Here is a 226,253-nt window from a genome sequence, read left to right as displayed (position 1 = left end):
CTCGACGCAGATCGAGATCCAGGAAGGCCCGGCCCGCTTCCTGGTTGACATCGCGACGGGCCAGAAGACCGGATGGTTCTGCGACCAGAGGGAGAACCGGCTGGCCATCGGCCCATTTGCGCGCGGCGCACGGGTCCTCGACGCGTTCTGTTACACAGGCGCGTTCGGGATCCACTCCGCCCTGGGAGGCGCCGCTTCCGTACTCGGTCTGGATGCCAGCCCCGAGGCCGTCGCCGCGGCCCGTGCCCACGCCGAGATGAACGGTGTGGGAGAACGCTGCCTCTATCAGGAGGGCGATGCCTTCGATGCGATGCGGGACCTGGCGCAGTCAGGAGAGCGATACGACCTGATCATCTTGGATCCCCCGGCGTTCGCCCGCAGCAGGCACGCCGTGCCGAAGGCGCTGGCCGGGTACAAGGAGATCAACCTCAGCGGTCTCCGGCTGCTTCGACCCGAGGGGTTTCTGGTGAGCTGCTCGTGCTCTTGGCACGTGGACGAGCAGACGATGTGGTTGACGCTACTGGAGGCCGCACGGGACGCGGGGAGGGAGATGCGCCTGGTGGAGTTCAGGTCCCAGGCACGGGATCATCCCATGCTGGCCACGATGCCCGAGACCCGTTACCTCAAGTGCTTCCTGCTGCAGGCGTTCTAGGGCGCCGCTACCGGCGCCGGCCCGAACGAAAGGAACAGCTTCTCCAGCGCAAGCCGCGCGTTCACGTTCCGCCGCAGCGACTCCTTCGCCGCCTCGACCGCCTCGATGCGCGCGCTCAGCATCGCCTCACCGTACTCCCCGGCCAATCTCGCGATCTGGGACTGCCGGTCGCGGTTGACCAGCAGCGCGGGCTCCTGAAGCTGCTTCCATACCAGCAGGTCCCGGTACCACAGCACGGCCAGGTCCAGCAGCTCCAGCAGCAGGTCGCCTTCCTTGCCCTGCGTCTCCTTCGCCAGCGCCTGCGTCTCCTTCACCAGCGCATCCGCAGCGTCGAGCCGGACGAGCAGGTCGCCCTCCTCCAGCGCGGGCAGCAGATCCAGCAGCCGGTCCCTCGCTGCCAGCCGTTCCTCAGATTTCTCCCATTCCAGCGCGCGGCCCAGCCGGCCGTCGGCCAGCGCGGAGAGCACACCGGCCCGTCCCTCGTCAACATGCCACCGCTCGACCAGCGCCCGCTCGATCTGGTCGGCCCTCAGGTAGGTGCACCGCACGAGTTGGCAGCGCGACACGATCGTAGGCAGCAGCGCCACGGCGGACTCGGCGATCAGGATGAAGGTGATCCGCGCCGGCGGCTCCTCCAGGATCTTGAGCAGGCTGTTGGACGAGTTGGGGTTCATCTTCTCGGCGTCGGCGATGATGTAGACCTTGCGGCGGCCCTGGTAGGGCGGGTACGCGGCATCCTGCCGCAGGGCGCGGATCTGGTCGATCGGGATGTCCTTGCCCTTGTAGTCCTTCTCGGGTGCTTCGAAGAACCTGTCATTCGCAACGTCGAGAATGCGCACGTCGGGGTGGTTGCCCGAGACGATCCGCCGGCACGGGTCACACTCGCCGCACGCGTCGCCGTCCGGCCGATCGCAGTTGAGGAACTGCGCGAACGCCAGCGCCAGCGTCCGCCGCCCCACGCCTTTGGGCCCTACCAGAAGGTAGGCATGCCCAACCTTCCCGGCGCGGACCGCCGACCGGAACAGGAGGATGGCGTGATCCTGGTTGACAACGTCGCGAAATGCCACGCAGCCCTCCGGTCCTAGACGCGCTCCATGCGCTCAACGTTCAGCACGAAGGTGATCGCGCCTCCGACTTCCACCTTCACCGGATACGTAACGTAGGAGTCCACCGGTTCCACGACCGGTGGAATGGGCGTCATCAACTGCTCGCGCCGTTGACAGACGCGCCGGACTACCTCCAGCACGGCCTCAACTTGGCCGTCGTCCACGCCGGTGAGGATCGTGGCGTTCCCCGCGCGGAGGAACCCCCCAGTGCTGGCCAGCATCGTTGCCTGCACGTCAACCTCGGTGAGCGCATCAATGAGCCGACCGGCGTCCTGCTCCTGGGCGATCACGAGCACCAGCTTCATGTACACCACCCCCGGCGGTCCAGCAACTGCCGGACCGCGTCCACCAACGCGGCGTGAACCTCTTCAGCGGGCAGGGTACCGTCCACGACCACGAATCGCGATGGCTCTTCGCGCGCCAGTTGGAGGAATCCTGCGCGTACCCGCCGGTGGAACTCCAGCGTTTCCTGCTCCAGGCGGTCGCCGCGACCGCGGGGGCCTTCCTTGCCATCGGCGCCCCGGGCGCGGGGCAGGCCGACAGATGGGTCCAAATCCAGAAGCAGGGTGAGATCGGGAACCAGGCCGCGCGTGGCGACCTCGTTCACCCGGCGCACGACCTCGACCGGAAGGCCCCTGCCGTATGCCTGGTACGCGACGGACGCATCCACAAACCGTTCGGAAAGGACGCAGGTGCCCGCCTCCAACGCCGGCAGCACCACCTCACCGACGTGCTGCGCCCGGCTCGCGGCGAACAGCAGCATCTCGGTCTCGGCGGACATCTCGCGGTGGCGCTCGTCGAGGAGCACCGCGCGGATGGCCTCGCCGATCGCGGTCCCACCGGGCTCCCGTGCCAGCACTAGGGGGATGACCCCTCGAAACCGTTCGTGCAGCCGGTGGGCATGGGTGCTCTTGCCCGCGCCCTCCGGGCCCTCGATCGTGATGAAAAGGCCGCGTCTGCGAATGGGGTTCGGGGGATTCGTCACGGCGGCTCCGCCTACTTAGGATATATGACCACGCGCCGGTGCGGCTCTTCGCCCTGGCTCTCCGAAGGAAGGCCGTAGCGCTGGACGAGCTGGTGCTGCAGCCGCCGGATGTACGAATTCTGCGGAGACAGCTCTACGGAGCCCGCGGACTCGAACACCCGTGCTATTGCCTCCTCAACCTCGGTCAGCGCCGCTTCGTGATCGGCCGGCTCCTCCGGCACACCGAAGACCTCTCGGAGGAACTGCTGGACCTGCGTTACTGTATTGCTGCGCAGGATGTGCACCGGCATCCCCCGCATCGCCGCGTCCCTCAGCCGTTTGGGCTGCCGCTTCTCCTGTGACTTCAGCGTCAGCACCATGTCCGCCTCCCCAAGCGACCCTACGATGTACGCCGGGACGCGGAGTTCGCGGATCGCCCGCTCCAGCCGGTTCTGGCTGACCGCGTACGGGAAGATGCGCACGATCTGGCGTCCGGACCGCGCCGCGAACGGGCCCTCGGGTGTCCAGGACTGGGCGGGTGCCGGAGTGGGTGGTGATATCTTCACGTCGCCGCCGGCAGTCCGCGCGCGCAGCTCCGGATGTGGCACAACACCCCGCAGGTACCTGTCCACCACGGTGGCGACGTCACGGTGCACGGCCAGGCGGTCCTTATCCTGGATCTCGATCAGCACGTCGAAGGTCGGTGGGGCCTTGCGCTCGAGCACCGTCTTCTGGGTACCGCGCCGGCGGGCTTCCTCGTCCGAAAGGGTCACCGCCTGGATGCCGCCCACCAGGTCGCAGAGGGTTGGGTTCTGCAGCAGGTTGTCCAACGTGTTGCCGTGCGCGGTGGCGATCAACTGAACGCCCCGCTCTGCAATCGTCCGGGCCGCCAGCGCCTCGGCCTCGGTACCGATCTCGTCAATGACCACCACCTCGGGCATATGGTTCTCGACCGCCTCTATCATCACGGCGTGCTGCAGCGCCGGTACCGGCACCTGCATCCGGCGGGCGGCGCCGATGCCCGGATGAGGGATGTCCCCGTCGCCGGCGATCTCATTGGAGGTGTCCACGACCACGACGCGCTTGTGCAGTTCGTCCGCCAGCACCCGGGCGGCTTCGCGCAGCAGGGTGGTCTTGCCCACGCCCGGCCGGCCCAGCAGCAGGATCGAGTGCCCGGACTCGATCACGTCGCGCACGATGTCCACCGTGCCGATCACCGCCCGGCCCACCCTGCAGGTCAGGCCGATGATCTCGCCCTGGCGGTTGCGGATTGCGCTGATCCGGTGCAGGGTGCGCTCGATGCCGGCGCGGTTGTCCTTACCGAAGGACCCGACCCGCTCGGTGACGTATCGCAGCGTCTCGCGCTCGACGAAGGCCTCGTCCAGGGCCAGGACCTCGTTGGGAAAGCGGGCCTCGGGCCGCCGTCCCAGGTCGAGCACCACCTCCAGGAGCTGGTCGAGGCCAGGATGCTGCTCCAGTGCGGCCCGCAACTGGACCGTCAGGACTTGTAGGAGCAAGTCGAGGTTGTCGGTGATGCGGGTCTGGCGGCCGGTCACGGGGGCTCCATCATTGGTCGGTTCTCATTATATGAGCGCAAGGCATCCTAGAACAAGGTCGTCTGCGATGGCGGTTCGATTACCTCCCGGACCTCTTCGCCGTCATCGAAGATGCTTATCTCACCGAAAACGCCGTCGTAGCCCGGAGCGATACGCACCCGGCCCTCACGCACCCGCCGGAGGCCCTCGGCGACGCGCAGCGTGGTGTGCCTGCGCACCTCCTCGACCGGCGCGTCCAGCAGGACGTTGAACTCGCTCCCGAAGGCGCTGCAGAGCTTGTAGTACTCTTCCCGCACCCCGACGGTCCCAGGCCTGGCGCCGACGGCCTCAGCGATGATCTCCTCCAACGGAACCAGGTTGCGGTACGGCACCGCGCCCTCGGGCACGAAGCCCTCCTCGCGATCGGCCAAACGCTCCACGCGGTGCAGCACCCCGACGGTCGGCGGCTTCCCGCACACCGGACACTTGCCGCCGGCGGCGATGGTCTCCTTGGGCGTCATGCGGCGGTTGCAGAGCCGGTGGCCATCGTAGTGGTACTTGCCCTCTTCCGGGAAGAACTCAATGGTGTACAGCAGGCGCGAGAGGTCCTTCTCGCGGAGGGCACGCATGATCTCGATGTAGTCGGGATCGCAGGCGAAGACGTTGGCCTCGCGCCCCAGCTTGGCCGGCGAGTGCGCGTCGGAGTTGCTGAGAAGAACAACGCGGTCCAGCTCGGACAGGCGCCAGTTCATCGCCGGGTCACTGGACAGTCCGGTCTCCACGGCCGCGACGTGCTTGAGCTGGTCGCCGAAGCACTCGACCATCGAGTCGAACCCGGACATGCTGCCGTACAGCGAGAACCACGGCGTCCACGCATGGGCGGGGGAGACCATGCAGTCGGGTGAGATTTCCATCAGGTACTCCACCAGGCGGTCGGACGGCAGCGTGAGCGTCGGCCGCCCGTCGGCCAATAGGTTACCGAAACGCCCCAGCACCGCGTTGATCCGCTCCACCACCTCGAAGGAGGGCGCGAAGAGGATGTTGTGGATCTTGCGCAGCCGGCCCCCGGCCGAGTAGATGCTCGATACCTCCGCGGTGAGCATGAAGTGCACGCCGTCGTGAACGTACAGCCCGCGATCGTTGGGCTCGAGCTTGTCGCGCAGCTCGCGCAGCCAGACGGGATGCGTGAAGTCACCGGTACCCAGCACCGTGATGCCCTTGAGCTTGGCCCAGCGCGACATGTTCTCCACGTCCATGTCACGGCTGGTGGCCCGGCTGTAGCGGGAGTGCAGGTGAAGGTCGGCAATCAGGCGCATCGGAGGCTAGGAAGCGCTCCAGGTCCGGGCGGGCGACGGCGCGCCGCCGTCGGACCACACCGAAAGCATCGCCGCGCCCAGCGCGGCCAGCACCGTGGGCGCCAGGCGCAGGTCGCGCAGACCCGCGCGGACCGCCGAGACGAGCACGGGCCGCAGCAGGCGCGACTGGTACTGCGTGTCGCCGTGCTCCTCTACCGCGCGGCGCAACCCGCTGTCCCCGGCGAGCTCGCGGATGATCGTGCTGATGTGCCGGTCGGAAAGGCGGTTGAGCGCCCCCCGGGCGATGGTTGTGAACAGAATCTCGCGGCCGAACGCGGCGCGCCACTCGCGCTCGTATCCCGCCAGCGCCCCCCGGGCGCCCCTGTCGGACGCCTCGCCCGCGTCGGACGCCGCGCCCCTGTCGGACGCCGCACCCGTACCGGATGCCGCGCCCGCGCCGAGGTAGCGGGCCGCGGCCCGGCCGGCGATCTCACCGGCCTGCATCGCGAAGTAGATTCCCCCGCCGCTGGTGGCCTTTACCTGACCTGCGGCATCGCCGATTACGAGCATCCCGTCGGCGTAGGTTGGGCGGCGCCGGCCCAGGATGGGGATCCGGCCGGCAAGCCTGCGCACGATCTTGGCGTGCCGCAGACGCGGTGAGGCGGTAGGATGCACCGTCCTCAACCCCTCAAGGTAGTGAATCGGGGCCCGGGTGGCCCACCGTGGATCCACCGCCACACCGAGGCGGCCCCTGCCGCCGCCGGTGGGCATAAACCAGCCAAAGAAACCCGGGGCGACGTTCCAGCCGAAGTACAGATCGGGCGCGTCCTCCTGCTCGATCGCGGCGCCCTCCAGGTCGTACTGGAGGCCGTGGACGAGAGCCCTCCGGGGCGCGAGGCCCAGCTGTGGAGGCAGGACCGGGGTGGCACCCTCGGCGTCAATGACCAGAGGAGTTGTTATGACGAGCCGCGTGCGGCCCCGCTCCACCTCGACCCGCAGGCCACCGTTGCGTACCACGGTGCGGGCACGCGCCCCCACGATCACCTCCGCCCCTGACAGCGACGCCTGCTCCGCCAGGTGCCGGTCGAGCGCGGCTCGGTCCACCAGGTAGGAGTCCACCGAAACACGGCGCACCCTGGCCACGGAGCCGTCAGGAGCATGGAGCGCTGCGCCCCGCAGCTCGTTCTGCGCCAGCGATGAGAGCAGGCCGAACCGTTTGAACGCGTGCGCCGACAGCTTGCCGGTGCAGTGAACCGGATCCCCGACCTCCGGGTGCTCTTCCAGCAGCACCGTGCGCAGGCCGAGCGCGGCGCAGGTCCGTGCCGCGGTAGAACCCGCGGGCCCGGCCCCGACAACCAGAACATCACAGATCATGCTGCCGGGTTCGTGCCGCCGTTTGGGCTCTCCTGCCGGCAGGCCTACGCCGCTGCGCGCCGAACCTGCATCATTGCGGAGGTTCACCACGCGATGAAACGCATCCTATGGCTGTTGGTCCTCATCGTTGCCGCCGGCGCTCTACCGTCATCCGGAGGCAGCGCGCCGGCCACGCCGGCGCCTCCAGGCGCGGTCCCAGGTGACGGCCTAGGCACGCTCCGCATCTACCAGGACGGCCTCCGGGCAACGCTGCAGGTGGAGATTGTCGCCTCCGTTGAGACGCGGTCCAAGGGCCTGATGTTTCGGAAGTCGCTGCCCAAGGACGCCGGCATGCTGTTCGTGTTCGAGGTGGACGGGCGGTGGGGATTCTGGATGAAGAACACGCTCATCCCGCTTTCGATCGGGTTCATTGACAGCCGGTGGCGCCTGCTGGAGATCTTGGATATGCAGGTCGCGCCCGACCCTGCCAATGGGCCCTTCACGATCTACGAGCCGAGCGCGCCCTACCGCTACGCGCTGGAGGTAGACCAGGGCTACTTCAAGCGCAAGGGCATCACGCCGGGAGCGCGTCTGGAGCTAGTCCCTAAGTAGTACGGTCCCTTGCGCCTCCAACTCCCTTAGCCGTCGCCAGACGCGCTCTGGGCTCAGCGGCAGATCGTACATCTCCACGCCCAAGTCAGCCAGCGCGGTTACGATAGCACCCACTACACCGGCCAGCGCGCCCTCGCCCACGCCCTTGGCGCCGTAGGGCCCGGGGCCGTCGGCGTTCTCCACGATGATGGACCGGTACTCATCGGGCATGTCGGCCGTGGTGGGCACCCGATACTCCAGCAGTGATCCGTTGACCAACACCCCGTCCTCGAACAGCATCTCCTCGAACAGCGCGTTGCCCACGCCCTGAAGGCAGGCGCCCTCGTCCTGCGCCTCAACCAACTGTGGGTTGATGGCCTTGCCCACGTCGGCCACGCTGGCCAGCCGCCGGAGGTGAATCCGTCCGGTTTCGGGGTCGAGTGCCACCTCGGCCCCGCCCACGCACACCTCCCAGAAGACCGGCCCCTCGGCGTAGGATCCGGTCCCGCGCTCGGGCCGCACCTCGCCCCGACCGATCATCTCGCCGCCGGGCATCCCGAAGTGCCGTGCGATGAGGGTGGGGAAGGACAGCGACTCGGTCTCGTGCCAGACCGCGCCGTCGCGGATCGCGAGCGCGCTTCGCGGCAGCCCCCAGACCCCTGCGGCGATGTCCAGCAGTTGCCCCCGGACGTCTGCCGCCGCCCGCAGCACGGCCTTACCCGCAAGAGTGGTGGAACGGCTGGCCCCGGTGGATCGATCGTAGGGCGTGAACTGCGTATCCGCGCCCATCACCCGGATCCGTTCGGGCCGCAGGGCGAGCTCCTCGGCGGCGATCTGGGTGAATACCGTGCGGGCTCCTTGGCCCATCTCGGTGGTGCTCACCAGCAGGACCGCGGTGCCGTCGGCCTGCAACCGGATGGCCGCGGTGGACACGGGGTTCGCGCCGGCGGCCAGCAGGCCCACGCTCACGCCTCGGCCCACCAGCGGCGGCTTCGGCTTGCCCCAGCCGACCGCAGCCGCGACCTTGGTGACATCGCCCACCAGGTCCGCGTCCAGCGGCTTACCGCCGGGCCGCACCTCTTCGCCCGGCCGCAGGAGGTTGCGGTGGCGGAACTCCACCGGGTCGAGACCCGCCCGGCGGGCCAGGGCGTCAATCTGCGCCTCGCCGATCCAGATCAGGTGCGTGGCGCCGAACGCCCGGTAGGACCCCGCAGGCGGTGTGTTGGTGTAGACCGCCCACGCGTCCACCTCTGCTGCCTGCCAGCGGTAGGGCCCGGGCGCTGCATCCCCGGCGGTGGCGGCCACGCGCGGACCGTTGTCGGCGTAGGCGCCGGTGTCGAGCCAGATCTTGCACTGGCGCGCCACCACCGCACCGTCGCTCGTCGCGGCGGTGCGCATCCAGCAGCGCATATTGTGCCGCCGCGTGGTCACCATGGCCTCGTCCACCCGATTGGCGATGCGTACCGGGCGTCCGGCCTTCCGCGACAGCGCGGCGGTCAGGGGCTCCATCTTCGTGTACGACTTGCTACCGAAACCGCCGCCCAGGTACGGCACGATGACGCGCACCGACACCTGTGGCAGCCCGAACAGTTCCGCCAGCTCGGCGCGCACCAGGTAGGGGTGCTGGCAGCTGGCCCAGACAGTGAGACCGTCGACACCCCACGCCGCGATGACGGTGTGCGGTTCCATTGCGTACTGGTAGACAGCCGGGAAAGTGTACTCGCCCTCGACGACCAGGTCGGCACCAGCGATGGCGCGCTCGACCTCGCCCCGCGAGGAGCGGTAATGATAGCAGATGTTGCCTTCCTCGCGCCGCAGCTCGCCCAGGCCGTGGAAGAGGCCAGGCCGCAGCGGCCCCTCATGGAGCCGCACCGCGCCGTCGGCCAGCGCCGTCTCCAGTGTGGGCACCGCGGGCAGCTCCTCATAATCTACCGTGATGGCCCACACCGCCTCTGCTGCCGCCGCCTCGTCGGTGGCAGCGACGGCGGCCACCGGTTCGCCCGCGAAACGCACACGGTCCAGCGCCACGATGGGCCGGTCCTTGATGGCGTGTCCGTAGAAGGGATCGGTCCCCTCCAGGTCGCGCCCGACCAGCACCGCCACAACCCCGGGCATTCGCTCGGCCGCGGTCACATCAATCCGCGCGATGCGGGCGTGGGGAACGGGACTGCGCAGCACCCGGCCGTATAGCATCTCCGGAACCACCAAGTCGCCCACGAACCGCGCCGCACCGGTCACCTTCTCCACGCCGTCCACGCGCCGGATCGAGGTGCCCACCACGTGGGTCTCGGCGCTCATGAGGAGGCTCCTTCGGCTGCCAGACGCCGCCCCGCGTCCACCACCGCATCGATGATCCGCCGGTATCCGGTGCAACGGCACAGGTTGCCCTTCAGATGGGATCGGACCTGCTCGGGGACGGGCGCCGGCACCTCGCGCAGCAGCTCCAGGGAGGTCAGGATCATCCCAGACGTGCAGAACCCGCACTGCACCGCCGCATGCTCGATGAACGCCTCCTGCAAAACGTGCAACCGGCCGGCGTCGGCCAGGCCCTCGATGGTAAGCACCTGGCGGTCGCGTGCCTCGTACGCCAGGGTGCAGCAGGCGCTGACCGGCTCGCCGTCCAGCAGCACGGTACACGACCCGCACACCTGCACGTCGCAGGATCGCTTTGCACCCATCAGGCCGAGGCGGTGGCGCAGAAAGTCCAGCAGCAGCTCGCGCGGCTCGATCTCCGCCTCCACTGGATTGCCGTTGACCACCAGCGCGATGCGGCGCCGTGCGGGCGCCTCACTACGTTCGTCCATCAGGTCGCCTCCACGTGGCCGCGCGCCGCGGCCTCTTTGAGGGCGCGGCGCGCCATCACCGCCACGATGTGCCTCTTGTAATCAACCGACCCATAGAGGTCCTCGAGGACATCGGCATGCCGCCCGGCGGCCTCTGCGGCCGCGCTCAACACCGAGCCTGCCGGGGCCTGCCCGATCAGCCCCGCCTCGGCCTCGGCGATTCGCGCCGGAATCGGCCCCACGCTGCCCACCACCAAACATGCCCTGGTGATGATCCCCTCGTGAACCGCCAGGACCGCGGCGACCCCGGCGATGGGCCGCTCGTGGAGGGCGAATCGGTGGTAGGCCGCGCCGACCCCTGGACCCGGGTCCGGGACCTCCACGCCGGTCAGGATCTCGTCGGGCAGTCGCACTGTCTGGAGGATCCCGGTGAAGAACGCCTCCGCGGACACCCGCCGCTCCTCGGCGTCACGAGCCAGCACCAGGGTCGCCCCGCTGGCCACCAGCACCGCTGCCGGGTCGCTGTGGGGCTCGGCGAAGCATAGGTTGCCACCCAGCGTGCCGGCAATCCGGACCCTCAGGTTCGCAACCCCACACGCCACCTGGCCCAGTAGCGGCAACCGTTCCCGGACCACCGGCGATCGTTCGATCTGCCGGTGCGTGGCCAGCGCGCCGATACGCAGGATCCCCTGGTGGAAGGCGATGCTCTCGAGCCCGGCAATCGTCTTGATGTTCACCAGGTGCGGGTAGTGGGCCAGCCCCTCCTTCATAACCGGCAGCAGCTCGGTCCCGCCGGCGTACACGGCGGCCTCGTCACCGTAGTAGGCCAGCAGCCGGCTGGCCGCCGTCACGGTTGCGGGCTCGTGGATCTCGAACGGCCGCAGCATGCTCAGGCCCTCCGCAGGCCCTGGCGATTCCGCGGGGCCGGCATCCCCATCGCCAGGCCCGTCCGGCGCAGCCGTCGCAGCCAGTAGGCCCAGTACTCATCTATGAACTCGTCCCTGTACTTGGAGGCGTGCAGTGCAGCAACCTCCGACTCGGGAATGGGCCGGGTCGGGCCCAGGATGCGGGCGATGGCCTGCAGGCGGATGGCCCGCTCTAGGGTCACGGCCGCCATCACCGCCCACCGGACATCGCTGCCGACCACCAGCACACCGTGGTTGCGCAGGATCAGGGCGCGGCAGCTGCCAAGGGCCGTGGCCACCGCGCGGCCAAGCTCCGCGGAGGTGACCAGGTCGGAGGTCTCCTCGAAGACGGCCACACCATCGGGGAACAGCAGCGCGTCGTGGGAAAGGAAGAGCAGGCGCCCCTCCACGGCCCCGAAGGCCGTTGCGTAGGGCGGGTGGGTGTGGACCACCGCGCCCACATCAGGCCGGTGCCTGTACACCTCGGTGTGCAGCGCCGCCTCCAGGTGGACCTCACCCTGACCCTCGACTTTCCGCCCGTCGAGATCAATGACCACGACGTCGTCGGGGGTTACCTCGTCCAGACTCAGCCCCTTGCGCTTGATGTACACGCCCGCGCCGTCGGCGGTCCAGGCGCTGACGTGACCCAGGGTCAGGTCCCCATGCCCCTCCATGGCCAGGATCCGGCAGGCCCACGCCACGTCAGCGCGGATGCTGTTCCTTGAGCGATCGCCCTTGCGCTCGCGACCCGATACCCTACGGATCCTCATACGCATCCCTCAGGCCTACGACGAGAGCGCCTTGCGCGACGCCAACAGTAGCCGCATCCGGCGCTGCATGATCTGCGGAATCTGCTCGGGAGTGTACTCGAACAGGCCGCGTCCCGTCTTGATGCCCAACTCGCCGCGCTCCACCTTCTCCTTGATGAAGGGACTGACGTCGCTGCGGCTGCTCAGGTCACGGTTGAGGTAGCTGGCCACGGCATGGTAGATGTCCAGCCCCGCCACGTCGAGCAGTTCCAGCGGCCCGATCACCGCCAGCTTGTAGCCGATCCCCCACTTGGTGATGGTGTCGATGTCCTGCGCGCTGGCGATCCCTTCCTCCAGCAGGTGGAGCGCTTCGCGCATGATGGCGTAGAGAATCCGGTTCTCCACGAACCCTGGCACGTCGCGCCGCACGAGCACCGGAATCATCTCCAGCCGCTCCACCACACGGAACACGGCGTCCACGACCTCCTGGCTGGTCTCGGCGCCTTGGATTACCTCGATGACCGGGATCAGATGCGGCGGGTTGGACCAGTGCATGCCCACCACCCGGCCGGGGAACCGGCAGGCCTTCCCCAACTCCGTGATCGGGATCCCGGACGTGTTGGACGCCAGAATGGCGTCCTCGGGGACCTGCGATTCCAACTCGCGGAGCATCTGATGCTTCAGCTCGAGACGCTCGGGGATCGACTCGATAATGAAGTCGGCACCCCGGACCGCCGCGCCTGTGTCCTGGGTGAAGCTCAGCCGCCCGCGGCCCGCCTCCGCGTCCGCCTCGGTCATGAACCCCCCGCCCATGAGCACCTTGTAGACGGTTTCCACGGTTCCTTTGGCCCGTTCCAGCACCTCAGGCTTGATGTCGGTCAGCCGTGTCTCGTAACCGTGGCTGGCAAAGACCGCAGCCATGCCTGGCCCCATGGTCCCCGCGCCCACCACCGCTACGGTGCGGACATCCTCCGCTTTCATGGTAGTACCTCCTCTCACATGTCTCTCGTGCGTCTCTACCCTTCGTAGTACTCCGGGGCCTTGAGATACGTGCTGTATTCCACGGCATCGTGTGGGTAGTAGACCTTGCCGCCCAGCCGGTCGGCGACGTTCTGGATCTTCATCATGGAGTGCTGGAGCTGCCGTGGCTCCACGTGGAGACTCATAAGTTGCCGGTGCTCCAGGTTCTCCCGGGTCCAGGCCACGTCACCGACGAAGACCATGGCCGGCCGGCTGCCTAGTCGCACCACCGCCGACAGGTGGCCGTAGGAGTGGCCCGGCGTATCGAAAAGGGTCACGCCGGGAACCAACTCGTAGTCGTAGCCGTTGAGCTCCAGCAACTGCATCTTGGCGCCAGGCATATCAATCAGGTCGCGGTCGTAGCCGAGTCGTTCGAAGGTCTCGGGCACGAAGGCGTGGCGCAGCTCTTCCTTGGTCATGACGAAGGTGGCGTTGGGAAACAGCCTGTTCCCCGAGCAGTGGTCGAAGTGCAGGTGTGAGTTCACCACGATGTCAATGTCGTCGGGTTTGACTCCGATCAGTCCCAGCTGCGCCGGCAGGGTCTGCGACGGCTCCTGCTGGGGCTTCTCGAATGGCAGCACCCGATCCACCCACGCCTTGTCGAACCCTGTGTCCAACAGAATCCGGGCCTGGGGATGCTCGATGTAGACGGCGTAAACGGGGAACCGGTACTCTTTCCCGTGCCCGTGGTTCCAGGTCACGAAGGACATGTCCATGGCGAGCGTACCGTTGTCCAGCAGATAAACGCGCGTGGGCATGCTCATCCCTCCTATTGGCAGTGCTGCGGCGCCACCGGCGCCGCGCGTGGAAGTGCGGACGCCTCGGGGGTCTGACCTCCCTCCCGCAGGGTCAGTGCATGCTGATTCCCCCGCCAATGTTGATGGCAGACCCATTGATGAAGTCCGCCTCGTCGGAGCAAAGGAAGACGATCAGCCCGCTCACGTCGTCGGGCGTCTCGAGTCGCCCGATGGGCGTGTGGTTGAGCACGTAGTCGAAGTGGGCCTGGAGGAACGCCTGCCGCGTGCCAGGGGTGTCCAGCAGCGTTGGTGTCACGTAGACCGTCTTAATCCCCAGCGGGCCCAGTTCAGAGGCCAGCGCGCGGGTCAATGCCAGCAGCCCGCCCTTGCTGGCCACGTAGTGGGCGAGGCCCGGTGTGCCCATCCACACGGTATCCGAGCCGATGTTTATGATGCGGCCCCGGCGCTGCTCGCGCATGGCCGGCAGGACCGCCTGGGTGCACAGGAATGCGCCGTCCAGGTTGACCCGCAGCCGTGCCCGCCAGTCCGCCAGGCTGATCTCGGCGAAGGGCTTGGGGGTTACGATCCCCGCGTTGTTCACCAGAACATCGATGCGGCCGTATGCCGCGGCCGTCTCCTCGGCCAGGCGCCGGGTATCGGCCTCCTCGCCCACGTCGGCGCGGACATAGCGGGCCTCGCCATACTGGCGCAGGTCGGCGACTAGAGCCGATCCATCGCGGACGTCGGCGATGACGACGCGGGCGCCCTCGCGCACCAACCGCCGGGCCATGGCCGAGCCCAACTCGCCTGCACCGCCGGTAATGATCACCACCTTGTCCCGCACGCTGATCGGCATGGGATCCCTCGTTCCTACCGCTCGAGCCAGGCGTTCCACCAAGTGTGGGTTGGGTTCTCCACAAACCCCTTGAGCTCGCGGCGGTGCAGGTGCATCTCGAAGTAGTCGCCGAACTTGATGGACCCGGCATCCTGGTACCAAGTGCGCTGGAGGCGGCGCCAGATGTCCAGCCGCGTCTGCGGGTTGGTGTGTCGCCTGAGCAGTTCCATCATGGCCATGCCGTCACGGTTGCTCCACCAACCCGGCCAGGTGTGTTGCAGGGGCACCACAAATACCGGGTCGGGGAAAAAGGCTATCTGGGTGCTGAAGATGTCCCACAGCTCCGGCCGTCCGCGCCGGCCCGCCAGCGTCGCCCAGTCCATGACCTGGAGGTCCACCACAAATCCTGCGCGCTCCAGCATGGGCTTCACCACCTGCGCCGTGATGGCATGGTGGGGGAACTCGGTAGTTGTCATCCACCGAATGGGCTCGCCCCGGTAGCCGGCCTCGGCCAGCAGCGCGCGGGCCCGCGCTGGGTTCTTCTGGTTGAAGAACTCCTTCCCGGCATCGGTGTACATGGGGTGTTCCTTGGGCATGATGGCTGCATCGAGCCGCCAGAACTGCTTGGGGCCGAAGGCTGCGCGCATGACCGGCTCGTTGTCGATGGCGGCCTGGAAGGCCTGGCGGATCTTGGTGTTTGCCATGGAGCCCTGCCGGTTGTTGAAGATGGCCGCGTTCCAGAAGGGCAGCGTGGCGATGTAGGAGGTCAGGCTGGCGTCACCGCGCAGCATGTCGTACTGGTCGCTGGGAATCTGCTCGGCGAACTGGAACTCCCCACGGCGCACCCCAGCGATGCGGACGGCCACATCGGGGACCGGGATGAAGTAGATGGTGTCCAAGTAGGCGTGTTTCCGGCCCGTGTTGCCGTCTGGCTCGTCGGTGCGGCTGGCGTAGCCGTCGAAGCGGTCGAGGCGGATGTGCCGGTCGGGGATCCGCTCGGCCAGCCGGTACGGACCGGTGCCGATGAACTGGCGCAGCGGGCCGGTGCCGGCATCCTCCACGCTCTCCTTGGGGTAGATGACCGCCGGTGACTGGAACGAACCCAGGTCCTGCAACAGCAGCGCGTAGGGCTGCTTGAGCTTCATCACCACGGTATGCCCGTCGGGGCTGGTCAGGCTGTGGAGGTTGGCAAAGACGATCCGGCCGCGGAAGTTCACCCGGCCCCAGCGCTCCAGCGAAGCCCGCACATCGTCGCTGGTCATCTCCTTGTTGTTGTGGAACCGCACGCCGCGCCGCAAGACAAAGGTGTAGGTCAGGCGATCGACGCTCAACTCCACCTTCTCGGCCAGCATGGGCTTGGTCTGGAACTTGCTATCCATCGCCACAAGCCCCTCGTAGAGGTTGTTGAGGATGTGGCTGACGATAGCGCCGCTGGACCAGTGCCAGTCAAGCGTGAACGGCTCCCCGATGTGCGCGATACGCAGGATGCCTCCACGGCGTGGCTGCTGGGCCGCGGTAGGGCTAAGCATGGCGGCCAGCAAGACCACAACACCAACGGCAATCACTGCAACACGAACTACCGACCTTCTACTCATGGGCTGCCTCCTGTTCGGCATGGGGCGTTTTGCGGTTCCAACCATGTCATCCCTGCCTGCTCACGATCGTCACGACCAGTCGGCCAGCACGGCCATCGCCGCTCCGACGCCGGCGCCAAGCCGGACCGGCACACCCAGGTCCGCCAGCGTGCGCTCCAGCAGCGCCAGCAGGGCTGCCAGACGCGCCGGGTGCGCCGAGGGTCCCATGTGGCCCAGGTGGATGACCCTGTCGGCCATCTCCCTGTACCCACCCGCGATCTTGACGCCGTAGCGCTCGCGCAAGTGCGCGACGACGGCGCTGCCCGGCACCCCCTCCGGGCTGTGGACCGCGGTTACCGCGTTGGTCGCGATGGCCTCGCGGACCGGCCACAGTTCCAGTCCCAGAGCCTGGATCCCGGCCCGGCACGCGCGCCCGATGATCGCGTGCCGTCCGACATACCGGTCCAGGCCGACCTCCAGTACCTGCGTTAATACCGACTCCAGCGCGTAGACCAGGCTCACGGACGGCGTGTAGGGAAACCGACGGTGGGCGATCCAGCTCTCCCGCCAGTCCAGCAGCGAGAGGTAGCTCTCCCGTAGCGGCGGGGTGCGTCGCTCCAGCGCCTCCCACGCGCGTGGGCTGACCGCCAGCAGGGCCAGCCCCGGCACGCCGCCCAGGCACTTCTGCGGACCCGCAACGGCCACGTCTATCCCCCAGGTATCGGGAAAGAGCGCCTCGCCGGCGAGGCTGAGCGAGGCGTCCACGACCGTAAGGACTCCGAACTCCGCGGCGATCTTGCAGATCTCGGCGACCGGGTTGATCGTCCCCGACGGTGTCTCGCAGTGGATCACCGAGAGGACCTTGATTCCCCGGTGCTGCCTCAGCGCCCGTCGGACGTCCTCGGGTTGGATGGCCTCATTGTCAGGGACCGCCACCTCGATGGTCTCGGCCCCGGACTGCGCGAAGAGCTGCCGGAACCACCGGCCGAACAGCCCGGAGGACAGTGCCAGCACGCGGTCGCCCGGCGAGACAAGGCTCGCTGCCACGGCCTCCATCCCCAGCACCGTCTCGCCCTGCATGATGACCACGTCGTTTCGCGTCCGGTAGACCTGCTGGAGCAGGACGGTGGTCCGCTCGAACAGCTCCATGAACGCAGGGTCGGTGTAGTGAACCATCGGCCGGATGTGGTCGCGCAACGTCTGCACGGTCACGTCGCCCGGCCCGGTGGCCATGGACATGTACGGCCAGGAGGTCATACCGGCGCCTCCGACCGCCGCTGCGTGGGCGGGTACTCCGGGTGCGGGAACCCGAAGACCATCACAAGGTCCTCGTCCCCGGTGTTGGCCACGGCATGCCAGACCCGGGGTGGGATGAAGAGCGCGTCGCCCGGTCCGAAGGCTACGACACCGTCCTCCAGCCGCAGTTCACCACGACCGGCTACGACGAACGCCACTTCCTCGACCTCGTGGGACACCATAGTCAGCACGGTTCCCGGCGTGAACACCGAGTATCCCAGCGACGCCTGGTTATCGCCCACGGTGCCACGGGTGACCAGCATGCGACTCCAGCTCTGGCGGGGCAGCAGAATCGGCTCCACCTGCTGTAGAGGCACCACGCGCACCGCGGGGCTCACAACGCCCACGCCCCGTCCTTGAGGATGTACTGCCCCGTATCCACGATTTCCAGCGTGGCGTTGCGGACGACCCCGTCCAGGTGCAGCGTGCTCACGTTCTTGCCGCCCGGATATGCGTTGTGGTTGTCACCCAGCGCGAAGTGCACCGTTCCCAGGCGTCCTTTCTCCGAAGGCGAGCCGAACGGCGACTTCGTGCTGGCGCCGAACGCGAACTCGCCCACGACGTCGGCCCCCTCGACACCCTGGAGCACCTCTCGAAGCCTCCGGGCCTCTGCGCCGCCCTCGATTGTCACGGCGCGGCCGCCCTGGAGGGTCCAGACAATGGGCTCCTTCACCTGTCCGGGCACGCCGATCCCCAGCATCACCCCGTCCACCACCACGCGGCCCTCGGTCTGATCTTCCACGGCCGCGAACGCCACCTCGGCCCACAGCGGCACCGGCCCCATCATCTGGCCCTTCTGCTTGACGGGCGTGACCTCCAACGCGGGCCGCCCCTCGATGCTCACCGTAACGTCGGTGCCGTTGGCGGCCGTAACGCGGCAGCGCTTCACGCCGGCCAGCGCCCGGATGGCATCGCGAGCCCGCTGCGTGGCCTCGCGGATGTCGCTCTCGGTGAGACCCCAGGCGCCCATACCCTCCTCCACCGAGGCGATGCGCGCCATGTTGGCGCACGACTCGCGCACCGCCGAGACATGAGCGAACCGGTTGGCCCACTCCAGGTTCGTGATGATGATGATGGCGTCCGAGGCCACCATGGCCTGGTGGAGGTTGCGCGGCGGCGCCATGGGGAACCGGGTATCCGCGAGGCCCCGACACACCTGGGCCTCGTTGTTCATCACCACCGGAAACCCGGCTCGGTCCACCACAACACCGGCCAGCGCGTCCGCCTCCCGCAGGTGTAAGTCGTCGGTAATAATGGTGACCACGTCGCCCTGGGTCACGGACATGCACGTGTCCACGACGAGCTCCGCATCCCGTCGCAGTCTTGCCCTCGCCATCAGCGATCCCTCCTTGGGTGCGCACCCTTCAGCGGCCCGGGGCGCCCCGTCACCGCAGGCGCCGGCTGCACGAACCTGGGAAGCACATCCTGGGCAAACCGTGCCACCTGGCCGAACTGGTCCAGCGCCCCGAACCGGCAGATGAAGTAGGTGACGCCTGCCTCCGCGAACCGGGCGATCCAGTCCGCAATGTGGTCCGGCGTGCCCACCGGCCCCCACTCGCCCAGGTCCACAGCCTTGCTCAGCTCGGGGTAGTACTGGGTGATGTACTCGCCAATGCTGCGCTCCGCTTCAGCTTCCGAATCGGCGATGTTCATCGTGACCTGATAGGCCACCTCGAGCGACGACGGGTCCTTGCCCGCCTCTCGGGCGGCATCGCGGATCCGTGCCAGCTGCTCAACGAGCTCCTCTGGGTGCCGCGCGCGACAGCACGTCATCCAGCCGTCGCCGTAGCGCACGATGCGGGCGGCGGCGCGGTCGATGACGCGGCCCACCACGTCCTCCTGTACGCCGCGGATCAGGCGGGGGTTACTCACGATCCATGTGGGCGGCGGCTGTTGCACCGGAATCAGCGGTCCCATCTCCACGCCCGAGGAGAAGCTGATGTCGTCATACTGGAAGAACTGGCCGTGGAAGGACACGCGCCCGTCGGTCCACAGCGCTCGCAGCACGTGAAGGCCTTCCTCGAAGATCGCCGCCCGCTTCCCAAAGTCCAGCCCCAGCGCCTTGTACTCGCGGCGCACGCCTTCCTCGGGGTTCCCCATGCAGGCGCCCAGGATGGTGCGGCCGCGCGAGATGACGTCCAGGGTCGCCCACTCCAGCGCCAAGTAGAGGGGGTTGCGGGTGGCCGTCACCAGGCACGCGGTGCCCAGTCGCACCCGGCTGGTGCGCTGCGAGATGGCCGCCAGCAGCGCCAGCGGCTCGTAGCGTGGCTTGGAGAAGAGGCTGTCGCCGACCCAGACCGAGTCAAACCCCGCCTCCTCCACGGCCACCGAAAGGTCCAGCAACGCCGGTATGTCGTACTGCGGCGCCAGTAGTGGCTCGCGGTTGTTCAGGTTGACTCCGAACTTCAGGGATCCTGGTACCATGCGCCGTGCTCCTCTCCGCTCGGAACGCGTTGCGTCGACGGGCTACGACCGCCGCCGCGGCTCCCTACCCGCAGCGACCTGCACGAGCTCGTCTTCAGGCACTGACCGCAGTATCCGCTGCGGGACCTGGATGTGCTCGCTGAGCAGGCGCATGGCCTCCTCGGCGTCGCGGCTCTCGACCGCCTCGAGGATCGCCGCGTGTTCGGCAATCGACCGGTCCAGCCCGCCGCGGAGGTAGAGCGACCGCATGCGGTATCGGCGCATCTTGTTGATCAGTTGCCGGTACAGCCGCTGGAGCAGATCGTTGCCCGACCGCTCGGCAAACAGGCTGTGAAATGCGTTGTTGCTCCGGAAGAAGCGGTCCGCGTCGTGCTTCTCGGTGTAGGTGGCCATCTGGGCGTGCAGGTCCCTCAGCGTCTTGAGGTCCTCGTCGGTCATCCGCGGCACCGCCAGGCGGATCGCCAGCATCTCGAGCGCCTCGCGTACCTGGTAGGCGGCCAGAAACTCCGAGGGCGAGAGCGCCTTGACCACGGCGCCGCGCCGGGGCTCAATCGCCACCAGATCCTCGACCGCCAGCAGGCGCAGCGCCTCGCGCACCGGCGCACGACTGATCCCATGCGCGCCGGCAATCTCTTTCTCCTGGAGGCGCGTCCCCGGCGGAAGTCGGTTGGCGAGGATATCCTCCCGCAGGTGGTCACGGACCCGATGGCTGAGGGTCGCGTTGTCGATGGGCCGCATAGGCCAGCCTCCGGTCGCGGGTGGGGTAGAGTGTATACTGTCGACACAGTACACCGCGCGCCCCGCGAATTCCTTCTTCGGCTACAGGGGATTTCTGGGGAGGGTTCTGGGCCTAACGAGGCCTAGTTCATCACCGGCACGACCGTCCGTTGGATCAGGTGTGCGCGACCTCGCGCGCGACCTCGCGCCCGACCAGCGCCGCCGCCCCCAGCAGCGCCAGCGCCACCAGCACGATCGCCCCGCCCGCTGCCACGTCCAGATAGAACGCCGCCACCAGCCCCAGCACCACCGCGGCAACCGCGAAGGTGATCGCCGCCGTCAGCGTCCCCCGAAACGACGACGCCACCTGCATCGCAGCGAGAGTCGGCAGCACCAGCAGCGCGCCCACCAGCAGTATGCCCACGATCCGCATCGCCAGTACGACCACCAGCGCGGTGAGCACCGTGAACAGGAGGTTCAGCGCCCGGACCGGCAGCCCGCTCGTGCGCGCCGCCTCCTCGTCGAAGGTGATGGCAAACAGCTCTTTGTAGAATCCCAGCACGGTTGCGGCGGTCAGCCCGCCGAGCGCGGCTATCACCCACACGTCCAGCGGCGTCACCGTGGTGATGCTGCCGAAGAGATACCCAAACAGGTCCACCGTGAAACCGCGTGCCAGCCCGATCAGCACTATCGCCACCGCGAGCCCGCCCGAGAGGAACACCGAGAGCGCCGCCTCGCCGAACATCCGGCCGCGCGCGCGCAGGGCCTCAACCCCCACGCCGCCCGCGATGGCGACCACGAGCGCCGACAGGATCGGAGGCACCCCGGCGAACAACCCGATCGCGATGCCGGCCAGCGCCACGTGCGAGAGCGTATCGGCAATCAGCGATAGGCGGCGCAGCACAAGGAAGACGCCTATCAGGGGACAGACCACGGCCACGATCACCCCTGCGAGCAGTGCGCGCTGCATGAACGAGTGCTGCAGGATCTCCGGCATCAGTGCACGTGCGAGACGACGCGCACGCCGGTGTGGTAGACCGCGCTCAGCACGTCGCTCTCCAGGAACGCGCTCGGCTCGCCGTGGTAGACGAGCGTGCGGTTCATGCATGCCAGCGTGGTGACCTCCGAGGCGATCACGCCTACGTCGTGGGAGATCATCACCAGCGTCACGTTGAGGTCGCGGTGCAGGTGGCGGAGCAGGTCGTAGAACCGTTCCTGCGCCCCGGCGTCCACGCCGACGAGCGGCTCGTCGAGCACCAGCAGCTCGGGTTCGCTGACCAGCGCTCGCGCGATGAAGGCACGCTGCTGCTGGCCGCTGGAGAGGTGGCCTATCATCCGCCCGCTCAACTCCGCGACGCCGACCACCTCCAGCGCGCGCTCGACCGCGCGCCGATCCTCCTTGCCCGGGGCCCGCAGCAATCCGGTCCGCCCGGCGCGGCCGCTGGCCACGACTTCCCTTACCGTGGCCGGAAAACGAGGATCGAAGGCGGTAACGCGCTGGGGCACGTAGCCGATGCGCCGCCACTCGGTGAACCGCGTCAGCTCGGTGCCAAACAGGAGCACCTCGCCGCACGAGGGACGCAGCAGCCCGACAAGGATCTTCAACAGCGTGGTCTTCCCAGAACCGTTGGGTCCGATTATACCGAGGAAGTCCCCTGCGTGAATGGTCAGCGAGATGTCCTCGATCACGCGCTCGTGAGCGTAGGCGTAGCAGACGCCGCGCACCTCGACGACCGGGGTGCGCGCACCGGGATCCATCAGGGGCGCCTCATCGCGGGCCCCACGGTCCGTCGCCGGCGCCTCATCCCGTGTCCCATCGGCGGCCCTCATCAACGACACCCGAGCCCCTCGCGCAGGACGCGCAGGTTCTCGTCCATGATCGTGACGTAGTTGGCGCCGGCGGCGATCTCCTCGGGCGTCAGCCCCTCGACCGGGTGCAGCATCATGGTGCGCGCCCCGATCTCGCGCGCCAGGGTCTCTGCGGCCCGCGGCGACGCCAGCCGTTCGACAAACACCACGCGCACCCCTCTCGCCCGCAGCGTTCTTGCCAGACGGGCGAGCGCGGCGGGCGTCGGCTCTGCCTCGGGCGCCAGCCCGGCCAGCCCGATCTGCTCGAGGCCGTAGCGCCGCGCCAGGTATGCAAACGCGGTGTGCGTGCTCACCACCAGCCGCTGCTCGCACCGTGCCAGACCCTGGATGAAGCGGGCGTGCAGTCCGGCGAGCTCCCCGCGGGCAACGGTGGCGGCCTGCTGGTACGCCTCCGCGCCCGCCGGGTCGGTGGCCACAAATGCGATCAGAATTACCTCCAGCATCTGCGCCGCCAGCAGGGGATCCAGCCATGCGTGGGGGTCGGGCAACCCGACCGCTGTGGGGTGGCCGTGTGTACGGTGGCCGTGGGCGTCCGCCTCGCCCGACGCCTTGATCAGGGGCAGGCCGGCGGTGGCCCGGACGACGCCGACCGTGGGCGGGAGCATCGGGAGCAGCCGCTCGACCCACGGATCGAACCCTGCGCCGTTGTAGATGAACAACCGCGCCCGGCCGATCGCGGCCACATCCTGTGGTCCGGGCTCGAAGTCGTGGGCCTCGGTGCCCGCGGGCACCAGCGTCCGTACCTCGACGCGGTCGCCGCCGATCCTCTGGGCCAACTCCGCCAGGGGGTAGATCGTGGCCACGACCACCGGACGCGCCGTGGGCACGCGGGCGCTGCGGGACCGTGCGACCACGAGGATCAGCAGCGGGATCGCGACGACTAGGAGCACGATGGCGATGCGCCGGTTCATCGTAAGCGCCTCACCGGCACTCCACGCAGTAACCGAAGAACTCCAGCCGGTGCCCGGTTACCCTAAATCCAGGCGCAGCACCCCTCGGGGCGCGCGGGGCAGGGCAACGCCCCAGCGGCTGCCACTTCCCGCACTCCAGACAAACCAGGTGGTCGTGGTGCTCGACCGCCAGGCCGTAGCGGATCGCTCTGCCGCCCAGGGATACCGACTCCACGATGCCCGCGCGCGCGAACGCTTCAAGCGCTCGATAGACCGTGGCGAGCCCGATCGCGCGTCCACCTCGCCCCACGCTGCGGTGGATCTCTCCTGCGGTCAGGTGGCATCCTGCGGCCTGGATCGCACGCAGGATGCGCTGGCGCTGCTGGGAATTGCGCGTCCGCTTCGGGTCCGCCACCATTCACCGCCGGGGCAGTAAGTGAGAATCTTTCTCACTCCGCGCAACGATTGTACGGCCTTGGGGCCGGGCCGTCAACGGAAGTGGACGGGCCGTCGGGGGGCATCGGGCAGGCCGGCCGGAGGGTTGTCCTGCTGTCAGATCTATCAGATCTCGTGAAGCAGACGCTCGAAGTCCTCGGGCGAAAGGTCGACCTCGCGGAGGATCTCTCGGATGAGGGGGCGAGCCAGATCACGACCGGGGTGGTGCGGAATGGTCGTCGTGCGACCGTTTGGATGCCGGTAGAAGACGTGACCCCCCTTCTGCCGCACCGCATCGAAACCCAGCCGAAGTAGAACCCGCTCCATCTTCCGTGCATTGACGATTGGCAATCTGGTCACACGCTCACCGCGATCTGCTGAATCCCAACGAAGTGCTCGATGTCGAGAGGTTCCCCTTTCGCCTTCCTCTCCTCGATGATGAGTTCAAGAACCTCGCGAAGGTTGTGCTGCAGCTCGTCCAGTGTTGCCGCCTGAGTATGTGCGCCCGGCAGCCCCGGAATTGATCCGACGTACATTAGCGTATCGGGGTCAAACTCCACATACGCCGTGAAGATCTGTGTCATTGAGACCTCCCCCCGTCCTCATTTGCGGCCTCCGATGGCAACACATGGCCCGGCCCGGACCCGTGGTCACTCATAGAATACCTGATCATCAGTAGCTTCGGGAGGGTGCACCGGCCCCGGTTTCCTGGACAAGCTCTTGGCCCGACGCCCCCCTGCCCTTCCGGCGGGCAACGAAGAACATCGCCGCCCGTGCTACTCAACTTGTCCATACGGGGATCGAATGGCGACGGCCGGGATGGGGAGAGCCGTGGGGAAACGACGTTGCGCCGTATGGCGCCTTGTGGCGCCGGATCGCCGTGCCGGATTCGGCGACCGGCGTGCTCCCCCCGGTATCCCGGCCGCGCCACGGTGAGGTCTGGATGGATGCGGCGGCGCGCCGTCCGATGGGCAATCCCGGAAAAAGAAAACGCGAGCGCGAATGGAAGCACTCGCCTCGCCGGTGCTTCCTCTTCGGCAACCCAGCCGGCCACTGCCGTGGCCCTGCGGCTTTGCGTCCCCGGATTGCTCCGGGTTTGCCCGTTCGGAGGTGTGATCCGTATTCAGTTGATTCGAGGATACTGCGTGCGTCCTCCGTTGGCAAGCCCCGGAATCCGGAAGGAGGTTGGCGCATCCGCTGCGAAACGGCCTAACCATGAGACACGTTGCCCTGCTCGTGGTACTGGTTGTCGTGATCGCCGCCACCGCTTCATGTCGGGCGCCCGGCCGCCGGGGGGGCAGCATCGAGCCCCTCATCCCGAAGCCCAGCCCGCGGCCGGCGATGCCGGTGGTTGTCGAGGTCTTCGGCACCGCAGGGCTGAAGTTCGAGGGTTCCTACGGAGAACTCGGCGAATCGAAGCGCGCTGGCGGCGCCGTACCGACCCGCATTGCGTTCCAGACGGTGTCAGGGTTCTCGGTCACGCTGCAGAAGACCACGGACAAAGGCGAGCTCGGTATCCAGGTAACGGTCGCCGGCAAGCCCGTGCACCGGTCCTCCACCACGCGCGAGTTCGGCCTGGTCACCTACACCCACCGCGTGCCCTCACAGTAGATGCCGCAGAGATCCCCACAAGAGGTATCAGAGCGCCTGATCGCCTGGCTGCGCGAACGGGCGGGCGAAGCCGGAACGCTGGGAGCGGTGGTGGGCATCTCAGGAGGGGTGGATTCCGCGGCCGTCGCAGCGCTCTGCCTGCGCGCGTTTCCCGAATCGACGCTGGGTGTCATCATCCCCTGTCACAGCGACCCGCGTGACATAGAGGATGCCGAAGCGTTCTGCGCGGCGTTGGGCCTGCCCTACACGACGGTCGTACTCGATGCGACCTTCGATGCGCTGACAGCGGCGCTGCGGGATGGCGGGCAGCCCGCGGACCACCGCATGGCGCTGGCCAACCTGCGCCCTCGGCTGCGGATGACAACGCTCTACTACTTCGCCAACCGGCTCAACCGGTTGGTGGTCGGCACCGGCAACCGCAGCGAGGCCTACGTCGGCTACTTCACCAAGCACGGTGACGGCGGCGTGGACTTGCAGCCCATCGGCGGGCTCGTGAAGTCCGAGGTGCGCGAGCTGGCAGCCCACCTGGGGGTGCCGCAGGCGATCGTGGACCGCACCCCGAGCGCCGGCCTATGGCCCGGCCAGACCGACGAGGGTGAAATGGGGTTGACCTACGCCGTCCTCGACGCGTACCTCCTCAGCGGGGCGGCGCCGGCGGAGATACGGACGCGCATCGAGCGCATGCACGCCGCGACCGAGCACAAGCGGCGCCCGCCGCCGATCCCCTGACGGCGTCATGGCGGCCTACCTGTTTTGTAGCCGCGCGCCCAACTAGGTAGTCCCATCTCAGATTCGGTAGAATGGTGTTGTGAGACAGCCTGAACGTTCTCAGGAGCGCTGAGATGAACCGGTCTAGTCGAACGCGCCGAAGTGGAGTCGTCACTCTGCCAGGATCGACGGCTCAGTACGTCCGCATCCTGCGGCGGCACCTACCGATGTTGAGACATCTCTACAGGGTGAGATCCTTGGGGGTGTTCGGTTCCTACGTCCGCGGCGAACAGAGGCGGGGCAGCGATCTGGACGTGCTCGTGGACTTCAACCGTCCACTTGGTCTCTTCAAGTTCATCGAACTCGAACACGAGATCAGCCGCCTGCTCGGCGTGAAGGTAGACCTGGTAATGAAGGACGCCCTGAAACCAACCGTCGGCAAGAGAATTCTTGACGAGGTCGTCCAGGTTTGACTAGAAAGCGCGCCATTGCTGACTACCTGCGCGACATCCTGGACGCCGCCGAAAAGGCCGATCGATTCACCGAAGGCATGAACCTCGCCTCCTTCTCGGCAGACGAGAAGACGGTCTATGCCGTAATCCGGGCGCTTGAACTGGTGGGCGAAGCCGCCAAGAAGGTTCCCGCCTCCGTCCGGAAACGGCACCCCGATGTGCCGTGGCAGGCGGCTGCCGGACTGCGCGACAAGCTGATCCACGACTATTTCGGAGTGAACCTCGAAGTTGTGTGGCAGACGATCCGTGAGGATCTCCCGGGATTCAAGGCAGCGATCGTGAACGTCCTGGCAGAGGTCAGCAACAAGAAGGCCGATGGCTGAGACGGGCGTGTGGTATCGTGATGTGGGCGGCCGATTCTTATGACTCCCGATCTCCGCGAGAAACTGGAACAATACTTCCGCCATCGGGCCCCTGATGGCGTCCTTGCAGCGTACCTGTTTGGCAGCCGCGCACTGGAAAGAGATGTGCCTGAGAGCGACGTGGACGTGGGGGTGGTGCTTGATCCGGCCGCCCACCTCGCCGCCGCGGCCCGCTTCGAGATCCGCCTGCGGCTCATCGGCGACCTCATTCACGCCCTCGGGGAGAACGACGTGGACGTCGTCATCCTCAACGAGATCCCGGCGCCGTTTGCCGCGAAGATCCTTCGCGAAGGGGTCCGCGTGCACGTCACCGACCCGGAGCGGGCGCGCGAGTTCGAGCGCGATACCTTACTGCGCGCCGCGGACCTCATTCCATTCCTCCGGCGGGCGCGGCAGGCGCAGCTCGAGCGGCTGAGCCGATGACGTTCCTTACCGAGAGGCTGAGCGAGATCCAGCGGTACCTCGATCACCTTGAGGCCCGCAGGGACGAGGTTGTGACCCCGCAGGATCTCGAAAGCAACCTCTCGCTCCGAAACGACGTGCTGTTCTCGCTGTTGATGATCGCGCAGATGGCTTCCCCTCTGAGGTCGTCGAGGTCCTGGTGCGACTCCCTGGCTTTCGGAACGTCGTAGTCCATGAATATGTAGGATTGGATTACCGCCTGGTGCTTGCCGCGATGCATCAGCTCGCCCCGATCCGGGAGTTCGTCCGGCTGGTGGCCCAACTCGACTCAAACATTTGACCGCCCCCCGCACAAGGTGGTAGAGTCCTGCGCAAACCCGCAGCCGAACTCCGTGTGAGCGTTGGAGGGTGAAGGCAATGCGCGTCAGGGTGACCGTGCCGGCAACCAGCGCCAACCTGGGATCGGGCTTTGACGTCCTGGGATTAGCCCTGGAACTCTACAACGAGATCGAGACCGTGGTCATCCCCGAAGGCCTGGTGGTTACGGTAGAGGGTGAAGGCGCGGATACGCTACCCCGTGATGGCTCCAACCTGGTGGTCCAGGCCATGAACATGGTCTTCGACCGCGCCGGATCGAGTCCACCCGGACTGCGGGTGCATTGCCTCAACCGCATCCCCCTCGGCCGGGGGTTGGGGTCCAGCGCCGCCGCCATCGTCGGTGGGCTGCTGGCAGCCAACCATCTCATCGGTGGGCCGTACGATCGCGAGCAACTGATGGTGATGGCCGTGGAGCGCGAGGGCCACCCGGACAACGTGGTCCCTGCCTTCCTGGGCGGGTTGGTGGTTTCTGTCCCCCACGCGGGGCGTGTGGAGCATGTCCGCATCAACCCGTCGTTTGGCCTGAACATCCTCGTCGTGGTACCGGACTTCCAGGTTCCCACGGCCTTTGCCCGCCAGGTCCTACCTTCGGTGGTGCCCCTTGACGACGCGGTCTTCAACATAGGCCGGGTGGCGTTGTTCATGGCCGGGATCTCCAGCGGCGAGCACGCTCACCTGGCAATTGCAATGGACGACCGGCTGCACCAGAACTACCGGGCAGAGCTCATCCCGGGTATGGCTGAAGCCATTGCCGCGGCCCATGCAGCCGGCGCGGCAGGAGTGGCCCTAAGCGGCTCCGGACCCTCCCTGCTGGCCTTCGTCCCCGAGCGCGTGGAAGCGGAAGTGGCCGATGCCATGCAGGCCGCCTTCTCCCGCGCCGGCGTCAAGACGGACACACAGGTGGTAATGGCCGATCTGTTCGGCGCCGAGGTCTCCACGACCGACCGCCCTGTGCGCTCCCTGGTTGTCCAGAAGTACGGGGGCACCTCGGTGGCCGATGCAGATCGCATCAGGAAGGTGGCCGACCGTGTAGCACAGGCCCGCAGGGCCGGTGACGATGTCGTGGTGGTAGTGTCGGCCATGGGAGGTGCCACCGACGAGTTGATCGCCCTGGCCAATTCCATCAACCCTGAGCCGCCGCCTCGGGAGATGGACATGCTCCTCTCCACCGGCGAGCAGGTTTCCATCGCCCTTCTGTCCATGGCGCTCAGCCGTCAGGGGGTGGAAGCCGTCTCCCTGACCGGGTCCCAGGTTGGGATCATCACCGATCGCGCACACCGTCGGGCCCGCATCCGCCGGATCGACCGGGAGAAGATCATGAACCACCTCAGGACCGGCAGGGTCGTGGTGGTGGCCGGCTTCCAGGGCCGGGAGGCCGGCGGTGATGTAACCACGCTGGGTCGGGGTGGGTCGGACACCACCGCCGTCGCCGTGGCCGCAGCCCTTCGGGCGGACCGATGCGAGATCCATACCGATGTCGATGGGGTCTACACGGCCGATCCGCGGGTGATCCCCCAGGCCAGGCTCATTCGTCGGATCTCCTACGACGAGATGCTGGAGATGGCCGACCTGGGAACCCGAGTCATTCAGCCGCGCGCAGTGGAAGTCGCCAAGCGGTTCGGAGTAGAGCTGGTGGTTCGGTCCAGCTTCAGCGACGATCCGGGCACGCAGGTGGGAGGAGGAAACGAGATGGAGGAAGTCATCATTAGAGCGGTCACCCACAGCTGCGACGAGATCAAGCTGGTGTTGGAGGCCGTGCCCGACGTGCCGGGTATGGCGGCCCGGGTGTTCCGGGCCCTGGCAAACGCCGGGGTGAAGGTGGACATGATCCTGCAGGGCATGCATCGGGAAGGACGGAACGACATCGCCTTCACCGTGGTCAGGGAACACCTGGATGACGCCCGCCGCGTATGCCGTGATCTGGCGGCTGAGTTGGGCGCCCGCCGTGTTGCTGAGGATGCGGGGATCGCCAAGGTGTCCGTGGTGGGAGCCGGCATCTCGCAGGATGCGGGGGTCGCCGCTTCCATGTTCGAGGCCCTGGCAGATGAAGGAATCAACATTGACATGATCAGCACTTCCCCGCTGCGCATCTCCTGCGTCATCTCCAGGGACAGGGCGGAGGATGCGGTCGGGGCGCTCCACCGCCGCTTCAACCTGGCCTGAGACCATCCCTGACCGAGTGACCAGGATGAGCCGCGCCCTGGGTGTCTCCCCCACCGGCTACTGCGCATGGCGCGCGTGCCGGGGTGCGCTGCGGGCTGCAGGATCTAGCGGTTGATAGCCCGCATCCCATCCGCCGGATAGCGGGCGCCGGCTGCGACACCGATCGGCGCGATTTCGTCCAGCGCGGCCAGATCGTCCTTCGTCAGCGTGACACTCAGGGCGCCCAGGTTTTCCTCCAGGTGCGCGCGGCGCCGGGCACCGGGGATGGGCACGATATCGTCGCCCTGCGCCAGCACCCAAGCGATCACCAGTTGGGGCAGCGAACAGCCCTTCGCCTCCGCCATGGCGCGCAGGCGGTCGACCAGCCGGAGATTGCTGCTGAAGTTCTCTGGATGGAAACGTGGATGAATGCGCCGCCGGTCGTCTGCCGCCAGGTCGTCGGGCGACTGCACCGTACCGGTGAGGAAGCCCCGGCCGAGCGGGCTGTAGGGCACGAAGCCAATCCCCAACTCGCGGCAGGTCTTCAAGACCTCGCGTTCGGGATCTCGAGTCCATAGCGAGTATTCCGACTGAACCGCGGTGATGGGATGAATGGCGTGCCCGCGCCGGATGGTGGCAGCCGACGCCTCCGAGAGGCCCAGGTATTTCACCTTGCCGGCTTCGACCAGCCCGACCATCGCACCCACCGTATCCTCGATGGGCGTATCGGGATCGACGCGATGCTGGTAGTAGAGGTCGATGACATCGACCCCCAGTCGCTGCAGGCTCTCCGCGCACGCTTCCCTCACGTAATCGGGCTTGCCACTTATGCCCGCGGGCCGGCCTTCTCTGGCGGGCACGTGGCCGAACTTGGTGGCGATAACGATCTCACGCCGGAACGGACGGACGGCCTGCCCCAGCAACGTCTCGTTGTGCCCGTTACCGTAGGCGTCCGCCGTGTCGAAGAACGCAACCCCAAGCTCGTAGGCCCGGTGAATCGTGGCGATCGACTCGGCCTCGTCACCCACGCCGTACCCGTAACTTCCCGACATGCTCATGCAGCCGAGCCCGAACGCCGAGACCTCAAACCCGCCCCGGCCAAGTTGCCGCCGAATCACGCGCGCCACACCTCCCGAAAGACCCGCATTGAGTTTCCACCGATGATCGTCTTCGTGTCATCGGGCGTGTGTCCTCTAGCTGATTCACCACCGCCTCTGGTTTCGGTACAATAGAGGTTACGGTTTCTCAATATGACCCTGCTCCTGCAGGGTCTCCTGGAGCTTCTCCGGGAGGCGCCTGCCTACAAAGAGATCCGCCGGGCCCTGATCGAGGGTGATGTGCCGCCGTCCGCCCTCGGGCCGGGCGGCAGCGCGGCGGCGTGCCTGCTGGCCGCGGTCATCACCGATCCCGAGATCGCCGGCACGGTCCCTGACGGGACGGGCGCCCGGCCGCCCACCCTGGCGATTGCCCCGAACCGCGAGGCCGCCGAGCGCCTGACAGACGACCTGCGTGCGGCGCTCTCCGGCGCGGAGATCCAGGTAATTCTCTTCCCGGACGACCCGGCCGCGGTCCGCGAGCGCCTGGGGGTCCTAGACGCCCTCGCCACCGCCGGAAGACAGGTGGTCGTGGTGGCGTCCGCGGCCGCGTGCGCCGAGCCGCTCCCTTCCCCCGAAGCCCTGTCCGCCGCGACGCTCCGCCTGCGCCCTGAACAGACGCTGCCGCGCGATCGCCTGGTGGCCGACCTGGAGTCCGGCGGCTACCAGCGCGTCGGGCTGGTGGCCAATCCGGGCGAGTTCGCGGTACGCGGCGGCGTCGTGGACCTGTTTCCTCCGGACGCGGACGCGCCGGTCCGCCTCGATCTGTGGGGAGATGAGGTGGACTCGCTGCGCGCGTTCGATCCGCTCTCGCAGCGCGGCCTGGAAGCGCTGCCCGAGGTCACGGTGCGGCCGGCGTGGCTGCGCGCGGAGAGCGACGCCGCCACATCGCTTGCGGAGCATCTCCCCTCCGGCGGGCTGCTGGTCCTGGTGGAACCGGCCGAGGCCGAGGGCGCGGTCCGCCTGCTCGGCGAGCGCGCCGATCCCAAACCCCTGCCCTGGTCGCGGATTGCCGGCCCGGCCCCCGGACGCCGGCGCATGGCGATCGCGGCCGCGCGACCGCCCGAGGGACGCTGGCACGAGATCCGCCTGGAAGCAGGAGGCCTAGAAGCCCACGGCGGCCAGACGCACCTGTTCGCCAAGATGCTCGCAGGCCTGGCAGATGAGGGCCTGAGCGTCGTGGTCGCCTCTGCCCAGGCCGGTCGCCTTGCGCACATCCTGGCAGACTCCGGCATCGAGGTGGCGCTGGCCGAGCGCCTCGACGCGATGCCCCTCCGCGGCCGCATCGTGGCCGTCCCCGTTCCCCTTGCGCGGGGATTCCGCCTCGACTCGGCAGGCCTGGCGGTGGCGACCGACGCCGAGATCGTCGGGTGGAGGCGGCGCCGGCCCCGGATGCGGTTCCTGCGCGAGGGCGAGCGCCTTGCGTCGTGGGTTGACCTGTCCCCTGACGATCTGGTCGTGCACCTGCACCACGGCATCGGCCGCTACAAGGGCCTGGTCCGGTTGCAGCAGGGCGGCGCGGAACGAGAGTACCTGATGCTCCAGTACGCGGCGGAAGATCGCCTCTACGTTCCCACCGACCAGATCGGACTGGTCCAGCGCTACATCGGCGAGGGCGCGCAGGTCAGGATCCACCGGCTGGGCGGCGCCGAGTGGGAGCGTGAGAAGCGCCAGGTAAAGGAAGCCACGCGCGAGATGGCGGCCTCGCTGCTGACGCTCTACGCGGCGAGGGCCACGGCAGCGGGCCACGCCTTCGGCCCGGACACGCCCTGGCAGGCCGAGATGGAGGCCGCGTTTCCCCACGAGGAAACCCCGCACCAGCGCATGGCCATCGAGGCGGTCAAGCGCGACATGGAGGCGCCGCGGCCCATGGACCGGCTGGTGGCAGGCGACGTCGGCTACGGAAAGACCGAGGTGGCGCTGCGCGCGGCGTTCAAGGCGGTGATGGACGGCAGGCAGGTGGCCGTGGTGGTCCCGACCACGGTGCTGGCGCAGCAGCACTTCAGCGTCTTCAGCGAACGGTTCGCACCCTACCCTGTAACGGTGGAGTTGCTCAGCCGCTTCCGCTCGCCCGCTGAACAGAAGGCGGTGTTGGCGGGCCTGGCGGCCGGCACCGTGGACGTGGTGATCGGCACCCACCGGCTGCTGGGCAAAGATGTGCGGTTTCCCAACCTGGGGCTGGTGGTCGTGGACGAGGAGCAGCGCTTCGGCGTAGGGCACAAGGAACACCTCAAGGCGCTACGGCGGAGCGTGGACGTGCTCACCCTCACCGCCACGCCCATCCCGCGCACGCTGCACATGTCGCTGGCCGGCCTGCGCGACCTCACGGTGATGGAGACGCCGCCGGAGGCCCGTCTGCCCATCCACACCGAGATCCGGCCCCAGGACGACGACCTGGTGCGCGACGCGATCCGGCACGAGCTGGCGCGCGGCGGGCAGGTGTACGTGGTGCACAACCGGGTCGAAACGATCGGGCGCGCTGCTCGACGCATCCGCCACCTGGTGCCCGAAGCGCGCGTCGGGATCGGGCACGGACAGATAAGCGAGGAGCGGCTGGAAACCGTGATGCTCGACTTCCTCGGCGGACGTCTCGACGTGCTCGTCTGCACCACCATCGTCGAGATTGGCCTGGACATCCCGCAGGTCAACACGATCCTGATCGAGGACGCGCACTTGATGGGCCTGGCGCAGCTCTACCAGTTGCGCGGCCGCGTGGGCCGCGCCGACCGGCAGGCGTATTGCTACCTGCTCTACCCGCCCAGGACACCGCTGACGGGCGAAGCCGAGCAGCGGCTGCGGGCGATGGCCGAGTTCGTCGAGTTGGGCTCCGGGATGGGCCTGGCGATGCGGGACCTCGAGATCAGGGGGGCCGGCAACATCCTGGGCCCTGAACAGCACGGCCACGTGGCGGCGGTGGGTTTCGACCTGTACTGCCGGCTGCTCGACGAGGCGATCCGCGAGGCGCGCGGTGAGATCATCGAGGATGCGCGGGACCCGGCGCTCGAGCTCGGCGTGGACGCGCACCTGCCCGTGGCGTATCTGCCCGACGAGAACGAGCGCATGGCCAGCTACCGGCGCCTGGGGGCGGCGCGTACCGCCGAGGAGGCAGAGACCGTCGCCGCCGAAATGGAGGAACGCTACGGCCCACCTCCGCCTCCTGCACGCGCGCTGCTCGACGCGGTGCGCCTGCGGGTCGCGGCACGCGGCGTCGGCGCCACCTCGATCACGCGGAAGGATGGACGATTCGTTGTGCGCCTGAACGAGGGTAGTCACCTCGACGCGACCGCCCAGGATCGGCTCCGCCTGGCGCTGGGCAGCCGGGCCCAGGTCACGGCGGCCGGTCTCACGGTGCGCGCCGTGGGCCGGACCTTCGCCGAGCAGGCCGGACCGTTGATAGAGACGCTGGAGCTGGTTGGAAGGCTGGCGGCACGCGACGCGCTGCGGTATGCTGATTCCGTTCGCACAGAGGAGGGAGTTCCCAGATGAAGCTACGCAATGTCATTATCGCCGTCGCCGTGGTGGCCGTCGTGGCAGCCGCGGGCGTCGGAGCATGGTTCCTAACGAAGGGCGCCCGGAAGGGATCGGCCGTGGCCGCCCGTGTAAACGGCGACGCGATCTACTGGTCGCAGGTGGACGCTGAGGTAACCAGGGCCGCCGCCCAGTTTGGCCTGGATCCGACCGGCGCAGAGTTCGCAAAGCAGCAGGGCGAGATCGCCAAGGCAGTGATAGATCAGATCGTCGCGCAGCGCCTGGTGGTTCAGGAGGGGCGGAAGCGCAACATCGCGGCCGGCGACAAGGAAATCGAGGAGCAGATTGCCGCCATCAAGCAGCGGTTCCCCGGCGAAGCCGAGTTCACAGCCGCCTTAGCCCGGAACGGCCTGACGCTCGCCGGCCTGCGCGAGATGATCAGCATCAGCATCACCCAGCGGAAAGTGGCGGAGGTCGTGGCGGTGGCAAGCGTGTCGGACGACGAGGTGCGCAAGCAGTACAACACCAACCCGGCGCTCTACGACAAGCCTGCCCAGATCAAGGTCAGCCACATCCTGCTGCGCATAGGCGAGAAGGGCACCGAGCCGGTGGCGGCGGCCAAGGTCAAGATAATCCAAGCCAAGCTGGCCGACGGCGCGAAGTTCGAGGACCTGGCCAAACAGTACTCCGAGGACCCGGGCAGCGCTGAGCGCGGCGGCGACCTGGGGTTCGTCACCAAGGGCACGCTCGTGAAGGAGTTCGAGACGGTCGCGTGGGCGCTCAAGCCCGGACAGACCAGCGGCCCGGTGCGGACGCAGTACGGCCTGCACATCATCCGGGTCCACGAAACGAAGATCGCCGAGAAGGGCTCGCTCGAGAAGGTCAAGGAAGAGATCCGCGCGCAACTGCTCGGATCCAGGCGCGAGAAGGCGTTTGATGCCTGGCTGACGGAGCAGCGGAAGGTGGCCAAGGTCGAGCGGTTCGAGCGGAAGTAGCGCGCCGGCAGGCTTGAACCAGGGGCGGCACGATGAAGAACGGAACGCTCGATAGGCTTGTCCTGGAGGCCGAGACAGACTCCGCGGTGCTGGCCGTTGTGCTTTTTGGAAGCGCGGCGCGCGGTCAGGCGGGAGCGGGGTCGGATCTCGACGTGTGCCTGGTCCTTTCCCCCACCGGCGGCGCCGATGCCTTGGAGCGCCGCCTGCATTATCTGAGCCGGCACGATGTGGACCTCCAGGTGTTCCAGTCCCTGCCGTTGGCGATGCGCTCGCGAATCCTCAAGGAGGGCAGGGTGCTGTTCGTGCGGGACGAGGACGCGCTCTACACGCTCGCCCGGCGCACTATCGCGGCCTTCGAGGACTTCCGGCACATCCACAAGATGTACCTCGACGCGGTGCTCCATGCTGGACCGTGAGCGCATCCTCGGGCGCCTGGATGACCTGGAGCAGTACCTGCGCGAGTTGCGGCAGGTCGCGCCCGCGACCGTCGAGGATTACCGGCATGTGGCGACGCGCCGGGCCTGTGAGCGCCTCCTTCAGATCGCCGTCGAAGCAGTCGTGGATGTTTGCGCCATGCTGGTGGCCGGCCTCCGGCTTGGCCTGCCGGGCGAGGAGGACGACCTCTTCGAGAAGCTCCACGCGGCCGGGGTGCTTCCGGCAGAACTGAAGGAGCGGCTGCGCGGCATGAAAGCCTTCCGCAACATCCTCGTCCACGAGTACGCGCGCGTGGACGACCGCAGGGTGTTCGAGATCTTGCAGACAGGGCTGGGGGACTTCGAGGAGTTCAGGCAGGAGGCCCTGCGCGTGCTCAGGCAGAACGCGGCGGGCAGCTAACCAACGGCCTCGACCACGCGCATGCGGCACACCTTCGAGGATCTCGTCGCGGTGATGGCCCGCCTGCGCGGGCCTGACGGCTGCCCGTGGGATCGCGAGCAGACGCACGCCTCGCTGGCGCCCTACCTGCTGGAAGAGACCCACGAAACCCTGGAGGCGATCTCGCGCGGTGATTCCGCCGCGCTGCGCGACGAGCTGGGCGACCTGCTGCTTCAAGTTGTCTTCCACGGCCAAATGGCGAAAGAAACCGGCGCCTTCGATGCGGGCGACGTCGTGGACGGCTTGGTGCGCAAGCTGATCTCCCGCCACCCGCACGTCTTCGGGGGGACGGCTCTTGGAACTCCGGGCGAGGTCCTGACCCAATGGCACGAGATCAAACGGCGCGAGGCCCCACAGCGGGGGGTCTTCGACGGAATCCCGGCGTCGCTACCGGCGCTGGCCCGCGCGCAGAAGATTGTCGAGCGGGCTGCGCGGCAGGAAGAGGAGAAGACCGAGCCGGACTTCAGGCTGGCGCTGGAGGGAATCCGGCAGGCCCTCGATGCGGCGTCGGCCGATGCGGCGTCGGCCGAGCAGGTGCCGAGCGAGCTGGTCGAGGAACTGCTCCTCTCGGTCGTTGCCTTGGCCCAGGCCGCCGGGGTAGACGCCGAAACGACCCTGCGCGCGGCGTGCGATCGCTTCTTGGAGAAGAACGCGCTCCGAGGAGAGCAGCCCTAGCAGCAGGGACCGGACGCGCATGGGCGCGGACCGATCGCCGTCACGCACCTCCTCGGACGCCGTCGCCTACCCACCTGACCTGAGGGAAGCCGGCGCTGATGCTCTCATAGAAGGCCCTATCCGCCGTGACGAGATCAGCGCCAGCCTGAAGGCTCAACGCAAGAAACAGGGCGTCGTAGATGCTCTGCCTGTGCTCAAGGGCCAGGCGATAGGCCGGTAGGAGCACGAGGGGGCTGGGCACGACCTCCAGCGGGAGATCGAGGAAGGCCGCGATCACCGCCTCCCCATCCTCAGGCCTCACGTGGGCCGCGGAGACCCGCTTCCATACCGCGTTCGCGAACTCGGCGTAGATCAGGTCCGGGGCCAGGGGCCTGAGCCGACCCTGCTCGAACGCCTCGAGCAGGTGCAGGGCCTCGCGAGAGTACGGCTCGTCGAAGAACCACTTAACCGCGACGCTTGTGTCCACTACCACCGCGGGGACAGCGGTCACCGCCGGCGATCCTCTCGGATGAGCTCGGCGCTGTCGGGAAACGCTCCGTACCTGGCCTGAACAGCCTCCCGCACTCGGCGGGCATGCCGCCAGAACTCCTGAGGGTCCTGGGCCCTCGCCACGGCTTCCTCGATGATGACCGCAGCTTCCTGCGTGATGGACCGGCGGTGGCGCCGGGCCTGCTCTTTCAGACGCTGGTAGGTTTGTGGGTCGATGTTACGAATCGTCAAGCCGGACCGGGTGGACGGGTGCGGCAGAAGGCGCTCAGGGACGGTCGTGGAGTGATCGGTGGCGCGCTGCGGATGTTCTGTACATGCTCCTGCGTGAGGAGGCACGCGAAGCGGACACCGAGGAGATCCGGGAGGGGGTGACCGCAGCGTTCGACCAGCATGGACGCCTCATCTCGCTCGAGTACATTGGCGCTGCAGCAGACGGCTTGGTCGTGGACGATACCGTCAGGGTATCCGTGTTGACATCCTCCCCCACCTGAAGCCGGGGGATTCCTACCGCGCGAATCGGTCATACTGAACGAGAGCCCGCCTCCACTGGCGGCGAGGGTCGCGGGCCGTCAGGAGAGGAAATGGAGAGTGTACGGGGGGAGGCCTGCGGGGTGGCGCGCCGCATGCTGGCCGAGGACATCGGCGAGGAGTTGAAAGCGGTCGCCCGGGAGCGTGCGGGGTACGATCAGGACCCCCGGATGAGGGCGCCCGTCGGCGAAGAAGCGCAGCGTGAGCGCGATGAAGTCATCCCGGTTACGTGTGACGAGGCAGCGCCCTTCGCGGGCCGCCCGGTCGAGCTGCTCCAGATCCGAGAGGCCTTGCGCGCCGACTTCGTGTGCGCTCACGGCATCGACGCCTCGCGCGCGCAAGAGCTCGGCGACCGTGGGGCTCAGGTCTTCGTCCAGGTAGTACTTCAGGAGCCGCGCACCGCCAAGGAGGGATAGCGCTGCGCGAGCCGCTCCTGTGTCCAGGCTTCGTTCCGTCGGATCTGGGCTTCGATCTCTTCCGGATAGGCGACGTAGTAACCAAGCGCAGCCCGCAGTTGTATCTCCGAGAGCCAGTGGTAGGCGTGGCGGAGACGCTCGGGATCGTTCTTGAGGCTCTTGTACGTGGCGATGGCCTCCCAGACGTCGAGGCCTGTGCCAGCGATACGGGCCCTTCGGCCGGTAGGACCGTCCGCAAAGAGGATCCCCGGGCAGCGGCGCATCTTGATCACTTCGGCGAGGAGTTCGTTCGCGACCGCCGAGAAGTCTCGTCCGGTGGACTGCGCCGACTCCTCAATAGCCTTGGCGATGTCCTCGGGAATCCGTAGGCTCTTTTGGACCGTGGCCATTATTCCACCCCTCCCGCCTGGCTGCGCATGGCCGGTTCGGATCCGGTCGTACGACATATACTACATTGGGTTACGCGGAGCGTCAATCCGTGATCGCTGTCGGGGACGGCAAAGAACAGGCAGGACGGATGCGTTGCATGAACCTCAGGCGCAGTATATACTGCATATACAGCAACTACTGCTTTCGGTACTTATGCAGAGAACCACCGGGCAGGGGGGCGGTACCAATGCCACGCGGGAAGATAGTTTATGTCTCCGAGGGGGCGCACAAGCGGCTCAGGCTGCTGGCAGCCCAGCACAACCGGCCTATGGGAAAGGTCGTCGAGGATCTCGTGGCCGACGAGTTCGCCGAGATGGCGAACCCGTGGACCGGCCCCGAAGGTCTATGGCTCCAGCAGCAGGCGCTGGCTGAGGCGTGGGACGATCCCGCGCTGGATGTCTACGGCGAGGCTTGAGAGGTGATGGAGATCGCCAGAGGCGACGTCGTCCTGCTCGCGTTCCCGTTCCTGACTGAGGGGAAGGTGCAACGCAAGCTGCGGCCGGCGGTGGTGGTGCAGGCCGACCGGTACAACCAGCGGCGCGCCGCCGTCATCATCGCCGCGATCACGAGCACGCGCTCACACACCGGGCTGCCATGTAAGGTGGTCGTGGAGAAGGACAGCCCGGCCGGGCAGCAGGCCGGCCTCAGGCTCGACAGCGTCGTGGATTGCCAGACCGTGGCCACGGTGCCGCGCACAGAGATCGTCCGCCGCCTGGGGAGGTTCCCACCGGCGGTGATGCGCCGGATTGACCGGGCTCTGGAGGACTCCCTCGGGCTCGCCGGCGATCTCGCGCAAACGGATTAGCTTGCGAGCGGCACTGCTCATCCATTCGATGAGGGCGGGCCTGTCAATAGTGGTTTTCCCCTAAGCCATCAGCAGGAGATGCGATCCGTTCGACGAATCCCGTTGCTGCCGTCTCATGCCTTCTCATGTGAGGTCTGGATTGGAAATCAGCAACCGACAGACCGAGGCACATCCGAACTCGTCTCAGCCGGCGGTCTCCTCAGTCCTGATGCTGGAGGCAGCAGGCGCATTCAGAATCCCGATCGTAACGTACCTGCGCGATGCTCCTGACCTGGAGGTCGCGGGCGCAATAGCGGTCGGCCCCGAGGCCCTGGCCTTCGTCCGCCGGACCGCGCCCGACATTGCGGTGCTGGATGCCGACAGGTTGGACGGCCCGCTACTGGATCACATCCACCAGTTGCGGGAAGCTTCGCCGCACACCCGGCTGTTGGTCCTGGCCGAGGATTGCGCCGGTGAGGAACTGGGCCCGGCCCTCAACAGCGGCCTTTGGGGCTACCTGCATCGGGACGCACCCCAGGACGTTCTCGTCTGGGCTCTGAGGGCGGTGGCAGGGGGTCGGATCGTGCTGTACTGCTCCCTCTCACCGGAACAGCTCGGCCTTCGGGAGGAATTCAACCATGGCCTGGCCGGCACACTGAATGCGCTAAGCCGGCGGGAGTCAGAAATCTTCGCCGCCATCGCCGATGGGGAGACCGACGCCCAGATCGCGCGCCGCCTCGAAGTGTCTGTGCCCACCGTCAAGACCCACGTGCGCTCCATACTGCGCAAGACCGGGGCGCGCAACCGCGCCGGCGCCATCGCCATGGGGTTCCGCAATGGGGCTCTCTAGACCGGCGTCGGGTCTCGCCGTGGATCTTTCCACGCAGGCCCCGGCCTGGTATGTGGCGCACATCAAACCCCGGCATGAGTCGCGCGTGCTGGCCCAGTTGCGGCTCAGGTCTGGGGAAGTCGAGCCCTACTCGCCGCGGCTGGAGGTGATTCGGCGGCGCTGGGGTCGCCGGGCCACGGTGTTGGAGCCGCTGTTCCCGAACTACCTGTTCTTGAGGATGAGCCTCTCTCCGTCGGTGTGGGATGCGGTGCGCTGGACACCGGGCGTCCGCCGGCTGCTGGGAGACGGCGAGCGGCCGCTTCCGGTTCACGAGGATGTGATCGAGGCAATCCGAGAGCGGTCCGGGGAGTCGGGCTTCGTGCGCGTGGGCTCGGGCCTGCGGGCTGGCCAGCACGTGCGCGTGCTGGACGGCCCGCTGGCCGGTCTGGAGGGGATCTTCGAGCGGCACACTTCCCGGGCCGGCCGGGTGCGGGTGCTGATGGAGGTCCTCGGCCACAGCACGCCCGTGGAAGTGGAAGAAATCAACCTGGAGGTTGCCTAAGTACGGCGGTAAGGAAGGCTACGAATAGTTGTCTGGAGCGCGTCGGAAATCCACCTCCTCCTCCGGCGGTGGCGCGCGAAAAGGCGCACCGTATTGGGCGGAGCTTTACCCACCGAAATCCAACCCCTGGTGAGACTATGACCCTACGCTTCGCAGCGGGCGCCCTGCTGATCCTGATTGGCGCCACGCTACTCCCGGTTCCTGTCAGGGCCCAGCAACCCTACATCCTGGGGCCGGAGGACGTCGTCGAGGTCTCAGTCTACGGCAACGACGACCTATCGCGCGTCGTCACCGTGCGGCCGGACGGGATGATCTCACTGCCGCTGGTAGGTGAGATCAGGGCCGCGGGGCTGACGCCCGAGCAGTTGCGCGAGCGGCTGGTCCCCTTCTACGCCCGCTTCATTAGAAACCCCCAGGTTGCGGTCATCGTGCGCGAGTTCCGCCGCGTCAGGGTGACGGTGCTGGGCCAGGTGATGAGGCCCGGGGTCCACGAGCTGCGCCTGGGGTCGTCGGTGCTCGACGCCCTGGCCTCGGCCGGCGGGCTGACCGAGGCCGCGGGCCTGGGCGAGATCAGGCTCAGCCGCGGGCAGGCGCCGCCCGTGGTGATAGATCTGGAGCGGCTGCTGCTGCGCGGCGAGGTGGCCCTCAACCAGCGTCTCGAGACCGGAGACACGCTGGTGGTGCCTGAGGACCTGACCGCGCGGGTCTATGTGCTGGGTGAGGTGGCGCGGCCTGGGATGATACCCCTGCGGGGGCCGATGACGGTGGTGCAGGCCCTGGGATTGGTCGGGGGGCCCACGCGGCGCGCGATGCTGAGCCGAGCCCACGTGATCCGGCGCGGAGCCGAGGCCGCGGCCGAGCCCCTACCGCTCGCCACGGTGACCGTAGCGCGCCAGGCAGGCCCGCCACTCAGGCTGATCCCGGTGGATCTGTACAAGATACTGCGTGCGGGTGACGTGGCCCGCGACTTGCTCCTGCAGCGGGGCGACGTGTTGTACGTGCCCGACAATCCCCTGGCCCTGGAGAATATCGTCCTCATCCTTACGGGCATCGCCGATCTGCGCTCGCTGCTGCGGTGAGAGCGATGTCCGCGGGCGCCCGGCGCCGCCTGCTCGCGGTGTGCCTGACCGCGGCGCTGGCGGGCTGGCTTATGCCGGTGACGCCGGCCGGCGCCTTCCCGCTCGAGGTGGTTCCGGCGGACCACTGGGCATACAAGACGCTCTACCGGCTGGCGGCCTGGGGGCTGGCGCCGCTGTGGGCGGCCTCGGCCCGGCCGCTGACCCGCATGGAGCTGGCGGAGATGGTGGCCTGGGGGCTGGAACGGCTGGCGGCCGAGCGGACCTCGGGCGCCGGCCCAAGCCGGCCCGCGCCCCGATCATCCCTGGAGGACCTGGAATCGCTGGTGCTGGCCTTTTCCGACGAGCTTGCCCTGCTGGGATACCGGGTCATCAACCCACCCATGGGGCCCGCGGCCAGCACGGTGACCGGCTGGGGACTGAAGTTCGAGCGGGCGGTGGTGGCGCGGGTGGAAGCAGGCACGCCCCGCTGGACCGACCGCTGGCCCGAGCGCTCCGAGGGAAGCTTCCTCCAGTTGGAGGCGCGCGCGGTGCTGGGCCTGGGGCCTGCGCTGGCCGCGGGCACTGAGATCAGGCGCGGCCTCCTCTGGGGCGCGGACCGCCTCGGAGGCGTGCCGCGGGCATACGTGAGCGGTGAGACGATGGGCGTCCGCGCGCAGGCCGGGCGCGACTCCCTGTGGTGGGGGCCGGGCTCGCGGGGGGCGTTCCTGCTGTCGGACAACGCGGGACCGCTGGAGGCGGTGCGGCTGACGGCCAACTGGGGCACGCTCCGGCTGACCAGGATTGTGGCGCCCGTTGATTACCAGGTGGGCCGGGTCCTCTACGGGATGCGGTACGACTGGCTGCCCCGCGACAACCTTCGGCTGGGCTTCGGAGAAACGGTTGTGGGCACGGGCGGCCTGTACGCGCCGTACATCTTCAACCCTATCCCGGGCCTGAACTACGCGCTCTCCCTGTGGAACCGCTATCGCGGCCAAGGTCTCGACGACAACTACAGCTTCACCCTGGACTTCGACTGGCGGGTCCGCCCGGGCGTCCTGGCCTACGGCGAGGTCCTCTTCGACGACATCGTCTTCGGCGCGCTGGGAATCGGAAAGCCCAATCCCTATCCCCACCGCATCGGCGGCCTGTTGGGCGCCCAACTCAGCAATCCGTTCGGCCTGACGCGCTCCGATCTGCGCTTCGAGCACAGCAGGGTGAGCAACTGGACCTACACGACCTCCCGCAACCTCAACGACTACGTTCGGGACGGCAGATCGCTGGGCCACTGGTGCGCGCCCGACTGCGAGCTGTGGACGGTTGAACTGACGCGGCGCCTGGCCGCGGAGGCCTCAGCCAGCGTAGCATACGATCTGGTCCGCAAAGGCGAAGGGCGCCTGGGACAGTTCTGGTCGGATCCTGACGACGCGCGGGACAGGCACTACATGTGGGGCGTGATCGAAACCACGCACGCGCTCAGACTCGGGTATTCATGGATGCAGCGGGGCGGCCTGTCACAGGCCGTGAGTCTCACCTGGTCGGCAATATCCAATGCAGGGCACGTGAGCGGACAGAACCGGCACGACTGGTACTTCTGGTGGGAGGCGCGTCATGAGTTCTGAAGGGCGCTCGCCTGAGAGCGAGCCGGGGCTGAGTGATTACCTGAATGTGTTGCTCAGGAGGTGGTGGCTGATCGCCGCGGCCGTGGGCTTGGCTGTTGCCGCTGCCGTAGCCGGCACCCTGATTACCCCGCCGGTCTACAGGGCCACCGCGACGATAGTCGTGGACCGCGGAGGCTCGGCCCTGGGCCTCATCCCCGACTTCACCGGCATGAGTCAGCAGGCCTACGTGGACACGCTCGCCGAGATCATGAAGAGCCGGTCCGTGGGCGAGCGGGCGCTCGCGCGGTTGGGCACATCCAAGGACAACCTCGAGAAGGAACTCAAGAAGCTTCAAGACGGGCTCAAGGTGCAGCGGGTCAGGGGAGCCGACCTGATCCGCGTCCAGGCCGAGGCGCCCACGGCGCAGGATGCGGCGGCGGCCACCAACGCGGTGGCCGAGTCGTTCCTGGCGTGGCACGTCGAGTCGCGCCGCACCCAGGCCTCGGCCGGAAGGAAGTTCATCGAGGGCCAGCTCGTCGGGCTCACGAAGGAGCTCAGCGCGGCCGAGAACGCGCTCGCGGTCTACAAGACCGAAGCTGGCCAGGTCGCGCTCTCCGAGCAGACCAGGATCGCCGTGAACAAGCTCGCCGAGTTCGAGGCGCAGCGCCGCGTGGCAGGGGCCGAGCGTCAGGCGGCCGAGGCCGGCCTGCGCCAGGCGCGCGCATCGCTTGGGAAGCTGGAAGCCACCATTCCCTCGGCGTTCGTGACAGCCGAGGATCCGGTCTCGGCCGGGCTGAGGAGCGAGCTGGTCAAGCTCGAAACGGAACTGGCCGGGCTGCGCGAACAGTTCACCGACCGGCACCCGCGTGTGGCGGCCACCAATGCACGCATCGAGGAGGTCAAGGCACTGCTGCGCCAGCAGGTTGCGCGGACCTTGTCGACCGAGACCGCAGCCCTCAACCCGCTGCACCGGGAGATCGCCGGCCAGGTCATCAAGCTTGAAGTTGAGCGGCAGTCCCTGCAGGCCCGCGAGGCAGCACTGGCTGTCGCCGCGGGCCGATACGCCAGGGAGGTGCAGGCGCTCCCTCCCAGGGAGGTGGCCCTGGCGCGCCTGACGCGCGACCTCAGGATCGCAGAGGAGACATACCTGCTGCTCTCGCAGAAGCTCCAGGAGGCCAGAATCGCGGAGGCCTCCATCGTGGGCGACCTGCGCGTGGTGGATCCAGCAGTCCCGCCGCAGGCCCCGGTCCGGCCGCGGCCTGCCCTCAATATGCTGCTCGCCCTGATGCTCGGACTGATGCTCGGGGTCGGTGGGGCGTTCGTCCTCGAGTCACTGGACGTGACCTTCAAGACACCGGACGAGGCAGGCCAGTCCCTTGGCCTTCCCGTGCTCGCCACCATCCCGTGGGTGAACCATCGCCGCCGTAACCCGGGCGGGACGGAATTCCCCATGATTGAACAAGAGCACCGGAACTCGCCCTTCACCGAAGCTTTCAGGCACCTGCGCACCAGCCTGCTCTACCTGAGCCCCGACCGGCCTCTGAGGACCGTGCTGGTCACCAGCCCGGGGCCGGACGAGGCCAAGAGCACGGTGGCCGCCAACCTGGCCGTGGTGTTCACCCAGATGGGCCACCGGGTGTGGCTGGTCGAGTGCGACCTGCGCCGGCCCGGCCTGAGCTGGGCCTTCCAGCCCGAGGGCACCGGCGGGCTCACCGAGCTGCTGGTGGACGGCCTGCCCGCGGACCGGGCCCTCCATCCAACAAAGGTGGAGAACCTCTGGTTCGTGCCCGGCGGCACCGTACCTCCCAACCCGGCAGAGCTGCTGGGCAGTCGGAAGATGCGGGCGTTCCTCGAGCACGGACGCACCGCGGTGGACGCCATAATACTGGACGCCCCACCGGTGCTACCGGTCACCGACGCCTCGGTGCTTGCCCCGGCCGCCGACGGCGTGCTGCTGCTCGTCCGCCTCGAGAAGACCCCTCGCGAGGCCGCCCGCCGGGCCCGCCAGCAGTTGGAGGCCGTGGGCGCGCGGGTGCTGGGGTTGGTGGTGACAGGCGCCCCTGGTAGACGAGGGAAGGGGTACTACGGGTACTACAGCTACTATCAGGCGGGCGGGGAAGATGCAGGGAAGGGAAAGGCCGCGGTAGGCGGGCGATGAAGCGGGCGCTGCAGTCACATTGTGCAAACGCGCGACAGCACAAGTCTGGGCGGGCCAAGTGATACGCACGTGAAGGGGCTTGTATTGGCAGGGGGAAGAGGAACACGTCTTCGCCCCCTGACTTTCACGATGGCCAAGCAGCTGATCCCCGTCGCGAACCGGCCAATTCTATTCTACGTGTTGGAGCACATCCGCGAGGCGGGAATCCGAGACGTCGGAATCGTGATCTCTCCAGAGACCGGTGCGCAGGTAAGAAAAGCAGTCACTGCTGCGGGGCTGGATCTCGCCCTCACGTTCATCGAGCAATCTTCTCCCCTGGGCTTGGCCCACGCCGTGAAGGTGGCCCGGGACTTCCTCCAGGACGATCCGTTCGTTATGTACCTGGGCGACAACCTAATTGGTCAGGGTATTCGATCCTACGTTGAGGAGTTCCGGTCGAGGGATGCGGACGCTCTGGTTCTACTGAAGGAGGTCTCAGACCCCCGCATGTTCGGTGTCGGGGTGTTAGACGGCCACGGTCGGGTCAAGAGGCTGATGGAGAAACCTCAAGTGCCGCCCAGTAATCTTGCCCTCGTCGGCGTGTACATCTTCGCCGCCCGCATCCATGAGGCGATCGATGAAATCGAACCGTCCTGGAGGGGAGAACTGGAGATCACCGATGCCATCCAGCGCCTGGTGGACCGGGGTCGACATGTGTGCAGCGCTACCCTTGATGGCTGGTGGCTGGACACCGGGAAGAAGGACGATCTGTTGGAAGCTAACCGCGTCGTGCTGGACGACTTCGTCCAGCGAGATATCCGAGGCACGGTCGATGGTGAGAGCAATATCGTCGGCCGCGTCCTGCTTGAACCTGGCTGCGCGGTTCACCGGAGCACTATCCGGGGGCCCGCGGTCGTGGGTTCAGACGCGCTCATCGAGGACGCCTACGTGGGGCCCTTCACAAGCGTAGGCCGCGGCTGTCAAATTCGCCGCTCCTCGGTCGAGCACTGTGTGCTCCTCGACAAGGTCTGCCTGGAAGGCGTGCAGCGGTTGGAGGACAGCATCCTCGGCCGGGGGGCCTCGGTGCGGAGGCCGGGCGGCAACAACCAGGCGCTGCGCATCATGGTCGGCGATGACGCGGAGGTGTTGCTCTAGATGCCGTTCGAATTCGAGCCTCAGGCCATTCCCGAAGTCATACTGGTGCGAGCTCGGGCCTTCCCCGACCCGCGCGGGTACTTCATGGAGTCCTACCGGATGTCTCAGTTCGCCGCCAGTGGAATCCCCCAGGGGTTCTTGCAGGACAATTTCTCCCGCTCGACCCGCAGCGTGCTGCGGGGTCTCCACTACCAGAAGACCCCGTATGCCCAGGGTAAACTTGTCATGGTGCTCCGTGGCGAGATCTTCGACGTGGCTGTCGACATCCGTCGTGGCTCGCCCACTTTCGGCCGGTGGGTTGGCGTGATTCTATCGGACGAGAACCACACTATGCTGTACGTGCCAGAAGGCTTCGCTCACGGTTTCTGCGCACTCACCGATGAAGCCGATGTGTTGTACAAGGTAACAGCCGAATACGCTCCTGAGTACGACCGGGGAATCCGCTGGGACGACCCGGACTTGGCAATCTCATGGCCGGTGGCGGCTCCAGTGCTGTCCGAGAAGGACGCCCGCATGCCCGCGCTGCGGGACGCCGACATCGACTTCGTCCACGGGGGAGACACATGACGACGGTACTCGTCACAGGCGCTGGCGGTTACATCGGATCCGTTCTTGCCCGGATGCTGCTTGAGGAGGGTCGGACCGTGATCGCGGTCGACCGGTTCCTCTTCGGCCCCACGTTGCCGATGCATGAACGGCTACGCATAGTGACCGAGGATGTCCGCCACCTGGAGATCGGCCACCTGGAGGGCGTCGACGCGGTGGTCGACCTGGCCGCGCTCTCCAACGACCCGGCAGGCGAACTGGACCCCGAGCTCACCTGGCAGGTCAACCACCGAGCCCGGGTTCGCGTCGCCCGCTTGGCTCGGGCCGCGGGAGTCCGACGCTATGTGTTCCCATCGTCATGCAGCATCTACGGCTTTCAGGACGGCCTTCTCGACGAGACGTCGCCGCCCAACCCCTTGACGACTTACGCAAAAGCCAACCTCCAGGCGGAGAGCGACATCCTCTCCTTCACCGGCGACCGGCTCTGCGTCACGGTACTGCGCCAGGCGACTGTCTACGGGCTGTCCGCCCGTATGCGCTTCGATCTGGCCATCAACGGGATGGTGCGCGGACTCTATCTCACCGGTACGATTCCAGTCCTCCAGGACGGCACCCAGTGGCGGCCCTTCGTCCACGTGCGCGATACATGCCGCGCGATGCTGCTAGCGCTGGAGGCCCCAGCCGAGCACATCGACGGCCAGATCTTTAATGTGGGCGCAGACGAGCAGAACTGCCAAATCCTGCCCCTGGCCCGCGGCGTCGCCGAGGCCCTCGGCCTGCCGTTCCAGTTTGAATGGTACGGTCTCCCCGACCACCGCTCGTACCGCGTCAGCTTCAGGAAGATTCACGAGGTTCTAGGGTATCAGCCCACGCACTCCCCGGCCGATGGTGCTACGGAGGTACACGAGGCCCTGCGGTCTAAGCAGGTCGATCCCCACGACCCTCGCACGATCACCGTGGGATGGTACAGGCACCTCGCTGAAAGAGGCGCCTTCCTCAAGCGTTTGGAGGGGAAGGAGCAGGCATGAGGATCGCCATCATAGGCGCGGCCGGCCAGCTCGGTACCGCCCTCATGCGGACCTTCGGTAGCGCCCCCGGGTGCGAGGTGGCAGGACTCACCCATTCCGAGATGGAGGTCGCAGACGCCGGTGTCGTCGCCAGGGCTCTGGCTCCGCTGCGCCCCGATGTCGTGATCAACTGCGCGGCCTTCCACCGGGTGGACGACTGCGAGGACCGACCGGAGGAGGCCTTCCGGGTCAACACTCTGGGCGCCCTCCATGTAGCCCGCGCCTGCGCGAACCTGGGTGCCAGCGCCGTCTACATCAGCACCGACTATGTCTTTGACGGCGCCAAGGGCGGGGCGTACACCGAAGAGGATCCCCCGACCCCCCCCAACATCTACGGCGCCTCCAAACTGGCTGGCGAGGTGCTCACCCGCCAGGCCTGCCAACGGTGGCTGGTCGTCCGGGTTGCCAGCCTCTTCGGGCCGGGTGGGGCCAGCAGCAAGGGTGGCAGCTTCCTCGACCGAATCGTCGCCAGGGCCCGGGCCGGCGAGCCGCTGAGGGTGGTCGCGGACATGGTAATGTCGCCGACATACACCCCGGATGCGGCGGCGGCAATCGAGCGGCTGGTGGCGGAGGGCTGTACCGGGGTCTTCCACGCGACCAATGCCGGGTGCTGCTCGTGGTACGAGTTCGCCCAGGAGGCACTGGCGCACCTCAAGATCAGTACGTCGGTCATCCCGGTTCCGTCCAGCGAGTTCCCTACACGAGCGCGCCGCCCCAGGAACTCCTCGCTGAAGGGGAGGGCAATCCCAGGATTCGCCATGCGTCCTTGGCAGGAAGCTCTTCAAGACTACCTTCGCGAACATGGATGCATGGAAGACGAAAGGTGACGCGTCTCAAGATCACCAGCAACCTGCTTGCTCGCAACACACTGCTGAATCTCGGTGGGAATGTCGCGGCATTGCTGGTCGGTGTCGTAACCATTCCTGCAGTTGTCCGGGGGTTGGGCACCGAGAGGTTTGGCCTGCTGGCGCTGGCGTGGGCGGTCCTCGGATACACCACCATCTTCGATCTCGGCCTTGGACGAGCGACGGCGAGGTTCGGGGCTGAGGCTCTGGGGCAGGGTAGAAGGGAGACAGCATCGGCGATAGTCTGGACTGTGGTGCCGCTGCAGTTGGCCTTGCAAGCCTCACTCCGGCTCTCGTTGGTACCCTGAAGATTCCATTGGAACTCGCAGTAGAAGCTCGGGCCATGTTCTACTGGCTTGCTACGGCCGTCCCACTTCTCTTCCTCTCACACTCCTTCTCGGGGGCACTAGAAGCCGCGCAACGGTTTGATCTGCTCAACGCAGTCAAGGTACCCCTTCGAGTGCTGAGCTTCCTGATTCCACTACTGGGATTGACTATGGGCTGTCAACTGCCAGGGATCATCGGCCTCATGGTGCTCACTACGTGTGTGGCGCTTGCTGTCTTGGTGTTGATGAGTATCAGGGCGATTCCTGAGTTGCGACGGCCGGCCTTTCGTAGTGATCTCATGCCACGACTCTTCGCATTCGGGGGCTGGATCACGATTTCGGGCATCGTCAACCCCCTTCTGACGTACTTGGACCGCTTCCTCGTAGCCTCCCTCCTCGGCGTTGCAGCCATGGCATACTACACTGCGCCCCACGAAGCTGCCACACGCATCCTGTTTATTCCCGGGGGGCTGGCAACCGCGCTAACCCCAGCATTCAGCACCCTGCTGGGCTCCGGGGACCATCAAGTAGGAGAAGAGGTCTTTGCGCGATCCGTGAAGTACATCCTTCTCGCGGTCGGTCCCATCGCGCTTACTCTAGGGCTGTTCGCTGACGATATCCTACGCTTGTGGCTGGGTGCCGAGTTCGCTTCGAGAGGCGCTGTTGTGCTTATGATCGTGTCGATCGGAGTCTTCATGAACTCTGTCGCCCATGTCCCACATGCGCTCCTCCTAGGAAGAGGGCGACCGGATATCCCTGCCAAGTTCCACGTCCTTGAGCTACCCGTGCATGTCCTGGCAGCCTGGGCTCTGATACACCGCTGGGGAGTTACGGGGGCTGCCGCAGCGTGGACATTCCGCGTCACCCTTGATGCGAGCCTGCTCTTCCTGGCCGCAGGTAGAATCTTCGGTCTCAAGCGAGGTCTCACCCTTGCCCGCAAGGTAGCATTTCCCGGCATAGCCCTCCTCCTTCTAGCGGGAGGAGCCTACGTAACAACCAGCCTGACGGGCGCATACTCGCTGGTAGTGCAATCGGTAGCTTTCGGTACGCTCCTTGTCGCGTTTGCCTGGTTCGCCTGGAACGCCATCCTCGACACACGGGATCGAACAGCGGTCGCCACAGCGTTTGGGCAACTGCGCGCGTCCCGACGGAAGATGTGATGCTCAACGGGCGTAAGGGACCGAAGGCTAGGATCTCACGCTGCGATGCATCGGCGCCACTTGCTCCGCGAGACCGGATCTCTTAGCTGATGGCGGGGTTCTTGGGGTTTGCCTACCGCCGAAGTAGTGCAGGCTGTGTACACCGAGGATGATTCCCTGACGTACCCTCAGCTTCTCGTTGTCATTCTCAACTACAACACCACGTCATCGACCCTCGCTACGGTCGAGTCGGTTCTCCGACAGGATTACCGGCCTCTTCAGATCGTCGTCGTGGACAATGGGTCGAGTTCCGATCAGTACGAGGCATTGTGCAGGAACGGAGGAAGCTTCCACATTGTCAGGTCCGAGGAGAACCTCGGCTACTCCGGGGGCAACAATCTGGGTGCTAAGTTAAGTATCCTGCCACGGCCAGAGTATGTCCTAGTGCTGAACAGTGATGTCATTCTTCCGCAGCCATCCACTTTCAGGGCCTTGGTCGACGCTCTTGAAGAGGATTCGGCCCGGGTAGCCTGTTCACCCCTAGTCAACACTCTGCCTTCGAACACACCTGTTGAAAGACAGATCCAAGTCCGGCGAATTCCCGGGTTTAGTACTCTCCTCGTAGCCCATAGCTGGTGGCTTCGGCGGCTCCCGTTCCTTCGGAGACTTGCTGATAGAAGTGTATACGCTGATCTGGCGCCTCTTGAAGCTTCACGGGTCCTTGTATGCGAGACTATAAACGGCTGTTGCTTCCTAATAAGGCGGGACTTCTTAGAGGGGATCGGGTTCTTCGACTCTGGCACGTTCTTGTATTCCGAAGAATTGATTCTGGGCATGCAGATCGCCCAGCGTGGTAAGGCTACCTGCTTAGTCACCTCGGCAGTTGTAGACCACCTTCAGGGGACATCGACTGGCCATAATCAGCGAAGGTTTAGATTGCGGATGGGATTAGAACAGGTGCGAAGCGAGGTCTACTTCTGCCGCAAGTACCTACTGGTTTCGGACGTCCACCTTGTGTTGCTCCTCGCGGTCCGCACGTTAGATCTTGGAACGAAGGCGGTCTACCAACTCCTCTTACGGCTTCGACGGGACTCAGTTTGACAGCAGACCAGTGGTCGATCAACTTGGTTGGCTTCCTGGTTGCAGCGGCCCTTCTGTTTCTTGTCACGAGACTTGGGCGGGGCTGGGTTCCGCACGCCTACCTCTTCTCAATTCTATGGGCCCTCAACCTGTCGGTTGCTCAGGCCGCACTATCCGGAAAGCTCAGGCCGGATCCTGAGACTCTTCTAGTTCTCTTTGCGGCCTGGTGGTTGTACTTGTTAGGGACGCTGGGCGTTCTCACTGGCGGCCGCCGTCAGGCTGGAAATTTCGGCCGTATTCCCGAGATCCGCCCGCTCCCTGCGGTGTCATTGGTCCTCGCGCTGGTTGCTCTACAATGGCTGTCGATCGGGTATGAAGTGTCGCGCCGTCAACTGCAGTCGTTCTTCTACGGACTTCTCCTCCCCACCCTTGAGCTCCGCCTTATGGGGGTCTTGCGGGAGGAGGATCTTCCGTGGTTCTTGGAGGCCTGGCGTTGGAGCTATGTATGGTACATCCCACTCGGCCTAGTGCTCTGGCGAAAGGGCCTTGTCTCGAAACCGTTCATTGCACTGGTGTTTGCCTCGGCCCTGCTCTCGTCACTTACCAAACTAACACGAACCCCCCTTCTCCACGTCTCGACGACGGCATTGGTCTCATGGCTCCTACTCTGGCGACCACAACCTGCACGAGTCCTCCTTGCGTGTTTCAGCTTGGCGCTGGCAATGTGGTTGTTCTTGGTCCTCAGTCAGACTGCTCTTACCCTCTCTGATCCCCTCGCCAGAGTCACGCCAGCAGAATCCCTGCTCTCCTACATCGGGGCCTCTGTCAAGGCATACGAAGAGCTTATTCGGGGAGCACTCCCAAGGGAGCCGGGGTTCTATTCACTTGATGCACTGAACTTCGTTCTTCACAAACTATCAATCATACCCTCTTACCCGGACATAGTTCGGCCCGCCATTCTCGCGCCGATACCTATGAACACCTATACCTTTCTGGACGTATACACGCTCGATTTCGGGATAGCTGGTGCACTCGTCGGTTCGTTCTTCACCGGCGCGCTTGCATCCTGGCTGCACCAACGCGTTCGAAAGGAAGCGACGTTACATAATCTCGTCGCATACTCGTATGCTGCTTACGCTGCAATAATGGCGCCGATGAACAACGAATTCATTAGGTTCTCTTTCATATTCTCTATCGGAATTGGGTGGACATGCCATAACCTCATCGTGCTTCGCGGTCGGTCACCCTTTGCACGCACCAAGACTAGATCGTGCGTGTTGACGTCCTCCCCAGAAGGTGGTCCAGGGCAAAGGTGAAAATTCACCTCAAGGAGGTGGCGCTGTACGGGTAAGGCCTGGACCAAACTTGGGGAGCACCTCAACCACCTTCTCGGGGGGACGTCAGTCTGGCTGAACCAGGAGGGGCACCTTGCGCACCTGGACGGGGTGGGACACGGGTGTTCGTCGGTAGTCAGCTTCCTCGGCGAAGGCTGGCCGGAAGGACATTCCGTCCGCTTGGGGGGGAAGATCCAATGAACGACGGGCGTCCACTGTCAAGGGTCACCCAAAACTCCTCACCCGCGGTCATGGAAAACTCCCCACCCCCTGGTTCTTACGCCAGGGTCTCGGTCGGCTTAACCAGACCGGCCTTCAGCTTCTCCTTGAGACGGTAGGAGTTGCCTCGGATGTTCACGGTGATCGCATGGTGTAGCAGGCGATCCAGGATCGCCGCTGCGATCACCCGGTCGCCGAAGACCTCCCCCCAACTCCCGAAGCTCTGATTGCTGGTGAGGATCATCGGGCCGCGCTCGTAGCGACGACTGATCAGCTGGAAGAAGAGATTAGCACCGGCCCGCTCGATGGGCAGATAGCCGATTTCGTCGATGATCAGCAGGCGCGGCACAGTGTAGACCTTGAGCTTGTCCTCGACCCGGCCTTCGGCCAGGGCCCGGGTAAGGGTCGCGATCATCGCCGCCGCTGTGGTGAACAGCACACGGTAGCCGCGCTCGATGGCCCGCAGCCCCAGGCCCACAGCCAGGTGCGTCTTGCCTACTCCCGGTGGCCCGAGCAGGATGACGTTCTCGCCGTGCTCGATGAAGTGGCAGGTGCTCAGGGTCTGGATCTGCTTGCGATCCAAGGATGGCTGATACGAGAAATCGAAGCTGTCCAGGCTCTTGACGAATGGGAATCGGGCGAGGCTGGTGCGCATCGTCACATTCTTGGTGGTCTTCGCCGTGACCTCTTCGGTGAGCACCTGGTCGAGAAAGTCCGCATAGGAGAGTTCTTTGGTGGTGGCGTCCTGCAGCAACGCCTCCAGCCGCTCCCGGCTCTTGAACAGGCGCAGTCGCTGCAAGTACTCCTGCAGGCGCTCGAGCTGGACCGCCGTCATGCCTCACCTCCCATCTGGCACACTGCCTCGTAGCAGGCGAGATCGCGGTGAGCGACTTCGGGGGTAGCCTGCAGTGGCCGCCGGTGATCCGGCAGTGTAGACCGCCGCTGCCTTGCGGTCCGGGCGAGGGCCCCGGGACCGTGTTCAGGGAGGATGGCAAGCTGATGCTGGCCACCGAGCATGTGATGTCGAGCCACCAGGTCGCCGCGATGGAGGATCTCCAGGGCGTCCCCCTGCCGACGCACCTCGACGGCCTGGCCGATCAGCCTGAATGGCACCGAGTAGCGGTTCGTCTCGAAGCTGACCAGGTAGTCGCCGGCGGCGATCCGTGGCTGCGTCGCCTCGAGCTGAAAGCCCCGGTGCCCAGGTGCGGCGATAAGCGCACTCCGCTCGCGGCTGAAGCGATCGATCGGCCGCTCGTGCGTCGTGCCATGCTCTCGGACATCGGCCACCGTGGCGATCCACTCCCCAAGCTGCTCGCTCAGGTCCACGTCGTCCCGGAACATCCGGCCGGGAAGGAAGTTGCGCCGGAAGTACTTGATGCCCGACTCGACCTTGCCCTTCGTTTGAGCGCGATACGGCCGGCAGAGCCGCGGCTCGAAGCCCCAGAAGTCGGCAAACGCCCGGAACGTCGTGTTCCAGATCACGCCACCGTCCGTGGGCCGGCAGACCGTGCGCGGACGGTCGTACAGATGCTCGCGCGTGTGGCCGCCGAAGTGCTCGAAGGCCCGTTCGTGCGCGTCCAGGAGCTCGCTGAGCGTCTCGCCCAGGCATGGGAGGTAGAAGCTCCGCCGCGAGAAGCCCAGGGTGAGGACGAAGAGGTGTCGCACCACCGGCCGGTGCCCGAAGACCACGCGCGCCTGGCCCCAGTCAATCTGGCTCTGCACGCCAGGCGGCGTCTCGAACCGCGTCCACGTCAGCGAGGCCCGTAGACCCTCCTCGCGCAGCGGCCGGACGAAGCGCTTCACCGTCTCGTAGCTGCCGACATATCCATGGTACTGTCGCAGCTCCTGCCACAGGATCCGCGCCGAGTAGCCGACCGCGGCCGCGCGCTCCTGCAGGAAGTTCACGTGCGGCGTCAGCAGCGTCTCTGTCGACGCCGATCGCCGATACGGCTGCCACGCCTCCTGGCGCAAACAGCGCGCAACGGTTTTGCGATCGACGTCCAGGCGTCGGGCAATCTCCGATACGGTCACGTGCCCGGCCGCAAGCCGGTGAATCTCCTCCCATCGGTCACGACTAATCATCTCAGCCTCCCGGAGCGAGTTCTGCTCAGGGATTCTTTCGTCCACTGCCGTCATCGTCACCCTCCTCTCCTGGGTTGGAGGGTGGGGAGTTTTCGATGACCCGACCTGAGGATTATTGCATGACCGCTGACAGTCCACTGCTTAGCATCGGCATGCCTGTCCGCAATTGCGAAACTGCCGTCACCGCTTGGGAAACTAACTCCATCGTCATCTTGGGAGCCATGGCTGCCGGGGTCCCTTGGGTATCGTTCGATGTTGGGTCTGTGCGAGGACATGTCGGCGGTTTCGTTGCAGGAGACCTTGCTGAGATGTGCAATCAGGTCAAACTTCTTGTCGAAAACCCGCAGTTGCGCCGCGAGATCGGGGCGCGAGGTAGAGCGCGGCTCCAAGAGAGGCACCTCTGGAGCAAGATTGCGCCTCAATACGAAGCTTTGCATAGGCGCCTAGTCTCCGGACATCTCGTGTGAGGGTCTTGTGTGTCTTTGGCCAGCACAACTACGGAGACAGAGCCCGTGGCGAGGGATACGAATATGCAAACTTCATTCCAGCGCTACGGCGCCTGGGCCATGAAGTAATCTTCCTGGACTCATGGAATCGAAACCACTATCGCACCTTTGCCGAGTTGAATCGCGCCCTGCTGTGTGCTGTCGACAAGTATCGCCCAGAAGTGGTCTTCTCCGTCCTCACGCACTATGAGATCTGGCTAGAAACGTGGGAGATCCTGCGTGGCTCTGGTATTGCGGCTACCGTCAACTGGGCTACGGATGATTCCTGGAAGTATTCCCAGTTCTCACGACTTGTGGCGCCAGCCTTTCACGCCTTCACGACCACTTGCCCGGACGCCTATTCGAGCTACCAGCGTGATGGTATCTCGCACGTCCTCTTGACCCAATGGGCGGCCAACGCTGCGGGCCTGCGACCACCACTGTCGGCCGGGGAGTGCCACTTCTCTGTCTCTTTCGTGGGGACTGCCTATGGTAAGCGCCGGACCTGGGTTGACGCTCTCCGCCGGCGAGGAATCGACGTAGCCTGCTTCGGACATGGTTGGCCACACGGACCGGTGGCCGCTGAGGACATCCCGCGGATCATCCATAGTTCTGTCATCAGCCTGAACTTCGCCAACAGCGGTCGGCCATGGCAAGGAATTCTGTCCCCCCTGGCTAGCCAAATCAAGGCACGCATGTTTGAGGTTCCCGGTGCTGGCGGATTCCTTCTGACAGAATGGGCAAACGGCATGGAGCAGTACTACGAAGGCGAACGAGAGGTTGCGGTCTTCCGCGATTTGGAGGAGATGGAGAACAAGATCCGGCACTATCTGGCGCACCCGGCTCAGCGGGATGCCATTGCGTGGGCCGGCTACGAGCGAACACGCGCTGTCCATACGTATGATCAACGACTGGTTCAGGTATTAGGGTTCGCGCTGAACCAACATCAGAAGTACCTTGCAGGCCAAGGTGCGCCCACGTTCCAGATAGACTGGGATAGATTTGAAGAAGCCTCTCATCGCCACCGAGTGAACCGCAGACTCATGCTCGTGCGGCGTGCGTTGATCGCAGCATGCTCGGCAGCGTGGGGTTCGGCGATCGGGCCACGTGCAGCGCGGCGTTTGGTGTTTGAGTTGAGTTGGCGCTTGACCGGCGCCCGTACCTACTCGTCTGAGGGCTGGCCTGGGCGAATGTTCTATGATCTTCGTTGACGCTGCATTGGACAAACGCTCCCCCCGAGTAAGCATCGGCATGCCCGTTCGGAATTGTCAGGACACGCTACAGCCGGCCCTACAGTCGCTGCTTGCCCAAACATACACTTCTTGGGAGCTTCTGTTGATAGATGACGGCTCTCAGGATGAGACAGTGCAGATCGCCCGGCAATTCGCTGATCCGCGCATCAAGATATCCTCGGACGGCCAGTGGCTTGGGATTTCCGCCCGGCTTAACCAGGCTATAGCAGCGGCTCGGGGAGAGTATTTTGCCCGTATGGACGGTGACGACGTAGCATACCCGGATAGGTTTGAATTGCAGGTAGCATATATGGATACGCACGAGGATGTGGACCTGGTCGGCTCGGCCGCAATGGTGTTCGATAGCAATGGCAAGCCGTTGGGGAGAAGGGGCTGCCCCGAGAGACACGAGGAAATCTGTCGTCGACCGATCGCTGGGTTTCGAATGATACACCCGACCTTCCTGGGACGGCTAGATTGGTTCAAGGCGCACTATTACGACCACCGTGCGCATAGTGCCGAGGACCAGGAGCTGCTCCTAAGGGCGCACAAGAGAAGTCGATTTGCGAACTTCAGCGACATCCTCCTAGGCTATCGAGAACCCTCCCTCGCTCTCCGCAGAAACCTAGGCAGGAGATGGAGCTTCGCGGTGTCGGCGTTGAGGTACGTCCAAAGCGAGGGTGACTCATACCTTTCCCTTTCGCCGATGCTCCTCAAACAGCTTGTGTCGTCGGCGTTGGACATCGTTGCCATCGGTACTGGTTTGAACTATCGTCTCCTCCACCATCGTGCTGGACCTGCGTCGGCGGAAGAAATCCTAGCATGGCGCCGGGTCTGGAACTCCGTGCAGGCACAAACCTCTCCCGCCGGTTCTGCACCACATGGACCTTGAGCGTATGGCAGTCGCGAGGCTTGTGCAGTGCGTTGCAAATTACTGAACAATCACGGTGGTTCGTGCCATGGTCCTAGTACAACGTGGAGACCAGCCAAAGCTCTGGCCGTTGCCCCTGAAAACCGCGCCCTCCTGGAAGGCCTGATGTATGGTCGCACCACGGCGTAGAAGGTGGCCCTGCGAGCCCGCATCGTGCTCGGCGCCTCCGAGCGGCGGTAGAACGCGCAACTGGCCAAGCAGTTGGGCATCACTCGGCCGACGGTGCTCTTGTGACGTGCGCGGTATGTGCAGGCTGGCGTGTCCGACCTCCTCAAAGACGCGCCCCGGCCGGGCCTTCGAAAGCAGATCGGGGCCCATAAGGTAACGGCCATCGTGGCCCCCACGCTGCACGCCACGCCCCCTGATGCGACGCACTGGAGCACCCGAAGGATGGCGCGCACGAAGGGGGTGAGCGAGGCCACCGCGCGGAGCATCTGGCACGCACACGGCCTGCAACCACATCGAACTGAAACGTTCAAGTTGAGTCGGGAACCTAACTTCGTCCGCAATCTGCGGGACGTGGTGGGGCTGTACCTCAACCCGCCCTACAAAGCGCTGGTGCTGTGCGTGGACGAAGAGAACCGGATCCCGGCCCTGGATCGGTCGCAGCCGAGCCCGCCGCTGCGGCCGGGGATCCCGACGCGCCAGACCCCGGACTACGTCCGCCATGGGATCATGACGCTGTTTGTAGCCCTCAAGGTCTTGGATGGGACAGTAATCGGCCACTGCCAGCCGCGGCACCGCAACACGGAACTCCCGGTCTCCCTGAAGCGGGTGGAACGGGGGGGCCCGCGCCGATCCGAGATTCACCTGACCCTGGGCAACTACGGTACGCACAAGCATCTGCGGGTACAGGCGTGGTTCGCGGCGCTCCCGCAGTACCCTCTCCACTTCACCCCTACCGGGTCGTAGTGACTCAGTCTGGTGGATCGCTGGTTTGCCAAACTCACCCGCAAGCACATCCGGCGCCTTCCGCCGCGCCCGCGAATTGGAGCGGGCCATCTATCAGTACCTGCGGGAGAAGGACAAGCATCCCCGCCCGTTCATCTGGACGGCTACAGCGTCGACGATCACGCACGAGTTCAAGCATTGTAGAGCAGCGCTAGACGCGGGGCATGAACGCGGTGCGCTCGCGCCAGCGTGATACCGCGTACGGGGCTGGGCTTGGTGCTTCACTGTCCGCTCTTCGGGCACCGCCACAAGCCGTGCGTAGACAACTTGGCCGCGAACGCAAGCGTACGCTCGACTCCCCGACCGTAGGAGACCTGCTATGTTGCCCGTGAAACGAACTCTAATTACCGGTGTTACCGGTCAAGATGGCTCGTACTTGGCCGAGTTCCTCCTGGCAAAAGGCTACGAGATCCACGGCATGATCCGCAGGTCTTCTTTGTTCAATACCGGGCGCATCGACCATCTATACAGGGATCCCCATGATCCTGACACGCGGGTCTTCCTGCACCACGGGGACTTGACGGATGGCACAGGGTTGCGAAGAGTCCTGGAGGCCGTCCAGCCGGACGAAGTCTACAATCTGGGCGCTCAATCACATGTGATGGTCTCTTTCTTGCAGCCGGAATACACCGCTGACGTGGACGGGCTGGGGGTGCTGCGTCTGCTCGAGGCCGTCCGCGACTTCCAGATGCGTACGGGAAAGATCGTCCGATACTACCAAGCCGGCTCCTCCGAGATGTTCGGCCTGGCCCAGGAAGTCCCCCAGGTTGAGCAGACGCCCTTTCACCCGCGCAGCCCATACGCGGTGGCGAAGGTCTTCGCCCACTGGCAGACGGTCAACTACCGGGAGGCCTATGGCCTCTTTGCCGTGAACGGGATCCTCTTCAACCACGAATCACCTCGCCGCGGTGAGACCTTCGTTAGCAGGAAGATCACCCGGGCCGCCACCCGGATCAAGTTGGGGTTACAGGAACGCCTCTACCTAGGGAATCTCGAGGCACGCCGCGACTGGGGTTACGCGGGCGACTACGTCGAGGCCGTATGGATGATGCTGCAACAGCCAGAACCGGGTGACTTCATCGTGGCCACAGGAGAGAGCCATTCCGTGAAGGAGTTCTGTGAAGCGGCCTTCGGTATGCTGGAACTTGACTGGCGGGACTTCGTCTCCGTTGATCCCCACTACTACCGCCCGGCTGAGGTGGATGTGCTGCAAGGAGACGCTAGCAAGGCGAGGCGGGTGTTGGGGTGGGAACCGCGCGTGCGGTTCGGGGACCTCGTGCGGATGATGGTGGAAGCGGATCTCGAACTAGCGCGACGCGAGAAGATACTCCGGGACGCGGGGTTCGCCGTCCCGATGGAAGGCCATGGCTACTAACCTGGCCGGCCGTCGGGTCGTCGTCACCGGCGGGGCTGGCTTCCTAGGATCCTTCGTTGTGGCGCGACTGCTGTCCCGAGGGGCTGATGTGTTCGTGCCGCGAAGCCGCGACTACGATCTCACCCAAGCACCTGCCGTTGAGCGGCTCTTCAACCATGCCCGGCCGGAGGTCGTTATCCACCTTGCGGCCAGGGTGGGGGGAATTGGTGCCAACCAGGTTAACTCGGGGGGGTTCTTCTACGAGAACATGGCCATGGGCCTCCACGTCGTCCACGGGGCCATGCGGCGTGGGGTGGAGAAGCTGGTGCTGATCGGGACCTCATGCTCCTATCCGAAGGTCACATCCGTGCCGTTCCGCGAAGAGGACCTCTGGGGCGGCTTTCCGGAGGATACGAACGCCCCCTATGGGGTCGCCAAGCGGGCCTTGGTCGCCATGGTGCAGGCGTACCGGCTGCAATATAGACTGAACGGGATCGCGCTCATCCCTGCCAACCTCTACGGGCCGCGGGACAACTTCGATCTCGAGACCAGCCACGTTATACCGGCGCTCATCCGAAAGTTCGTGGAGGCGCGGGAACGCGGGGGTCGGGTCGTGACGGCGTGGGGAACCGGGCAGGTGAGTCGGGAGTTCCTGTACGTGGAGGATGCAGCAGAAGGCATAGTCCTGGCGGCGGAGCGCTACGATGGCTCGGATCCGGTGAACCTGGGAACCGGGCGCGAGGTGCTCATTCGGGACCTGGTGGAGGAGATTCGCAGCCTAGTGGGTTTCAAAGGGGACGTCGAGTGGGACTCCACAAGGCCCGACGGCCAGCCCCGACGCTGTCTGGATACCTCCGGTGCAGAAGCCCTCTTCGGATTTCGGGCTCGGACGCCCCTACGCAAGGGGCTGCGGAACACAATCAACTGGTACCTGGAACATCGGTAGGGTGGATTGCTGGACGGCCATTTTCAGCGCTGCTAATGTGCGTCGGAGGGCACGTGCAGATGATTGCATGCCCCATACTGAAAGTGCTCCATGTCTGTACTGTCCCGTCAACCGCTCGAGCCTTCGTTGCCCCGCTTGCCAGTTACCTTGAGACAAGGGGCTATGAGGTAACGATCGCCTGCTCGGAAGATCCGAATCAGGAGATCGGGGTCACGATGGAAGAAATGCGTGCAGCCGGATTCCGGATGAAGGAAATCCCGATCCCACGCCTCATCCAGCCGATCGGCGACCTCCGTGCGACCCTCGAACTATACCGGTTCATCCGCAAGGAGCGGTTCGCAATCGTACATACACAGACAACCAAAGCCGGGTTCGTTGGGCGCCTTGCTGCCTCCCTCGCGCGTGCCCCGGTGATCATTCACTCCGCATATGCCTTTCCGTTCCACCCTTATCTTCCTGCCATGCGTCGCAAGGTGTATGCATGGATGGAACGAGTGGCCGCGAAGTGGGCCGACCTCGTCATGGTGCCCACCGATGCGGTCCGATTAGATGGACTCTACCACCAGGTCGCCCCTCCCGAGAAGATACTCACCGTGCCGATGGGGATCAACCTCCAACGGTTCTCGAGACAGCGCACCAACCCGGCAGCGATCCGCGAAGAGTGGGGGGTCCCCTTCGACGCGCCTGTCGTGGGATCAGTAGCGCGGCTTGTCCCCGACAAAGGGCTAGAGTGTTTCCTCGACGCTGCTGCCCGAGTAGCTGCGTTGAACGAACGGGTTCGATTCCTCATCGTGGGGGACGGTCCCCTGCGGCGAGCACTGGAACAACAGGCCCAGCGTCTGGGGATTGCTGACCGAGTAATCTTCGCGGGGATGCGAAGCGACATCCCTGAGCAGATGGCCGCAATGGACCTCTTCGTGCTGCCCACGCTGCGCGAGGGATTTGGGGTAGTCCTTGCGGAATCGATGGCAATGGGAGTCCCCGTCGTGGCAAGTGACATCCCTGCACTGCTCGAGGTCGTGGCGAACGGAGAGACCGGGATTCTCTTGCCACCCGGGGACCCCGAGAGGTTCGCCGTGGCTATCCTCGATCTTCTTCGAGATGAAACTCGACGACTCGCCATGGGGGCGGCGGGGCGACGTCGGGTGGAGCTGCTGTTCGATGAACGACAGATCTTCGCTCGAATCGAGGCGACGTACACGCGCCTGCTCCGGCTCAAAGGCCACCAGTCCGGCACGGAAGTCACGCGATGCTGATCCTTGTCACAGGCGCTACAGGGTTCATTGGGAAGCGCCTGGTTAGGGCACTCGCTGCAAGCGGTCACGCCGTGCGATCCGCGCTCCGGCGGCAAGACAGCGCTATGCTTCTCCCTGCCGGAGTTGATGGCATCGTGTTGGGTGTTCTAAGCGGTCCAGTTGATTGGGGGCCAGCGCTCAGAGGTGTGCGAGCCATTGTCCTCCTCCCCGGCCGTGCGCACGTGTTGCGTCAGCTGGAGCGGGACTCACGGTCCCCGCTGGTAACCCGCAGGCGCTGGCTCGGGCAGTACAAGAAACGCGCCGCTTGAGCCCACGCGAACGCTGGGAGATGGGCCTGAGGGGACGGCGGTACGCAGAGGCAAACCACGACTTCTCCCACCCAGCTTCTAAGTTGGAAACTGTGATTCGAGAAGTGGTCAAATGAAACTCTCGGAGCGAGTTCGTGTTGGCCCAGCGGCTCCAGTGGGCCGTTGATGTGCTGGGTGCCGGCGTAGAGCTCGCAGTCTTCTTGTCTCTCAGCGCTGGCACCACAGCGCACGCATGGGTCGAACCGGGCTGACAATTGTCTACTGCCGAACTGGGTCCTCCTCGCAAGCGGGTTCGAATTAGACGTCCGGCATATGGTCAACGACCCGCTCTCGATAAGCGTGCAGATCATAACAACAACCGTCATCGCAGTTCTTCTCATCCGGAGAATCAGCGCGCCTGGCCACGCCACAAAGGGGCGTGCTTGGTTGGTCGCCGGCCCGCTGGCATTTCACGAGCGCGCCATCGCCACGCCACACTCCGGAGTTGGGCCGGCGACGGGGTTGGTGGACCCACTGCAAGTCCCAGATCCTCAGAGAGCAAGCCTATCCAAGGGAGTGGCGCGTGGTGGAGAACCTTAAGCCACTGGTAATCTTCGGTGCGGGGGGATTCGGCCGCGAGGTGGCCTGGCTTGTAGATGAAATCAACGGAGTGAGCCCGGAGTGGGAGCTGCTCGGGTTCGTAGACGATCGGGCCACTGGACACACCACAGAGGGCGTGCCAATCCTTGGACCTGTCGCGCACCTTAACACCCTTAAGGGCCAGGTCTGGGTGGTGCTCGCAGTAGGTGATTCGCGCGCCAGATACCGACTGGCGCGCGAACTGGAAGACAAGGGGTTCCCCTTCGCGACGCTCGTGCACCCTTCTGTGAGAATGTCGGGACACGTCAGAGTGGAACAGGGTTCGATAGTATGCGCGGGCTGCATATTGACAACGAACATCCGGATTGGCCGGAACTGCATCATCAATCCGGGTTGTTTCATCGGACATGACACGAGAGTCGGTGATTTCTCAAGTCTCATGCCGGGTGTGAACCTAGCCGGCGACGTGATTGTTGGCACCGGTTGCTACTTCGGACTTAACGCCTGCGCCATCAACCGCGTGACCATAGGTGAGTGGAGCGTCATAGGTGCGGGCGCGACCGTGATTAGGGACATTCCGCCGCGGGTGGTTGCCGTGGGCGTCCCGGCCAAACCTGTAAGGACCTTGGAGGACGCACCTCAAACCGAGACTACATCACAACAGACCGATACCGGTGGAGGACCCTGAATTCCTCGCCGAGGGAGGGTAGCAGCCGCTGTGAAGGTACCCCTGTCTAGGCCCGAGATCACAGAACTTGACAGAAGAGCAGTTCTGGGTATCCTCGATGGTCCTACCCTCGCGCTTGGCCCCCGCTTAGTGGCGTTCGAGGAAGCGATGGCCAAAGCGGCCGGGACACAGTTCGCCGTGGCGGTCTCAAGCGGAACGGCAGCGCTTCACCTGGTTGTTCGTGCTCTGGGCATGGGGCAAGGGGATGAGGTAATCACGACTCCGTTCTCGTTCGTGGCCAGTGCCAACACCATCCTGTACGAACGGGCGACCCCCGTGTTCGTCGATATCCTCGATGATACTCTCTGCATTTCCCCCGATCTCATTGAGGCAGCAATCACGCCGCGCACCCGAGCAATCCTGGCCGTAGACGTCTTCGGACAACCAGCAGCGCTTGACCGGATCCGAGAGATCGCTTCACGCAGGGGCCTGCTCATGATCGAAGATGCCTGCGAGTCCTTGGGGTCAGCATTCCAGGGGTTGCCGGCGGGCAACGGCCGGTGGGCCGAGGCAGCGACGTTTGCGTTCTATCCCAACAAGCAGATTACCACCGGCGAGGGTGGGTGCATTGTCACCGACAGCAAGGAGATCTACCGCCTCTGCCGGAGCATGCGTAACCAGGGCCGCTCAGAGCAGGGGGGATGGCTGGACCACGAACGTCTCGGCTACAACTACAGGATGGCCGAGATGAATGCCGCCCTGGGTTTGGCGCAGGTCTCCCGCCTGGACGATATCATCGCGTCGCGTCAGTCGGTGGCAAGTCGGTGGGCTGAGCGACTCGCGCCCCTGGCAGAACGCGGCCTGCTGCGCCTTCCGTGGATCCACCCGGCGGTGACCAGGATGAGCTGGTTCGTTTACGTGGTGCGGCTGGCCCCGGAGATTGATCGCGACGCCGTCCTGCGCGATCTCCTGGGCAAGGGCGTTGAGTGCCGGCCCTACTTCACGCCGATCCACCTCCAGCCGTTCTATAGAGAGATGGGCTACCAAGAGGGAATGTACCCCGTTACGGAAGCGGCGGGGCGGCAGTGTCTAGCACTTCCGTTCTTCAACACGATCACAGACGAGGAACTCGATTACGCCGCAGACGCCCTGCGGCGTGCGCTTGACCGCTAGCTGCCAGATCAGCACCGACCACAATCAGTTGTAGTCCGACATGTATAGTCTCCTCTCTATCCCCTACCACACCCGCAGGCGCGCCTTCTTCCTCACCGGGGACGCCATGCTGCTGGCCCTCGCCCTTATTACTGCGGCGTTGCTGCGGTTTGAGTGGGAACTGTCCGCTCAAGTCATTGCCCATCTGCGGATCGCCCTCCCGTTGAGCCTAGCAGCGAAGCTTCCACTCCTGGTGATCCGGCGGTTGCAGGGGGTGAGCTGGTCGCGGTTCAGCCTCGGGGATATGCTGACCCTAGCCCGGTGTCTTGGCGCCGGGTGGCTGATCTTCGCGGGGCTTGTCATGGCGCTCCGCCTAACCCCGGTGCTGGGCGGGTTCTCACGCTCGGTGCTGCTGCTCGACCTGGTCCTTTCCCTGGCGGCCGTGGGCGGCTTCAGGCTGAGCAGGCGAATCTACCTGCACATCCGCAATCACGGCAGAAACCATGGCCGGGCCGCAATAATAGTGGGCGCCGGTGCTGCCGGAGACCAGTTGGTCCGGGCACTCCGCGACTCGCCCGAGCCACCCTTCTGCCCCTACGCCTTCATTGACGACGACCCCCGTGAGCACGGCGACCTCATCCATGGCCTCCCGGTGGTCGGCGGGCGCGCGGCCATCGGGGAAGCCGTCAGAACCTACCACGCCGAGGCGGTACTGATCGCCATGCCATCAGCGTCACCGGAGGTCGTGCGGGACGTCGTCGCACGAGCGCGGGATGCGGGCGTGCGGGAGATTCGGATAGTACCCGGGATCGATCGCGTCTTGAGAGGTGGCGTCACCCTCGCCGATCTGCGTGAGGTCCAACTGGAGGACCTGCTCGGCCGCCAGGTGGTCCGCACGGAGACCGGTGCCATCCGGGGAATGCTGGGGGGGCGGACCGTCCTTGTCACCGGGGCAGCAGGCTCCATCGGCAGCGAGATCTGCAGGCAGATGGTGGGCTTCGGCGTGCGGCGGCTGGTCATGGTGGACGTGGATGAAACCGGCCTGTTCAACCTCGAGCTGCGGGTGGCCCGTGAGGCACGCAATTCGGTACGCCTGGAACCGGCGGTGGCCGATGTGCGGGATCCCTCGCGAATGCGGCAGGTCTTCGAAGCGACCAGGCCCGATGTGGTCTTCCACGCCGCCGCCTACAAGCATGTGCCCTTGATGGAGTCGCACCCGGCCGAGGCGGTAAAGACCAACGTCTGGGGAACCTGGGTGCCCGCCGGGCTGGCGAGGGAGTTCGGGGTCGGGCGCTTCATCCTGATATCCACCGACAAGGCCGTCCATCCCGTGTCGGCCATGGGTGCCAGCAAGCGGCTGGCCGAGAGGGTCGTCGCCACGCTCAACCGTGACGGACCGACCAGGTTCATGTCGGTGCGGTTTGGGAACGTGTTGGGCAGCCGAGGAAGCGTGGTGCCCACATGGCAGGAGCAGATCGCCGGCGGCGGCCCGGTGACCGTGACCGATCCAGAGATGCACAGGTACTTCATGCTGGTCTCGGAAGCTGTTCTGCTGGTGCTGCAGGCAGCGGCCGCCGGGCCCGGGGGCGAAGTCTACGTCCTGGACATGGGAAAGCCGATCCGGCTTCTCGACCTGGCCCACGAGGTGATCCGCCTCTCCGGCCTTGAGCCCGAAGTTGACATTGCGGTGGTCTTCACCGGCATCCGGCCCGGCGAGAAGCTCACGGAGGAACTGCTGGCGTCCGATGACGGCATTGCACCGACTCCGCACGAGAAGATCTTCGCGGCACGCCCCGAGCCGTTCGCATCGGTGGACGAACTGCGCCTGCACGTCGAGGCGATACGGGCGCTGGCGGAGAATGGGCGTCCGGAAGCGCTGCGTGAAGCCCTCAGATGTCTGGTTCCTCAGTACACCCCCCCGCAGGCCTAGCAGCGCCCCACAGCCCCACATCCACCGCAACATGAGTGCGCGCGCGGAGCAGGACTCGCGCGAAAGGCCTGGAAGACGGCCGGGAACCCGATGGGAGCCACGAGACGCCATGTGAGGGTCGCCCCTGCGGCGCGATCGCGCGCCAAGCGCCTGTTTGACCTGGCCTGCGCGGCAACCGCCGGCATCGTTGTTCTCCCTGTGGCCCTGCTGGCGGGTCTGGCGGTTTGGCTTTCCATGGGGCCTCCCGTCCTCTTCCGGCAGGCTAGAGCCGGGATCGGGGGCAGGATCTTCATTCTCTACAAGTTTCGAACGATGACCGAGGCGCGAGATCTGGCAGGAGACCTCACTGCGAGCGCAGAGCGTCTGACGCCCCTCGGGAGGTTCCTCAGGGCCACCTGCATCGACGAGCTGCCGCAGCTCGCAAACATCCTGCGCGGGGAGATGAGCCTGGTCGGCCCGCGGCCGCTGCTTCCCGAGTACGTAGCCCGTTACACGCCGGAGCAGGCCAGGCGCCTGGAGGTCAGGCCCGGCCTGACAGGCTGGGCGCAGGTCAACGGCCGCAACGCCCTGTCGTGGGAGGAGAAGTTCCGGCTGGACGTGTGGTATGTGGACAACTGGTCGCTGGCCCTCGACCTCCGGATAGTCCTGGCCACGCTGCCCAAAGTACTATCCCGCGAAGGGGTCAGCGCGCCCGGGTATGAGACGATGCCCGAGTTCATGGGCTCGCACGCGGAGCCTTCCAAATTAGAGTCCCCTGACAGGACATCTAAGGGATAAGCAACGGGCCGCGCACGGCGGTCCAGACCTTCATCGATCGACACAACACCCAGTTGCTCACAAGACGGCATACGAACAAGACGCTGCGGAAGGCCTACGCGATAGCAGCACATCTGGTAGCATCACGATCAGCGAAGCAGAGAAGGTATCCAACAACCCCCATCTGAGGTGGAATGTGTCTCGGGTCAGCATGGCTCGCATCGGCATCGTAGGGTATGGGCGCGTCGGGCAGGCGATGGAGGCGTTCTTCGGGCGTCGGTATGAGGTGACCATCTACGACCCACCGAAGGGGCACAGCAGCCGGAACGACATCAACGAGTGTGCTATGGTTGCGGTCTGCGTGCCCACGCCCATGCGCCCGGACGGCTCGTGCGATACATCAATTGCTGAAGAGGCCGTCGGATGGATCGGGGCCGACACGATCCTGATCCGCTCGACCATCCCCGTCGGGACAACCGATAGGCTCAAGGCCGAGACGGGTAAGTCGATAGTGTTCTCCCCCGAGTACGTGGGCGAGCCGCACTACTGGGTACCGTACGGCTTCATGCGGGACGAGATCGAATGCCCCTTCTACATCTTCGGTGGCGACGCGGCAGACTGCGAGCGCGTGATTGATCTGTATGCCCCCATAGCCGGTCCCATGAAGCAGTACCGCGTGACGTCGGCCAGCGTCGCTGAGGCGGTGAAGGCGTTCGAGAACGAGTTCATCGCGTGGAAAGTCATGTTTGCCAACGAGATGCGGGAGGCGTGCGCCGCATGGGGCGTGCCGTACTGGGAAACCCGGGATCTGTGGACGCTGGACCCCCGCGTGGGTCCCATGCACACCGCCTCGTGGGGCAACAGCCGTGGGTTCTTTGGGAAGTGCCTCCCTAAGGACACGTTGTCGCTGTTGCGATCCCTGGAGCATGCCGGATACGACAAGCGGGTCCTCAGGGCTATTGTCTCCAAGAACATCGAGTATCGGGGCGAGCAGGACTACCCTGCGGATCTCGACGTGGAGACACCGGAACGCTGAGTCTCAAGTAGGGAAGACCCAAAGCAGTGCATCTACGCTCAACCCGGACCTTTTGGTGGAGGGTGGCCACGGCGGCCTGGATGGTCGTAATGGTCGTCGGGGCGGTCCTGCCCCAGGTGCCGTCACCCAGGCTTGGTTCCCTTCGCCCTCTCGATGGGCCCGGGGGTCATATCGCCGCCAGCGGGATTCTGACAGTTCTCCTCCAGACCCAACTGCCGGCCGCCCGCGCCATGGGACTGGCCTGGACCTACGGCGCCGCGCTTGAAGGTGCGCAGTGGTTCATCTCCTACCGGAGCGCTGAACTCGTAGATCTCCTCATGAACGCGCTTGGTGTCCTGGCCGCATGGGTAGTGGTCCTGGCATGGAGACGCCGTAAGGCTCGCCAAGGCCGACCTCGCCGACCTTGAGGCACTCGCCAGGGAGTTCGCCGAAGTGCTGGCGCCGCTTGGGCACCGCATGGTCGTCGCGCGCATCGACGCTGGGGAACCAGTTCCGTTCCCGTGGCGTACGACCGGGACCGATTTGGACCCATCCCAAAGACTGAACAGCGCAGGTCGGTAAGCGGGCGACCCCCGGAGACGGCACCCACCGTCCTGGGCATCGTCCTCAACATCGGCGCCACGGACGCCTTGCTGGGCGCGGTGGCTGCTCAAGGATATTGAGTGCGTATTTCAGCCGACGCCGACCGCGAGGTGAAGGTGCCCCTATACGTCCGCGCCGGTGTCCTCGAAACCGGGTCAACTCCAATCGCCTTTCTGATCTACGGCGGCCAAGGGCGCGGTGTCAGCCGCTGATGTGAGACGAGACGACAGGGTTGTGGGATAATGATACCGCTTCACAAGGAGAAGGCTTATCCGCAAGAAGGCCGCCATGAAGGTGAAGGACTTCCCAACCGGCTGCCAGGAGGGGAACGTATGAGGCTCCAACAGAATGTGAAGGCTGTAGTGCGAAAAGGCGAGCACTACTATGTAGCCGAGTGCGTGGAGATTGCCGTGGTGACTCAGGGGAAAACGCTGGATGAAACCCTTGCGAACCTTCAGGAGGCTGTCACCCTGCATCTGGAGGGTGAGGACACCGCTGACTTTGCCCAGGCTTAGGCGGCTATCGGGCGACCAGGTCGTCGCTATCCTGGCCAGGTTTGGCTTCATGGTTCACTCCCAGCGCGGCAGTCATGTAAAGCTGCGACGGGTAACCACCACGGGAAGCGTGCCGGTTCATTGCGGAGGACGAGCTACGAAGGGAGTTCTATAGCGAGTAGATCGGCACATGGGTTGTCACGGCGACCCGGACCGCTCAGAGGCGGTGGAAGGAACAGCCTCGATCAGGTGTGCAGGCCGGAGGCTTTCTCGACGTCGAGCACATGGAGGCCCTCGGCTCCAGCCGCCCGGAGCAACCGCTCGTCTGCCGCAGCAAAAGTGATGTCTTCGCCGAGCGCACTCCTCAAGCCCATGGCAGAAGCCAGGTGGATGGCGTCGAAACCCCTGAGCGGGTGCCGTTGAATCAGGTCGCGGGCCAGCAGGAGGACCTCATCCCACAAGTCCACCCGAATGTAGGCCTGCCAATCGCGCTCGAACTGCCTGCACGCCACGACGTACCGACCCTCGGAGAGCTGGCCATCCCGGCGCTTCCGTGTCAGCCCTGCATAGACTTCGGCATAGGCGATCTTGGCCGTCGCGACGGGCCCCTTGCGCGTCACAATGGCGCTCACCAGCGGCGAGCCCTTTTCGGCGACGAAGCGCTTGATGAGCGCGCTGGTATCCAGATAGTTCATCGGCGATCTTCCAGGATGATCCTTGAGACAGGCGGGCCGGAGGCCTCCACTGGCCGCACTCTGCTCAAGGGCTTGTGGGTAGGGAGGGTCAGGAATCCCCGGGCGGCCAGCCTTGCAAGCCGCGCCTCCAGACTAACGATTCGCTCCGCAGACCGAATCGGCTGGATGAGCGCGATCGGCCTTCCCCGCTCGGTGACGATGACTTCCTCGCCTTGCTTGGTCCTGCGAAGGTAATGGGTGAGGCGGTTCTTCAGTTCCTTGACCCCAACGCTTCCCATGGCGGAACCCTCCGTAGTAGCCATTGTAGCCACCCTATCCGTGTTGTCAAGCGAATGTACTGGTCCAGTAGATACGAAACACTTTCCTTCCTGGAGGTGAACGCGCGGTCGCGGACGCGCTCCAGAAACTCGGCTACGATGTGGTGGCGGCTTCAGGAGATCAGGCTGCAGATTCACCCATCCCAACTCGAGCGCTGCCGGGCGGTCGACCCGCGCATCCGTGGGCGTGTGGTCAAGGAGGCCGTGCGTGCCGAGCCGAGGTGCTGCGGCAGCACGCTAACCCTTCGCTCTGTCCGCGCGGAGCGCATGCCCTGGTTCAGATAGATCCGAAACACCCTGACTGAGGATGCCGTACCGGTTGAAGGGGGGCTTCCGGCCCCTTGGAGGCGGCTATACTGGCCGCATGATGATCGAGCAGAGCCTGCTTCCCCAGAGGTTACGGATTCGGATGTCGGCGCCGCTGACCCGCGAGGCGCGGCAGCGGTTGCGGTGGATGGAGTTCTACGAGGCGCATGGGCCCAACGCGCGGCTGACCTGCCGGCGCTTTGGGATCAGCTCGGCGACGTTCTACCGGTGGAGGAAGCGCTACAATCCCCGGCGGCTGAGCAGTTTGGAGGATGATCGTCGCACGCGGCGGCCCCGGCGTGTGAGGCAGCCGCAGACCTCGGTCCTGCTGGTGGGGCGGATCCGGGCGCTGCGGGAGGCATATCCGCGGTGGGGGAAGGTAAAGCTGGCGGTGCTGCTGGCTCGGGAGGGATGGAAGGTCTCAGCCTCGACGGTGGGACGGACGCTGAGACGCTTGCGGGCGTTGGGGCAGCTGCGGGAACCGGCGGTGGTGCGGGCGGCGCAGGCCAAGCGTCACCGGAGGCGCCAGAGGCGTCGCTACGCGCAGCGGAAGCCCTGGGAGTACGTGGTGCACTCCCCCGGGGATCTGGTGCAGATCGATACGACGCCGGTAGAGGTGCGGCCGGGGCTGAGGCGGGTGCACTTCAGCGCTTGCGATGTGGTGAGCCGTAAGGGCGTGGTCGCGGCGCATGATCGAGGGAGCAGCCGGGCAGCGGAGCGGGTGCTCCGGGAGGCGTTTCCCAGGTTTGGGTTCCCGGTGCGGGCGATTCAGATCGACGGGGGCAGTGAGTTCAAGGCGGTGTTCGAGGCGGCCTGCGAGCGGATGGGGATTCGGCTGTTCGTGTTGCCGCCGCGGAGCCCGAAGCTGAACGGGCACGTGGAGCGGGCGCAGCGGACGCACCAGGAAGAGTTTTATGACCTGGTAGAAGTGCCAGACCCGCTGGCGGAGCACAACGCCCTGCTCCAAGAATGGGAGCGGACCTACAACACCGTCCGGCCCCACCAAGCTCTGGGCTACCGGACCCCGCAGGAGTACCTAACCCAGTGGCAAACCCAACACCACGGCCAATGAGAGGAGGAAAGTGTTTCGCATCTACTGGACCAGTACACCCGAGCCTCAGCCCGACCTGGCGCTGCTGCACCCCCGCTCGTGCAGCGACCTTGGGAGTCTCAGGCGAATCTGCCCCGAATAGCCAGCGGTAGCGTCTTCCGGTGCCAGTGGGTCGCCATCCTCGCGCAGTACTGCCAGCATCGCCTCGGCCGCACGCCTTTGACTTTCGGCCCGACTCCGTCTATCGTTTGCACGCGGGGGAAAGCTGCGCTCGAGTCGCGACATCCACTCCCGGGGCGCCTTCCGGCCGCCGCGGGGGCTTGGCCGGGGCACGAGGCCGGGGACCGAGGGGAGGTCGGGGTGAGTCAGACCGGTGAGGTGCGCCGCCGGCGTGGGCGGGGCCGCACGGCCCCGCTCCAGCTCGACCTCACGCTGCGGCCGCGCACTCGCTACGACGCCATCGACGTCACCGAGAGGGTGCGCCAGGCGCACGGCGATGCCCTCACGCCCTACCGCCGGGCCCTGTACTGCTCCTATCACACCACCGCGGGCTACCTGGAGCAGAGCCTGTCGAGGCGACTGCAGCACCGCCGCGAGCAACTCGACCCGTTCATCGCGGCGTTCCGGGCGCTGTTCCCGCCCGACGCCGACTACCGCCACGACCGACTCGACCTGCGCACCGAACTCTCCGAGGAGCAGCGCCGCGTGGAGCCCAGGAACGCCGACTCCCACCTCGCCTTCATCGGCTCCGGGCTGCTCAACTGCGTGACCTACATCAACCGCCCCGGCGAGCCCGTCTACTTCATGGATCTGGACGGGGTCAACGGCGACACCGCGCGCACCCGGCACACCACGGTCCTGGCCTACGACGACGAGGAGACCGTCACGGAGACCCGCTTCGCGGTACCGGTTTCCCGCCATCCCATCGACTCGATCAACCTCGCCGACCCCCGGGTCGGGCTGGTCCCGTTCATCGAGGATCTCGTCGCCCGCCACGGGGTCGCCAAGGGGCGGGTGGACATCACCCTCGACCCTGAGGAGCACAACGCGGGGCTCACGGTCAACGAGCACGAGACGCTCCTGATGCGGCACGACCTGGCCGAGGTCCTGCGCGACCCGCTCAAGTTCGCGATGCGCGCCGGCAAGCGCGCCCTCGCCGACCCCCGCGCCATCCCGGCCAAGAGCCTTGGGTACGCCATGTACGACGTGGTCCACATTGTCAACCAGCTCATGGACGCGCTGCGCATCAGCGAGTCGGCGGTCGAGCGCCTCCTCGCCAGGTTCATGGCGGTGCCCGCGGCGCGCTTCCTCCGCCTCAAGCGCTCGGCGACCTTTCTGGTCTCCGACCACGCCGAGCCCGGGCGCGGGGCCCTCGTCCAGGGGCGCTACCAGAGTCCGATCCTCCTCCAGTGGTCGGCAAGCGCCGAGCGACGCCGCGTCCTGCGCCTCGGTCTGCGCAGCTTCACTTAGTACTCGAGCCGCAAAGACCTCACCAGGGTCCTGGCGCGGCTGGCCGAGCAGGATGTCCTGCGCCCGGCAGCGTGAAGGCTGATGAGAAGAGGAGCCTCGTACTCTACGAGGCGGGGGTTGAGGCTACCGGATCTTCCTCCAGAACTCCTCTTCGAGGATCTGGATTTGATGCTTGAGGATGCTCTTCCACAGATGCCCGGGAATCTCCCGGTGGAGCGCGCGGCTCACCTTGGTGCGGAGTATGCGGCCGTCCGGGAGCACTTTCTCGTAGTACCAATGGTCCGTTGACCGGATGAGCGCCCAACGATCGCGCTCGCAGAACCGCTTGAGGTCACGAAACGTGGGAGGCACTACAGGCCCAGCAGCCCGTGGCGGACCTCTTCTTCATCGCGAGCGAGCACAATCTTGAGCACATGGGGGAAATGAGAACGGCGGTTGGGCGCGCGTAGAAACAGCGATGCCCGCTCAAGATAGTCCTCCGCGTACTGGCGCAGGTCGGAGACGAGGGCGCTCACTGCCTCCTCAACTGACGCAGCGTTGACGGCCCAGTCCAATTCGTCCACCGTTATCGTCACCGAGCCATCTTCTTCGTGCAGGACCTGGGGCCGCAGGGTGAACGACTGCAGAAGCGCATCGAGATTCTCGCGGCTCACGAGCACCGCTTCTTGTCGGGCTCCTCGGCGGACCAACACCGGCCGCAGCTCTTCCACGGCCTCATCGAACAACCGGCTGAACCGGCTGCGGGCTTCTGAGAACCTCGTGGGGACCAGCACGTCCGATCACCTCACAGGCATGATAGCACAAGATGTACATTTTGCACAGATATGGCACGCTGCGAATGCGGGGGCCACCAAGCATGTAAAGCAAGCCTTGCTTTGCCGAACGGCGCTTGGTAAGCTGGTAAAGCGATGGCATTCTCCCGCGTAAGCCGCAAGTTTCAGCTGACGCTGCCCGCGCAGGTCCGGCGGGCCCTCGGCATCAAGGCGGGCGACCGTCTGGAGGTGACGACTGCCGGTGAACACATCGAGCTCCGGAAAGTCAGGCCCGACATAGGGCAGGTGATCGAGGCGCTGCTGCAAGAGTTCGACTTCCGTGCTCTTTCCGAGGAGACGGGCGGAGACGCGACAGGCCACGTGCGGAGACTGCGGTGGGGCGATGATCAGCCTTGACACCAGCGCCATCCTCGCGGCGTTCGACTCCCGGGACGCCCTGCACGAAGAGGCCAGGCGGAGGCTGTCTGTGGCGGGATCGCAGCCGCCGGTCATCTGTCCGGTGGTCTACGCGGAGCTTGTCGCCTCGCGGAGCTGGGAGGGGCTGCGGACCTTCCTGGAGCGGGCCGAGATCGAAGTGCTGTGGTCCATGCCGCCTGAAGTGTGGGAGCGCGCCGGGCGCGCATTCGGTGAGTACGCCCGCAAGCGGCGCGACGGTGCCCTGCCACGCCGCATCGTGGGCGATTTCCTGATCGCCGCCCATGCCGAGCACCACGGCTTGGCGGTGCTCACCCTGGACCCCGCCGTCTTTCGCGCCGTGTTCCCGGACATCAAGCTGATTCCGTAGCCCTGCCGGCCGGACCGTAGCGGCCGGACCGGCCCGCGCGCGTCACCCCAATTCAAGCGCTGCCGATGACGGTGAACTTCCTCTTCTTCAGCGTGAGGAGGGTGCAGCAGAAGATGGCCGGGGTCGTGGGCAGCACCCTCTGTATCCTGGTCGTGACACTGGGGCTGAGCGTGCTGCTCCTCCCGCGCATGGGGCTGTTGGGGGCGGGTCTGGGGTGGTTCGCGGCACAAAGTTCAGTTGCGCTTGTACTGCTTGCCCGTCTTGCCTTCGATCGCCGGCTGCTCTAGGCCCATGGGGACGAGCGCACCGGCCGGCATCCTTCTTGCTTGATGAGTGGAGTTACGCTCTCGTCTTTGCACGCCCGGGATAGTTGACCACGGATACCCTGATGGTATCGTCCACGACCAAGCCGTCTGCTGCAGCGCCAATGTACTCGAGCGAGATGAGGCGTCCATGCTGGTCGAACGCTGCGGTCACCCCCCCACGGATCTCCTCGGTGTCCGCCTCGCGTGCCTCCTCGCGCAGGAGGATGTACAGAACATCCGCTTCCGGATCATAGGTGACCTTCATCTATGGCACTCCCTTTCCAGTACCTATCGACCTTTGTCGTCCAGTTCATCGTAATGATAACACGGCTACCCTTCTCCTCCACGAAGACAATGCGCAGGAGGCCGCCGCCACGTCGCTGCTGGGCCTCTCGGCGCCCCATCTTCGCCTGCACGATGCGTTCAGGGGATCGCAGGATCTCCTCAACATCTGCCAGATCACGCACCCTGCCCGTTTCGACAAGCCTAGGGAGGCGGTCGTGCTGGGCATGACGGGTCCAACGAATTGGTCCTTCGAAATGTGACAGGTGCCCGCTCACCTCCGTGCGGCGAAGACCCCATGTCTCGCGCTTCCCACGCGCTGAGGGTAGCACCGGGGGTGCTACCGCATCAAGCGGGCCAGTCTGCTATCTCCATACGTGGCTGCGATCCTGCGGGGCGCACCAGTGTTCCTGCTGCCGCTGCTGGTGGTCAACTGACGACCTCGATGTCGCTGTTTGCGCACGGCTCTCACGACGAGGCGCGGCTTGTCTGATACGCTCTCGACAGCGCCCGGTCCATCCTGTTGTTGCTGGCCGCGAGCACGCTGCCGATGACGGTGAACTTCCTCTTCTTCAGCGTGAGGAGGGTGCAGCAGCGGATGGCCGGGGTCGTCGCGTCCACGGCCTGGATCCTCGCCGTCACCATGGGGCTGGGCGCGCTGCTGCTCAGGCGCCAGGGCCAGGCCGATCGGCCGCTCGACCACCCGGCGGCGTGATCCTGAAGAGCCTCCGCAGGCGGAAGCTCCGCGCGGCGCGGTTCGCGCCGGGCTTTACAGCTTGCATGGAATTACGCATGATTCAGAATATGGAGCGCCGGATTTCTGCAACCGAATTGGCCCGCAGGCTCGGCGATGCTCTGGGCAGAGTGCGCTACCGGGGGGATTCTTTCATCGTCGAGCGCAACGGCGCTCCTGTGGCCCGTCTCGTCCCGCTGCCCGGAAGGCCCGCCGCCTCCCTCCGCGAAGCGCTCGCTGCGTGGCGCGCCGCCGGGGATCCCGATGGATGAGCCAACGCGGCCCGCTCCACAGCGATAGTGCACCGCATCCCCGGAGTCCGCCGGCAGCCTCTACGGCAAGGCCACCAGCGGGCCGGTGTCGGCCAGGGTGCGCTTCACGGGGAAGTCCTCTTCCGGACGAAGATCTCGCGGAGGATCTCCTCGCTCTGCCGGCGCGCGACCGGAATCCCTCAGATCGGTACCAGCGCCAGGCTGATCTTCAGGACTTCGTCCAGCCTCTTCATCGTCTCTAGGCCGAGAGTTCCTCAGCGCTCGACCATGCGCCGCTTTTGACATCCTCCCCCACCTGAAGCCGGGGGATTCCTACGGCAATCCCTGGCGGGATCGCTTCGGTGGGTTCCTGGGCCGAGTGCCTGATCGGCTGCTCGTATCTCCCCGGCGTTACTTCCCGCATGCCCTGCGGTAGGCGGCGTTGGCCGCATGAACATTGTACCACACCTCGCGCTATCCTTCCCCGGCCTGAAGTCCGGGGCTTGCCGCGCGAATCGGTCAATGGTGCGAATCTGGTTGAGCAGGATCGCAGAATCCCTCTTCAATCCGCCCTCTGGGGCCCGCACCCGCACCTCCGTGGGATATTCCTTGGGGCCGAGCACAGTGGTCACGGCCGCAACGATGACCGCCGGGCTGTACTCGTTCGCCACGTCGTTTTGGACAATGACAACCGGGCGAGTCTTTCCTTGCTCCGAGCCGATGACCGGATCCAGGTTGGCCAGCCAGACGTCGCCGCGCCTGTAGGTGCGCACAGGTCTTTCAGGCTCCGATCCGATCAGTGGTCTCCTGCTCGGCGGCGAAGAACTCTTCGGCCAGTTTGTGGTCTTGAGCCGCCCGCGCCACGTACTGGTCCTTGAGACGCTCTCTTAGGATGGCCCTCTCCTCTTCGGCCAGCCGCGCCGCCGTCGCCTCGGCGACGTACTCGCTGATCTTGCGCTCGGGAACGCGCGCGCGCAGATTGATCCACAAGTTCTCGGGCAGAGTCAAGTTCACCCTGCGCTTTGTCATGGCCTCTCGTCCCTTCTGCAGTGTCGTGTGCACATGACCCTGTATGAATCCTACAGCATAGATCTGGACGGGGTCAACGGCGACACCGTGCGCACCCGGCACACCACGGTCCTGGCCTACGACGACGAGGAGATCGTCACGGAGACCCGCTTCGCGGTACCGGTTTCCCGCCATCCCATAGACTCGATCAACCTTGCCGACCCCCGCGCCATCCCGGCCAAGAGCCTTGGGTACGCCATGTACGACGTGGTCCACATTGTCAACCAGCTCATGGACGCGCTGCGCATCAGCGAGTCGGCGGTCGAGCGCCTCCTCGCCAGGTTCATGGCGGTGCCCGCGGCGCGCTTCCTCCGCCTCAGGCGCTCGGCGACCTTTCTGGTCTCCGACCACGCCGAGTGACGCCGCGTCCTGCGCCTCGGTCTGCGCAGCTTCGCTTAGACCCGGCGGGAGGTGGTGAGCAAGTGGCGCACCGGAGAGAAGCACTACTCCTCAGGGCTACCCCAATGCCGCCGGATTTCGCCGGTCACGCGACGGGAATGCCAATAGCCCGCTGGATCGCTTTTTCGATTTCCCGCATGAGCGCGGGACTGATGGTTCCAGCGAAGGGGCCACGAATCAGGAACGACTTATCCAGGGTGGTTACCTGCTCGCACTTGGCCATCGAAGTTTCCCGCAGGCCACCTTCCCCTGCGGGCAGTTCGACGTGGGTCGGGGCCGCGCGGAGAGTCGTGGACAGCGGCACCACCATCACATCATTCGCCAGGCGGTTACGGACGTCCATTGACACGATCAGGGCGGGTCGCGCCTTAGGATCGGCAGGGTGCCCGGGTAGGGTGACCAGGTAGATCTCACCTCGGCGTGGATACGACACGGAGCGTTACTTGTCCCACAGTTGTCGGGCTGCCTCGGCTGCGAGTGCGGCCCACTCTCTGTCTTGTTCGCGCTCGGCGGGCGATAGAGAGCCGTAGTACTCCTCAGTCTGCTGCTCGATATTCTCCTGGACGCGTTCGTCAAGCCACCGACGCAGAGCCTCTTCCACAAGATGGCTACGAGAGCGAGATTGCGGCGCGCGTGCCAGAGCGTCGAGCTGACATACCACATCAGAGCTCAGCGTCAGGGTTATCTTGGCCTTCGTCGTACGAGCGTAAGTACGCATTTCTCGCCTCCAATTTGCCTTATCATTGGTAAGAGTACTAGTCGGTTGAAAGGTACGTCAAGTATGAAGTTGAAATTGCTGCCTGCTATGGTTACGACGAGCCAAGACCCGAGACGTTCGACTTCGCGGCCGACTCCCTTGCGGGTGCGGCGGAGTGGATCTGCGCCGCAGCTCCGGCGGGGGCGTAATTGCGTTCGGTTGCGGTGGTCTGCCCCCTAAGAGAGCCTCAGGTGTCAGTAGTAGTTCGATCACGCGATACACGATTATGAGTGAGGCAAAGGCCCCAGCGTGGAGGCGGCCGCTGCGCGATCGCAACGCAGGTAGTAGCAGCACCATCAGCGAAGCCGAGAAGGTGTCCAGGGACACCTGACTGAGGTGAGAATATGTCTCGGATCGGCACATCTCGCGTCGGCATCGTAGGCTACGGGCGCGTCGGGCAGGCGATGGAGGCGTTCTTCGGACACCGGTATGAGGTGACCATCTACGATCCACCGAATGGGCACGGTAGCCGGGACGACATCAACGGAAGCGCCCTGGTGGCCGTCTGCGTGCCCACGCCCATGCGCGCGGATGGCTCGTGCGATACAACGATTGTGGAAGAGGCCGTCGGATGGATCGAGGCCGGCACGATACTGCTCCGCTCAACCGTCCCGGTCGGGACGACCGACGAGCTTAAGGCGAAGACGGGCAAGCCGATCGTGTTCTCCCCGGAGTACGTGGGCGAGCCGCAGTACTGGGTTCCGTACGGCTTCATGCGGGACGAGATCGAGTGCCCCTTCTACATCTTCGGCGGAGATCCGGCGGACTGTGAGCGGGTGGTAGATCTATTCGCCCCCATCGCCGGCCCGATGAAGCAGTACCGCGTCACGTCGGCCCGCATCGCCGAGGCGGTGAAGGCGTTCGAGAACGAGTTCATCGCCTGGAAGGTCATGTTCGCCAACGAGATGCGGGAGGCGTGCGCCGCGTGGGGCGTGCCGTACTGGGAAGCCAGGGACCTGTGGATGCTGGACCCCCGCGTGGGCCCCATGCACACCGCCTCGTGGGGCGACAGCCGCGGGTTCTCTGGGAAGTGCCTCCCGAAGGACACGCTGTCCATGCTGCGATCCCTGGAGCGCGCCGGATACGACAAGCGGGTCCTGCGGGCGATCGTCTCCAAGAACGTCGAGTACCGGGGTGAGCAGGACTACCCCGCGGATCTGGACCTGTAGCCCCGCACGTGGGCGCGATGTGTGTCTATTGCCCGCTCGCGGCCAGCACCTCAACCGTGTCGTTGTGGAGCACCAGCCGCTGGATGCGCAGGTTGAACGGCCACTTCGAGAGGTCCAACACGGGGTTCAGCTTGGCCAGCTCCTTCTCAATCATGCCCCGGGGGACGTCGCTGCCCAAAACCTGCGCCTCGGTGACCACCACGCGCACTCGCTGCTCCTGCTCGACCGTCAGGTTCCCCCTCACCAGAGCAGGATAGAGCTTCGCCTCCTGCCTGATCGTCGCCGCCACCTCAAACTGACCCACCTGGAACCTCACCGTCGGCCTGAGGATGTTGGGCGACGTCCTGGCCAGTCCTTCCTGGATATCCCTCGCGGTGCTCTTCCCCACGACGGTCGCCTTCCCCAGTATCACGACCCGGATCTGCCGACCGGCCAGGGCCGGCATGTCGAGATGAAGCCCGGCCGCTTGAACCAGTACCTCTCCGCGGACACCGCGCAGCAGTACGGGCCTGCCTACGACCAGCAGGTCCTCGATTACAAGGACATCGCCTAACAGGACCGTACCTGAGGCAGAGATCTCAAGGACCGACTCGGCGTCGAAGTACTGCAGGAGCGCTCCCCGGATCAGGTTCTTGGCGTTGTCCTCGGAGAACGGCTGACTGGGTTGAGGGGCTGCGGTGGGGGCGGCCGCTGCGATGATCGCCACCACGGCGGCGGTGTATGCAAGGCCGCGCAGAACGGTGCTTGCGGTCCTGGTGCTCATCTTCTCTCCTCAGGGAGTGCTTCGGCAGGACGTTGTTTCCGCTTTCCTGCCCGGCTATCCTGCGGCAGGAAGTTGCAAAGAGGGCCGGGTGGGCCTGGTGAGGGATTGTCTTGCCCCTGAGCCTCTCGGCGGCGACCTGAGCAGACTGTCATCGTCCATCTCGTTGGACACTGGAGCAAGATCTACAGGGCCACCCAATCTGGATAGCCGAAGGCGAAGCGCGGACGAGGTCCAGGGACGGGGACGGGGGAGTTCGGACCAGGAAGGCCGTTTCTAGAGATCGGGCTTCCCGAGAAACACCGTCACGCCCCTGAGCGCGTCCTCTGTGGGAAGTGACGCCAGGAGGTGCTCAAGGGCTCGTGCCTGCCCTCCGATGTCTGCCTGGGCGATCGTTCCAGGGTGCACCAGTACAATCCCAAAGTGCCCGCGTTCACCCATAACCCACGCGCGCGCCAAGGTGACGAAATCGTTGATGTTGTACGTGACCACCGCGCGCCGTTGCTCGGCAGCCGCTGCCAGCAGGTGCTCGTCGCTGCGGCTGCGGAGCAAGGCATCGTCCTGAGCAGCCACGGCGTCAAATCCTCGGGAACGGAGCGCGTAGGCGACGGCTCGTGAGAAGTGAACATCGAGCAGCAGGCGAGGCGGCACCTACGCGGGGATCTTCCGAACGAACGGGTACTCGCGCATTAGGTCCTCCATGGGCCGCTCGTTGCGGCGGATGCGCTCTTCGATCTCGTCCGGATAGGTGCCCCCATACGCCAGGGCCAGCCGCATGTCGGCTTCCGACAATGTGGGCAGCGCCTCGCGGGCCTTCTCAGGGGATCCGTACGCGCGCGCCAGCGCCACAATCTCCCAGATGTCGAGCCCGCTGCCGCTGAGGTGCGCTCTGACCCCGGCCGGCCCATCTACGAAGACGACTCCCGGAAACCGCCGCATTCGCAGCGCACGGTCAAGGAGCTCGTTGATGACCCGGCCGAGGGGCCTGTCGTCCCGGCGGGCAATATCGCGCACCTCGGCGTCGACCTCTCGCTCTAGCCTCACTGAAACCGGCCTAACCACAGGCATTCTTGTCACCTCTACGCTACATTGTAGCACACTTCGCCTGCGGGGTTCTTAACGCAGGAAGACGACGCGGTTCTCCAGCCCCTGATCATCCTGAGTGGCGTCGAGCAGCGCAGCCAGTCTCTGGACCAGCGCGCCGATCTCACCGGGCTGAACCGCCCTGGCGTGGACCAGGATGATGCCTGCGTGCTCCCTGCCGGCTTCGGCCCACTGCTGGGACAGCGGGACGAAGTCCCGCAGGTTGAAGGTGACCAGGGCCCGCCCAACCCGCGTCGCGGCCTGGAGTTGCTCGGCGTCCTCCAGGCCCCACGCCCACCGGTGCTCCGGTTCCTGCGCGGCCTGCACGTCGTACCCGCGCCGGCGCAACTGGCGGGCGACTTCGGCGGGGACCATCTCGTCAAGCCACAGCCGCACAGGCAGCTCCCCGGGGAAACCGGCACCTACGCTGTTGCTACCCACTGAGCGGCGTCAGATGCGGATACAGGCGCTCCCACTCGTCTGGTGAGCGCTCGTTCTCAGCCACCAGCGCCTCGATCTCCTCGGGGTAAGCGCGGGAGTACCGGAGAGCCGCCTCGACCTGCCGCGGGCTGAGGTGCTCCAGGATCTGGAGGGTCCGCTGCGTATCCTCCCCGCAGGCCTTGTGGACGGCGACGATCTCCCACACGTCGAGACCAGCCCCTTCGATGCGGGCGCGGCGTTCCCCCGGAGCGCCGGCGAACGCGATACCGGCATAACGGCGGGTGCGCAGCGCCTCTTCGGTCAGCTCGCTGAGGACCGCGCTGAGCGACCGCGATGTCCGCCGGGCCATCTCGACGGCCATCCGATACGTTTCCGGTCTGAGGCGGATGCTGACGGGCGTGGACTTGAGCATGCTCCGCATCCCTCCCTCCCATGGAGGCCCTGCGGCAATCGGATCAACAACCGGTTCGCGGTCGCCAGCCCCGGGCCGAATACATTGTAACTTCTGTAACCATTCGTGACAAGCGCGCACTCGCCCAGGTCGAGACAGATGCGCGCGCTGGCGGGTTTCCTTGAAGAGCACGCAGGAGCGGCTGATTTCCGGAACCGCCTGGTGTCAAGTGGGTAGCTGGCCGATATAATGGGCGCGAGATGTGTCCGCTCGAGGGCCACTTCGGCATCGCGCACTTGACGGGGGAGGGCGCCATGGTTACCGCAACCGAGCACCGGTATGTCGTACGGGACGACAGCATCCTGGGTGGGGAGCCCATCGTCCGGGGCACACGTACGCCGGTAAGGGCCGTTGTCGAACTGTGGCGGCTCGGGGTCACCCCTGAGGAGATCCCCGGACACCTTCCACACCTCGGGCTTGCGCAGGTGTTTGACGCTCTGAGCTTTTTCGCTGATCACCAGGCGGAGATTCAGGGCCATATCAACCGCAACCAGGTCGGCGACGATCTGATGCATCCAGCAGCACGTCCGGATGCCTAGGCCGCCCGCGCGCCTCTACCTCGACGAAGACGTGTCGGTGGTAGTGGCCGCCATCCTCCAGGCACGAGGATTCGACATCGTAACCGCCAGGGACACAGGACAGCTCGGCTGGTCCGACCACCAGCAACTGGGCTTCGGAGCCGAGCATCGCCGCGCTCTTCTGACTCACAACCGGGCCGATTTCGAACGTCTCCACCGGGAATGGCAAGAGGGTAGAAAAGCCCACGCGGGCATCATTGTTGTCCGCCGGCGCCCGCCTGGGGAGATCGCCACAAGGGTAGGCAGGCTTCTCTCCCGCCTGTCCGTAGATGATCTGGAAAGCCAGCTCTTGTTCGCCTGAGTGAGGTCCGGCAGGATGCCCGCGCGACTGGTACCGATGGGTACACAATGCGCCTAGACAAGTTCCTCCAATCCAGCCGCCTCGTGAAGCGCCGCGCCATGGCGAACCGCCTCTGCGACGCTGGGCGTGTCACGTTGAACGGCCGCCGGGCCAAGCCCGCCGCCGAGGTCGAGGTGGGCGATCTGGTTGAGGTGAACTTCGGCCCCCGGCATCTCGTGGTGAAGGTGCTGCGCCTGCCCGAGGGGCGACCGTCTCCCGAGCCGCCGTTTGAGATCGTTGAGGATCGGCGCACGCTGGAGGCGTGGTGAGGGGCGCTCTGCCCCGCGGTTGACGCGGGCCTGGATCAGGGGTACGCTAACAATAAGGGGTATAATCACCATAATGACTCTTTTAGGGAGAGCAACTGGAGCCAGCGGATGGACAGGGTGAGCATAGTCGAGGCGAAGCGGGATCTCTCCCGAGTAATCAACAGGGCCGCCTACGGCCACGAACCTGTCATTCTCACCTCGCGGGGTCGGCCCAAAGCGGTCCTGATCGGTCACGAGGAGTTCCTGCGCCTCGCCGGAAGCGAGCATCGCAACATCGTGCGCCTCGGCGGGCTTTGGAAAGACACTCCGAGCGTGTCCGCGCGTGAACTGCGCGCGGTTCGCGCTCAGGTGTGGAGAAAGCTGGCCGGTCGCTAGGCCCAAGGGATGTATACCACCGACAGCCACGGGCTCATCTGGCATCTTCAGGAGGCCTCCGGGGAACGGCCCAAGCGGCCTAAGGGACGGTTGGGGCCCCGAGCCAGACGTATCTTCACCCTAGCCGACGATGGCCGAGAGGTCATAGCAATTCCGAGCATCGTGCTGGTTGAACTGGTCTATCTGAGCGAAAGGGGCGTCATTCCAGCAGCTCTCATCGGCCGCCTGCTGGCCGACCTTGCCAAAGGACCCGAGAACTACCGCGTGATTCCGCTCGATCTTGAGGTGGTAGATCAGCTTCGTTCCATTCCGGCCACCATCATCCCAGACATGCCCGATAGGATCATTGCCGCAACGGCGAAGGCTACAAGGTCAAAGCTCCTCTCGCGGGACGCTGTGTTCAGAAGGACCCCGGACGTCGATGTAGTGTGGTAAACCGTACGAGACAGGTCGAACGCCAACATCGGAAAGACAGGAGTGATATTCATGCCCACAATCACCGGCATCACCGCACGCGAAATCATTGACTCCAGGGGCAACCCCACCGTCGAGGCCGACGTCACGCTAAGCGACGGCGCCGTCGGCCGGGCCGCGGTGCCCTCGGGCGCATCGGTAGGCGAGCACGAGGCGCTGGAGCTGCGCGACGGCGACAAGGCACGCTATCTGGGCAAGGGCGTGCGCGCGGCCGTCGCCCTGGTGCGCGAGCAGATCGCTCCCCGGCTGTCCGGCGCCGATCCCTTCGACCAGGCCGCGATAGATCGCGCGATGTTCGAGATGGACGGCACCGAGAACAAGAGCCGGCTCGGCGCCAACGCCATCCTGGCGGTCTCGCTGGCCGTGGCCAAGGCCGCCGCCGCCTCGCGGGGGCAGCCGCTGTGGCGGTCGCTGGGCGGTGAGGCGGCGTGCCTGCTTCCTGTGCCGCTGATGAACATCATCAACGGCGGCGCGCACGCGGACAACAGGATTGACGTCCAGGAGTTCATGATCGCCCCGGCCGGACTGCCCACGTTCGCCGAGGCGCTGCGGGCCGGGGTGGAGGTCTTCCACCACTTGAAGAAGGCGCTGCACGCCCAGGGCATGAGCACCGCGGTGGGCGACGAGGGCGGGTTCGCGCCCGACCTGCCGTCCACCGAGGCCGCGATCGAGGCGGTGCTGGCGGCGATAGAGTCGGCGGGCTACCGGCCGGGTCGCGACATCGCGGTGGCGCTCGACGTGGCGGCGAGCAGCTTCTTCGAGCGCGGCGCGCAGGGCACCGGAGGCGGCGCCTACAACTTCGCGGGCGAGGGCCTGAGGCGCACTGGGCCTGAGGTGATCGAGTTCCTGGCCGCTCTGGCCGAGCGCTATCCCATCGTCTCGATCGAGGACGGCCTGGACGAGAACGCCTGGCCCGACTGGAAGGCGCTGACCGAGCGGCTGGGCAGCACGGTGCAGATCGTGGGCGACGACCTGTTTGTCACGAATCCCCGGTTGCTGCGCCGCGGCATCGCCGAGGGCGTCGGCAACGCGATCCTGGTCAAGCTCAACCAGATCGGCTCGCTGACCGAGACGCTCGAGACGATTGGGATCGCGCGGGCGGCGGGCTACGCCTCGATCATCTCCCACCGCTCCGGCGAGACCGAGGACACCACGATCGCCGACCTGGCCGTGGCCACCGGCGCCGGCCAGATCAAGACCGGCGCGCCGTCGCGCAGCGAGCGCGTGGCCAAGTACAACCAGTTGCTGCGGATCGAGGAGGCGCTGGGCGACCGGGCCCGCTACGCGGGATGGGCTGCGTTCCCGGTGGGCGCGCGGAAGTAGGCAGAAGGCCCTTCACAACCCAGCCGCCTTGAGTTATACTAAGTTATAACGAGGTGGCTGGGATGGGCCGTACAACCAGGGTCATGGGTTTCTCGCTTCCCCCTAAGATCGCCCGTGCGATCGAGCAGACCGCACAGGCGGAGCAGAAGACGAAGAGCGAGCTGCTGCGCGACATGTGGGAGGCGTACCAGATCGTCCGCGAGGAACGGCAGTTCGCCGGTCTCCAGCGGGCGGCCCGGCGGCAGACGCGCGCGGCGGGCCTGGAAATCCAGTCCGAGAATGACGTGGACCGGATTCTCCACCAGGGGTAGGCCTGTTACGAGGTAGGCCTGCGAGGTGAACCCGCTGCGAGCAGTCCTTGATACCAACGTGCTCATTTCGGCGCTCTTCGGAGGCCCGCCCGAACTGGTCTACCGTGCTGCGCTGCGGGGTCAGTTTAGGCTGATCACTTCGCCTGCGCTCCTGGTCGAGCTTGCGCGGGCCCTCCGCGAGAAGTTCCGCCTCCCCGAGGGGGACATCACTGCGTACGTGAAGCAGATCGCGCGCCGGTCCACCGTCGTGCGGCCCGCGGTCAGGCTCACCGTGGTTGAAGATGAGCCTGACAATCGCGTGCTTGAATGCGCGGTTGCAGGAAGGGCCGATCTGATCGTGTCAGGAGACCGGCATCTTCTCGGGTTGGGGACCTACTCCGGAATCCCCATTGTCCGGCCAATTGACTTCGTGCGTACTCTTGGGCTGTGAGACCCCAGCAGGAATCCGGGCCGCGCCCGCGAATCGCGAGGTGGGGCAGCCTGCCGGAGTCGTCCCTTCGTCACAGCATACGTCATGGCACACGCAGAAGCGCGCCGCCCTATCCTGCCCCCGGGCATTCCCCGCCGCGTAATCCCGCGCTGGGCCGGACCGCTCGTGGCCACAGGCGTGCTGCTGGCGGTGGCGGCCGCGTTCGGCGGGGCTTACTGGGATGGGTTCAAGGTGCGGCGCGACTTGGGGGTCATGGTCCAGGAGCGGGACACCCTAAGGAAGCAGATCGCGCAGCTCCGCGAGGAGATTCGGCTGCTGAACACACCGGAGTACATAGAGCGGATGGCCAGGGAGCAGTTGGGGCTCATCCGGCCGGGGGAGATCGCCATCATCCTGGTCCGTCCCACGCCCTCGCCGCGTTGACACTCCTGGCGGGGCGCGGGTATAATCCATCGCGCGCCGGAATCTTGGAAAGAAAGGGGCGTGTCTGTTAGAGCATGGCTTTGGAAACAGGAAGCATCGTCGAGGGCACGGTGGTCAAGATCACCAACTATGGTGCCTTCATTGAACTCCCCGAAGGCAAGAGCGGTCTGGTGCACATCTCCGAGATCGCCGACACCTATGTCAAGGACGTCAAGGACTACCTGAAGGAACGGGAGAAGGTCAGGGTCAAGATCCTCGGCCTCAACGACAAGGGCAAACTCGACCTTTCGGTCAAGCAGGCGCTCTCGCCCGAGGAGCGTCAGGTGCGGGGTCGGGCGCGCACCTCGTTCGACGACAAGCTGAAAGCCTTCTTGAAGGAAAGCGAGGAACGGCTGCTCGACCTGAAGCGCAACACCGAGGCGAAGCGCGGCGGCCGGCGCCGGAAGTAGTTCCTACTCAATCCCCAGAAGGACGACCACCTCTTCAAACGCCCTCCAGATGATGTCGTCGCGCTCGAGCTGGCGCGACCGGTCCGAGATCTCCTCCCGCGCATCCAGCTCGGCCAGCTTCCCATCCATTTGCCGCAGCCGGTCCTGGATCTGCTGGATCTCAAGTAAGACCGAGGCATCCGGCAGCGCGGACCGGATCTGTTCCAGCGCCTCCTGCTCGACCTTGCGGGCCAGCCGGTCCATCTCGTAGGCATCCATCTTTGAGTAGGCTACCAGCCCGCGACGCTCTTCCAATGCCTCGATCGCAGTCTCGCGCAACTTCTTCAACAGCGGTTTGACTTCAGGCGTCATGTCGCAGCTCCTGGTCTCTGTACTGCAAGTGGTAGAGCTTGGTGTAGATGCCACCGCGCGATAGCAGCTCGCGGTGCGTGCCTTCCTCGGCGATGCGGCCCTTATGAATCACCAGGATGCGGTCCACGTGCTGGATCGTCGAGAGCCGGTGGGCGATGATAATCGAGGTCCGGTTCTGCATCACGCGGCTCAACGCGTCCTGGATCAGGATCTCGGTATCAGTATCCACGCTGCTGGTCGCCTCGTCGAGCACCAGCAGGACCTCCGGGTTATGGGCGATCGCCCGGGCAAACGCGATCAACTGCTTCTGGCCGCCCGAGAGCGTGGAGCCTCTTTCCTGCACCTGGGCCTGATACCCTCCTGGGATCCGCTCGATGAACCGGGCGGCGTTGACGAACTCGGCCGCGCGTCGCACCTGCTCTGAGGTAATCGAGGAGGTCCCCAGCCGGATGTTATCTTCTATCGTCCCGGCGAACAAGAAGACATCCTGGAGGACCAGCCCGATGTGCCGGCGCAGGTCGCGCTGATCCCACCCCCGGACGTCGCTGCCGTCCACCAGCACGCATCCCTGCTGCGGGTCGTAGAACCGCGTGATCAGGTTGATTATCGAGGACTTACCGGCGCCGGTGTGCCCCACGAACGCCACGCTCTCGCCCGCCCGGATGTGGAACGACACGTCCCGCAGCACCCAGTCATGCTCCGGGAGGGACTCGTAGGCGAACCAGACGTTGCGAAACTCGATCTCCCCCCGCACGCGATCCACGCGCAGCGGCGCCGGTGGATCCTCCACCTCGACCGGCTCGTCGAGCAGGCGGAAGAGCCGCTCAGCTGAGGCCATGGCTGCCTGCAGGATATTGTACTTCTCGGCCAGGTCCTCGATCGGTTCGAAAAACCGCTGGGCGTACTGGACGAACGCCACCACCAGCCCCACGCTGATCGTTCCTGCCAGCGCCTGCGCGCCGCCGTAGCCGATGATGATCGCCACCGCCACCGCGCTCATCGCGCCCACCACGGGGTGGAAGACCGCGAACGACCGAAGCGATACCATGGTGGCCGCCAGGTGGTCGCGGTTCAGCTCCTCGAAACGCGCCTGTTCCCGTGCCTCGCGGCCGAAGAGCTGGACGATCCCCATTCCCATGATGTGCTCGTTGAGGAAGGCGTTGATGCGGGCCAGGCGCACCCGGATCGCGCGGTAGGCCTCGCGCGCCACCGCCCGGAACCGCGCGGTGAAGAGGATGATGGCCGGCAGCACCAGCATGGTGGCCAGCGCCAGGCGCCAGTCGAGGTACAGCAGGATGGCGACGATGCCCACCAGCGTCACCAGGTCGCCGAAGATGGCCACGACGCCCTGGGTGATCATCTCGTTGAGGGCCTCGATGTCGTTTGTGACGCGGGTGACCAGTCGGCCGACCGGCTGGCGCGTGTAGAAGCCGACCGAGAGCCGCTGGAGGTGGGTGAGCAGCTCCATCCTCAGGTCGTACATCGCGTGCTGCCCGACGCGCGCCATCATGTAGGTCTGGGCGTATCGGAGGATGAAGGCGGCGGTCAGCGCCACCAGGTAGGCGAGAATGACCACCCCGAGCCCTTCCAGCCGTCCGGGCGTGATGTGATCGTCAATGGCGATCCGCACGATGTAGGGACCCACCAGACTGGCGGCGGAGGTGAGCAGCAGCAGCACAACCGCCAGGACGACGGCGGCGCGGTACGGGCGCACGTAGCCCAACAGCCGCCGCATCAGGCGCGCATCGTACGCCGCGCCGATGATCTCGTCTTCGTGGAACGCGGTGCTCATTGGGACGAATCCTCGTCGGCCTCCAGGGCCTCCTTCAGGAGCTGCTTCTGGTAGAGGTCGGCGTAGAGCCCGCCGGAGGCCAGCAGCGCGTCGTGCGTGCCCTGCTCGACGATCCTCCCGTCGCCCAGCACCACGATCAGGTCGGCGCCGCGCACCGTCGAGATGCGGTGCGAGATGATCAGACTTGTGCGCGTCGCCATGAACCGGCGCAGCGCATGGAGGATCTCCTCCTCGGTGCGCGTGTCTACGCTGCTGAGCGCGTCGTCCAGGATCAGGATCTCGGGGTCACGCGCCAGCGCCCTGGCGATCGTCGCGCGTTGCTTCTGGCCGCCCGAGAGGGTGACGCCGCGCTCCCCGACCACGGTCTGGTATCCCATCGGGAATCCGGCTACCTCCGGTGCCAGCCGCGCGGTCTCCGCCGCCTCCCGCACGCGGCTGCCGTCGCCGCCTTCCACCCCAAGGGCGAGGTTGCCCTCCAGGGTGTCGGAGAACAGGAAAGATTCCTGGGGCACCAACCCGATGCCTCCCCGGAGCGCCGCCAGACTCAGACGGCGCACGTCAATCCCGTCCACCAGCACCGTCCCGCCGGTCGGGTCGAACAGGCGTGGAATGAGCGAGACCATCGTGGTCTTCCCTGAGCCGGTCGGGCCTACGATCGCCACGGTGGCTCCCGCGGGAATGCGGAGGTTGATGCCGCGCAACACCGGCACGCCATTGTAGGCGAACGAAACGTCGCGGAACTCGATCTCACCGCGCAACCGCTCTGGCCGCGCCGGCTCCGGGGGTTCGGCGATGACCGGCCGGCTGTCCAGTATCGTCTCGATCCGCCGCATCGAGGCAAGCCCCTGCTGAACGATGGTCGCCACCCAACCCAGCGCGATCATCGGCCACGACAGCATCATCAGGTAGCCGAAGAACTGCACGAGCTGGCCCAGCGTAATGCGGCCGGCGACCACGGCCTGGCCTCCCTGCCACAGCACCGCGGCGGCCGCGCCGCCGAGGATGAGCGTCATCGCGGGCCAGAGCGCGCCGGAGGTGCGGGCCAACCGCAGCGAGCGCTCCATGTACTCGCGGTTGATCACGCCGAAGGTGGCGATCTCGGCCGACTCCTGCGCGAATGCCTTCACGACGCGGATCCCTGAGAAGTTCTCCTGCGCGCGGGCCGAGAGCGTGCTGAACTGCTCCTGAACCTGCTCGTACTGCCGGTGGATCCGCCGGCCCAGCAGCACGAAGACCAGACTGACCATGGGCAGGATCACCATTACCACCAGCGCCAGCGGCGGGTCTATGGTGAACATCAGCGTGCCGGCCGCGGTGAACATGAAGATGGTGTTGAACGAGTGCATGATGCCCACGCCCACAAGGCGGCTGATGGTGTTGAGGTCGTTGATCGCGCGGGCCATCAGGTCGCCGGTGCGGGTGTGCTGGAAGAAGGCCTGGTGCATCCGCTGCAGGTGGGCGAAGTAGTCGTTGCGGATCTCGTACTCGATCCGCCGGCCGGCCCCCAGCATCTTCATGCGCCAGTGGTACCGTATGAATCCGCCGGTCAACGCGATCCCCACGTACGCCATGGCCAGCCCCACCAGCAGGCGCGGCGCGGCGCCGGAGCGGATGCCGTCCACGGCCAGCCGCAGCACCCACGGGTTGGTCACGGACAGCCCGGTGCTGAGGAGGCTGAGGCTGAACCCCACCAGGTAGGCGCGGCGGTGCCCCAGTACATAGCCCAGCAGGCGCCGGCTCACGCGCCCTCCTCGATCGCCGCACGAGGCGGGATCACACGAGATGAGGTCACACGAGGTGGGATCACGGAGCGCTCCAAGGCGGGGCCACGCGCACCCCGGCTGCCTCCAGCGCGGCGCGGGCCGCGGCCGCGAGGGCGCCGGCGCCCGGGGTATCGCTGTGGACGCACAGGGTGTGCGGCCGCAACAGGATCCTGGCGCCGTCCGTCGCGGTGATCGTCCCTCCTGTCGCCAGCGCCACCGCGCGCGCGGCCACCTGTTCCGGATCGGTCAGCAGGGCTCCCGGCTCGGTGCGCGGCACCAGCGTGCCGTCGTGGAGGTAACCCCGGTCGAGGAACGCCTCACACGCCACCGCAATCCCGCGGGATTCGGCGGCGGCGGCCATCGCCGAACTGGGCGGCGCGTACAGCCACAGCCCCTCGAACGCGGCCGCGGCCTCTGCGATGGCTCCGGCCAGCGCCGCGTCGGCGACCGCCATGTTGTAGAGCGCGCCGTGGGCCTTCACGTGCCGCAGCCGCGCGCCCTCGGACGCGGCCAGCGCCGCGACCGCGCCGATCTGGTAGATCAGCATCGCCACTAGATCCGCAGGGGCGATGTGCATCGCCCGGCGGCCGAACCCCTGGAGATCGGGGAAGCCGGGGTGCGCGCCCACCGCGACCCCTGCCGCGACGGCCGCGCGGATCGTTCGGCGGATAACCACGGGGTCACCGGCGTGGGCGCCACACGCCACGTTGAGCGAGGTCACCGAGCGCAGCAGTTCGGCATCTGCGCCGATGGCGTAGGCTCCGAACCCCTCACCTCCGTCCGCGTTGAGATCAACCGTCGCGCGCATCCCCCACCTCCCGGTCTGGTGCCTCGCGGCGTGGTGCCTGGCGGTGTGGTGCCTGGTGGCCGGGTGCGCCACGGTCGAGTCGCTCCAGGAACGCCCCCATCGCGAGGTTCACCGCAGCCGGCTGCTCTAGCATGACCATGTGCCCGGCCCGCTCGATGACCACCATTTCGGATCCGGCTATCCGCTCGTGGAGGTAGCGGCCGTACTTCACCGGGGTGAGCCGGTCCTCGGCGCCGCAGATGATGAGCACCGGCAGCGCCAGATGATCCAGCTCGGACATCACGTCGAACCCGTCGGAGGCCTCCAGGTCCGCTGCAAGCACGGCCGGGGGCGCAGCGTGCAGAAGCGCCAGCGACTTCTCGCGCAGGCGCGGCTTCGGGCTCGTCCCCAGCCACATCGCGCCGAACTGCTCGATTGCCGCGGGGTCCGCAACACGTATCCCCTCGAGGATCTGCGGCGCGACCCTCAACCGCGCCCCGGTGCAGAGGAGCACGAGCGCGCGGACTTCCTCGGGGTAGACAAGTGCCCACCGCAGCGCGATCGCGCCGCCGAGCGAGTGACCGGCCAAAATCAGCGGGCCGCTCTGTCCCAGCACCCCGCGCAGCGCCCCTAGGAATCCGTCCACGCTTGTCGGGGTCCCGTCGGCGCGGCCCGGCAGATCCTCTGCCCGCGCGCGGGGAAACGCCAGGAGCTGGTTCTGCCAGGCAAGCGCCCGGCCTCCGGCACCGTGGAGCAGGAGCAGGCCGTCGCCCAAAGCCGCCGTGCCCAGCGCCGCCGTGCCCAAGGTCAGCTACCTGCCGCCGGAGCGAGCCCAACCAGGAAGGGATTGGTGCGGCGCTCGCGGCCGACCGTGGTCTCCGGACCGTGGCCGCTGTAGAGAACGGTCTCGTCGGGCAGCGTCAGGATGTGTCGGGCGATCGAACGCATCAGGGTGTCGTAATCTCCCCCCGGCAGGTCGGTGCGGCCGATGCTGCCCGGGAAGACCACGTCTCCCACGAAGGCCACCCCATCTCCCAGCAGGCAGATATGGCCGGGGCTGTGCCCGGGCGTGTGCGCGACCCTGAACAGGGCGCCCCCCAGCGTCAGCTCATCGCCGTCGCGCAGGAGGCGATCCGGCGCAGGCGGCGGCGACACGGAGATGCCGAAGAACATCAGGGCCTGCTCGACCGCGGTCGCCAGCACCGGGGCCTCGGCCTCGCCGGCCAGGAAGGGCGCGCCGGTCGCAAGCACGAGATCGCGCACGGCGCCGATGTGATCGAAGTGGGCGTGGGTGGCGACAATCGCTTCCACCGTGAGGTTGCCGCGCTTCAACACCGCCATCAGGCGAGGGGCGTCGCCCCCGGGGTCAATGACCGTCGCTCTTCCGGTGGTTTCGTCGCGGACAATGTAGCAGTTGGTCGCTATGGGACCGAGTTGCAGTGTCTCGACTATCACGTTGGGGGGCCTCCCGCGCAAAGATGCCCGACCACAGGGAAACGCAGCCGCGCCACGGAATACGTCCCCGGAAAGGCCTTACCGCGCCGGGCGCGGGAAACCGAGCAGGTAACGGCGGGCGGCCTCGATGCGGCCGGGCAGGCGGTCGGCCCAATCCGGTCCGGCGATGTAGCCGGAGGGCATGAACATGAGGGCGTGCGCCCCGCCCAGCGCCAGGCCGAACAGCACCCCGGGTACCGGGGTGTCGCGCCACCGCACCGAGCCGCGATCAACCGCGAGCGCCCGATCGATGCCGTTCGCGGTATCGCGCAGGCGCTTGTAGGCCTCGCGTGTGGTCAGGGTAGTCACCCTTTCATTGTAGCGCATAAGGAGGAGTCGCGCATGGACGGAACCGCGGCGCACCACTCCCTCACCGTCCACCCGGCGCTGGCGGCGATGCGCGGGGGGCTGATCGTGTCGTGTCAGGCGCGGCCGGATAACCCCCTCCACGGAGCGGTTTTCATGGCGGCGATGGCGCGGGCCGCATCCGGCGCCGGCGCGCTGGGGCTGCGCATGAACGGACCCGAGGACATACGCGCCGCGCGCGCCGCGGTGGACCTGCCCATCATCGGCCTGTACAAGCGGCCCTACGACGACTGCCAGGTCCTCATCACGCCCACCTTCGCCGAGGCCGAGGTGGTGGCCGCTTCCGGCGCGGCGATCATCGCGCTGGACGCCACCAGCCGCCGGAGGCCCGACGGTGTGCGACTGGAGGAGCTGATCGCTAGAATCCACGACGAACTGGGCCTGCCGGTACTGGCGGATGTCTCCGGCATCGAGGACGGGCTGGCCGCCGCATCCGCGGGGGCCGACGCGGTGGCGACCACGCTGTCGGGCTATGTGGACCCGGGGGCGCCTCCGCCCGAGAATCCCGACTTCGATCTGGTAGCGGCCCTTGCCGCGCGTGTGCGCGTGCCGGTCATCGCCGAAGGCCGGATCAAGACCCCTGCGCAGGCGCGCGAGGCATTGGACCGCGGGGCGTTCGCCGTGGTGGTGGGCACCGCGATTACCAACCCCAGGGAGATCGCGCGGGGGTTCGTGCAGGCGCTGGCCCCGCACGCCGGGGGGCGGACGACGCAGGGATGGTAGCGCCGGGGCGGTAGTATTCCAGGGTGGCAAGATCAAAGGAGGTGCAGGAAGTGATGCGACGGTTGTGCACGGCGATGATCGCGGTGGCCCTCATTGCCACCTTCTTCCCCGCGAGTGTCCTCGGGCAGGAGCCCGCGAAGCTCTCCTTCTGGAGCTGGCGGACCGAGGACAAGTGGGTGTACGACCGGATGATCCGGTTGTTCCAGCAGCGGAATCCCGGGATCAAGATAGAGTTCATCCCGTTCCGTGCGCCCGAGTACAACACGATCCTCTCGACCGGGCTGACCGCGGGACGCGGGCCCGACATCATACACCTGCGGGCGTACGGCGGCCTCGAGACGTTCGCGGCGCCCGGGTTCATCGCGCCCCTGGATTTCGCGCAGGTTCCCGAGCTCAAGCGGTTCCCGCTGCAAACGATCGCGGGCGCGCGCAGCCGCAAGGACGGCCGCATCTACGGCGTGCCGTTTGCCACGCAGACCCTGGTGATCTTCTACAACAAGAAGATCTTCGCCCAGCACAACCTGGCGGTGCCCAAGACCTGGGAGCAGTTCATCACCGTCATGCGGACCCTCAAGGAAAAGGGCGTCGTCCCGCTGGCCAACGGCGGCAAGGAGGGCTGGACGCTCGAGGTGCTCTCGGGCGTGATCGCGCCCAACTTCTACGGCGGGACCACATTCTTTGAGGCGGTCACGCGCGGGCAGACCACGTTCCGCGAATCGGCCTACACGAGCGCCCTGGCGAAGATGCTGGAGCTGCGGCCGTACATGCCCACCGGATTCATGGGCGTGGACTACGCCACGATGCAGCAGATGTTCATCAACGAGCAGGCGGCGATGTTCATCGGCGGGTCGTGGGAGATCGGATTCTTCAAGGCGCAGAACAAGAACCTCGATTTCGGCGTCTTCCCCGGACCGACGGAGCGGGCCGATCAGATTCCCTGGGTCTCGACCTACGCCGACGGCAACTACGGCATAAACGCTAAGACAGCGAACATGGAGGCGGCGCTCAAGTTCATCCGTTTCACCGCCACCCTGGAGTTCGGGCAGATGTTCACCGACCTGCTGGCGCAGATGTCGGCTGTGCCCGGCGTGGTGGTCAAGAACCCCCAGTTGCAGCAGGTGCAGGCGATGAACCGGAAGGCGACGCCCTACATCATGCTGGTGGGATTCCGCTGGCAGGCGCCGACCGGATCCACGCTGCTGCAGAGCGCGCTGCAGGGGATGATGGCCGGCACGATGACGCCGGCGCAGGTGGGCGAAGAGGTAACGCGCGGGTTGAGCTCCTGGGTTGACGCTTTCCGCGGACGGTAGCCGGGCGGGGCGCAGCCCCCGCCGCGGCCTGAGCATGCGCGCCGGCCGGCGCCTGTGGCTGGCAATCTTTCTGGCGCCGGCCGTCGTGCTATTTGCCGCGTTCGTCACCTATCCCATCCTCTCGGCGCTGGCCTACAGTCTCTACTCCTGGGAGGGTATCGGGCGGCGCGGCTTCGCCGGACTGGGCAACTTCATCCGGCTGTTCACCACGTTCCCCTACCCCCGCCTGCTGGCGAACGCCTTCGGGAATAACGTGATCGTCTTCATCCTGACGATGCTGGTCCAGAACCTGACAGGCCTGGGGCTGGCGCTGATCCTGGCGCGCAACCCGTGGGGCGCGCGGGCGTACCGGGCGATATTCTTCCTGCCGGTGACGCTCTCGTTGGTGATCGTAGGGTTCCTATGGGCGCTCTTCCTCAACCCGGTCTTCGGGGTGGTCAACAAGACGATGGGGATCATGGGGCTCGGCGCGCTCGCGCGGCCGTGGCTGGGCGAGCCGGGCATCGCGCTCATTACCCTGACGCTCATCAATGCGTGGCGATGGCTGGGCTTCCCGACCATTGTGTTCCTGGCGGGCATCAACGCGGTGCCCGAGGACTACCTGGAGGCGGCGCGCCTGGACGGCGCCAGCGAGTGGGACGTGACCCGGCGGATCATCTTCCCATTGCTGGCGCCCGCGGTGACGATCATCGTGATCCTCACCTTCATAGGGTCGTTCAACTGGTTCGAGCTGCCCTACGTCGTGCAGGGCGTCTCGGGCGCGCCCAACAGGGCGACCGACGTGCTCGGATTGCTCTTCTACCGCACCGCGTTCGGCGAGGTGGACACCGGGCTGCAGGACATCGGCGTGGGATCGGCGATCGCGGTCCTCATGTTCATCATGCTGGTGACCGTCTCGACCGTGGGCGCGGTCTTCCTGCGGCGGCGTGAGGTTGAGATGGGATGAGCGGACGCTCGCGGTGGATGCCGCTGATACAGGCGATCCTGATCGCCAACGCCGTCCTCGTGCTCGCGCCGATGGTCTTCATGGGACTCTCGGCGTTCAAGACCACGCGCGAGATCTTCCAGCATCCCCTGGGGCTTCCGGCGGTCTGGAGCCTCGACAACTTCAGCCGGGTCTGGGTGGAGGCGCGCTTCGCCCGCTACATCCAGAACAGCGTGATGGTAACCGCGGCCTCGCTGGCCCTCATCCTGGCCTTTGGGGCGATGGCGGGCTATGCGCTCGGACGGTTCCGGTTCCGCGGCAACGACTTCCTGTACCTGTACTTCCTCAGCGGCTTGATGCTGCCGATCCGGCTGGCCATCATCCCGCTGTTCATCCAGATGCGCAATCTGAACCTGCTGGACACGTTGTGGTCGCTGATCCTGATATACGCGGCCTCGGGGCTGCCCAGCGCGATCTTCATTCTCACCGGGTTCTTCCGCACGCTGCCGGCCGACCTCGACAGCGCCGCCCGCATTGACGGCGCCGGCGAATGGACGATCTTCGCGCGGGTGATGCTCCCGTTGGTGCGCCCGGCGCTGGTCATCGTGACCGTGTACAACCTGATCCCGATCTGGAACGACTTCTTCTTCCCGCTGGTCTTCATACAGTCGGACCACCTCAAGACGCTCCCGCTGGGCATGACCGCCTTCTTCGGACAGTACTACACCGACTGGGCGACGCTGTTCGCCGGCCTCACGCTGGCGGCGATTCCGGTGGTGGCGCTGTACGTAGTGCTCTCGCAGCACTTCATTCGCGGCCTGACCGCCGGAGCGGTCAAGGGGTGATGGTGAAGGGGTGATGGGGATGAAGTTTGGCGTCTGCGCGTGGATCTACGGGGATGCGCCCCTCGAAGACACGCTGGGTAGAATCGCGGCTGCGGGCTACGACGGCGTCGAGCTGCCGGGCGAGCCCGACCGCTGGGCGCCGGAGGAGGTGCGGCGGGCGCTTTCCCGCCGCAGCCTGGCACCGCTGGCGCTTACCGCGTCGTGCATGTTCCCGCAGACGCCGCGCGATCTCGCCAACCCCGATCGCGCAATCCGGGAGCAGGCGGTGCGCTACATCGTGGATTGCCTGCGGTTCGCCAGGGAGGTGGGCGCGCCGCTCGTCCAGATGCTGCCGTCGGGCGAGACGCGCCTGCGTCCCAAGGCATCGCGCGACGACGAGTGGTGGTGGTCCATCGAAGGGATGCGGGCCGCCGCGGTCGAGGCCGAACGGACGGGCGTGCGGATCGCCATCGAACCGCTCAACCGGTACGAAGCATATCTCGTCACGAACGTGAGCGATGCGCTCGCGTACCTGACCGAGGTGGATTCGCGGTGGGTCGGGCTCACACTCGACACCTTCCACGCCAGCATCGAGGAGCCGGACATAGCAGGGGCGATCAGGGCGGCTGGAAGGCATCTCTTTCACTTCCACCTGGGCGACACGAACCGGCAGGCACTGGGACGCGGGCACCTCGATCTGCCCTCGGTCATGGAGGCGCTGCGCGCGATCGGCTACACGGGTGCGGCCGTGCTGGAAGTCATGCCACCGGGACCCGATCCCTTCCAGTCAATTAAGGACAACCGGTCACCGCAGGTGTTGGACGGGTATCTGGCCGAGTCGCTCGCGCGGCTGCGGGCATACGCCTGAACCACCCTGCGTCTGAACCATCAAAGGAGGAGTTGGCAGTGCGCATCTACGTTTCCGTGGACATGGAAGGCATCACCGGCGTCGCCGCCGGCAAGCACGTTCAGCCGGGCGAGAAGGACTACGACCGCTTCCGGCGCCTGATGACCCAGGACGCCAACGCCGCGATAGAGGGCGCGTTGGAGGCAGGCGCGACCGAGGCCGTGGTCAGCGACGGGCACGGCCCGATGACCAATCTGCTCGTGGAGGAACTCCATCCGGATGCGCGGCTGATAAGCGGCAGTAACAAGCTGCTCTGCCAGATGGAGGGCATAGACGGTGGATTCGACGCCGCGTTCTTCGTCGGGTATCACCAGCGCGAGGGCGGCGGTGACGGGATCCTGAACCACACCCTCGTCGGCAAGATCGTCTACGAGGTGCGGCTGAACGGGGAGCCCGCGGACGAGGCCGCGATCAACGCCGCCACGGCCGGCGCGTTCGGCGTGCCGGTCGCCTTGGTGACCGGCGACAGCGCGGTCTGCGCCGATGCCGTGCGCCGCCTGCCCGGCGTGGTGGTTGCGCCGGTGAAGGAGGCGGTTGACCGAACGGTCGGGCTGAGCCTGACCCCAAGCCGGGCGCACGCGCTGATCCGCGCGCGCGCGGCAGATGCGGTGCGCGCGGTTCGAGACGGCGGCGTGAAACCGTACCGGCCTGCGACGCCGGTGACCTTCGAGGTGGACTTCAAGCGCACGGCCCCGGCGCACATGGCCACGCTGTTCCCGGGCGTGGAGCGCCGCGGGCCACGGACGATAGCCATCACCGATTCCGACTATGTGCGGGCGTTCAAGCTGTTTTGGGGATGCCTGATAGTCGGGATGGCGGCCTCGGAAGGGCTGTTCTAGGCCGGGGCATGCGCGGACCCGGCGACGGCAGTAAGCAGCGTATGAGACGTTACCGGATCGCCGTCATCCCCGGCGACGGCATCGGAACCGAGGTGGTACCCGAGGGACTCAAGGTGCTCGAGGCCGCCTCTGACCGCTTCGGCTTCCAGATCGAGCCCTCGGCCTTCCCCTGGGGCTGCGAGCACTACCTGCGGCACGGCGTGATGATGCCCGACGATGCCCTGGAGACGCTGCGGGAGTTCGACGCGATCCTGCTGGGCGCCATCGGCGACCCGCGGGTGCCGGACCACGTCTCGTTGTGGGGGTTGCTGCTGCGGATACGCAAGGCGTTCGACCTCTACGCCAACGTCCGGCCGATCCGGCTGCTCGATGGCATCGCCTCGCCGCTGGCAGGGCGGCGGCCCGAGGACGTGGACATCCTGTTTGTGCGCGAGAACACCGAGGGCGAGTACTCCGGGATCGGGGGCCGCGTCGCCACCGGTACCCCCGACGAGTTGGCGGTGCAGACGACGGTCTTCACACACCGGGCCACCGACCGCATCCTCCGCTATGCCTTCGACCTGGCACGGCGACGGCGCAGGAAGCTGGCGCACGTCACCAAGTCCAACGCGATGCAGTACACCGCGGTCATGTGGGACGAGGTGGCCGAGCGGGTAGCGCGCGACTATCCTGACGTCGTTATGTGGAAGCTACACGTGGACGCCGCCGCCTACCAGATGGTGCTGCACCCCGACCGGTTTGACGTAATGGTCGGCTCGAATCTGTTTGCCGACATCCTCACCGATCTGGGCGCCGCGCTGCAGGGCAGCCTGGGCCTGGCCGCCAGCGCCAACCTGGACCCCAGCCGCACTTTCCCCTCGATGTTCGAGCCGGTCCACGGCTCGGCTCCCGACATCGCCGGGCGCGGAATCGCCAACCCAATGGCCACGATCTGGACCGCTTCTCTGCTGCTCGAGCACCTGGGCGAAGCCGAGGCCGCGCGCGCGGTGTTCGAGGCGCTGTGCGAGGTAGTCCGCCGGGGCGAGGTGCGAACGCCCGACCTGGGCGGGGGCAGCCGCACCGCGGAGGTGGGCGACGCCGTGGCCGCGGCGATCCGCTCCTAGCCGTGGTGCCAGAACGCGTCCCAGGCCTGCCAGAATGTCTCGCCGGTGGCGCGCACCGTACGCGGGCCGGCCACCTCGACGCCGGCCCGGCCACGATACGCCTCCGCGCGGTCCGGGGTGGTCAGCTCTACCTGAAACGTCACGGGCGCGGTGAACCTGAGCGGAGCCGGCCAGCCCGACCGGCCGGTCAGGGCTCCCCGGGCCACGGCTTCCCGAGCCCCTGATTCTATAAGCGCGCGGGCCTCGGCTGGGGCCAGGTGCCGCGCGGAGTACCGGCTCAACCCCTGCTTCACCGGCGCGGTCACGAGTCCGGGGCCGAGCAGGGTTCGGGCCTCGCGGCACACCGCCTCGTCCCCGGACAGAAACACGACCGGAGTGTTCCAGCAGCCGGCGATCGCGGCGACGATGCCGGTCTCCCCAACCGGTGTGCCGTTGATCGTAGCGGCGTACCAGGATTCCGAAGAGACGGTATGGGACAGGACGCCACCTGGCGTGCCGGACATCGCGTGCGCAGCCACCAGCAGGGCGGCATCGCATCCGCGCTCGAACGGCTCGATGTGGCGCGTCCAGGTATGGCCGAGCACGTAGCGGGCGCCGGGCTCGAGGCGCTCAGGAATCAGACTCAGGAAGCCGCGCGCCCCGGGATGGCTTCCCCCGTGCCCGTCAATCACCACGACCTCGGTGGCCCCTGCCGCCAGAGTGCCGCGGACCGCTGCGTTGATCTCCTCGGTGTAGAGGCGGCGCCCCTCCTCGTAGAGCGGCAGGCTGCCGGCTACCTGCTCCCAGGTGGAGATACCGGCAACGCCTTCCATGTCGGCCCAGATCAGTACGCGCATGAGGTCTCACCTCGTCCGGGAATATGCGATCCTTGCTGGATTCGGGCGGAGGGGGAGCATTCCTGGTGGCCCCAGGGGGATTCGACGGCACCGCGCGTTTGCTCGAAGTCACGTTCGCCGGGGTCGCGCTAGCCGCCTGAGTCTACCTGCGGCATGGGCACCGTCAGGCTGGCGCGGGAAGCACGGCAAGGAATCCAACAACGACAGAATAGGCTAATTTTCACTCGACATAATAAGCTAAGAATGATACATATGGTCAGGACGGAGGGGGGACTGTAATTGACAGAAAGGGCTAATGGCCGCACGGCACAATGAGCGAAGGACGGGACGATCGTGGCAACACCGCAGGGAAAACTGGCCGACTCCCTTGAGGCTCTGAAGGGGCTTCAGGACCGCGGGTTGGTCGCCATTCGCTCCGCTAACCTGACTCGCACCCATCGGGAGCGGCTCGTACGCAACGGCTTCTTGAAGCAGGTCATGAAGGGCTGGTACATCCCAGCCCGGCCGGACGGAGCTGGCGGGGAAAGTACAGCTTGGTACTCCGCCTTCTGGGGCTTCTGCGCAGCCTATTTGAATGAGCGGTTCAGAACGGAGTGGTCCTTGTCTCCAGAGCAATCTGTGTCTCTGCATGCTGGCAACCGAGCCGTGCCGCACCAATTGGTCGTCCGCTCGCCGAAGGCACGCAACCGCGCCACGCCGCTGCCACACGAGACCTCTCTGCTCGAATTGCGGGCCGCCCTGCCGACGGAAGGACAAAGGGAAGAGAAAGAAGGTCTGCGGCTGTTCTCTCTGCCCGCTGCGCTGATTGCCTGTTCCCCAAGCTACTTCCCCAAAAAGGCCACCGATGCGCGCGCCGCGCTTGCGATGGTGCGTGATGCTTCGGACCTCCTAGCCTTGCTCCTGGCCGGCGGCCACAGCGCGCTGGCGGGCCGCCTCGCCGGCGCATTCCGCAATATCGGCCGCGCGCGCATTGCCGACGACGTCCTCAAGACAATGCGGGCAGCCGGCTATCATGTGCGCGAGAATGATCCGTTCAGCGACCGACCCGTGCCGGCTCTACCCGTGCGCGAACAATCTCCTCATGCGAACCGCATTCGCATGATGTGGCAGCACATGCGGAAGGCAGTGATGGAGATGTTCGCCGCCGCACCGGGGCCAGTCGCCGACATCAAAGCGTATATCAAGGCCGTTGACGACGTCTATGTCACCGACGCCTACCATTCACTGTCGATCGAAGGATACCGGGTCAGTCCGGCCCTCATCGAGCGTGTGCGCACCGGCGCGTGGAACCCTGATCATGACTACAATGACCAAGAACATCGCAACGCGCTGGCGGCGCGCGGGTATTGGCAGGCCTATCAGGCTGTCAGGGGAAGCGTGCGGAAGGTGCTCGGCGGGGACAACCCGGGCGCAGTCGTTGATGCCGACCATGCCGACTGGTACCGGGAGCTCTTTGCGCCGAGTGTAACTGCCGGAATTGTCAGTGCGGCCGACCTCGCAGGGTACCGCAGCGACCAAGTGTATATCCGGCACTCAAAACACATACCGCCTCGCCGTGAAGCAGTACGCGATCTTATGCCAACGTTCTTCGATCTTCTGCGCGAAGAGGAAGAACCCAGCGTACGTGTCGTGCTGGGGCATTTCGTATTTGTGTACATCCATCCCTATATGGATGGCAATGGCCGTATTGCCCGATTCCTGATGAATGTCATGCTCGCCGCCGGTGGGTATCCGTGGACGGTGCTGCCGGTCGAGGAACGCAGCGAGTATATGGCGGCGCTCGAAGCGGCGAGCGTCGAACAGAACATCGAGCAGTTCGCGGCCTTCCTAGCCCGTCTGGTGCAGGCGCGCCTCGAGGGCCGCCCCATGCCCAGAGTACCCGCCGATTAGGGGAGGCTTCGTCTAATCCAGACTCACTGGCGCAGCATGACGCGATCAGAGTCGGCCAAAGTCACCTCGACGGCTTGGAGCGGCGGGCTACGGCTCGGCGGGGTGCTGACTTGCGAAGCTCTCAAAACGCAGCAGGATTTTGGTGGCCCCAGGGGGATTCGAACCCCCGTTTCGGCCTTGAGAGGGCCGCGTCCTGGTCCCCTAGACGATGGGGCCACGCGTGCGATGGTGCGCCGGGGGACCTACCGGCCGGTTCATTATACGGGCGAGGCTTGAGGGAGGCAACTGCCGGCATGCGCGCAGATCCGCAGCGCTGCCCGCACATATACCCGGAACGCCGCGTTGATCTCCTCCGTCGAGATAGATTCGTCGGCGGCGTGCGCGGCATCGAGCGACCCCGGCCCGCAGATCACCGCCGGCGTCCCGTGGACCTGGAGAACTGCGGCGTCGGTGAAGGCCGGCCAGCCGATCAGCGCCGGAGGGCGACCGGTCACCTCCGCGACGGCCGCCGAGAGAGCGCGTACCCCCGGATGCTCGCCAGCGATGTCCAGCGGCGGGTGCGTGATGCGGTCGAAGTCATCCTCGCGGACGATCTCCGCGCCGCCGGGCCCGAGCGTCCTCTCCACGATCGCTTCGAGTTCGGCGCGGATCAACTCGGAGCTGTCGCCGGGCAGGTAGCGCTTCTCGATCTGAAACATGCACCGGTCGGGCACGGTGTTGCGGCTCACGCCGCCGATTATGGTTCCGATGTTGTACGACGGCTGCCCTAGCAGGGGATGCATCTGCACGCTCACGACCCGGGCCAGATCCTCGTCCAGCGCCGCGATCAGCCGGGACGCCCGCACGATGGCGTTGACGCCGCGCTCAGGCGCGGCGGCGTGCGCGGCCCGGCCGAACACCGTGATCCGGTAGCGGTCCACGCCCTTGTGCGCCGTGACCAGGTCGAGCCCCGTGGGTTCGCCGACGATGGCAAACGACGCCGGCGTCCCAGCACCGGCCATCTCGCGCGCCAGGGCGAAGGTGCCGGAGTTGCCCATCTCTTCCATGACGACCGCGGCCAGCATGATCGGCCGGGGCGGGCGCACCCGGGCGCGGTGCAGCGCGATCAAGGCCATGACCATAGCCGCCAAGCCGCCCTTCATGTCCGCGGCGCCGCGGCCCCAGAGCCGGCCGTCGGCAATCTCCGCGGCGAACGGCGGTCGGCGCATGGCCGAAGACGGCGGCACCGTGTCCATGTGCCCGTTGAGCATCAGCAGCGGCGGGCCGTGCTCGTCGCCGGGAAGCGCGGCGATCAGGTTCGCGCGATCGCCGGTCACGACCTGACGGCGCACGGGAATGCCCTCGGCGGCCAGCGCGGCTTCGAGCGCCGAGGCGACGCCCGATTCCCAGCCGTGATCGGGGCCGTAACTCGGGATGGTTACCAGCCGCCTGGCAAGCTCCTCGACCTCGCCGGGCGCTACCAGCGCCTCGATCTGCGCCGGGTCGGTCCCCGTGGCGGTCTTCCGCTCGCTCACCGCCGGTACGCCTCCGGGATCACCTTGGGACAGAGGGCCGCGAAGTTGGCAGGCATCGCCAGACCGCGGATCGCCTCGATCGCGCGGTTGATGTGCTCCTGCCCGAATCGCAGCACGAAGATTCCGTGCCCGGGCAGCAGCACGTCCACGCGCAGGCCTTCGAGCTTCGGCAGGTCACGGCGGTAATCGTCCATGCGGCACTCGGCGATGTTCTGCAGCAGCAGGCTCCCGCCGGCAGATCATGCACCCGCGCGATGACCATGCCTTCGACGGTGACCTCGATCGGCGTGCCTTTGGAAGGGTCGCGCCCTGCCAGTATCTGTTGCGTCATCGCACGCCCACACGCTCCAACTGCCCACGAACAAAGGCGTGTCCTTCCCGGTACTGCGCGTCCAGATCGGGCACGCCGCCGATGTCTATGCCTATGTAGCCGTCGAATCCTTGCCGCTTCAGCCCGGCGATCACCGCCTCCCAGTCCACGGTGCCGCGGCCCGGCGCCAGATGCTCGTTGTCGCGCGAGTCGTTGTCGGAAGCATGCACATAGAAGATGCGCGAACCCAACTTCTCCACCGAAAGCGGCAGGATCTCCTTCTGCGCGTGCAGGTGCCCCGTGTCGAGCACCGCGCCGAAGATCGGATTGTTGACGTGCTCGATGAGACGCAGCAGCGCATCCGTGTTGCTGACCAACTCGCCCACCCGCGGCTCCAGGCACAGGCGCAGGCCCGCGTCTTCGGCTATTGCGGCGCAGGCCCGAACCGTTTCCACCAGGGTGTCCCACGTGCGCTGCCATGAAAACCCATCGGGGATTCGCACGTCGAACTGCCGCTTGAACTCGACGGCATCGGCGTACGGCTGGTGCTTCACGTACTCCACAGGAGCGGCGTAGCTGTCCACCTGCACCGTGGGCGCGTCGAAGTATACGGCCGCCTCGACGGCGAGGCGGAAGAGATCGAGCGCCCTCTGGCGCTTCGCCGCCTCAGGGCTGAACAGATCGGGCAGCACCGGACAGAAGTTCATCATCCGCAGCCCGAGGTCGTCGCATCGGCGCTTGAAGTCGGCACGCGCTGCGTGGACCGCCCGCAGGTTTTCCTCGCGCACGCCTTCAAGCTCGACCGCGTCGAACCCGAGCGCGGCCATCTCACCGAGCACCTTGTGAGTATCGGCGATCGACGGCGGGTACCCGTACTTGCTTATCGCGTACAACCAGCAGCAGTTGATCTTCACGTCGTGGCCTCCTTATACCAACCGCACGATCTCCGGATTACCAGCTCTGGGGTCAGCGTCACGGTTCTAGGCGAGGGCGGGGATGAGGTCTTGATCATCTCCAGCAGCCGGTCCGCGGCCAGCCGGCCCATCGCCGCCTTGGGCTGCGCGATCGTGGTAAGCGGAGGATCGACGTGCGCGGCCAGGTCGATATCGTCGAACCCGACCACGGCGACGTCGTCCGGCACACGGCGTCCCATGCGGCGGATCTCCTCCAGCGCGCCGATCGCCATTAGGTCATCGAAGGCGAAGACCGCGCTGGGAGGTCGCCTGAGGCTCTGCAGCGCGGCCATGGCGCCGCGGCCGGCGGCGATCGAAGCGGTGCCACCGGCCACAAGCGCGGGGTCGAAACCGATACCCGCGTCCAAGAGGGCTTTCTTGTATCCTCGGAGGCGACTGCGATGGGAAAACGACCTCGACGGCCCGGCCAGATACGCGATGCGCCGGTGCCCGAGCCCAATCAGGTGAGCGGTCGCGAGGCGGCCACCCCGCTCTCCGTCGGCCACCACCGCAGCGGCGGCCGGGTGCCTCAACACGCGGTTGATCAAGACGAGAGGAATCCCCTCGTCCACCAGACCGGTCAGGTATCCCGACGGGACACGAGACGCGCACAGGATCAGCCCGTCAACCTGCTTTTCCAGCAGCACCGAGATCACAGCCCGCTCTCTGACCGGGTTCTCGTCCGTGTCGCAGAGTACGACGTTGTAACCCCTTGCCGCGGTGGCATCCTCGACCGCCCGAACCAGTGGTGGAAAGAACGGGTTGACGATATCGGCGATGACGAGCCCGATCGTGCGCGATCTCCGCGTGACCAACCCCCGCGCCAGCGCGTTGGGCCGGTAGTTCAGCCTCTCGATCGCCGTCGTGACCCTGCGGAGGGTATCACCGCTGACGTAGGGCGCTCCGTTGACGACGCGGGAGACCGTCTTGATGGATACCCCCGACAGGGAGGCCACCTGCTTGATGGTGGGTGGAGATGCCCGGGTAGGCCGGGGCACAGTGCCCTCCGCAATCTGACAATAATCCTGACAACGTTTACCGACGATTTGGGTATTTCCCCGGCGTCACGGCCACTTCCTGCCAGGAGGAGTTGAGGATTGACCGACGAAATCAGTGTTGGGTACTGTCAACGTTGTCATACGCGTACGGTTGCCCGTTTCCGGGCCAACCGGAACAATACAACGGGAGGTGATTGTCCGTGAGATTCGCCGTTCGAGGCTCGCCCTTGATGGTCTTAGCCGGTGTGGTTGCAATCGCACTGGCAGCGCCCGTGAAGGCTCAGGCACCGCAAACGCTGAGCCTCTGGCACATGGAGGCGCGCCCCACCCGCGTGAAGGCGATCGAGGATCTCGTCGACGCCTTCAACCGGAGCCAGGGCAGCGTTCGCGTCAGGGTCGAGGTGCAGAGCTGGGCCGACGTGTACATGAAGATATCCGCCGCGGTCATGGCAAGGCGGCCGCCGGACATGATGTTCACAACCCCCGATCTGACCATGGACGTACGCCTGACCGGAACGGTACAGGATGTGACCGCAGAGGTGGCGGAGGCCAGGCGCAGCTCCAAGATCTACGACGCGGCGCTGCAGCCGTTCCTCTCGGAGGACAAGCACTGGTCCGTTCCCCTGTACAACATGGCAGAGGTGCTATGGTACCGCACCGATCTGTTTCGAAAGGCGGGGCTCGATCCCAGGAGGCCGCCCAGGACGTGGTCGGAGCTGCTGAACGCGGCAGCCACGATCACCAGGACCGGGGCCGCAAAGTACGCCATCGGCGTCGCGGGGGACTGGCACCTGGCGGCGGTCCAGCAGATCTATCCTCTCATGGTGGCGGCTAGAGCCGAGCACCTACTGGACGCCAGGGGCGCCGTGGTCTTCGACAATCCAAACACCGTCCGGGCCTTCGAGATGTATCAGAGGCTGTTCAGGTTGTCGCCTCCGGGGTCCGAGGCCTGGCAGTGGGACCAGGCGATCGCCGCCCTCGTGGCGGGCGAGATCGCCATGGTCATCGAGAAGGGACAGTACAACGAGCAGTGGGATCTGCGCACGAAGCTCCCGGCCGAGAACCTCGGGGCCGCACCCGTGCCCGTTCCCGATGCCGACGGGCAGCGAGGGACGGCCACGTGGATGAACGGGATCATGCTGCTGAACCCGGATCCCAAGGTACGCCCGGGCTTCAGGCAGTTCGTCAACTACCTGTACAAGCCGGCGAACATGGCCCTCCTGCTGACGGTGGCGCCCGGTTTCTTCCTCCCGGTGACCGAGGAAGCGGCCAAGGCGCGGGAGTTACTCGAAAACCCGACCGTGAAGGCCCACTGGCCTAAGTACGAGACGATGATCGAGGAGTCCAAGCACGGCCGCCAGCTCGGCTTCACCCGCGAGCCCTACAACCGCTACATCGGGCGGATTACCGGCCAGAACCTCGTAGCCTGGCCCGCCCAGCTCATGATCCACGAAGGTCTGTCCCCTGCCGAGGCCGTCAGGAGGGGCGCGGACAGGATGCGTGAGGCCCTCCGCTGACGTAGATCCCGATCAAGCTGCCGCACCCTCTCGGGGCCCCCTCGCCCCGGGAGGGCTACGGCCGGGGGCGTCAGATTGAGAAACCTGACCGAGCGGCTTCAGCGCGACCCGTACTTCGGGTACCTGCTGATCATGCCCCTCCTAGTGTGGGCCCTGCTCACGCTGGTTTATCCCCTGGCCGACGCGATCAGGCTGAGCTTCCAGAACGTCGGGTACGTGGGGACTCCGGGGCAGTACGTCGGCTTCGACAACTACTCGAGAATACTGGCCGGGCGTGAGTTCTGGTTCAGCCTGGGCGTCAGCGTGTGGTGGACGGTCCTCAACGTCGTCTTTCAGCTGATGCTGGCACTGGTCTCTGCGCTCGTGCTCAACCAGGAGTTCCGGGGGCGCGAAGTAGTGCGGAACTGGATCATCCTGCCCTGGCTCTTCCCCTCGATAGTGCTGGCCACGATGGGGAAGTGGATCCTGGATCCCACGCTCGGCGTGGTCAACTACCTGTTGCTGGCATCGGGCGCAGTCGACAAGCCCGTATCGTTCCTGGGTTCCCCGCAGATCGCGCTCTACGCCGTCACGGCAGTAAACGTCTGGCGCTGGTTCCCGTTCTTCACGGTCATAATCCTTGCCGCGCTCCAGACGATTCCCAGAGAGCTGCGAGAGGCGGCGGACATGGACGGCGCCGGGTACCTGACCCGCCTGTGGTACGTCGATCTGCCGTCCATAGGCCAGGTCCTGAAGGTCGTCGTCCTGATCGCCTCGCTGTGGGCGGTCAACATCTTCGACGCCATCTGGCTGCTCACGCGCGGCGGCCCCGTGTACAGGACGACAACGCTCTCGATCCTCATCTACTTCAAGGGGTTCCAGGAGTACCGCATAAGCCAGGCGGCCGCGATCTCGCTGCTGATGTTCCTGGTTCTTCTCGCCTACGGCGTCGTCTACATGCGCAGGGTGATGCGGGAAGAGGCGGGCGTGCCCGTATGAAGGCCGTCAAGCTGATCGCGCGCTATATCTCTGTGGCCGCTGTGCTCGCGGTGGTCCTGCTGCCGATGTACTGGGTGGTCATCAGCTCGTTCAAGACGGTGCCCGAACTGACGAGCCCCACGCCGACGTTCTGGCCGCGCACCTTCACGCTCGAGCACTACGTGCGTCTCTTCGAGCAGGTGCCGTTCTTTACGTACTTCCTGAACAGCGTTTATGTGGCGCTCGCCTCGACCGCCATCACGCTCGTGCTGGCCAGCCTGGCGGCGTACAGCGTATACAGGTGCAAGTACCGGGGGCGCGAGTTGCTGTTCCGGACCTTCATCTCGATCTACATCTTCCCGCGGGTGCTGCTGATCATCCCGCTCTACGTGACCTTCACCAAGCTCGGGATCATAGACACGCTGCTCGCGCTCGTGATCGTCAACGTCACGGTCGTGGCACCATTCAGCATCTGGATGCTGAGGGCGTTCTTCACCGGCGTGCCGCTGGATCTCGAGGACGCGGCAATGGTGGATGGGGCGTCCAGACTACAGGTCCTCGTGCGCATCTTCCTGCCGTTGAGCGCTCCCGGGCTCGCGGCGCTGGCCCTCAACTCGTTCCTGATGTCCTGGACGGAGTACTTGTTTGCCGTCGCATTCATCATCAGCGACCGGTACAAGACCCTGCCGGTCGGCATTGCTCACTTCCTCCAGCAGTACTTCATCGACTGGGGGCTGCTGATGTCCAGCTCGGTCATCATAGCGATCCCGCCCATCCTGCTCTTCGCTCTTGCTGGCCGGTGGTTCATCACGGGCCTGACGGCGGGAGCCATCAAGTAGAATTGATCTGGCAGACCGCGCCTCGATCTACCACTCACACAACAGGAGGACCGAAACCATGAGCCAGGTTGCGAGGTACCATCAGATAGTGGCCGCGCTCCTCGACCGGGTGGTCCAGGAGGAGGGCGAGAGCATCAGGAAGGCGGCAGAGGTGCTGGCCGAAGCCCTTGCCACAGACCACCTCATATTCGTGTTCGGCACCGGCGGGCACTCCTACATCGCCGCGGAGGAGATGAGCTGTAGGGCAGGCGGACTGGCGGCCGTCTACCCGATACTCGACCCGGGTGTATCGGTCGCCTTTGGCGCCAGGCGCTCCAGCGCGGTGGAACGGACGCCCGGTTATGCGGGGGCTGTGCTGGGTACTTACCCCATTACGCCGGACGATGTGCTGGTGGTGATCAACGCCTACGGGATCAACTCCTGCACGATAGACGCGGCGCTGTGGGCGCGTGAGCGGGGCATCAAGACCGTCGGGATCACCTCGCCGTTGTTCTCGAAGAGCGTACCGGCGGACCATCCGGCGCGCCATCCTTCGCGGAAGAATCTCTTTGAGGTGGTTGACTACCTGGTAGACAACAAGATGCCCGAGCGCGACGCGGTCCTGGAGTTTCCGGGCATGCAGGCGTGGGTTGCTCCGGTCTCCACGATACTGAACGCCTTCGTCATCCAGGCCATGGTCGGAGAGACCGTCAAGACCCTTCTGGATCGCGGGGTGGCTCCGGCCGTATGGACCAGCGCCAACATACCGGGCGGCGACGTAGCCAACCGGGCACTCTTCGAGAAGTACGCGCCGCGAATAAGGTGGCTGTAGGTGTAGCAGCTGGAATAGAGGTGGCAGTCGGATGAGCGCGCAGGATCTGGCGGTCCGGGGGACCGATACGTGGGGCCAGGCGGTGAGCATTACCATCTCCCAGGGAAAGGTCGGCGCCGTCAGACCGGACGCTACTGGGGACGCAGGCCAGGGCCTGAGGGTGCTGCCCGGCCTGATCGACATCCAGGTCAACGGGTTTAACGGGCACGACTTCAACGCGGCAGGAGCCTCGGTCGCTGACGTAGCGGGCGTTGTCCGGGCTCTCTGGAGGCACGGGGTCACGCGGCTGTGCCCGACCGTCTGCACCCAGAGCCACGAGCACATGCTTGACTCCCTGCGGACGATTGCCAGGGCGTGCGATGAGGAGCCTTGGATCGAGCGGGCCGTGGTCGGGGTTCACGTCGAGGGACCGTACATCTCGCCCGAGGACGGCCCTCGCGGTGCTCATCCAAGAGAGCATGTGCGGCCTCCCAATTGGGATGAGGTGCAGGCCTTTCAGGATGCCGCAGGTGGAAGGATCCGCCTGCTGACCCTTGCGCCGGAACTCCCCGGGGCCATCGATCTGATCGAGCGGCTCTCCCTCGCCGGGATTGTGCCGGCGATCGGGCACACAGGCGCAGGGCGCGCGGACATCCTCGCCGCCGCGAGCGCGGGCGCCCGGCTGTCCACGCACCTGGGAAATGGCTCACACGCCATGATACCCAGGCACCACAACTACATCTGGGAGCAGCTCGCGGCAGATGGCCTCTGGGCGAGCCTGATCGCAGACGGCCACCACCTTCCTCCGTCCGTGATCAAGGTGTTTGTGCGGGCCAAGGGCGTCGAACGTTGCCTGTTGACCAGCGACGCGGTGTGGCTGGCCGGAGGGTCTCCAGGGACCTATCGGTTCCTGGACAGGGAGGTGGAACTCACGCCCGATCGCAGGGTGCGGCTGGTCGGAACAGAGTACCTGGCGGGATCGGCGCTCGATCTGGCAACCGCCGTGGGGAACGTTGTCGCCTTTGCGGGGATAGGCCTGGGCGAGGCTGTCGAGATGGCCTCGCTGCGGCCGGCGCTGCTCCTCGGCCGGACTGATCTGGGACGGCTCGCGCCTGGATGCGCTGGTGATGTCGTCCTGGCGCGCTGGTTGGCTGATGAGGCGCGGCTCGAGGTTGTGCAGACCGTCGCGGGCGGGGAGATCGTCTACCGCGCATAACAGCGGGTCGCGGCGCCGTGCGGGGCGCCGGAACAAATGACCTAGGAGGAGACCGGCGCGTGCGAATCGACCTGCCCTACGGGAGCGGACATCTGCCGCTGGAGGTCGGAGACGACCTCTTGGTTGAGGTCCTCAGGCCCAACACCGTGGAGCTGCGCGAGGACGAAGGGGCGCATCTCGAAGAGGCTCTCGACAACCCGACAGGCTCGCCGCGGCTCGAGCAGATGGCCAGAGCGGGCCAGCAGGTCGCGATCCTTTGCGACGACATCTCCCGCACAACCCCCACAGACCGGATCCTTCCCCTGGTGGTCGACCGCCTGAACCGCGCCGGGGTGCGGGACGGCGACATCCAGATCGTCATGGCGCTGGGAAGCCACCGGCCCATGACGGCCGCGGAGATGGCCCGCAAGGTAGGTAAGAGCCTGCTCAGCCGGATCTCCGTCGTCAACTCTGAGTTCCGCGACAGGTCCCTGATGGTGCGCCTGCCAGGGATCCCGGGAGCGCCTGAGATCTGGATCGACCGGCGCGTCGTGGAGGCCGACTTGCGAGTGGGCGTTGGCGGAATCCTTCCCCATCCCGCGGCCGGGTGGTCGGGGGGAGGTAAGATCATCTTCCCGGGAGTCGCCGGGGAGGAGACCGTGGCGGCCTTCCACCTGATGCACGGCCGCACCCCCCAGAACATGTTCGGGCAGGTCGAGAACCCGGTCCGTAGGGCCATGGAGTCCTGGGTTGCCGAACGGGCGGGGCTGGGGTTCATCGTCAACGTCGCCTTCACTCCGGAGGGCAGGATCTACCGGGCCGTGGCAGGTCACTTCGTCGAGGCTCACCGGCAGGGCGTGGCCCATGCAAGAGAGATCTTCTGTGTGCAGGCCAGACGCAGGGCCGAGATAGTCGTCACCACCTCCCACCCTGCCGACGGCGATCTCTGGCAGGCTGGCAAGGGCTTGCTGGCGGCTGACCTCGCCGCCGCCGCGGGTGGAACCGTCATACTCGTCACGCCCTGCCCCGAAGGGGTGGGCCCGCACCCCCGGTACATCGAGTACCTGTCGGCGGGCGGCCCGGAGGAACTACTCGCGCAGGCCGAAAGGATGCCCGCCTCCGAGCTGCTGCCGCTCTCGGTGGCCGCTGCCAGCCTGCGCATTCGGCAGCGGCTCGACATCGCGCTCGTCTCAGGGGGCATATCGCCACAGCAGGCCCGCCTGTCCAGGATGAGGCCGTTTTCGAGCCCTCAGGCCGCTCTGGATGAGGCGCTGGACCGCCGGGGCCGCGGCGCCCGCATTACCGTGATCACCCACGGCGCCGAGACGATACCGGCGGCGGTTTGAAGCGCCCCGGGCCGGTTGTGGATGGCACGCGGCGCGGCGCAGGGAGAACGGGGGGAATTGCTTGACAGGTCGTCTCAGCAGCGGTTCAATGGTACGGGAATCCTATATGCTATAGGATTCCCGTACGGACGGTGTGCCTGCGTGCAGGTAGTCTCTGAACAGGTCACGGATATCCTCCGGCAACGGATCCTCGAACAGGTCTGGAGGCCGGGCGAGAAGGTACCGATTGATCAGTTCGCCCGGGATCTGGGGGTGAGCCACACCCCCATCCGCGAGGCCCTTGGCCGGCTACAGGGTGAGGGTCTCGTGGTCTACCGCAGGAATCAAGGTTACTACGTCATGTCTCTCTCCGCGCGCGACCTCCACGAGATGCTGGACTGCCGGCTGATTCTTGAGGTCTTCGCCGCGCGGCAGATCAATTCGGTTCCCGACAGGCTCGTCGGCAGGTTGGAAGAGATCCACTCGCGCTTCTGCAGCGCGATGGCCGCGAGAGAGTACATGGAAAACAACGCGGCCGACCGCGAGTTCCACGATACGATCGTCGCGGCGTCCGGGAACTCGCTCCTGCTGCGGCTCTTCAGGTCGATGAACTCGCACATGCACACCCTGCGCCTTTTCTACTTTCAGAAGCAAACGCGGCTCCAGGAACTCGATCAGACGTTCCGGGAGCACGACGGGATCCTATCCGCCTTCCAGAGGCGAAACAGCTCCGAGGCTGCGGACGCCCTGGCCGATCACCTGCGCAGCGTGAAGAGGCGCGCCGAGGTTCTGACACCGCTGGTTTCACTGCCCGCCGAAGGCAATCTGCGAACAGATAGGGGTGGAAGCGATGAGCGCCGCTGAACGCTACTTCCAGACCGTGACCGAGATCATGCAGGCCGTCATGGAATGCGAACAGGACGCGATGAGCGCGGCTGCGGACTTACTGATCGAGAAGATCCAGGAAGACCGCGTGATCCACGTCTTCGGCACCGGAGGGCATTCCATAATGGGTGCCATGGAGATGTTCCAGCGCGCCGGAGGCCTGTATCCGATAAACGGCATCTTCCCGCCAGGCATCTCGGTGACAGACAGCCGCCCAAGCACGGAGCGACTGGTCGGGTACGTTCCGGCGATCTTCAACCACTACGGCGTTGGCGCTGGCGACGTCATTATCATCATCAACGTCAACGGCATCAACGCGGTGACCATAGACTCCGCCATTGAGGCAAGAGCCCGGGGGGCTAAGGTAATCGCGGTCACATCCCGGGAGTTCGCCGAGGGTGTGCCGCCGGACACGCTGGCCCGCCACCCCAGCAAGCAGAACCTGTGTGACCTGGCGGACGTGGTCATCGATTGCCACATCCCTCCCGGAGACGCGCTACTGGACATACCCGGGGTGGAGCACAAGGTCGCCTCCGGCTCGACTTTTCCGGTCGTGCTGATCGTCAACTGCCTGGTGGCGCTCGTTGTCGAGCGCATGGCAGAAAGGGGGATCGAGCCGCTGGTTCGTTACAGCGCGAACCTGTCCGGCGGAAGAGAGCGGAGCCTTCGGATACAGGAACGGTACCGGGGGAGGGTCATCCATCAGTACTAGCAAGGAGAGTTCCGTTTCCACAACGCCTCCGACCCATCGGGGCAGGTGGCCCTGGGGCAGGCGCCTGAGCCCCGAGGTGGCCACGGCTTACGCGTTTGTGGCACCCGCGGTGGTGCTGCTCCTCGTGCTCGTCGGGTACCCGTTCCTGCTCGCCCTCTACCTGGCCACCAGTGATGCTGTGATCGGTGACATGGGCCGGTTTGTGGGCCTGGGGCAGTTCGCGAGGCTGATCCATCAGGAGATCTTCCAGCAGGCTCTGAAGAACACGGCGATCTACACCACGACGGCCGTGGTGGCCAAGGTCGTCCTGGGAATGGCCCTGGCGCTCGTGCTGGCAGGATTGGGCCGCCACCGCCTGCCCGGGAGTCGCCTGATAAGAGCGGCGATACTCCTGCCTTGGATAGTGCCCACGGCCCTCAGCACCGTGGCCTGGAAGTGGATGTTCGAGCCCCAGTTCAGCGTCATCAACTGGGTCCTGGTCCGGCTGGGCGCCATCGCCTATGTATCGGACCTGCAGTGGCTCGGCGAGGCCCACCTGGCGCGGGTCGCGGTGATTATCGTCAACGTCTGGCGTGGGATCCCGTTCTTCGCGATAAACCTGCTTGCTGGCCTGCTGTCCATCCCGGACGAGCTCTACGAAGCGGCGGAGACGGACGGGGCCAACGTGTTCACGCGGTTCTGGCTGATCACCGTTCCCCTGCTCCGGCCCGTGCTGGCAACCGTCGTCCTGTTCTCGCTCATCATGACGATCAGCGACTTCAACATCGTGTACGTGCTCACGCGCGGAGGCCCAATCAACAGCACGCACCTGCTGGCCACCCTGGCGCACCAAACCGGGTTGATCACCGGCGAGATCGGGCGCGGGGCCGCGACCTCGCTGTTTATGCTGCCCTTCCTCATGGTCATCGTGTTCTACCAGATGCGGCTGATGAGGAGAAAGTGGGAATGGTAGGCCGCCAGGCACGCCGGCCCGCGGCTTACTACCTAGCCGTCCTTCCCTTTGTAGTCCTCCTGCTGTTCCCGTTCTACTGGATGGTCGTGACCTCGCTGAAGCAGAACGCCGAGCTATACGACCTCAAGGCCATCCCGTTCTGGTTCCGATCCAGCCCCACGTTGGAGCACTACCGGTTCCTGTTCGAGCGGACCGCGTTTGCCACGTGGATGGTCAACACCGCCGTGGTCGCGGTGCTGTCAACGGCGATCGCGGTCGTCATAAGCATCCTGGCGGGCTACGCGCTGGCTAGGTTGCGGTTCCGCGGGGGCGAGACCTTGGGGGGGGTGATCTTCGCGGTATACCTTGTCCCCACGACGCTGCTGTTCATCCCGCTGTCGCAGGTCATCCGAATCCTAAACCTGGGGGACACGCGGTGGTCGCTGGTTGTCTCGTACCCAACGTTCCTGGTTCCGTTCGCGACGTGGCTGCTGATGAGCTACTTCCGCACAATCCCAAAGGAGCTGGAGGAGAGCGCGCTGATCGACGGGTGCAGCTACCTTGGCGCCCTTATCCGTATCATCCTGCCCACGGCGATCCCAGGCGTCCTCACGGCCACGCTGTTCGCATTCACGCTGTCGTGGAATGAGTTCATCTACGCCGTGACCTTCGTGAGCTCAACGGCGCAGAAGACGCTCGGGCCGGGGGTCGTCACCGAGTTGATCCGCGGCGACGTGTATTACTGGGGAGAGCTTATGGCCGGCGCGGTCCTCGGCTCGGTTCCGATAGCCGTCATCTACGCGTTCCTATTAGACTACTACATATCGGGCCTGACCGCTGGTGCTATCAAGTGAGACAGTGGGATGGAACATCACGGAAGTCCAGTATGAAGCCTGAACTGTGCCTCGGGACTAAGAAGGATCAAGAGCACAAAGGGAGGAGATGCAAATGGCAACGAGATTGACCAGACGGCAGTTAGTGGGGACGGCTGCCGCGGCAGGGGCCGCATACGGCCTTGGGCTAGCCAGCCGTTTCCCGCAGATAGCCCTAGGGCAGGAGCGGGAGATGAGCATCCTGATGTTCAGCTCCTTCGTCTCGGCAAACGATGAGGAGCTTCGCCGGCAGGCGGCCGAGTTCGGCAGGCGTGCCGGCGTCAAGATCACGGTTGACTTCGTCTCAATCCCAGAGATGGCGGCCAAGCACGCCGCAGAGGTGTCTGCCCAGCGTGGCCACGACATAGTCAGCCTCGAGAACCTCCAGACGGCGATGATCGAGCCTCAGCTCGTCGACCTCGACGACATCAACGACGAGATCATCAAGCGCTGGGGGGCGTGGCATCCCGTCGCGAAGCAGGCGTGCTTCCTCAACGGCCGATGGAAGGCGGTGCCCAGGATGACCGTCGCCTTCCACGGCACCTACAGGGAGGACTACTTCAAGCAGGTCGGGGAGCCGCACCCGGCAAGCTGGGCCGACGTCATGCGCGCCGCTAAGAAGCTGCGCGGGATCGACCGGCCCATCGGATTCCCTATCAGCCAGTGCGGCGATGCAAACAACACGCTTTATCAGCTGCACTGGTCGTACGGAGGGAAGATAGCCACGCCGGACGGCCAGATTGCCATCGAGTCGCCGGAAACCGAGCAGGCGATAGCCTACGTCCAGGAGATCTTCCCGCAGATGGACCGCGAGATCCTGGCGTGGGACAACGCGGGCAACAACCGCTTCATACTCTCGGGCCGCGGCTCCTGGACGCTGAATCCCAGTAGCGTCTACGTAACGGCCAAGCGCACGAACCCCGATATCGCGGTGAACATCAACCACCACGGCGCGCTTCTCGGCCCCAAGGGACGGTTCGGCATGGGCGACTTCTATAGCTTCGGAATCTGGAAGTTCGCCAGGAACAAGGAAGCGGCGAAGGACTTCCTGCGCTTCTTCTACGAAGAGGAGAACCAGAACCGCTACATCGAGACCGGAGGCGGGTTCAACATGCCGGCGCACCCGAAGTTCGACCGCCATCCTGTGTGGCGGATCGACCCCAAGCTCCAGGGCATCATCGGGTATACGAAGTGGCAGAAGCTGACCGGCTGGCCAGCACCGGCGGACCGGCGCGCCCAGGCCGCGTACGCAACGTTCGTGCTGCCGAACATGTTCGCGCAGGTAGTCACCGGGAAGATGAAGCCAAAGGAAGCCATGCAGTGGGCCACCCGGCAGCTGCGTGACATCGGCTACAAATAGGAGGACAGAGGCGTGGCAGCAACTGCACCGATGGACCGTTTCTACGAATCATGCATCACTATTCTCGAGCGCGTCAGAAGCGAGGAGCGCGGCAACCTCGGCCGCGCAGCCGACTTGATCGCGGAGAAGATGCTCAAGGGCGAGCTTGTGCACGTCTTCGGCACCGGCGGGCACTCGGTCATGGGCGCCATGGAGCTCTTCTGGAGAGCGGGCGGGCTTGCAGCATGGAACCCCCTGTTCCCGCCCGGGATCGCAAACCTGGAGGGCCACCCGAATACCGAAAGGGTGGTTGGCTTCGCGCAACACGTCCTTGACTACTACCGCGTCAAGCAGGGGGACCTGCTGGTGCTGATCAACGTGAACGGCATCAACGCGGTCACGATCGACACGGCACTGGAGTGCCGGAAGCGGGGCGTGACGGTAATCGCCGTGACTTCACGTGAGTTCGCCGAGGGGGTCACGCCGGGTATCCCGGCAAGGCACCCGAGCAACCAGAACCTCTGTGACCTCGCGGACGTCGTAATCGACGCCCACGTTCCACCCGGAGACGCCGTGGTGGACATAGACGGCTTCGACCGGAAGGTGGCCTCGGTCTCCACCGTGATAAACGTCTACATCGTCCAGTCGCTCGTCGCCGAGGTGGTGGACCGGATCGTTAAGACCGGGGAAGCCCCGGAGGTCTGGTACAGCGGGAACATGGCCGGCGCCGACAAGATCAACGCGCCGTTCCACGCTAAGTACTACTCAAGGGTCAAGCATCTCTAGCGTCCGCGGTGAGTGAAGGGCCGCAGAGGGGGCGTCTGCCCGGCGCCCCTTCTGCATGGCCTCCAAGGGGACACAGCGATGAACACACAGGTCATGGCCGTGGTCGGAGGGCGGGTGTTGACTCCCTTCCGGGAGATCCCCGAGGGTGTGGTGATCGTGAGGAACGGACGCATCGAGGCGGTAGGGCCGGCAACGAGCCTGGCCATCCCTCCGGACGCCCACCGCGTCATCGCCGCCGGGCATACCGTCGTCCCGGGGTTCGTGGACATCCACGTTCACGGGGGAGCAGGGGCCGACTTCATGGATGCATCAGTTGAGTCGGCCGAGATCATCTGCGCCTTTCACGCCAGGGGCGGCACGACATCGCTGCTGGCGACGCTGCGCACCGCCCCAGTTGACGAGATCATCCGGGCCTTGGCCGTGCTGCGCCAGTTGGCCGACCAGACGCGTGCAGACGCAGATGTTGCCGGCGTGCACATAGAGGGGCCGTACTTCGCGCCGACAGAGGCCGGGGCCCAGCCCCCCAGTGCCATGAAGGACCCCAATCCGGAGGAGTGGTCGCGCCTGCTGGATTACGCTGACATCGTGCGGCGCATGTCGGTGGCCCCTGAACTGTCTCGTGCCCTTGAGCTCGGGCGGGAGCTCGTGGCCCGGGGGATTGTGGCTTCCATCGGGCACACGGCCGCCACCTTTGATGAGGTGGTCGCGGCCGTCGAGGCGGGCTTCACCCATGTCACCCATATGTACTCCAGCATGTCGGGCCTCCGGCGGGTGCAGGCCTTTCGGATTCCTGGCGTCATCGAGGCCACACTTCTGCTGGACGAGCTCTCCACGGAGATGATCGCGGACGGCAGGCATCTTCCGGCAAGTCTGATGCGGCTCATCATCAAGGCTAAGGGGCTCGACCGCCTGTGCGTCTGTACGGACGCCGTACGGGTGGCGGGCTTCCCGCCCGGGGAGCACACATGGGCTGGCCGCAAAGTGCTCGTCGAGGATGACGTGGCCAAACTGCCCGATCGCAGCTTCTTTGCCGGGAGTATCGCCACCATGGACCGGTGTGTCCGGACCATGGTGCACGAGGTCGGCCTTCCCCTCTTGGACGCAGTGAAACTGGCAACCATCAACCCTGCCCGGTTCGTGCACCTTGATGGCGATCGCGGCAGTCTTGCGCCAGGCAAGCGCGCAGACCTGGTCGTGCTGGACGGAGAATTGACCGTCCGGTGGACGATCGTGGGAGGACGCGTGGTCCATGGTCCTGAGGCCCCACCTCCAGAAACCGTCGCAAGGTCGTCCTGACAGCAAGGCGGCCAGTAGTAGTCCCTCTGTGGCACTGCTGGCCGGGACACGCGGAATCGCCGTCATCGAGGATGCGGCGCAGGCTCACGGCTCCGAGTGGCGAAGAGTGTGGGTTGGGACGATCGGCGATCGCTGCAATGCCTCAACGACCAGATTGCCCTGCGCGCCGAGAACGCCGCCCGCCTAGACGCACTGCTGCGAGAGGTTGAGGGCATCGAGCCTTTGACAACCCCACCGCAGGCCACCCGACACGCGCGCTACCTGTACGTCTTCAAGCACAGGGCCGAGGCGTTCGGAGGTTTACCAAAGCCGCGGTTCACAGAGCGCGCCGGTGTAAAGATCGCCTGCGACCACGAGGGACTCCTGTAGGAGATCCTGCCCAGTGCGCCTGGGTTGCGCAACAACCGTCATCACCCCACCTCCGGGAACCCCCCTCGCGGGTTTCGACGCCAGGAAGAAAGGCGCACGCGGGGTCCACGACGACCTCTGCGCGCGGGCGCTCGTCCTGGAAGATGCCGGGCAGCGCATCGCCCTTGTGGTCTGCGATCTCTGCGACCTCGACGCCGGGTTCGTCAGAGAGGCCCGGCGCCGCATCCAGAAGAGGACCGGAATTCCCGCGGCATCGGCCGTGCTCGCGGCCACGCACACCCACGCCGCACCCGCGACCTTCGCCCTCTACAGCCTTCCACCCGACCCGGGGTGGCTCGATGATCTGGCCGACAGGGTGGCCGATGCAGTGGCGTCCGCGGTCCGGGACCTGACGCCTGCGACGCTCGCCCTGGCGTTGGGCAGCGAGAACTCGGTCGGCCGGAACCGAAGGCGCCACGACGGCCTGGTTGACCCCACGGTGACCGTGCTGCGGGCCGAGCGGACCGGTGTGCCTCCGGCGTTCCTCCTCCACTACGCCTGCCACCCCACTGTGCTGGGACCCGACAACCTGATGATCTCGCGCGATTATGTCGGGTTCGCCGTTGACGCGGTGGAACACGGCACCGGTGGCTGGGTGATGTTTGCCAACGGAGCGTGCGGCGACATCAACGTGGGACACTCGGCCGACCGTTCGGCGCTAGGGCTACCGATCCCCGGCCGGACGTTCGAGCGGGCCGAGGAGCTGGGTCTGCGGCTTGCCGGGGAGGCCGCTCGAGCCTTAACCGACGCAAGGCCAGTCGCAGGCCGGCGCACGCCGGACCACGGGATGCTCGCGGCGGGCCGGCGATCCCTGTTAGTCCCGCTACGGCCGACACCCCCTCTTGAACAGGCGCGCGCGCAGGTGCTTGCCTGTCGACGCCGCCTGGAGGCGCTGGAGGCAGCCGGCGCCGGCGAGGAGACCGTGACCTCCGCCCGCCTCGAGCTTCTCTACGCGGAGCTGGCCCTAAGTTGGGTCGAGCAGCGCGCGGGGGCCGGGGGCGCGAGGGCCGCGGGCGCAGGAGCGGAGGAGGAAACCACCGAGGTGGCGGCGTTCGCCGTCGGCGAAGTCGCCCTCATAGGGCTCCCGGGAGAGTTCTTCGCCGAATCGGGCCTGCGCCTCCAGAACCGGTCGCCTTTCAAGCACACCATCGTCATCGGATACGCCAACGGCGGCATCGGCTATGTGCCCCCGGTCTCGGCCTTTGCCGAGGGCGGCTACGAGACCCGCCTGGCGCCGTGGAGCAGGGTGGCTCCGGAGGCGGAGGGCCTGATCCTCGACGCCGCCGAAAACCTGCTCGATGACCTCTGGGACCGGCAGGACGAGCGTCCGGGTTGATGAAGACCTGTATCAGGAGGGAGGGATCATGAAGATGAACCGATTGCCTATGGCCTGGCTTTGCGGGTGCGTGGTTGTCGTCGTCTTGGCGGCGATGGCCCCGGCCACCGTGGCCCAGGAGCCCCGAGTGGTCGTCTACTCATCGGCAGGCGCAGAGATCGGCGAAGAACTCGCCGCCGCGTTCATGAAGCGGAACCCCGGAATCAAGGTCGAGTCTATCTACGCCGGCACCGGCGTCGTCTGGACGCGCGTGCGGGCTGAGGCAGCCCGGCCCCAGGGCGACGTCTGCATGTGCGGCGGCAGCGAGAACTTCGACATCAACTACGAGTTCCTCGAGACGTACCGGAGCAACCAAGATGCCGACATCCCCGCGGAGTACAAGGATCCCCGCGGGCCGCGCTACTACGGAATGAGCCTGCCCATACAGGTCATCATCATCAACAGCAAGCTGGTCCCTCGCAAAGACTACCCCCGGGGCTGGAGGGACCTGGCCGATCCCAAGTGGAAGGGCAAGATCATCTGGGCCAACCCGCGGATCTCCGCCTCGGCCTATGCCCAGCTATTCCAGTTGATCAAGATAGGCGGCTGGGACCTGGTGAAGGCAGTACTTGCCAACGCGGTCATCACCCCGTCGTCCGGTTTGGCCTACCAGGGCGTCGCCGACGGCGAGTTCCTCATCGGCATGACCGGTGAGGGCAACGTCTATGACCTGAAGAAGAAGGGTTACCCGGTGGACGGGGTCTACCCCGTCGAGGGCACCGGGCTTCGCTTTGACGCGACCGGGCTTATCAAGGGATGCCCGAATCCCGGCTCGGCGCGCCTCTTCTATGACTTCGCCAACAGCCGCGATGCGCACCTCATCTATACACGTGTCGGTAGCCGGCGCAGCGTGCGGCCCGACGTACCTACGCCGCAGGGCATGCCCCCGACCTCGAGGATCAATCTGGTCCCGTACGATGCGGTGAAGGCCGGGAAGGACCGGGGGATCAATCTCATCATCTTCGACGAGATGATGGCCAAACGGTGAAGGTGCCATCCACCAAGCTGGGCGTTGAGGGAGTCCGCAAGGTCTTCGGCGACGGCCCGTCTCAAGTGGTCGCCGCCGACGACGTCGGATTCGATGTGCGCGACGGCGAGCTGTTCACGCTCCTGGGACCCAGCGGCTGCGGCAAGACCACAACGCTGCGGCTGGTCGCCGGACTGGAGCGGCCGGATGCCGGCCGGATCGTCTTCGAGGGGCTGGACTGGACGCCGCTGCCGCCCTTCCGGCGCAGCATCGGCATGGTGTTCCAGAGCTACGCGCTCTTCCCTCACATGAGCGTATTCGAGAACGTGGCCTACGGGCTGCGGGTGAGGAAGACCTCCAGGCGGGAGATCGGACGGCTCGTGGACGAGGCCATCGAAATGGTCGGGCTGGCCGGTACCCGGGCCCGCAGGCCCGGGCAGCTCTCTGGCGGGCAGCAGCAGCGTGTCGCGCTCGCCCGGGCGCTGGTCTACCACCCCAAACTGCTGCTGCTGGACGAGCCGCTCTCAAACTTGGACGCCAAGCTCCGCGTCTATATGCGCGGCGAGATCAAGCGCATCCAGCGGCAGGCCGGAATCTGCGCGGTCTACGTCACGCACGATCAGGAGGAAGCCCTTTCCATCTCCGACCGCATCGCCGTGATGCAGGCCGGGCGCATCGCACAGGTGGGCACGCCCGCGGAGATCTACGAGCAGCCCGCCTCCACCTTCGTCGCCGACTTCGTGGGCAAGGCGAATTTCCTGGAGTGCACGGTGCTGGAGCGCGACGGCGAGGCCTGCATCATCCGCTGCGGCGACGCGCGCCTCCGCGCCATGACGGCGACAGGCAGCCCGCCCATGCCCGCAGGGACAGAGGGACTGCTCTTCTTCCGGCCCGAGCGCGCGGTGATCTCCCCTGTTCGAGAGGGCGCCGCCGGCCTGCCGGCGCGCGTTAGGGATATTGAGTACCTGGGCAGCCTGGTCCGCTACACCCTCTCCGGCGCGGGGGGCTGGACGGTGCTGGTGGACGCACCGCCCATCGGCGGCATCCGGCAGGTGGGGGAGGAAGTTCTCATCACCCTGGCCGCGGATCACGCCCAGGTGTTTCCGAAGGGATCGCGCTGATGGCGACGATTGCGGCTCCGAGGGTGCGGCCCCGCCGCGCCTTTGATCTGAGCACGGCGGCGATCCTCCTGCTGGTGGTGGGTATCCTGGGGCTGCTGATCGTCTACCCGCTGTCGCGCGTGTTGCTGCTCAGCTTCATCAAGCCGGGCGATCCGGTCTCGCCGGCCCATCTCACGCTGGCCAACTTCTCACGGTTCTTCACAAGCGGCCTCTACCAGAAAGCCCTGGTGAACTCGCTGGTGGCCAGCGGCACGACCGTGCTGGCGAGCCTTGTGCTGGGCATTCCGCTCGCCTACATCCTGGCCCGCGTAAAGGTTCCATTCCGGGAAGCGCTCATCTCGCTGGCAACGCTGCCGCTGATCCTCCCGCCCTTCGTGGGCGCCTACTCCTGGATACTCCTCCTGGGCCGGCAGGGCGCGCTGACCTCCTTGATTCGAGAGGGTCTGGGAATCCATCTGCCGAGCATCATCGGGCCGTTCGGGGTCATCGTGACGATGTCGCTCTCCTATTACCCGTTCGTTTTGCTGCCGCTGCTCGGAGCTCTTTCCTCCGCGGACCCGCACGTGGAGGAGAGCGCGCTGACGCTTGGCGCCTCCCCGTTGCGGCGGATCCTGACCGTCACGCTGCCCCTGGCACTGCCGACCATTGGTGCCGGCGCAATCATCGTGTTCATGCGGGCGATCGGGAACTTTGGGGTCCCGGCGCTGCTGGGCGGGGAGTTCTACGTCCTGCCAACACTGGTCTACTTTGAGGTCACCGGCAGCTTCAATCTGCACGGCGCGGGCGCGATCGCGTTGGTGAGCACCCTGTTTTCGATCGGCTCGCTGCTGGCGCTGCGCTACATCACCGGGAAGGGCGGGTTCGTCACGATCACCTCGCAGGCACGCCAGATGACGCAGAGCAGCCACCCGGCGGCCCGGTGGCTGGGCTTTGGTTTCTGCGCCGCGGTGATCGGCATCTCGCTCCTGCCGCATCTCACAGTGCTGCTGGCGTCGTTCGCCGAGCGGTGGGCCGGAACACCCCTGCCCACCGCCTACTCGTTGATCAATTACCGCAAGGCGTTCACTCTCTCGATGGACGCGATACGCAACAGTCTGGTGCTGGCCGTCGGGACGACCGTAATCTGCATGATCGTAGGGTCGCTGATGGCCCATGTGGCCGCGCGCAAGCGGATCCCGGGCAGGTGGTTGATGGACATCACGATCATGCTGCCGTTCGTGCTTCCTGGGATCATGGTGGGCGTGGCGATCCTCGTGGCGTTCATCGTTCCTCCCTTCGAGCTCGCGGGCACCGGAACGATCTTGATGATCGCCTACTTCATCCGGCGTCTGCCGTACACGTTCCGGTCCACCTACGCCTCGCTCACCCAGACCGACATCGCGCTCGAAGAGGCGTCGCTGACCTGCGGCGCCAACCAGACCACCACCTTCCGCCGGGTCACGCTACCGTTGATCACGCCGGCAATCGCCGCCGGGGCCACGATCACCTTTGCCACGCTGCTCGGGGAACTGACCACCACGCTCCTGCTGTACTCGGCCCGGTGGAAGACGATCTCGGTCAAGATATTCGAGTTTGTCAGCTACGACCAGACAGGGCCGGCCTCGGCACTGGGCGCCCTCCTGGTCGCCGCCGTCCTGGTCACCGTCTACGTCGCCAACCGCCTCTCCGGCAGAAACCTCACTTCGGCGCTGGGATAGCCATCGTGCCCATGAAGGTGAAATTCCTCCTCTCCTCATCCGCGTTCCGGCAGGCGCCGGGAGAGGTCGCGGCGTATGCCCGCGCGCACAACTACGGCGGGGTCGAGTGGTACCTCGACCTGCTGCGTCTGCCGGTCGCTCCAACGGCCCGGGCGAAGTTGTTCGAACGCATGCAGGGGGACGGCCTGGGCGCGCGCTTCCACGCGCCAGCCGCCGACATGGAGATGGGGCACCGCGACCCGGCCATCGCGGAGGCATCGCTGCGCTACCTGCTGATGTACATTGAGTTCCTGGCCGAAATGGCCCCAACGACCCTAACCGTCCACGTGGGCTCGCGCGCGATCCCGATGGAGTTGCTGCAGTGGGAGCGCACGCTGGATCACCTGCGCCGGGCCGCCGAGGCCGGCCGGAGCCGCGGCGTGACGGTCTGTCTGGAGAACCTCAAGGGCGGATGGACCAGCGACCCCAACCGGCTGCTGTCCATGGCCGAGGCAGCCGGGTGCGCGATCACATTTGACCTGGGGCATGCGGGCGCCAGCCCGTTTGTCCGGGAGGGCGGCACGCTGGAAGCCTTCCATGCCGTGGTCGGACCGCGGATCGCCAACGTGCATGTCTACAAGATTGAGACGCCCGACGGCCGACACCTCCCCCTGGAGGACACCGCCGGTCATGGACCGACGCTCGACGCGCTGCTGGCCGGCGGGCTTCACACCTGGGTTCTGGAGCTCTCGACCCGCGAGGATCTAGAGCAGACACGCCGCGCCCTGCACGCCTACGAGTAGGGTTAGGCCCCGCGCGACCCCCGCCTCCCCCGGCCCCCCGCCGGCAGGACCTCGCCGACCGGCAGAGAACCTAACCCTCCACACCGGAGCCATCGTAGCAGACCTTGTAGCACAACCTCCCGGAGTGCCTTATGCGGGCGACCTGGCTCAGTTCGTTCATAACCGATACCGTCTACCTGGCCGTGGGAGCGTGGTCCTCGCGGCTCGTGGGCTCGCCGCTGCAACGGGCGATAGCCCGCAGCCGGTACGGCGCGCTGGCGGCCAGCTACGATGACGAGGTGATCCTCCAGGACGGCTATCTCGCGCCGATCGAGGCCGCCCTGGACCGGCTGCCGGCAACTCCCACGGAGGTCCTGGACGTCAGCACGGGCACCGGCGCGGTGGTGGGCGTCCTGATGCAGCGGTTCCCTGGGTGCCGCGGCGCCGCGGTGGATCTCTCGCCGGTGATGCTCGCCCACGCCTCCCGGCACGCGCGCGAGCGCGGGTGGTCGGTCCGGCTTGCCGTGGCCGACGCCGGATGCCTTCCCTTCCGGGCGGGGACATTCGACCTGGTCACGGTGCAGAACGCCTTCCCGGTACCCGGTGAATTGGTCCGGGTGGTGCGTCCGGGAGGGTGGGTGGTGATGAGCTACTCCGCCGGCGGATCGGTCCTGCCTTGGATCGTCCGCTCGCTGACCGAGCAGTTACGCGCGCTGGGCTGCCAGGAGGTAGAAACCTGCCGAGTAGGCTCGGGGCGGTACTTCCTTGCGCGGCGCCCGGGCGGGACGGTTCATGCATGACCACGTCATGCGTCATCGCCGCCTACAACGAGGAACGCACGGTGGCCTGGGTGGTCGAGGCCGTACGGCGCACGGGCGAGGTGGCCGAGATCATCGTGGTCTCGGATGGATCCACCGATGCGACCGCGGAGGAGGCGGCCGCATCCGGCGCCGACGTCGTCATCCAGCTTCCCAAGAACATGGGCAAGGGTGGAGCGATCCTGGCCGGAGCACGGCGGGCATCCGGGGAGATCCTGCTCCTGCTCGACGCCGACCTGGAGAACCTCAAGCCCGCGGAGATCCGCGCGCTGGTCCAACCGGTGCAGCAGGGCCGCGCGGACATGGCGGTAGGTGTCCTGGCCGCGGACCTCGTCCAGACGGTGCTGCCGCATCTCTCCGGCATCCGCGCCGTCCGGAGGAACGCGCTGCTCGACCGACCCAATCTGGCCGGAACCCGGTTCGGGTTCGAGCGCGCGCTGACGGAACTGGCTTGGCGGGAGCGGTGGAAGATCGAGAAGTTGCCGTTCACCGGCGTGACCCACCTTCGAAAGGAAGAGAAGTACGGCCTGATCCAGGGATGGCACGGGAAGACACGCATGCTGGTCGAGGTGCTGGGTCTGCGCGGGCGGCGGCGCAACGCCACCCCACGGCAGAAGACCCCCCTGCTGGCCCTGACCTGCCTGACCGTGGTGGCCGCGTACCTTAGCATGGGTCTCTTCTCTGCGCCACGCGCGGTGGGCAGCGCGCTCGAGGTGCTCCCCGAGCCCGAACAGTCCGACCGAGTGCTGATAGTTGCCGCACACGCCGACGACGAGCTGCTCGCAGCGGGCGGGCTGATACAGCGGGCGCTGGCCGCGGACGCCGAGGTGTGGATGGTCTTCGCCACAAACGGCGATGCCAACCGCCTGGCTGCGTCGCTGGGCGGCAAGCGGCTGCTGGCGCGGCCGGCCGACTTCATCGCCGAAGGCGAGGTGCGACAACAGGAGGCCCGCCGTGTGATGGGCCGGCTCGGGGTGCCACATGGCAACACAATCTTCCTCGGGTATCCTGACCGCGGTTTGACGGCCCTGGCCACGCACCGTCGGGGGACTGAGAAGCCCTACGTTTCGCCATTCACCAAGGTGTCGGCCTCCCCTTACCGGGATACGTTCCGCCCGCGTGCCGGGTATACGGGCACCGATCTGCTGCGCGATCTCAAGGCCGTCATCGGACAGGTACGGCCCACGGTGATCCTGACACATCACGAGGCAGACAAGCACGGCGACCACAGAGCGGTCAACGGGTTCGTGCGGGAAGCGATCCGGTCGCTGGAGAAGAAGGGTGCGCTGCAGCGCCCGCGCCTCTACACCTTCCTGGTCCATGCCTGGGATTACCCGCGACCGCTGCGGTACGCGCCCGATGCGGCCCTGCTGCCCCCGAAGTCACTCCGGGACGGCTACCGTTGGCTGCGGCTCGATCTCCAGCCCGAGGAGCTTGCCCTCAAGCACGCCGCGCTGCGCGACTATCGCAGCCAGCTAGACAGCCCATACCTGCGGCTGCTGCTGAGCAGCTTCCTGCGCCAGAACGAGCTCTTCGCCGAAACAGAACCCTAACCCGGCGCTTTGGTGCGCTCAACCCTCCATGGATACCTCCAGGTGGCCGCCGCGGCCGTGCTGTGGGGAACGCTGGGCGTGGCGGTCCGCAGTCTGCTTGCCTCCGGACTGAGCCCGCTGCAGGCCGCTGTATGGCGCGCCGGCGGCGCGTTCGCCGTCCTGCTGATCTACTGCCTGCTTGTGAATCGCCCGGCGCTACGGGTCCGGCGGGGGGACCTCCCGCTCCTGGCCGCCTACGGCGCGGTCAGCGTCGCCGGGTTCATGACCGTCTACTTCACGGCAATTGAACTCACCACCGTGGCGACCGCGGCGGTGCTGCTGTACACCGCGCCGGCGTGGGTCGTGATCCTGGCGCGCGCGCTATACGGCGAGGCGATGACGCCGATGAAGGGGGCGGCGGTGGCGCTCACCTTCGCGGGCTGCGCGCTGGTCGTCGGGGCGTTCGGGGCAGGTGCCGTGCGTCTCACCCCATCCGGGCTCATGGCCGGCCTGGGGGCAGGGTTAACCTACGCGCTCTACAGCATCTTCGGCAAAGCCGCGCTGCGCCGGCACTCGCCGCTGACAACCGTGGTTTACACCCTGGGGTTCGGGGCGATCTTCCTGGTGGCCGCATCCGGCGGGCTGCCCCCGGTGCGCGTTGCTACTCTCCCTGTGATCGCCTACGTGATCGCGGCCCCGACCTGCGCCGCCTACCTCCTGTACATCGCCGGACTGCGCCAGATAGAAGCCGGCCGCGCCAGCGTGGTCGCCACGCTGGAGCCGGTGGTAGCTGCGCTGGGCGGCACACTGCTGCTGCATGAGCCCATGGCCGCCGCGCAGTGGGCCGGCGCGGCGCTGGTTATGGGAGGCGTGGTCCTGGTGCAGAGCGAGTCGATGCTGCGGCGGCCGGGAAAGCACTAACGCCGCCGGATCCTCAGCGCCGCCTGATCCTCAAGGCCGCCACGGCGATGCCGGTCCCGGCGGTCATCACGATCGCGCTGGCGACAAACGGCGCCCGCGGGCCCACCGCGTCCCACAGGATGCCGCCCAGCAGCGGACCCAGGACCAAGCCCAAGCCCTGCGCGGTCTCGGAAGCGCCCATGGCCAGCCCGAGCCGGCCCGGTGGGGCCATCTCGCTTACCAGGGCCAGCCACGCCGGCACCGAGAGCGCGTAGCTGGCTCCCAGCAGGGCACCTGCCACCACCATCTCGGCGAGGCGGCCACTGAAGGACATCAGCCACATCCCCAGCGCCCCCAGGAGCATGCCCACGGCGACCAGGCGGCGCTTGCCGATGCGGTCGGCCAACCGGCCGGCCGGGACCGTGGCTATCGCCACCGCGAGCACGATCGCCATGAACAGCCCGCCAATGGCATGCTCGCTGAGCCCCACCACCTGCTTGGCGAAGATGGCGGCGATGGGCACCAGCAGTCCCACCCCGAACATCTGCACGAACGCCACCAGGTAGAGCGCGAACAGAATGGGAGAGATACGGAAGCTGCCGACCAGGGTTATCAGGCGTGCCGGGGATACCGTCGTGTGATATCCGACGAAGGCATCGGCATGTTCTGAGCCGTCGTTCCGGCGGGGGAAGAAGAGCACCGCCATCAGGACTGCCAGGGCCATTAGGCCGCTGGAAAGGTAGAAGCCTGCCCGCACCTGGCCGGTGAACCCGGCTACGAACAGTCCCAGCGCAGGCCCCACGGCCAGGCCTCCGAGGAAGGCCAGGTTGAGCATGCCCATACCGGTGGCGCGGCGGTCCGGGGTGGTCGTGTCGGCTATGGCCGCGGCGGCCGCCGGCCACAGCGCCGCCGAGCCCAGGCCGTCCACCAGCCGCAGCGGCACAAACAGCACCGGCACCCGCAGCACCGCCATGACAAGCGGCGCCATGGCGCTGAGCACAAGACCGGTGATCAGCACCGGCTTGCGGCCGATCCGGTCTGTCACGCCGCCCCAGGCGGTCTTGAAGAAGGTCTCCACCAGGGCGAAGGTGGCGATCACCACGCCCACGAGCTTCACGCTGGCGTCCAGCTGCTCGGTGAGATAGAGCGGCAGCAGGGGCAGCACCGTGGCGAACCCCAGTTGGGCCACTCCGATGATGAAGGCGATGCGGCGCGGCGCGCGTTCGTTGTTCACGCCCGATGCTCCGGCCTCTACGCGTGGGCCTAGTGCCATGAGAGGCCTCGTGCACCGGCGCGCCCGGCAGCCGCGGCAGCGGCGCGATTCTCCTCGACATCCGGTAGCGGCTCCAGCGCCACCCCGCCTGCAGTGTTGCCGTACCGCCTGCGCAGCGCGGCCGCGACAAGCTCGTCGGCCAGCCACGGGTTCTTGGGCAGCAGCGGGCCGTGCAGGTAGGTCCCGTAGACCGACCGCCAGACCGCGCCCTCTCCGCGATCCTGCCCGTTGTTACCGGACCCGACGATCGCCGTTCCGATGGGACGCGCGCCGGGCCCGAGGTGAGTGCGCCCTCCGTGGTTCTCAAAACCCACGAGGATGCGGCCGGCGCCAGCTTCTCTGACCACGATGTTGCCGATTATCCGGCGGCTCCCGGGTCCCGGATGCACGGTGTGCAGGTCGAGCACCCCCAATCCCACGAGGTCCGGGCCGTCCGCGGGCCTGTAGTAGTGGCCCAGCAACTGGTAGCCGCCGCATACCGCCAGGATCGCGGCGCCCGCCTGCGCGGCCTCGCGCAGCGCCGGCCCCTTGACGTCACGGAGATCCGGCGCGGCCAGCCGCTGCTGGCGATCCTCGCCGCCGCCGATGAAGAAGAGGTCGCTGGCATCGGGATCCACCGGGTCGTCCAGGCGTGCCTCGATCACACGCACCGAGATGCCGCGCCACTGCGCGCGCCTGACCAGCGTGGTGACGTTGCCGCGGTCTCCGTAGAGGTTCAACAGATCCGGGTACAGGTGACAGATGCGAAGTTCCATCGCCCTAATCCTTCCAGAACCCACGCACGGCCCCACGGCGCGCCAGTATCCTCCTCAAGTGCAGCATCGCCGTATAAGTGGGCAGGATGTAGAGGCGCTCGCCCTCTCGCAGCAGGCTGCGCGCGCGGTCGAGCGCCCCTCCGCCGTCACGCTCCACGATGACCCGCTCCGCGCCGAGGCCCGCGTACTTGAGGCGCAGCGCCATATCCTCCGCCCGCAACCCCGTGACCACCACCGCGCGTGCGCTGTCGCGCAACATCTCGAAGTCCACGTCCCACAGCCACGAGATGTCCCGCCCGTCGGCGATCAGATCGTTGATGGCAATGAGCACCACCGGGGAAGCCTCCGCCAGCAGAACGGTGCGTAACACCTCGTTGAACCCGGCGGGATTCTTGGCAAGCAACAGGAGCGCCTCGCGTCCACCGAGGTCAACGCGCTCGCCACGCCCGAACGCCGGCGCGGTGGCGGCTATGCCGCGCCCCACGGCCGCCGGGGCGATGCCCAGCGCCAGCGCCGCGGAGGCGGCCGCCGTGACGTCGTAGACGTTGTAGAGCCCTGGCAGCACCGTGCTCACCGGAATCGCGGTGCCGTCCGCGACGATCGTGGCGCTGGCGCCGTCCGCTCCGTGGAGGTGCACTCCGCGCGCGCACACCTGTGGCGTCGCCCGCGCTGCGCCGCACCCCGGACAGCGGTAGTGCCCCATGTGGCCCAGGGTGACCAAGGTGTACTCGTAGGGGCGGCCGCAGCGGTAGCAGTAGCGCGCGTCGGCTGCGTGCTCCAGGGTACGGCCCTCACTGAGCGGGGCCTCCTCCAGGCCGAACGCCCGAACCGGTCCCGCGTGGTCACGGCAGAGGTCGGCCACCAGCGGGTCGTCGGCGTTGTAGACGAGGGTGCTCTCGGGCGGCAGCACGGCCAGCGCGCGCCGCCACCGTTCGGCGACCAAGTCTATCTCGCCGTACCTGTCGAGCTGGTCGCGGAAGAGGTTGAGCAGGACGACCACGCGGGGCCGCGTTGCCGCAACCGCGGCCGGGAGGGTCGCCTCGTCCACCTCAAAGAGCCCCACCTCGCCCCGCATCCGGCCGCGCAGCGTCGCGTGAGTGGCCAGCGCGGTGGCGATGCCCGAGAGCAGGTTGGCGCCGGCGCGGTTGTGCACGACCGCAAGCCCGGCGGCCTCCAGGATCTCGGCCAGAGACCGCGCCGTGGTCGTCTTGCCGTTGGTGCCCGAGATCAGCACCACACCGCGCGCCAGTCGCGACGAGAGGCCGGCAACCAGGCCGGGCGAGATCGCAGCGGCGATCCGGCCGGGCAGCGTGGTCCCGCCTCCCATGCGCGTCAGACGGCTCAGCGATGCCGCGAGTCGGGCGGCGGCGATCGCCGCGGCCTCACGCATGCGGCCCCAGGCCCGCACCGGATCCACCCCGGCGGCTAGAAGCGGCGGGCACCCAGGTAGCGCGGGCCGTAGTAGCGGTGTCCCATCGGCGTGATGGTGACGCGGCCGGAGCCCGAGGAAGAATGGACGAACCGGCCGTCGCCCAGGTAGATGCCGGCGTGCGACGGCCCGGGCCGCAGCGTCTGGAAGAAGACGACATCACCAGTCTGAATCTGATCAAGCGGCACCGGCACCCCGGCCCTGAACATCGAGAACGTGGTGCGCGGCAGCGCAACCCCGTTCCGTCCAAACACATAGTACAGGAACCCCGAGCAGTCGAAGCCCGAGGGGCTGGTGCCTCCCCACCGGTACCGGACGCCCACGTGGCGAGTGGCGAGCGCTGTCAGTGCCGTGGCCCACCGCTGCCCGCGCGAAGGGAGCACTGCCAGACGCGCAGGGCGCGCCGGTGTGCCGGCCTGCGCCCCCGCTCCTCGGGCTGCGGCACTGTTGGCCGCGGCGGTTTGGGCCACCGCGCCGCGAACCACCGGCACCCTGATCCGCTGTCCGATCTGAAGGGTGGCCTCGAGCGCGATGCCGTTCATCGTCGCCAGGCGCTCGGCCGTGGTCCGGTGGCGTCGGGCCAGGCCCCACAGCGTGTCGCCTGCCCGGATGCGGTAGACCGCAACGGCGACCGGCTGTACGGCGGCGCCCTGCGGGGCCCGACGCACACCCTGCGATGCCGCTGCCGGGGTGACGGCGGTTGCGATCACGATCATGGCAACGGCCCATGTGGCCGCCCTGATACCGCGCACGCACGCCTCCCCCTGAGCAGTTTCAACCCGCCGGATGAAGCCCTGCCTCTCTTCGCCCGGCAGCCGCGCCTTCCTTCCTGGGCCAGGCCTGCGCATCACATGGCGCGAAGCCGCTGGACGCGGTCTTCGACCGGGGGATGCGTGTTGAACAGTCCGTTGACCCACCCACCCCACTCGCGCAGCGGGTTGATGATGTAGAGGTGCGCTGTGGCCTTGTTGGCCACCTCCAGGGGATCGGGGTCGGCGCTGATCTTCTCCAGCGCGCAGGCCAGACCCTCGGGATAGCGCGTCAGCATCGCGCCCGAGGCATCGGCCAGATACTCACGGCGGCGGGAGAGCGCCATGCGCATCAACTGCGCAAACAGCGGCGCGAGAACCGCCAGCACGATGCCCACCAGCACGAGCACTCCCTGGACGCCCCCGCCATCGCGGCTTCCGCGGCTGCGGCCCAAGCGCATGCTGCGGAGCAGCCAGTCGCTCATCAGGGCCACCAGGCCGACCAGGACCGCCGTGATCGTGGCTACCCGGATGTCGTAGTTCTGGACATGCGCCGTCTCGTGCGCCAGCACGCCCTCCAGCTCGAGCCGGTCGAGCTTGTCGAGCAGGCCGGTGGTGACCACGACCGCGGAGTGCTGGGGATCGCGGCCGGTAGCGAAGGCGTTGGGCGCGGAGTCCTCGATCAGATAGAGGCGCGGGACCGGGATGCCTGCGGCGATGGCCAGGCCTTCGACCGAGTTGTACAGGTACTGGTACCGCTCGCGCGGCGCCTCACGGGCGCCGCTGATGGAGAGCACTATCCGATCGCTGTAGTAGTAGCTGCCCAAGGCACCGGCGATGGCAAGGAGCGCCGCCACGGCGACGCCCGCGTACCCGAATCCGGTCAGCTCTCCGAAGACATACCCCAGCGCCGCCACGATGACGATGAACCCGGCGAAGAGCAGCCAGGTCCGGCGGACATTGCTCTCAATGGCCTCGTACATCCCAACGGCCCGCTCAAGCAGCCTTGTGCGTGCCGCCTAGAACGCTACCTTGACCGGCTGCCGCGCCGCGTCCTCCATCTCGAAGTAGTCGCGCGGGCCGAAGCCCAGCGGCCCGGCCAGGAGCACCGCGGGGAACGCCTGGCGGGTGTTGTTGTAGCGCAGCACCGTGTCGTTGTAGAACTGGCGGGAGAACGCGATCTTGCTCTCCGTGCCGCTCAGCTCCTCTTGAAGCTGCATGAAGTTCTCGCTGGCGCGGAGCTGCGGGTAGTTCTCCGCAACCGCGAAGACGCTGCGCAGCGCCTGGGTCAGCATGTTCTCCGCCTGCCCCTGTTCACCCACGCTCCCCGCGGCGATGGCCCGGGAACGCGCCTCGGTCACGCGCTCAAACACCTCGCGCTCATGGGTTGCGTACCCCTTCACGGTCTCCACCAGGTTGGGGATCAGGTCGTAGCGCCGGCGTAGCTGGACGTCAATCTGAGACCAAGCGTTGTCAATCCGGTTGCGGAAGACCACCAACCGGTTGTAGAGCAGCACGACGTAAAGCGCGAGCAGCACCAGAATCCCGATGACGTATATCACGCGCGCACCTCCATGCCGGCCGCTGCTTGGCCGTTGTGTGGGAGGGCTTCGGCGCGAAGGCGCGAATCCCCTAGCGGGCGTAGCCCCGGAGGGGGCGGCGGTCAACCGTTTCCCACAGGAGGGGTCCCGATGCGAGTATTCGTGATCGGAATCATCGCCGCCGCCGTGATAGCCACAGCGGCGCCGGCCATCTCACAGGTGTCGCTGCTGTTTCCCCACGGCGTGGCCTCTGGGGACGTGCGCGAAACGTCCGCGGTGCTGTGGACCCGTCCCAGCCGGAGCGCTCCGGTCACCGTTGAGGTGTCGGCGGATCCGCAGTTCGGGTCGCTCGTCTTCCAGCGTACGGTGACGCCGAACCCAGAGCGGGACCTCACGGTGAAGGTCCTGGCGTCCGGGCTGGCACCGGCCACCCGGTACTACTACCGCTTCCGCGCCGGAGTGGGAGCCTACTCCCAGAAAGGGGCTTTCGTCACTCCTCCGGCAGCGGACGCCTCCGCCGACCTGACCTTCGCGTACTCGGCGTGCTCCGACGGCGGGTACGTGGGCGGCGTCCCGGCGCTTTCACTGAGCCTGCTGGACGCCGTGGTGGCCGATCGGCCAGATTTCTTCGCCCACCTGGGCGACAACATGTATCCAGACTCGTCACTTGTGCCCAATCCCGTCTTCACGCTGGAGGCCTACCGCGGGAAGTACAAGGAGCTCCGGACCATACCCGCGTTCCGCAACTTCACAGCCAGCACCTCAATGATCGTCACCTGGGACGACCATGAGGTCGAGAACGACTACGACCGGGAAACGGTGGACGCGAGGCGGTGGGCAGAGGGGCACCGGGCATTCATGGAGTGCTCGCCGATCGCAGAGCAACCCGGCGGTCGGATCTACCGTAAGTTCCGCTGGGGTCGCGACATAGAGGTGTTCGTGCTCGACGGGCGGTCCTACCGGAGCCGGCACGTTAGCAAGACGGCGGTCTGTGACAATCCCCCGGGCGGCCGGGTACCCGACCTGGCGCCGACGCTGCCGCTTCCTATCAGGGCGGCCTTCGCCCCCCTCGTTCCCCAGATGCGCCTGCCTGTGCCCCCCGGGTGCCTTGAGGCAATCGCCGATCCCAACCGCACGATGCTGGGGTTGAGCCAGAAGATCTGGCTGAAGCGCGAGCTGGCCCGCAGCACCGCCACCTGGAAGCTGATCTTCAACCAGACACCAATCCAGGAGTTCTTCGCCAGCCCCTACGATAGGTGGGAGGGCTACGCGGCCGAGCGCGCGGAGATCCTCACGTTCATACGTGACAGCGGTATCAAGAACGTGGTGTGGTTGACCGGCGACACCCACGCTACGCTCGTCAACGATGTACGCCTGTCCACGTTCGCGCCGCCGTTTGCCACCACCGGCATGAAGGAGGTCGTCACCGGGCCCATCGCGGCCACGCCCTATGCCGAATCGGTCGCCGGGGTAGGCGGGCGGGCCGTCGTTCCCGCGCTGCTCGCGTTCTTCACCGCCCCGATCCCGCAGGGCGTCGGCATGAGCTGCGCGGTCGTGGACCGCTACACCTACGCAAAGGTGGAGGTGAGCAGCCGCGCCCGCACGGTGACCATCACGCCGAAGGACGCGGCGGGCCGCCCGATCTGCCGGGCGCCGCTGGTGATCACGGCGACCCCCTGAGGTCCGGGGTTTGCTATAATTACGGAGAGGGGGCGCCGGTCGGCGCCCCCTCCGGAAGGGGGAGCTTGGAGTGCGGCTCATGAAGGTCCGCCGGGTCGCCCTCGACCAGCAGAACAACCCCCTGGTGCTGTTGGTTGACCAGGAAGAGACGATCGCGCTGCCCATCTGGATCGGCCAGGCGGAGGCGATGGCGATCGCGATGCGGCTCCAGGGCGTCCAGCCGCCCCGTCCCATGACGCACGACCTGCTCGCAACGGTGCTCGAGCAGCTCTGTGCAAAGGTGACGCGCGTCGTCGTGAGCGACGTCCGCGATGCCACCTACTTCGCCGAGATCCACCTGGCACGCGACGGAGGGGTGCTGGTAGTAGACTCTCGCCCCAGCGACGCGATAGCGATCGCCCTACGGGCCGACGCCCCGATCTTCGTCGAGGAAAGGGTGGCGCTGCAGGGCATCCCGCTGCGGAAGTCCACGGAAGGCGGGGAACACCCGGAAGCGCTGAGCGACGAGCTGGATCCCCAGGAGTTTCGAAAGTTCCTCGAGCGGGTGAAGCCCGGAGACTTCAAGGGCCCGGTGCACTAGGTAGGGTATTCTAACTGGAGAGGGCCATCGAACGCAACGCCGAACGCCTCGAATAGCTTCCTTACATCCTCCGAGAATGTCGTCAGGTATTCCCTGGCTCCTCCGAAACCATCATCGGAGAGAGCGAAGCCCAGTTCACTACTGCGCAGCATCATGTTGACTCTTCCGGCACATCGGCGGAGTTCCGATTCCAGAACTGACCTCGTCGTGGTGCGCCCCTTCAAGTTCTCAATACACTCCCAGATGTCGTAGAGAGCTTTGAACACCAGAGCCCAGTCGGTCCATACCACTTCCTTCGACAGCCCAAAGAACCTCTGCCATCTTGGCCTGTCAATACGGTACTCAACCTCCTTGCCAAAGCGACTCGCGGAGACGAGGCCTGAGAGCGCCATCTGCTTGAGTGCAGCAGAAATCGAAGCGTAGGCGTAGTGCGTTTGTCTTGCCAGGAGTCTCGCGTAGCAGGATTCATGCGCCAGGAGATACAGGACTATCTCGGCCCGCGAGTTGACCCCGAAGAAGGCGCGGAGTCTCACCCGCAGGTTTCCATACCGATCTAGGGGCACGCTCTCGGACATCCGTCGGGGCTCCATCTTCGGTCGCAGGAACCCGAGTCGCAGGAAAGTGGGATCCGGAGCACCAACTTGAGGCAGCGGCTTCCCGTCTCGAAGCAAGAAGAAAGTCTCCGGATCGATTGGCGTTGGCTCTTCGTGTCCCTTCGCGACAAGTCTCTTCCACTTCCCCGGCCCTTCCTGCAGCAAGACGGCTTCCATGCCCGCGGCCAGAGCACGGCGCTCTCGTGGCATCAGGCCCATTTGCAGCCTTTGTAGCCGTGTGCTGCTCAGCCACTCGCTGTTCTTCAACCACCATTCTGCGGCGCCGTCGTAGAGCCGCGGATCATAACGCCCAAACCAGGTCGTCGCAATGATTAATGCTTCGGGATCAATTGGCGCGGGGGCTGAGTATCCTTCTTGCCCGAAGACCCCAAGAGTCGTCCATTGACGCCAGAGGAGCTCCTGGATCGCTTCCAGATAGGCTGATCTAAAGCTCTGCAGCCACATCTTCGAAACCCATTTGAGTCAGCAGCGAAAGGAGTTCCTCACGGAAGCCCGGCGATGGATCATGCGTCATCGTCCATGCGGCCGCCTTCAGCAGGTCCCCGGACGAAGGCTGTAAGCTCAAGAGGTCGGCCAGGTGCCGACCTCCTCCTTGATCAACTGCCGCATACAGCTTCAGGTGTATCTGGTCAAGCCTGTCGATGAAGCACACGACGAGGCGTGCGCCGTACTGCATGCGCAACGACCGTTCCAGACATCCTGAGGGGAGACCGAAGTCCAACAAAGAGGCTGGCCCGGCGTTGATCCAACCCGCCGGCAAACCGAAGTCCATTGCAACCTTGTTTGCGGCCTCCGTGAGATGGTCCGGAAACGGATCTGCCTTCTCCAACGTTCGGGGGTCCCCATTCTCCCTCACAAGCGCGATGACATCCACATCCTTCGTGATCTGCTTCGCGAAACCCCTGATGGCGAGTGCTGAACCTCCCCCCACGAGCAGCGTGATGGGCGGAGCTTCGGCGAACTCGAGATACTCGGCCAAACGAACCAGTGCCCCCTCGATGTCTTCGCTGCCCGCGAACATTCTCACAGCGGTCACGCCTCCCCACGTTCATGGCAGACCACGAGTGAAGTCTTCGGGGACACTATACGTTGACCGAATAAACCTGTCAATATGATCGAACCAACCGGCCATACTGGCCGCATAGGCCGCCCTGAGGCCGATGGCCCGGCTCGGCTGTACGGTGAGGGCGATCAGGCCGCCTGGCAGTTACTCAAGGAGCGGCCGATTTGGTGGCCGCCCGGGCAGTCCCAACCGTGCGGAGGCGGCCGAGTCGGTCCACCAGGTCACGCTTCCGTTAATCGGGCGGACCCCCGCCGCCGGGCACCGCTGCGGTTGCGGCGACTCCATAAGCACACTGCGCAGGGCAGAGGCCTTCTCTGTTCCGGAGACCAGGAACCACACATTTCGCGCGCGGTTGATTGCGGGCAGTGTAAGCGTCAGTCGCCGCGATGGTTTGACCGGTGCCCGAACGGCCATTACCCATCGTTCCTTCTCCGCGACCGCCCGCGAGCCGGGGAAGAGAGACGCGGTGTGCCCATCGCTCCCCAGGCCCAGCAGCACCAGATCGAAGCGCGGCCAGGGCCCGGAGAAGTGCGCCCGCAGGGTCTCGGCATAGGCCTCCGCGGCATCTTCTGAATCATGGAGATCGGTGGGCATGGGGTGGACGTTATGCCGCGGGACCGGCACGTGGTCCAGCAGTGCCTCCCGCGCCAGACGGTAGTTGCTGCGCGGATCATCCTCAGGCACATAGCGTTCGTCGGTCCAGAAGAGGTGCATCCTGTCCCAGGGGATCTCTTCCCGGAAGTCGGCCGCCAGTGCTCGGTAGAGTTCGCGCGGGGCCCTGCCTCCGGAGAGAACAATGTGGCAGTGGGGGCGGATCGCCAGCGCAGACGCGACCACACGGCACAGCTCATGCGCCGCAGCCCGGCCGAGCGACACCACGTCCGGGAAAGGGTGCACGGTAGGCGCCGGCCGTGCAACCACCGCATTTCTCCTCCCCGGCAATCGTCCCGTCATGCCGGCGCCCGCCCGCCCAGGAGATCCGCCAGGCGCGCGAACCCACCGGCAACGTCCCGGCCCAGATCCACCCGCACGACCCGGCGGCCGCGCTGCCGCAAGGCCTGCAGGTCTCCCATGGCCTGGGCCCTGATCAATCCGCCGAACGTATGCCCTGCCTCCGGGACATCCAGGTCTTCATCTGGATCGTCAACGATCTGCATGAAGGCCCCGGTATTCGGCCCGCCCTTGTGCAGTTGCCCGGTCGAGTGCAGGAAGCGCGGACCGTACCCCAGGGTCGTGGCCACGCCCCACCGTTCAGAGACGGCGCGCCGCAATCCCGCCAGAGCGACGGTGGTGGCCTCATCCGGGGCCAGGTACGCCTGCAGCCCCACGTAGTCGCCCGGACGCAGCTGCGCCGCCCACCCGTTGACCGCACCGGCCAGCGCTTCCGGACTGGATGCCGGAGCATCCTCGGCGTAGGCCTGCTCCGAACCGGCAGCCCGCGCCATGACCTGCCCTGCCAGCTCCTTGGCCAACTGCACGTCAGGCTGATTGAACGGGTGGATGCCCAACACAGCCCCGGAGGCGGCCACCGCCACCTCCCACCTGAAGAACTCGGCCCCAAGGTCCGCCGTCTCTGCCAGGTGCAGGCGGGCAACGGGATGGCCGGCAGCCTCGATAGCGTCGGCCACGGCATCCAGATCGCGCGCGTCGTCGCCGGCGAGGCGCAGGTATACGAAGACCCGGTCGGCGCCGCATCTCTCCGGCACATCGAGCACGTCCAGCGGTTCGTCCACCACCGGAACGATGCCCTTCCCATCCTTGCCGGTGCTCTCGGCGACGAGTTGCTCGATCCAGGCCGGCAGCCCTGCCAGCGAGGGTGAAACAAGGAAGGTCACCTTGTCGCGTCCGGCCAGCGCCATCTCCCCCAGCGCGGCCCCCAGTACCAGGCTCGGGTTGTCGGTCTCGGGCACGGCGGGCCCACAGTCCGCGGCCATCCCCTGTGCCCGGTCGAGCACCCGGCGCACGTCAACACCGATCAGCGCCGCCGGTACCAACCCGAACACGGAGAGCGCGGAATACCGCCCTCCCACGTCAACCTGGCCCAGGAACGTGCGACGGAACTCGCGCTCCTGGGCCAGGCGCTCCAGGTGCGTCCCAGGATCAGTAATGGCAACGAACCTGTCTCCAGGCCGTGCCTCCATCTGGCTGACGCGGTGCCAGAAGTACCTGAAGAGCGAGAGCGTCTCGGTCGTGGTCCCCGATTTGCTGGACACCAGGAAGAGCGTCCGCCCGAGATCAACCTGAGACTCGACCCGGCGAACGGCCGCCGGGTGGGTGCTGTCGAGGACGATCAACCTGGGAGCGCCCGCTGCCGGCCCGAACGTGTGCTGGAGCACCTCCGGGGCCATGCTCGATCCACCCATCCCGAGCAGCACGACGTGGCGCGTACCGGCCTCCGCCACATCGCGGGCGAAATCCACCAGGTCGTCGAGCCTGCCGTGCATCGCCTCTGGAAGGGTCAGCCATCCCAGGCGGTCGGCCAGCTCGGGTACCGGACCGCCCGATCGCCCGGCCGACCACCCGGCCGACCACAGGGTTGGATCTCGGGCCCACAGCCTCCGCGAGAATCCCATCTCCTGCCAGTCCCGCAGCCGGTCCTCGACGTGGCCCTGATACCCAGCAAACCATGGACGGCGATCGCCCATCTGCACTACGGCACCCCGCTTGAGCGCGCGCCCTGCGCCGGCTCCGCGCAACGGGCGCAGGAGGCATCGCACGGCTCCACGTGGATCGTCACGTCAACGCCGGGCAGCTCCTCCTGCAGGTGGTGCTCCAGGTCGTCGCAGATCAAGTGCGCCTGGCCGACCGAGAATGATCTGTGCAGCACCAGGTGCACGTCGAGGAACCGGTCGGCGCCGGCCTGACGGGTGCGCAACGCGTGGTACTCAACGATCTCGCCCTGGTGTTCTTCGAGTACCGTCCGGATCTTGGCCTCTTCCTCGGGAGGAAACCGGGCGTCCAGCAGGCCGCTGATCGAGCGCCGGAGCAGCACCAACCCCATCCAGCCGATGTTGGCGCCGACGACAATGGCCGCGATCGAGTCCAGGGGCGCCCAGCCGGTGATGTCCACGAGGCCCAGCCCAACGAAGACGCCCGCGGAGGTGATGACGTCCGAAAGAAGGTGCTTGGCCGACGCCTCGAGCGCGATTGAACGCCCGGCCCGCGATACGCGCAGCAGGTAGAGCGCGACGGCCAGGTTCAATGCCGCGCCGGCCGCCAGCAGAAAGAGGCCGACAGAAATGTTAACCAGTGGTTGCGGGTTGAGCAGCCGGTTGGCCGCGGTCAGCACGATCCAAACCCCAGCCGCCGTGATCATCGCCCCCTCGGTGGCGCTGCTCACGTACTCGGCCTTCGCGTGGCCGTACTGATGGCCCTCGTCCGGGGGGCGAACCGCGACCAGCAGGCTCACCAGCGCGACGTTCGCCGCCAGGATGTTGACCACCGACTCCGCGGCGTCGGAGAGCAGCGCCACCGAACCGGTGACCATGTAGGCGGCCACCTTGAGTCCGAGGATCGCCACGCCGGCTGCCAGCGAGATGCCGGCTGCGCGAAGCTTGCGGGAACCGGTTGGCCCCTCCGGTGTCAGCATAAGTCCCCCCACCGTAACTTCGGCCCTATCTTATCTGCCACCACCCGCAGACGCCAGAGGAGGATCGGCCCACAGGGCGAACACAGCGGCGACCACGCTTCACCGACGAGGTGCCTTATGCGCCGCCTGCTGCTCGTCCTGCTGGTGCTGGTCCTGATCGTGGCCGCCGTCGCCGGGGGAGCCGGCGTCTATGTGGCGCGCCGCCCGTTCCCTCAGATCTCTGGAACGATGCATGTCGCCGGCCTCGGCGACCCCGTCGAGGTCGTGCGCGACCGGTGGGGAATCCCCCACCTCTTCGCGCGATCCGCCCGGTCGCTGTTCTTCGCGCAGGGCTTCGTGCACGCACAGGATCGCCTCTGGCACATGGAACTCAACCGCCGCACCGCCTCCGGCCGTCTGGCCGAGATCTTCGGCGAGGCGGCGCTGCCGACCGACCGGTTCCTGCGCACGATAGGCCTGCGGCGCGTCGCCGAGGCGCACCTGGGCGCCGTCAGCCCTCAGACGAAGCAGAACCTTGAGGCCTACGCCGCCGGGGTGAACGCCTTCATCGCGGGCGCGCGCGGCCGGCTTCCCATCGAGTTCACGCTGCTGCGCTTCACCCCTGAGCCATGGACCCCAGCGGACAGCATGGCCTACGGCAAGCTGATGGCGTGGGTGCTGGGCGGCGACTGGCGGGTGGAGATACTGCGCCAGCAGCTCCTCGAACGGTTCGGCGACGGCGCGCTGGAGCGGCTGCTGCCCGGGTACCCCTCCGACGCGCCGGTCATCACCGGTGGGTGGCACCTGCCGGGGATGGGCCTGCGGAGCTTGCCCGGCATAGGCAGCAACAACTGGAGCGCCGCCGGGAGCCGCACGAACACCGGCAGCCCTCTGCTGGCCAACGATCCACACCTGGAATCCCAGATGCCGTCGATCTGGTACCTGATGCACCTAAACGGCGGGCCCTACGACGTCGTCGGGGCCACGTTCCCAGGCGTGCCCGGCGTCATCATCGGGCACAACCGGGACATCGCGTGGGGCGTGACCAACGCCAACCCCGACGTGCAGGACCTATACATTGAGCGTTTTCACCCCGAGGATCCCGCACGTTATCTGCACAAGGGGCAGTGGATACCGGCGACCGTGGTCCGCGAGACGATCAAGGTCAAGGGCCGGACCGAACCGGCCGTTGAGATAGTGCGCATAACGCGCCACGGCCCGATCCTGAACAACGTGGTGCGCGGGCTGCAGGCCCCGCTGGCGATGCGGTGGACGGCGCTGGAATCCAGCACCATCATCGAGTCGGTGGACGGCATCAACCGCGCGTCCACCTGGGAGGAGTTCCGGCAGGCCCTGCGCGCGTGGGACGCGCCGTCTCAGAACTTCGTCTTCGCCCACCGCAACGGCGAGATCGGCTACCAGATGCCGGGGCGCATCCCGGTGCGGGCCAAGGGAACAGGAGAGGTGCCGGTGCCCGGGTGGACCGGCGAGTACGAGTGGACCGGATGGCTGCCGTTCGAGGCGCTCCCCAGCGTGCACCGTCGCGGTGGGTTTGTGGTTACCGCCAACAACCGCGTCGTGCCGCCGGGCTATCCGCACTTCCTGGGCCGCGACTGGGACGTGGGGTACCGCGCGCGGCGCATCACCGCCCTCCTGTCTGAGGGCACCCAGTCGGTCGAGACCTTCAAGCGCATCCACAGCGACGTGGCCTCGCTCCCGGGCATGGCGATGGTCGAGGCGCTGCGGTCGGTGCGAATCCTGGACCCGGCGCTCCAGCCGCTCTTTGCCGAACTGCTCCAGTGGGACGGCGTGCTCTCTGCTTCCAGCCGGCCTGCCGCAGTGTACCAGGCGCTCCTGGACGCCCTGATCAAGGAGGTGTTCAGGACGCCGCTCGACGAGGCGGCCTTCGACCGCTACCTGCGCGAGTACGAAGGGGCGGTGCAGACGCTGCTCGCGCTGCTGCGCGACCCTTCCTCTGGTTGGTGGCGGGGCAGCCGCGACCGGCTGGTGGAGACCGCGCTGCGCGACGCGGTGCGTACCCTGGAAGGGCAGCTCGGATCCAACCGCGAGAAGTGGCGGTGGGGAAGGCTGCACCAGACCACCTTCGTCCATCCCATCGGGCGCATCAAGGCCCTGTCCTGGATCTTCAACACGACGACCCCAGAGGTTGGCGGCGACGCGTTCACGGTCAACAACGGTGCCTTCTACCCGGAGGCGCCGTTCCGGCAGGCGGTGGTGGCCTCGTACAGGCAGATCCTTGACACTGCGGACTGGGACCGGTCGCTGGTGATTCATACGACGGGGCAGAGCGGCCTGCCGTTCCACCGACACTACCGAGACTTCGCGGCATTGTGGGCGCATGGGGAGTACGTGCCGCTGCTGTTCTCGCGCCCCCGAATCGAGGAGGTTGCGGCCGGACGGCTGGTGCTGACGCCAAAGTGAAGAATACATGACGATCTCGGGGTGGATCCGCAAGGAACCCGCGTCCTGCCTGACGAAGTCCATACGGCAAGTCACCTGAGAACAGGAAGGTGACCTCCTCGATGACCCCATCAGCTACATCCACAGCCAATCGCAAGCCACGTCTCACCCGTGCCGCCGTGTTGGGTGCGGGCGTAATGGGCAGCACAATCGCCGCGCACCTGGCCAACGTCGGCGTACCCACGGTGCTCCTGGACATCGTCCCAAAGGAGCCGAACGACGACGAGCGCCGGAAGGGCCTGGGGATTGATTCCCCCGAGGTGCGCAACCGGTTCGCCCGCACCGGGCTGGAGCGCGCGGTCAAGGCTCAGCCGGCCGCGTTCTACTCTCCGGATCGGGCCGCCCTGGTAACCACCGGCAACTTCGAGGACCACCTGGATCTGATCCGCGATGCGGACTGGGTCATCGAGGTGGTGGTGGAGGACCTGGCCATCAAGCGCGACCTGCTGGCTCGGGTCGAGGCCCGCTGGAAGCCCGGCATGATCGTCAGTACCAACACGAGCGGCCTGCCCGTCGCCGCGGTGGCCGAGCAGTCGGGCGAGGAGTTCCGCGCCCACTTCCTGGGAACGCACTTCTTCAACCCGCCGCGGTACATGAAGCTGCTGGAGCTCATCCCCACCCCCCAGACGCACGCGTGGGTGACCGAAGCGGTTGCCGGCTGGGGCGAACGGCTGCTGGGCAAGGGGATCGTCTACGCGAAGGACACACCCAACTTCATCGCCAACCGCATCGGAACGTACGGGATGCTGAAGGCGATCCACCTGATGGTTGACCTCGGCCTGGAGATTGACGAGGTGGACGAGCTGACCGGCCCGATCCTCGGCCGCCCCAGGAGCGCCACCTTCCGGACCGGCGACCTGGTCGGCCTGGACACGCTTATGCACGTGGCCTCCAACTCGCACCGCAACCTGCCCGAGGACGAGGAGCGCGGCATTTACGTTCCCCCGGCGATCCTCACCGAGATGGCCAAGCGCGGGTGGCTGGGCGAGAAGACCGGCGGCGGGTTCTACAAGCGGCAGGACGGGGACATTCTTACCCTGGACTACCGGACCTTCGAGTACCGCCCGCGCAAGCGGCTGTCTACCGGTGCGCTGGAGGCGGCCAAGACGATCGCCGAGCCCAACAAGCGCGTGGCGGCGCTGTTGGCCATGGACGACAAGTACGGCGAGTTCCTGCGCCGGCTCACGGGAGCGGTGCTGGTCTACGCCGCCCGCCGCATACCTGAGATCAGCGACGACGTGGTCAACGTGGACCGCGCCCTGCGCTGGGGGTTCGGGTGGGATCAGGGACCGTTCGAGCAGTGGGACGCCCTCGCTTCCGTCGGGGCGGCCGACCGGCTACTGCCGCCCGGCGAGGAGATGCCGGAAGTCCTGCGCCGGGTCCGCGGGAGCGGTGCCGGAGCGTGGTATCGCGACGGGGCAGACGGGCGAACCTACTTCGATCTCCAATCGGCGACCTATCTGCCGGAGCCCGGACTGGAAGGCCGCATCCTGCTCCCACACCTCAAGTCGCTCGGCCGCGCCGTGGAGGGGAACGCCGGCGCCAGCCTGGTAGACCTGGGCGACGGCGTCGCCTGCCTGGAGTTCCACTCCAAGATGAACGCCATCGGCGAGGACATCATCGTCATGACCCGCCGGGCGCTGGAGCGGGTCAGGTCCGACTTTGACGCCCTGGTCATCGGCAACCAGGGATCGGACTTCTGCGTGGGCGCCAACCTGATGCTCATCCTCATGGAGGCCCAGGAGGGCAACTGGGAGGATCTGGACTTCGTGGTCCGGCAGTTCCAAGGCGTCACCATGGAACTGCGGCGCTCGGTCGCGCCGGTAGTCGGTGCGCCGTTCGGCCGTACCCTGGGCGGCGGCGTGGAGTTCTGCCTGGGCTGCGCGCACGTACAGGCCGCCGCGGAGACCTACATGGGGCTTGTCGAAGCTGGGGTCGGCCTCATCCCGGCCGGCGGCGGCACGATGGAGATGACCAAGCGGGTGTCGGCGACTGCGCCGGAGGATTCTTCCGTTGATCTGCTCCCGCTCCTTCGGAAGGCGTTTGAGAACATCGCCATGGCCAAGGTTTCCATCTCGGGAGAGGACGCCCGGCGATTGGGCTACCTGCGCCCCTCCGACGGGGTCACGGTCAACGGCGACCTGCTGCTCTCCGACGCCAAGGCCGCGGCGCTGGCGCTGGTGCGCGGTAACTATCGGCCGCCACAGCCCGGTTTGATCCGCGTGATCGGCTCCCGTGGTTTCGCGGCGATCGAATCATTGCTCTACATGATGCGCACCGGCGGATACATAACCGAGCACGACATCGTGGTGTCCAGGAAACTGGGATACATCATGTGCGGAGGGGACGTGCCGGAGGGCACGCGCGTGTCCGAGGAGTACCTGCTGGACCTCGAGCGCGAGGCGTTCTTGAGCTTGCTCGGGATGCCGGCGACCCTGGACCGCATCCGGCACATGCTGCAGACCGGAAAGCCGCTGCGCAACTAGCGGCCGCTGCGCAACTAGCTATGCGGGTTCTGGCGGCGCGATAGGCGCCGGTCTAAAGAAGGGAGCCTTGTGATGAGAGAAGCAGTCATCGTTTCGTCCGTGCGCACCGCGGTGGGCAAGGCGCCGCGCGGGGTTCTGAAAGACACCCGGCCCGACGAGCTGGCCGCAATCGCCGTCCGGGAAGCGGTGAGGAGGGTTGCGGGACTTGACCCCCAGGAGGTCGAGGACTGCATCCTCGGCTGCGCCTTCCCTGAAGCGGAGCAAGGGATGAACGTGGCCAGGGTGGTGGCGCTGCGCGCCGGTCTGCCCATCACCACCTCCGGGATGACGATCAACCGGTACTGCTCATCAGGCCTGCAGGCGATCGCCATAGCCGTCCACCAGGTTATGACCGGGCAGCACGAGGTTGTTGTGGCCGGCGGCACCGAGAGCATGAGCATGGTGCCGATGACCGGGAACAAGTACGCTCCAAATCCCTACTTTGCCGAGCACTGGCCGGAAGTCCACCTTTCCATGGGCCTGACCGCGGAGATCGTGGCCGAGCGCTACGGCATCTCCCGCGAGGACCAGGATCAGTTGGCCCTGCGCAGCCACGTGAACGCGGCCGCCGCCCAGAAGGCGGGAAAGTTCGACGAAGAGATCGTGCCGGTCGCCACCACGCGGTGGACCACTGACAACGGCCGGCCTCGGCGCGAGGAGATCAACCTGGTGGCGGACGAGGGCATTCGTGCCGACACCTCTCTGGCGGCCCTTGCCAAGCTCAGGCCGGCCTTTTCCACCAAAGGGACGATCACCGCGGGCAACTCCTCGCAGACCAGCGACGGCGCGGCCGCGGCGGTGATCATGTCCGCCGGGCGCGCCAGGAAGCTGCGGGCAAAGCCGCTGGGCGTCCTCCGCTCGTTCGCGGTGGCCGGGGTGGCCCCGGAGGAGATGGGAATAGGCCCGGTCAAGGCCATCCCTAAGGCCCTGAAGTTGGCCGGGTTGAAGCTCGATGACATCGGGGTGATCGAGCTGAACGAGGCCTTCGCGGCGCAGGGGGTCGCGGTGATCCGGCTGGCAGGGCTGGATCCGGACCGAGTCAACGTCAACGGCGGAGCCATCGCGCTGGGCCACCCGCTGGGTTGCACCGGCGCAAAGCTCACCGCGACTTTGCTATACGAGATGCGCCGACGCAAGGCACGTTACGGAATGGTGACGATGTGCATCGGCGGCGGTATGGGCGCGGCGGGTATCTTCGAGACGGCATAGGAGGAGCGAACCCATGGATGCTAAGTCGGCGCAGGTCACGATCCCCGGTGGCGGATTCGTCGTCGGGTCCACGCTCCCGGAGGCGGTCTTCACCCCGGAGGATCTGACGGACGACCACCGCATGGTCCAGCGCACGGTGGAGCAGTTCGTCGAGCAGGAGGTTCTCCCGCACATCAAGGAAACCGAGGAGCACAACTGGGATCAGGCGATCAAGCAGTTCCGCGCGTTTGGGGAACTGGGCTTCCTGGGAGCCGACGTGCCCGAAGCCTACGGCGGCAGCGGCTTGGACAAGATCTCCGCGCTGGTAGTAAAGGACGCCATGAGCTCGGCGGCCTCGTTCGCGGTCATGGTGAGCGCGCACACCGGCATCGGGACGCTGCCCATCGTGTTCTTCGGCACCGAGGAGCAGAAGCAGAAGTACCTGCCCAAGCTGGCATCGGGGGAGTGGATCGGTAGCTACGCCCTGACCGAGCCCACCGCCGGCTCCGACGCGATGGCCATACGCGCGCGCGCGACGCGCAGCCCGGACGGCTCTTACTACATGATAACAGGCGTCAAGCAGTTCATCACGAACGCGATGATGGCGGACCTCTACATCGTCTACGCCAAAGTGGACGGCGAGCACCACTCCTGCTTCATCGTGGAACGCGGCACCGAAGGGGTCACGATAGGCGAAGAAGAGCACAAGCTGGGGATCAAGGGCACCTCGACCGCCTCGATCTTCCTCGAGAACGCGCGGGTGCCGGCCGCCAACCTGCTGGGCGAGATCGGCCAGGGACACAAGATCGCCTTCAACATCCTCAACGTCGGTCGCTTCTACCTGGCGGCCGGGTGCGTGGGGGGGGCGCGCTTCGCGATTCGCGAGGCCGTCGTCTACGCGAACGAGCGCAAACAGTTCGGCAAGGCCATCGCCGAGTTCGGGTTGATCCAGCAGAAGCTGGCGCGGATGGCCGCGGCGACATTTGCCGCCGAGAGCATGCTCTATCGAACCGGGGGGCTGATCAGCGAGGCGCTCGGCGGCGACGCCCATGAAAGCGGCCAGGTGGTCGCGGCGCTGGAAGAGTATGCGATCGAGTGCTCGGCTAACAAGGTCTTCTGCTCCGAGGTGCTCGACGCGGTAGTGGACGAGGCGCTGCAGATCCACGGCGGCTACGGCTACGTGGAGGAGTACCCGGTGGCGCGTGCCTACCGCGACGCGCGCATCAATAGAATCTTCGAGGGCACGAACGAGGTCAACCGGCTGCTCATCCCCGCCATGCTGCTGCGGCGGGCGCAGAAGGGCCGGTTGGGGCTGTTCGCAGCCGCGCAGAAGGTGGCGGGCGAGATGCTCTCTCCGACGGTCGGGGGAGATGGCGCGACCTCCGGACCGCTCGCCGAAGAGCGTCGCCTGGTGGAAGCCGCGCGCCGGGCAGTTCTGTTTGCGGCCGGCGCCGCCACCCAGAAGTACCTCACCGAGCTGGAGAACCAACAGGAGATTCTGGGCGGCATAGCCGACATGGCGATCGACCTGTTCGCCATCGAGAGTGCGGTGCTGCGGGCCGCCAAGACCGCTTCCCGCGGCGGGGCCTCCGCGGGGCTGCAGGCCGCGATGGCCGCATACTTCCTCGACGACGCGCTGCCGCGCATCGAGACCAACGCACGGAGGGTGCTGGCCGCCACGGAGGATGGCGACACGCTGCGCACCATGCTGTCCGGTCTGCGCCGGTTCCTCAAGATCCCCCCGGTGAACACGGTGAGCCTCGGGCGCCAGATTGCCCGGGCGGTGATCAACGCAGGCAAGTACGTCACGTAGAGGAGCTTAAGGCGCCCGCGGGGTGGGCATGGACGACCAGGCACTGCTTGAGTTGCGGCCGTGGCTGCGGCACTACGAGCCCGGTGTGCCCAAGACTATCGTCTACCCGGCCCGGCCGCTACAGCACCTGCTGGACGATGCCGCCGAGCGATATCCCGACCGCCCGGCGGTCACGTTCTTCGGCCGCGATCTAACCTACAAGGCACTACGCGACCTGGCCGACCGGTTTGCCGGAGGCCTCCAGGCGATGGGCCTGGAGCCCGGCGAACGGGTGTCGCTCCACCTGCCCAACTGCCCCCAGTTCGTGATCGCCTACTATGGGACCCTGAAGGCCGGCGGCGTCGTCGTGCCCTTCAACCCACTCTACGTGGAACGGGAGATCGCCGGGCAGCTCGCCGACTGTGGGGCCTCAATCGCCGTGACGCTCGACCTGTTCGCAGGGCGCGTAATGGCCGCGAAGGCCGGCAGCCGCCTCGCGCACGTCATCGTGACGCGCATCAACGAGTTCTTCCCGGCACCGTTGCGCATGCTGTATCCCCTGCGCGCCAGACACCGCGGGGAGTGGCCCAGAATCATCCCCGACGCCACAACGCACCCATTCAATGCCGTGATTGCCGGGCCCCCACTTGCGGTGCAGGCGGATCAGGGGGGCGCCGACACAGCCGTGCTGCTCTACACCGGCGGCACAACCGGCACGCCCAAGGCCGCCATGCTTACCCACGGCAACCTGGTGGCCAACGCCTACCAGAGCGCCCACTGGTACGTTACGCCGCCGGACGCGACCGGCACAACCGTGGGAGTGCTGCCGCTCTTCCACTCCTACGCGATGACGGTCGTGATGAACGGCACCCTACTGAGGGGCGGTCGCATGGTGCTAGTCCCGCGGTTCGAGGCGGAGGCCGTACTCAAGATCATCGCCCGCTACAAGCCGGACCAGCTTCCGGGAGTCCCGACCCTCTACAACGCGCTGGCCGGCCATCCAGCGGTCGGCCGCTACGACCTCAGTTCGGTTCGCGCCTGCATCAGCGGCGCCGCGGCGCTGCCCGCCGAGGTGCAGTCGCGTTTCGAGCGCGTCACCGGAGGCACCCTTGTTGAGGGATACGGCCTCACCGAGTCCTCGCCGGTGACCCATGTCAACCCGCTGAAAGGGCTGCGCAAACCGGGCAGCATCGGCATCCCGGTGTCGGACACCGACGCGCGGATCGTGGACCTCGAGGAAGGAACCGTCACGCTGCCGAAGGGCGAGGCCGGCGAGCTGGCCGTCCGGGGACCGCAGGTGATGGCCGGCTACTGGAACAAGCTGGCCGAGACGGCATCCGCGCTGCGCGACGAGTGGCTGTTCACCGGCGACGTCGCCAAAATGGACGAGGATGGGTTCTTCTACATCGTGGACCGCAAGAAGGAGATGCTGATCACCGGCGGCCTCAACGTCTATCCGCGGGAGGTTGAGGAGGTGCTCTTCGCGCACCCCGCGGTGCTGGAGGCGGCACTGGTGGGCGTACCCGACCCTCACAAGGGCGAGGTGGGGAAGGCCTTCGTGGTGCTGAAGCCCGGCGCCCAGGCCACCGAGGAGGAGATCCTTGCATACTGCAGGGACCACCTGGCCCGGTACAAAGTCCCGAAGGAGATTGAGTTCCGGGAAACCCTGCCCAAGTCCCTGATCGGGAAGGTGCTGCGCCGGGTTCTGGCCGAGGAGGCCCGCGCCGGGCAACTCTAGTAGGGCAGCCCTAGCGGAACACGCTGAACATCGGCTCGGGGTCTATCCCGGCCAGCTCTTCCTCCCAAACCGGAAGCCGCGCGTGGGCCTTCTTGTGCCTGGGCGCGCGGTAGATGACACCCAGCGGCAGCTTCCCCCTCCGATCGAAGTCGTCGAGCAGCGCCCAAGCGGCGGCTTTGTCCGAAGCGTCGTGTCCATCTGGGATGTGCTCCGAGTGCTCCCTGTACCAACCGGAGGTGTTGAACTTATTGTAGGTAACACACGGCGAGAAGTCGTTGACCATGGCGAAACCGGGGTGCCGAAAAGCCTGGGCATAGATCTCGGCACAGTGCTTGGGGTCCCCGGAGAACGACTGCGCCACGAAGGTCGCGCCCGCGGTGATCGCCAGCCGCGCCGGATCAACGAACGGTGGATGCTCTTCGGTGTGCTCCTCCATGATCTGGCCGAGTCCCGTGGTCGGGGAGTCCTGGCCCCTGGTCAATCCGTAGACGCCGTTGTTCATCATAATCAGCGTCATCGCCGGGTCACGGCGGCAGACGTGGATGAAGCTCTCCATCCCTATGGCCAGCGTGTCGCCGTCTCCGGCCAGTGCGATCACCGTAAGGTCGGGGACGGCCATCTTGGCGCCCAGCGCGTACCCCAGTGGGCCGCCGTGCGTGCCGTGGAACCCGTTGCCGTTGAGGTAGTTGCGGGTCTGGCCCGAGCAGCCTATTCCTCCGACCAGGAGGACCTCGTGCGGCGAGACGCCTATCCGCACCAGGGCCGTCTTCAGCGCGGCCAGGACCCCGAAGTCACCGCATCCGGGGCACCATTGTATCCGGTGTCTGGGAAACGCGTTCTTCTCCCACAGCCTGGCGGTCTCCGGCGACGCAGCGCTCATCTTCTAGTCACCCTCCGGCACTGTCTCAATGGCGGCGTCCGGCGCCTCTTCGCCCACTCGAACAACGCGCGTGCCTCCGGCGAGCACCTGGCGCACGCCTCCGGCGATGTCCGCCGTGTAGAAAGGCCGCCCGTTGTACTTGAGAACGCGGCGCGTCTCGACCAGGCACTCCTGCTGGATCACGTCCGCGAGCTGCCCCGCGTAGTTCTGCTCGACGACGATCAGCATGGACCCCTGCCGCAGTAGGGGCTGCACCAGGTGGACCGGAAACGGCCAGATGTGCGTGAAGTAGATCAGACACGTGTCAATTCCTTCGGCCCTAAGCCGCGCCTGCGCGTCCAGCAACGGCATCTTGGTTGATCCCCACCCGATCAGCAGCGGAACGCCGTCGGGAGAGCCGAACACCTGCGGCGGCTTCGCGTCTTCCTTGAGGTATGTCTGCATCTTGCGCATCCGCTTTTCGAATATCGCCTTGCGCTTGGAGGGATCGGTGGTGATCAACCCGGTCTCGTCGTGCTCGGTTCCGCTGACCTTGAAGATTGCATCCGGGGTGCCCACGATGCTGCGGGGAGAGATGCCGGACTCGGTCATCTCAAAGCGGTGGTAGCCATCGCCCCTGACGTCGGAGGCACGCACCAGCCCGTGGCGGACGATTGGTTTCTGGTTCTCGGTGAAGAAGGATTGGGGGAGGTTCTGGCGGCCGTCCGTCAGGGTCAGGTCGCTGAGTAGGAATACCGGGCACTGGTACTTGTCGGCCAGGTCGAACGCCTCGAACGCGAGGGAGTAGCACTCCTCGATGGTGCCTGCCGAGAGCACGATCCGAGGGATCTCGCCGTGCCCGGCGTAGATTGCCATCGCCAGGTCGCCCTGCTCGCTCTTCGTGGGCATGCCGGTTGCAGGACCCGCCCGCTGCGTGTCAATGATGACCAGCGGTGTCTCGGTGGCTCCCGCCAGCCCGAGCTCCTCGATCTTCAGTGAGATCCCCGGCCCCGACGATCCGACGGCGCTGCGGACCCCCGCGATGCTGGCGCCGATCGCCGCCCTCATGGACTCACGTTCGTTCTGGCCCTGCAGCACCCGGCCTCCATACCGCGGCATGTGTACATCAAGAAACTCCAGGATCGATGTTGCCGGGGTGATCGGGTAGCCGGAGTAGAAACGGCAACCCGCCAAGATGGAACCCATCGCGACCGCCTCGTTGCCGGTGAGCAGCAAATTCGGTTCCGCGGAGGGCTGCGGCTCCAACCGGTAGCCGACGGATTCCCACCCGTTGCCCGACAGGATCTCCTCCACCGCCGCCCTGCCGCGGCGCGCGGCCTCGAGGTTGATGTCAACGACACCACGTCCCTTGCTCAGGAACCGCCCCTCCAGGTAGGCGCCGAAGAGAACGTAGTCCATGTCGAACTCGAGCAGGCGCAGCAGCGCGCCGGTGACGATCGTGTTTTTCGTTACCTCCAGCTTGAGCTCGCGCTGCGCGATCCGGCGGGCGGGTAGAGGAAAGACCTTGATCCCGCGCGCCTGGAGCTCGCCGGTTTCCACGGTCTCGGCGCTGTTGTCGTAGATCAGAACCCCGCCTTCCTTCAGGTTCTTGCCGTGCCGCAGGATGGTATCGCGGTTGGGCTGGATGGAAGAGTCGGGGTTAGCGTCGTGCTCCAGGGCCACTAGGATGTCGGTGCGATCGTCGCCGTAGGAGAGCGGGGCGCTCGCCGATACGACCAGCGGATCGAACTGGTGGGCGCCGTAGATCGTCGAGGCATATCCCCTCTCCATAGCCAGAACGTGCAGCCCGGCCCGCATAAACAGCTTCCCGAGGATGTCTGTGACCGTGGTAACCGCGTCGCGAAGCTGAACGCCCCCGACGAGCAGTTTCAGGTTGTTGACGACCACCTGGGTTCGGTCCTTTCCGCCCGCGCGGGCAACGATGCCAGGATGAGCCCAAAAAGTATAGCACAGCCCGGCAGGGGCCAATGTGCTTGGGCCCGCCGAAACAGCGGGCAGGAAGCAGGGCTTCGCACCGGATTGGGCGAATCCGCCCTATCAGCGTGTCGAGCAGCCTGCTGGAACGGTATCAAGACGACCTCTACCTGGTTAAGGGAGCGACGGGCTGGTTGACGGTCGCGGCCCTGTTGGCCGGGCTTGCGGCCCTGCCCTTCCTCCTGCCCAAGGTCGGACTGGGCTATCTTCTCTTCATCGCCATCCTGATGGCCGCCAACGTAATCGTGGCGGTCGGTCTGAACATGCTGGTCGGGTTCACCGGGCTCATCTCGCTGGGGCATGCCGGCTTCGTGGCCATAGGTGCTTATGCCTCGGGCCTGCTGGTTGCCAAGTTCGGTCTCCCCTGGTACTTGGCCTGGATCGGTGCGGCGGCGATCACCGCTGGGTTCGGCTTCGTCGTCGGCCTGCCGGCGCTGCGCCTCACCGGCCCCTACCTGGCCATCGCAACGATGGGATTCGGTATCGCCGTATACCAGGTCCTCGTCAACTGGACGGCGCTCTCCGGCGGACGCTCGGGCCTGCCGGTCCAGCAGCTATCGTTGGGAATCGCGGGATTGACCGCAACCCAGCAGCTCTACTACGTGGCCGCGGGCGCGGCAGTCGCACTCTCGTGGGTCGGCTATAACCTTGCCCGGTCGCACATCGGCCGCGCACTCGCCGCCATCCGCGACAGCGACATCGCCGCCGAGGTCACCGGGGTGAACCTGCTCTGGTACAAGACCCTGGCGTTTGCGATCAGCGCCGCCTACGCCGGGGTCGCGGGCGCCATCATCGCCCAGGCCCTCCGCCACCTAGAGCCCCAGTCGTTCACATTCCTGGAGTCCATCACCTACTTCGCGATGATCGTAATCGGAGGGCTGGGAACCGTCTCCGGCGCCATCATCGGCGCAGTGATCATGACGCTCCTGCCCCACTACCTGAGCGGGTTCAGGCATTGGCTCCCAATCTTCTATGGCGGGGCTATCATCCTGATGATGATGGTTGAGCCACGTGGGATCTATGGGCGGTGGGTGCGGATCAAAATGTACTTCAAGGCCTGGCCGCTGTGACACAACTAGCGCAGTACGTGGTGGGGGGCCTGGCGACCGGTAGTCTCTACGCGCTGGTGGCCCTGGGCGTGGTGCTCCTGTACAGAAGTTCCAGGGTGCTGAACTTTGCGCACGGAGATGTTGCGACCCTGGGAACCTTCGTTGCGTTTACCCTGCTCGGCTTCAAGTTGCCTTTCCCACTCGCGGTAGCCGGTGGCCTGGCCGCGGCAGCGCTGGTGGGCGTGCTGTTCTTCTTCTTTGTCCTCCGCCCCGCGAAGGAAGCCTCGCTCCTGGGCAAGATTGTGCTCACGCTAGGCCTCGCCCTGGTACTCAGCGGCGCCGTGCAGGTCGTCTGGGGAACCGACACGCTGGTCTTTCCATTCCCCCTCTCGGACACGCGGGTCTACCGGATCGGGCAGGTCGTCGTCAGCGAGACGAGCGTGGGCACTATAGGTACCGGGATTGTCCTGATGACCCTGCTGTATATCCTGGTGCAGGGCACCAAAGTCGGCCTGGCCATGCGGGCGGTCGCGCAGAACGCCGACGCGGCCCAGGCACTGGGCATCCCCGCCCGCCGGATCTACGCCCTCACCTGGGGACTGGCCGCGGCCCTGGGCGGGGCTGGCGGCGTGCTTCTGGCGCCGGTGGTCTACCTCGACCCGTTCATGATGCTCGACCCATTCCTCAAGGGCTTCGCGGCAGCGGTCATGGGCGGGATGGACAGTCTCCCAGGGGCCGTCCTAGGGGGATTCCTGCTCGGGATCGCCGAAAGCGTGTTCGCGGGGTACATCTCGTTCAAGTTCAAGACAACGATGGCGTTTGCCGTGATCATCCTGGTGCTGCTTGTCCGACCGGAAGGACTGCTCGGCCGCGTATACCACAGGAGGGTATGAGATCGGAGACTCGACACGCAGGGAGGGAGCGTAAATGAGAACTCTGACCAGGTTCATGCTTGCTTTGGTGGCCGTGGCGGCCCTGGGTACCGTAGCCGTCGGCCAGCCTGCCGAGAGAGGCATCACCCCAACCGAGATCGTGCTGGGCACTTCCATGCCGCTGTCGGGGCCGGCCGCCCTGTGGGGCGCCGTCGGGGGTGGGGCCGATGCATGGCTTCGGATCATAAACGACCGGGGCGGCATCCACGGCCGCAAGTTCAGGTTCCTGCTACGCGACGACTCCTACCTGCCGCCCCGCGCCGTCGCCAACGTGCGCGAGCTGGTGGAGAGAGAAGGCGTGCTTGCCATCGTCTCCTCGATCGGCACCGCCAACTGCTTCGCCGTGCGCGACTTCATGGTGGAGACCAAAACGCTCTGGATCACCCCCGCCTGCGGCGCGGACATCTGGGCCGGCATGAAGGAGCGCAACCGCTACCTGTTCGTCACCTACCCCGGCTACGTGGACGAGGGCACCTACCTGACCAAGTACGGGGTGGAGAACCTCAAGGCGAAGAAGATCGCGGCCTTCTACCAGAACGACCTCTACGGCCAGCAGGGGCTGCTCGGTATCAAGCGGGGCATCCACGCGGTTCAGACCAAGGGCGCCAAGCTCGTGGCCCAGGTCTCCTACGAGCCCACCGACGCCGAGGTGGCCGCGCAGGCCCTCAAGCTCAAGGAGTCCGGCGCCGACACCCTGATACTCTTTGCGACCCCTCGCCACGGCGCCCTGATCGTCCGTGAGATACTCAAGCTGGGCTACAGGCCGACGCTCATGTCCACCTTCACCCTGCTGGATCCCGTTATGTTCGCCCTGGCGGGCGAGGCGTGGAACGACGTCTACCTGGCATCCTACATGCCGGTCGTGGGCATGGACCCCAAGACCGACGCGGTACTGGCGGCGATCACGAGGGTGAACCCGGGGCTGGCGCGCAGCCCGTTCAACGCGCTCGCGGGCGTCTCGTTCATCGAGCCGTTCCTCGAGGGCATCCGCCGGGCCGGGCCCAGCCTGACCAGGGAGCGGATCGTCGAATCGATGGAAACGATCAAGAACTGGGACGGTGAGGCGATCAGGGGCGTGACCTTCACCAAGGATAGCCGGCAGGGCATCAACCGGCTGTTCATGGTTCGCTCGGAGCGCGGCCAGTACACCAAGCTGACCGACTGGTACACCTACCCCAGGAAGTTCTAGGGGAAGACGGGACCGGGGGCTCTGCCCCCGGTCCCCTCCTTTCGCGGGATGGACTCCTTGAGATGAGCGCGCAGCCGCTGCTGGAAACCACGGGCCTCTCGATCGCGTTCGGCGGCATCGCCGCCCTCGACCGCGTGGACTTAGCCGTGGGCGCGCGCGAGTTGGTTTCGGTGATCGGCCCCAACGGCGCCGGCAAGACAACGCTCTTCAACTGCATCTGCGGCCTTTACAGGGCGGACACCGGGGTAACACGGTTCCAGGGCCAGCCGCTGCCGTTGCGCCCAGACGCAGTGGCCCAGCGCGGCATCGCCCGCACGTTTCAGAACATCGAGCTTTTTCGCATGAGTTCCGTGCTCGACAACGTTATGCTGGGACGGCACCTGCACATAAAGACGTCGCTCGTGGACGCCGCGCTGGGCACGCCGCGGTGGAAGCGGGATGAGGTGCGGCACCGCCGCAAGGTCGAGGAGATCCTGGACTTCCTCGATCTCCAGGCGACCCGCCGGCGCCGCGTGGGAGATCTTCCCATGGGCCAGCAGCGCCTGGTCGAGATAGCCCGCGCGCTGGCCACGGAACCAATCCTCCTGCTGCTCGACGAACCCTCATCGGGCATGACCGCGGAGGAGAAAGCCGATCTGGTCTTCCGGATCAAGGACATCCGGGAGGAATGGGGCATCACGGTCGTGCTGGTGGAGCACGACCTGAAGATCGTCATGGGAATCTCGGACTGGATCGCGGTGCTCGACCACGGGGTGAAAATAGCGCAGGGCACGCCGGATGTGATCCAGCGCGATCCGGCCGTGATAACCGCCTACCTGGGGGAGAGCGCGTAGTGGACGCGCTGGAAGCCGCCCGCGCGATGGACAAACCGCTGCTGAGGGTCAGCAACGTCGAGACGGCGTACTACGGCCGGTTGACCGTGCTGCGCGGCGTTTCCATGGAGGTCCTCTCCGGTCAGGTGGTCACCATCCTGGGGTCCAACGGCGCGGGCAAGAGCACGCTGCTGAAAACGATAATGGGGTACATCCCCGACCAGCCCTATAAGGGCACCATCGAGGTCCTCGGACGGCGCGTCAACGGATGGGACCCCGAGGACATCGCCCGGCTGGGGGTGGCGTACATCCCTGAGGGCCGCGGCATCTTCCCGGAACTGACCGTGCAGGAAAACCTACGCCTGGGCGCCTATCCACGCAGCGACGGGGCCGTGGCCGCCGACCTCGATGCGATGGAGGCCCGCTTCCCGATACTGAGCGGGCGGCGCCGGCAGGTCGCGGGCACGCTCTCCGGCGGCGAGCAGCAGATGCTCGCCCTGGCGCGCGCGCTGATGAGCCGGCCCAAGCTGCTGCTGCTGGACGAGCCCTCGCTGGGCCTCGCCCCCCGCATCGTGGGCGAGGTGTTCCGGATCATCCGCGAGATCCACGCCGCGGGGACCGCCATGCTCCTGATCGAGCAGAACGCCCGACAGGCGCTGGGGGTCGCCGACTACGGCTACGTGCTGGAGAGCGGACGGATCGTGCTGGAGGGCGCCAGCACCCGGCTGGAGGCCGACCCGAACGTGCAGGAGCTCTACCTCGGCATGGTCCGGGAGGAGTCGGTCAAGGGCTTCCGGCGGTTCAAGGTCAGGCGGCGCTGGGCGTAGCAGACCGTTTCACAACCACCCCAAACTATACAAGTCACCATTGCCTGACTATACTAGTCATATAGACCTATCTTGCCCTGTCGGGGGTGAACTGCTTTGAAGCGCGTGCCGATAACTGAACTGAAGGCCCGCCTCAGCGAGCACCTAGAGGCCGTAAAAGCCGGAGAGGAAATAACGGTGACGGATAGGGGCCGGCCCATAGCACGGTTGACCCCCATTGCCCCTCAGGAGCAGCCTGATGCCAGAATCGAGCAGTTGATCCGGCTGGGATTGGCAAGACCCCCAATCGCACCGCTGCCGCCCGACATCTGGGACTGGCCACGACCAGAAGACCCCGAGGGGCGCGCACTGGCGGCTTTGATTGAGGAACGGCGGGAGGGGAGATGAAGTTCTGGGACGCGTCGGCGCTGGTTCCTTTGTGCCTCATGGAGTCCAACACTGCAGCCGTCCGAGCGATCCTCTCCCGCGATCCGCAAATCGCCGCCTGGTGGGCGTCACCGGTGGAGTGCTGGTCGGCGTTCGCCCGCCTCCGGAGGGAGGGCGTCATTGATCTTGCCGGGGAGGAGGCTGCGCGAGCCATCCTGTTGGCCTATCAGCGCGCGTGGAACGAGATCTCCCCTGGGGAGGAAGTCCGCCGGCATGCGAGCCGTCTGCTCCGGTTTCACCCACTCCGCGCGCACGACGCCTTGCAGCTCGCCGCGGCGCTCACATGGGCTGGAGGGGCTGATGGCAGCGAGGCGGTGATTCTGGACAACCGGCTCCGAGAGGCCGCTCGCCTGGAGGGTATGGCGGTTCTGCCCTAGCCCGGGAATTCTACCCCCTATACAGCTCCATGATCACGTCCTTGTACTTCTCCATGATCGTCTTCCGCTTCACCTTGAGCGTCGGCGTCACGTCGCCCTCCTCGGCGTACATTCGCTTCTGGAGGATCGCGAAGCGCCGCACCTGCTCGGGAGAAGAGAGCGTCTTGTTGACCTCCGCGACCTCGCCTTCGATCAGCGTGCGCACGTCGGGGTTGGCGGCCAGGTCGCTGTAGGTCGTAAACGGCAGGCGCCGGTCCTGTGCCCACTTGGTGACGTTCTCCTCGTCAATCAGTATCAGGGCCACTATGTAGCGCTGGCGGTCGCCGATCGCGACCGCGTCGTTGATGTACGGGCTCGCCTTGAGCTTGTTCTCGATGTACTGGGGGGCTATGTTCTTGCCCGCCGAGGTTACGAACAGGTCCTTCTTGCGGTCGGTAATGCGCAGGTAGCCCTCCGCGTCGATCTCGCCGATGTCGCCTGAGTAGAGCCAGCCGTCCTTCAGCGCTGCCGCCGTGGCCTCGGGATCGCGGAAGTATCCGGCGAAGACGTTGGGGCCGCGCACCAGTATCTCTCCGTCCTCGGCGATTCGTATCTCGACGCCGGGGATTGGATGGCCGACGGTGCCGAGCTTGACCGCGTCCCCCTGGTGCATCGAGGTCGGCCCCGAGTCCTCGGTCTGACCGTAGATCTCGCGCATGGGCACGCCCAGGGCCCAGAAGTAGAGCAGCAGGTCCGGCGAGATCGGTGCGCCGGCCGAGTACGCTACGCGGACTCGGTCCAGGCCCAGGCGGTGCCGCAGCGGACGCAGTACCAGCCCGTCGCCCAGCCGGGCGGCCGCGCGTAGCCAGGTAGGCACGGGGCGGCCGGAGAAGCGCCGGCGCGCCGCCCGGTACGAAAGCCCGATCGCGGCCCAGTATGCCGCCCGCTTGAAGATATCGTTCTCCTTGATCCGCAGCGTGACCACGGAGAAGATCTTCTCCCAGATCCGCGGCACCCCGAACACCAGCGAGGGCGTCACCTCGACGAAGTTCTGCATGACCGTGTCAACGTTCTCGATAAAGTTGACCGTGTAACCCCACCGGATCGGCAGAAACACCGAGAACTGCCGCTCTGCGATGTGCGACAGCGGCAGGTAGGAGAGCAGCTCATCGTCGGTGAGGACCGGGTTGGCCTTGTCGAGAACCTCGGTGGTCCAGACGATGTTGTGATGGGTCAGGATCGCGCCCTTCGGGGGCCCGGTCGTCCCGGACGTGTATATGAGCACCGCCATGTCCTCGGGCCGGATCTCGGCCATGCGCTCGTCCAGGGCAGACGGGTGGCGGCGCGCGTGGTCCTGCCCGATCGCGAGGAACTGGTCCCACATCATAACCGTGGGGTCCTGGAACGTCCGCAGGCCCTCCGGGTCCATGACCACGATGTGCTCGAGGAGGGGCAGCCGGCCGCGGATCTCCAAGGCCTTGTCGAGCTGCTCCTCGCTCTCCACGATGAACACCCTGCAGCCGGCATGCTCCAGGATATAGTGGGTCTGCTCGGGGCTGCTGGTGGTGTAGATCCCGGTCGTCGCGCCGGCGGCGGCCTGGATGCCGACGTCGGCGTAGAGCCACTCCGGCCGGTTCTCGCCGATCAGGCCCACCCGCTCGCCCCGCGCCACGCCGAGGGACAGGAGGGCGTTGGCCACCTGGCGCACCTGGCCGGCGTACTCCTCCCAGGTGATGCGGTGCCATATCCCAAAGCGTTTCCTCCGCAGCGCGACCCGCGCGGGCTGGCGGCTGGCCTGGGCAAAGAAGAGGCCGGGGACGGTGCTGGTTAGAACCGGGCGGGGCTGCGTCATGACCATAGGTACTGCTTGTGATACTCCGCGGGCGGCGTGCTTCCTGCCTCCCGAAGGACAGGAGTTCGCGCGCCGGGCCGGAATGAATCCCCATGAACACCACGAACACCCTGCTCGATGGGCTCTTTAACCTGCGGGGTCAGGCCGCGCTCGTCACGGGCGGCTCCCGCGGCATCGGCTTTGAGATCGCACGGGCGCTCGGAGGGGCCGGCGCCCGGGTGGCCATCGTCGCGCGCCGGGCGGAGTGGTTGGCGCCCGCGGAGAGGACCCTGCGCGAAGCCGGCGTAGCCTGCGCCGCGTTCCCCGCCGACGTCTCCGACGCGGAGCAGGTTGCCCGAACCGTCGCGGCGGCCGCCTCAGCGGTGGGTGATCTCTCGATCCTCGTGAACGCCGCCGGCCGCACCTGGGGCGCACCGGCCGAGACGATGCCGCCGGAGCGATGGCGCGAGGTGATTGAGGCCAACGCCACCGGCGCCTTCCTGATGTGCCAGACGGTCGGCCGCGGCATGATAGCCCGACGCTACGGCCGCATCCTCAATGTGGCCTCCGTGGCCGGCCTCGTGGGCTCGCCGCCGGAGATCCTGGCGGCATCCGGCTACGCGGCGAGCAAGGGCGCGCTGATCGCCCTGACCCGCGCGCTGGCCGTGGAGTGGGCACGGCACGGGGTGACGGTCAACGCGATCGCGCCGGGCTTCATACCGACCCGGATGGCCGAGACCGTCATCGAGCGGGCCGGCCAGGCGCTCCTCGACCGGATCCCTCTCGGCAGAACCGGCACCCCCGAAGACCTGCTGGGTGCGGTCCTCTGCCTGGTGTCCCCGTCTGGCGGATACATCACGGGCCAGGTGCTGGCGGTGGACGGCGGGATGACGGCCGCGTAGTGGACAGGGCAGACACGCGCGCCGAGTGAACGCGCCCATGCGAATCATACCCCTCGTCCTGCCCACCCCATACCCGGTCGGTCCGGTCAACGCCTACCTGCTGCCCGGCCCGCCGGTGACGCTGGTGGACTGCGGACCCAAGACCCCTGAAGCACTCGCAGCGCTACGGGATGGCCTGGAACAGGCAGGGTGCGGCCTGGGGCGGATAGAGCGCCTGATAATCACCCACGGCCACCTGGATCACTTTGGGCTGGCTGCCACCGTGGCCGCCGAGAGCGGAGCGGAGGTGTGCGCCCACAGGGCCGACCTCCCCAAGCTCGGAGGGGATCGCGCGTTCGTGGAACCGATGCGGGCCCTGATGCGCGAAGCCGGGTTCCCATCCGCCGTGGCGGAGGCCCTTCTGGAGGCGCTGCGGAGGTACCGCGGCCAGTTCGATCCCATCACACCGGCGTGCCTGCTCAACGACGGCGACCTGCTTCCCCTGGCAGACGGCGCGCTGGAAGTCCTGCACACCCCGGGCCACGCGCAGGGACACATCTGCCTTCGGAACGGCGGCGCGATGATCTCGGGCGACCTGCTGCTCGAGGAGATAAGCCCGAATCCACTGGTGGAGCTCGACGGCAGCGGGTGCCGGATCCGGACCCTTCCGGCGCTGCTGCGCTCGCTGCAGCGCATCATAGCACTGGAGCCTGCGATCACCTACCCGGGACACGGCGATCCCATTCCAGAGCCTGCGTGGCGGGCTCGCGAGCTCCTGCTCCACCACGAGGCACGGAAGGACCGCCTGGCGCAGATGCTTGCCGGACGTGCATGGACGCTCCGTGAGATCGCCGCTGCTTGGTTTCCCGGCCTCAGTCCGACCAACCTGATCCTGGGACTGTCCGAGGTGCTGGGCCACCTGGACCTGATCGAAGAAGCGGGCCGCCTGGCGATCGAGCAACGTGACGGGGTCCTGCACTACACGTTGGAGCCGCCGCCCACCGTGCCTCAAAGTGGCCTGAAGAGTAGCCCGACATGACAGAAGGCGTCTTCTTCCGCGACCTGGCCCTTCTGCTCATCGCGGCGGTTGTGGGTGGATTCCTGGCGCAGTGGCTGAGGCAGCCGGCGTTCGTGGGCTACATAGTGGGCGGGCTGCTGATCACCGCGCTTGCAGGCCCCAGGATCTCCGGTACCGCCACGTTCCACCTGTTCGCCGAGTTCGGCGTGGTGCTGCTCATGTTTGCACTGGGCGTAGAGTTCTCGCTGCGCGAGCTCTGGAGGGTCCGCGCCCTGGCGTTCTTCGGCGCGCCGTTTGGGGTGGCGGTGATCATCGGCCTCACGGCCGCCTTAATGGTCGCGGCCGGACTACCCGTTGCCACCGGTCTGGTCACCGGCCTGGCGCTGGCGGTCTGCAGCACGATGGCCCTGGCGAAGCTGCTGGCGGAACGCGGAGACCTAAACGGGCCGGTGGGTAGGGTCTCTATCGGCATCTCGCTCTCCCAGGACGGGGTGGTCATCGCCGCGTTCTTCCTCATCCCCGCGCTGGCGTCAGCGCAGGGCACGCCCGTGGCAGGTCTCTTGATTGCCATGGTGCAGGCGGCGGCGGTACTGGCCGCGTTCTTCCTGCTGGCCGATCGGCTGGTCCCTGCGCTGCTCGGGCGGATCGCACACGCTCAGAACACCGAGTTGTTCGTGCTGGTGGCGGTGACGATCGGTATAGGCACCGCAGCGCTCTCAGCGGGTCTCGGGCTCTCGCTGGCGCTCGGCGCATTCCTGGCCGGACTGATCATCAGCGAGTCGGAGTACACCACGGAAACGCTGGCCCGCGTGCTGCCGCTACGCGACCTTTTCGTCGCCGTATTCTTCGTTTCGATCGGAATGCTGATAGATGTGCGGTCGCTCCTGGAACGGCCCGTCCTGCTGCTGCAGATGGTAGGGATCGTGCTGCTGGCCAAGGTCGTTGTCTGGACAGGGGTGACGCTGGCGTTTCGGAGCCCGCTCCCGGTCGCCCTGGCCGTTGGGATAGGCCAGACCCAGATAGGCGAGTTCTCGTTCTTGATCGCCCAGTTGGGGCGGACGGCAGGCCTGCTCTCGGCGGAAGTGTACAGCGCCGTGCTGGCGACATCGCTGGTGACCCTGGTGGTCAACGCGCTGATCTTCAGGCGCAGCCGGCCATTGGAGCGCTGGACGGACCGATGGGCGACGGCGCCCGCGGCCGAGCCCGCAAGGCGAGCGCCCGCGGTGCTCATCGCCGGATACGGCCGCGTCGGGAGCACTGTTGGAGAAGCGCTCGAGAGCTTCAACGTCCCGTTTGCGGTGGTGGACTTCAGCCCTGTCGTCGTACGGGCTCTGAGGAGCCGCGGCATCGCGGCCGTGCTGGGAGACGCGGCGAACGAGATAGCCCTGCGCGAGGCCGGCGCGCCGGGCGTCCGGCTGGTGGTGCTGGCCATCCCCGACACCGTCAAGGCCGCGCTGGCAGCCCGCCGGGTACTCGGCTTGAACCCGGAGGCCGCGGTCATCGCGCGGGCCCACTCGCGGGACGACCGAGAGGGGTTGCTGGCAGAGGGGGTCAGCGAGGTCATCCTTCCGGAAGTCGAGGCAGGGATGACGCTCGTGGACCATGCCCTGCACCGCCTGGCCGTGCCCCCGCAGGCGGTGCGCACCTACCTCCGGCGGCTGCGTGAGCTGGAGCGGCCGGGCGTGCGGGCGTTCGAAGGCGTATCCGGGGTCGCTCTGCTACAGGCGGCAACGGTGCGGATCGTCGAGGGACCCCTCGCGCACCAGTCGCTGCGGCGCACACGAATCAGGGAGCGCACCGGCGTGACGGTGGTCGGCATCGAGCGGACCGGAAAAGAGCCCCATTGGAACCCGCCGCCTGATACCGTCCTCCTGCCTGGCGACCGGGTAACGGTGGTTGGGCTGCTCGATCAGATCGAGCGCTTCCGCCGGGTCAACGCCGGTGCGGAGGAGTAGCCGACAAGGACACTGCGCGATGGACGGCGTAGGTACTATCGTTGCGGGCCGCCGTCCGCAGCGTGCGCCGGCTGGTCCATTCCATACCTGTGAGGTGACCGCCTGTGAGAACCGTTATGCGCAGCGTGACGCTGCTCACCGTGCTCGTCACATCCGCCGCTGGGCTCGTCTCCCTCCCGGCACGGACCTTTGCCCAGTCCCAGCAGGTGGCGGTAATCACTTCATTCCCCAAGGAGTTGTTTGACGCCTACAAGGCCGCGTTCGAGAAGGCCAACCCCGGGTGGACGATGGCCGTCGTCCCCAAGCCCACCTCGGCGGCCATCACGCACGTGCGCGAGCGGGCGGCGCGGCCTGACGTGGACGTCTTCTGGGCCAGCGCCGTGGACGCGTTCTTCTTCTTGAAGGCCAACAACCTCATCGAGCGGTACGCCCCGCCGGCGGAGTTCCGGCGCGGCATTCCCGAGAAGGTGGCCGGGTTCCCTATCAACGATCCGGACGGGTTCTTTCACGGGTTCGCGGTGAGCGGCTACGGCATCATGTGGAACAAGACCTACCTGACGCGCAACCGCCTGCCCGCGCCCAAGGAATGGGATGATCTCATCAAGCCTGTGTACTTTGGCCACCTGGTCATCACCGCCCCGAGCCGCAGCGGCACCACCCACCTGACCGTTGAGACGATCCTGCAGGGGTACGGCTGGCAGAAGGGCTGGGAGCTGCTCATCCAGATGGGCGGCAGCATGGGAGCGATCACTGAACGTTCGTTCGGAGTGCCCGAGGCCGTGATCGCCGGGCACTACGGCATAGGCGTCGTGATTGACTTCTTCGGGCTCTCGGCCATCGCATCCGGGCAGCCGATAGATTTCGTCTATCCCTCCCTGACGTCGGTGGTGCCGGCCAACGTCGCCATGATCAAGGGCGGGCCGAACCCCGAAGGCGCCCGCCGGTTTATCAACTTCCTGCTGAGCGACGAAGGCCAGCGCCTGCTCTTCAAGCCCGAGATCGCGCGGCTGCCCGTGCGGACCACGCTCTACGCCGAGGCGCCCAAGGGTATTCCCAACCCGTTCAAGATGCAGGCCGGCGTCCAGTTCAACGCCGATCTCTCGGCGGACCGCTACAACGTCACCAACCGGATGTACGACCAGATCATCACGTTCCGCCACACCGATCTGAAGAAGGCCTGGGAGGCGATCTACCGCGCCGAGCGCGCAGTGGAGACCGCAAGGGCGGTCGGTCGTGACGTCACCGAGGCGGAGCGGCTGCTGATCCAGGCGCGGGCATCGGCGCGCTACGTGCACGTGAGCGAGAAGATGGCGGCCGAGGTCAGCGGCGGCATGGAGCGCGACGCGGCCTACCGAAGCGCCAAGGAGCGCGAGTGGGGTGAGGTGGCGCGGACCTCCTATGCCCGAGCACTGCAACAGGCCAACCAGGTTGAGGAGCTCGCAAGGCGCCGCTAGCCCAAATGCCGGCCCGCGCAGCGTTCAGGTGGCGGGTGGCCGTGGACCCCGGACACGCCGCCTTGATGGCGATCCTGCTGGCCATCCTGGGTGTGTTCGTCGTCCTGCCGATCGGCGTGGTCCTGAAGGTCGCGCTCACCGGCGCCGAGGGAGGGGTAACGCTCTCCCACCTGGCGCGGTTCTTCCATACCCCGCTCTACGTGGAGTCGCTGGTCAACAGTCTGGTGGCAGGCCTGTGGACGGTGGCCATCGGCACCGTGCTGGCGCTCCCGCTGGCGTTCATCGTCGCCCGGTACGACTTCCCGGGCCGGATGCTGGTGGTCACGCTCGCCACCCTCCCGCTGGTCATCCCGCCCTTCGTGGGCGCGATCGCGCTGATGCAGATCTTCGGCCGCGCCGGGACCGTGACGCTGCTGTTCCAGGACCTGCTCGGCCTGCGCCTCAACATCATGGAGGGCCTGCGCGGGATCATCCTGGCGCAGGCGCTCCACTTCTTCCCGTTCATCTTCCTGACGGTGACCACCGCGCTGATGAACGTGGACCGGTCGTTGGAAGAGATGGGGCAGATGATGGGCGCGCGCGGCTGGCGGCTGCAGCGCCGGGTGGTGTTCCCGCTGGTGCTGCCGTCCTACGCCGCGGGTGCGCTGCTGACTTTCGTGAAGGCCGTGGACGACATCGGCACGCCGTTCATCCTGAACTTCAAGAACATGCTCGGACCGCAGGCCTACCTGCGCATCACCACCGTGGGCCGGGACGACGTGGACGGCTACGTGATCTGCGTCGTCATGGTCGTCATCTCGATCATCTGCGTGCTGGCCTCGAACTGGATCGTCTCCCGCCGCGAGTACGCCACGCTCCAGACCGGAGCGCGCTCGCCCGAAGGCGGCCGGACGCTGACCGGGTGGCGGCTGGCCGGGGTGCTGGGCCTGTGCGCCGCGATCATCGGCGCCGGGCTGATCCCGCACCTGGGCGTGGTAGTGCTGTCGTTCAGCAAGGTGTGGAGTCTCAGCTACCTGCCCAGCGCCTACACGCTGGGGAACTACACCGAGATCTTCCTGCGCGCCCCACGCTTCGTGGTCAACACCCTGGTCTACAGCGTGGGCGCCGCGCTGCTGAGCGTGGTGCTGGCCGCGGCGATCGCCTACCTGCTTCAGCGCGGCCGGGTTCCGGGCAAGGGGCTGCTCGACTGGATTGCCATGATGCCGATCGCCCTGCCCGGCGTCGTGGTGGGCGTAGGCTTCCTGCGCGTCTTCTACGGTATCAATCTCCCCTGGATAGACCAGCCCCTGGCGGCCACCTGGGTGATCTTCGTGCTGGCCTACATGGTACGGCGGCTCCCCTACGCGCTGCGCGCCAGCCACGCGGCGCTGCACCAGGTGCACCCGTCGCTCGAAGACGCCGCCGGGATTGCCGGCGCGCCTCGGCTGCGGGCGTTCCGCCGGGTGGTGCTCCCGCTCATCCTGGGCGGCGTGATCGCCGGCGGCGTGCTGGTTTTCGTGACCGCGGCGGTTGAGTTCAGCGCCACGATCATCCTGGTCAGCCGGATTGAGCAGAGCCCGCTGTCCTACGGGATCTACATCTACTCCCAGAGCGCGCTCGGACGGGGCTCCGCCGCGGCGCTTGGGGTCGTTGCGATCGTGATCGTGGCGCTGGGCACGTACCTTGCGAACCGGCTGAGCGGCCGGGGCAGGATGGCGTTCACCCTGTAGAAGTAGAAGGCGTCGGCGTCACGCCCTTCTGGTACAATGTGTATAAAGGTACAACCGGTCACCGCATTCCGCCGACCGGGTGAGGAGACGGCCGATGCCTCGTGGCAAGCTTTCACAACCCGACCACTCCTCCGCGCGGGCCGGCCATCACCGACTGCGCTACAAGACACATCCATCCGGGCGTTTGTGGCCGAGGTCGTGTGTGAGGCGGTCAAGGACGTGGTGATTCCGACTGCCAGACCTGCGCTCAGGGGGAATGAGCCATGAGCCCGCGGATTCCCATTGACCACCAGCAGGTTGCGGACTTCTGCCGGCGTCACCGTATCCGCAAACTGGCGCTTTTCGGCTCTGTGCTGCGGGAAGACTTCGGCCCCGCGAGCGATGTAGACGTCCTGGTCGAGTTCGAGCCGGGCCACGTACCAGGACTGGCGTTCATCTCCATGGAGGCCGAACTGTCCGAAATCCTCGGCAGGAGGGTTGACCTCAATACCCCCGGGTTCCTGAGCCGGTATCTCCGGGACCGCATCCTTTCGGAAACCGAGGTTCAGTATGTCCAAACGTGAGAGCTCTGTCGGCCTCCGCCAGATGCTGGATCATGCCCGGGAGGCAATGGCGATGGCAGAAGGTAAGGCCAGGGGCGATCTCGACACCGACCGGATGCTGAACCTCGCCCTTGTCAAGCTGCTCGAAATCGTAGGCGAGGCGGCAAGCCGTGTCGGGAGCGACGAGCAGACCAGGCACACTCAGATTCCCTGGCAGCAACTGATCGGACTGCGCAACCGCCTGGTTCACGGATATGATCAGGTAGACCTGGATATCCTCTGGCAAATCCTGACTCACGATCTGCCGCCTCTTGTCGAGGAGCTTGAGAGGATTGTTACGCGAGGGGAGTCTTCACCATGAGTCGGCAGGCCAATCCTCGCGTCAGGAACTCCAGCCCAAAGGGCGTCACCTCGGGCCCTGCGGCCGCTGGTGGGGCCAGTGTCAAGATCACCGACATGCTCGGTGAAGAGGTTCTGACCCTCCATACGGTGTGAGACCAATGGTCAGCCTACGCAGCCAGCCCGTCGAAGTCGAAGTGCGCGGCCTATCTCGCCGCTTCCAGGACATGGTCGCGGTGCACGACCTCTCGCTCTCGATCCAGCGTGGGGAGTTCTTCACTTTCCTCGGGCCGAGCGGCTGCGGCAAGACGACCTCGCTGCGGATGATCGCAGGGCTGCTCGAGCCGGACGCCGGGGAGATCCTCTTCGACGGGCGCGACATGACGCGCGTCCCGCCCTGGCACCGCAACATCGGCATGGTCTTTCAGAACTACGCCCTCTGGCCGCACATGACGGTGTTCGAAAACGTGGCCTTCGGGCTGGTGGAGCGCCGGACCCGGCGCGGTGAAATCGCAGGACGGGTGGAGGAGGCGCTGCGCCTGGTTGGTCTGGAAGGATTGGGCGGTCGCCTGCCGTCGCAGCTCTCCGGAGGACAGCAGCAGAGGGTTGCGCTGGCGCGCGCCGTGGTGGTGGAGCCGGCGCTGCTGCTGCTGGACGAGCCCCTCTCCAACCTGGATGCCAAGCTGAGGGTGCAGATGCGCAACGAGCTGGTCAAGCTGCAGCGGCAGTTGGGCATCACCACCATCTACGTAACCCACGACCAGGAAGAGGCGCTGATGCTCTCAACGCGCGTCGCGGTCATGCACCGCGGGCACCTCATGCAGATCGGTTCGCCCCAGGATGTCTATGAGCGTCCGACCGACCCGTTTGTTGCGGACTTCCTGGGCGGAGCCAACTTTCTGCCCGGCGTGATCCGCGCCGTCTCCGGCGAGGAAATCGCCGTCGCGCTGGAAGGCGGGGAGGTACTCCACGCCTCGGCGTCCCGCAACGCGGGGTTTGCGGCCGGTGAGCGCGTCACGGTGTGCCTGCGGCCCGAGGTGCTGGAGATCGTCTCCCCCGACGAGGCCGGGGGTCACGCGGCCGACGCCGGCAACATCCTGCGCGGCACGCTGCGTCTGCGCAACTACCTGGGCTGGGTTATGACCTGCGAAATCGAACTCCGGGACGGGGCGCTGATCCGCGCGCAGGCCGCCAATCCCCGCACGCAGTTGCGCTTCGCAGAGGGAGGGCCGATCGCGGTCCGGTTCTCACCCGAGGACGTGCTGCTGCTTCGGCACTCCGCTTAGCCCCGACGGGCCTCCGCCGGCAGGTCCAGAAACCGGCGGGCCACCTCGGGGTCGAAGTGCTTCCCGGCCTGCTTGCGTATGTACGCCAGCGCCTCTTCCTCGGACCAGGCCTGACGGTATGGACGGTCCGACCGCAGCGCGTCCCAGACGTCTGCCACGGCGAAGATTCGGGCCGTAGTGGGAATGTGCTCTCCCGCCAACCCCTCAGGATACCCTGTGCCGTCCCACCGCTCATGGTGGCAGTAGGGGATGTCCAGCGCCGGCCTCAGGAACGGGATCGGCGCGAGCATCTCGCGGGCAAGCGTGGGATGCCGGCGCATCACCTCCCATTCGTCGTCGGTCAGAGGGCCGGGCTTGAGCAGGATGGCATCCGGCACGCCCATCTTGCCGATGTCGTGCAGGAGCGATCCGCGGCGAACGTGTACCAACTCGGCCTCCGGGACTCGCATGTCACGTGCCAGGCGCAGCGTCAGTTCCGTCACGCGCCGGGTGTGCCCTTCTGTCTCTCGATCCCGCAGGTCCAGTGCCCTGCCCCATCCTTCAAGGGTCGCGTCGTACGCGAAGGCCAGCTCGAGATGGGAGCGCTGCAGCGTTTCGAACATCTCCGCGTTGTCAATGGCGATGGCCGCCTGGGCGGCCAGGCCGTCGAGGAACTCCGGCCAGTCCGGCATCGGCGACAGCGTGGTGCGGCTGAAGAGCTCCAGCACGCCCTTGACCTCTCCCCTGGCTATCAGCGGTACCACCAGGTAGGCGACGAATCCGGCCTGTTCCATGGCGCGGGCCAGGCGGGCAGGGGCCTGATTGAGGTCGCTGATGGAGACTGCATGCCGCTGGAGCACTGCCTGTCCTGCGGGCCCGACCGCCACCGGAATGGAAGCCGTCCGGTTTGCCAGGAAGGGCACCCCGCTGTTGGCCGCGGGCTCCAGCGCCATCATCGCAGGGCGGAACAGAAGCACTGCCGCGCCATCCACCTGCATGACCGCCGCTACCTCTTCTACGAGCAGCTTCAGGATTATGCGGAGGTCGAGACTGGAGGTGATGGCTCGGTCAATGGCCCGCGTGGTGGTCAGGCGGTGCAACTGCCGTTCGGTCTGTTCGCGCAATGTGGTCCGGTGGATGGCCGTGGCCGCCATGTTGCCGATGGCGCCCAGCAATCGAACCTCGTCGCCCGCAAACGGGGCATGGCGGCCGGCCCACAGGGCGCCGATGGTCTGCGTGTCGGTGATCAGTGGGACGCAGGCCGCCGAGTGGACACCTGCGAAGGGGGCAAGGTTCGCAAGCAGCGGATCGGTGCGCACGTCGGCGCTCGCGTAGGGTTCTCCGGTGACGATGACGTGCCCGCTGATCCCCTCACCCTGGGGCAGGCGGTCGCCGGTCCACGCGGCCCACGCCCCGGCGCCCAACTCGTGTACCGTATCGCCGGTGAGCGGATCTTGCAGCGCCAGCGATGCCCCGTCGGCGCGCAGCAGGTCCCGTACCCGGTCCAGCACCGCATGGAGCATCTCCGCGCGGCCGGGCGCGGCGCGCAGAACAGTAGAAACCGCGGCCAGCGTGCTCAGTTCCTCAGCGCGCCGGCGCGTCTGGTCGTGCAACCGCGCGTTGTCCAGCGCCTGGCCGACCGCGGCCGTGGCACGAAGGGCCAGCGACAGTTCGTGTTCCGAGAACCTGCGGGGCCTGCTGGTCATCAACGCGACAACCCCGACCGGCTCCTCGTGGATCACCAGGGGCACCACGACGAGGGTGGAGATGGAGCGGCCCTGGAGCGCCTCGGCAATGGGGACCACGCTGGGGTTGACCATCACGTCGTTGATGACCCTTGGCCGCGTGAGATTCGCTCCGAACAGCCCCTCGAACCCTGCCGCCCCCAACGGCACGCTCAGCCCGTGGACAGAGATCTGGGGGTCGGTCGTTTCCTCGGCGATCACGTCGAGCCGCGTGCGATCCTCGGACAGGAGCGCGGCGGCAGCCGCCGGTACAGCGAAGGCCAGGGCGAGTTCGCGGCACACCTCGCGCAGCAGATCGCGGGGGTCCAGCGCCGAGGACGCCGCGGCGATGACCTGGTTGAGGAGCAGCGTCTCCCGAAGATGGCGGCGCTGGGCGTCGTCGGCGAGTTTTCGTTCCAGCGCCGCGGCGATGCTCTCCGCCACCATGGTTAGCAATCGGATGCCCTCGTCGGTCCAGGCCTTCTCGGTCCGCACCGCATCGAACCCCAAGTACCCGGCCAGTCTTCCTCTGGCCATCAAGGGCACAACGAGCACCGATTGGATCCCCTGCGCTTCCAGGATCTCGCGCTCGGCGCGCGCTTCGGCGGGAAGGTCGGCGACGCGCGTGACGTGGATGATATCGCCACGGCGCAGCCGCTCCATCCACCAGGGGAAGACCGCCGTCGGGAGGCCCTGGAGCCGTTCGATCTCGGGACTGATGCCCTCGGCGGTCCACTCATGCGTGTTGTTCATGGTGGAGCCGTCCTCCGAGAGCAGGAAGAGATAGCTCCGGTCCACCTGTTTGTACTCGCCGATCCGCCTCAACGCCTCGCTGATCGCGTCGTCGAACGCAGTGGGAGTCGTGTTCGAGAGCGCCCTGGAGGTCTCGGCGACGATGCCCTCCATCTCGAGCCTGCGCCGCAGCGACTCCTCGGCCCTGACGCGGTCGGTGATGTCAAACATGTAGCCCTGGATCTGCACGAGCTCGCCGCGATCGTCGAAGACCCCCAGGACATTCTCCACCGCCACTATCTGGGTGCCGTCGGCCCGCACCAGGTCGGTCACGAGGCCCGAGATGTGCCGTTCGGTCCGCACCTTCTGCAAGAAGGCCTCGCGGCCGCGCGTCGAGGGGTACAGCGAGGCGGCACTGACCGACATGGCGTCTTCTACCGACTGGAACCCTAAGAGCCTGGCAAACGCCTCGTTGCAGTCCAGGATCTGTCCGTCCACGGTCGTGAGGTAATCGCCCGTCAGGTCGTGCTCGAAGAAGTGGCGGTACCGCGCCTCGCTCTCCTGCAGCGACCGCACCAGCTGCTTGTGTTCGGTGATGTCGCGCGCGGCGCCGTAGATCCGGACCACCCGCGTCTGCGCGGGATCCCAAACCGGGATCGCCTGGTCGAGCAGCCAGCGAGTCTCTCCACGCCGGGTCAGGAACCGACACTCGACGACGTCCGGCTGACCGGAGGCAACCCGGCGCGTGTGCTCGATGACAGCCGGCAGGTCCTCCGGGTGCACGATGGTCTGCCATCCGCCCTGCGCCCGTATTTCGTCAAGGGTATACCCGAAAACCCGCGTGAACGACTCGGACACCCATTCACCGCGCAGGGTTCCGTCGGGCATCACCTGAAAGGCGTAGCCGTAATCCGAGACGAGCCGGGAGAGCGCCTGGAACCTCTCCTCGGCGTCACGCGCGGGGGAACGGTTGTCTCGACGTTTCGTCATGGGTGTGTTGCCTCCGCCGCGCTCATCCATATAGATATGCCCAAATACCGCACCTACCAGTACCGCCGCTCAACCCGCCCCCGGTCCACCGGCGTCCAACGCATTGAGATACGCTGAGATACGCTATTCTAGGAGGTGTAGTGATGCGGTACTTCCTCATCTGTGTCCTTGCCGTGGCGCTGGTGACCTCGGCCTGGACCGGTGTCACCAGCGCGCAGGCGCCCGGAGCGCCTGGGCCGGGTGCGCCAGGGCCGGGGGGAGCGGGGCTCCGCCAGCGGCTAGGGCTGACCGAAGCTCAGGCCACACGGGTCGAGCAGGTTCTTGCCGCGCACAGGGAGCGCACCGCGAAGCTCAGGATCGCACAGGGACGGGCCCGGCTCGATGCCCGTGAGTTGATGCTCGAGGCCAAGCCCGACCGGGCGCGGATTGAGGCGATCTCACGCCGTATCGGCGATCTGTACGGCCAGATGGTGCGCGCGCGCCTGGAGGTTTCGTTGGAGCTGCGGGGGATCCTGACACCGGAGCAGTGGAGCCGGTTCCAGGAAATGAACGCGCAGCGAATGAGGGCCCGCCGCGACCGCGTCCGCTAAGTCAGGGCCGCAGGCCTCGCGCCCGCAGCACCTGGATGAGCCGGTCGGGGTGGTCGGTGATAATACCGTCGCCGCGCAGCGCGCCGATTCCCAGCGCCAGGAGGCGCTCCATGTCGGCCGGCTCGTTCACGGTCCACGGGACCACCGGTATGCCGGCGCGGTGCAGGGCTTCTAACGCCTCTTTGGTAACCAGGCGGAAGCCGGGCGAGTAGATGTCTGCGCGCGCCGCCCGGACGTCCGCGACCGGATCGAGCGGAGGGTTCAGGGGCGACCGAAGCGCGGCGGTCGTCATCGAGGAGTCGAGCGCTTTCACTCGGACGATTGACGGGTAGTAGAACGACTGGACAATCGTGCGGCCCGACAGCCCTGCCGCGCGCAACTGCTCCAGCACCAGCTCCTCGAAGTTCGCCGGTGGGGCGGGGCCTCGGGCATCGTACTTGGTCTCGAGGTTCAGGCGCACCCGATCGTTGCCGTGCCCCTTGACCACTTCCAGCACCTCGCGCAGCGTCGGGACTCGCTCGCCGGCGAAGCGCGCGTGGAACCAGCCCCCGGCATCGAGGCGCTGAAGGTCGGCCAGCGCCGTCTCGCGAACGAACCCACGGCCGGTGGTCGTGCGGTCCAGCGTCGCGTCGTGAATGACCACGACCGCGCCGTCCCGCGATACGTGCAGGTCGAGCTCGATAACGTCCGCGCCCAGCGCCAGCGCACTGCGCACCGCGGCCAGCGTGTTCTCCGGCGCCATCGCGGCGCCGCCGCGATGGGCGTGCACGTCTACCGATAAGGCCTGGGCCAGGCAGGGCACGGCGATGATGGCCGAGGCGGTGATGACCCAAGCGATCAGGGCAATGCCCGGGGGGCCCAGGAGGTGTCGCCGACGGCTCCGCGCACAAGAAGTCATGTTCATCTCGTTCTTGTTCTTGGCCTTGCCGGGGTTCATCTCCTGCCCGGAGGCGGGGTGGAATGGATGTCCACCGGAGCCCGTTGTAATCAACGACGCGGACGGCGTTAGGAGACACCCTGTGAGGTGACGCATGCCGGCTGATGTATTCGATGTGTTTGGCGCCAGGGACACACTACGGGCCCCGAACGGGACGGTGGAGATCTACCGGCTGGGCCACCTGGAGCGTGCGGGGCTCGGACGACCCGACCGCCTGCCGTTCTCGATCCGCATACTATTGGAGGCTGCGCTGCGCCAGTGTGACGGCGTGCTGATAACCGAGGACGATGTCCGGGCAGTCGCCGGGTGGACCCCGAAGCCATCGGAGCGCGACGTTCCGTTCCTGCCGGCGCGGGTGCTGCTGCAGGACCTGACGGGCGTCCCCGCGGTGGCCGACCTGGCGGCGATGCGCGCCGAGCTGCACCGCCGCGGAGGGGATCCCGCCAGGATAAACCCCACAAACCCCGTGGACCTGGTCATTGATCACTCGGTCCAGGTGGACGCGTTCGGCTCTGACGCGGCACTGGCCGTGAACGCGGAGCGCGAGTTCGAGCGCAACCGCGAGCGGTACGCGTTCCTCCGCTGGGCGCAGAACTCCTTCCGCAACTTCCAGCTCGTACCGCCCAACACCGGCATCGTCCATCAGGTCAACCTGGAGTACCTGGCCACCGTCGTTGCAACACGCACGTCGGGCGGCATAACGACCGCGTTTCCCGACTCGCTGGTGGGGCTGGATTCGCACACGACGATGATCAACGGCCTGGGCGTGCTGGGTTGGGGCGTGGGCGGCATCGAGGCCGAAGCGAACATGCTCGGCCAGCCATTCTACATGCTCCTGCCCGAGGTCGTGGGTTTCCGGCTGACCGGCGCCCTGCGCGAGGGCGTGAACGCCACCGACCTGGTCCTGACCGTGACCGAGGTGCTCCGGAAGCGGGGAGTAGTTGGCAAGTTCGTCGAGTTCTTTGGCGATGGAGTGGCTGCGCTGACGCTGCCCGACCGTGCGACGATCGGCAACATGGCACCTGAGTACGGCGCCACAGTTGGGTTCTTTCCTGTGGACGATGAGACCCTGGAGTATCTACGCCTTACCGGGCGCTCTGGATCGCAGGTGGCGCTGGTCGAGGCCTACTGCAAGGAGCAGGGGCTGTTCCGGACCGCGGCGACGCCGGAGCCCGAGTTCAGCGAGATCCTGACGCTCGATCTTGGGACCGTTGAACCCAGCCTGTCTGGTCCCAAGCGACCGCAGGACAGGGTGGCGCTGGGAGCGGCCGGCCGCGCGTTCCGCTCCGCCCTGACCGCGCCGGTGTCCGAGCGTGGCTTCGACCTGACCGGCGAGCAGGCGGGACGCACGGTCCCTCTCCGATCGGTCCCGGTCCCACCTGACGGCCCCAGCGGCGAGATCGGGCACGGGGCGGTGGTCATAGCCGCGATCACATCGTGCACGAACACCTCCAACCCGTCGGTCATGATTGGCGCAGGACTGCTGGCCAGGAAGGCAGTTGAGCGCGGGTTAGGGGTTCCCGGTCACGTCAAGACCAGCCTGGCACCCGGATCCCGGGTTGTCACCGAGTACCTGCGCGACGCCGGGCTGCTGGCCCCGCTTGAGCAGCTCGGCTTCCATGTAGTCGGCTACGGCTGCACGACCTGCATCGGCAACAGCGGCCCGCTGCCGGATCCGGTGGCAGCGGCGGTGCGCGAGGGCGACCTGGTAGCAGCCGCGGTGCTGAGCGGCAACCGCAACTTCGAAGGCCGCATCCACCCACTGGTGCGGGCCAACTACCTGGCCTCGCCGCCTCTGGTTGTGGCGTACGCCCTGGCCGGCCGCGTGGACATTGACCTCACCAGCGACCCGCTGGGACACGACCGGGACGGCGCTCCTGTCTACCTGTGCGACCTCTGGCCCACGCAGGACGAGATCCGAGCGGCCCAGGAGGCCACGTTGCGGAAGGAGCAGTTCCAAGAGCAGTACGCGCGGGTCTTCGAGGGTGGCGACACATGGAAAAGTCTCCCGATCCCAGAAGGCGCGATCTACGAATGGGATCCGGCGTCCACATACATTCAGGAGCCGCCGTTCTTCGTCGGCCTTCCGGCCGAGCCGCCGCCGCTGCGCGACATCACCGGCGCCCGCGCCCTGGCCGTGCTGGGCGACTCCATCACAACCGATCACATCTCGCCGGCCGGCTCGATCGCGGCCCATAGCCCGGCCGGGCAATACCTGATCGAGCGAGGCGTGCCCCAGGCGGAGTTCAACACCTACGGGGCGCGGCGCGGCAACCACGAGGTGATGATGCGGGGCACCTTCGGCAACATCCGGATCAAGAACCAGATGCTGCCCGGTGTCGAGGGCCCGAAGACCGTCCACCATCCCAGCGGCGACGTCATGTTCATCTACGACGCGGCGATGCGCTACCGGCAGGAGGGCGTTCCGCTCATCATCATTGCCGGCAAGGAGTACGGCGGAGGTAGCTCGCGCGACTGGGCGGCGAAGGGCCCGGCCCTGCTCGGGGTGCGCGCAGTGATCGTCGAGAGCTACGAGCGCATACACCGCAGCAACCTGGTGGGGATGGGAATTCTCCCCCTTCAGTTCGCAGAGGGCGAGGGCCGCGCAACGCTCGGGCTGGACGGCTCCGAAGTCTATGCGATCGAGGGAATCGAGGCGGGCCTCCGACCGCGGCAGCGCGTCCGGGTGCGTGCGCGGCGCCCCGACGGCGCCGAGACTGTGTTCGAGGCACTCGTGCGGATAGATGCGCCGGTGGAGATCGAGTACTACCGCCACGGCGGCATATTGAACATGATGCTGAGGCGGATGCTGGGCGAGGGCCCCGGCTAGACCCCCCTCCTAGGCCGCCCCTCGGCGGCAGACCTCCCAAACGAGCAGCGCCGTCAGAGCCGCGCGCCGCGGCAGCGTTGCGAGTTCCAGGTACTCATCGGGACCGTGGTATCCTCCGCCCACCGCGCCCATGCCGTCAAGTACGGGCACGCCAAGCGGCGCGATGAAGTTGCCGTCGGAACCGCCGCCCGTCGTCGCGGCGGTAAGCGGGAATCCGAGCACTGCCGCGGCCTCGCGCGCCAGTTCGAACAGCGCCAGACTGCCCGGCCCGGCCTCAAACGGCGGCCTGTTGACCTCGCCGGAAAGCGTTGCGTGTGTACCGGGGAGGTGCTGGGCCTGCGTGATCTCCTCCAGCCGCGCGATTGCCTCCGCGCCGAGCGCGACGGTAGGCAGCCGCAGATCAATCTCGGCCGCGGCCAGGTCGGGCACGACATTCGATCGGGTACCGCCGGCGGTCACAATCGTGTTGGCCGAGACGCCCCTGGCAGGATCGTTGAGCGCGTGGATCTCCAGGATCTTGCGCGCCAGGGCCACGACCGCGCTTGCACCGTCCTGTGGGTTGACGCCTGCGTGGGCCGCCCTACCGTGTACCGTCAACACGTACCTGCCAACGCCCTTCCGCGCGGTGACCACCGACCCGTCGAGTCGGCCCGGTTCGTGCACGAGGCAGAGGTCGCAGTTCCGACCCTCGGCCTCAATAATGCCCCGCGAGGCCAGCGAGCCGACTTCCTCGTCGGCGTTGTGAATCACGGTCAGCGTCGCGAAGTTGTCCCACCCTTCCCCGTTCAGGACCCGCAGCGCTTCCCACAGAGTTACGATACCGCCCTTCATGTCCGCCACTCCGGGCCCGTACGCCCGGCCTGCCTCAACCCGAAACGGTCTGCGCGCCGGCTCGCCCGGGTCGAATACGGTATCGTAGTGCGCCAGGAAGAGCAACCGGAGGCGCCCGGACCCAGACCTGCGGCCTACCAGCGTGGGTCCGGCATCCGCGTGCTCGTGCCGCTCTACCAATAGGCCCAGGCCCTCAAGTTGCTCCTGAATCCAGTTGCCCGCCGTGGACAGGCCGTCCAGCGACCGGGAGCCCGTGTCCATGTTGACCAGAATCTCGAGCAGACGAAGCGCGTCCTCGGTGCGGCGTGCCGTGGCGGCTGCCAGGCGGGCGGAGGCGTTCATAGATGCGTGACTCACGGTGTCCTCCTCTGTAGATCCTGATAGAATGTCTGCGCAATGGGCGCAGAGACGATCGTTCGAGAACTGAGCGAGGCTGACCTCCCGGCGCTGGCCTGGATACACAACGCGATCAACCCGGACCTGCCCACCACCGTAGAGGAGATGCGGCACGAGATCTCCCGGATTGACCGGAGGCGCTACGTCTCGGAGTGGCTGGTGGCGACTGCCCCTGGTACGGACGAGGTGGTCGCCCACGCCGGCTATCGCCACGTCCCCTGGGCGCACCACCCGGAGAAGTTCTTCTCCTTCGTGAACGTCCACCCGGACCATCAGGGCCGGGGCATCGGCAGTCGGCTCATGGATGAGATCCTGTCCGCGGTCAGGGCCCATGGCGGGCGCCGGCTCAAGGCCTGGACGCGCGAGGACCGGAGCCGCGCCGTCGTATTCCTGCAACGCTACGGGTTCGTCGAGCAGGCGCGCGAGTTCGAGTCACGGCTGGAGGTCGCCGGCGTCAACCTGGACCGGTTCCGCGGCTACCTAGAGCGCATGGGCCGGCTGGGGTTCACAATCACCACACTGCAAGAAGAACTCCGCCGCGACGCCAACTGCCTAGAAGCCGTCTACCTGGCGCACTGCGTCCTGGACATTGACATACCCCGCGACGACCCCGAACCGCCCACGCCGCCCACACAAGAGGAGTTCCTGGCCCAGGAGGTCCACCATCCACGTGTGCTGCTCGACGCCTTCTTCCTGGCCAAGATGGGAGACCTCTACGTGGGCGAAAGTGCGCTCAAGCGCAGCGACGGCGATCCGGGCCTGCTCCACCAACAACTCACCGCGGTGCTCCCGGCCCACCGCGGGCAGGGAGTCGCTATGGCATTGAAGGTAGCGACCATCGAATACGCTCAAGAGCAGGGCTACCGGGTGATCCGCACGTTCAACAGCAGCCGGAACGAGGTCATGCTCGCGATCAACGCTAAGCTCGGGTTCGTGCGGATGCCGGCGTGGGTGACATTCGCAAAGAGGCTGGAGGGTTAACGTGGGCGGCGCGTCAGCGGCGCAGGCGCGGGTCGAGGATGTCGCGGATCCCGTCGCCTAGCAGGTTGAACCCCAGCACCGCAGCGGCGATTGCCGACCCGGGCAGGGTGGACATCCACCACTGGTCCACGAGGTAGGAGCGCCCGTCGCTCACCATGGCGCCCCACTCCGGCGTCGGGGGCTGAGCGCCCAGCCCCAGGAATCCCAGGCCGGCCGCCGTCAGGGCGATCGTCCCCATGCGCAGCGTGAGCTGCACGATGACGACTGAGACTGTCATCGGCACGATGTGCCGGATGATGATCCGCGCATCGCTGGCGCCCAAGGCGCGCGCGGCCTCGACGAAGTCCTGGGTCTTAGTCCGGAGCGTCTCACCGCGGGCCATCCGCGCATACGGGGTCCAGGTGACAAGCGAGATAGCCAGGATCATGTTGGGGAGGCTCGGCCCCAGCGCCGCCGCAAACGCCATGGCCAGAACAAGGCTGGGGAAGGCCAGGAACACGTCCGTCAGGCGCATGAGAACCTCGTCCACACGCCCACCGAAGTAGCCCGAGACCCACCCGGTGATCGTGCCCATGCCCCCGCTGATCACCGAGACGATGAGGATGATCTGCAGCGCGATCCGAGAGCCGTGGATAACCCGGCTGAAGATATCGCGCCCAAACTGGTCGGTGCCAAACAGGTGAGTGTGGCTTGGCGACTGTAACCGGACCGAGAAATCGTGCGCCAGTGGATCGTGCGTCGCTATCAGTGGCGCCAGGGCGGCCACGGCGAGCAGGAGTCCGATGAGCACAGTCCCGACGATCGTCAGGGGGCTGCGGCGCCAGAGGCGGTACGCACGCCGGACCTCTTCGTAGCGGGGCGACACGTACGCCCGCTCGGGCAAACGCCCGGCCTCAGAGGCGGATGCGGGGGTCGAGGACCGCATACGTCAGGTCCACCACCAGATTCACGATCGAGAACACGACGGCGATGTACAGTGTTCCACCCATCACCGCCGGATAGTCCAACGTGATGTACGCAGTCGTGATGTAACGTCCTAGCCCCGGCCAGGCAAAGATCGTCTCGGTCAGCACCGACCCTTCCAGCAGTCCCCCGAATACCAGACCGATAATCGTGACGGTCGGGATGAGGGCGTTGCGGAGTGCGTGGCGGAGGATGACCACCTGCTCGCGCAGGCCCTTGGCGCGCGCCGTGCGGATGAAGTCCTGGCTCAGAATGTCAAGCATGCTCGAGCGGGTGATGCGAGCGATGGTGGCCGTCGCAACATACCCAAGCACGAAAGCCGGCATGATCAGGTGGGCCAGAGCATTGCGGACCGCCTCCCAGTTGCGTGCAACCAGACCGTCCAGCAGCAGCAGGCCCGTGCGGCTGGGCGGCGGGAGCACGGCGAGATCGAGCCGGCCCGGGCCGGGAAGCCATCCGAACCGGTAGTACAGCAGCAGCATCAGGACCAGACCGGTCCAGAACACGGGCATCGAGACTCCCACGATGGAGAACAGGCGGGCCGCGTGGTCAGGCGCCTGGTTCCGTCGGACCGCCGAGATGACCCCCATCGGAACACCAAGGATGATAGCCAGAAAGATGGCGCTCATCGTGAGTTCGACGGTTGCCGGGAAGTACTGCTGAATGTCGTCCCAAACGGGCCGGCCAGTGCGCAGCGATCTCCCGAGATCGCCGTGGACCGCGCCCCACAGGTAGGCGACGAACTGCTCGGGCAGCGGTTTGTCCAGACCGAGTTGCGCGCGCAGCGCATCCACCTTCTCCGAAGGGGCATTGCCCCCAAGGATGGCCCCGACCGGGTCTGCCGGGATGACGTGCGATACGACGAAAGTGATGACCAGCACCCCAAAGAGGACAAACACCATCAGTCCCAGCCGCCGGGCCACGTAGGTGGCAAGGTTCATGGGGAAGCCTCGCTGGGGGCCCCTTCTCTGGGAAGAGGCCCCCGGACTCTTACACTCTAGGGCCGTTCTTTGCGGATCTTCGTGAAGTCGAAGTGCATGGTGCCGATCGCGGCCGCCTCCTCGAAGTCCTTGACATTGCTCCGGATGACCCAGTTGTTGGTCGTCTGATATAGAATGACGAATGCGCCCTTGTGCAGGACGAGATCGGTGAGCTCCTTGTAGAGGGCAACGCGCCGGCCGGTATCGCGCTCGAGCATGGCCCGTTTGGCGAGGTCGGTGGCTTTCGGATCCATCCAGGCGTTGCGCCAGGCAAGCTGTTTGATCGTGCCGTCTGCGAAGGGCTTCGCCAGGGCATCCGGGTCCGGATAGTCCACGCCCCATCCAGCCAGAATCAGCTGCAGGCCCTGCTCACGGAATTTCGCGTACATCACCCCGGCGGACATCTGCATGATCTTGACCTTGATGCCGATCTTCCCTAGATCATTCTGGACAACCTGTGCGATGTCACCCCGTGTGGCATGCGGCGCACTGGTGGTCAATTCCACCTCAAACCCGGTGGGATAGCCGCCCTCGGCCAGCAACTGGCGGGCCTTGGTCAGGTCCTGCTTGAACGGCATGGCACGGTTGTAGCCGAGGTACCCTGTTGGAACGAATGTCTGAAGCGGGATGGCCTCCCCCAACATGATGCCTTCCAGGATGGGCTTGTAGCCGACGGCCCAGCGGATCGCTTCACGCACCTGCTCCTTGGCCAGTGGTGCGTACTTGACGTTCATCCCGATGTACTCAATCCCGTGTCCGGGGACCGTGACGATCGCCAGTCCTGGCGTCTTTGCCTTGCGGATCTCCTGACGCATGTGCGGCGACAGGTTCCAGGCCACGTCAATGTCCGCTTTCTCCAGGGCAATGCGCTGTGCCGCGGGTTCGGGGATGTCCCGAATGATGATCCGTTTGATGGGCGGGATGCCGCGCCAGTAGGTGGCGTTCGCCACCATGTCCACGACATCATTCCGCTCCCAGCGCATCAGAATGTAGGGGCCGGAGCCTGCGCTGTGATCCTTCAGCCAGTCCGCGCCCAACTCGCCCTCTCGGATGCGCTCTTCTACCACGCCCGGGTCGAGCACGCTGGTCAGGGGAAAGGTGAGGATCGAGAGGACAAGCGTGGGCGCAAAGGCCTCGGAGACCACGAGCTGGACGGTATAGGGATCGAGGGCTTTGACCGTCGTTTCCGCGTTGTCTTTCGTGAACCCGATCTGGTTCAACAGCCACACGTTGGCGCGGTTGAGGCGGAGGGCGCGGCGCATCGAGTAGACGACGGCGTGGGCGTCTACCGGGCGGCCGCTCGGGAACTTCATGCCCTTGCGAATCTTGAAGGTCCAGGTCCGGCCGTCATCGGCTAGGGTCCAGGACTCTGCCACCTCAGGAACCACCTGCATCTTGCCCCCGACCATCTCCAGATCCACCAGCTTGTCGTACAGCTGGTCGACGATCACAGCGCCCTCGACCTCGTAGACGACCGCCGGGTCGAGGGTGATGAGAATGCCGGTATTCATCCCGACCACCAGGGTGCTGGGATCGTACGGGCCTCCCGACGACGGTGGGGCCAGGAGAAACACCAAACTCACGAGGAGCACGGCGACAATCGGGGATGCAGTACCGTATCTCCGGCGCATCTCACTCGCCTCCTTTGCTAGGTGCTGGTGCTCGGCTTCACGCTATCAGGCGTGGACCCGACCCGGTATCGGGTCGTTACCCTATGTTGGCCCGAAGGGAGGGCGGGAGATGGGGCGGGGGGCTTGGCAGCGTTCCTGCCGAAGTCCGGGAACGAGAAGCGGGGTGATTCACGATGAGCTTCCTGCGGAGGCTTGCCTCACTCGTGGGCGCCAAGGGCGCCAGGTCGGGTACCGGAGCGACCGGCATGGAGGACCCGGACGCCATCGTCTTCTACGTACGCTGCGGCCACTGCGGTGAGGTCGTGCGGGTTCGCGCAGACAGGCAGTGGGATCTGGTTCAGGAATTCGGCGACGGAGTGGATGGCTACACCCTGCACAAAGAGGTCCTGGGCACCCGCTGCAACCGCATGATGACGGCGCGCATCGACTTCGACCGCAGGTATGCCATCACGTCGAGAGAGGCGCACGGCGGCGCCTTCGCAACAAAGGAAGAGTGCGAGGCCGCCAGCGTCGGCCAGACCGAAGAGTAGGATCGCCACACCAGTCCGCCGGATCGAGCCACTACCCGGCCTGGTGCGAAGCAAGAAGGCGCGGATCGGAATCCACACCCTCTGCATCCTGGCTGGAGCCGGCGACGAGATTCGAACTCGTGACCTGCGCATTACGAGTGCGCTGCTCTACCACTGAGCTACGCCGGCCCGGGCGGCATCATTGTAGCAAACCCGACCGCTCCCGCACCAGGGCATGAAGGAATCCGAGGGGCACGCGCGAAGTTCGACACGAGAACCTGTCTTGGGAGTTCGTCATGACTGAGCGGCTATGGGAGATCTACGAGCAGCTCTGTCAGGTCGAGATGCTGGGCCTCGACGAGTTCGTGCGCCGGCTCAGGAACAGGGAGTACGGCGAGTTCCCACGAAGCGACGTCGTCGCGTTCCTGCGCGAGATTGAAGCCAACATGCTAAACAACATCCATACCAAGGCAATGGAACACCAGCGCTACGCCGAAATGGCGGATCAGGTCAGCGAAGAAACCCATCTGCTGTTCGATGAGCTGATCGAGGACATCGAGCGCTCCTAGAACGGCCCGCCCCTACACCAGGAAGGACCCGTTCCGATAGATCGGCTCGCCGTCGGCCCAGACCTCGCTTCCGACCCGCATGTCACAGATCATGTCCCAGTGCAGCCCTGAAGTGTTGGTACCGCCGGTTTCGGGGTAGGCCGCGCCCACCGCCAGGTGCATGGTGCCGCCGATCTTCTCGTCGAACAGAATATTCTTCGTGAACCGGGTAATGCCGTAGTTCAGACCGAAGGCGAACTCCCCGAGCACGCGCGCGCCGGCATCGAGATCCAGCATCGCGCGCAGGAACTCCTCGCCCTTCTCGGCCGTTGCCTCGACCACGCGCCCCGCAGAAAAGGTCAGGGTGATCCCGTGCACCTCGCGCCCGCTGTGGATGGCCGGGAACGAGAACCTCACCCGCCCGGCCGTGGCGGTCTCAATCGGCCCGGTGAATACCTCCCCATCGGGGAAGTTGTGCTCGCCCGCCGCGTTGATCCACCGGCGGCCGCCGGTGCGCACGGTCAGGTCAATGTCCGGCCCCGCCAGCCGCAGCTCATTCTTCGTCTCCAGAAAACGTACGATGCGCTCCTGCTCCCGCTGCACCTTCTCCCATGCCGCGACGGGATCCGGCTGGTCGATCAGTCCCGCTCCAAACACAAACTCCTCGTATTCGGACAGCGACATCTCGGCGTCCTGGGCTTCGGCGTGCGTGGGGTACTGGGTACCGCACCAGCGCAGCGCGCCGCTCGCGGCGCGCTCAAGGAACCGCCGGTTCAGAGCGCGGGTGGCATCGCGGCGTATGGCCTGGCGGACGGGGTCCACGCCGGTCAGGGAGCGGGTGTTGTAGTTGGCCAATATCCCAAGTTCGGCGTCAATCTTCTCGACCTCGTGCTCGGACAGGGGTGAGATGTATCGCAGTTGCTCGTCGGTAGCCTTCTTCAGGAACAACTCGTCGAGCCCGTCAACGCTCACGCGCGTGTGGACGTGCGCGCCGGCCTCAAGGGCCTCTCGATACGCCTCGGCAATGAGCGGCGCGGCCAGCGCCGGGCCCGAGATGCGGACGAGCTGGCCCCTCCGCACCTTCAGCGAGTAGTGGGTCAACACCTCAGCGAGCTTGGCGAGGCGTGGGTCAGTCATCGCGGACCTCCAGGGGTGGTGGGCGGTGCAGGTTTTGAACCTGCGGCCTCATCCGTGTGAAGGATGCGCTCTTCCACTGAGCTAACCGCCCACGAAGACGGCAAGGAATATTATAGGTCCGTGCGAAAACTAGCGTCAAGGAAGGTCATGACTCAGTACTCATCTCTCGCCGCGCTCAACTCCGCCATAGTTGCATGCCGCCGTTGCCCGCGGCTCGTGGCCTACCGGGAAACCGTGGCCCGGCAGCGCAGGCCGAAGTACAGTTCGTGGGACTACTGGGGCCGGCCGGTGCCCGGGGTCGGGGATGCGCGCGCCCGCATCCTGCTGGTCGGCCTAGCCCCAGCCGCGCACGGCGCCAACCGCACCGGGCGCATGTTCACCGGCGACGGCTCCGGGGATTTCCTGACGGCGGCACTGCACCGGGCGGGCCTGGCCTCCCAGCCCACCTCGGAGCATAGCGGGGACGGGCTGCGGCTGCGCGGCGCCTACCTCGCGTCCGCGGCCCGCTGCGCTCCGCCGGGCAACAAGCCGCTGCCGGAGGAACTGGATGCCTGCAGGGGATACCTGCCCCAGGAGTTCCTGCTTCTGCGCGGCCTGCGGGTGATCGTCGCGCTCGGGCGGGTCGCGTTTGACGCGGTGCTGCGCGCGGCCTCGGACCTCGAATGGCAGCGGCCGTATCCTCGGCCCGTGTTTGCGCACGGGGCGGAGGCATTGATCGCGCGGTCCGGTGCGCGACCGGGCGCTCGGCCGGTGGTACTGCTCGCCTCTTACCATCCGAGCCGTCAGAACACCCAGACGGGAAGGCTGACCGCTGCAATGCTCCATCGGGTGATGCGCCAGACAGTCCTGCGCGCGGGAAGACCAGTGTGAGAATGGACGCCTCCACCCGGGGTCTGCTGGCCGTCATCATCGTTTCCACGCTGATCAGGACCGCCGCGGCCTTCGGTGTGCCGATCTTGGACGACGAGACCCACTACTGGGTCTGGTCCAGGCACCTGATGTGGGGCTACCCGGACCATCCTCCGATGATCGCCGGCCTCGTGGCCGCAAGCACGCGTCTGCTGGGTGACTCGGTGGCGGCTATACGGTTCTTCCCCCTGCTGCTGGGCGCCGCGTCCACGCTGACCATCTACGCGCTGGCGCGCGGTCTCTTCGGGCCGTCGGCCGGACTGCGTGCGGCGGTGCTCTTTGCGATCCTGCCTGCATTCGCGGTGGGCGGCATCATCGCGGCCCCGGATGGACCGCTCGGGTTCTTCTGGCTGCTGGCCATGCTATTGACGTGGAAGGCCACACGCGGTGACCGATGGGCGTGGCCGGCCGCAGGCGCCGCGATCGGGCTGGTCATCCAGAGCAAGCTTGCCGGCGGTGCGCTCGCGCTCTCTCTGGCAGGGTTTGTTTTGGCCACGCCTTCGGGGCGCCGATGGCTTCGCACCCCAGGGCCGTATCTGGCAGTTCTGGCAGGCGCGATTGCGCTGGCGCCCCTGGTCTGGTGGAACCTCACGCACGGATGGGCCACGGTCGTGCGCGCGGGGGTCATTGAGCCCTGGATCAAACCCATGACGCCGCTGGGTAACTTCACGGCGTACCTGGGTTCGCAGCTCCTATTCTTCGCGCCGCTGGGATTCGCGGTGCTGATCGCGGGCCTGGTGGGCTCGGCCAGGCGGGCACGCAGCGACGAGAGGTTTGCGTTTCTCCTCTGGTGCGCCCTGCCCACGCTGGCGCTGATGGTTGCGGGCAGCCTCCGCGCGCTGGCCAAACCCCACTACACGGGCCCGGCGCTCATGGCCGCGGCGGTCGCGGCAGCCGCGTTGTGGGATACATGGAAGCCGCAGCGCGTGCTGCGCGGCGCGGTGGTCAGCAGCGCAGCGCTTACGCTGGCGATCGTCGCCCTGGCCACCGTGCCCAACCCGGCGGCGCGCCTGTTCTACGCCGAGGCGCAGAGCTGGTCCAGGGTCGCGCTTGAGGTAGAGCGGCTGCTCAAGGAGCAGGGCCCCGAGGGTGCGGTGTTCGTTCTGGCAGAGACGTACCAATCCGGCAGCCAGCTCATCTATTCCCTGCGCAACCGCGCACCGGTGGTGGTACCCTTCAGGGGGTTCGACCTGTGGGAACCTACGGGACCTTGGCTGGGGCGCGACGGCGTCTACATGCACCATCCCAACGCAGCGCCCAAGGACCGCCTTCCGGACGCGTTCGGGCGCATGGACTCTCCCACGGTGGTGCCCATAGTCAATGGCCGCGAGGTCCTGCTCTATCCGGGCTTCGGCTTCAGAGGGCTGCGTTGGCCTTGATGATCGCCGCAGCCTCGAGCGCTCCGGCGAGGCTCTCGGCACGCTCGGCGATAATGGCGCACAGCGCCCCGGGGTGGTGGCGCAGTGGTGCACTGCGGCCGTAGGGTGAATCAAGCACCGCGGCTCCGGGCGAGAGGAGCAGTTCCCGAAGCACGGTCACCGCGGCCGCGGCATCCTGTGCGGCCTGTTCGATGGCCGCATGCCTGGCACGGATGGCCTCCGCGCCGGGACCTCCCCCGGTGCTTCCCCCGGTATCTCCGATCTCGGCCTGATCCCGCGCCCGCTCGTCCGCGCCCCTTTGGACTGACCTGAGCAACTGGTCCGCGCTTTCCAGGAGGTACGGCAGATCCGACACGTCGCTCGGCGCCTGCCCCATGGCGGGATTGTGCCTGATGCGGGCGGCACACTCTCGGAGGGAGACAGCGGTGTGCCGCAGCCGCCCGGCGTGTTCGAAGGAGGTCGCCGCGCGCGCGCCGGCGGGTGTATAATCGGCTGGATGTTGGTCGGTCGCCATAAGGGTTGCGGGGAACTCCGCGTTCGCCGCAATCGTAGCATCCATGTACGCCAAACGGCAACGGTGCGGTCCTGCCTTAACGACAATCGGGTGTTTGGTCACAAGAACTCTTTGCGAATCTACTCACAAGGGTGAAGGCTAGATGTGGCGTTCAATCCGGTTTGTATTGATGCTGGTGGTGGTGGCCGGACTGATCTTCGGCGCCACCCGGTGGATCTCCGGGCGCGCAACCGTCAAGGAGACGGCGCAGCCGATGCAGCGGCCCGCGCCGCTGGTTAGGACGGAGACCGTGGATCCCACGAGCCTGGTCGAGCAGAGCACGTTCCCCGGGGAAGTGCGCGCCTCGGCCGTGGTGGACATATTCTCGCGCGTATCAGGGCGGCTCGGCGCGGTCCTTGTCAAAGAAGGCACGATGGTGGCAGCCGGCGGGCTGGTGGCGCGCCTCGACGACCCAGAGCTCGAGCTGACCATCAAGCAGGCCGAGGCCTCGGTTGAAGTGCAGCGTTCCCGCCTGGCTCAACTGAGGGCCGCGCCGCGCGGGCCTGAGGTGGCTCAGGTGGAGGCAACCGTTACCCAGGCCGAAACCTCCCTTGCGCAGGCAGAGCGCGACCTGGCGCGTACACAGCAGCTCTTCGCCGATGGGCTCGTGGCAAGAGCGGCGGTGGACCGTGCCCTGACCGATGTTGAACTGGCCAGGGCCCGACTCCGAGGCGCGAGGGAGCAGCTCGCCCTCGTCCGCCACGGCCCGCGCCCCGAAGATGTCGAGGCCCAGGAGGCCACGATCCGGCAGGCGGAGGCAACCGTCGCCCAGATTCGGGCACGGCTGCGGGAGCTCCGCATCACCTCGCCGATCAGCGGTGTGGTCACTCGCGTCGGCGTTGAATCCGGCGCGGTCATCTCGACACAGACCGTGGTCGCCACCGTGGCAAGGGTGCAACCCATCGAGGTGCACGTGCCCCTGCCTGAAACCGATCTTGTTCGGCTGCGCAAGACCAGTACGGTCAAGATCCTGGTGGATGCTCTGCCCGGCCGTCTGTTCGAGGGGACGATAGCCCGAACCGCTCCGGCCTTGGACGCCGGATCGCGGAGCGCCCGTGCGGTCGTGGTGATTCCAAACGCCGACCGCGCGCTGCGTCCCGGGATGTTCGCCAGGGTAACAGTCGTGTTCGACGAGCGCCAGGCGATCGTAGTGCCCTCGGACGCCGTGGTGCGGCGGGGCGACGACTCTGTGGTGTTCGTGCTAAAGGATGACACCGTCGAGGAGCGCCCGGTACGCGTAGGATACGTGGAGGGCAGCCGATCCGAGATAGTCGAGGGCCTGAGCGCCGGCGAGACGATCGTGACGCTGGGCCAGCAGGGGCTCCGTGATGGGATGAAGGTTCGCACGGGCAGCGGCGCCCCGAAACAGCAGAAGCCATGAACCTCTCGCGCTTCGCCATCGCAAAGCCCGTCACCACGGCAATGGCGTACCTGGCCCTCGCTTTCCTGGGGGTGGTCGCCTTCGTGCGGCTCCCGGTGGATCTCCTCCCCGACATCTCCTACCCCACCCTCTCGGTGATCACGAACTACACCGGCGCCGGGCCCCAGGAGGTCGAGCGCGAGGTCACGATCCTCCTGGAGAACGCGTTCAGCACCGTGCCGGGCGTCACCGAGGTCTCCTCGAACTCCATCGAGGGCCGCAGCTCGATCACGCTCCGGTTCCCATGGGGCACGGACCTGTCCGCCGCCGCCAACGATGTACGGCCGGCGATCGACCGGGTGCGCAGCCGGCTGCCCTCCGGTGCGGAGACGCCGCGGCTGTCCAAGTTCGACCCCAACCTGATGCCCATCGTACAGATCGCCATCGAGGGGCGGGGGGATCTGAGCGCGCTCCGGGATCTGGCCGAGAACGAGTTCCGTCCGCGTCTGGAACAGGTCGCGGGCGTGGCCAATGTGGACGTGCGCGGGACGCGAAGCAGGATTATCCAGGTGCGCCTCGACGCCCGCCGCCTGGAGGCGCTGGGGGTCTCCGATCGGGAGGTCTCACAGGCGCTGCGCGCCGAGAGCACCAGCGAACCCGGAGGAGACGTGCGGGTAGGCCCGCAGCGACGGATCGTGAGGACCGTCGGCCGGTTCTCCTCGCCGGACGCGATCGGGCAGACCGTCGTGGCCGTCCGTGGGGGCGTGCCCGTGCGAGTGGTTGACGTTGGGCGCGTGGAGGACACCCTGGCCGACGCTACGTCTCTCTTCCGAATCAACGGCCGCCCGGCGGTCCTGATCGCGGCATCCAAGCAGTCCGGAACGAACACGGTCGCGGTTGCCAGGCGGGTCATTCAGGTCGCCACCCAGCTCGGAGAACAGTTCCCGCAGGTGCAACTCACGACCGTCAACGACGGGAGCCGGTTCATCCGCCGCTCGGTGCAAAATGTCCAGCAGGCCGCCATGATCGGATCCGTGCTCACGGTCATGGTGTTGCTGACCTTCCTTCGCAACATCAGCAGTACGCTGATCATCTCCACGGCCATCCCCATCTCGGTGCTGGCCACATTCCTGTTGATGTTCTCGGGCGGGCTCACGCTCAACCTGATCACGTTCGGCGGGCTGGCCCTGGCAATTGGGATGCTGGTGGACAGCTCCATCGTCGTGCTTGAGAACATCTTCCGCCACCGCGAGGAGGGTCGGCCTCCACGGTTGGCCGCGGAGGAGTCCACCCGCGAGGTAGGCACCGCGATCGTGGCCAGCACCCTTACCACGATCGTGGTGTTCCTACCGATGTTCTTCACAACCGGTATATCCAGCGTTATGTTCCGGCCCCTGGCCTATGTCGTGACGTTCTCGCTGGCGTGCTCGCTGGTAATCGCGTTGACGCTGATCCCGTCGCTGGCATCTCGGGCGCTGACAATCGGGCACGGCAGGGGCCTGGCCGGCCGCCTGGCAACCGCCGTCGAGCGGAGGCTCCTCGCCCTCGAGGACGCGTTCCGGCGCCTCCTGACAGCGGTGATGCGCAGGCCCAGCCTGGTGGTGCTGCCTTCCATCGCCCTCATCGTGCTCACCTGGTCGGCGCTGCCGCTGATCGGCCGCGAGACCTTCCCCAGCTCGGACGAGCGCGAGCTCTTCATGATCGTTAACCTGCCGCGGGGAACCGCGCTTGAAGTATCGGATCGCACAATCCGACGCCTCGAGCAGACGTTGATCGAAGAGACGCCCGGGGTTGGAATGGTTGCCACGTTCGTGGGCGGCGGCTTCGGCGGCGCGGGGGCATCACACACCAGCACCTTCCGGGTAAGCCTGGAGCCGGGCGCCCCACCTACGCGTCAGGTAATAGCAGACCTGCGGCGCCGCATCACCGTACCCGGCGCAACGATCATCTTCAGGCCGTCCAGCTCGCTCTTCATCTTCCGCTCTCCGGATCCGATCAGCATTGACCTGCGGGGATTCAACCTCGAGGCCGGGAACGCGACCGCGCGCCGGCTGCGTGGAGTCCTGGAGGCCGTGCCCGGTGTCACCGATCTTCAAGTAAGTCGCGAAGAGAGCGCCGAGGAGTTCGTGGTGCAGGTGGATCCGGCCAGGGCCGCGACCTTCGGAATGACCGCCGCCCAGGTCGCGGCATCGGTCAAGACCTATGTCGGCGGAACGACCGCCGCGCTGTTCCGCAGCGAAGGCGACGACATTGACGTGGTCGTACGCCTGCAGGAGTCCGACCGCGCCACGCCGGACCAACTGGGCGGCCTACCGATAGCCACGCCGCGAGGCATCGTGCCGCTCCGGCAACTCGCCACGGTCACCGGCGCGCCAGGGCCAACGCAGATCCAGCGCCGCAACCGGGAGCGCATCATCACGGTTACAGGTAACATCAGCGGGCGCGACGTCGGTGCCGCCCTGCGCGACGTTCGCTCCACGGTGCTCGCGGAACGCCTGCCACTGGGATTCTCGATCGCGTTCGGCGGCGAGTTCCAGGACCAGCAGGAGTCCTTCGCTCAGTTGTTCGCGGGTTTCCTCATGTCGCTCGTCCTGGTCTACATGGTGATGGCCTCGCAGTTCGAGCGGTTGTTGGAACCGTTCTTGATAATGGCCGCGGTGCCGTTCGCGCTGGTCGGAGTAGTGGCCGCGCTGCTGCTGACAGGCACGACGCTCAACGTCCAGTCGGGCCTGGGCACGATCGTGCTCGTCGGAATCGCGGTCAACAACGCCATCGTCCTCATGACGTACTCGCTTCAGTTGCAGAACGAGGGCGTACCCCTGCGGGAGGCGATTGCGCGGGCCGGCCAGCGTCGGCTGCGGCCGATTCTCATGACGACGCTGAGCACGGTGTTCGGGCTGCTCCCGCTGGCAATCGGGTTTGGGGAAGGGTCCGAGATGCAGTCGCCGATGGCCCGGGCGATCGTGGGCGGGCTGATTACCTCATCGATCGGCAGCCTCCTGCTCATTCCCGCGCTGTACGTGCTGATGGACCGCGCCGCCCAGTGGGTGCATGGCCGCAACCGGCGGCCCGTGCCCGAGGGCGTGGTGGAACCGGGCGACGGGAAGTAGGACAGCGAGCAAGGCCAAGACGGCAAGTGAAACCAGGAGGCTCCCCCGAGGTGGGGGAGCCTCCCCTGCTGACCGGGGCTGGTTGCGCCCGGCCGTCTATCCTCTGGAGCCCCTCAGGATTTCGGCTTAGCCGACCAGATCCAGATTGCGAGAACGATGTTGATGATCAACGGAACGAGTACGGTCCGGGCCGTGTACAGGTTCGTCGTCCAGCCCCATACGAGGAACACCGCGCTGATCAACAGGACGAATACCAGGGCGCTCGCAAGGCCGCCGTACTTCTCGATGTCGCCCGCGATGACCCAGACCAACACACCGAGCCCGATGAAGAGCCCCGAGAGAGTGAGGAGCAATCCCGGGTCCTTGACCTCGTGACCGAAAACACTGGCGGCAAGGGACGGAGAAAGCATAGCAAGACCGAGAAGAAAAGAATAAATAGCGTCCAGCTTTACGGGCAATCGGAGCTTTTCCACACCCATCACCTCCTTCGAGTAGTTCACGGGGACCGTTCTCCATCCGCGGGCATCATCCTGCAGCGGCCGTCCTGGTAGGTACCCCGGGGTCTGCCGAAGAACGACTGCACTACAACCGCAGACCTCTGGAGGTGCCAACCATGAAGATCACCTTCCGTGAGAACGGCCCGATCATCCTGCACACGGAGAGCGAGCTGTCCTTCCGGTCAGGCGAGGCCGCGGAGAAGAAACCTAGTCCGGTTAAGCTGTGCCGGTGTGGCCAGTCGAGCAACAAGCCCTTCTGCGACAGCACGCACCGCAGAATAGGCTTCGAGGCCGGAGCCGCCGAGATCGAACTGGTGCCCCCAGCGGGATTCGAACCCGCGTTACCGGCTTGAAAGGCCGATTCTCTCGCGCTGGCCACCGCTTGCTTCCTGAATCTCGCGAGAGGCGCGTCTTTTGCAACGTGTTTTCCACGTAGGACCTGCCTGAGGCTGTCCCCCGGACAGGTAGGATAGCACCCTGGCATCTACTACGCTACACGCCGCATTGCCTCGCCGAGAATCTTACCCTGGGAGGGGCCGTTGCCTCATCGAAAATCTGACCGAGCTCATCTCCAGGATCGGAGGTTCGGTCAGACCCATGTCTCCCCTTGCCAAGCGCCAGCTCCTCCAGGCCCTCCACCCCCACTACCGGTCGGCTCCTCGATCCGAGAAGACCAAGATTCTGGACGCCTTCACGAAGGCCACCGGGTACCACCGCAAGTACGCCGTCAGCCTCCTGCGCCACGGGCCTCCGCCCTCGCGGCCGCATCGCCGGGCCTGGGTGCGCTATGACGCCGCGGTCGTCGGCGCCCTCCGCCGGCTTTGGGAAACCTCCGGCGGCCTGTGCAGCAAGTGCGGGTTTCGGTCCATCGTGATCGCTCGTTTCGGACCATCGTGAACACCAATATCGGCGCATCGTGAACATGAAGATCGGAGGATCGTGAACGCCTCGATCGGTCGATCGTGAACGGGGGCGATCGGGTATCCTGGCACGAGGGGATAGCCCACACGCTGCGGCGCTGGATGGTCGGGCCTGCTGTCCACCCCAGAGGAGGGGAGGATGGCGACCGAGCGACTGTGCATGCGGCACACACGGGAAATTCTCAGGCAGAAGTGACTCTTGGGGCGGTCTCATCTTGCGGGTCGGGCTTGGCACCATCACCGGTACGGTGCACCGGGCGGAAGCGGCCGGGCTCGACTGGCCCCAGATCCAGGCGCTTGCCGATGATGCCCTCGAGGTTGTCCGCGCCGAGTACCCGACCGCGACCGCGCGCGCCTGCAAGAAGGTCACGTGCGGTGTCAGGAGCGTCTCCGTCGGCGCCGATCGTCGATACGGCTGCCACGCCTCCTGGCGTTGACACAAACAGCGTGCAACGGTTTTGCGATCGGCATCCAGGCGTCGGGCAATCTCCGCTACGGTCACATGCCCGGCCGCAAGCCGGTGAATCTCCTCCCATCGGTCACGACCAATCATCTCAGCCTCCCGGAGCGAGTTCTGTTCAGGGATTCTTTCGTCCACCGCTGTCATCCTCACCCTCCTCTCTTGGGTTGGAGGGTGGGGAGTTCTCGGTGACCCGACCTGGGGATTGTTGCATGACCGCTAACAATCTACCTAAGGCGAGGGCTGCGGGGACTCGATGACCTCAATGTTTCCGTTTTGCTTCACCCGTGCGATGGTTCCCTGTCTGTAGCTCGTGGTGGTCTTGTCAATCTTGTCCCAGTTTCTTAGAAGCCAGGCCGCTTGCTCCTTTAGAGACAGCTTCCTCCAGAAGGGGCCGAGAAATAGAGCCGTTACGCCGCTGGCCCTAAGGGCCCGCGCCTCGGGGGGCCTTGTTGTGATATGACGGTCGCCACTGACGATGACCCACCCGCTGCCTTGAAGCTGGGGTATGAAGTCGCGGTCCTTCGCATCTTGTCCAAACTCTGAGCGGACGGTGCGCGTCACCACACCATAGAGCCTTAGCACATCAGCATGTTTGGGCGAGATATCATTATCAAAGAGATAGGTCACGCCGCTTCAAGGAGTGAGTCTTCATACGCGACTGCGGTCTTGACAGCAACCAAGGGAACATCGAACCACTCAGCGACCACCTCGGGTCGCTCACCTCCAGTGTAGACAGCATCGTGCAGTGCCCTAGTAGGGACTCCGGTCTGTGCATCAATAGGCTTGCCGAAGCTTCGCTCAGGGTCAAGAACGATGCGCCCTTCGCGGCCCAGAGGCCAGTATCTCAACGCCTCCGCGTAGCCAAAGTCCAGTTTCCTGAAAAAGAGGGAGGCTACCGACTCGAATACGAGTTGGCCTTTCCCAAGCTCCTCGATGAATCTCCGGTCTGGAGATTCCTCAGCGCGGGCACTCTGTAGCAGTGTGGCAAAGATACGTTTCCCGTCTGTGTCGAATCGCTTTACAGCAAACGGATATGGCGTCTCAAAGAGTTGGGCTGCAGACCGAGCAGCTTTGCGGATGGTCTGCATCGAGACGCCCTCACGACGAAAGAGGCGCACGAATAGGAGTTCGACCAGTTCAAGGAAGACTATGGGTTGGTCCCCATCACCGAAGAACCTCTGAATGATGGGTCTGTGATAGTACTGAACGTTTCGCATTTCGTACGCGTACTCACTGACCCAGCGCCGCAGCTTTGCTGTCTTCACCCCGATGATTCTTGCCGCCTCGGGGACGGAGTACAGACCGACTCCTAGATAGGTCTCCTGACCCACTCCTGACCACCCCCCACCGTCCAGCAGCTCACTCCTACTGGGTTGGCTACCCTCGACGCCCAGACCTTTCTCGCCTCAACTCTCAGCAGGCGCACGACCGCGTCAGCCTTCTTGCGAGCGGACCACCGATTCTCGTGTGGGCGTTGGGCTGTGACCACCGCTGTCCCTCCGTCTCCCGCGTGGACCTCCCTCTATTATTGTCGGGTGTCCTTGGAAACCGGGGGCGGTGGACCTGTGGTGCTTGCTGTGGTCTGCCTGGGTGTCATTTGGCACCTCTTTGCTGCATTCTCCTCGGAATCTCACGAAGGTCCGTCTGCTGGTGCCGCTCTCATCCATCATCGACCACCAACTGGCCGCGATGGACAACCCGCCTGTCTCCCGCTAACTTTCCTGTTGCCACATTTCAACCTCCACTGTAACCGTGTCCACGAGCCCGAGTTCTGACAATACCTGTCTCAGTTCCTGCTCCAGATGGCGTCCCATTTCGCCCTGAACCTGAACCCGGGCTTCGAATCCCATGGAAAGACTCTGCCCGGTCTTCAATCTAGGTATCAGGCGCACCCCCAACTTGTTCCAAACCTCGGGCGGAATGGGGCCGTGTACGCGAATGGCAAAGATTGCTGTGCCGGCTGGAGTAGCCGAGACGGGCGGGGCCACCGGCTCTCCGGCCTTGTCCCCTCTAACTGTGATCGGCGAGGACTCAATCGGCGCCGGCGGCTGGGTCAAATCCTTCGCCTTCTCCTGGGTGATGAGAAACGTCTGCGCGTCGAAAGTGACTTCCTCGGACCCAACAGCCTCCTTAAACCATACCCTCTGGAAACTCCCGTCTGGCCGCTGCCCCGAGCCAAGACCGAACTCTCCAGCCTCGACCCAGCGAACGATCTGCTCCCGCAGTGTGCGCTCCGGGTCAATCAGACGCGTGAGCGATCCGTCCAGGAACGACTGTCGCAGGCCCTGGAGCGGCCAGACCCCCGATTCGCGCAGCGCCACCGGCCAGTTGCGGCCGACGTACCCGGCTCCCACCGATTCGGTGAGCAGGCCCTCTGCCTTCAATGTGGCCACGACGCGTGCCGTCAGGGTCTGGCCCGTGCTGGCGTACCCACCGGCGAGGTCAATGACCTTCACGCCCGCTGGGACCGTCCGGTCAGCCACCACAAGGTAGCCATAGCTGGCCCAGATTTCTTCCCTCACGTCCTCATCGGCATCCCTCAACTTGCCGGCTACCTCCCGCCGGTCTGAGGCGTCCACCTCAGCCCCCAGCAGCCCTGCGGCCAGTTCATCTGCGACCCGTCTCCAGGCAAGATGCATCTCGACCCGGTCCTGCAGCGCGCGGCCGGACTTCTTGGCGCACCACACCAACGCCGCTGGGTAACGTCGTGTGTCAACCCCTCGCTGTCGCGTCCACTCGGCGAGGCGCGCCTGAGGGCCCTCCGTGCCGTCCCATGTGAAGTCTGGATCCAATACGACAACCGTCAATTGTGGCGAGTCGGGAACCACATCTCCGCCCTCGGGGAAGTACACGACCGGCAGGTTCGCCCCGCGGGCAAACTCATTCTTCACCGACTGCCGTACCGCCGGGCGGACCTCCCGCTCCTCGTCGAGCGACGCCCGCCGATCGGCGACAACCTTCCTAAGGGTCGCCGTGAACCCGAAGCGGCACCCGTCGGTTCCAACCTTTCTCAGGTAGTAGGCCCGCTTCTCAAGCGCATCCACTGCATTGTCGATGGTCGCGACGTCCAGCTCGGGCTCCCCCAGCGCAAAACGAAGCTCCGGAAGATGGGCCACCTTGTCTACCATTCCGCCCGAAGACTCGAAGAAGATGGCCGTCGCCACGCGCCGGTGGATGTCGCGAAGCGCACCTTTGGCATCGGCATCGAGAGAGAGCGCGTGGCTGTGTTCTCCCGCAACGTCATGCTCGATGGCCGGGTTCAGCCGGTGCTCGCCAAGCTGGCCCAGCACAGTGGTCCGGAATTCGCTGACTTCGAGTGGAGCCGATCCCAGTGTTATGAGGGGCTCACGCCGTGCTCGCTGGTGGTTCTCCCGATACGCCCACGAGATCCACTGCGCGAGCATCGCCAGCGTCCCGCGGGTCTGCTGGTACTGGGGAACCGTCTGCCACTTCCGCTGAAAGACGGAGAGCGTTGCCGGATGGAATGGATAACAGGCCTCAAATCTTCGCTGCAGCGACTCGCGGGCCTTGGCCTCGACGGCTTCGGCCGCGATAGTGGTCCACTCGGGAGGGAGCTGGGCGCGCCACTGAAAACACCAGTCCGCATAGGCGCGCGCCACGCTGCGCCGCGCGCGCTCTTGCCCCAGGTCCTCAAACAGGCGTCGTCGAACCACCTCGCTGATTTCGCTCTCGTCATTGGCGAGTAGCTCGCGGGCAATCCGCCGCACGATCTTGGTGATGCGCTCCTGCCACTCCATCTCCCACTCACTTGCCATCTCGGTGCGGCTGCGGGGGAGGCTGATCACCGCCGCGCAGTGTGTGGTTCCGGTCACGGCCCGCACGAGATTGTCGAGGAAGGCGTAGAACGGCTCGGCCATCGGCCTGCGCCGGTTGAGGAAGTTCAACACCTCGTCCATGAGGATCAGCACACGTCCGCCGGCGGCCTCGAACACCCGCCCAAGCGCCTCGGTGCCGGGAGGCGCCTCGCGGGCGTCCAGCCCCAGCGCAGCAACGCCGCCGTCTCCGGCGAGCTGACGCGCCAGATCAATCCACGGAGTCTCTCGCCCCGGCTGAGGATCCCAGGCGTTGCCGACGAACACCGCCCATCGGGCCTTTGGAATGCTCGAGAGACCCGCCTCCTTCAACACCGCCTGCACTTCAGGATTGCGGAGCGAGGCCTTCGAGTGTTCCACTAGGTGGTAGAGCGCCGTCAGGACATGCGTCTTCCCGCCACCGAACTGGGTGACGAGCGCCAGCACCGGCGGGGCACCCTCAGTCTGCCCGCTCAGCCGCCGCAGCGTCACCGCAACCTGCTCCCGGAGCGCCCGCGTGAAGACGGTCCGAGCAAAGAACTGCGTCGCGTCCCGATAGTCCTGGGGGGCGGTTCCGGCCACCACCTGCTCCAGGGCGATGGCGAACTCATCGGGGTTGAACGAGCGGCCTTCGCGAACCTCAGGGCGGGGGATTGTAACTCTGTACCAGGGTTCCATGTGAACCTCCAACTTACCGCCGCGGTACAGCGAGAAGCATGGCGTCAAGCAGCCGTTTCTCCTCGCTGGTCTTCGGGTAGAGAGCCGATAGTGCGTTGGCGAGTCGCAAGAAGTCGGGCCCGCGCCTTGTCTCGGCCTCTAGCAGCGCCCGGAGTGCCGCGGCTTGACCGGAGGCCTGGAGGAGCATCGCGGCGTGGATGCGGTCGAGAGTTGTGGGCTCGCGCCGGGTTGCGGTGAAGGGGTGTTCGGGCTCGATCCCCACTGTGACCTGAGCAGACTCGTCATCGGCGCCGGCAGTAGCCGTCATTGCCCGTCGCCTCCTCATGGCCCCGCGCCGCCCCGGTGCGCGGATCGCCGGTACTGCACCTGCGCGCTCATCGGGGAAGAGCTGTACCTGGGGATCTTCCGGAGCCGCCACGATGCGCTGTGCCATTGCCTCGGCTCCCTCTCGTCCGAACAGCTGTGGGGCCCGCTCGGCGACCGGAAGCAGGCGGACAATTCCCTTCTCGATCTCGATGACACGGCCATTCCACAGTTCCATGTGGATGCCAAGCGGCTGCGCGAAGCGGCGGGCCACGTCGTAGATAAGGGTGAGGCCCCCCTTGTGTTTGGGGAGAGGCTCCTCATCCTCCTCCTCGGTTGCCACCTCTTCTTCAGCCTCTTCAACTCCAACCTGGGCTGATGGCCGCTTCCCGTTGTTCCCGTTCTCCGTACTCTGGAGCGTCCACAGGAACAGTGCGGTCAGGCGGGCGTCTTCTTCCAGAGCCCCAGCGGGGTCGCCGCCCACCCGGCCATCCGGACCGCCGAGCACGCGCTGGAGGGCAATTCGGCCGACCACCTGCCAAATGTACCAGAGGAAACCGTTGCGCGCTGCCTCGGATCGCGCCGCAGGATTGCTGGCCAGGCCCACCTCCTCGCCGTCGGCCGTCTCCACCCGCGGGTAGCGGCTGAACAGCTCCATCGCGGGACCGATGCAACTGAAGACCAGGTCCGCGCCGCGGATCCTCTCCGCTGAGAGCCGGTCCATCCAATCCTGGATGCGCTTGGGAAGCTCACGCATGATGTCGCCCCAATCACCAATTGGAGCGCTCTCAAGCCGTGGCCTGACAACGAGGTGAATGCTGGCGGAGAGGGCAGCAGCCTCACGAGCCCGAGGTCGCACTCCTCGTTCTGTGACTATCGGCCAGGAGGCCGTGACGACCCATCTCGCTCGTACCATGGCCGATAGGAGCGCCTCCCATCCTTCCGTGCTCTTGTGCGCAAAGACGACAGCTCCGACGCCATCGTCCTGTAACACACGCCGTCCTTCGGTGAAGGCGCGGGCCATGCTTTCTTCAAAGAACTGGCGGTCCTTGACGCGACCGTCAACGCGGCTGACCTCATTCTGCACAATCTCAGCCGTCTTGGGCGTGAGGGGATTCTCTGGGTTGAAGGGATCACGTAACAACGGATGATTTGGTAATGTTCGTTTCAACCAGACGAAGAAGAAATCAGAGAGATCAGCGTAAGGCACTGCATCGTAGTAGGGCGGATCGGTGAACCAGACGCCTGCTGCGTCGTCTGGCAGCGGGTAGTTGGTGGCGTCTGCGATCTGCGTTTGCCCGGAGGTCTGTGACCCGGGCCAGGCGCTGGCGACACGGGCAACCCATTCGAGTGCTCCGTCAAAGTTGGCACCCGTGCCTGACATAGGATTCGGTTCAGCAAAATCCCACACGATTGGCAATGCCTGGCGTCCGAATGTGCTTGCAACCGCCTGGATAGTTTGAAGCCAACGGACGAGGCTTGATTGCTGATCAGCCACGCGACCAAGAACCAACGCGGCCAAGTCTTCAAGTGCCGAATTCAGGCGCTCCTCGCCACCTGCACTCCCTCGTACCTTCTCCGCCAGCGTCACCAGCGCCAACTTCTGCCGCGCCGTGAACAGGTCGCCCCAGGTGCGCATACCATACTTCTGGACGCGAAAGCCTAGCGTACCTTCTGGAGGCAGCGGTTCATCTGGAACCGGCGCCAGGCCGTTCGGCAGCGGATGTTTGATCTTCTTCTCAAGTACCTCGGCAGCCCTTCGCACCGCATCGTAGTCCCGCTGAGTCGGCACCCGATAATGCCGTCCCCGCTCCCCGGGGCGAACCGTCACCACAGCCAGCAGCCGCGCCCCACCTTTGCGCCGGTCGCGCTCATCGAACACCGTATCCGCGCCCCCATGCTGAACGCTGAGCTGCGCCCGCACCCGCTCGACCCGCAGCACCGTGCCGCACGCTGGGCATGTAGCGTGCCCTCGCGTTACGGTGCCTTCTGGCACCTTGGATTCCCGCTCCGGTTCAAAGACCTCGAAGGCCACTTCCGGAGGGTGGCCCTTGGGCCGTTCGATGCGCAAATGGAGCGCCCGCCGCCTGTTCGCCTTCTTCGAAAGCCAGAACGATCGCGCCAGCGGAATCTCCGCACCGCACTTGGGAGCCTCACACCGCACCGTCCGCGCCCACAGGTAGGCGATGGGGCGTGCGCCATCGGAGTCAGGCGGATAGAAGCCAGCGAGCTCCCTCTCGGCTGCAACCTTGATCTGCGCGCCGACACGACGCACCGCCTCGGCCAGGCCCTCTACCTCTTCCACTCCTCCGCCGGCGGTCGGAATCCGTATCTTCGCCCGCCCGTAGCGGGGGATGTCTTCGAGGAGCACCTTCAGGATGAGGCAGGCCACGGGATTGAGATCGCTGGCGAACGCCTCACACCCCACCCGGAGGGCTTCCAGGGGGATGCTGCCACCGCCGGCAAATGGATCCACAACCAGCGGCGGGCCGTCAGGATGGGCCCCACGAACCAGCATCCTGGCCGCATCGAGGAACGCTGGGTTCGCCGCGTGGTCCCAGTTGCTGAAGTCAGCGATGAATCCCAGCAGCGACTTCCGGAGCGCCTTGTCGCTGGAGCCGTCGCCGGATCCCCGCACCGGGGCCAGTGCCTTCCGCGCAGCCTCCTTGAAGGCAGGCGGACAGTGAGAATCGCAGGGGTCGGGGAGGAGCAATCCCATCAGGACTGCCCGGCACGCCGCCAACGGTCGCCTGGCCCACCACAGGTGCAGCGTGCTGGGATGCCCGTGCCGGATGGACTTCTCCCGCGCCGAGTGCCTGCTGACCGCGGCGATCGGGAAGTCCACCTCAATCAGGCGACGGCAGTCCCGGGGGAGACTCAGATGTCACCTCGGGGAATGACGCCCGCACCCAGCAGGCGTCGAATCTTGCACTTGACCCTCCAGAGCCCGTTGTCCACGGACTTGATGTGCTTGCCGAGGCGCCGGGCGATCTCGTCGTATGGTCGGCCCTCAAGCCACAGGGTCAGCGCCAAGAACTCGAAAGCCGACAGGCGCTGCCGCAAGACATCCATAACGGCCCGCACTTCGGCCGTCTGCAGAAAGACGGCATCGAGAGGCGCGGCCTGGTCGCTGACGGTATCGCCGACTGTCCGGTCCCCGTTGCCGTCATACCGAGGCGCTTCTAGAGAGAAGGCGGAGTTCAGCGGGATGTGCTTCTGGCGAGAGGCCGTCTTGACGGCGGTGATGATCTGCCGTGTGATGCAGAGATCGGCGAAGGATCTGAATGCGCCGCCATCTGCGCGGAAATCGCGCACGGCTTTGAAGAGACCAATCATGCCTTCCTGGATGAGGTCCTCGTACTCGGCCCCCTGAAGGAAGAAGCTCCGGGCCCGAGCGCGTACGAGCCACTCGTAGCGGCGGAGGAGAGCCTCGAAAGCATGTTCGTTTCCTGCCTTGGCCAGCAGGAGAAGCTCTTGCTCGATTGGCAGAAACGGGACGGGCTCCAGCATCGAAGCCTCTCCTCGGGGGTTCACTGCTGCAGGGTGGCCCTTCGCCAAGGGTGCGGTCCTCAGGCCTCCCTTTCCGGGCGCTTGCTCGATTTGGCGGCGGAATGGCCTTTTTTGGCTCTGCTCAAACGCGATTTGGATTTTGCCATATCTTTGGCTCCACGCTCATAGTACGCTCCACGCTTTCTTCCATGGAGGATCAAGACCCCCTGTTCGGCGAGCCGGCCCAGTAGCGTGCGCGCCTGGGCGGACGATAGCTTACACAACTCGGCGACCTCGCGCCGCGCGATGCGCCCGTGCTTCTCGACGAACTGCACCACCATCTGCTTCTGCTGGTCGGCCTCAAACCCCCTGGTTCTGACATAAGCGGCCGGCTGGCCGAGCCGTCGGTATACCGCCGCAGCCAAGTGATATACGCGTCCTCGTCTCTCACCTCGCCCCTCAATCAGGCCAGCCTCCACCAGCCCTTCCAATACCCGCCGCGCATCTACATCAGGCTTCTGGACGAGCCGGCTCAATTCAGCGATATCAATACGCCGTGCTGAACGTAAGTGATGGAGAACGAGAAGCTCATCGACTCCGAAAAGACGCCCCAACCGGCGCTCCTCATCATGGAGGAGACGGACAAACTCAAGAACTGGCGGGCCGCCAGGGAGGACGACCATGACGTCAGTCTCTGCCGATCGACTGTAGTCGGGCCCGGGCCTTCCCGTTCTGAGCAAGTCCTCGAAGATCGTGTCAATGCCCCGCGCTGTGCGCTCAACGAGGCCGGCCCGTTTGAACGCGTCGGCGAGGAGGGGGTTGCGGGGCCTGGGTGGTGTGACCAGGAGATTCCCGAGGTGGACCCCTTCAACAAATCCGCCGGGATTCGAGACTTCGATGCGGTCGTCGTGCCACTGCACATGAACCGCTCCCAGCCGCGCATAGTCGCGATGAAGGAGCGCATTAGCCAGGGCTTCGCGAAATGCGCGTTCCGGGTAGTCGGGGACTCCAATCCGGAAGAGGCCCATCATTACCTCTTCCTCGCGGTTTCGTGCCCGAAACCGTGTCAGAACTTCTTCAAAGGATCGCAGAAGTGGCCATCGGAAGAACTCGTTGATTTCGACAGCAGTCCCGCGGAGCACTTGAAAGGCCACTTCGTGGGTAGTCAGCAGCCGTTGGAGTGAAGCCTCCCGCCCAAAGAGTAGAAGCCCCGCGAGCCGGATCCGGCTGATCTGATAGTTCCCTTCAACCACTCCCAGGGCTTTGGCCAATTCTTCATCCGAGAGTTCAACGAGAGCGCGGTCGCCTCGTCCTCCACTCTCGCGTACCGCCCGCCGGTAGCGCTCAACCTCGATGGGGTCGACATCCTCCCAGGTAGCACCCTCAACGACGAACGCGCTGGGATCAACTTTCCCTCGGTGCGCCAGTGCGGACGGTATCTCGTGAAAGTGAAAAGGCCGGCATCCGGGCTCGCCGCGCCCAAGGATCGTCCGCCGCACGTACTTGCCGTCGGAGGTCCCAACGGGTTGCTCGGCGCGGGGCACCTCTATGGCGATCACCTGCTCGCCATCCCAAGGCACGATAGAGCAGCGCGTTGACAATGACGGGACCGTTTTGTTCGCGACTAGCGCCACTACCCGAAGCGGATCGGTTCCCGCACCGTGCCGGGGCCGGGCACCGGTTACAACCCCATCGTCCTCCACGCCGATTAGCAGCCAACCCGTGGGCTCACGGTCCCGGTTGGCAAGGCAGACGACGGCCTCCACCAACTCGTCGTCTGAGAGCGCCCGGTGCCGCTCCCCCTTGAACTCTACGGCAACCGTTTCGCCGATCGCGAGAAGTTCTCGGAGGCTTTCCGGGGTCACTGTCGTTCCGCCTCCACCAGCCGAGAAGCAGGGAGAACATAGTGCTCAACCCGGCGGACAGACTGCCACGCGTAGGTTGCAGGGTCCTTAACTTGGGACAGCCGCGGGGCCTCCGTCCGACAGTTTGTAACCACGTAGAGCCAGTAGCAGTCCCGCCGATCCTGCGCCACGCGGTACTCGTTGGGTGTCAGTGTGATATCCCCCCCGTCTCCTGCAAGGCCCTTCACCTCGATGAGGCGCACCTCTCCGCCCCGAGGATCAATGCTCGTCAGATCATAGCCGAGGTTCTCGGTATGCACATCGAGCACCTGACGGCCAGCCTGCTGCTCGAACACCATCGCGGCTTCCATTGCGACCTGCTCGGTTTCCGGGTCCGGTTGGAGGCGGCGAATTTCGGGCCTTTCACGCTCGGGGTGGGGCAGTATCAGGATGCTGGTCATGCGATCGACGCTCTGGAGAGTGAGGGCGCGCTGACGTGCCAGTTCCTGGCGCCGGCGTTCGCGTCGGGCCACCAGATCAGCGTGCCGCCCCTCGGTCGCAGCCAATAGCCCGGTGGCCCCCTCAACGCCTCTATCCCTGTCCTCGGCGAACCTGCCGATCTTCTCGTCCTCGCGTTGAATGAGTTCGGTCAGGGCCACCTCCACATGTGTGGCGATGCGATCTACCTCGTCCAGACGTTCGGTGCGCACCTCCGCCAGGAAGGCATCGAGCACCCGCTGCTGGAGGACGTCCCTGGATTCGGGTAGCGAAGCCACGGCGGGCAGGTCGGCGGGGGCCGGCGCAAGCAGCAGGTCGCCCAACAGAGCGGCATCCCGCACCGCGGCGCCGTCCTCGGCAACCTCGACAGCAAACAGACGCTCGTGCACGACCTGCCCGAGGCCGTCTACCACGCGGGCACGGTACACATCCAGACGAGCGGGACCTTGGTGGCTAAGCGAGTAGAAGCACGCGCCGGACGCCAGCGCCGGACGCGCCGCATCCATCGAGTGCCGCCGGAGTGCTTCGAACAGCGGGTGCCCAGGGGTGACCCACTCCAGGTGGTGCCGATCGGCGGTCTCCCGGTCGGTGGTGAGCCGTGGATAGCGGTTGGCCAGCGAGGGCAGGTGCCAGTCCTGGGCGCGCGCGTGGTGGCGCAGGGCCACCGGTGTGGGCCCTGGATCGAACGTGTGGGGCAGCGATGCCACAGGACGCAGCGTCAGCGAGGCGTGCGGCGCGGCCTGAGCCACGAATCGGGCGACGGTCTCTGGGACGATCCGACGCTCCTGGGCCCGAGCGCGGCGCTCGACGAGCATAGCCAAGTTCAGCGTCCGCGTCGCCAGCCCTTCAAGGGCGTGCTGGCAGATCGCTCGGAACCGGTCCTCCTGAACGTCGCGCAGCACCCGGTCCTCGAGGTCTGCTTCGTCTAGGCGGCCGGCATAGAAGTCGCGGAGGACCCGTTCGATCTGTCCGGCCGGCAGGACTTCCCCAACAACGTTGAAGACCGCATCGTCGTCTAGCGCATTGCGGATCTCCTGGAGCTTCTCCATTAGGCGCTCCAGGATTCTTCCCTCGACGGTGTTGCTAGCCACGAAGTTGAAGATCAAGCAGTCCTTCGTCTGCCCGTAGCGGTGGATCCGGCCCATCCGCTGCTCGAGGCGGTTCGGATTCCACGGGATGTCGTAGTTGAACATGATATGGCAGACCTGTAGGTTGATGCCCTCGCCAGCAGCCTCGGTCGCCACGAGCACCTGAATCTCGCCTTCCCAGAACTGCTGCTCAGTGTGTAGACGTGTACCGGGCTCGTCCCGCGATCCCGGCCGCATACCGCCGTGGATGAATCCTACCTTGAATCCCCACTGGCGAAAGCAGTCAACCAGGTAGCCCAGGGTGTCCTTGAACTCCGTGAAGATGAGCAAGCGCTGGTCGGCCCGGCTGAAGAACCCCTCGTCCTGCAGCAGCCCCCGCAGCTTCGAAAGTTTGGCCTCGACCCCCGCATCTATGACCGCCTGCGCCCGGTCTGCGAGATCGCGCAACTCGGCGATCTCCTCGCGGACCTGCTGTGGATTCTGGGCTAGCGTAAACGCCTCGAGGATCTCCTCCAGGCGCTCTCTCTCGGCCTCCTCCATCTCTTCGAGTTCCTCCGGATCCGGAAGGTCCGGGGGGGCTGTGGCGAGGAGTAGTTCCGCGCGCTTCAGACCCTCCTCAAACCGCCTCGCCCGATTGGCCAGCGAGTGCCGGAGGGCCATCGTGCTGGACGCCAGCCGGCGCTGGTACAGGGACATCAGGAATCCAACCGCGCGGGCGCGAGGATCCGCTTCCTGAGCTGCGGCCCGGCTGCTCTGGTTGCGGACGTACCTCGTGACGGCGCGGTAGAGCGCCTCTTCATCTCCTTGAATCGCGAAGCGTACTGTGCGCGGGATACGCTTGGTGAAGATCTTGCGCGCCTCCCACGTTCCGTCGGGTCCCTGCTCGGGAAAGTGAACCATCGCCTCCTTGGTCCGCCGGAGGTAGAATGGCGCCCGGCGCCGCTTCATCGCTTCACGGATAGAGCGCACATCAGCGTACGCGTCCGCGTCCAGGAGGCGCAGAAACAGGGTGAAGTTGCTGGGGTCGCCTTTGTGCGGAGTAGCCGTTAGCAGCAGGTAGTGATCGGTGGTCTCACTCAACAGCTCACCTAACCTGTAGCGCAAGCTCTTCTTGTCCTCGGCGTAGGCGGACATGCGGTGCGCCTCGTCCACGACAACGAGGTCCCATGAGGCCTGGCGGAGGCTGGGGAGGACATCACTGCGCTTCGCCAAGTCGAGAGAGGTGATGACTTGGGGCTGCTCGAGCCACTGATTGACACCGTATTGGACCCGAAGGTCTGCCCCTTTGAGTACAAGAAACTTCTCGTCGAACTTATCGCGGAGCTCGCGCTGCCACTGAAAGGTGAGGTTGGCCGGACAGACGACCAGTGTTCGCTCAATCAGGCCGCGCAGCTTGAGCTCCTTCAGCAATAGGCCCGCCATGATGGTCTTGCCGGCTCCTGCGTCGTCGGCAAGCAGAAAGCGCACGCGTGGCAATCTGAGCAATACGTCGTAGACCGCCTCGAGCTGATGGGGGAGTGGATCCACACGCGAGATCGAGAGGGCGAAGTAGGGGTCGTATTCATACGCGATTCCCAGGGTGTATGCCTGCAGACCCAGACGGAGTAGCGCCCCATCCCCCTGGAAGGTGAAGTCAGTGGAGAGTATCTTGAGCCCGTCTAGGTCCACGGCAGTAATTTGCACCTGGCGGAAGACTTGTGTGCGCGTGCCGACGAGCCCGAGCACGAATCGGCCGTCGCCCTCGGGCTGGACGGTTACGACCCGCATGGGCTCGCTGAACTGCGGGCCCTCCAGGACAGCGCCGGGTCGAATGGCATGCCGGGCGGAATCAGCCATCGCCAAGACCCTCAGTGCGGTTCATACTACTCCTCAAGGCCCAAGCAGGCCTCCTTTTCCACATTCCACACCGGTTGAACCACCGTCCGGGCACCGCCAGAAGACGCTTCGTCAAGATCGCTGTGCTTCCGTTCGCCAGCCTGCGGTAAGGCACCTATCGAACGGTACCATTACTGTAGCGGACGCGGAGTTACCTGCCCAGCGACATGCCGTCCCACGGCCTCGCCGACGCTGGCTGACCGCGGTCACTGTCCAGGATCCGCTTCATCCGCAGCAGCCGCTCAATCAACCGGCTGGCCCCTCCCCGGGTGAGTTGCTCCGAAGGCGTCCCACCCGCCTGATCGGCCAGCCATCGGCGGCCGCCCTCCCCCGGAAGCCCCAGCTCTGCTGCCAGCGCGATCAGCGTCGCAACCTGCGAGCCAGTAGCGGGGGCCTCCACTACGGTAGCCGTCAGCTGGGGCACCACTAAGCCCAGGTCCCTGTCAAGTTGAAGCCAACCGACGCGTCACAGCAGTCCGCTCCGCCATCGCTGCAATCCGAGGCCCGCTGGAAGCTACCCTGACCTGCCCGTTGCCAGCGGGAGCCCCCACCGGCCGGAAGTCCTGACCATGTTCGCCAGCCTTCTCCCTGGCGGCGACACGAACCCGCGCCCTCGCCAGTTCCCCGAAGTGCACCTGCTTCCACGCGCGGATGTAGTCGAGGACCGTGAGGCAGAGGCGCCGGGCATCAAACTCCGACAGCAGCAGGCTCAGGGTGACCTCGGCCTTGACCAGCTTGACCGCCCCCTGCCCGATGACCTGGCCTGGGCCGTTCCGGATCTGCAGGACATAGGGGTTGTCGTACTTCGGGTCCTTGCGCAGGCTCAGCACCCGGGCCAGGCAGGTCCCATCGCGCACGGAGCCCTTGTGGTCTGTCCATTCCCGGAACGTCCCGTGGAGGATGTCCCAGCAGACCACCTCCAGGTCGTCGGCGTCCGCGTAGTGCAGCGCACGGGTGGTCGCCTTGAAGTCCCGCCCGAACTGCAGCAGGATGAAGCGCACCTTGCAGCGCTTGGGGTCGGGATCCAACAGGTCCCCAATGTCCAGGACCTTGTCCTTGGTAACGTACCTGAAGATCTGAGGCCGTCGATTCTGTTCCATCGCGTGTCCCTCCCACATCGAATTTGCGTGCTCGCAAAACGGCGGGCGCCTCACCGCACCCAGTTGAGCAGGTCACGGCGGTCCACCGCCCAGTCCACGTCGTAGCGCTGCTCCCCTGCAAACGGCTCGGGCAGTTCCGGCAGGTCCGCGGCCAGCCGCTCGTAGGTCATCGCGGCCCGACCTTCCTGTAGCAGGGCCACCAGGGCGTTGCTGTGCGTCCGGCCGGTGGCCCGGAAGTCTTCGGCCGCGGCGATCAGCGCGCCGCGCACGCCCTCCGGGCTGTGCTCCAGCAGGTAGTCCACCACCATCTCGGGGTCGCCGTGTTGGTACGCCTCGATGAACTGCTCAGCCTTCCCTCCCCTGCGCTCGTACTTCTCGCGGAATAGGTCCAGGAACGTCATGGCGTCACCTCCACTGGAAAGAGTGGAGACGACAGGCCACGGGCGGGGAGGCGCGCAAGGCGCCTTTCCCTTGCGCGACGGGGCCCCGCCCGTGGCAGACCAGCTTGTGCGAGAATCAGCCGGAACGGAGAAGTGGCGACCCCAGACACGGTGCCAGCCGCAGCTTGGCGTGCCCTGCTGCACGACGTCCGCATGGCGCCCCGGAAAGCGCAGCGTGCGGAAGGCTGCACCGGAGGTCGGCATCACCGCTTCGCGCGTGCTGAAGCTCTCGCGCAAGTGTGGATGGGTGGTGAGGACTGCTCCGCGGGCCGCCTATGTGGAGAGAATCGGAACTGCGGAGATCAAGCCCCGCAATGTCCAATAGCCCGGCTGGAACCCGAAGCGCCGCATTCGCTGCTGACAACGCTGCGCAACGCGGCCCGCAGGTTCAAGGAGGCTCGACGCACAAGCGCTCCCGGCTCGGCCAGGAAGGCAGCGCAGGGGGTCGCGCCGACGGGACGCTATGTGCTGCAGAATGACCTGTACTGGCCGCATTTGGGCATGAGACAGGGAGAGAACGTGTCATTCACGGCGCCCGCCGACCAGGTCACGCGCCAGATGAGGCACGGGGGGACGAGATGAGTGACCCCAGGGACAGGACGCGGCTATTGAAGGAGGCGAAGGCAGAAATCGACGCCCTGAGTCCGGAGGAGCGGTCTAGGCAGGACGAGGAGATAGATTGGCAGACGGCGCGCGTCACGTGGGCTCTGGAAGCGCCCTCTGTGGAGAAACGGCGGTGAGGGGGATGGAGAAGCGCAAGGCGCTCGCGGCACTGAGGGCGCGGATCGAACAGAGCTTGAGGGCGAGGGGGTACCTCTCCTGGTTCTTTCCACCGCGCGACGATGGGGTGCGCGGTTGGGAGGGGACGGCGCCGGTCATGCTCGTAGCGCTGAACCCCAGCGCGGGCCGCCGCAGGGGGAGGAAGGCGCCGCAGAACCCCGGCAAGTTGGACGCCGCCCTGAGCCTGCTCTACGACCAGATGGCCAGGAACGGGCTGGCCGACGCCCACCTCACCGACGTGTCGAAGGCGAAGGCGAAGAACTCGGAGGCCGACGTGACGCTGGCGATCCTAGCTGGCGTCAGTAAGCGGTGGTTTCTCGAGGAGGTGCGGATCATCCGGCCCAGGCTGATCATAGCGCTAGAGCGGCGCGCCACGACCATGCTAAAGGCGTGGCTCCCGGGCGACCCCCGGCTTCGTGAGGTCTCGAACTACTCCTGGGCCTGGCGCTTCAGGAGCCGCAAACTCAAGTCGGGGATCACCCCTCTGGAGCGGTTCAAGAGGGAAATGAAGGAAATGGGCCTTGAGGCGCGCGATCGGCGGCGAGTCGGTTGAGGCAGCGTACAGACCCGTCCATCGGAGCGAGCCCGCACAGGTCCTACAGGACTTGTACGCCGCTGCCTCACAACAGGGCGTAAGAGCAGGGCGCTGGCCACACAGCGGGCAAGGCCTGACGGGCACGGGCAGCCAGCCGTACTCGTAGCCGGGGCCGGGATCTCCCTCAATGTACGTCCCGCCGATCTTGCGGTACCCACACCCTCTGCGAGGCTCAACGGCCATGGCTCGTTCCTCCTCGTCACTTCGCCTCACTGATGGTGGCAGGCGGTTCTCCCTGGGCACGTCGGTAGGCTCGGAGAGGGGACCTGCACGGCTCAGCCTCCAGCCGCTGGGGCTGCGCTGCCAGTGCCCCTCGCTCACACCAGCCCCGCCGTCAGGGAACCCGTTCGCCGGGCCGGTATTGCCAAACCGGCCAGTTGCCATACGTTCCGGCACTAGTTTGCGACCCATCTGCTGGAGGACGGCTACGACATCCGGACGGTCCAGGAGCTGCTCGGGCACCGAGATGTAGCCACGACCATGACCTGCACGCACGTCCTGAGCCGCGGTCCCGGTGCGATTCGTAGCCCGGCGGATAGCCTGCCGGCACCCTGACAGCGCGTGCGGAGGCGGGGATATGGAGGAATGATAGACTGACCAGCGAAAGCAGGCCGGCGAGAGGGGAGATCAAGGAATCGGCTGATCTGCTCGCAGTGTCGGGGGGACTAGACGGTTCCGTCTGCTTCAAGTTCGCTGGACTTGCTGAGGGGGCGACGTGATGGCGACTGACCACAGCCTCCTGTCGTCGTACCGGGAGATGCTCCTTGAGCACCTCTTTGCGGGCGAGGTCATGCGCCATGTGTGGCTCTCTGGCGTCAAGCGCCTGGAGATCCTCAAGCCCCAGGTCGACGATGGAGGCTACGACCTCGTATTGGAGGGCAACAACGTCGTCCGCCACGTCCAGTTGAAGGCGACCTTCCGAGGCTCCAAGGTCGCCCGCTTCAACGTCAACACAGGCCTCGCGACCAAGCCGAACGGGTGCATCGTGGTCATGCTGTTTGAGCCCCAAACCCTCGCCCTCGGACCGTTCCTATGGTTCGGGGGCCCTCCGGGAGAACCACTGCCTGACCTGAGCGGGTATCCAACGGGCAAGCACACAAAGGGCAACGCCCGCGGCGTCAAGCTTCAGCGTCCGCGCCTCCGGATGCTGCCGCGCTCGGCATTCCAGCAGCTCGCCTCAATCACCGAGGTTGCAGATCACCTTTTCGGTCCCCTTCCGGAGGTGGCGCGTTGAGCGTCCAATGGAGGGGCCAGCGAACAAGGGGATGCAGCTGACGAGCGCCTCGCAGCTGATCCGTGCGTTAGCCATCACATCGAGGGGGGACTGTTGATCATGCCAATCCCAAAGCTTGTGATTCCCGAGCCGCTCTCCTTAAAGAGCCATCCTGAGTTCGCGGAGAAGTGGCTCGAAGACCAGATCGTGGAAAACCCCTCCCTGCTGAACCTGGGCGAGGTGGAGGTTCGAGGGCGTCAGCGAGCTCAGCCGCGGGCCGGTCGCCTGGACCTTCTCTTGGAAGACGCCGAAAGCAGAAAGCGCTACAAGGTCGAGCTCCAGCTCGGGAAAACGGATGAGAGTCACATCATCCGTGCGATTGAATACTGGGATATCGAACGCAAGCGATACCCTCAGTACGATCACTGCGCGGTACTCGTTGCCGAAGACATCACGAGCCGCTTCCTTAGCGTCATTGGTCTGTTTAACGGGTTCATCCCGATAATCGCAATCCAGCTCCAAGCGTTCCGCGTGGAGGGCGGCGTCGCTCTCGTCTTCTCAAAGGTCCTTGATGAGCTGCAGCTGGGTCTCGACGACACCGAGGAGACGGGAAAGGTCTTCCACTCGCGCAGCGATTGGGAGGTGAAGGTTCCAAAGAACATCCTGCAGCTCGTGGACCATCTTTTCGAGAATGTGAAGGCCCTCGACCCTTCTTACGAACTGAACTACAAGAAATACTTCATCGGACTGGCCCGCTCCGGCATTGCCAACAACTTCGTCCACTTCCGCCCGAAACAGAAGTTTCTGAAGCTGGGCTTCAAATGCGAACAGTCGGAGGATCTTGAGAAACAGGTCGAGACTGCTGGGATGGAGCTCATCGGGTACGACAAGAGGTGGCGGGAGTACACCATCCGGGTTACTCCCTCTGAGTTCGGCCCCAATAGAGAGCTGCTTTCTCAGATCATCAAGATCGCTTACGACTACAACACCCGTGAGTGAGGGTGATGGTCAACCCCAGCGCGCAGCGGGCGCGCCGGAAGAGCGCGTGCACTGTCCTGGGATCGTGCCGGCGCGCCGCTGACGCAGGCATTATGCCCACAGCGCGCAACCCGTGGAGTCAAGGCATGCAAGAGCAGGGGGCAGATCAGGAACACATGTCAATCGCCGGGTGCGGTCCTGCCTACCGCATCCACACCCGCCGGCTGGTGTTGCGGTGTTGGCATCCCATGGATGCGCCGCTGCTGACAGCGGCCATTGAAGCCAACCTGGAACATCTGCGCCCATGGATGCTCTGGGCCCAGCACGAGCCCACAGACCTCCAAACGAAGATCGAGCGCCTCCGCCGATGGCGTGGTGAGTTTGATTTGGGCCAGGACTTCGTCTATGGGATCTTCAATCGGGAGGACACCCAGGTGCTCGGGAGTAGTGGGCTCCATACCCGTGTGGGCCCCGGGGCACGCGAGATTGGGTATTGGATACACAAGGACTACCTCAACCAGGGACTCGCCACGGAGGCTGTCGCTGCGCTCACCAAGGTCGCCTTTGTCATCGACAAGGTAGCTCGGGTTGAAATCCACTGTGACCCCAACAACGTCCGCAGCCTCGCGGTGCCGCGCAAGCTCGGCTTCTGTCATGAGGCGACGCTGCGGCGTCGCACCCAGACGCCCGACGGGAGGCCCCGTGACACCATGATCTGGACGCTGTTGGCCGACGAGTATCCCACCAGTCCGGACGCCGCGGCCGAGATTGAGGCGTTCGACGTGATGGGACGTACGCTCTGGTGAGGGGGGCGTGTCTTGTCGCGGCCCACCGCCAGAGCCGGGCCTAACCAAGGCGTGCGGGCGACGGCTTCCAGCCGCGCCTGACGCCTGACATTATGCGCCACGTGAGGAATCCCGAATGAACCCAACCACATTGGCCTACGAGCAATTGATAGAAAGGTTCGTCGCATGGGCCCAAACCCGCCCTGACATCCATGCTGCGATTGTTCTTGGATCTAGGGCAAGAGTTGATCGCCCCGCAGACGAATGGTCCGATCTGGATATCCTCATCCTCACAACTGATCCCAAACCCTATCTGACAAGTGCTGATTGGCTGAAGAACATTGGCGATTCTTGGATCACGTTTGTCGAACCGACGGCGACCGGGGGTGGAATGGAACGTCGTGTCCTTTTCGAGGGCGGTCTCGACGTAGACTTCTCAATCATCCCCTGTGCGAAAGTTGAGCAAATGATCCAACATGGCTTCCCGCCCGAAGTTACAGAGGTATTCCGCCGCGGGAGCCGCGTGCTTCTTGATAGAGACGGCCTGGCAGCCCGATTGAATCCGCTCTCTGCGGAGCCTGCACCTTCTCGTCTGCCCACGCAATCTGAGTTCCTTGAGGCTATCAACGACTTCTGGTATCACGCTGTCTGGACCGCGAAGAAACTGCGGCGCGGGGAATTATGGACTGCCAGAGCGCGTGTTGCGACGGCTATATGAAACGCTTGTTGCTGAGGGCGATGGAATGGCACGCCCAGGCCCGAAATGGCTCGTACTACGATACCTGGTATGGCGGACGTTTCTTGGAACAATGGGCAGACCCTCGCGTTCTGGAAAGACTACGCGGTGCGTTTGCCCATCATGACGAAGATGACGTCAGGCGAGCGCTGTTAGCAACTATGGATCTGTTTCGATGGCTAACGAAGGCAACAGCGGAGTGCTTGGGCTATCCATACCCGACTGCTCCTGATGAGCGTGCAACAGAGTTGGTCAATGCGCTATTTTTCGGGAAAACTCGAACTGAAGTCCATGATGGCGCATAACGAGCGCATGCACCCAACTGCAACTCCGCTGCGCTCCGGCGCAGCGTGTGATGCGCGCCGTTGGGCACCGCATGACAATCCCAGGTGATACTGAGTGGAGTCCACACGTCGATCATCGTCGCCCCTGAAGAAGAAGGCACGTCGGGGCTTTCGAGGGTATCCCGTCGCCACCGTGGCCTTCTATGGGCCGGATGATACCTGCGCGACGAAAGTTGCCGTCGGCATCGTAGCCTCAGAAGGTGCTGAGGCCGACCCGTTGGAACGCTGGGTTGCCGAAGATCGGGACGTGCGCAGTGACCCGGCAATCGGCAGGGAGATCCTGGCGTTCATCGAGCGACACGGGACCAAGACGGTCGTGATGACCGACCGCATCATCGGGTGTCCCCACGAGGAGGGGGTGGACTATCCCGAGGGTCAACCGTGTCCCAAGTGCCCGTTCTGGGCGCATCGGGACCGCTGGACCGGAGAGATCCTGCATTGAGTCCGCGGCCCCCGAGCCGGTGCCGGCACGCTGGCTATCACGGGACTGGAGCCGCCAAGCGCCCGGATCTCCGGATGGTCGGGAGCCACCCTTCCGGCATCCCCCATGGCCCCGCGCTCCCGCAGGCTCACGTACCGTCCATCCCCCACCACCACGTGGTCCAGCACCTCGATCCCCACCACCCGCCCGACCTCCGCCAGCCGCGCCGTGATGCGGAGGTCGTCCGCGCTCGGCTCAGGATCGCCCGAGGGATGGTTGTGGACCAGGATCACCGCCGCCGCGCTGGCGCGGATCGCCGCCTTGAACACCTCGCGGGGGTGGATCACCGCGCTGTTGAGTCCGCCGACGGCCACCTCCTCGACGGCCAGCACGTCGTGCCGGGTGCTGAGCAAGACCACGCGGAAGTGTTCCCGGTCCAGATACCGCATGTCCGGTCCCACGAGCGCCGCGATGTCGGCCGGCGTCCGGACCGTGGGCCGGCGTGCGGACGGCGCGGCGTAGAGGCGGCGGCCCAACTCGCGCGCCGCGACGACCGTTGCGGCCTGCCGTAGCGACAGGCCGCCCTCGCGAATCAGTTCGGGTAGACCGGCCTGCGCGAGGTGCGCCGTGGAAGGGAACCTCGTCGCGAGCCGCGCGGAGGTTGCCGCAGAGCTCTCTCTCGCCCCGCGCGCCCGGAGCAGAAGCGCAAGGAGCTCCCGAACCGAAAGGGCCGCGCCGCCAACCTCGGCCAGCCGTCCTACCAGGGTCTCATCCTGCCAGCGCGCGACCTGCTCAACTGCACTTGCCCGACAATCCGCGGCGTTCTCTTCGCTCAGCTGCCCGCCGTCGGGCCGTGTGCCACCCGTCCCCATGCGACCATCTCCCTTCTCGATAGAGTCGCCATGGGCGCGAGCGCCGGAGGCCCGGGCGGTCAAGCGTCGCTGGCTTGACGGGCCGGGCCGGAGGAGCTACGGGACTGGAAAAGGCGCAAGGTGAGTGGTGACAGCGCTAAGCGACACACTTGCCGCCGGCCAGGAACGAACCCCGCGTGCCCGAAGCCACTGCACGCAGAGGAAGGAGAGTCTTCGACGGTCGAGCACGGAGAAGATGAACAGCGAGACGCTGCTGCTGGCCGGTATTCCGTGCGGGGGGATCCGGAAATTCGTGAGGGAGGTACATGGACGAAACGCGGGATTTTGCGGCGAGTGCTGATGCTGATCTCCCTGACCAAGGGACCGTCTGGGCAGACGAACGGGAGAGGTCTTGGACCGCCACGGAATACGAACGGAGGTTGCACCGGGGAGCCGAAGTTCCAGCGCAACTCGGGCATGGACTCGAAGTTCATGCCGTAAATGCTGGCGATGATCGCGTCCCAGGCGGTGAGTCGTCTCATCGACTCGTTCTGGATGACCGACCTGAGGGAGAGGTTGGCCTCCGGCGCCATACTCATACCACGCCTGAAGAAAAGAGCCCTAGGGGAGACTGCGGTCATGAGAGCTCGTAGCTGAGGGCCAGTGTACGAGAGGGTTGTATGTTGCATATTGAGAAACTTCTGTGATGTTAGGAGGGATCTTGGAGTTGCCCCCCACGCGGGTCAGAGTCTGCACAGACTCGCTGGTGCTGTGAGCCCCGCTTCCACTTCCGTCGAAGACGCGCACGGTCCAGCAGGGCCGGCCTCCGACCCACGCCCATGCAGTCCGAGAGGCCGGCCGGCTTGAGCCTATGTGCTCAGATGTGCTCAGACCCCAGGGGGTTGGATCCGGGGGTCTCCCTACCCTGAGAGCGCCGCAGTGACGACGATTTCGACCAGGAGCCGTGGAGAGGCGAGCTTGGCCTCGACGGTAGCGCGCGTTGGTAGGTTGGTCTTGTCGACCCACGCCTCCCAGGCTGCGTTCATCTCATCGAAGTAGCGGATATCGGACAGGTATACCGTGGTCGACAGGAGCTTCGACTTGTCCGTCCCGGCGGCAGCCAGCAAGCCGTCGATTTTCTGCAACACCTGCTCTGTCTGGCCGTGCACCCCGGCTGAGGGGTCAGAGGCCGTTTGACCGGCGGTATAGACCGTCTGGCCATGAACAACAGCTCCACTGAACCTCGGCCCAGGATCGATACGCTTGATGCTCATAGTCGCTCCTTTCGTGCGAGGAGTGCAATCACTGTGGCCAAGCCTGAAGCGAAGAACGTGACGGCGACATCGAAACCTGTCAGGAGCGCCACCAGAACGGTCGCGGGAGACATCGCGAGGACGTACTGGAATCCCAGGCTAACCACGGCCCCGATGGGCGGCCGATCTTGCGGCAGGTGATCCTGGGGTGGTTTAGGCATGAAGCCTCATCTCCCAGGGGTGTTTGGCGAGCTCCTTGGGAAGGGGAGCCCCTACTCCCTCCCTACGCCACGATGGGCCAGAGCGCGTCGGTGCTCATGACGTCGGTCACCACATCATGCCCGTCGTGCGTGACGATCAGCACGTCTTCGAGATGGAAGCCGACCTCGTGCGGCACGAAGTGGACGGGCTCAATGGCGAAGACCATGCCCGGTTCGAGCACGATGTCGGTGTGCGCGTCGATGAACGGGCCCTCATGCAGACCCAGCCCGAGTCCGTGGCCGAGGAACCGCAGCGACTGCAGGCGGTGCTCCGCGGCCCGCGTGTTGTACAGATGGTACAGGTCGCAGGTTCTGGCTCCCGCCCGGACCCGGCTCAGGACCTCCTTGTGGATGGAGACGATGGCGGCGTAGATGGCTGCCTGGCCGGCAGTTGGCTCGCCGACCACGGCCGTCCGGGCGCAGTCGGTGAAATAGCCGCCGATGGTACCGAGAAAGTCGACACGCACGATGTCGCCTGCCCGCAGGGGACGATCCGTCGGCGGCGCGTTGGGATGGCTGCTCCGCTCGCCGGCCCCCAGCACCACCATCCTGACATCGTCACCCCCCCGGCGCAGGAAGGCTTCTACCATGGTAGTGGCGAGGTTTCGTTCCGTCATGCCTGGGCGGGCGGCACGGAACGCCTCAAGAATCGCCTCGTCGGCCAGTCGGCCACCGCGGCGGATCCGTTCCAGTTCCCGGGGCGTCTTGACCCAGCGCGAGCGCTTGAAGAACTGGGCGGCGTCCTCGAAGGTGGCCCCGGGCACCAGCCGCGTGAGTTCCGCGTAGTCCTCTGCGGCGATGAAGTCCATCTCCAGGCCCAGCCGGCCGGACTGCAGGCCTCGCGCAGAGAGCAGACGGGCGAGGGCCTGCATGGCGGTCTCTGTGTGCTCGTCGTAAGGCAAGATCTCGACCCCATTGAGGTTAGCCTGAAGGAACGACTCCTCCACCGTCACTGCCACCACCGCCGGCACTCCATCGTGGGGGACGAGCACGGCCACGCGCCTCTCACGGATGAGCCGGTGTGATGGGACGCCCACGCCCAGGGCGTAGGTGGCATTATCCTGCGACATGGCGACTATCGCGTCGAGCCCGGCAGCGACAAGCCCGCCGCGAAGCCGGGTAACGACGTCCGGGTCAGGGTTCAGCCCATGCGGTTCCATCTGCGATCCCTCCATCCTACGGTCTCCACTGGCCCTCTCGGACCAACCGCTCCACCGCAGTCCGATCGGCGCCCTCAATCCCGAGGCGTGCTGCGGTGAGCCCGACGCTGAAGTAATCGATCCCTGTGGCCACCGAGGCCAGATGGATCAGCCCCTCCGTGACGGGGACCACTATGCCGGCCGCGCGCGCGAACGCGTGGAATGGCACGAGGCCGAATCCGATGTCCTCCTGAATGTAGCGTCCCTCCAGGTTGGCCGGGGCCTTGATGTACCGATTGGGGACGCTGTCGCGCATCGCCTCGAATGTCGAGCGGGCTTCCCAGGCGCGGCGCGAGGTGTAGCCTGCCTTGTAGAAGAAGTCAAGGAACGACGGCGTCTCGATCTCATACGCGCTGGCGACAGCCTGCCGCTCACGATCCAGCGCCTCAATGACGCGCGCGACCGCTGGCGTGGTGCCCTCGTAGTAGTAGTAGAACTGTCCCGCGGTGTGCTCGATCCAGCCCGCGTTCATCAGCATGCCGGGCGGGTGCAGTACGGCATTGAGGTTCATCAGGGAGGTCTCCAGCACGCTGGCCGCGAGCTGGACCTGAGGGTAGTACCTGGCAAAGCGGGCCAGGGTCTCCGCCGCGGCCGTGACGGGGAGCGCGCCCATGCGGATCGTGCGCGCCGACCCTGTAATGTTGACCCGGGTCGGCGATGCCATGCGGCAGATGTAGGTCAGAGAGTTGAGCTCCGCGATCACAACCGGCGGGGCCCCGCGGCTCTTCAGGATGTGGGCAACGTGGAGCGCGCTACCCGTGTTGCTAGCATTCAGGACGATAATCTGGGATGAGTCGAGGCACGAGGCCATGGCCTCCGCGTAGTACGCCTGGGCATGCGCGGGCACCGTAAGCATCACCACATCGGCGCCGCGCACCGCCTCGGCGACATCCGTCGTGATCCGGTCCACGGGCACGGTGGCGTCGCCTAGCGCGCCGGTCATCTCCACACCGCCCACCCGCAGGAAGGGCTCGAGCCGCTCGCGACTGCGATTGCACAGCGCCACCCGGAAGCCGCGCACACCGAGGTCGGCCGCCGCCGCGATGCCGCCGTTGCCCGCGCCCAGCACCGCGATGTCGATCTTGCCGTTCGCGTTCATGTCCACTCCACCTGGTACTTCCTGAGATTGTTCCAGTCGATCGTGATCCCCAGCCCCGGGCCGTCCGGGACCCTCAGGGCACCCTCACGGTAGGCGAACGGCGCTGTGATGATGTCATCGGTGTAGATCCGGCCGGCCACCTGCGTCTGCTCCTGCCCTTGCAGCGTGGTGACCGGGATGATCGCGGGTACCGTGACCGCTGGCGAGGCCGCTGCGAGGTGCAGGTTGGCGGCGTTGGCGATGCCAAATTCCGCCGAGCCGCCGACGTCCGCCTCAAACCCGGCCGCTTCCAGCACCGTGGCCACCTGGCGCGCCCGATAGAGGCCGCCCGGCTTCGTCACGTAGAGCGACACGTACCGCGCGGCACCAGCTTCGCGCAGATGGAGGATGTCGCGCGGCGTCCAGGCGCTCTCGTCGGCCATCACCGGCGTGCTGATCGCGCGTGCAATTTCGCCGAGCTCGTCGATTCCCTCGGCGGGCTGCTCGACAAGGGTGAGGCCCGACGGCTCCATCGCGCGAAGAGTCCGGATCGCCGTCGGAACCGTGTACGCCTGGTTCGCGTCGAGGCGGATCTCCACGCTGTCGCCCACCGCCTGTCGGACGGCCTCGACCGCGCGGATGTCCCTCGCAGGATCCGGGCCGCCCTTTACCTTGATGTGCCGGATGCCCTCGCGGACCACCTCTGCGGCTTCCTCAGCAGCGGCTTCGACCTCCATCAACCCCAGGCTGTGCCCCACCGGGATCCACTCGCGGTAGCGCCCTCCTAGAAGCTCGTAAACCGGTACGCCGAGCGCGCGCCCCTTCAGGTCGTGCAGCGCGATGTCCAGCGCGGCTTTCGCGTAGGGATGGCCCTTGATGATCTTGTCCATAAGCGCATGCACGCGGGAAATGGCGAATGGATCTTCTTCCCGGAGGGCGGGCAGTAGCAGATCGATCAGCACGTGCCGCACCGTGTTCGGGGTCTCGCCGTAGTAGCGCATGTACGCACCGCCCCAATCGGGGAGGCACTGGGTCTCGCCCCAGCCCTCCAGCCCTTCGTCGGTGCGCACCCGGATCACCACGTACCGGCCGATCGATCCCCGGAGTCCCGCCCACTTGTGGACCCGGCGGGTCGGGAGGCAGACCACCATGACATCCACGTCGACGACTCTCATCGCGCGCTTCCTTTCATCTCATCTCGTCGGGTTCTGCCGGCGCGGGCCCCGGCACGGCTGACGCAGTCCGGCGGCGCACCTCCTGCCGGCGCTCTAGGTAGATGGGGTAGGCTGCGGTGAGTATGGCCAGGACCAGCAGCGCCACGCTGATCGGCCGCTGCACGAACACCAGCCAGTTCCCGCCGCTGAGCACCAGCGTGCGCCGTAGGTTTTCCTCAAACATCGGACCAAGGATCAGCCCGAAAACGATGGGCACCATCGGGAACCCGGCCTTCTGCCCAAGATAGCCCAGGACGCCGAAGACCAGCATCACGCCGACTTCGAACAGCGAGTTGTTGACCGCGTACGAGCCCACCACACACAGGACAGCAATGGTCACTAGCAGCACGGGCTTGGGGACCGAGACCACTCTGGCGAACGTGCGAGCGCCGAGCAGGCCGAGGGCAGTCGTGAGCACGATGGCGATGACCAGCGCGACGTAGACAGCGGCAACGAAGCCAGGGTGATCCCGGAACAGCAACGGGCCGGGGCGCAGGCCCTGGATCAGCAGCGCGCCCATCAGCACGGCGGTCATGGTGTCGCCGGGGATGCCCAAGCTCATCATGGGCACGAGGCTGCCGCCGACACCCGCGTTGTTGCTTGACTCGGGGGCAACAATCCCCTCAGGAATGCCTGTGCCGAAGAGCTCGGGGTGGCGCGAGAGGCGCTTCTCCTGCAAGTAGGTGAACACGACGCCGATCGCCGAGCCGGCCGCCGGAATGATCCCCACGCAGATGCCGACGACGGCACCGCGGATCGCCCCGGGCACCGTGCGCTTCATCTCCGACCAGGGCGGGATGACCCGCCGGATGGTCCCGATGACCTCCCATTTCGTGGCGCCGGCTTCCAGGTTGTTCAGGACCTCCGTCATGCCGAAGATCCCGATGGCCACGGGGATGAGCGTAATCCCCGCAGCCAGGCTCGGGTGGTCGAAGTCCAGTCGCAGCACGTTCGTGATGGGATCGAAGCCGATCGTCGCGATCAGGAGCCCGAACGCTCCGACGAGGATGCCTTTGGCCGTCGATCC

Annotated in this window: 228 protein-coding genes, 3 tRNA genes, 3 pseudogenes and 1 riboswitch (2 of these 235 cut by a window edge); of the genes and pseudogenes, 132 read left to right on the top strand and 102 right to left on the bottom strand. The window is 66.1% G+C overall.

Translation table 11 applies throughout. The features are described from left to right. Positions 1-652: the 3' portion of a class I SAM-dependent rRNA methyltransferase gene (locus RDU83_01470; protein MDQ7839679.1), read on the top strand. 545 nt of this gene lie to the left of the window's left edge; 652 of the gene's 1,197 nt are visible here — the last part of the coding sequence; its start codon lies beyond the left edge, outside the window; it ends in the stop codon at positions 650-652. Here RDU83_01470 and holB read toward each other — a convergent pair. The 6 genes from holB to RDU83_01440 are packed head-to-tail and all read right to left on the bottom strand — an operon-like array spanning position 649 to position 7,013. Next, a complete protein-coding gene (holB, locus tag RDU83_01465; GenBank protein MDQ7839678.1) occupies positions 649-1,719 on the bottom strand; it encodes a DNA polymerase III subunit delta' in 1,071 nt (356 codons plus the stop codon). The two genes, RDU83_01470 and holB, sit on opposite strands and share 4 nt — an antisense overlap. A gap of 14 nt (positions 1,720-1,733) precedes the next feature. Continuing rightward, positions 1,734-2,063: a cyclic-di-AMP receptor gene (locus RDU83_01460; protein ID MDQ7839677.1), complete on the bottom strand. Its 330-nt coding sequence runs from the start codon at positions 2,061-2,063 to the stop codon at positions 1,734-1,736. Further along, entirely contained in the window at positions 2,060-2,743 is a 684-nt protein-coding gene (gene tmk / locus RDU83_01455; protein MDQ7839676.1) for a dTMP kinase, read from the bottom strand. Before tmk ends, RDU83_01460 begins: the two co-directional genes overlap by 4 nt. Positions 2,744-2,754: 11 nt before the next feature. Continuing rightward, a complete protein-coding gene (locus RDU83_01450; protein MDQ7839675.1) occupies positions 2,755-4,278 on the bottom strand; it encodes a R3H domain-containing nucleic acid-binding protein in 1,524 nt (507 codons plus the stop codon). A 47-nt stretch (positions 4,279-4,325) separates the two neighbouring features. Next, positions 4,326-5,573 carry an endonuclease Q family protein gene (locus RDU83_01445; protein MDQ7839674.1) on the bottom strand — a complete coding sequence of 416 codons (1,248 nt, stop codon included), beginning with the start codon at positions 5,571-5,573 and terminating at the stop codon, positions 4,326-4,328. Between the two features lie 6 nt (positions 5,574-5,579). Next, on the bottom strand, positions 5,580-7,013 hold the full coding sequence (locus RDU83_01440) for an NAD(P)/FAD-dependent oxidoreductase (GenBank protein ID MDQ7839673.1): 1,434 nt from the start codon (positions 7,011-7,013) through the stop codon (positions 5,580-5,582). A gap of 6 nt (positions 7,014-7,019) precedes the next feature. Here RDU83_01440 and RDU83_01435 point away from each other — a divergent pair, with 6 nt between their 5' ends. Further along, on the top strand, positions 7,020-7,517 hold the full coding sequence (locus RDU83_01435; GenBank protein ID MDQ7839672.1) for a DUF192 domain-containing protein: 498 nt from the start codon (positions 7,020-7,022) through the stop codon (positions 7,515-7,517). On the opposite strand, the gene RDU83_01430 is transcribed toward RDU83_01435, so the two are convergent. The 19 genes from RDU83_01430 to RDU83_01340 all read right to left on the bottom strand — a co-directional run bounded on the left by RDU83_01430 (position 7,503) and on the right by RDU83_01340 (position 24,314). Next, complete coding sequence (locus RDU83_01430) at positions 7,503-9,794, bottom strand: xanthine dehydrogenase family protein molybdopterin-binding subunit (protein ID MDQ7839671.1); 2,292 nt, start codon at positions 9,792-9,794, stop codon at positions 7,503-7,505. The genes RDU83_01435 and RDU83_01430 overlap by 15 nt on opposite strands. Then, positions 9,791-10,300: a (2Fe-2S)-binding protein gene (locus RDU83_01425; GenBank protein MDQ7839670.1), complete on the bottom strand. Its 510-nt coding sequence runs from the start codon at positions 10,298-10,300 to the stop codon at positions 9,791-9,793. Before RDU83_01425 ends, RDU83_01430 begins: the two co-directional genes overlap by 4 nt. Continuing rightward, on the bottom strand, positions 10,300-11,166 hold the full coding sequence (locus RDU83_01420; protein MDQ7839669.1) for an FAD binding domain-containing protein: 867 nt from the start codon (positions 11,164-11,166) through the stop codon (positions 10,300-10,302). The genes RDU83_01425 and RDU83_01420 overlap by 1 nt, the downstream gene beginning before the upstream one ends. 2 nt (positions 11,167-11,168) lie before the next feature. Further along, positions 11,169-11,954, bottom strand: coding sequence for a class II aldolase/adducin family protein (locus RDU83_01415; protein ID MDQ7839668.1), 786 nt, complete (start codon positions 11,952-11,954; stop codon positions 11,169-11,171). Positions 11,955-11,969: 15 nt separating this feature from the next. Continuing rightward, entirely contained in the window at positions 11,970-12,914 is a 945-nt protein-coding gene (locus RDU83_01410; protein ID MDQ7839667.1) for a 3-hydroxyacyl-CoA dehydrogenase NAD-binding domain-containing protein, read from the bottom strand. A 35-nt stretch (positions 12,915-12,949) separates the two neighbouring features. Then, the gene (locus tag RDU83_01405) at positions 12,950-13,711 is read right to left on the bottom strand and encodes an N-acyl homoserine lactonase family protein (GenBank protein ID MDQ7839666.1); all 762 of its coding nucleotides are present in this window, start codon (positions 13,709-13,711) and stop codon (positions 12,950-12,952) included. A gap of 91 nt (positions 13,712-13,802) precedes the next feature. Beyond that, entirely contained in the window at positions 13,803-14,546 is a 744-nt protein-coding gene (locus RDU83_01400) for an SDR family NAD(P)-dependent oxidoreductase (protein MDQ7839665.1), read from the bottom strand. A gap of 14 nt (positions 14,547-14,560) precedes the next feature. After that, positions 14,561-16,120, bottom strand: coding sequence for an ABC transporter substrate-binding protein (locus RDU83_01395; GenBank protein ID MDQ7839664.1), 1,560 nt, complete (start codon positions 16,118-16,120; stop codon positions 14,561-14,563). A gap of 69 nt (positions 16,121-16,189) precedes the next feature. Continuing rightward, positions 16,190-17,356 carry an alanine--glyoxylate aminotransferase family protein gene (locus RDU83_01390; GenBank protein ID MDQ7839663.1) on the bottom strand — a complete coding sequence of 389 codons (1,167 nt, stop codon included), beginning with the start codon at positions 17,354-17,356 and terminating at the stop codon, positions 16,190-16,192. Then, positions 17,353-17,742, bottom strand: coding sequence for a cupin domain-containing protein (locus RDU83_01385; protein ID MDQ7839662.1), 390 nt, complete (start codon positions 17,740-17,742; stop codon positions 17,353-17,355). The genes RDU83_01390 and RDU83_01385 overlap by 4 nt, the downstream gene beginning before the upstream one ends. After that, positions 17,730-18,731 carry an aminopeptidase gene (locus tag RDU83_01380; GenBank protein ID MDQ7839661.1) on the bottom strand — a complete coding sequence of 334 codons (1,002 nt, stop codon included), beginning with the start codon at positions 18,729-18,731 and terminating at the stop codon, positions 17,730-17,732. The genes RDU83_01385 and RDU83_01380 overlap by 13 nt, the downstream gene beginning before the upstream one ends. Next, the gene (locus tag RDU83_01375; GenBank protein MDQ7839660.1) at positions 18,731-19,819 is read right to left on the bottom strand and encodes an LLM class flavin-dependent oxidoreductase; all 1,089 of its coding nucleotides are present in this window, start codon (positions 19,817-19,819) and stop codon (positions 18,731-18,733) included. The genes RDU83_01380 and RDU83_01375 overlap by 1 nt, the downstream gene beginning before the upstream one ends. Before the next feature lie 42 nt (positions 19,820-19,861). After that, the gene (locus RDU83_01370) at positions 19,862-20,557 is read right to left on the bottom strand and encodes a GntR family transcriptional regulator (protein ID MDQ7839659.1); all 696 of its coding nucleotides are present in this window, start codon (positions 20,555-20,557) and stop codon (positions 19,862-19,864) included. A 154-nt stretch (positions 20,558-20,711) separates the two neighbouring features. After that, entirely contained in the window at positions 20,712-21,533 is an 822-nt protein-coding gene (locus RDU83_01365; protein MDQ7839658.1) for a metal ABC transporter permease, read from the bottom strand. After that, positions 21,533-22,366, bottom strand: coding sequence for a metal ABC transporter ATP-binding protein (locus tag RDU83_01360; GenBank protein ID MDQ7839657.1), 834 nt, complete (start codon positions 22,364-22,366; stop codon positions 21,533-21,535). Before RDU83_01360 ends, RDU83_01365 begins: the two co-directional genes overlap by 1 nt. Further along, on the bottom strand, positions 22,366-23,316 hold the full coding sequence (locus tag RDU83_01355; protein ID MDQ7839656.1) for a zinc ABC transporter substrate-binding protein: 951 nt from the start codon (positions 23,314-23,316) through the stop codon (positions 22,366-22,368). The genes RDU83_01360 and RDU83_01355 overlap by 1 nt, the downstream gene beginning before the upstream one ends. Positions 23,317-23,326: 10 nt before the next feature. Continuing rightward, positions 23,327-23,710 (bottom strand): transcriptional repressor, encoded by a 384-nt coding sequence (locus tag RDU83_01350; GenBank protein MDQ7839655.1) that lies wholly within the window; start codon positions 23,708-23,710, stop codon positions 23,327-23,329. Positions 23,711-23,856: 146 nt separating this feature from the next. After that, positions 23,857-24,090, bottom strand: a complete 234-nt coding sequence (locus tag RDU83_01345; GenBank protein ID MDQ7839654.1) for a type II toxin-antitoxin system HicA family toxin — start codon at positions 24,088-24,090, stop codon at positions 23,857-23,859. Then, a complete protein-coding gene (locus tag RDU83_01340; protein MDQ7839653.1) occupies positions 24,087-24,314 on the bottom strand; it encodes a type II toxin-antitoxin system HicB family antitoxin in 228 nt (75 codons plus the stop codon). Before RDU83_01340 ends, RDU83_01345 begins: the two co-directional genes overlap by 4 nt. Before the next feature lie 449 nt (positions 24,315-24,763). Beyond that, positions 24,764-24,841: riboswitch (cyclic di-GMP riboswitch) on the bottom strand. Positions 24,842-24,945: 104 nt separating this feature from the next. Between RDU83_01340 and RDU83_01335 the strand changes: the two genes are divergently transcribed. The 7 genes from RDU83_01335 to RDU83_01305 all read left to right on the top strand — a co-directional run bounded on the left by RDU83_01335 (position 24,946) and on the right by RDU83_01305 (position 29,866). Further along, on the top strand, positions 24,946-25,341 hold the full coding sequence (locus tag RDU83_01335) for a hypothetical protein (GenBank protein MDQ7839652.1): 396 nt from the start codon (positions 24,946-24,948) through the stop codon (positions 25,339-25,341). After that, positions 25,342-26,070, top strand: coding sequence for an NAD(+) synthase (nadE, locus tag RDU83_01330; GenBank protein ID MDQ7839651.1), 729 nt, complete (start codon positions 25,342-25,344; stop codon positions 26,068-26,070). It abuts the gene before it with no gap. Between the two features lie 113 nt (positions 26,071-26,183). Then, entirely contained in the window at positions 26,184-26,522 is a 339-nt protein-coding gene (locus RDU83_01325; protein ID MDQ7839650.1) for a nucleotidyltransferase family protein, read from the top strand. Further along, positions 26,519-26,884 carry a DUF86 domain-containing protein gene (locus RDU83_01320; protein ID MDQ7839649.1) on the top strand — a complete coding sequence of 122 codons (366 nt, stop codon included), beginning with the start codon at positions 26,519-26,521 and terminating at the stop codon, positions 26,882-26,884. Before RDU83_01325 ends, RDU83_01320 begins: the two co-directional genes overlap by 4 nt. 39 nt (positions 26,885-26,923) lie before the next feature. Beyond that, entirely contained in the window at positions 26,924-27,346 is a 423-nt protein-coding gene (locus RDU83_01315) for a nucleotidyltransferase domain-containing protein (protein MDQ7839648.1), read from the top strand. Then, on the top strand, positions 27,343-27,555 hold the full coding sequence (locus tag RDU83_01310) for a hypothetical protein (GenBank protein MDQ7839647.1): 213 nt from the start codon (positions 27,343-27,345) through the stop codon (positions 27,553-27,555). The genes RDU83_01315 and RDU83_01310 overlap by 4 nt, the downstream gene beginning before the upstream one ends. 187 nt (positions 27,556-27,742) lie before the next feature. Further along, positions 27,743-29,866, top strand: coding sequence for an aspartate kinase (locus RDU83_01305; GenBank protein MDQ7839646.1), 2,124 nt, complete (start codon positions 27,743-27,745; stop codon positions 29,864-29,866). Positions 29,867-29,970: 104 nt separating this feature from the next. Here the strand turns inward: RDU83_01305 and RDU83_01300 are convergent, their stop codons facing one another. Beyond that, positions 29,971-30,963 carry an aldo/keto reductase gene (locus RDU83_01300; GenBank protein ID MDQ7839645.1) on the bottom strand — a complete coding sequence of 331 codons (993 nt, stop codon included), beginning with the start codon at positions 30,961-30,963 and terminating at the stop codon, positions 29,971-29,973. A gap of 132 nt (positions 30,964-31,095) precedes the next feature. Between RDU83_01300 and mfd the strand changes: the two genes are divergently transcribed. Genes mfd through mazG form a run of 5 tightly spaced genes read left to right on the top strand, consistent with a single transcriptional unit; the run spans position 31,096 to position 36,950 of the window. Then, positions 31,096-34,425 (top strand): transcription-repair coupling factor, encoded by a 3,330-nt coding sequence (gene mfd / locus RDU83_01295; protein MDQ7839644.1) that lies wholly within the window; start codon positions 31,096-31,098, stop codon positions 34,423-34,425. Then, positions 34,422-35,402, top strand: coding sequence for a peptidylprolyl isomerase (locus RDU83_01290; GenBank protein MDQ7839643.1), 981 nt, complete (start codon positions 34,422-34,424; stop codon positions 35,400-35,402). The genes mfd and RDU83_01290 overlap by 4 nt, the downstream gene beginning before the upstream one ends. A gap of 32 nt (positions 35,403-35,434) precedes the next feature. Beyond that, positions 35,435-35,818, top strand: a complete 384-nt coding sequence (locus RDU83_01285; GenBank protein ID MDQ7839642.1) for a nucleotidyltransferase domain-containing protein — start codon at positions 35,435-35,437, stop codon at positions 35,816-35,818. Beyond that, positions 35,805-36,236 carry a DUF86 domain-containing protein gene (locus RDU83_01280; protein ID MDQ7839641.1) on the top strand — a complete coding sequence of 144 codons (432 nt, stop codon included), beginning with the start codon at positions 35,805-35,807 and terminating at the stop codon, positions 36,234-36,236. Before RDU83_01285 ends, RDU83_01280 begins: the two co-directional genes overlap by 14 nt. A 21-nt stretch (positions 36,237-36,257) precedes the next feature. Further along, the gene (mazG, locus tag RDU83_01275) at positions 36,258-36,950 is read left to right on the top strand and encodes a nucleoside triphosphate pyrophosphohydrolase (protein ID MDQ7839640.1); all 693 of its coding nucleotides are present in this window, start codon (positions 36,258-36,260) and stop codon (positions 36,948-36,950) included. Positions 36,951-36,990: 40 nt separating this feature from the next. On the opposite strand, the gene RDU83_01270 is transcribed toward mazG, so the two are convergent. Both RDU83_01270 and RDU83_01265 read right to left on the bottom strand, forming a co-directional pair. After that, entirely contained in the window at positions 36,991-37,440 is a 450-nt protein-coding gene (locus RDU83_01270) for a type II toxin-antitoxin system VapC family toxin (GenBank protein MDQ7839639.1), read from the bottom strand. Further along, positions 37,437-37,670: a hypothetical protein gene (locus RDU83_01265; protein MDQ7839638.1), complete on the bottom strand. Its 234-nt coding sequence runs from the start codon at positions 37,668-37,670 to the stop codon at positions 37,437-37,439. The genes RDU83_01270 and RDU83_01265 overlap by 4 nt, the downstream gene beginning before the upstream one ends. On the opposite strand from RDU83_01265, the gene RDU83_01260 reads away from it, so the two are divergent. Further along, positions 37,646-37,930: a DUF2283 domain-containing protein gene (locus tag RDU83_01260; protein MDQ7839637.1), complete on the top strand. Its 285-nt coding sequence runs from the start codon at positions 37,646-37,648 to the stop codon at positions 37,928-37,930. The two genes, RDU83_01265 and RDU83_01260, sit on opposite strands and share 25 nt — an antisense overlap. A gap of 78 nt (positions 37,931-38,008) precedes the next feature. Here RDU83_01260 and RDU83_01255 read toward each other — a convergent pair whose 3' ends face one another. Then, positions 38,009-38,308 (bottom strand): DUF5615 family PIN-like protein, encoded by a 300-nt coding sequence (locus tag RDU83_01255; protein ID MDQ7839636.1) that lies wholly within the window; start codon positions 38,306-38,308, stop codon positions 38,009-38,011. 44 nt (positions 38,309-38,352) lie between these two features. Beyond that, a complete protein-coding gene (locus tag RDU83_01250; protein ID MDQ7839635.1) occupies positions 38,353-38,772 on the bottom strand; it encodes a hypothetical protein in 420 nt (139 codons plus the stop codon). A 227-nt stretch (positions 38,773-38,999) separates the two neighbouring features. Between RDU83_01250 and RDU83_01245 the strand changes: the two genes are divergently transcribed. The 15 genes from RDU83_01245 (at position 39,000) to RDU83_01175 (ending at position 53,254) form a co-directional block, all read left to right on the top strand. Next, on the top strand, positions 39,000-39,227 hold the full coding sequence (locus RDU83_01245) for a hypothetical protein (GenBank protein ID MDQ7839634.1): 228 nt from the start codon (positions 39,000-39,002) through the stop codon (positions 39,225-39,227). Positions 39,228-39,233: 6 nt separating this feature from the next. Beyond that, the gene (locus RDU83_01240) at positions 39,234-39,617 is read left to right on the top strand and encodes a type II toxin-antitoxin system PemK/MazF family toxin (GenBank protein MDQ7839633.1); all 384 of its coding nucleotides are present in this window, start codon (positions 39,234-39,236) and stop codon (positions 39,615-39,617) included. A gap of 139 nt (positions 39,618-39,756) precedes the next feature. Beyond that, positions 39,757-40,446 (top strand): response regulator transcription factor, encoded by a 690-nt coding sequence (locus tag RDU83_01235; GenBank protein ID MDQ7839632.1) that lies wholly within the window; start codon positions 39,757-39,759, stop codon positions 40,444-40,446. Further along, complete coding sequence (locus RDU83_01230) at positions 40,433-40,987, top strand: transcription termination/antitermination NusG family protein (GenBank protein MDQ7839631.1); 555 nt, start codon at positions 40,433-40,435, stop codon at positions 40,985-40,987. The genes RDU83_01235 and RDU83_01230 overlap by 14 nt, the downstream gene beginning before the upstream one ends. Positions 40,988-41,124: 137 nt before the next feature. After that, positions 41,125-42,066 (top strand): polysaccharide biosynthesis/export family protein, encoded by a 942-nt coding sequence (locus tag RDU83_01225; protein MDQ7839630.1) that lies wholly within the window; start codon positions 41,125-41,127, stop codon positions 42,064-42,066. A 5-nt stretch (positions 42,067-42,071) separates the two neighbouring features. Then, the gene (locus RDU83_01220; protein MDQ7839629.1) at positions 42,072-43,664 is read left to right on the top strand and encodes a capsule assembly Wzi family protein; all 1,593 of its coding nucleotides are present in this window, start codon (positions 42,072-42,074) and stop codon (positions 43,662-43,664) included. Next, a complete protein-coding gene (locus RDU83_01215) occupies positions 43,654-45,801 on the top strand; it encodes a polysaccharide biosynthesis tyrosine autokinase (GenBank protein MDQ7839628.1) in 2,148 nt (715 codons plus the stop codon). The genes RDU83_01220 and RDU83_01215 overlap by 11 nt, the downstream gene beginning before the upstream one ends. 21 nt (positions 45,802-45,822) lie before the next feature. Continuing rightward, positions 45,823-46,935 carry a glucose-1-phosphate thymidylyltransferase gene (locus RDU83_01210; protein ID MDQ7839627.1) on the top strand — a complete coding sequence of 371 codons (1,113 nt, stop codon included), beginning with the start codon at positions 45,823-45,825 and terminating at the stop codon, positions 46,933-46,935. Further along, positions 46,936-47,502, top strand: coding sequence for a dTDP-4-dehydrorhamnose 3,5-epimerase (rfbC, locus tag RDU83_01205; protein ID MDQ7839626.1), 567 nt, complete (start codon positions 46,936-46,938; stop codon positions 47,500-47,502). Beyond that, a complete protein-coding gene (locus RDU83_01200; GenBank protein ID MDQ7839625.1) occupies positions 47,499-48,509 on the top strand; it encodes an SDR family oxidoreductase in 1,011 nt (336 codons plus the stop codon). Before rfbC ends, RDU83_01200 begins: the two co-directional genes overlap by 4 nt. Next, positions 48,506-49,375 (top strand): dTDP-4-dehydrorhamnose reductase, encoded by an 870-nt coding sequence (rfbD, locus tag RDU83_01195; protein ID MDQ7839624.1) that lies wholly within the window; start codon positions 48,506-48,508, stop codon positions 49,373-49,375. The genes RDU83_01200 and rfbD overlap by 4 nt, the downstream gene beginning before the upstream one ends. Beyond that, positions 49,372-49,701 (top strand): oligosaccharide flippase family protein, encoded by a 330-nt coding sequence (locus tag RDU83_01190; protein ID MDQ7839623.1) that lies wholly within the window; start codon positions 49,372-49,374, stop codon positions 49,699-49,701. The genes rfbD and RDU83_01190 overlap by 4 nt, the downstream gene beginning before the upstream one ends. 35 nt (positions 49,702-49,736) lie before the next feature. Then, positions 49,737-50,879 carry an oligosaccharide flippase family protein gene (locus RDU83_01185; GenBank protein ID MDQ7839622.1) on the top strand — a complete coding sequence of 381 codons (1,143 nt, stop codon included), beginning with the start codon at positions 49,737-49,739 and terminating at the stop codon, positions 50,877-50,879. 135 nt (positions 50,880-51,014) lie between these two features. Further along, positions 51,015-51,959 (top strand): glycosyltransferase family 2 protein, encoded by a 945-nt coding sequence (locus tag RDU83_01180; GenBank protein MDQ7839621.1) that lies wholly within the window; start codon positions 51,015-51,017, stop codon positions 51,957-51,959. Continuing rightward, entirely contained in the window at positions 51,956-53,254 is a 1,299-nt protein-coding gene (locus RDU83_01175) for an O-antigen polymerase (protein MDQ7839620.1), read from the top strand. Before RDU83_01180 ends, RDU83_01175 begins: the two co-directional genes overlap by 4 nt. Positions 53,255-53,549: 295 nt before the next feature. On the opposite strand, the gene istB is transcribed toward RDU83_01175, so the two are convergent. Both istB and istA read right to left on the bottom strand, forming a co-directional pair. Beyond that, the gene (istB, locus tag RDU83_01170; protein ID MDQ7839619.1) at positions 53,550-54,326 is read right to left on the bottom strand and encodes an IS21-like element helper ATPase IstB; all 777 of its coding nucleotides are present in this window, start codon (positions 54,324-54,326) and stop codon (positions 53,550-53,552) included. Next, a complete protein-coding gene (istA, locus tag RDU83_01165) occupies positions 54,323-55,573 on the bottom strand; it encodes an IS21 family transposase (protein MDQ7839618.1) in 1,251 nt (416 codons plus the stop codon). Before istA ends, istB begins: the two co-directional genes overlap by 4 nt. 472 nt (positions 55,574-56,045) lie before the next feature. Here istA and RDU83_01160 point away from each other — a divergent pair, with 472 nt between their 5' ends. From RDU83_01160 to RDU83_01100, 13 genes are all read left to right on the top strand, one after another. Further along, on the top strand, positions 56,046-57,269 hold the full coding sequence (locus RDU83_01160) for a glycosyltransferase (protein ID MDQ7839617.1): 1,224 nt from the start codon (positions 56,046-56,048) through the stop codon (positions 57,267-57,269). Next, positions 57,256-58,182 carry a glycosyltransferase family A protein gene (locus RDU83_01155; protein MDQ7839616.1) on the top strand — a complete coding sequence of 309 codons (927 nt, stop codon included), beginning with the start codon at positions 57,256-57,258 and terminating at the stop codon, positions 58,180-58,182. The genes RDU83_01160 and RDU83_01155 overlap by 14 nt, the downstream gene beginning before the upstream one ends. 285 nt (positions 58,183-58,467) lie before the next feature. Next, the gene (locus RDU83_01150; GenBank protein ID MDQ7839615.1) at positions 58,468-59,133 is read left to right on the top strand and encodes an IS630 family transposase; all 666 of its coding nucleotides are present in this window, start codon (positions 58,468-58,470) and stop codon (positions 59,131-59,133) included. Positions 59,134-59,491: 358 nt separating this feature from the next. Then, positions 59,492-60,547: a GDP-mannose 4,6-dehydratase gene (gmd, locus tag RDU83_01145; GenBank protein MDQ7839614.1), complete on the top strand. Its 1,056-nt coding sequence runs from the start codon at positions 59,492-59,494 to the stop codon at positions 60,545-60,547. Further along, positions 60,537-61,472, top strand: coding sequence for a GDP-L-fucose synthase (locus RDU83_01140; GenBank protein ID MDQ7839613.1), 936 nt, complete (start codon positions 60,537-60,539; stop codon positions 61,470-61,472). Before gmd ends, RDU83_01140 begins: the two co-directional genes overlap by 11 nt. Positions 61,473-61,507: 35 nt before the next feature. Further along, a complete protein-coding gene (locus RDU83_01135) occupies positions 61,508-62,728 on the top strand; it encodes a glycosyltransferase family 4 protein (GenBank protein ID MDQ7839612.1) in 1,221 nt (406 codons plus the stop codon). Between the two features lie 870 nt (positions 62,729-63,598). Continuing rightward, positions 63,599-64,303 (top strand): acetyltransferase, encoded by a 705-nt coding sequence (locus RDU83_01130; GenBank protein ID MDQ7839611.1) that lies wholly within the window; start codon positions 63,599-63,601, stop codon positions 64,301-64,303. 30 nt (positions 64,304-64,333) lie between these two features. After that, positions 64,334-65,455 carry a DegT/DnrJ/EryC1/StrS family aminotransferase gene (locus tag RDU83_01125; GenBank protein MDQ7839610.1) on the top strand — a complete coding sequence of 374 codons (1,122 nt, stop codon included), beginning with the start codon at positions 64,334-64,336 and terminating at the stop codon, positions 65,453-65,455. 40 nt (positions 65,456-65,495) lie between these two features. Continuing rightward, positions 65,496-67,364 (top strand): nucleoside-diphosphate sugar epimerase/dehydratase, encoded by a 1,869-nt coding sequence (locus RDU83_01120; GenBank protein ID MDQ7839609.1) that lies wholly within the window; start codon positions 65,496-65,498, stop codon positions 67,362-67,364. 111 nt (positions 67,365-67,475) lie between these two features. Then, entirely contained in the window at positions 67,476-68,141 is a 666-nt protein-coding gene (locus tag RDU83_01115) for a sugar transferase (GenBank protein MDQ7839608.1), read from the top strand. 175 nt (positions 68,142-68,316) lie between these two features. Next, entirely contained in the window at positions 68,317-69,156 is an 840-nt protein-coding gene (locus RDU83_01110) for a hypothetical protein (GenBank protein MDQ7839607.1), read from the top strand. A gap of 914 nt (positions 69,157-70,070) precedes the next feature. After that, on the top strand, positions 70,071-70,253 hold the full coding sequence (locus tag RDU83_01105; GenBank protein MDQ7839606.1) for a type II toxin-antitoxin system HicB family antitoxin: 183 nt from the start codon (positions 70,071-70,073) through the stop codon (positions 70,251-70,253). Then, positions 70,174-70,407 carry a type II toxin-antitoxin system HicA family toxin gene (locus tag RDU83_01100; protein ID MDQ7839605.1) on the top strand — a complete coding sequence of 78 codons (234 nt, stop codon included), beginning with the start codon at positions 70,174-70,176 and terminating at the stop codon, positions 70,405-70,407. The genes RDU83_01105 and RDU83_01100 overlap by 80 nt, the downstream gene beginning before the upstream one ends. Before the next feature lie 70 nt (positions 70,408-70,477). Here the strand turns inward: RDU83_01100 and RDU83_01095 are convergent, their stop codons facing one another. Together RDU83_01095 and RDU83_01090 are read right to left on the bottom strand one after the other, a co-directional pair. Further along, positions 70,478-70,927, bottom strand: coding sequence for a type II toxin-antitoxin system VapC family toxin (locus RDU83_01095; GenBank protein MDQ7839604.1), 450 nt, complete (start codon positions 70,925-70,927; stop codon positions 70,478-70,480). Continuing rightward, positions 70,924-71,205 carry a type II toxin-antitoxin system prevent-host-death family antitoxin gene (locus tag RDU83_01090; GenBank protein ID MDQ7839603.1) on the bottom strand — a complete coding sequence of 94 codons (282 nt, stop codon included), beginning with the start codon at positions 71,203-71,205 and terminating at the stop codon, positions 70,924-70,926. Before RDU83_01090 ends, RDU83_01095 begins: the two co-directional genes overlap by 4 nt. A 403-nt stretch (positions 71,206-71,608) precedes the next feature. Between RDU83_01090 and RDU83_01085 the strand changes: the two genes are divergently transcribed. Both RDU83_01085 and RDU83_01080 read left to right on the top strand, forming a co-directional pair. Beyond that, positions 71,609-72,622, top strand: a complete 1,014-nt coding sequence (locus RDU83_01085) for an integrase core domain-containing protein (protein MDQ7839602.1) — start codon at positions 71,609-71,611, stop codon at positions 72,620-72,622. Between the two features lie 339 nt (positions 72,623-72,961). Further along, positions 72,962-74,071, top strand: coding sequence for a hypothetical protein (locus RDU83_01080; GenBank protein MDQ7839601.1), 1,110 nt, complete (start codon positions 72,962-72,964; stop codon positions 74,069-74,071). Between the two features lie 123 nt (positions 74,072-74,194). On the opposite strand, the gene RDU83_01075 is transcribed toward RDU83_01080, so the two are convergent. Continuing rightward, positions 74,195-74,422, bottom strand: coding sequence for a hypothetical protein (locus tag RDU83_01075; protein ID MDQ7839600.1), 228 nt, complete (start codon positions 74,420-74,422; stop codon positions 74,195-74,197). Continuing rightward, entirely contained in the window at positions 74,422-74,844 is a 423-nt protein-coding gene (locus RDU83_01070) for a type II toxin-antitoxin system Phd/YefM family antitoxin (protein ID MDQ7839599.1), read from the bottom strand. Before RDU83_01070 ends, RDU83_01075 begins: the two co-directional genes overlap by 1 nt. A gap of 135 nt (positions 74,845-74,979) precedes the next feature. Between RDU83_01070 and RDU83_01065 the strand changes: the two genes are divergently transcribed. The 3 genes from RDU83_01065 to RDU83_01055 all read left to right on the top strand — a co-directional run bounded on the left by RDU83_01065 (position 74,980) and on the right by RDU83_01055 (position 75,915). Continuing rightward, complete coding sequence (locus RDU83_01065; GenBank protein ID MDQ7839598.1) at positions 74,980-75,240, top strand: AbrB/MazE/SpoVT family DNA-binding domain-containing protein; 261 nt, start codon at positions 74,980-74,982, stop codon at positions 75,238-75,240. After that, positions 75,227-75,628, top strand: coding sequence for a PIN domain-containing protein (locus RDU83_01060; GenBank protein MDQ7839597.1), 402 nt, complete (start codon positions 75,227-75,229; stop codon positions 75,626-75,628). The genes RDU83_01065 and RDU83_01060 overlap by 14 nt, the downstream gene beginning before the upstream one ends. Before the next feature lie 65 nt (positions 75,629-75,693). After that, on the top strand, positions 75,694-75,915 hold the full coding sequence (locus RDU83_01055; GenBank protein ID MDQ7839596.1) for a hypothetical protein: 222 nt from the start codon (positions 75,694-75,696) through the stop codon (positions 75,913-75,915). A gap of 52 nt (positions 75,916-75,967) precedes the next feature. Here RDU83_01055 and RDU83_01050 read toward each other — a convergent pair whose 3' ends face one another. Together RDU83_01050 and RDU83_01045 are read right to left on the bottom strand one after the other, a co-directional pair. Beyond that, entirely contained in the window at positions 75,968-76,198 is a 231-nt protein-coding gene (locus RDU83_01050) for a DUF2283 domain-containing protein (GenBank protein MDQ7839595.1), read from the bottom strand. Then, on the bottom strand, positions 76,182-76,400 hold the full coding sequence (locus RDU83_01045; protein MDQ7839594.1) for a hypothetical protein: 219 nt from the start codon (positions 76,398-76,400) through the stop codon (positions 76,182-76,184). Before RDU83_01045 ends, RDU83_01050 begins: the two co-directional genes overlap by 17 nt. A gap of 365 nt (positions 76,401-76,765) precedes the next feature. Between RDU83_01045 and RDU83_01040 the strand changes: the two genes are divergently transcribed. Then, the gene (locus RDU83_01040) at positions 76,766-76,930 is read left to right on the top strand and encodes a hypothetical protein (protein MDQ7839593.1); all 165 of its coding nucleotides are present in this window, start codon (positions 76,766-76,768) and stop codon (positions 76,928-76,930) included. Positions 76,931-77,979: 1,049 nt separating this feature from the next. On the opposite strand, the gene RDU83_01035 is transcribed toward RDU83_01040, so the two are convergent. Beyond that, positions 77,980-78,228, bottom strand: a complete 249-nt coding sequence (locus RDU83_01035; protein ID MDQ7839592.1) for a hypothetical protein — start codon at positions 78,226-78,228, stop codon at positions 77,980-77,982. 33 nt (positions 78,229-78,261) lie between these two features. Between RDU83_01035 and RDU83_01030 the strand changes: the two genes are divergently transcribed. After that, positions 78,262-78,627 (top strand): hypothetical protein, encoded by a 366-nt coding sequence (locus RDU83_01030; GenBank protein ID MDQ7839591.1) that lies wholly within the window; start codon positions 78,262-78,264, stop codon positions 78,625-78,627. A gap of 124 nt (positions 78,628-78,751) precedes the next feature. On the opposite strand, the gene RDU83_01025 is transcribed toward RDU83_01030, so the two are convergent. Then, positions 78,752-79,099, bottom strand: coding sequence for a type II toxin-antitoxin system PemK/MazF family toxin (locus tag RDU83_01025; GenBank protein MDQ7839590.1), 348 nt, complete (start codon positions 79,097-79,099; stop codon positions 78,752-78,754). Between the two features lie 6 nt (positions 79,100-79,105). Then, positions 79,106-79,384 (bottom strand): ribbon-helix-helix protein, CopG family, encoded by a 279-nt coding sequence (locus RDU83_01020; GenBank protein MDQ7839589.1) that lies wholly within the window; start codon positions 79,382-79,384, stop codon positions 79,106-79,108. A gap of 383 nt (positions 79,385-79,767) precedes the next feature. Here RDU83_01020 and RDU83_01015 point away from each other — a divergent pair, with 383 nt between their 5' ends. Continuing rightward, positions 79,768-80,592: a hypothetical protein gene (locus RDU83_01015; GenBank protein ID MDQ7839588.1), complete on the top strand. Its 825-nt coding sequence runs from the start codon at positions 79,768-79,770 to the stop codon at positions 80,590-80,592. Between the two features lie 25 nt (positions 80,593-80,617). Here the strand turns inward: RDU83_01015 and RDU83_01010 are convergent, their stop codons facing one another. The 5 genes from RDU83_01010 to RDU83_00990 form a co-directional block, all read right to left on the bottom strand. Further along, on the bottom strand, positions 80,618-81,355 hold the full coding sequence (locus RDU83_01010; protein MDQ7839587.1) for a hypothetical protein: 738 nt from the start codon (positions 81,353-81,355) through the stop codon (positions 80,618-80,620). A 273-nt stretch (positions 81,356-81,628) separates the two neighbouring features. Beyond that, a complete protein-coding gene (locus tag RDU83_01005; protein MDQ7839586.1) occupies positions 81,629-82,003 on the bottom strand; it encodes a DUF5615 family PIN-like protein in 375 nt (124 codons plus the stop codon). Further along, positions 82,004-82,396 carry a hypothetical protein gene (locus RDU83_01000; protein MDQ7839585.1) on the bottom strand — a complete coding sequence of 131 codons (393 nt, stop codon included), beginning with the start codon at positions 82,394-82,396 and terminating at the stop codon, positions 82,004-82,006. A 72-nt stretch (positions 82,397-82,468) separates the two neighbouring features. Next, entirely contained in the window at positions 82,469-82,831 is a 363-nt protein-coding gene (locus RDU83_00995; GenBank protein ID MDQ7839584.1) for a DUF5615 family PIN-like protein, read from the bottom strand. A gap of 37 nt (positions 82,832-82,868) precedes the next feature. Further along, complete coding sequence (locus tag RDU83_00990; protein MDQ7839583.1) at positions 82,869-83,297, bottom strand: hypothetical protein; 429 nt, start codon at positions 83,295-83,297, stop codon at positions 82,869-82,871. Positions 83,298-83,581: 284 nt separating this feature from the next. Here RDU83_00990 and RDU83_00985 point away from each other — a divergent pair, with 284 nt between their 5' ends. The 10 genes from RDU83_00985 to RDU83_00940 all read left to right on the top strand — a co-directional run bounded on the left by RDU83_00985 (position 83,582) and on the right by RDU83_00940 (position 88,299). Then, positions 83,582-83,866, top strand: coding sequence for a DUF433 domain-containing protein (locus RDU83_00985; GenBank protein ID MDQ7839582.1), 285 nt, complete (start codon positions 83,582-83,584; stop codon positions 83,864-83,866). Further along, positions 83,859-84,206 carry a DUF5615 family PIN-like protein gene (locus RDU83_00980; protein MDQ7839581.1) on the top strand — a complete coding sequence of 116 codons (348 nt, stop codon included), beginning with the start codon at positions 83,859-83,861 and terminating at the stop codon, positions 84,204-84,206. Before RDU83_00985 ends, RDU83_00980 begins: the two co-directional genes overlap by 8 nt. A gap of 47 nt (positions 84,207-84,253) precedes the next feature. Then, entirely contained in the window at positions 84,254-84,514 is a 261-nt protein-coding gene (locus RDU83_00975) for an RNA-binding S4 domain-containing protein (protein MDQ7839580.1), read from the top strand. Between the two features lie 108 nt (positions 84,515-84,622). Beyond that, a complete protein-coding gene (locus RDU83_00970) occupies positions 84,623-84,889 on the top strand; it encodes a type II toxin-antitoxin system Phd/YefM family antitoxin (GenBank protein MDQ7839579.1) in 267 nt (88 codons plus the stop codon). Positions 84,890-84,898: 9 nt separating this feature from the next. Further along, positions 84,899-85,324, top strand: coding sequence for a PIN domain-containing protein (locus tag RDU83_00965; protein ID MDQ7839578.1), 426 nt, complete (start codon positions 84,899-84,901; stop codon positions 85,322-85,324). 51 nt (positions 85,325-85,375) lie between these two features. Further along, positions 85,376-86,686 (top strand): phosphopyruvate hydratase, encoded by a 1,311-nt coding sequence (gene eno, locus RDU83_00960; protein MDQ7839577.1) that lies wholly within the window; start codon positions 85,376-85,378, stop codon positions 86,684-86,686. 62 nt (positions 86,687-86,748) lie between these two features. After that, complete coding sequence (locus RDU83_00955; GenBank protein ID MDQ7839576.1) at positions 86,749-86,997, top strand: CopG family transcriptional regulator; 249 nt, start codon at positions 86,749-86,751, stop codon at positions 86,995-86,997. 25 nt (positions 86,998-87,022) lie between these two features. Continuing rightward, entirely contained in the window at positions 87,023-87,427 is a 405-nt protein-coding gene (locus tag RDU83_00950; protein ID MDQ7839575.1) for a putative toxin-antitoxin system toxin component, PIN family, read from the top strand. A gap of 84 nt (positions 87,428-87,511) precedes the next feature. Beyond that, positions 87,512-87,850 (top strand): septum formation initiator family protein, encoded by a 339-nt coding sequence (locus tag RDU83_00945; protein MDQ7839574.1) that lies wholly within the window; start codon positions 87,512-87,514, stop codon positions 87,848-87,850. 74 nt (positions 87,851-87,924) lie between these two features. Next, positions 87,925-88,299 carry a S1 RNA-binding domain-containing protein gene (locus tag RDU83_00940; GenBank protein MDQ7839573.1) on the top strand — a complete coding sequence of 125 codons (375 nt, stop codon included), beginning with the start codon at positions 87,925-87,927 and terminating at the stop codon, positions 88,297-88,299. 3 nt (positions 88,300-88,302) lie between these two features. Here the strand turns inward: RDU83_00940 and RDU83_00935 are convergent, their stop codons facing one another. The 7 genes from RDU83_00935 to RDU83_00905 all read right to left on the bottom strand — a co-directional run bounded on the left by RDU83_00935 (position 88,303) and on the right by RDU83_00905 (position 94,795). Next, positions 88,303-88,650, bottom strand: coding sequence for a hypothetical protein (locus RDU83_00935; protein MDQ7839572.1), 348 nt, complete (start codon positions 88,648-88,650; stop codon positions 88,303-88,305). After that, on the bottom strand, positions 88,640-90,442 hold the full coding sequence (locus RDU83_00930; GenBank protein ID MDQ7839571.1) for an ABC transporter ATP-binding protein: 1,803 nt from the start codon (positions 90,440-90,442) through the stop codon (positions 88,640-88,642). Before RDU83_00930 ends, RDU83_00935 begins: the two co-directional genes overlap by 11 nt. After that, a complete protein-coding gene (locus tag RDU83_00925; protein MDQ7839570.1) occupies positions 90,439-92,184 on the bottom strand; it encodes an ABC transporter ATP-binding protein in 1,746 nt (581 codons plus the stop codon). Before RDU83_00925 ends, RDU83_00930 begins: the two co-directional genes overlap by 4 nt. A 61-nt stretch (positions 92,185-92,245) precedes the next feature. Next, a complete protein-coding gene (locus RDU83_00920) occupies positions 92,246-93,013 on the bottom strand; it encodes a 5-oxoprolinase subunit PxpA (GenBank protein MDQ7839569.1) in 768 nt (255 codons plus the stop codon). Beyond that, positions 92,997-93,797: an alpha/beta hydrolase gene (locus RDU83_00915; GenBank protein ID MDQ7839568.1), complete on the bottom strand. Its 801-nt coding sequence runs from the start codon at positions 93,795-93,797 to the stop codon at positions 92,997-92,999. The genes RDU83_00920 and RDU83_00915 overlap by 17 nt, the downstream gene beginning before the upstream one ends. A 2-nt stretch (positions 93,798-93,799) precedes the next feature. Further along, positions 93,800-94,447 (bottom strand): MBL fold metallo-hydrolase, encoded by a 648-nt coding sequence (locus tag RDU83_00910; GenBank protein MDQ7839567.1) that lies wholly within the window; start codon positions 94,445-94,447, stop codon positions 93,800-93,802. A 78-nt stretch (positions 94,448-94,525) separates the two neighbouring features. Next, positions 94,526-94,795, bottom strand: a complete 270-nt coding sequence (locus RDU83_00905) for a hypothetical protein (GenBank protein ID MDQ7839566.1) — start codon at positions 94,793-94,795, stop codon at positions 94,526-94,528. A 33-nt stretch (positions 94,796-94,828) separates the two neighbouring features. Between RDU83_00905 and RDU83_00900 the strand changes: the two genes are divergently transcribed. From RDU83_00900 to RDU83_00870, 7 genes are read left to right on the top strand one after another with little or no spacing between them, the layout of a single operon-like run. Further along, on the top strand, positions 94,829-95,575 hold the full coding sequence (locus RDU83_00900) for an N-acetylmannosamine-6-phosphate 2-epimerase (protein MDQ7839565.1): 747 nt from the start codon (positions 94,829-94,831) through the stop codon (positions 95,573-95,575). 53 nt (positions 95,576-95,628) lie between these two features. Further along, positions 95,629-96,885: an extracellular solute-binding protein gene (locus RDU83_00895; protein ID MDQ7839564.1), complete on the top strand. Its 1,257-nt coding sequence runs from the start codon at positions 95,629-95,631 to the stop codon at positions 96,883-96,885. Further along, positions 96,863-97,831 carry a sugar ABC transporter permease gene (locus RDU83_00890; protein ID MDQ7839563.1) on the top strand — a complete coding sequence of 323 codons (969 nt, stop codon included), beginning with the start codon at positions 96,863-96,865 and terminating at the stop codon, positions 97,829-97,831. Before RDU83_00895 ends, RDU83_00890 begins: the two co-directional genes overlap by 23 nt. After that, positions 97,828-98,655 (top strand): carbohydrate ABC transporter permease, encoded by an 828-nt coding sequence (locus tag RDU83_00885; protein ID MDQ7839562.1) that lies wholly within the window; start codon positions 97,828-97,830, stop codon positions 98,653-98,655. Before RDU83_00890 ends, RDU83_00885 begins: the two co-directional genes overlap by 4 nt. Before the next feature lie 13 nt (positions 98,656-98,668). Further along, positions 98,669-99,502, top strand: coding sequence for a sugar phosphate isomerase/epimerase family protein (locus RDU83_00880; GenBank protein ID MDQ7839561.1), 834 nt, complete (start codon positions 98,669-98,671; stop codon positions 99,500-99,502). 38 nt (positions 99,503-99,540) lie between these two features. After that, a complete protein-coding gene (locus tag RDU83_00875; GenBank protein ID MDQ7839560.1) occupies positions 99,541-100,380 on the top strand; it encodes a M55 family metallopeptidase in 840 nt (279 codons plus the stop codon). Positions 100,381-100,421: 41 nt separating this feature from the next. Next, positions 100,422-101,483, top strand: a complete 1,062-nt coding sequence (locus tag RDU83_00870) for a tartrate dehydrogenase (protein ID MDQ7839559.1) — start codon at positions 100,422-100,424, stop codon at positions 101,481-101,483. Here the strand turns inward: RDU83_00870 and RDU83_00865 are convergent. Beyond that, positions 101,480-102,319, bottom strand: a complete 840-nt coding sequence (locus tag RDU83_00865) for a M55 family metallopeptidase (GenBank protein ID MDQ7839558.1) — start codon at positions 102,317-102,319, stop codon at positions 101,480-101,482. The two genes, RDU83_00870 and RDU83_00865, sit on opposite strands and share 4 nt — an antisense overlap. Before the next feature lie 333 nt (positions 102,320-102,652). Here RDU83_00865 and RDU83_00860 point away from each other — a divergent pair, with 333 nt between their 5' ends. Further along, positions 102,653-104,209, top strand: a complete 1,557-nt coding sequence (locus RDU83_00860) for a Fic family protein (protein MDQ7839557.1) — start codon at positions 102,653-102,655, stop codon at positions 104,207-104,209. A 140-nt stretch (positions 104,210-104,349) separates the two neighbouring features. Here RDU83_00860 and RDU83_00855 read toward each other — a convergent pair. The 5 genes from RDU83_00855 to RDU83_00835 form a co-directional block, all read right to left on the bottom strand. Next, positions 104,350-104,425 (bottom strand) — tRNA-Glu (locus tag RDU83_00855). A gap of 41 nt (positions 104,426-104,466) precedes the next feature. Next, complete coding sequence (locus tag RDU83_00850) at positions 104,467-105,723, bottom strand: M20 family metallopeptidase (protein ID MDQ7839556.1); 1,257 nt, start codon at positions 105,721-105,723, stop codon at positions 104,467-104,469. Then, positions 105,720-105,917 carry a hypothetical protein gene (locus RDU83_00845; GenBank protein ID MDQ7839555.1) on the bottom strand — a complete coding sequence of 66 codons (198 nt, stop codon included), beginning with the start codon at positions 105,915-105,917 and terminating at the stop codon, positions 105,720-105,722. Before RDU83_00845 ends, RDU83_00850 begins: the two co-directional genes overlap by 4 nt. Positions 105,918-106,050: 133 nt before the next feature. Next, entirely contained in the window at positions 106,051-106,947 is an 897-nt protein-coding gene (locus RDU83_00840) for a sugar phosphate isomerase/epimerase family protein (protein MDQ7839554.1), read from the bottom strand. Next, on the bottom strand, positions 106,944-107,984 hold the full coding sequence (locus RDU83_00835; GenBank protein MDQ7839553.1) for a LacI family DNA-binding transcriptional regulator: 1,041 nt from the start codon (positions 107,982-107,984) through the stop codon (positions 106,944-106,946). Before RDU83_00835 ends, RDU83_00840 begins: the two co-directional genes overlap by 4 nt. Before the next feature lie 200 nt (positions 107,985-108,184). Here RDU83_00835 and RDU83_00830 point away from each other — a divergent pair, with 200 nt between their 5' ends. From RDU83_00830 to RDU83_00725, 22 genes are all read left to right on the top strand, one after another. Beyond that, positions 108,185-109,501 (top strand): extracellular solute-binding protein, encoded by a 1,317-nt coding sequence (locus RDU83_00830; GenBank protein MDQ7839552.1) that lies wholly within the window; start codon positions 108,185-108,187, stop codon positions 109,499-109,501. A gap of 75 nt (positions 109,502-109,576) precedes the next feature. Then, positions 109,577-110,479: a sugar ABC transporter permease gene (locus tag RDU83_00825; protein ID MDQ7839551.1), complete on the top strand. Its 903-nt coding sequence runs from the start codon at positions 109,577-109,579 to the stop codon at positions 110,477-110,479. Continuing rightward, entirely contained in the window at positions 110,476-111,297 is an 822-nt protein-coding gene (locus RDU83_00820) for a carbohydrate ABC transporter permease (GenBank protein MDQ7839550.1), read from the top strand. Before RDU83_00825 ends, RDU83_00820 begins: the two co-directional genes overlap by 4 nt. Positions 111,298-111,355: 58 nt before the next feature. Then, on the top strand, positions 111,356-112,108 hold the full coding sequence (locus RDU83_00815; GenBank protein ID MDQ7839549.1) for an SIS domain-containing protein: 753 nt from the start codon (positions 111,356-111,358) through the stop codon (positions 112,106-112,108). 31 nt (positions 112,109-112,139) lie between these two features. Continuing rightward, entirely contained in the window at positions 112,140-113,303 is a 1,164-nt protein-coding gene (locus tag RDU83_00810) for an amidohydrolase family protein (GenBank protein MDQ7839548.1), read from the top strand. 59 nt (positions 113,304-113,362) lie between these two features. Then, on the top strand, positions 113,363-114,628 hold the full coding sequence (gene larA / locus RDU83_00805) for a nickel-dependent lactate racemase (protein ID MDQ7839547.1): 1,266 nt from the start codon (positions 113,363-113,365) through the stop codon (positions 114,626-114,628). A 141-nt stretch (positions 114,629-114,769) separates the two neighbouring features. Further along, complete coding sequence (locus tag RDU83_00800) at positions 114,770-115,471, top strand: GntR family transcriptional regulator (protein ID MDQ7839546.1); 702 nt, start codon at positions 114,770-114,772, stop codon at positions 115,469-115,471. Then, a complete protein-coding gene (locus RDU83_00795; GenBank protein ID MDQ7839545.1) occupies positions 115,458-116,204 on the top strand; it encodes a sugar isomerase domain-containing protein in 747 nt (248 codons plus the stop codon). The genes RDU83_00800 and RDU83_00795 overlap by 14 nt, the downstream gene beginning before the upstream one ends. 76 nt (positions 116,205-116,280) lie before the next feature. Continuing rightward, positions 116,281-117,156 (top strand): sugar ABC transporter permease, encoded by an 876-nt coding sequence (locus tag RDU83_00790; protein ID MDQ7839544.1) that lies wholly within the window; start codon positions 116,281-116,283, stop codon positions 117,154-117,156. After that, a complete protein-coding gene (locus RDU83_00785) occupies positions 117,150-117,989 on the top strand; it encodes a carbohydrate ABC transporter permease (protein MDQ7839543.1) in 840 nt (279 codons plus the stop codon). The genes RDU83_00790 and RDU83_00785 overlap by 7 nt, the downstream gene beginning before the upstream one ends. A gap of 94 nt (positions 117,990-118,083) precedes the next feature. Then, positions 118,084-119,367, top strand: coding sequence for an ABC transporter substrate-binding protein (locus tag RDU83_00780; GenBank protein ID MDQ7839542.1), 1,284 nt, complete (start codon positions 118,084-118,086; stop codon positions 119,365-119,367). 12 nt (positions 119,368-119,379) lie between these two features. Then, the gene (locus RDU83_00775) at positions 119,380-120,132 is read left to right on the top strand and encodes an SIS domain-containing protein (protein MDQ7839541.1); all 753 of its coding nucleotides are present in this window, start codon (positions 119,380-119,382) and stop codon (positions 120,130-120,132) included. A 78-nt stretch (positions 120,133-120,210) separates the two neighbouring features. Next, complete coding sequence (nagA, locus tag RDU83_00770) at positions 120,211-121,428, top strand: N-acetylglucosamine-6-phosphate deacetylase (GenBank protein MDQ7839540.1); 1,218 nt, start codon at positions 120,211-120,213, stop codon at positions 121,426-121,428. Between the two features lie 96 nt (positions 121,429-121,524). Next, a complete protein-coding gene (locus tag RDU83_00765) occupies positions 121,525-121,797 on the top strand; it encodes a hypothetical protein (GenBank protein MDQ7839539.1) in 273 nt (90 codons plus the stop codon). A gap of 13 nt (positions 121,798-121,810) precedes the next feature. Further along, entirely contained in the window at positions 121,811-123,172 is a 1,362-nt protein-coding gene (locus tag RDU83_00760) for a neutral/alkaline non-lysosomal ceramidase N-terminal domain-containing protein (protein MDQ7839538.1), read from the top strand. Between the two features lie 28 nt (positions 123,173-123,200). After that, entirely contained in the window at positions 123,201-124,199 is a 999-nt protein-coding gene (locus RDU83_00755; protein ID MDQ7839537.1) for an extracellular solute-binding protein, read from the top strand. Further along, positions 124,196-125,299 (top strand): ABC transporter ATP-binding protein, encoded by a 1,104-nt coding sequence (locus RDU83_00750; protein MDQ7839536.1) that lies wholly within the window; start codon positions 124,196-124,198, stop codon positions 125,297-125,299. The genes RDU83_00755 and RDU83_00750 overlap by 4 nt, the downstream gene beginning before the upstream one ends. Continuing rightward, positions 125,299-126,996 carry an iron ABC transporter permease gene (locus RDU83_00745; GenBank protein MDQ7839535.1) on the top strand — a complete coding sequence of 566 codons (1,698 nt, stop codon included), beginning with the start codon at positions 125,299-125,301 and terminating at the stop codon, positions 126,994-126,996. The genes RDU83_00750 and RDU83_00745 overlap by 1 nt, the downstream gene beginning before the upstream one ends. A gap of 11 nt (positions 126,997-127,007) precedes the next feature. Next, positions 127,008-127,778: a sugar phosphate isomerase/epimerase family protein gene (locus RDU83_00740; GenBank protein ID MDQ7839534.1), complete on the top strand. Its 771-nt coding sequence runs from the start codon at positions 127,008-127,010 to the stop codon at positions 127,776-127,778. 131 nt (positions 127,779-127,909) lie between these two features. After that, the gene (locus tag RDU83_00735; GenBank protein MDQ7839533.1) at positions 127,910-128,557 is read left to right on the top strand and encodes a methyltransferase domain-containing protein; all 648 of its coding nucleotides are present in this window, start codon (positions 127,910-127,912) and stop codon (positions 128,555-128,557) included. Continuing rightward, on the top strand, positions 128,554-130,128 hold the full coding sequence (locus RDU83_00730; protein MDQ7839532.1) for a PIG-L family deacetylase: 1,575 nt from the start codon (positions 128,554-128,556) through the stop codon (positions 130,126-130,128). Before RDU83_00735 ends, RDU83_00730 begins: the two co-directional genes overlap by 4 nt. A gap of 42 nt (positions 130,129-130,170) precedes the next feature. Continuing rightward, positions 130,171-131,028, top strand: a complete 858-nt coding sequence (locus RDU83_00725) for a DMT family transporter (protein ID MDQ7839531.1) — start codon at positions 130,171-130,173, stop codon at positions 131,026-131,028. 13 nt (positions 131,029-131,041) lie between these two features. On the opposite strand, the gene RDU83_00720 is transcribed toward RDU83_00725, so the two are convergent. The 6 genes from RDU83_00720 to RDU83_00695 all read right to left on the bottom strand — a co-directional run bounded on the left by RDU83_00720 (position 131,042) and on the right by RDU83_00695 (position 136,775). Next, on the bottom strand, positions 131,042-132,280 hold the full coding sequence (locus RDU83_00720) for an MFS transporter (protein ID MDQ7839530.1): 1,239 nt from the start codon (positions 132,278-132,280) through the stop codon (positions 131,042-131,044). Continuing rightward, positions 132,271-133,035 carry a glutamine amidotransferase gene (locus RDU83_00715; GenBank protein MDQ7839529.1) on the bottom strand — a complete coding sequence of 255 codons (765 nt, stop codon included), beginning with the start codon at positions 133,033-133,035 and terminating at the stop codon, positions 132,271-132,273. Before RDU83_00715 ends, RDU83_00720 begins: the two co-directional genes overlap by 10 nt. A 4-nt stretch (positions 133,036-133,039) precedes the next feature. Further along, positions 133,040-134,443 (bottom strand): Mur ligase family protein, encoded by a 1,404-nt coding sequence (locus RDU83_00710; protein ID MDQ7839528.1) that lies wholly within the window; start codon positions 134,441-134,443, stop codon positions 133,040-133,042. Positions 134,444-134,460: 17 nt separating this feature from the next. After that, positions 134,461-135,216, bottom strand: a complete 756-nt coding sequence (locus RDU83_00705) for a peptidoglycan endopeptidase (GenBank protein ID MDQ7839527.1) — start codon at positions 135,214-135,216, stop codon at positions 134,461-134,463. Positions 135,217-135,311: 95 nt separating this feature from the next. Then, positions 135,312-136,196 carry a M48 family metallopeptidase gene (locus RDU83_00700; protein ID MDQ7839526.1) on the bottom strand — a complete coding sequence of 295 codons (885 nt, stop codon included), beginning with the start codon at positions 136,194-136,196 and terminating at the stop codon, positions 135,312-135,314. 36 nt (positions 136,197-136,232) lie between these two features. Continuing rightward, positions 136,233-136,775: a LemA family protein gene (locus RDU83_00695; protein ID MDQ7839525.1), complete on the bottom strand. Its 543-nt coding sequence runs from the start codon at positions 136,773-136,775 to the stop codon at positions 136,233-136,235. Between the two features lie 129 nt (positions 136,776-136,904). Here RDU83_00695 and RDU83_00690 point away from each other — a divergent pair, with 129 nt between their 5' ends. Together RDU83_00690 and RDU83_00685 are read left to right on the top strand one after the other, a co-directional pair. Beyond that, positions 136,905-138,434: an alkaline phosphatase D family protein gene (locus RDU83_00690; GenBank protein MDQ7839524.1), complete on the top strand. Its 1,530-nt coding sequence runs from the start codon at positions 136,905-136,907 to the stop codon at positions 138,432-138,434. Positions 138,435-138,513: 79 nt separating this feature from the next. Next, entirely contained in the window at positions 138,514-139,014 is a 501-nt protein-coding gene (locus RDU83_00685; GenBank protein ID MDQ7839523.1) for a bifunctional nuclease family protein, read from the top strand. On the opposite strand, the gene RDU83_00680 is transcribed toward RDU83_00685, so the two are convergent. The 5 genes from RDU83_00680 to RDU83_00660 form a co-directional block, all read right to left on the bottom strand. Continuing rightward, positions 139,011-140,072: a helix-turn-helix domain-containing protein gene (locus RDU83_00680; protein MDQ7839522.1), complete on the bottom strand. Its 1,062-nt coding sequence runs from the start codon at positions 140,070-140,072 to the stop codon at positions 139,011-139,013. The genes RDU83_00685 and RDU83_00680 overlap by 4 nt on opposite strands. Further along, on the bottom strand, positions 140,053-140,664 hold the full coding sequence (locus RDU83_00675) for a hypothetical protein (GenBank protein ID MDQ7839521.1): 612 nt from the start codon (positions 140,662-140,664) through the stop codon (positions 140,053-140,055). The genes RDU83_00680 and RDU83_00675 overlap by 20 nt, the downstream gene beginning before the upstream one ends. A gap of 171 nt (positions 140,665-140,835) precedes the next feature. After that, positions 140,836-141,612 carry a 6-phosphogluconolactonase gene (gene pgl, locus RDU83_00670; protein MDQ7839520.1) on the bottom strand — a complete coding sequence of 259 codons (777 nt, stop codon included), beginning with the start codon at positions 141,610-141,612 and terminating at the stop codon, positions 140,836-140,838. A gap of 29 nt (positions 141,613-141,641) precedes the next feature. After that, the gene (locus RDU83_00665; GenBank protein MDQ7839519.1) at positions 141,642-143,408 is read right to left on the bottom strand and encodes a hypothetical protein; all 1,767 of its coding nucleotides are present in this window, start codon (positions 143,406-143,408) and stop codon (positions 141,642-141,644) included. Then, positions 143,342-144,280 (bottom strand): cation diffusion facilitator family transporter, encoded by a 939-nt coding sequence (locus RDU83_00660; protein ID MDQ7839518.1) that lies wholly within the window; start codon positions 144,278-144,280, stop codon positions 143,342-143,344. The genes RDU83_00665 and RDU83_00660 overlap by 67 nt, the downstream gene beginning before the upstream one ends. A 117-nt stretch (positions 144,281-144,397) precedes the next feature. Here RDU83_00660 and RDU83_00655 point away from each other — a divergent pair, with 117 nt between their 5' ends. The 5 genes from RDU83_00655 to RDU83_00635 all read left to right on the top strand — a co-directional run bounded on the left by RDU83_00655 (position 144,398) and on the right by RDU83_00635 (position 153,983). Beyond that, positions 144,398-146,701, top strand: coding sequence for a penicillin acylase family protein (locus RDU83_00655; protein MDQ7839517.1), 2,304 nt, complete (start codon positions 144,398-144,400; stop codon positions 146,699-146,701). A 101-nt stretch (positions 146,702-146,802) separates the two neighbouring features. Beyond that, positions 146,803-149,226: a 3-hydroxyacyl-CoA dehydrogenase/enoyl-CoA hydratase family protein gene (locus tag RDU83_00650; protein ID MDQ7839516.1), complete on the top strand. Its 2,424-nt coding sequence runs from the start codon at positions 146,803-146,805 to the stop codon at positions 149,224-149,226. A 72-nt stretch (positions 149,227-149,298) separates the two neighbouring features. Further along, positions 149,299-150,474: an acetyl-CoA C-acyltransferase gene (locus tag RDU83_00645; protein ID MDQ7839515.1), complete on the top strand. Its 1,176-nt coding sequence runs from the start codon at positions 149,299-149,301 to the stop codon at positions 150,472-150,474. A gap of 13 nt (positions 150,475-150,487) precedes the next feature. After that, positions 150,488-152,266, top strand: coding sequence for an acyl-CoA dehydrogenase family protein (locus RDU83_00640; GenBank protein ID MDQ7839514.1), 1,779 nt, complete (start codon positions 150,488-150,490; stop codon positions 152,264-152,266). Positions 152,267-152,294: 28 nt separating this feature from the next. Further along, a complete protein-coding gene (locus tag RDU83_00635; GenBank protein ID MDQ7839513.1) occupies positions 152,295-153,983 on the top strand; it encodes a long-chain fatty acid--CoA ligase in 1,689 nt (562 codons plus the stop codon). A gap of 10 nt (positions 153,984-153,993) precedes the next feature. On the opposite strand, the gene RDU83_00630 is transcribed toward RDU83_00635, so the two are convergent. Both RDU83_00630 and RDU83_00625 read right to left on the bottom strand, forming a co-directional pair. Then, positions 153,994-154,863: a thiamine pyrophosphate-dependent enzyme gene (locus RDU83_00630; protein MDQ7839512.1), complete on the bottom strand. Its 870-nt coding sequence runs from the start codon at positions 154,861-154,863 to the stop codon at positions 153,994-153,996. Between the two features lie 3 nt (positions 154,864-154,866). Beyond that, positions 154,867-156,750: a 2-oxoacid:acceptor oxidoreductase subunit alpha gene (locus RDU83_00625; protein MDQ7839511.1), complete on the bottom strand. Its 1,884-nt coding sequence runs from the start codon at positions 156,748-156,750 to the stop codon at positions 154,867-154,869. Between the two features lie 155 nt (positions 156,751-156,905). On the opposite strand from RDU83_00625, the gene RDU83_00620 reads away from it, so the two are divergent. The 6 genes from RDU83_00620 to RDU83_00595 all read left to right on the top strand — a co-directional run bounded on the left by RDU83_00620 (position 156,906) and on the right by RDU83_00595 (position 162,449). Continuing rightward, a complete protein-coding gene (locus RDU83_00620; protein MDQ7839510.1) occupies positions 156,906-157,907 on the top strand; it encodes a branched-chain amino acid ABC transporter permease in 1,002 nt (333 codons plus the stop codon). Then, on the top strand, positions 157,904-158,779 hold the full coding sequence (locus RDU83_00615; GenBank protein MDQ7839509.1) for a branched-chain amino acid ABC transporter permease: 876 nt from the start codon (positions 157,904-157,906) through the stop codon (positions 158,777-158,779). The genes RDU83_00620 and RDU83_00615 overlap by 4 nt, the downstream gene beginning before the upstream one ends. 34 nt (positions 158,780-158,813) lie before the next feature. Beyond that, positions 158,814-160,007 carry an ABC transporter substrate-binding protein gene (locus RDU83_00610; GenBank protein MDQ7839508.1) on the top strand — a complete coding sequence of 398 codons (1,194 nt, stop codon included), beginning with the start codon at positions 158,814-158,816 and terminating at the stop codon, positions 160,005-160,007. 62 nt (positions 160,008-160,069) lie between these two features. Then, positions 160,070-160,840 carry an ABC transporter ATP-binding protein gene (locus RDU83_00605; protein ID MDQ7839507.1) on the top strand — a complete coding sequence of 257 codons (771 nt, stop codon included), beginning with the start codon at positions 160,070-160,072 and terminating at the stop codon, positions 160,838-160,840. Beyond that, complete coding sequence (locus tag RDU83_00600) at positions 160,840-161,646, top strand: ABC transporter ATP-binding protein (protein ID MDQ7839506.1); 807 nt, start codon at positions 160,840-160,842, stop codon at positions 161,644-161,646. The genes RDU83_00605 and RDU83_00600 overlap by 1 nt, the downstream gene beginning before the upstream one ends. 383 nt (positions 161,647-162,029) lie before the next feature. Then, positions 162,030-162,449, top strand: coding sequence for a type II toxin-antitoxin system VapC family toxin (locus tag RDU83_00595; protein ID MDQ7839505.1), 420 nt, complete (start codon positions 162,030-162,032; stop codon positions 162,447-162,449). A gap of 10 nt (positions 162,450-162,459) precedes the next feature. Here RDU83_00595 and RDU83_00590 read toward each other — a convergent pair whose 3' ends face one another. Further along, the gene (locus RDU83_00590) at positions 162,460-164,280 is read right to left on the bottom strand and encodes an AMP-binding protein (GenBank protein MDQ7839504.1); all 1,821 of its coding nucleotides are present in this window, start codon (positions 164,278-164,280) and stop codon (positions 162,460-162,462) included. 92 nt (positions 164,281-164,372) lie between these two features. On the opposite strand from RDU83_00590, the gene RDU83_00585 reads away from it, so the two are divergent. From RDU83_00585 to RDU83_00545, 9 genes are all read left to right on the top strand, one after another. Then, positions 164,373-165,161 (top strand): SDR family oxidoreductase, encoded by a 789-nt coding sequence (locus tag RDU83_00585; protein ID MDQ7839503.1) that lies wholly within the window; start codon positions 164,373-164,375, stop codon positions 165,159-165,161. Between the two features lie 37 nt (positions 165,162-165,198). Continuing rightward, positions 165,199-166,179 carry an MBL fold metallo-hydrolase gene (locus RDU83_00580; protein ID MDQ7839502.1) on the top strand — a complete coding sequence of 327 codons (981 nt, stop codon included), beginning with the start codon at positions 165,199-165,201 and terminating at the stop codon, positions 166,177-166,179. Continuing rightward, entirely contained in the window at positions 166,176-168,113 is a 1,938-nt protein-coding gene (locus RDU83_00575; protein ID MDQ7839501.1) for a cation:proton antiporter, read from the top strand. Before RDU83_00580 ends, RDU83_00575 begins: the two co-directional genes overlap by 4 nt. Before the next feature lie 104 nt (positions 168,114-168,217). Continuing rightward, on the top strand, positions 168,218-169,567 hold the full coding sequence (locus tag RDU83_00570) for an extracellular solute-binding protein (protein ID MDQ7839500.1): 1,350 nt from the start codon (positions 168,218-168,220) through the stop codon (positions 169,565-169,567). Between the two features lie 5 nt (positions 169,568-169,572). Then, on the top strand, positions 169,573-171,276 hold the full coding sequence (locus tag RDU83_00565; GenBank protein MDQ7839499.1) for an iron ABC transporter permease: 1,704 nt from the start codon (positions 169,573-169,575) through the stop codon (positions 171,274-171,276). A gap of 263 nt (positions 171,277-171,539) precedes the next feature. Further along, entirely contained in the window at positions 171,540-171,839 is a 300-nt protein-coding gene (locus tag RDU83_00560; GenBank protein ID MDQ7839498.1) for a nucleotidyltransferase family protein, read from the top strand. After that, the gene (locus RDU83_00555; GenBank protein MDQ7839497.1) at positions 171,826-172,179 is read left to right on the top strand and encodes a DUF86 domain-containing protein; all 354 of its coding nucleotides are present in this window, start codon (positions 171,826-171,828) and stop codon (positions 172,177-172,179) included. Before RDU83_00560 ends, RDU83_00555 begins: the two co-directional genes overlap by 14 nt. Continuing rightward, positions 172,176-172,313 carry a hypothetical protein gene (locus RDU83_00550; protein ID MDQ7839496.1) on the top strand — a complete coding sequence of 46 codons (138 nt, stop codon included), beginning with the start codon at positions 172,176-172,178 and terminating at the stop codon, positions 172,311-172,313. Before RDU83_00555 ends, RDU83_00550 begins: the two co-directional genes overlap by 4 nt. A gap of 5 nt (positions 172,314-172,318) precedes the next feature. After that, positions 172,319-173,443: an ABC transporter ATP-binding protein gene (locus RDU83_00545; protein ID MDQ7839495.1), complete on the top strand. Its 1,125-nt coding sequence runs from the start codon at positions 172,319-172,321 to the stop codon at positions 173,441-173,443. Here RDU83_00545 and RDU83_00540 read toward each other — a convergent pair. Further along, the gene (locus RDU83_00540) at positions 173,440-176,868 is read right to left on the bottom strand and encodes a GAF domain-containing protein (protein MDQ7839494.1); all 3,429 of its coding nucleotides are present in this window, start codon (positions 176,866-176,868) and stop codon (positions 173,440-173,442) included. The genes RDU83_00545 and RDU83_00540 overlap by 4 nt on opposite strands. Before the next feature lie 143 nt (positions 176,869-177,011). Here RDU83_00540 and RDU83_00535 point away from each other — a divergent pair, with 143 nt between their 5' ends. Continuing rightward, the gene (locus RDU83_00535) at positions 177,012-177,458 is read left to right on the top strand and encodes a Spy/CpxP family protein refolding chaperone (protein MDQ7839493.1); all 447 of its coding nucleotides are present in this window, start codon (positions 177,012-177,014) and stop codon (positions 177,456-177,458) included. Position 177,459: 1 nt separating this feature from the next. Here the strand turns inward: RDU83_00535 and RDU83_00530 are convergent, their stop codons facing one another. Then, on the bottom strand, positions 177,460-178,395 hold the full coding sequence (locus tag RDU83_00530; protein ID MDQ7839492.1) for a glycerophosphodiester phosphodiesterase family protein: 936 nt from the start codon (positions 178,393-178,395) through the stop codon (positions 177,460-177,462). 94 nt (positions 178,396-178,489) lie between these two features. Here RDU83_00530 and acnA point away from each other — a divergent pair, with 94 nt between their 5' ends. After that, positions 178,490-181,225: an aconitate hydratase AcnA gene (gene acnA, locus RDU83_00525; protein ID MDQ7839491.1), complete on the top strand. Its 2,736-nt coding sequence runs from the start codon at positions 178,490-178,492 to the stop codon at positions 181,223-181,225. A 9-nt stretch (positions 181,226-181,234) separates the two neighbouring features. On the opposite strand, the gene RDU83_00520 is transcribed toward acnA, so the two are convergent. After that, a complete protein-coding gene (locus RDU83_00520) occupies positions 181,235-182,413 on the bottom strand; it encodes a M20 family metallopeptidase (protein ID MDQ7839490.1) in 1,179 nt (392 codons plus the stop codon). Positions 182,414-182,452: 39 nt separating this feature from the next. On the opposite strand from RDU83_00520, the gene RDU83_00515 reads away from it, so the two are divergent. Beyond that, positions 182,453-183,433, top strand: a complete 981-nt coding sequence (locus RDU83_00515; protein MDQ7839489.1) for a GNAT family N-acetyltransferase — start codon at positions 182,453-182,455, stop codon at positions 183,431-183,433. A 13-nt stretch (positions 183,434-183,446) separates the two neighbouring features. Here RDU83_00515 and RDU83_00510 read toward each other — a convergent pair whose 3' ends face one another. Genes RDU83_00510 through RDU83_00500 form a run of 3 tightly spaced genes read right to left on the bottom strand, consistent with a single transcriptional unit; the run spans position 183,447 to position 187,007 of the window. Then, entirely contained in the window at positions 183,447-184,316 is an 870-nt protein-coding gene (locus RDU83_00510) for an ABC transporter permease (GenBank protein ID MDQ7839488.1), read from the bottom strand. 10 nt (positions 184,317-184,326) lie between these two features. Then, positions 184,327-185,337, bottom strand: coding sequence for an ABC transporter permease (locus tag RDU83_00505; protein ID MDQ7839487.1), 1,011 nt, complete (start codon positions 185,335-185,337; stop codon positions 184,327-184,329). Positions 185,338-185,393: 56 nt separating this feature from the next. Beyond that, positions 185,394-187,007 (bottom strand): ABC transporter substrate-binding protein, encoded by a 1,614-nt coding sequence (locus RDU83_00500; GenBank protein ID MDQ7839486.1) that lies wholly within the window; start codon positions 187,005-187,007, stop codon positions 185,394-185,396. Between the two features lie 173 nt (positions 187,008-187,180). Here RDU83_00500 and RDU83_00495 point away from each other — a divergent pair, with 173 nt between their 5' ends. Beyond that, complete coding sequence (locus RDU83_00495; protein ID MDQ7839485.1) at positions 187,181-187,537, top strand: hypothetical protein; 357 nt, start codon at positions 187,181-187,183, stop codon at positions 187,535-187,537. Between the two features lie 93 nt (positions 187,538-187,630). On the opposite strand, the gene RDU83_00490 is transcribed toward RDU83_00495, so the two are convergent. Then, positions 187,631-187,705: transfer RNA gene (locus RDU83_00490), tRNA-Thr, on the bottom strand. Between the two features lie 107 nt (positions 187,706-187,812). On the opposite strand from RDU83_00490, the gene RDU83_00485 reads away from it, so the two are divergent. After that, a complete protein-coding gene (locus tag RDU83_00485) occupies positions 187,813-188,085 on the top strand; it encodes a hypothetical protein (GenBank protein MDQ7839484.1) in 273 nt (90 codons plus the stop codon). A gap of 12 nt (positions 188,086-188,097) precedes the next feature. Here RDU83_00485 and RDU83_00480 read toward each other — a convergent pair whose 3' ends face one another. Beyond that, positions 188,098-189,201: an aminopeptidase gene (locus RDU83_00480; GenBank protein ID MDQ7839483.1), complete on the bottom strand. Its 1,104-nt coding sequence runs from the start codon at positions 189,199-189,201 to the stop codon at positions 188,098-188,100. A 16-nt stretch (positions 189,202-189,217) separates the two neighbouring features. Continuing rightward, a tRNA-Val gene (locus RDU83_00475) sits at positions 189,218-189,292 on the bottom strand. 56 nt (positions 189,293-189,348) lie between these two features. On the opposite strand from RDU83_00475, the gene RDU83_00470 reads away from it, so the two are divergent. Further along, the gene (locus RDU83_00470) at positions 189,349-190,071 is read left to right on the top strand and encodes a uracil-DNA glycosylase (GenBank protein MDQ7839482.1); all 723 of its coding nucleotides are present in this window, start codon (positions 189,349-189,351) and stop codon (positions 190,069-190,071) included. A gap of 2 nt (positions 190,072-190,073) precedes the next feature. Beyond that, positions 190,074-191,489, top strand: a complete 1,416-nt coding sequence (locus RDU83_00465) for a glycosyltransferase family 39 protein (protein MDQ7839481.1) — start codon at positions 190,074-190,076, stop codon at positions 191,487-191,489. On the opposite strand, the gene RDU83_00460 is transcribed toward RDU83_00465, so the two are convergent. Continuing rightward, positions 191,467-192,048 (bottom strand): hypothetical protein, encoded by a 582-nt coding sequence (locus tag RDU83_00460; GenBank protein MDQ7839480.1) that lies wholly within the window; start codon positions 192,046-192,048, stop codon positions 191,467-191,469. The two genes, RDU83_00465 and RDU83_00460, sit on opposite strands and share 23 nt — an antisense overlap. 97 nt (positions 192,049-192,145) lie before the next feature. Between RDU83_00460 and RDU83_00455 the strand changes: the two genes are divergently transcribed. Together RDU83_00455 and RDU83_00450 are read left to right on the top strand one after the other, a co-directional pair. Further along, the gene (locus RDU83_00455; protein ID MDQ7839479.1) at positions 192,146-193,423 is read left to right on the top strand and encodes an efflux RND transporter periplasmic adaptor subunit; all 1,278 of its coding nucleotides are present in this window, start codon (positions 192,146-192,148) and stop codon (positions 193,421-193,423) included. After that, entirely contained in the window at positions 193,420-196,512 is a 3,093-nt protein-coding gene (locus tag RDU83_00450; GenBank protein MDQ7839478.1) for an efflux RND transporter permease subunit, read from the top strand. The genes RDU83_00455 and RDU83_00450 overlap by 4 nt, the downstream gene beginning before the upstream one ends. Before the next feature lie 113 nt (positions 196,513-196,625). On the opposite strand, the gene RDU83_00445 is transcribed toward RDU83_00450, so the two are convergent. Further along, positions 196,626-197,012, bottom strand: coding sequence for a hypothetical protein (locus tag RDU83_00445; protein ID MDQ7839477.1), 387 nt, complete (start codon positions 197,010-197,012; stop codon positions 196,626-196,628). 113 nt (positions 197,013-197,125) lie between these two features. Between RDU83_00445 and RDU83_00440 the strand changes: the two genes are divergently transcribed. The 3 genes from RDU83_00440 to RDU83_00430 all read left to right on the top strand — a co-directional run bounded on the left by RDU83_00440 (position 197,126) and on the right by RDU83_00430 (position 198,366). After that, entirely contained in the window at positions 197,126-197,362 is a 237-nt protein-coding gene (locus RDU83_00440; protein MDQ7839476.1) for a CDGSH iron-sulfur domain-containing protein, read from the top strand. 244 nt (positions 197,363-197,606) lie between these two features. After that, positions 197,607-197,906 (top strand): hypothetical protein, encoded by a 300-nt coding sequence (locus tag RDU83_00435; GenBank protein ID MDQ7839475.1) that lies wholly within the window; start codon positions 197,607-197,609, stop codon positions 197,904-197,906. A 238-nt stretch (positions 197,907-198,144) separates the two neighbouring features. Then, positions 198,145-198,366: a hypothetical protein gene (locus RDU83_00430; protein MDQ7839474.1), complete on the top strand. Its 222-nt coding sequence runs from the start codon at positions 198,145-198,147 to the stop codon at positions 198,364-198,366. A gap of 254 nt (positions 198,367-198,620) precedes the next feature. On the opposite strand, the gene RDU83_00425 is transcribed toward RDU83_00430, so the two are convergent. The 10 genes from RDU83_00425 to RDU83_00380 form a co-directional block, all read right to left on the bottom strand. Next, positions 198,621-199,019 carry a hypothetical protein gene (locus RDU83_00425; GenBank protein ID MDQ7839473.1) on the bottom strand — a complete coding sequence of 133 codons (399 nt, stop codon included), beginning with the start codon at positions 199,017-199,019 and terminating at the stop codon, positions 198,621-198,623. Next, the gene (locus RDU83_00420) at positions 199,016-199,723 is read right to left on the bottom strand and encodes a hypothetical protein (protein ID MDQ7839472.1); all 708 of its coding nucleotides are present in this window, start codon (positions 199,721-199,723) and stop codon (positions 199,016-199,018) included. Before RDU83_00420 ends, RDU83_00425 begins: the two co-directional genes overlap by 4 nt. Positions 199,724-200,104: 381 nt before the next feature. Next, positions 200,105-202,882: a DUF499 domain-containing protein gene (locus RDU83_00415; GenBank protein MDQ7839471.1), complete on the bottom strand. Its 2,778-nt coding sequence runs from the start codon at positions 202,880-202,882 to the stop codon at positions 200,105-200,107. 13 nt (positions 202,883-202,895) lie between these two features. Continuing rightward, positions 202,896-206,030: a DUF1156 domain-containing protein gene (locus RDU83_00410; GenBank protein MDQ7839470.1), complete on the bottom strand. Its 3,135-nt coding sequence runs from the start codon at positions 206,028-206,030 to the stop codon at positions 202,896-202,898. A gap of 32 nt (positions 206,031-206,062) precedes the next feature. Further along, positions 206,063-206,695, bottom strand: coding sequence for an RNA polymerase sporulation sigma factor SigH (gene sigH / locus RDU83_00405; protein ID MDQ7839469.1), 633 nt, complete (start codon positions 206,693-206,695; stop codon positions 206,063-206,065). 59 nt (positions 206,696-206,754) lie between these two features. Beyond that, positions 206,755-208,539 carry an ATP-binding protein gene (locus RDU83_00400; GenBank protein ID MDQ7839468.1) on the bottom strand — a complete coding sequence of 595 codons (1,785 nt, stop codon included), beginning with the start codon at positions 208,537-208,539 and terminating at the stop codon, positions 206,755-206,757. Then, positions 208,536-211,940, bottom strand: a complete 3,405-nt coding sequence (locus RDU83_00395) for a helicase-related protein (GenBank protein ID MDQ7839467.1) — start codon at positions 211,938-211,940, stop codon at positions 208,536-208,538. The genes RDU83_00400 and RDU83_00395 overlap by 4 nt, the downstream gene beginning before the upstream one ends. Before the next feature lie 190 nt (positions 211,941-212,130). Continuing rightward, complete coding sequence (locus RDU83_00390; GenBank protein MDQ7839466.1) at positions 212,131-212,403, bottom strand: hypothetical protein; 273 nt, start codon at positions 212,401-212,403, stop codon at positions 212,131-212,133. 19 nt (positions 212,404-212,422) lie between these two features. Next, positions 212,423-213,079, bottom strand: coding sequence for a hypothetical protein (locus tag RDU83_00385; GenBank protein ID MDQ7839465.1), 657 nt, complete (start codon positions 213,077-213,079; stop codon positions 212,423-212,425). Between the two features lie 50 nt (positions 213,080-213,129). Then, positions 213,130-213,480: a hypothetical protein gene (locus RDU83_00380; GenBank protein MDQ7839464.1), complete on the bottom strand. Its 351-nt coding sequence runs from the start codon at positions 213,478-213,480 to the stop codon at positions 213,130-213,132. A 775-nt stretch (positions 213,481-214,255) separates the two neighbouring features. Between RDU83_00380 and RDU83_00375 the strand changes: the two genes are divergently transcribed. The 7 genes and pseudogenes from RDU83_00375 (at position 214,256) to RDU83_00345 (ending at position 219,392) form a co-directional block, all read left to right on the top strand. Beyond that, entirely contained in the window at positions 214,256-214,852 is a 597-nt protein-coding gene (locus tag RDU83_00375) for a hypothetical protein (GenBank protein ID MDQ7839463.1), read from the top strand. A gap of 372 nt (positions 214,853-215,224) precedes the next feature. After that, positions 215,225-215,449: pseudogene (locus RDU83_00370) on the top strand (tyrosine-type recombinase/integrase). Between the two features lie 163 nt (positions 215,450-215,612). Continuing rightward, positions 215,613-216,128, top strand: a complete 516-nt coding sequence (locus RDU83_00365; GenBank protein ID MDQ7839462.1) for a hypothetical protein — start codon at positions 215,613-215,615, stop codon at positions 216,126-216,128. Positions 216,129-216,227: 99 nt separating this feature from the next. After that, complete coding sequence (locus RDU83_00360) at positions 216,228-217,106, top strand: hypothetical protein (protein ID MDQ7839461.1); 879 nt, start codon at positions 216,228-216,230, stop codon at positions 217,104-217,106. 125 nt (positions 217,107-217,231) lie between these two features. Beyond that, the gene (locus RDU83_00355) at positions 217,232-217,891 is read left to right on the top strand and encodes a GNAT family protein (GenBank protein ID MDQ7839460.1); all 660 of its coding nucleotides are present in this window, start codon (positions 217,232-217,234) and stop codon (positions 217,889-217,891) included. A 115-nt stretch (positions 217,892-218,006) separates the two neighbouring features. Continuing rightward, positions 218,007-218,588: an aminoglycoside 6-adenylyltransferase gene (locus tag RDU83_00350; GenBank protein MDQ7839459.1), complete on the top strand. Its 582-nt coding sequence runs from the start codon at positions 218,007-218,009 to the stop codon at positions 218,586-218,588. A 417-nt stretch (positions 218,589-219,005) separates the two neighbouring features. Continuing rightward, complete coding sequence (locus RDU83_00345; protein ID MDQ7839458.1) at positions 219,006-219,392, top strand: hypothetical protein; 387 nt, start codon at positions 219,006-219,008, stop codon at positions 219,390-219,392. Between the two features lie 104 nt (positions 219,393-219,496). Here the strand turns inward: RDU83_00345 and radC are convergent. From radC to RDU83_00305, 8 genes and pseudogenes are all read right to left on the bottom strand, one after another. Then, positions 219,497-220,135, bottom strand: a pseudogene (gene radC, locus RDU83_00340) (DNA repair protein RadC). 533 nt (positions 220,136-220,668) lie between these two features. Beyond that, positions 220,669-220,833, bottom strand: a pseudogene (locus RDU83_00335) (CorA family divalent cation transporter). A gap of 309 nt (positions 220,834-221,142) precedes the next feature. Next, a complete protein-coding gene (locus RDU83_00330; protein MDQ7839457.1) occupies positions 221,143-221,496 on the bottom strand; it encodes a RidA family protein in 354 nt (117 codons plus the stop codon). After that, positions 221,493-221,696 (bottom strand): hypothetical protein, encoded by a 204-nt coding sequence (locus tag RDU83_00325; protein ID MDQ7839456.1) that lies wholly within the window; start codon positions 221,694-221,696, stop codon positions 221,493-221,495. Before RDU83_00325 ends, RDU83_00330 begins: the two co-directional genes overlap by 4 nt. 62 nt (positions 221,697-221,758) lie before the next feature. Further along, positions 221,759-222,895 (bottom strand): Xaa-Pro peptidase family protein, encoded by a 1,137-nt coding sequence (locus RDU83_00320; GenBank protein MDQ7839455.1) that lies wholly within the window; start codon positions 222,893-222,895, stop codon positions 221,759-221,761. A gap of 16 nt (positions 222,896-222,911) precedes the next feature. Next, complete coding sequence (locus RDU83_00315) at positions 222,912-224,033, bottom strand: NAD/NADP octopine/nopaline dehydrogenase family protein (protein ID MDQ7839454.1); 1,122 nt, start codon at positions 224,031-224,033, stop codon at positions 222,912-222,914. Continuing rightward, positions 224,030-225,187 carry an enolase C-terminal domain-like protein gene (locus tag RDU83_00310; GenBank protein ID MDQ7839453.1) on the bottom strand — a complete coding sequence of 386 codons (1,158 nt, stop codon included), beginning with the start codon at positions 225,185-225,187 and terminating at the stop codon, positions 224,030-224,032. Before RDU83_00310 ends, RDU83_00315 begins: the two co-directional genes overlap by 4 nt. A 13-nt stretch (positions 225,188-225,200) precedes the next feature. Further along, positions 225,201-226,253: the 3' portion of a tripartite tricarboxylate transporter permease gene (locus RDU83_00305; protein MDQ7839452.1), read on the bottom strand. The gene runs 486 nt beyond the window's last position; only the last 1,053 of its 1,539 coding nucleotides appear in the window; its start codon lies beyond the right edge, outside the window — the gene reads right to left on this strand; it ends in the stop codon at positions 225,201-225,203.

Source organism: bacterium (assembly GCA_031082185.1).
GTDB lineage: Bacteria > Sysuimicrobiota > Sysuimicrobiia > Sysuimicrobiales > Humicultoraceae > VGFA01.
The sequence above is the reverse complement of the archived record's forward strand: the minus strand, read 5'-3'. Positions and strand labels throughout refer to the sequence as shown.

Bases quoted from the DNA above. Each gene is read 5' to 3' on its own strand.
- RDU83_01460 (MDQ7839677.1), bottom strand. From the start codon at position 2,063: ATGAAGCTGGTGCTCGTGATCGCCCAGGAGCAGGACGCCGGTCGGCTC.
- RDU83_01445 (MDQ7839674.1), bottom strand. From the start codon at position 5,573: ATGCGCCTGATTGCCGACCTTCACCTGCACTCCCGCTACAGCCGGGCC.
- RDU83_01435 (MDQ7839672.1), top strand. From the start codon at position 7,020: ATGAAACGCATCCTATGGCTGTTGGTCCTCATCGTTGCCGCCGGCGCT.
- RDU83_01430 (MDQ7839671.1), bottom strand. From the start codon at position 9,794: ATGAGCGCCGAGACCCACGTGGTGGGCACCTCGATCCGGCGCGTGGAC.
- RDU83_01425 (MDQ7839670.1), bottom strand. From the start codon at position 10,300: ATGGACGAACGTAGTGAGGCGCCCGCACGGCGCCGCATCGCGCTGGTG.
- RDU83_01420 (MDQ7839669.1), bottom strand. From the start codon at position 11,166: ATGCTGCGGCCGTTCGAGATCCACGAGCCCGCAACCGTGACGGCGGCC.
- RDU83_01415 (MDQ7839668.1), bottom strand. From the start codon at position 11,954: ATGAGGATCCGTAGGGTATCGGGTCGCGAGCGCAAGGGCGATCGCTCA.
- RDU83_01410 (MDQ7839667.1), bottom strand. From the start codon at position 12,914: ATGAAAGCGGAGGATGTCCGCACCGTAGCGGTGGTGGGCGCGGGGACC.
- RDU83_01405 (MDQ7839666.1), bottom strand. From the start codon at position 13,711: ATGCCCACGCGCGTTTATCTGCTGGACAACGGTACGCTCGCCATGGAC.
- RDU83_01400 (MDQ7839665.1), bottom strand. From the start codon at position 14,546: ATGCCGATCAGCGTGCGGGACAAGGTGGTGATCATTACCGGCGGTGCA.
- RDU83_01395 (MDQ7839664.1), bottom strand. From the start codon at position 16,120: ATGAGTAGAAGGTCGGTAGTTCGTGTTGCAGTGATTGCCGTTGGTGTT.
- RDU83_01390 (MDQ7839663.1), bottom strand. From the start codon at position 17,356: ATGACCTCCTGGCCGTACATGTCCATGGCCACCGGGCCGGGCGACGTG.
- RDU83_01380 (MDQ7839661.1), bottom strand. From the start codon at position 18,731: ATGGCGAGGGCAAGACTGCGACGGGATGCGGAGCTCGTCGTGGACACG.
- RDU83_01375 (MDQ7839660.1), bottom strand. From the start codon at position 19,819: ATGGTACCAGGATCCCTGAAGTTCGGAGTCAACCTGAACAACCGCGAG.
- RDU83_01370 (MDQ7839659.1), bottom strand. From the start codon at position 20,557: ATGCGGCCCATCGACAACGCGACCCTCAGCCATCGGGTCCGTGACCAC.
- RDU83_01365 (MDQ7839658.1), bottom strand. From the start codon at position 21,533: ATGCCGGAGATCCTGCAGCACTCGTTCATGCAGCGCGCACTGCTCGCA.
- RDU83_01360 (MDQ7839657.1), bottom strand. From the start codon at position 22,366: ATGAGGGCCGCCGATGGGACACGGGATGAGGCGCCGGCGACGGACCGT.
- RDU83_01355 (MDQ7839656.1), bottom strand. From the start codon at position 23,316: ATGAACCGGCGCATCGCCATCGTGCTCCTAGTCGTCGCGATCCCGCTG.
- RDU83_01340 (MDQ7839653.1), bottom strand. From the start codon at position 24,314: ATGACACAGATCTTCACGGCGTATGTGGAGTTTGACCCCGATACGCTA.
- RDU83_01335 (MDQ7839652.1), top strand. From the start codon at position 24,946: ATGAGACACGTTGCCCTGCTCGTGGTACTGGTTGTCGTGATCGCCGCC.
- nadE (MDQ7839651.1), top strand. From the start codon at position 25,342: ATGCCGCAGAGATCCCCACAAGAGGTATCAGAGCGCCTGATCGCCTGG.
- RDU83_01325 (MDQ7839650.1), top strand. From the start codon at position 26,184: ATGAACCGGTCTAGTCGAACGCGCCGAAGTGGAGTCGTCACTCTGCCA.
- RDU83_01315 (MDQ7839648.1), top strand. From the start codon at position 26,924: ATGACTCCCGATCTCCGCGAGAAACTGGAACAATACTTCCGCCATCGG.
- RDU83_01310 (MDQ7839647.1), top strand. From the start codon at position 27,343: ATGACGTTCCTTACCGAGAGGCTGAGCGAGATCCAGCGGTACCTCGAT.
- RDU83_01305 (MDQ7839646.1), top strand. From the start codon at position 27,743: ATGCGCGTCAGGGTGACCGTGCCGGCAACCAGCGCCAACCTGGGATCG.
- mfd (MDQ7839644.1), top strand. From the start codon at position 31,096: ATGACCCTGCTCCTGCAGGGTCTCCTGGAGCTTCTCCGGGAGGCGCCT.
- RDU83_01290 (MDQ7839643.1), top strand. From the start codon at position 34,422: ATGAAGCTACGCAATGTCATTATCGCCGTCGCCGTGGTGGCCGTCGTG.
- RDU83_01285 (MDQ7839642.1), top strand. From the start codon at position 35,435: ATGAAGAACGGAACGCTCGATAGGCTTGTCCTGGAGGCCGAGACAGAC.
- RDU83_01280 (MDQ7839641.1), top strand. From the start codon at position 35,805: ATGCTGGACCGTGAGCGCATCCTCGGGCGCCTGGATGACCTGGAGCAG.
- mazG (MDQ7839640.1), top strand. From the start codon at position 36,258: ATGCGGCACACCTTCGAGGATCTCGTCGCGGTGATGGCCCGCCTGCGC.
- RDU83_01250 (MDQ7839635.1), bottom strand. From the start codon at position 38,772: ATGGCCACGGTCCAAAAGAGCCTACGGATTCCCGAGGACATCGCCAAG.
- RDU83_01245 (MDQ7839634.1), top strand. From the start codon at position 39,000: ATGCCACGCGGGAAGATAGTTTATGTCTCCGAGGGGGCGCACAAGCGG.
- RDU83_01240 (MDQ7839633.1), top strand. From the start codon at position 39,234: ATGGAGATCGCCAGAGGCGACGTCGTCCTGCTCGCGTTCCCGTTCCTG.
- RDU83_01230 (MDQ7839631.1), top strand. From the start codon at position 40,433: ATGGGGCTCTCTAGACCGGCGTCGGGTCTCGCCGTGGATCTTTCCACG.
- RDU83_01225 (MDQ7839630.1), top strand. From the start codon at position 41,125: ATGACCCTACGCTTCGCAGCGGGCGCCCTGCTGATCCTGATTGGCGCC.
- RDU83_01220 (MDQ7839629.1), top strand. From the start codon at position 42,072: ATGTCCGCGGGCGCCCGGCGCCGCCTGCTCGCGGTGTGCCTGACCGCG.
- RDU83_01215 (MDQ7839628.1), top strand. From the start codon at position 43,654: ATGAGTTCTGAAGGGCGCTCGCCTGAGAGCGAGCCGGGGCTGAGTGAT.
- rfbC (MDQ7839626.1), top strand. From the start codon at position 46,936: ATGCCGTTCGAATTCGAGCCTCAGGCCATTCCCGAAGTCATACTGGTG.
- RDU83_01200 (MDQ7839625.1), top strand. From the start codon at position 47,499: ATGACGACGGTACTCGTCACAGGCGCTGGCGGTTACATCGGATCCGTT.
- rfbD (MDQ7839624.1), top strand. From the start codon at position 48,506: ATGAGGATCGCCATCATAGGCGCGGCCGGCCAGCTCGGTACCGCCCTC.
- RDU83_01185 (MDQ7839622.1), top strand. From the start codon at position 49,737: ATGTTCTACTGGCTTGCTACGGCCGTCCCACTTCTCTTCCTCTCACAC.
- istB (MDQ7839619.1), bottom strand. From the start codon at position 54,326: ATGACGGCGGTCCAGCTCGAGCGCCTGCAGGAGTACTTGCAGCGACTG.
- istA (MDQ7839618.1), bottom strand. From the start codon at position 55,573: ATGATTAGTCGTGACCGATGGGAGGAGATTCACCGGCTTGCGGCCGGG.
- RDU83_01155 (MDQ7839616.1), top strand. From the start codon at position 57,256: ATGATCTTCGTTGACGCTGCATTGGACAAACGCTCCCCCCGAGTAAGC.
- gmd (MDQ7839614.1), top strand. From the start codon at position 59,492: ATGTTGCCCGTGAAACGAACTCTAATTACCGGTGTTACCGGTCAAGAT.
- RDU83_01140 (MDQ7839613.1), top strand. From the start codon at position 60,537: ATGGCTACTAACCTGGCCGGCCGTCGGGTCGTCGTCACCGGCGGGGCT.
- RDU83_01135 (MDQ7839612.1), top strand. From the start codon at position 61,508: ATGTGCGTCGGAGGGCACGTGCAGATGATTGCATGCCCCATACTGAAA.
- RDU83_01120 (MDQ7839609.1), top strand. From the start codon at position 65,496: ATGTATAGTCTCCTCTCTATCCCCTACCACACCCGCAGGCGCGCCTTC.
- RDU83_01105 (MDQ7839606.1), top strand. From the start codon at position 70,071: ATGAGGCTCCAACAGAATGTGAAGGCTGTAGTGCGAAAAGGCGAGCAC.
- RDU83_01100 (MDQ7839605.1), top strand. From the start codon at position 70,174: ATGAAACCCTTGCGAACCTTCAGGAGGCTGTCACCCTGCATCTGGAGG.
- RDU83_01095 (MDQ7839604.1), bottom strand. From the start codon at position 70,927: ATGAACTATCTGGATACCAGCGCGCTCATCAAGCGCTTCGTCGCCGAA.
- RDU83_01090 (MDQ7839603.1), bottom strand. From the start codon at position 71,205: ATGGGAAGCGTTGGGGTCAAGGAACTGAAGAACCGCCTCACCCATTAC.
- RDU83_01085 (MDQ7839602.1), top strand. From the start codon at position 71,609: ATGATGATCGAGCAGAGCCTGCTTCCCCAGAGGTTACGGATTCGGATG.
- RDU83_01065 (MDQ7839598.1), top strand. From the start codon at position 74,980: ATGGCATTCTCCCGCGTAAGCCGCAAGTTTCAGCTGACGCTGCCCGCG.
- RDU83_01060 (MDQ7839597.1), top strand. From the start codon at position 75,227: ATGATCAGCCTTGACACCAGCGCCATCCTCGCGGCGTTCGACTCCCGG.
- RDU83_01055 (MDQ7839596.1), top strand. From the start codon at position 75,694: ATGACGGTGAACTTCCTCTTCTTCAGCGTGAGGAGGGTGCAGCAGAAG.
- RDU83_01050 (MDQ7839595.1), bottom strand. From the start codon at position 76,198: ATGAAGGTCACCTATGATCCGGAAGCGGATGTTCTGTACATCCTCCTG.
- RDU83_01040 (MDQ7839593.1), top strand. From the start codon at position 76,766: ATGACGGTGAACTTCCTCTTCTTCAGCGTGAGGAGGGTGCAGCAGCGG.
- RDU83_01035 (MDQ7839592.1), bottom strand. From the start codon at position 78,228: ATGACAAAGCGCAGGGTGAACTTGACTCTGCCCGAGAACTTGTGGATC.
- RDU83_01030 (MDQ7839591.1), top strand. From the start codon at position 78,262: ATGACCCTGTATGAATCCTACAGCATAGATCTGGACGGGGTCAACGGC.
- RDU83_01020 (MDQ7839589.1), bottom strand. From the start codon at position 79,384: ATGCGTACTTACGCTCGTACGACGAAGGCCAAGATAACCCTGACGCTG.
- RDU83_01015 (MDQ7839588.1), top strand. From the start codon at position 79,768: ATGTCTCGGATCGGCACATCTCGCGTCGGCATCGTAGGCTACGGGCGC.
- RDU83_01010 (MDQ7839587.1), bottom strand. From the start codon at position 81,355: ATGAGCACCAGGACCGCAAGCACCGTTCTGCGCGGCCTTGCATACACC.
- RDU83_00990 (MDQ7839583.1), bottom strand. From the start codon at position 83,297: ATGCGGAGCATGCTCAAGTCCACGCCCGTCAGCATCCGCCTCAGACCG.
- RDU83_00985 (MDQ7839582.1), top strand. From the start codon at position 83,582: ATGGTTACCGCAACCGAGCACCGGTATGTCGTACGGGACGACAGCATC.
- RDU83_00980 (MDQ7839581.1), top strand. From the start codon at position 83,859: ATGCCTAGGCCGCCCGCGCGCCTCTACCTCGACGAAGACGTGTCGGTG.
- RDU83_00975 (MDQ7839580.1), top strand. From the start codon at position 84,254: ATGCGCCTAGACAAGTTCCTCCAATCCAGCCGCCTCGTGAAGCGCCGC.
- RDU83_00970 (MDQ7839579.1), top strand. From the start codon at position 84,623: ATGGACAGGGTGAGCATAGTCGAGGCGAAGCGGGATCTCTCCCGAGTA.
- RDU83_00965 (MDQ7839578.1), top strand. From the start codon at position 84,899: ATGTATACCACCGACAGCCACGGGCTCATCTGGCATCTTCAGGAGGCC.
- eno (MDQ7839577.1), top strand. From the start codon at position 85,376: ATGCCCACAATCACCGGCATCACCGCACGCGAAATCATTGACTCCAGG.
- RDU83_00955 (MDQ7839576.1), top strand. From the start codon at position 86,749: ATGGGCCGTACAACCAGGGTCATGGGTTTCTCGCTTCCCCCTAAGATC.
- RDU83_00945 (MDQ7839574.1), top strand. From the start codon at position 87,512: ATGGCACACGCAGAAGCGCGCCGCCCTATCCTGCCCCCGGGCATTCCC.
- RDU83_00940 (MDQ7839573.1), top strand. From the start codon at position 87,925: ATGGCTTTGGAAACAGGAAGCATCGTCGAGGGCACGGTGGTCAAGATC.
- RDU83_00935 (MDQ7839572.1), bottom strand. From the start codon at position 88,650: ATGACGCCTGAAGTCAAACCGCTGTTGAAGAAGTTGCGCGAGACTGCG.
- RDU83_00930 (MDQ7839571.1), bottom strand. From the start codon at position 90,442: ATGAGCACCGCGTTCCACGAAGACGAGATCATCGGCGCGGCGTACGAT.
- RDU83_00920 (MDQ7839569.1), bottom strand. From the start codon at position 93,013: ATGCGCGCGACGGTTGATCTCAACGCGGACGGAGGTGAGGGGTTCGGA.
- RDU83_00900 (MDQ7839565.1), top strand. From the start codon at position 94,829: ATGGACGGAACCGCGGCGCACCACTCCCTCACCGTCCACCCGGCGCTG.
- RDU83_00895 (MDQ7839564.1), top strand. From the start codon at position 95,629: ATGCGACGGTTGTGCACGGCGATGATCGCGGTGGCCCTCATTGCCACC.
- RDU83_00885 (MDQ7839562.1), top strand. From the start codon at position 97,828: ATGAGCGGACGCTCGCGGTGGATGCCGCTGATACAGGCGATCCTGATC.
- RDU83_00880 (MDQ7839561.1), top strand. From the start codon at position 98,669: ATGGGGATGAAGTTTGGCGTCTGCGCGTGGATCTACGGGGATGCGCCC.
- RDU83_00870 (MDQ7839559.1), top strand. From the start codon at position 100,422: ATGAGACGTTACCGGATCGCCGTCATCCCCGGCGACGGCATCGGAACC.
- RDU83_00865 (MDQ7839558.1), bottom strand. From the start codon at position 102,319: ATGCGCGTACTGATCTGGGCCGACATGGAAGGCGTTGCCGGTATCTCC.
- RDU83_00845 (MDQ7839555.1), bottom strand. From the start codon at position 105,917: ATGGACGATTACCGCCGTGACCTGCCGAAGCTCGAAGGCCTGCGCGTG.
- RDU83_00820 (MDQ7839550.1), top strand. From the start codon at position 110,476: ATGAAGGCCGTCAAGCTGATCGCGCGCTATATCTCTGTGGCCGCTGTG.
- RDU83_00815 (MDQ7839549.1), top strand. From the start codon at position 111,356: ATGAGCCAGGTTGCGAGGTACCATCAGATAGTGGCCGCGCTCCTCGAC.
- RDU83_00810 (MDQ7839548.1), top strand. From the start codon at position 112,140: ATGAGCGCGCAGGATCTGGCGGTCCGGGGGACCGATACGTGGGGCCAG.
- RDU83_00795 (MDQ7839545.1), top strand. From the start codon at position 115,458: ATGAGCGCCGCTGAACGCTACTTCCAGACCGTGACCGAGATCATGCAG.
- RDU83_00785 (MDQ7839543.1), top strand. From the start codon at position 117,150: ATGGTAGGCCGCCAGGCACGCCGGCCCGCGGCTTACTACCTAGCCGTC.
- RDU83_00780 (MDQ7839542.1), top strand. From the start codon at position 118,084: ATGGCAACGAGATTGACCAGACGGCAGTTAGTGGGGACGGCTGCCGCG.
- nagA (MDQ7839540.1), top strand. From the start codon at position 120,211: ATGAACACACAGGTCATGGCCGTGGTCGGAGGGCGGGTGTTGACTCCC.
- RDU83_00755 (MDQ7839537.1), top strand. From the start codon at position 123,201: ATGAAGATGAACCGATTGCCTATGGCCTGGCTTTGCGGGTGCGTGGTT.
- RDU83_00745 (MDQ7839535.1), top strand. From the start codon at position 125,299: ATGGCGACGATTGCGGCTCCGAGGGTGCGGCCCCGCCGCGCCTTTGAT.
- RDU83_00740 (MDQ7839534.1), top strand. From the start codon at position 127,008: ATGAAGGTGAAATTCCTCCTCTCCTCATCCGCGTTCCGGCAGGCGCCG.
- RDU83_00735 (MDQ7839533.1), top strand. From the start codon at position 127,910: ATGCGGGCGACCTGGCTCAGTTCGTTCATAACCGATACCGTCTACCTG.
- RDU83_00730 (MDQ7839532.1), top strand. From the start codon at position 128,554: ATGACCACGTCATGCGTCATCGCCGCCTACAACGAGGAACGCACGGTG.
- RDU83_00720 (MDQ7839530.1), bottom strand. From the start codon at position 132,280: ATGGCACTAGGCCCACGCGTAGAGGCCGGAGCATCGGGCGTGAACAAC.
- RDU83_00715 (MDQ7839529.1), bottom strand. From the start codon at position 133,035: ATGGAACTTCGCATCTGTCACCTGTACCCGGATCTGTTGAACCTCTAC.
- RDU83_00700 (MDQ7839526.1), bottom strand. From the start codon at position 136,196: ATGTACGAGGCCATTGAGAGCAATGTCCGCCGGACCTGGCTGCTCTTC.
- RDU83_00690 (MDQ7839524.1), top strand. From the start codon at position 136,905: ATGCGAGTATTCGTGATCGGAATCATCGCCGCCGCCGTGATAGCCACA.
- RDU83_00685 (MDQ7839523.1), top strand. From the start codon at position 138,514: ATGAAGGTCCGCCGGGTCGCCCTCGACCAGCAGAACAACCCCCTGGTG.
- RDU83_00680 (MDQ7839522.1), bottom strand. From the start codon at position 140,072: ATGTGGCTGCAGAGCTTTAGATCAGCCTATCTGGAAGCGATCCAGGAG.
- RDU83_00660 (MDQ7839518.1), bottom strand. From the start codon at position 144,280: ATGCTGACACCGGAGGGGCCAACCGGTTCCCGCAAGCTTCGCGCAGCC.
- RDU83_00655 (MDQ7839517.1), top strand. From the start codon at position 144,398: ATGCGCCGCCTGCTGCTCGTCCTGCTGGTGCTGGTCCTGATCGTGGCC.
- RDU83_00650 (MDQ7839516.1), top strand. From the start codon at position 146,803: ATGACCCCATCAGCTACATCCACAGCCAATCGCAAGCCACGTCTCACC.
- RDU83_00645 (MDQ7839515.1), top strand. From the start codon at position 149,299: ATGAGAGAAGCAGTCATCGTTTCGTCCGTGCGCACCGCGGTGGGCAAG.
- RDU83_00640 (MDQ7839514.1), top strand. From the start codon at position 150,488: ATGGATGCTAAGTCGGCGCAGGTCACGATCCCCGGTGGCGGATTCGTC.
- RDU83_00635 (MDQ7839513.1), top strand. From the start codon at position 152,295: ATGGACGACCAGGCACTGCTTGAGTTGCGGCCGTGGCTGCGGCACTAC.
- RDU83_00630 (MDQ7839512.1), bottom strand. From the start codon at position 154,863: ATGAGCGCTGCGTCGCCGGAGACCGCCAGGCTGTGGGAGAAGAACGCG.
- RDU83_00610 (MDQ7839508.1), top strand. From the start codon at position 158,814: ATGAGAACTCTGACCAGGTTCATGCTTGCTTTGGTGGCCGTGGCGGCC.
- RDU83_00605 (MDQ7839507.1), top strand. From the start codon at position 160,070: ATGAGCGCGCAGCCGCTGCTGGAAACCACGGGCCTCTCGATCGCGTTC.
- RDU83_00595 (MDQ7839505.1), top strand. From the start codon at position 162,030: ATGAAGTTCTGGGACGCGTCGGCGCTGGTTCCTTTGTGCCTCATGGAG.
- RDU83_00590 (MDQ7839504.1), bottom strand. From the start codon at position 164,280: ATGACGCAGCCCCGCCCGGTTCTAACCAGCACCGTCCCCGGCCTCTTC.
- RDU83_00585 (MDQ7839503.1), top strand. From the start codon at position 164,373: ATGAACACCACGAACACCCTGCTCGATGGGCTCTTTAACCTGCGGGGT.
- RDU83_00580 (MDQ7839502.1), top strand. From the start codon at position 165,199: ATGCGAATCATACCCCTCGTCCTGCCCACCCCATACCCGGTCGGTCCG.
- RDU83_00575 (MDQ7839501.1), top strand. From the start codon at position 166,176: ATGACAGAAGGCGTCTTCTTCCGCGACCTGGCCCTTCTGCTCATCGCG.
- RDU83_00565 (MDQ7839499.1), top strand. From the start codon at position 169,573: ATGCCGGCCCGCGCAGCGTTCAGGTGGCGGGTGGCCGTGGACCCCGGA.
- RDU83_00560 (MDQ7839498.1), top strand. From the start codon at position 171,540: ATGAGCCCGCGGATTCCCATTGACCACCAGCAGGTTGCGGACTTCTGC.
- RDU83_00555 (MDQ7839497.1), top strand. From the start codon at position 171,826: ATGTCCAAACGTGAGAGCTCTGTCGGCCTCCGCCAGATGCTGGATCAT.
- RDU83_00550 (MDQ7839496.1), top strand. From the start codon at position 172,176: ATGAGTCGGCAGGCCAATCCTCGCGTCAGGAACTCCAGCCCAAAGGGC.
- RDU83_00545 (MDQ7839495.1), top strand. From the start codon at position 172,319: ATGGTCAGCCTACGCAGCCAGCCCGTCGAAGTCGAAGTGCGCGGCCTA.
- RDU83_00540 (MDQ7839494.1), bottom strand. From the start codon at position 176,868: ATGACGAAACGTCGAGACAACCGTTCCCCCGCGCGTGACGCCGAGGAG.
- RDU83_00535 (MDQ7839493.1), top strand. From the start codon at position 177,012: ATGCGGTACTTCCTCATCTGTGTCCTTGCCGTGGCGCTGGTGACCTCG.
- RDU83_00530 (MDQ7839492.1), bottom strand. From the start codon at position 178,395: ATGAACCCCGGCAAGGCCAAGAACAAGAACGAGATGAACATGACTTCT.
- acnA (MDQ7839491.1), top strand. From the start codon at position 178,490: ATGCCGGCTGATGTATTCGATGTGTTTGGCGCCAGGGACACACTACGG.
- RDU83_00515 (MDQ7839489.1), top strand. From the start codon at position 182,453: ATGGGCGCAGAGACGATCGTTCGAGAACTGAGCGAGGCTGACCTCCCG.
- RDU83_00505 (MDQ7839487.1), bottom strand. From the start codon at position 185,337: ATGAACCTTGCCACCTACGTGGCCCGGCGGCTGGGACTGATGGTGTTT.
- RDU83_00500 (MDQ7839486.1), bottom strand. From the start codon at position 187,007: ATGCGCCGGAGATACGGTACTGCATCCCCGATTGTCGCCGTGCTCCTC.
- RDU83_00495 (MDQ7839485.1), top strand. From the start codon at position 187,181: ATGAGCTTCCTGCGGAGGCTTGCCTCACTCGTGGGCGCCAAGGGCGCC.
- RDU83_00485 (MDQ7839484.1), top strand. From the start codon at position 187,813: ATGACTGAGCGGCTATGGGAGATCTACGAGCAGCTCTGTCAGGTCGAG.
- RDU83_00480 (MDQ7839483.1), bottom strand. From the start codon at position 189,201: ATGACTGACCCACGCCTCGCCAAGCTCGCTGAGGTGTTGACCCACTAC.
- RDU83_00470 (MDQ7839482.1), top strand. From the start codon at position 189,349: ATGACTCAGTACTCATCTCTCGCCGCGCTCAACTCCGCCATAGTTGCA.
- RDU83_00465 (MDQ7839481.1), top strand. From the start codon at position 190,074: ATGGACGCCTCCACCCGGGGTCTGCTGGCCGTCATCATCGTTTCCACG.
- RDU83_00460 (MDQ7839480.1), bottom strand. From the start codon at position 192,048: ATGGATGCTACGATTGCGGCGAACGCGGAGTTCCCCGCAACCCTTATG.
- RDU83_00455 (MDQ7839479.1), top strand. From the start codon at position 192,146: ATGTGGCGTTCAATCCGGTTTGTATTGATGCTGGTGGTGGTGGCCGGA.
- RDU83_00450 (MDQ7839478.1), top strand. From the start codon at position 193,420: ATGAACCTCTCGCGCTTCGCCATCGCAAAGCCCGTCACCACGGCAATG.
- RDU83_00440 (MDQ7839476.1), top strand. From the start codon at position 197,126: ATGAAGATCACCTTCCGTGAGAACGGCCCGATCATCCTGCACACGGAG.
- RDU83_00435 (MDQ7839475.1), top strand. From the start codon at position 197,607: ATGTCTCCCCTTGCCAAGCGCCAGCTCCTCCAGGCCCTCCACCCCCAC.
- RDU83_00415 (MDQ7839471.1), bottom strand. From the start codon at position 202,882: ATGGAACCCTGGTACAGAGTTACAATCCCCCGCCCTGAGGTTCGCGAA.
- sigH (MDQ7839469.1), bottom strand. From the start codon at position 206,695: ATGCTGGAGCCCGTCCCGTTTCTGCCAATCGAGCAAGAGCTTCTCCTG.
- RDU83_00395 (MDQ7839467.1), bottom strand. From the start codon at position 211,940: ATGGCTGATTCCGCCCGGCATGCCATTCGACCCGGCGCTGTCCTGGAG.
- RDU83_00385 (MDQ7839465.1), bottom strand. From the start codon at position 213,079: ATGGAACAGAATCGACGGCCTCAGATCTTCAGGTACGTTACCAAGGAC.
- RDU83_00380 (MDQ7839464.1), bottom strand. From the start codon at position 213,480: ATGACGTTCCTGGACCTATTCCGCGAGAAGTACGAGCGCAGGGGAGGG.
- RDU83_00365 (MDQ7839462.1), top strand. From the start codon at position 215,613: ATGGCGACTGACCACAGCCTCCTGTCGTCGTACCGGGAGATGCTCCTT.
- RDU83_00360 (MDQ7839461.1), top strand. From the start codon at position 216,228: ATGCCAATCCCAAAGCTTGTGATTCCCGAGCCGCTCTCCTTAAAGAGC.
- RDU83_00355 (MDQ7839460.1), top strand. From the start codon at position 217,232: ATGCAAGAGCAGGGGGCAGATCAGGAACACATGTCAATCGCCGGGTGC.
- RDU83_00350 (MDQ7839459.1), top strand. From the start codon at position 218,007: ATGAACCCAACCACATTGGCCTACGAGCAATTGATAGAAAGGTTCGTC.
- RDU83_00330 (MDQ7839457.1), bottom strand. From the start codon at position 221,496: ATGAGCATCAAGCGTATCGATCCTGGGCCGAGGTTCAGTGGAGCTGTT.
- RDU83_00325 (MDQ7839456.1), bottom strand. From the start codon at position 221,696: ATGCCTAAACCACCCCAGGATCACCTGCCGCAAGATCGGCCGCCCATC.
- RDU83_00320 (MDQ7839455.1), bottom strand. From the start codon at position 222,895: ATGGAACCGCATGGGCTGAACCCTGACCCGGACGTCGTTACCCGGCTT.
- RDU83_00315 (MDQ7839454.1), bottom strand. From the start codon at position 224,033: ATGAACGCGAACGGCAAGATCGACATCGCGGTGCTGGGCGCGGGCAAC.
- RDU83_00310 (MDQ7839453.1), bottom strand. From the start codon at position 225,187: ATGAGAGTCGTCGACGTGGATGTCATGGTGGTCTGCCTCCCGACCCGC.